Source organism: Ancylomarina salipaludis (assembly GCF_004122035.1).
Taxonomy (GTDB): Bacteria; Bacteroidota; Bacteroidia; order Bacteroidales; family Marinifilaceae; genus Ancylomarina; species Ancylomarina salipaludis.
On record NZ_SAXA01000002.1, the window covers coordinates 1 to 230,686 of the forward strand.

General features: G+C 36.9%; 189 protein-coding genes, 2 tRNA genes and 2 riboswitches (1 of these 193 cut by a window edge). Of the genes, 94 read left to right on the forward strand and 97 right to left on the reverse strand.

Annotated elements, in window-relative coordinates:
* Positions 1-337 precede the first annotated feature (337 nt).
* The 3 genes from EO244_RS02265 (at position 338) to EO244_RS02275 (ending at position 2,408) form a co-directional block, all read left to right on the forward strand.
* On the forward strand, positions 338-658 hold the full coding sequence (locus tag EO244_RS02265) for a hypothetical protein (RefSeq protein ID WP_129252542.1): 321 nt from the start codon (positions 338-340) through the stop codon (positions 656-658).
* Positions 659-912: 254 nt separating this feature from the next.
* A complete protein-coding gene (locus EO244_RS02270) occupies positions 913-1,584 on the forward strand; it encodes an inorganic pyrophosphatase (protein ID WP_129252544.1) in 672 nt (223 codons plus the stop codon).
* A gap of 203 nt (positions 1,585-1,787) precedes the next feature.
* A complete protein-coding gene (locus tag EO244_RS02275) occupies positions 1,788-2,408 on the forward strand; it encodes an SPOR domain-containing protein (RefSeq protein WP_129252546.1) in 621 nt (206 codons plus the stop codon).
* A gap of 68 nt (positions 2,409-2,476) precedes the next feature.
* Here the strand turns inward: EO244_RS02275 and EO244_RS02280 are convergent, their stop codons facing one another.
* The 7 genes from EO244_RS02280 to EO244_RS02310 form a co-directional block, all read right to left on the reverse strand.
* Positions 2,477-3,979 (reverse strand): cytochrome c3 family protein, encoded by a 1,503-nt coding sequence (locus EO244_RS02280; protein WP_129252548.1) that lies wholly within the window; start codon positions 3,977-3,979, stop codon positions 2,477-2,479.
* 129 nt (positions 3,980-4,108) lie between these two features.
* Positions 4,109-4,723, reverse strand: coding sequence for a cytochrome b/b6 domain-containing protein (locus EO244_RS02285; RefSeq protein ID WP_129252550.1), 615 nt, complete (start codon positions 4,721-4,723; stop codon positions 4,109-4,111).
* 5 nt (positions 4,724-4,728) lie between these two features.
* On the reverse strand, positions 4,729-5,649 hold the full coding sequence (locus EO244_RS02290) for a cytochrome c3 family protein (RefSeq protein WP_129252552.1): 921 nt from the start codon (positions 5,647-5,649) through the stop codon (positions 4,729-4,731).
* A 64-nt stretch (positions 5,650-5,713) separates the two neighbouring features.
* Positions 5,714-6,133, reverse strand: coding sequence for a c-type cytochrome (locus tag EO244_RS02295; protein ID WP_129252554.1), 420 nt, complete (start codon positions 6,131-6,133; stop codon positions 5,714-5,716).
* An 18-nt stretch (positions 6,134-6,151) separates the two neighbouring features.
* Complete coding sequence (locus tag EO244_RS02300) at positions 6,152-7,027, reverse strand: DUF5777 family beta-barrel protein (RefSeq protein ID WP_129252555.1); 876 nt, start codon at positions 7,025-7,027, stop codon at positions 6,152-6,154.
* Between the two features lie 16 nt (positions 7,028-7,043).
* The gene (locus EO244_RS02305; RefSeq protein ID WP_129252557.1) at positions 7,044-7,406 is read right to left on the reverse strand and encodes a hypothetical protein; all 363 of its coding nucleotides are present in this window, start codon (positions 7,404-7,406) and stop codon (positions 7,044-7,046) included.
* Between the two features lie 199 nt (positions 7,407-7,605).
* The gene (locus tag EO244_RS02310; protein WP_129252558.1) at positions 7,606-8,667 is read right to left on the reverse strand and encodes a hypothetical protein; all 1,062 of its coding nucleotides are present in this window, start codon (positions 8,665-8,667) and stop codon (positions 7,606-7,608) included.
* 186 nt (positions 8,668-8,853) lie between these two features.
* On the opposite strand from EO244_RS02310, the gene EO244_RS02315 reads away from it, so the two are divergent.
* Positions 8,854-9,549 (forward strand): Crp/Fnr family transcriptional regulator, encoded by a 696-nt coding sequence (locus EO244_RS02315; protein WP_129252560.1) that lies wholly within the window; start codon positions 8,854-8,856, stop codon positions 9,547-9,549.
* Here EO244_RS02315 and EO244_RS02320 read toward each other — a convergent pair.
* Positions 9,539-10,453: a DMT family transporter gene (locus tag EO244_RS02320; protein ID WP_129252561.1), complete on the reverse strand. Its 915-nt coding sequence runs from the start codon at positions 10,451-10,453 to the stop codon at positions 9,539-9,541. The genes EO244_RS02315 and EO244_RS02320 overlap by 11 nt on opposite strands.
* 176 nt (positions 10,454-10,629) lie before the next feature.
* On the opposite strand from EO244_RS02320, the gene EO244_RS02325 reads away from it, so the two are divergent.
* Entirely contained in the window at positions 10,630-10,902 is a 273-nt protein-coding gene (locus EO244_RS02325; protein ID WP_206734460.1) for a hypothetical protein, read from the forward strand.
* Positions 10,903-10,960: 58 nt separating this feature from the next.
* On the opposite strand, the gene EO244_RS02330 is transcribed toward EO244_RS02325, so the two are convergent.
* The 3 genes from EO244_RS02330 to lysS all read right to left on the reverse strand — a co-directional run bounded on the left by EO244_RS02330 (position 10,961) and on the right by lysS (position 15,333).
* A complete protein-coding gene (locus tag EO244_RS02330) occupies positions 10,961-12,301 on the reverse strand; it encodes a glucose-6-phosphate isomerase (protein ID WP_129252563.1) in 1,341 nt (446 codons plus the stop codon).
* A 93-nt stretch (positions 12,302-12,394) separates the two neighbouring features.
* A complete protein-coding gene (locus EO244_RS02335; protein ID WP_129252565.1) occupies positions 12,395-13,390 on the reverse strand; it encodes an NAD(P)H-dependent glycerol-3-phosphate dehydrogenase in 996 nt (331 codons plus the stop codon).
* 221 nt (positions 13,391-13,611) lie between these two features.
* On the reverse strand, positions 13,612-15,333 hold the full coding sequence (lysS, locus tag EO244_RS02340) for a lysine--tRNA ligase (protein WP_129252566.1): 1,722 nt from the start codon (positions 15,331-15,333) through the stop codon (positions 13,612-13,614).
* A gap of 371 nt (positions 15,334-15,704) precedes the next feature.
* On the opposite strand from lysS, the gene lipA reads away from it, so the two are divergent.
* From lipA to recJ, 3 genes are read left to right on the forward strand one after another with little or no spacing between them, the layout of a single operon-like run.
* Positions 15,705-16,586: a lipoyl synthase gene (gene lipA / locus EO244_RS02345; RefSeq protein ID WP_262707909.1), complete on the forward strand. Its 882-nt coding sequence runs from the start codon at positions 15,705-15,707 to the stop codon at positions 16,584-16,586.
* Positions 16,587-16,631: 45 nt separating this feature from the next.
* Entirely contained in the window at positions 16,632-17,339 is a 708-nt protein-coding gene (gene lipB / locus EO244_RS02350; protein ID WP_129252570.1) for a lipoyl(octanoyl) transferase LipB, read from the forward strand.
* Positions 17,340-17,362: 23 nt separating this feature from the next.
* On the forward strand, positions 17,363-19,075 hold the full coding sequence (gene recJ / locus EO244_RS02355; RefSeq protein WP_129252572.1) for a single-stranded-DNA-specific exonuclease RecJ: 1,713 nt from the start codon (positions 17,363-17,365) through the stop codon (positions 19,073-19,075).
* 6 nt (positions 19,076-19,081) lie between these two features.
* On the opposite strand, the gene EO244_RS02360 is transcribed toward recJ, so the two are convergent.
* The gene (locus tag EO244_RS02360; protein WP_129252574.1) at positions 19,082-19,684 is read right to left on the reverse strand and encodes an acyl carrier protein phosphodiesterase; all 603 of its coding nucleotides are present in this window, start codon (positions 19,682-19,684) and stop codon (positions 19,082-19,084) included.
* Between the two features lie 270 nt (positions 19,685-19,954).
* Between EO244_RS02360 and EO244_RS02365 the strand changes: the two genes are divergently transcribed.
* Positions 19,955-21,310, forward strand: coding sequence for a cyclic 2,3-diphosphoglycerate synthase (locus EO244_RS02365; protein ID WP_129252576.1), 1,356 nt, complete (start codon positions 19,955-19,957; stop codon positions 21,308-21,310).
* Between the two features lie 77 nt (positions 21,311-21,387).
* Here EO244_RS02365 and EO244_RS02370 read toward each other — a convergent pair whose 3' ends face one another.
* Positions 21,388-22,617 carry a uracil-xanthine permease family protein gene (locus EO244_RS02370; protein WP_129252578.1) on the reverse strand — a complete coding sequence of 410 codons (1,230 nt, stop codon included), beginning with the start codon at positions 22,615-22,617 and terminating at the stop codon, positions 21,388-21,390.
* A gap of 312 nt (positions 22,618-22,929) precedes the next feature.
* Between EO244_RS02370 and EO244_RS02375 the strand changes: the two genes are divergently transcribed.
* Positions 22,930-23,859 (forward strand): bifunctional riboflavin kinase/FAD synthetase, encoded by a 930-nt coding sequence (locus EO244_RS02375; RefSeq protein ID WP_129252580.1) that lies wholly within the window; start codon positions 22,930-22,932, stop codon positions 23,857-23,859.
* 92 nt (positions 23,860-23,951) lie between these two features.
* Here the strand turns inward: EO244_RS02375 and EO244_RS02380 are convergent, their stop codons facing one another.
* Positions 23,952-26,441: a sodium-translocating pyrophosphatase gene (locus EO244_RS02380; RefSeq protein WP_129252582.1), complete on the reverse strand. Its 2,490-nt coding sequence runs from the start codon at positions 26,439-26,441 to the stop codon at positions 23,952-23,954.
* Between the two features lie 293 nt (positions 26,442-26,734).
* Positions 26,735-27,208 carry a Rieske (2Fe-2S) protein gene (locus EO244_RS02385; protein ID WP_129252584.1) on the reverse strand — a complete coding sequence of 158 codons (474 nt, stop codon included), beginning with the start codon at positions 27,206-27,208 and terminating at the stop codon, positions 26,735-26,737.
* A 51-nt stretch (positions 27,209-27,259) separates the two neighbouring features.
* Between EO244_RS02385 and EO244_RS02390 the strand changes: the two genes are divergently transcribed.
* From EO244_RS02390 to EO244_RS02400, 3 genes are all read left to right on the forward strand, one after another.
* Entirely contained in the window at positions 27,260-27,673 is a 414-nt protein-coding gene (locus EO244_RS02390; protein ID WP_129252586.1) for a hypothetical protein, read from the forward strand.
* A 194-nt stretch (positions 27,674-27,867) separates the two neighbouring features.
* Entirely contained in the window at positions 27,868-28,341 is a 474-nt protein-coding gene (greA, locus tag EO244_RS02395; protein ID WP_129252588.1) for a transcription elongation factor GreA, read from the forward strand.
* A 38-nt stretch (positions 28,342-28,379) separates the two neighbouring features.
* Complete coding sequence (locus EO244_RS02400) at positions 28,380-28,775, forward strand: HIT family protein (protein WP_129252590.1); 396 nt, start codon at positions 28,380-28,382, stop codon at positions 28,773-28,775.
* 61 nt (positions 28,776-28,836) lie between these two features.
* Here EO244_RS02400 and ruvC read toward each other — a convergent pair whose 3' ends face one another.
* From ruvC to rplU, 7 genes are all read right to left on the reverse strand, one after another.
* Entirely contained in the window at positions 28,837-29,388 is a 552-nt protein-coding gene (gene ruvC / locus EO244_RS02405; protein ID WP_241687929.1) for a crossover junction endodeoxyribonuclease RuvC, read from the reverse strand.
* Positions 29,385-30,275, reverse strand: a complete 891-nt coding sequence (locus EO244_RS02410; protein ID WP_129252592.1) for a DMT family transporter — start codon at positions 30,273-30,275, stop codon at positions 29,385-29,387. The genes ruvC and EO244_RS02410 overlap by 4 nt, the downstream gene beginning before the upstream one ends.
* 44 nt (positions 30,276-30,319) lie before the next feature.
* Complete coding sequence (locus tag EO244_RS02415; protein WP_129252594.1) at positions 30,320-30,634, reverse strand: DUF4286 family protein; 315 nt, start codon at positions 30,632-30,634, stop codon at positions 30,320-30,322.
* Between the two features lie 39 nt (positions 30,635-30,673).
* Positions 30,674-32,491, reverse strand: coding sequence for a tetratricopeptide repeat protein (locus EO244_RS02420; protein WP_129252596.1), 1,818 nt, complete (start codon positions 32,489-32,491; stop codon positions 30,674-30,676).
* 116 nt (positions 32,492-32,607) lie between these two features.
* On the reverse strand, positions 32,608-33,882 hold the full coding sequence (serS, locus tag EO244_RS02425) for a serine--tRNA ligase (protein WP_129252598.1): 1,275 nt from the start codon (positions 33,880-33,882) through the stop codon (positions 32,608-32,610).
* 154 nt (positions 33,883-34,036) lie between these two features.
* Positions 34,037-34,297, reverse strand: coding sequence for a 50S ribosomal protein L27 (gene rpmA, locus EO244_RS02430; protein WP_129252600.1), 261 nt, complete (start codon positions 34,295-34,297; stop codon positions 34,037-34,039).
* Positions 34,298-34,316: 19 nt separating this feature from the next.
* Positions 34,317-34,628, reverse strand: coding sequence for a 50S ribosomal protein L21 (gene rplU, locus EO244_RS02435; RefSeq protein ID WP_129252601.1), 312 nt, complete (start codon positions 34,626-34,628; stop codon positions 34,317-34,319).
* A 560-nt stretch (positions 34,629-35,188) separates the two neighbouring features.
* On the opposite strand from rplU, the gene EO244_RS02440 reads away from it, so the two are divergent.
* Positions 35,189-35,785 (forward strand): bifunctional nuclease family protein, encoded by a 597-nt coding sequence (locus EO244_RS02440; protein ID WP_129252603.1) that lies wholly within the window; start codon positions 35,189-35,191, stop codon positions 35,783-35,785.
* Between the two features lie 121 nt (positions 35,786-35,906).
* Here EO244_RS02440 and EO244_RS02445 read toward each other — a convergent pair whose 3' ends face one another.
* Entirely contained in the window at positions 35,907-37,163 is a 1,257-nt protein-coding gene (locus EO244_RS02445) for a nucleoside permease (protein WP_129252605.1), read from the reverse strand.
* A gap of 343 nt (positions 37,164-37,506) precedes the next feature.
* A complete protein-coding gene (locus EO244_RS02450) occupies positions 37,507-40,383 on the reverse strand; it encodes a PAS domain S-box protein (protein WP_129252607.1) in 2,877 nt (958 codons plus the stop codon).
* A gap of 283 nt (positions 40,384-40,666) precedes the next feature.
* On the opposite strand from EO244_RS02450, the gene EO244_RS02455 reads away from it, so the two are divergent.
* Positions 40,667-41,350: an energy transducer TonB gene (locus EO244_RS02455; RefSeq protein ID WP_129252609.1), complete on the forward strand. Its 684-nt coding sequence runs from the start codon at positions 40,667-40,669 to the stop codon at positions 41,348-41,350.
* Positions 41,351-41,447: 97 nt separating this feature from the next.
* Here EO244_RS02455 and EO244_RS02460 read toward each other — a convergent pair.
* Positions 41,448-41,521: transfer RNA gene (locus EO244_RS02460), tRNA-Ala, on the reverse strand.
* A 517-nt stretch (positions 41,522-42,038) separates the two neighbouring features.
* Between EO244_RS02460 and EO244_RS02465 the strand changes: the two genes are divergently transcribed.
* Together EO244_RS02465 and hflX are read left to right on the forward strand one after the other, a co-directional pair.
* The gene (locus EO244_RS02465) at positions 42,039-42,722 is read left to right on the forward strand and encodes an energy transducer TonB (protein ID WP_129252611.1); all 684 of its coding nucleotides are present in this window, start codon (positions 42,039-42,041) and stop codon (positions 42,720-42,722) included.
* Positions 42,723-42,901: 179 nt separating this feature from the next.
* Positions 42,902-44,134 (forward strand): GTPase HflX, encoded by a 1,233-nt coding sequence (gene hflX, locus EO244_RS02470; RefSeq protein ID WP_129252613.1) that lies wholly within the window; start codon positions 42,902-42,904, stop codon positions 44,132-44,134.
* A gap of 79 nt (positions 44,135-44,213) precedes the next feature.
* On the opposite strand, the gene EO244_RS02475 is transcribed toward hflX, so the two are convergent.
* The gene (locus tag EO244_RS02475) at positions 44,214-45,206 is read right to left on the reverse strand and encodes an aspartate-semialdehyde dehydrogenase (RefSeq protein ID WP_129252615.1); all 993 of its coding nucleotides are present in this window, start codon (positions 45,204-45,206) and stop codon (positions 44,214-44,216) included.
* A 211-nt stretch (positions 45,207-45,417) separates the two neighbouring features.
* On the opposite strand from EO244_RS02475, the gene EO244_RS02480 reads away from it, so the two are divergent.
* Positions 45,418-50,127: a lamin tail domain-containing protein gene (locus tag EO244_RS02480; protein ID WP_129252617.1), complete on the forward strand. Its 4,710-nt coding sequence runs from the start codon at positions 45,418-45,420 to the stop codon at positions 50,125-50,127.
* Between the two features lie 54 nt (positions 50,128-50,181).
* On the opposite strand, the gene EO244_RS17260 is transcribed toward EO244_RS02480, so the two are convergent.
* Positions 50,182-52,440, reverse strand: a complete 2,259-nt coding sequence (locus EO244_RS17260) for an NADP-dependent malic enzyme (RefSeq protein WP_129252618.1) — start codon at positions 52,438-52,440, stop codon at positions 50,182-50,184.
* Between the two features lie 471 nt (positions 52,441-52,911).
* Between EO244_RS17260 and EO244_RS02490 the strand changes: the two genes are divergently transcribed.
* Positions 52,912-54,018, forward strand: coding sequence for a hypothetical protein (locus EO244_RS02490; protein ID WP_129252620.1), 1,107 nt, complete (start codon positions 52,912-52,914; stop codon positions 54,016-54,018).
* Between the two features lie 66 nt (positions 54,019-54,084).
* Positions 54,085-54,549 (forward strand): septal ring lytic transglycosylase RlpA family protein, encoded by a 465-nt coding sequence (locus EO244_RS02495; RefSeq protein WP_129252622.1) that lies wholly within the window; start codon positions 54,085-54,087, stop codon positions 54,547-54,549.
* On the opposite strand, the gene EO244_RS02500 is transcribed toward EO244_RS02495, so the two are convergent.
* Genes EO244_RS02500 through EO244_RS02510 form a run of 3 tightly spaced genes read right to left on the reverse strand, consistent with a single transcriptional unit; the run spans position 54,539 to position 57,920 of the window.
* A complete protein-coding gene (locus tag EO244_RS02500) occupies positions 54,539-55,300 on the reverse strand; it encodes a succinate dehydrogenase/fumarate reductase iron-sulfur subunit (RefSeq protein WP_129252624.1) in 762 nt (253 codons plus the stop codon). The two genes, EO244_RS02495 and EO244_RS02500, sit on opposite strands and share 11 nt — an antisense overlap.
* Positions 55,301-55,303: 3 nt before the next feature.
* Positions 55,304-57,244, reverse strand: coding sequence for a fumarate reductase/succinate dehydrogenase flavoprotein subunit (locus EO244_RS02505; RefSeq protein ID WP_129252625.1), 1,941 nt, complete (start codon positions 57,242-57,244; stop codon positions 55,304-55,306).
* Between the two features lie 19 nt (positions 57,245-57,263).
* Positions 57,264-57,920 carry a succinate dehydrogenase cytochrome b subunit gene (locus EO244_RS02510; RefSeq protein WP_129252627.1) on the reverse strand — a complete coding sequence of 219 codons (657 nt, stop codon included), beginning with the start codon at positions 57,918-57,920 and terminating at the stop codon, positions 57,264-57,266.
* A 499-nt stretch (positions 57,921-58,419) separates the two neighbouring features.
* On the opposite strand from EO244_RS02510, the gene EO244_RS02515 reads away from it, so the two are divergent.
* On the forward strand, positions 58,420-59,205 hold the full coding sequence (locus tag EO244_RS02515) for an alpha/beta fold hydrolase (RefSeq protein WP_129252629.1): 786 nt from the start codon (positions 58,420-58,422) through the stop codon (positions 59,203-59,205).
* Positions 59,206-59,311: 106 nt separating this feature from the next.
* On the opposite strand, the gene EO244_RS02520 is transcribed toward EO244_RS02515, so the two are convergent.
* The 4 genes from EO244_RS02520 to EO244_RS02535 form a co-directional block, all read right to left on the reverse strand.
* Positions 59,312-60,634: an NCS2 family permease gene (locus EO244_RS02520; RefSeq protein WP_129252631.1), complete on the reverse strand. Its 1,323-nt coding sequence runs from the start codon at positions 60,632-60,634 to the stop codon at positions 59,312-59,314.
* Between the two features lie 89 nt (positions 60,635-60,723).
* Positions 60,724-61,389: a DUF5020 family protein gene (locus tag EO244_RS02525; RefSeq protein WP_129252633.1), complete on the reverse strand. Its 666-nt coding sequence runs from the start codon at positions 61,387-61,389 to the stop codon at positions 60,724-60,726.
* A 49-nt stretch (positions 61,390-61,438) separates the two neighbouring features.
* Positions 61,439-62,077, reverse strand: coding sequence for an HAD family hydrolase (locus EO244_RS02530; RefSeq protein WP_129252635.1), 639 nt, complete (start codon positions 62,075-62,077; stop codon positions 61,439-61,441).
* Between the two features lie 385 nt (positions 62,078-62,462).
* On the reverse strand, positions 62,463-62,942 hold the full coding sequence (locus EO244_RS02535) for a PaaI family thioesterase (RefSeq protein ID WP_129252637.1): 480 nt from the start codon (positions 62,940-62,942) through the stop codon (positions 62,463-62,465).
* Positions 62,943-63,321: 379 nt separating this feature from the next.
* Here EO244_RS02535 and EO244_RS02540 point away from each other — a divergent pair, with 379 nt between their 5' ends.
* The 3 genes from EO244_RS02540 to EO244_RS02550 all read left to right on the forward strand — a co-directional run bounded on the left by EO244_RS02540 (position 63,322) and on the right by EO244_RS02550 (position 72,695).
* A complete protein-coding gene (locus tag EO244_RS02540; protein ID WP_129252638.1) occupies positions 63,322-64,242 on the forward strand; it encodes a PorP/SprF family type IX secretion system membrane protein in 921 nt (306 codons plus the stop codon).
* A 24-nt stretch (positions 64,243-64,266) separates the two neighbouring features.
* Positions 64,267-66,441: an OmpA family protein gene (locus EO244_RS02545; RefSeq protein ID WP_129252640.1), complete on the forward strand. Its 2,175-nt coding sequence runs from the start codon at positions 64,267-64,269 to the stop codon at positions 66,439-66,441.
* Positions 66,442-66,626: 185 nt separating this feature from the next.
* Entirely contained in the window at positions 66,627-72,695 is a 6,069-nt protein-coding gene (locus tag EO244_RS02550; RefSeq protein WP_129252642.1) for a tandem-95 repeat protein, read from the forward strand.
* Between the two features lie 58 nt (positions 72,696-72,753).
* On the opposite strand, the gene EO244_RS02555 is transcribed toward EO244_RS02550, so the two are convergent.
* The 3 genes from EO244_RS02555 to purE form a co-directional block, all read right to left on the reverse strand.
* Positions 72,754-74,814, reverse strand: a complete 2,061-nt coding sequence (locus EO244_RS02555) for a helix-hairpin-helix domain-containing protein (RefSeq protein WP_129252644.1) — start codon at positions 74,812-74,814, stop codon at positions 72,754-72,756.
* A gap of 9 nt (positions 74,815-74,823) precedes the next feature.
* Entirely contained in the window at positions 74,824-75,639 is an 816-nt protein-coding gene (locus EO244_RS02560) for a PorV/PorQ family protein (protein ID WP_129252646.1), read from the reverse strand.
* A 172-nt stretch (positions 75,640-75,811) separates the two neighbouring features.
* Positions 75,812-76,315: a 5-(carboxyamino)imidazole ribonucleotide mutase gene (purE, locus tag EO244_RS02565; RefSeq protein WP_129252647.1), complete on the reverse strand. Its 504-nt coding sequence runs from the start codon at positions 76,313-76,315 to the stop codon at positions 75,812-75,814.
* A 405-nt stretch (positions 76,316-76,720) separates the two neighbouring features.
* On the opposite strand from purE, the gene hpt reads away from it, so the two are divergent.
* The 4 genes from hpt (at position 76,721) to EO244_RS02585 (ending at position 79,963) form a co-directional block, all read left to right on the forward strand.
* Positions 76,721-77,260: a hypoxanthine phosphoribosyltransferase gene (gene hpt, locus EO244_RS02570; RefSeq protein ID WP_129252649.1), complete on the forward strand. Its 540-nt coding sequence runs from the start codon at positions 76,721-76,723 to the stop codon at positions 77,258-77,260.
* Positions 77,261-77,329: 69 nt separating this feature from the next.
* Positions 77,330-77,992 carry an adenylate kinase gene (locus EO244_RS02575; protein ID WP_129252651.1) on the forward strand — a complete coding sequence of 221 codons (663 nt, stop codon included), beginning with the start codon at positions 77,330-77,332 and terminating at the stop codon, positions 77,990-77,992.
* A gap of 86 nt (positions 77,993-78,078) precedes the next feature.
* On the forward strand, positions 78,079-79,095 hold the full coding sequence (gene obgE / locus EO244_RS02580) for a GTPase ObgE (RefSeq protein ID WP_129252653.1): 1,017 nt from the start codon (positions 78,079-78,081) through the stop codon (positions 79,093-79,095).
* Positions 79,096-79,273: 178 nt separating this feature from the next.
* Complete coding sequence (locus EO244_RS02585; RefSeq protein WP_129252655.1) at positions 79,274-79,963, forward strand: phosphatase PAP2 family protein; 690 nt, start codon at positions 79,274-79,276, stop codon at positions 79,961-79,963.
* Here EO244_RS02585 and EO244_RS02590 read toward each other — a convergent pair.
* The 3 genes from EO244_RS02590 to EO244_RS02600 form a co-directional block, all read right to left on the reverse strand.
* Positions 79,904-81,034 carry a PepSY-associated TM helix domain-containing protein gene (locus EO244_RS02590; protein ID WP_164977389.1) on the reverse strand — a complete coding sequence of 377 codons (1,131 nt, stop codon included), beginning with the start codon at positions 81,032-81,034 and terminating at the stop codon, positions 79,904-79,906. The genes EO244_RS02585 and EO244_RS02590 overlap by 60 nt on opposite strands.
* 89 nt (positions 81,035-81,123) lie before the next feature.
* Entirely contained in the window at positions 81,124-83,514 is a 2,391-nt protein-coding gene (locus tag EO244_RS02595) for a TonB-dependent receptor (protein ID WP_129252659.1), read from the reverse strand.
* A gap of 556 nt (positions 83,515-84,070) precedes the next feature.
* Entirely contained in the window at positions 84,071-85,525 is a 1,455-nt protein-coding gene (locus EO244_RS02600) for a TrkH family potassium uptake protein (RefSeq protein WP_129252661.1), read from the reverse strand.
* Between the two features lie 534 nt (positions 85,526-86,059).
* On the opposite strand from EO244_RS02600, the gene EO244_RS02605 reads away from it, so the two are divergent.
* The 3 genes from EO244_RS02605 (at position 86,060) to EO244_RS02615 (ending at position 91,085) form a co-directional block, all read left to right on the forward strand.
* Positions 86,060-87,892, forward strand: coding sequence for a DNA topoisomerase IV subunit B (locus EO244_RS02605; protein WP_129252663.1), 1,833 nt, complete (start codon positions 86,060-86,062; stop codon positions 87,890-87,892).
* A gap of 69 nt (positions 87,893-87,961) precedes the next feature.
* The gene (locus EO244_RS02610) at positions 87,962-90,571 is read left to right on the forward strand and encodes a DNA gyrase/topoisomerase IV subunit A (RefSeq protein ID WP_129252665.1); all 2,610 of its coding nucleotides are present in this window, start codon (positions 87,962-87,964) and stop codon (positions 90,569-90,571) included.
* A gap of 4 nt (positions 90,572-90,575) precedes the next feature.
* Positions 90,576-91,085 (forward strand): shikimate kinase, encoded by a 510-nt coding sequence (locus EO244_RS02615; protein ID WP_129252667.1) that lies wholly within the window; start codon positions 90,576-90,578, stop codon positions 91,083-91,085.
* A 130-nt stretch (positions 91,086-91,215) separates the two neighbouring features.
* Here the strand turns inward: EO244_RS02615 and EO244_RS02620 are convergent, their stop codons facing one another.
* Positions 91,216-94,482 (reverse strand): S41 family peptidase, encoded by a 3,267-nt coding sequence (locus EO244_RS02620; RefSeq protein WP_206734461.1) that lies wholly within the window; start codon positions 94,480-94,482, stop codon positions 91,216-91,218.
* Positions 94,483-95,017: 535 nt separating this feature from the next.
* Positions 95,018-95,124: riboswitch (SAM riboswitch) on the forward strand.
* A 442-nt stretch (positions 95,125-95,566) separates the two neighbouring features.
* Between EO244_RS02620 and EO244_RS02625 the strand changes: the two genes are divergently transcribed.
* The 7 genes from EO244_RS02625 to EO244_RS02655 all read left to right on the forward strand — a co-directional run bounded on the left by EO244_RS02625 (position 95,567) and on the right by EO244_RS02655 (position 106,906).
* Positions 95,567-96,874, forward strand: coding sequence for an O-acetylhomoserine aminocarboxypropyltransferase/cysteine synthase family protein (locus EO244_RS02625; RefSeq protein ID WP_129252669.1), 1,308 nt, complete (start codon positions 95,567-95,569; stop codon positions 96,872-96,874).
* Positions 96,875-96,913: 39 nt separating this feature from the next.
* Positions 96,914-97,927: a homoserine O-acetyltransferase family protein gene (locus tag EO244_RS02630; protein WP_129252670.1), complete on the forward strand. Its 1,014-nt coding sequence runs from the start codon at positions 96,914-96,916 to the stop codon at positions 97,925-97,927.
* A gap of 8 nt (positions 97,928-97,935) precedes the next feature.
* Entirely contained in the window at positions 97,936-99,126 is a 1,191-nt protein-coding gene (locus tag EO244_RS02635; protein ID WP_129252672.1) for a homoserine dehydrogenase, read from the forward strand.
* A gap of 78 nt (positions 99,127-99,204) precedes the next feature.
* On the forward strand, positions 99,205-100,512 hold the full coding sequence (locus EO244_RS02640) for an aspartate kinase (protein ID WP_129252674.1): 1,308 nt from the start codon (positions 99,205-99,207) through the stop codon (positions 100,510-100,512).
* 1 nt (position 100,513) lies between these two features.
* On the forward strand, positions 100,514-104,167 hold the full coding sequence (metH, locus tag EO244_RS02645; RefSeq protein WP_129252676.1) for a methionine synthase: 3,654 nt from the start codon (positions 100,514-100,516) through the stop codon (positions 104,165-104,167).
* An 87-nt stretch (positions 104,168-104,254) separates the two neighbouring features.
* On the forward strand, positions 104,255-105,214 hold the full coding sequence (gene metF, locus EO244_RS02650) for a methylenetetrahydrofolate reductase [NAD(P)H] (RefSeq protein ID WP_129252678.1): 960 nt from the start codon (positions 104,255-104,257) through the stop codon (positions 105,212-105,214).
* Positions 105,215-106,150: 936 nt separating this feature from the next.
* Complete coding sequence (locus tag EO244_RS02655) at positions 106,151-106,906, forward strand: hypothetical protein (protein ID WP_129252680.1); 756 nt, start codon at positions 106,151-106,153, stop codon at positions 106,904-106,906.
* A 63-nt stretch (positions 106,907-106,969) separates the two neighbouring features.
* Here EO244_RS02655 and EO244_RS02660 read toward each other — a convergent pair whose 3' ends face one another.
* From EO244_RS02660 to EO244_RS02675, 4 genes are all read right to left on the reverse strand, one after another.
* A complete protein-coding gene (locus tag EO244_RS02660; RefSeq protein ID WP_129252682.1) occupies positions 106,970-107,923 on the reverse strand; it encodes a 2-hydroxyacid dehydrogenase in 954 nt (317 codons plus the stop codon).
* 45 nt (positions 107,924-107,968) lie between these two features.
* On the reverse strand, positions 107,969-108,472 hold the full coding sequence (locus EO244_RS02665; RefSeq protein ID WP_129252684.1) for a hypothetical protein: 504 nt from the start codon (positions 108,470-108,472) through the stop codon (positions 107,969-107,971).
* A gap of 92 nt (positions 108,473-108,564) precedes the next feature.
* The gene (locus tag EO244_RS02670; RefSeq protein ID WP_129252686.1) at positions 108,565-109,905 is read right to left on the reverse strand and encodes a dihydroorotase; all 1,341 of its coding nucleotides are present in this window, start codon (positions 109,903-109,905) and stop codon (positions 108,565-108,567) included.
* 184 nt (positions 109,906-110,089) lie between these two features.
* Positions 110,090-110,821: a polyprenol monophosphomannose synthase gene (locus EO244_RS02675; protein WP_129252688.1), complete on the reverse strand. Its 732-nt coding sequence runs from the start codon at positions 110,819-110,821 to the stop codon at positions 110,090-110,092.
* A 224-nt stretch (positions 110,822-111,045) separates the two neighbouring features.
* A riboswitch (FMN riboswitch) is annotated at positions 111,046-111,160 on the forward strand.
* Positions 111,161-111,280: 120 nt separating this feature from the next.
* Between EO244_RS02675 and ribD the strand changes: the two genes are divergently transcribed.
* The 4 genes from ribD (at position 111,281) to ribH (ending at position 114,869) form a co-directional block, all read left to right on the forward strand.
* Entirely contained in the window at positions 111,281-112,390 is a 1,110-nt protein-coding gene (gene ribD / locus EO244_RS02680; RefSeq protein ID WP_206734462.1) for a bifunctional diaminohydroxyphosphoribosylaminopyrimidine deaminase/5-amino-6-(5-phosphoribosylamino)uracil reductase RibD, read from the forward strand.
* Positions 112,391-112,415: 25 nt separating this feature from the next.
* Positions 112,416-113,066: a riboflavin synthase gene (locus EO244_RS02685; RefSeq protein WP_129252690.1), complete on the forward strand. Its 651-nt coding sequence runs from the start codon at positions 112,416-112,418 to the stop codon at positions 113,064-113,066.
* Positions 113,067-113,150: 84 nt separating this feature from the next.
* Positions 113,151-114,374, forward strand: a complete 1,224-nt coding sequence (locus tag EO244_RS02690; RefSeq protein WP_129252692.1) for a bifunctional 3,4-dihydroxy-2-butanone-4-phosphate synthase/GTP cyclohydrolase II — start codon at positions 113,151-113,153, stop codon at positions 114,372-114,374.
* A gap of 33 nt (positions 114,375-114,407) precedes the next feature.
* The gene (ribH, locus tag EO244_RS02695; RefSeq protein ID WP_129252694.1) at positions 114,408-114,869 is read left to right on the forward strand and encodes a 6,7-dimethyl-8-ribityllumazine synthase; all 462 of its coding nucleotides are present in this window, start codon (positions 114,408-114,410) and stop codon (positions 114,867-114,869) included.
* Positions 114,870-114,973: 104 nt separating this feature from the next.
* On the opposite strand, the gene hxpB is transcribed toward ribH, so the two are convergent.
* Positions 114,974-115,624, reverse strand: a complete 651-nt coding sequence (gene hxpB, locus EO244_RS02700) for a hexitol phosphatase HxpB (protein ID WP_129252696.1) — start codon at positions 115,622-115,624, stop codon at positions 114,974-114,976.
* Positions 115,625-115,845: 221 nt separating this feature from the next.
* On the opposite strand from hxpB, the gene EO244_RS02705 reads away from it, so the two are divergent.
* The 5 genes from EO244_RS02705 (at position 115,846) to EO244_RS02725 (ending at position 120,827) form a co-directional block, all read left to right on the forward strand.
* The gene (locus EO244_RS02705; RefSeq protein ID WP_129252698.1) at positions 115,846-116,775 is read left to right on the forward strand and encodes an ATP-binding cassette domain-containing protein; all 930 of its coding nucleotides are present in this window, start codon (positions 115,846-115,848) and stop codon (positions 116,773-116,775) included.
* A 41-nt stretch (positions 116,776-116,816) separates the two neighbouring features.
* Positions 116,817-117,542: an ABC transporter permease subunit gene (locus EO244_RS02710; protein ID WP_129252700.1), complete on the forward strand. Its 726-nt coding sequence runs from the start codon at positions 116,817-116,819 to the stop codon at positions 117,540-117,542.
* 12 nt (positions 117,543-117,554) lie between these two features.
* Positions 117,555-119,069, forward strand: a complete 1,515-nt coding sequence (locus tag EO244_RS02715) for a GldG family protein (protein ID WP_129252702.1) — start codon at positions 117,555-117,557, stop codon at positions 119,067-119,069.
* A gap of 145 nt (positions 119,070-119,214) precedes the next feature.
* Positions 119,215-119,874, forward strand: a complete 660-nt coding sequence (locus EO244_RS02720; RefSeq protein WP_129252704.1) for a phosphoadenylyl-sulfate reductase — start codon at positions 119,215-119,217, stop codon at positions 119,872-119,874.
* A gap of 35 nt (positions 119,875-119,909) precedes the next feature.
* A complete protein-coding gene (locus EO244_RS02725) occupies positions 119,910-120,827 on the forward strand; it encodes an NAD-dependent epimerase/dehydratase family protein (protein WP_129252706.1) in 918 nt (305 codons plus the stop codon).
* A gap of 53 nt (positions 120,828-120,880) precedes the next feature.
* Here EO244_RS02725 and priA read toward each other — a convergent pair whose 3' ends face one another.
* The 11 genes from priA to EO244_RS02780 form a co-directional block, all read right to left on the reverse strand.
* Positions 120,881-123,355: a replication restart helicase PriA gene (gene priA / locus EO244_RS02730; protein WP_129252708.1), complete on the reverse strand. Its 2,475-nt coding sequence runs from the start codon at positions 123,353-123,355 to the stop codon at positions 120,881-120,883.
* A gap of 119 nt (positions 123,356-123,474) precedes the next feature.
* A complete protein-coding gene (pfkA, locus tag EO244_RS02735; protein WP_129252710.1) occupies positions 123,475-124,455 on the reverse strand; it encodes a 6-phosphofructokinase in 981 nt (326 codons plus the stop codon).
* A 9-nt stretch (positions 124,456-124,464) separates the two neighbouring features.
* The gene (locus tag EO244_RS02740) at positions 124,465-125,322 is read right to left on the reverse strand and encodes a 4-hydroxy-3-methylbut-2-enyl diphosphate reductase (RefSeq protein WP_129252712.1); all 858 of its coding nucleotides are present in this window, start codon (positions 125,320-125,322) and stop codon (positions 124,465-124,467) included.
* Between the two features lie 85 nt (positions 125,323-125,407).
* A complete protein-coding gene (gene cmk, locus EO244_RS02745) occupies positions 125,408-126,103 on the reverse strand; it encodes a (d)CMP kinase (RefSeq protein ID WP_129252715.1) in 696 nt (231 codons plus the stop codon).
* A 283-nt stretch (positions 126,104-126,386) separates the two neighbouring features.
* The gene (locus tag EO244_RS02750) at positions 126,387-126,893 is read right to left on the reverse strand and encodes a YkgJ family cysteine cluster protein (protein WP_241687930.1); all 507 of its coding nucleotides are present in this window, start codon (positions 126,891-126,893) and stop codon (positions 126,387-126,389) included.
* A 3-nt stretch (positions 126,894-126,896) separates the two neighbouring features.
* Complete coding sequence (locus EO244_RS02755; protein ID WP_129252717.1) at positions 126,897-127,790, reverse strand: DMT family transporter; 894 nt, start codon at positions 127,788-127,790, stop codon at positions 126,897-126,899.
* A gap of 381 nt (positions 127,791-128,171) precedes the next feature.
* On the reverse strand, positions 128,172-128,774 hold the full coding sequence (locus tag EO244_RS02760; RefSeq protein WP_129252719.1) for a MarR family winged helix-turn-helix transcriptional regulator: 603 nt from the start codon (positions 128,772-128,774) through the stop codon (positions 128,172-128,174).
* Complete coding sequence (locus EO244_RS02765) at positions 128,775-129,038, reverse strand: DUF2024 family protein (RefSeq protein ID WP_129252721.1); 264 nt, start codon at positions 129,036-129,038, stop codon at positions 128,775-128,777. It lies immediately after the preceding gene.
* A 66-nt stretch (positions 129,039-129,104) separates the two neighbouring features.
* A complete protein-coding gene (locus EO244_RS02770; protein ID WP_206734463.1) occupies positions 129,105-129,692 on the reverse strand; it encodes a hypothetical protein in 588 nt (195 codons plus the stop codon).
* Positions 129,693-129,913: 221 nt separating this feature from the next.
* Entirely contained in the window at positions 129,914-130,147 is a 234-nt protein-coding gene (locus tag EO244_RS02775; RefSeq protein WP_129252724.1) for a thioredoxin family protein, read from the reverse strand.
* A gap of 584 nt (positions 130,148-130,731) precedes the next feature.
* Positions 130,732-130,805 (reverse strand) — tRNA-His (locus tag EO244_RS02780).
* Between the two features lie 217 nt (positions 130,806-131,022).
* Between EO244_RS02780 and EO244_RS02785 the strand changes: the two genes are divergently transcribed.
* From EO244_RS02785 to EO244_RS02815, 7 genes are all read left to right on the forward strand, one after another.
* A complete protein-coding gene (locus tag EO244_RS02785) occupies positions 131,023-131,703 on the forward strand; it encodes a DNA alkylation repair protein (RefSeq protein WP_129252726.1) in 681 nt (226 codons plus the stop codon).
* Between the two features lie 185 nt (positions 131,704-131,888).
* Positions 131,889-132,653, forward strand: coding sequence for a Bax inhibitor-1/YccA family protein (locus EO244_RS02790; RefSeq protein WP_129252728.1), 765 nt, complete (start codon positions 131,889-131,891; stop codon positions 132,651-132,653).
* Positions 132,654-132,698: 45 nt separating this feature from the next.
* On the forward strand, positions 132,699-133,892 hold the full coding sequence (locus tag EO244_RS02795) for an N-acetyltransferase (RefSeq protein WP_206734464.1): 1,194 nt from the start codon (positions 132,699-132,701) through the stop codon (positions 133,890-133,892).
* Between the two features lie 107 nt (positions 133,893-133,999).
* The gene (locus EO244_RS02800; protein ID WP_129252730.1) at positions 134,000-134,254 is read left to right on the forward strand and encodes a type B 50S ribosomal protein L31; all 255 of its coding nucleotides are present in this window, start codon (positions 134,000-134,002) and stop codon (positions 134,252-134,254) included.
* Between the two features lie 87 nt (positions 134,255-134,341).
* Positions 134,342-135,532 (forward strand): GlmU family protein, encoded by a 1,191-nt coding sequence (locus EO244_RS02805; RefSeq protein ID WP_129252732.1) that lies wholly within the window; start codon positions 134,342-134,344, stop codon positions 135,530-135,532.
* A gap of 137 nt (positions 135,533-135,669) precedes the next feature.
* Positions 135,670-138,123, forward strand: a complete 2,454-nt coding sequence (gene lon / locus EO244_RS02810; protein ID WP_206734465.1) for an endopeptidase La — start codon at positions 135,670-135,672, stop codon at positions 138,121-138,123.
* Between the two features lie 200 nt (positions 138,124-138,323).
* Entirely contained in the window at positions 138,324-139,427 is a 1,104-nt protein-coding gene (locus tag EO244_RS02815; protein ID WP_206734466.1) for an AI-2E family transporter, read from the forward strand.
* 67 nt (positions 139,428-139,494) lie between these two features.
* Here the strand turns inward: EO244_RS02815 and rmuC are convergent, their stop codons facing one another.
* The 3 genes from rmuC to EO244_RS02830 all read right to left on the reverse strand — a co-directional run bounded on the left by rmuC (position 139,495) and on the right by EO244_RS02830 (position 142,909).
* Positions 139,495-140,865: a DNA recombination protein RmuC gene (gene rmuC, locus EO244_RS02820; protein ID WP_129252734.1), complete on the reverse strand. Its 1,371-nt coding sequence runs from the start codon at positions 140,863-140,865 to the stop codon at positions 139,495-139,497.
* Positions 140,866-140,910: 45 nt separating this feature from the next.
* Positions 140,911-141,681 carry a UDP-2,3-diacylglucosamine diphosphatase gene (locus tag EO244_RS02825; protein ID WP_129252736.1) on the reverse strand — a complete coding sequence of 257 codons (771 nt, stop codon included), beginning with the start codon at positions 141,679-141,681 and terminating at the stop codon, positions 140,911-140,913.
* Positions 141,682-141,754: 73 nt separating this feature from the next.
* Positions 141,755-142,909 (reverse strand): TlpA disulfide reductase family protein, encoded by a 1,155-nt coding sequence (locus tag EO244_RS02830; protein ID WP_129252738.1) that lies wholly within the window; start codon positions 142,907-142,909, stop codon positions 141,755-141,757.
* Between the two features lie 300 nt (positions 142,910-143,209).
* Here EO244_RS02830 and EO244_RS02835 point away from each other — a divergent pair, with 300 nt between their 5' ends.
* The 7 genes from EO244_RS02835 (at position 143,210) to EO244_RS02865 (ending at position 151,612) form a co-directional block, all read left to right on the forward strand.
* The gene (locus EO244_RS02835) at positions 143,210-145,432 is read left to right on the forward strand and encodes an APC family permease (RefSeq protein ID WP_129252740.1); all 2,223 of its coding nucleotides are present in this window, start codon (positions 143,210-143,212) and stop codon (positions 145,430-145,432) included.
* Between the two features lie 123 nt (positions 145,433-145,555).
* The gene (locus EO244_RS02840; RefSeq protein WP_206734467.1) at positions 145,556-146,557 is read left to right on the forward strand and encodes a bifunctional heptose 7-phosphate kinase/heptose 1-phosphate adenyltransferase; all 1,002 of its coding nucleotides are present in this window, start codon (positions 145,556-145,558) and stop codon (positions 146,555-146,557) included.
* A gap of 237 nt (positions 146,558-146,794) precedes the next feature.
* Entirely contained in the window at positions 146,795-147,598 is an 804-nt protein-coding gene (locus EO244_RS02845) for a ParA family protein (RefSeq protein ID WP_129252742.1), read from the forward strand.
* Positions 147,599-147,655: 57 nt separating this feature from the next.
* Entirely contained in the window at positions 147,656-148,540 is an 885-nt protein-coding gene (locus tag EO244_RS02850; RefSeq protein WP_129252744.1) for a ParB/RepB/Spo0J family partition protein, read from the forward strand.
* A 23-nt stretch (positions 148,541-148,563) separates the two neighbouring features.
* Complete coding sequence (locus tag EO244_RS02855) at positions 148,564-149,217, forward strand: DUF5683 domain-containing protein (protein ID WP_129252746.1); 654 nt, start codon at positions 148,564-148,566, stop codon at positions 149,215-149,217.
* 28 nt (positions 149,218-149,245) lie between these two features.
* On the forward strand, positions 149,246-149,782 hold the full coding sequence (locus EO244_RS02860; RefSeq protein ID WP_129252748.1) for a hypothetical protein: 537 nt from the start codon (positions 149,246-149,248) through the stop codon (positions 149,780-149,782).
* 129 nt (positions 149,783-149,911) lie between these two features.
* Positions 149,912-151,612 carry a lytic transglycosylase domain-containing protein gene (locus EO244_RS02865; RefSeq protein ID WP_206734468.1) on the forward strand — a complete coding sequence of 567 codons (1,701 nt, stop codon included), beginning with the start codon at positions 149,912-149,914 and terminating at the stop codon, positions 151,610-151,612.
* A 73-nt stretch (positions 151,613-151,685) separates the two neighbouring features.
* Here the strand turns inward: EO244_RS02865 and EO244_RS02870 are convergent, their stop codons facing one another.
* Entirely contained in the window at positions 151,686-152,780 is a 1,095-nt protein-coding gene (locus EO244_RS02870; RefSeq protein WP_129252750.1) for a chorismate mutase, read from the reverse strand.
* A gap of 658 nt (positions 152,781-153,438) precedes the next feature.
* Here EO244_RS02870 and EO244_RS02875 point away from each other — a divergent pair.
* From EO244_RS02875 to EO244_RS02930, 12 genes are all read left to right on the forward strand, one after another.
* The gene (locus EO244_RS02875) at positions 153,439-154,374 is read left to right on the forward strand and encodes a 4Fe-4S dicluster domain-containing protein (protein ID WP_129252752.1); all 936 of its coding nucleotides are present in this window, start codon (positions 153,439-153,441) and stop codon (positions 154,372-154,374) included.
* A 68-nt stretch (positions 154,375-154,442) separates the two neighbouring features.
* A complete protein-coding gene (gene nrfD / locus EO244_RS02880; protein WP_129252753.1) occupies positions 154,443-155,783 on the forward strand; it encodes an NrfD/PsrC family molybdoenzyme membrane anchor subunit in 1,341 nt (446 codons plus the stop codon).
* Between the two features lie 14 nt (positions 155,784-155,797).
* Entirely contained in the window at positions 155,798-156,712 is a 915-nt protein-coding gene (locus tag EO244_RS02885) for a c-type cytochrome (RefSeq protein WP_129252755.1), read from the forward strand.
* A 166-nt stretch (positions 156,713-156,878) separates the two neighbouring features.
* The gene (locus EO244_RS02890) at positions 156,879-159,368 is read left to right on the forward strand and encodes a heavy metal translocating P-type ATPase (protein ID WP_129252756.1); all 2,490 of its coding nucleotides are present in this window, start codon (positions 156,879-156,881) and stop codon (positions 159,366-159,368) included.
* A gap of 27 nt (positions 159,369-159,395) precedes the next feature.
* Positions 159,396-159,611 (forward strand): cbb3-type cytochrome oxidase assembly protein CcoS, encoded by a 216-nt coding sequence (gene ccoS, locus EO244_RS02895; protein ID WP_129252758.1) that lies wholly within the window; start codon positions 159,396-159,398, stop codon positions 159,609-159,611.
* A 39-nt stretch (positions 159,612-159,650) separates the two neighbouring features.
* Complete coding sequence (gene ccoN, locus EO244_RS02900) at positions 159,651-161,795, forward strand: cytochrome-c oxidase, cbb3-type subunit I (protein WP_129252760.1); 2,145 nt, start codon at positions 159,651-159,653, stop codon at positions 161,793-161,795.
* 72 nt (positions 161,796-161,867) lie between these two features.
* Positions 161,868-162,074, forward strand: a complete 207-nt coding sequence (locus EO244_RS02905; protein WP_129252762.1) for a cbb3-type cytochrome oxidase subunit 3 — start codon at positions 161,868-161,870, stop codon at positions 162,072-162,074.
* Between the two features lie 61 nt (positions 162,075-162,135).
* Positions 162,136-162,711 (forward strand): cbb3-type cytochrome c oxidase N-terminal domain-containing protein, encoded by a 576-nt coding sequence (locus tag EO244_RS02910; RefSeq protein WP_129252764.1) that lies wholly within the window; start codon positions 162,136-162,138, stop codon positions 162,709-162,711.
* 15 nt (positions 162,712-162,726) lie between these two features.
* Positions 162,727-164,115: a cytochrome c oxidase accessory protein CcoG gene (gene ccoG / locus EO244_RS02915; protein ID WP_129252766.1), complete on the forward strand. Its 1,389-nt coding sequence runs from the start codon at positions 162,727-162,729 to the stop codon at positions 164,113-164,115.
* 17 nt (positions 164,116-164,132) lie between these two features.
* Positions 164,133-164,579, forward strand: coding sequence for a FixH family protein (locus tag EO244_RS02920; RefSeq protein ID WP_129252768.1), 447 nt, complete (start codon positions 164,133-164,135; stop codon positions 164,577-164,579).
* A gap of 35 nt (positions 164,580-164,614) precedes the next feature.
* Positions 164,615-165,340, forward strand: a complete 726-nt coding sequence (locus EO244_RS02925; protein WP_129252770.1) for a sulfite exporter TauE/SafE family protein — start codon at positions 164,615-164,617, stop codon at positions 165,338-165,340.
* Positions 165,341-165,469: 129 nt separating this feature from the next.
* Complete coding sequence (locus tag EO244_RS02930) at positions 165,470-165,733, forward strand: SEC-C metal-binding domain-containing protein (protein ID WP_129252772.1); 264 nt, start codon at positions 165,470-165,472, stop codon at positions 165,731-165,733.
* A gap of 57 nt (positions 165,734-165,790) precedes the next feature.
* Here EO244_RS02930 and EO244_RS02935 read toward each other — a convergent pair whose 3' ends face one another.
* Positions 165,791-166,222: a c-type cytochrome gene (locus tag EO244_RS02935; RefSeq protein WP_129252774.1), complete on the reverse strand. Its 432-nt coding sequence runs from the start codon at positions 166,220-166,222 to the stop codon at positions 165,791-165,793.
* Positions 166,223-166,550: 328 nt separating this feature from the next.
* On the opposite strand from EO244_RS02935, the gene EO244_RS02940 reads away from it, so the two are divergent.
* The 5 genes from EO244_RS02940 to coxB are packed head-to-tail and all read left to right on the forward strand — an operon-like array spanning position 166,551 to position 170,798.
* The gene (locus EO244_RS02940) at positions 166,551-167,333 is read left to right on the forward strand and encodes an SCO family protein (RefSeq protein ID WP_129252776.1); all 783 of its coding nucleotides are present in this window, start codon (positions 166,551-166,553) and stop codon (positions 167,331-167,333) included.
* Between the two features lie 3 nt (positions 167,334-167,336).
* Positions 167,337-168,947 carry a cytochrome c oxidase subunit I gene (locus EO244_RS02945; protein ID WP_206734469.1) on the forward strand — a complete coding sequence of 537 codons (1,611 nt, stop codon included), beginning with the start codon at positions 167,337-167,339 and terminating at the stop codon, positions 168,945-168,947.
* Positions 168,940-169,554: a cytochrome c oxidase subunit 3 family protein gene (locus EO244_RS02950; RefSeq protein WP_129252778.1), complete on the forward strand. Its 615-nt coding sequence runs from the start codon at positions 168,940-168,942 to the stop codon at positions 169,552-169,554. The genes EO244_RS02945 and EO244_RS02950 overlap by 8 nt, the downstream gene beginning before the upstream one ends.
* Before the next feature lie 11 nt (positions 169,555-169,565).
* Positions 169,566-169,853, forward strand: a complete 288-nt coding sequence (locus EO244_RS02955; RefSeq protein ID WP_129252780.1) for a cytochrome C oxidase subunit IV family protein — start codon at positions 169,566-169,568, stop codon at positions 169,851-169,853.
* A gap of 3 nt (positions 169,854-169,856) precedes the next feature.
* A complete protein-coding gene (coxB, locus tag EO244_RS02960; RefSeq protein WP_129252782.1) occupies positions 169,857-170,798 on the forward strand; it encodes a cytochrome c oxidase subunit II in 942 nt (313 codons plus the stop codon).
* Positions 170,799-170,913: 115 nt separating this feature from the next.
* Here the strand turns inward: coxB and EO244_RS02965 are convergent, their stop codons facing one another.
* The 13 genes from EO244_RS02965 to EO244_RS03025 all read right to left on the reverse strand — a co-directional run bounded on the left by EO244_RS02965 (position 170,914) and on the right by EO244_RS03025 (position 186,086).
* Positions 170,914-171,696, reverse strand: coding sequence for an ABC transporter permease (locus tag EO244_RS02965; protein WP_129252784.1), 783 nt, complete (start codon positions 171,694-171,696; stop codon positions 170,914-170,916).
* Entirely contained in the window at positions 171,689-172,396 is a 708-nt protein-coding gene (locus EO244_RS02970) for an ABC transporter ATP-binding protein (protein ID WP_129252786.1), read from the reverse strand. The genes EO244_RS02965 and EO244_RS02970 overlap by 8 nt, the downstream gene beginning before the upstream one ends.
* Positions 172,383-173,627, reverse strand: coding sequence for a nitrous oxide reductase family maturation protein NosD (gene nosD / locus EO244_RS02975; RefSeq protein ID WP_129252788.1), 1,245 nt, complete (start codon positions 173,625-173,627; stop codon positions 172,383-172,385). The genes EO244_RS02970 and nosD overlap by 14 nt, the downstream gene beginning before the upstream one ends.
* A 6-nt stretch (positions 173,628-173,633) precedes the next feature.
* On the reverse strand, positions 173,634-174,089 hold the full coding sequence (locus tag EO244_RS02980) for a nitrous oxide reductase accessory protein NosL (protein ID WP_129252789.1): 456 nt from the start codon (positions 174,087-174,089) through the stop codon (positions 173,634-173,636).
* Positions 174,074-174,622 (reverse strand): hypothetical protein, encoded by a 549-nt coding sequence (locus tag EO244_RS02985; RefSeq protein ID WP_206734470.1) that lies wholly within the window; start codon positions 174,620-174,622, stop codon positions 174,074-174,076. The genes EO244_RS02980 and EO244_RS02985 overlap by 16 nt, the downstream gene beginning before the upstream one ends.
* A 110-nt stretch (positions 174,623-174,732) precedes the next feature.
* Positions 174,733-176,703, reverse strand: coding sequence for a Sec-dependent nitrous-oxide reductase (gene nosZ / locus EO244_RS02990; protein ID WP_129252793.1), 1,971 nt, complete (start codon positions 176,701-176,703; stop codon positions 174,733-174,735).
* 31 nt (positions 176,704-176,734) lie between these two features.
* Positions 176,735-177,712 (reverse strand): c-type cytochrome, encoded by a 978-nt coding sequence (locus EO244_RS16990; RefSeq protein ID WP_206734471.1) that lies wholly within the window; start codon positions 177,710-177,712, stop codon positions 176,735-176,737.
* A gap of 23 nt (positions 177,713-177,735) precedes the next feature.
* On the reverse strand, positions 177,736-178,899 hold the full coding sequence (locus EO244_RS03000; protein ID WP_129252795.1) for a quinol:cytochrome C oxidoreductase: 1,164 nt from the start codon (positions 178,897-178,899) through the stop codon (positions 177,736-177,738).
* A 21-nt stretch (positions 178,900-178,920) separates the two neighbouring features.
* Complete coding sequence (locus EO244_RS03005) at positions 178,921-179,439, reverse strand: DUF3341 domain-containing protein (protein ID WP_129252797.1); 519 nt, start codon at positions 179,437-179,439, stop codon at positions 178,921-178,923.
* The gene (gene nrfD / locus EO244_RS03010) at positions 179,436-180,806 is read right to left on the reverse strand and encodes an NrfD/PsrC family molybdoenzyme membrane anchor subunit (RefSeq protein ID WP_129252799.1); all 1,371 of its coding nucleotides are present in this window, start codon (positions 180,804-180,806) and stop codon (positions 179,436-179,438) included. Before nrfD (EO244_RS03010) ends, EO244_RS03005 begins: the two co-directional genes overlap by 4 nt.
* A 19-nt stretch (positions 180,807-180,825) precedes the next feature.
* Positions 180,826-183,774 carry a Fe-S-cluster-containing hydrogenase gene (locus tag EO244_RS03015; protein WP_129252800.1) on the reverse strand — a complete coding sequence of 983 codons (2,949 nt, stop codon included), beginning with the start codon at positions 183,772-183,774 and terminating at the stop codon, positions 180,826-180,828.
* A 49-nt stretch (positions 183,775-183,823) separates the two neighbouring features.
* The gene (locus EO244_RS03020; RefSeq protein WP_129252802.1) at positions 183,824-184,957 is read right to left on the reverse strand and encodes a cytochrome c3 family protein; all 1,134 of its coding nucleotides are present in this window, start codon (positions 184,955-184,957) and stop codon (positions 183,824-183,826) included.
* A gap of 391 nt (positions 184,958-185,348) precedes the next feature.
* Positions 185,349-186,086, reverse strand: coding sequence for a CDP-alcohol phosphatidyltransferase family protein (locus EO244_RS03025; RefSeq protein WP_129252804.1), 738 nt, complete (start codon positions 186,084-186,086; stop codon positions 185,349-185,351).
* Positions 186,087-186,235: 149 nt separating this feature from the next.
* Between EO244_RS03025 and EO244_RS03030 the strand changes: the two genes are divergently transcribed.
* The 8 genes from EO244_RS03030 to EO244_RS03065 all read left to right on the forward strand — a co-directional run bounded on the left by EO244_RS03030 (position 186,236) and on the right by EO244_RS03065 (position 195,998).
* Positions 186,236-187,300 (forward strand): putative type IX sorting system protein PorV2, encoded by a 1,065-nt coding sequence (locus EO244_RS03030; RefSeq protein ID WP_129252806.1) that lies wholly within the window; start codon positions 186,236-186,238, stop codon positions 187,298-187,300.
* A 157-nt stretch (positions 187,301-187,457) separates the two neighbouring features.
* Positions 187,458-188,414 (forward strand): Ppx/GppA phosphatase family protein, encoded by a 957-nt coding sequence (locus EO244_RS03035; RefSeq protein WP_129252808.1) that lies wholly within the window; start codon positions 187,458-187,460, stop codon positions 188,412-188,414.
* 36 nt (positions 188,415-188,450) lie between these two features.
* A complete protein-coding gene (locus tag EO244_RS03040; protein ID WP_129252809.1) occupies positions 188,451-189,617 on the forward strand; it encodes a sigma-54-dependent transcriptional regulator in 1,167 nt (388 codons plus the stop codon).
* A 28-nt stretch (positions 189,618-189,645) separates the two neighbouring features.
* Positions 189,646-190,845, forward strand: coding sequence for a [FeFe] hydrogenase H-cluster maturation GTPase HydF (gene hydF / locus EO244_RS03045; RefSeq protein WP_129252811.1), 1,200 nt, complete (start codon positions 189,646-189,648; stop codon positions 190,843-190,845).
* Between the two features lie 56 nt (positions 190,846-190,901).
* Complete coding sequence (locus tag EO244_RS03050; protein WP_129252813.1) at positions 190,902-193,124, forward strand: amino acid permease; 2,223 nt, start codon at positions 190,902-190,904, stop codon at positions 193,122-193,124.
* Between the two features lie 128 nt (positions 193,125-193,252).
* Positions 193,253-193,726, forward strand: coding sequence for a pantetheine-phosphate adenylyltransferase (gene coaD / locus EO244_RS03055; protein WP_129252814.1), 474 nt, complete (start codon positions 193,253-193,255; stop codon positions 193,724-193,726).
* A 3-nt stretch (positions 193,727-193,729) separates the two neighbouring features.
* Positions 193,730-194,530 (forward strand): hypothetical protein, encoded by an 801-nt coding sequence (locus EO244_RS03060; RefSeq protein ID WP_129252816.1) that lies wholly within the window; start codon positions 193,730-193,732, stop codon positions 194,528-194,530.
* Between the two features lie 61 nt (positions 194,531-194,591).
* Entirely contained in the window at positions 194,592-195,998 is a 1,407-nt protein-coding gene (locus tag EO244_RS03065) for a TlpA family protein disulfide reductase (protein WP_129252818.1), read from the forward strand.
* A 23-nt stretch (positions 195,999-196,021) separates the two neighbouring features.
* On the opposite strand, the gene EO244_RS03070 is transcribed toward EO244_RS03065, so the two are convergent.
* On the reverse strand, positions 196,022-196,624 hold the full coding sequence (locus EO244_RS03070) for an NUDIX hydrolase (RefSeq protein ID WP_129252820.1): 603 nt from the start codon (positions 196,622-196,624) through the stop codon (positions 196,022-196,024).
* Between the two features lie 128 nt (positions 196,625-196,752).
* Between EO244_RS03070 and pyrE the strand changes: the two genes are divergently transcribed.
* The 4 genes from pyrE (at position 196,753) to EO244_RS03090 (ending at position 200,894) form a co-directional block, all read left to right on the forward strand.
* Positions 196,753-197,388 carry an orotate phosphoribosyltransferase gene (gene pyrE / locus EO244_RS03075; protein WP_129252822.1) on the forward strand — a complete coding sequence of 212 codons (636 nt, stop codon included), beginning with the start codon at positions 196,753-196,755 and terminating at the stop codon, positions 197,386-197,388.
* Between the two features lie 85 nt (positions 197,389-197,473).
* A complete protein-coding gene (locus EO244_RS03080) occupies positions 197,474-197,971 on the forward strand; it encodes a hypothetical protein (protein ID WP_129252823.1) in 498 nt (165 codons plus the stop codon).
* Between the two features lie 92 nt (positions 197,972-198,063).
* The gene (locus EO244_RS03085; protein ID WP_129252825.1) at positions 198,064-198,396 is read left to right on the forward strand and encodes a hypothetical protein; all 333 of its coding nucleotides are present in this window, start codon (positions 198,064-198,066) and stop codon (positions 198,394-198,396) included.
* 86 nt (positions 198,397-198,482) lie between these two features.
* Positions 198,483-200,894 (forward strand): TonB-dependent receptor, encoded by a 2,412-nt coding sequence (locus EO244_RS03090; protein ID WP_129252827.1) that lies wholly within the window; start codon positions 198,483-198,485, stop codon positions 200,892-200,894.
* A gap of 15 nt (positions 200,895-200,909) precedes the next feature.
* Here the strand turns inward: EO244_RS03090 and EO244_RS03095 are convergent, their stop codons facing one another.
* On the reverse strand, positions 200,910-201,659 hold the full coding sequence (locus EO244_RS03095) for a biotin--[acetyl-CoA-carboxylase] ligase (protein WP_129252829.1): 750 nt from the start codon (positions 201,657-201,659) through the stop codon (positions 200,910-200,912).
* A gap of 157 nt (positions 201,660-201,816) precedes the next feature.
* Between EO244_RS03095 and rsfS the strand changes: the two genes are divergently transcribed.
* From rsfS to EO244_RS03110, 3 genes are all read left to right on the forward strand, one after another.
* Entirely contained in the window at positions 201,817-202,191 is a 375-nt protein-coding gene (gene rsfS / locus EO244_RS03100; protein WP_129252831.1) for a ribosome silencing factor, read from the forward strand.
* Positions 202,192-202,221: 30 nt separating this feature from the next.
* The gene (gene ftsH / locus EO244_RS03105; RefSeq protein ID WP_206734472.1) at positions 202,222-204,270 is read left to right on the forward strand and encodes an ATP-dependent zinc metalloprotease FtsH; all 2,049 of its coding nucleotides are present in this window, start codon (positions 202,222-202,224) and stop codon (positions 204,268-204,270) included.
* A gap of 111 nt (positions 204,271-204,381) precedes the next feature.
* A complete protein-coding gene (locus EO244_RS03110) occupies positions 204,382-205,206 on the forward strand; it encodes a phosphatidate cytidylyltransferase (protein WP_164977390.1) in 825 nt (274 codons plus the stop codon).
* Between the two features lie 72 nt (positions 205,207-205,278).
* Here EO244_RS03110 and EO244_RS03115 read toward each other — a convergent pair whose 3' ends face one another.
* From EO244_RS03115 to EO244_RS03155, 9 genes are all read right to left on the reverse strand, one after another.
* Positions 205,279-206,157: a radical SAM protein gene (locus EO244_RS03115; protein ID WP_129252834.1), complete on the reverse strand. Its 879-nt coding sequence runs from the start codon at positions 206,155-206,157 to the stop codon at positions 205,279-205,281.
* A gap of 133 nt (positions 206,158-206,290) precedes the next feature.
* On the reverse strand, positions 206,291-207,631 hold the full coding sequence (locus tag EO244_RS03120; protein WP_129252836.1) for an ABC transporter permease: 1,341 nt from the start codon (positions 207,629-207,631) through the stop codon (positions 206,291-206,293).
* 70 nt (positions 207,632-207,701) lie between these two features.
* The gene (locus EO244_RS03125) at positions 207,702-208,637 is read right to left on the reverse strand and encodes an ABC transporter ATP-binding protein (protein ID WP_129252838.1); all 936 of its coding nucleotides are present in this window, start codon (positions 208,635-208,637) and stop codon (positions 207,702-207,704) included.
* Between the two features lie 206 nt (positions 208,638-208,843).
* Positions 208,844-209,992 (reverse strand): molecular chaperone DnaJ, encoded by a 1,149-nt coding sequence (gene dnaJ / locus EO244_RS03130; protein WP_129252839.1) that lies wholly within the window; start codon positions 209,990-209,992, stop codon positions 208,844-208,846.
* Positions 209,993-210,018: 26 nt separating this feature from the next.
* Positions 210,019-210,603 carry a nucleotide exchange factor GrpE gene (locus EO244_RS03135; RefSeq protein ID WP_129252841.1) on the reverse strand — a complete coding sequence of 195 codons (585 nt, stop codon included), beginning with the start codon at positions 210,601-210,603 and terminating at the stop codon, positions 210,019-210,021.
* Between the two features lie 334 nt (positions 210,604-210,937).
* Positions 210,938-211,474, reverse strand: coding sequence for a TlpA family protein disulfide reductase (locus EO244_RS03140; RefSeq protein WP_164977391.1), 537 nt, complete (start codon positions 211,472-211,474; stop codon positions 210,938-210,940).
* Positions 211,475-211,583: 109 nt separating this feature from the next.
* Entirely contained in the window at positions 211,584-212,894 is a 1,311-nt protein-coding gene (gene murA, locus EO244_RS03145; RefSeq protein ID WP_129252845.1) for a UDP-N-acetylglucosamine 1-carboxyvinyltransferase, read from the reverse strand.
* A gap of 237 nt (positions 212,895-213,131) precedes the next feature.
* Complete coding sequence (locus EO244_RS03150; protein ID WP_129252847.1) at positions 213,132-213,749, reverse strand: DUF4290 domain-containing protein; 618 nt, start codon at positions 213,747-213,749, stop codon at positions 213,132-213,134.
* 359 nt (positions 213,750-214,108) lie between these two features.
* Positions 214,109-216,424, reverse strand: coding sequence for an ATP-dependent helicase (locus EO244_RS03155; RefSeq protein WP_129252849.1), 2,316 nt, complete (start codon positions 216,422-216,424; stop codon positions 214,109-214,111).
* Between the two features lie 184 nt (positions 216,425-216,608).
* Here EO244_RS03155 and EO244_RS03160 point away from each other — a divergent pair, with 184 nt between their 5' ends.
* On the forward strand, positions 216,609-217,994 hold the full coding sequence (locus tag EO244_RS03160; RefSeq protein ID WP_129252851.1) for a T9SS type B sorting domain-containing protein: 1,386 nt from the start codon (positions 216,609-216,611) through the stop codon (positions 217,992-217,994).
* A gap of 72 nt (positions 217,995-218,066) precedes the next feature.
* Here EO244_RS03160 and EO244_RS03165 read toward each other — a convergent pair whose 3' ends face one another.
* The 11 genes from EO244_RS03165 to EO244_RS03215 all read right to left on the reverse strand — a co-directional run.
* Positions 218,067-220,223 (reverse strand): elongation factor G, encoded by a 2,157-nt coding sequence (locus EO244_RS03165; RefSeq protein WP_129252853.1) that lies wholly within the window; start codon positions 220,221-220,223, stop codon positions 218,067-218,069.
* Positions 220,224-220,440: 217 nt separating this feature from the next.
* A complete protein-coding gene (locus EO244_RS03170; RefSeq protein WP_129252855.1) occupies positions 220,441-220,815 on the reverse strand; it encodes a hypothetical protein in 375 nt (124 codons plus the stop codon).
* A 180-nt stretch (positions 220,816-220,995) separates the two neighbouring features.
* Positions 220,996-222,492, reverse strand: coding sequence for a S8 family peptidase (locus EO244_RS03175; protein ID WP_129252857.1), 1,497 nt, complete (start codon positions 222,490-222,492; stop codon positions 220,996-220,998).
* 58 nt (positions 222,493-222,550) lie between these two features.
* On the reverse strand, positions 222,551-224,707 hold the full coding sequence (locus EO244_RS03180) for a TonB-dependent receptor plug domain-containing protein (RefSeq protein WP_129252859.1): 2,157 nt from the start codon (positions 224,705-224,707) through the stop codon (positions 222,551-222,553).
* A gap of 3 nt (positions 224,708-224,710) precedes the next feature.
* Positions 224,711-225,511, reverse strand: a complete 801-nt coding sequence (locus EO244_RS03185) for a tetratricopeptide repeat protein (protein WP_129252861.1) — start codon at positions 225,509-225,511, stop codon at positions 224,711-224,713.
* 12 nt (positions 225,512-225,523) lie between these two features.
* Positions 225,524-226,006, reverse strand: a complete 483-nt coding sequence (locus EO244_RS03190; RefSeq protein ID WP_129252863.1) for a hypothetical protein — start codon at positions 226,004-226,006, stop codon at positions 225,524-225,526.
* Complete coding sequence (locus tag EO244_RS03195; protein ID WP_129252864.1) at positions 226,006-226,719, reverse strand: ABC transporter permease; 714 nt, start codon at positions 226,717-226,719, stop codon at positions 226,006-226,008. The genes EO244_RS03190 and EO244_RS03195 overlap by 1 nt, the downstream gene beginning before the upstream one ends.
* The gene (locus EO244_RS03200) at positions 226,712-227,575 is read right to left on the reverse strand and encodes an ABC transporter ATP-binding protein (RefSeq protein ID WP_129252866.1); all 864 of its coding nucleotides are present in this window, start codon (positions 227,573-227,575) and stop codon (positions 226,712-226,714) included. Before EO244_RS03200 ends, EO244_RS03195 begins: the two co-directional genes overlap by 8 nt.
* 89 nt (positions 227,576-227,664) lie before the next feature.
* A complete protein-coding gene (locus EO244_RS03205) occupies positions 227,665-228,522 on the reverse strand; it encodes a SagB family peptide dehydrogenase (RefSeq protein ID WP_129252868.1) in 858 nt (285 codons plus the stop codon).
* 52 nt (positions 228,523-228,574) lie between these two features.
* Positions 228,575-229,864, reverse strand: a complete 1,290-nt coding sequence (locus EO244_RS03210; protein ID WP_129252869.1) for a YcaO-like family protein — start codon at positions 229,862-229,864, stop codon at positions 228,575-228,577.
* Positions 229,865-229,871: 7 nt separating this feature from the next.
* Positions 229,872-230,686, reverse strand: partial view of a TOMM precursor leader peptide-binding protein gene (locus EO244_RS03215; protein WP_129252871.1) — the 3' portion only. The gene runs 154 nt beyond the window's last position; only the last 815 of its 969 coding nucleotides appear in the window; its start codon lies off the right edge, out of view — the gene reads right to left on this strand; its stop codon occupies positions 229,872-229,874.

A 230,686-nucleotide genomic window follows, 5' to 3' on the forward strand; every position in this document is an offset into this window, starting at 1 on the left:
ACTTAACTCAACAGCATTCAATTTAAACTCTCTACTAAATTTTCGTCTTTCTTTTTCCATAATCTAAGATATAAATTATTAATATTCTATATCTTAACTCACTGTCCGTATAAATGTAGCAACTTCAGACTGAGGGTCTCACTACAAGTGAGGCTCTCAGTTTGTATTTGATGGGTTTGTCTCACCCCTTATTTAATTGTGGGCGCTTTCGTTTATAGATTGATGAGGTATTCCTACTTGCTAACTCAGATGTGGTAGGTATAGTAAATACTGCAATATTGTACATAAGATTTATAATCTGTACCTTTCAGATATTAATCACTTAAATAATATTTACATGAATAGTACAATTGACGAATTATTAAAAGAAGCTAAGAGTGATGGGGTTATCGGTATGGATAAGAGTGAGTCTATGGAAAGACACCATGCCTATAACCGTATGGTCGATTTAGGACTTATTAAAGAGGATAGCGATCCTTTCAAAAAGCATAAGTCTGCTCGCTTAACTGATCAGGGCTTCCATGCCGAAAAATCAGGATTTAAGAAATGGCAATCAAGAAAAGGTAGGCTAAATACAATCAAAGCAATCGTTGCTATTGCTGTGGGTGTTGCTACATTCCTAGCCATATTCTATGATAGGATATTTCCAACCACATAATAACACACCAACTAATCCATAGTTGGGTAAACCGACCATACTCCTGTAGAGTGTATTCTAGTACATATTATGTGGATCTTTGTTCACATTTAGCAGATTTTTTTTTATCCCGAAACGATTCCTTTTCAGTTATAATGGTCTGAAATGATATTAAAAAGCGAGAATTCAGGTTTTTTCCATTGTTTTCTTACTTTTGTTATACAAATTTTGCAAACAGGTAACTGTTTGGTATTGAAATTGAAAAATATAGACGAATGGGAAATAAATTAAATGATCCTATTGGCCGCTTGATGGGCTTACGTTATAAGTCGCATCCTTGGCACGGGATTGATGTTGGTGATGATGCACCGAATTCGATTATGGCATTTATCGAAATGGTGCCAACTGACACTGTAAAGTATGAAGTTGATAAGGTGAGTGGTTATTTAAAAATAGACCGTCCGCAAAAATATTCCAATGTAATACCTGCTCTATATGGTTTTTTACCTCAATCCTATTGTGGTAAGTTAGTCGGTGAATTTTGTAGTGAAAAATCGGGTAAAAAGGATGTTCAGGGTGATGGCGATCCACTGGATATTTGTGTATTGACTGAAAAGGCGATTACTCATGGCGATATTATTGCAGAGGTACGTCCGATAGGTGGGTTTCGTATGATTGATGGTAATGAGGCAGATGATAAGATTATCGCTGTTTTAAAGAATGATGCCACATACGGTAATTACAAAGATATTTCAGACTGTCCTGAGGTTATTATTACGCGTTTAAAGCATTATTTCTTAACCTATAAGGATATGCCAGGCTTGGATAGCGAAGCAGAAATTACACATGTGTATGGACTTGACGAGGCGAAAGAAGTGATTTTACATTCTTTGAATGATTATAAGGCACGATTTAAAAATCTGGAAGATATTTTAAAACACGTCTAATTTTAGTCAATAAAAACAACAAAATAAAAATAGAGCTTTTCGATCATTCGGAGAGCTCTTTTTTTATAATGCACAAAATAATTTATTACTTTTATGGTCTGTGATAGTGTGTTAGACGTTAATTTTTGACTATTAGTCAATTTGTAGGAGTGCGTCGAACTTAAGACTCGAATATATATTCTGTAACTATAATTTCTCGTGCCATGACCGATTCTGAAAAATCAGGTGTTCGAATAAATGCTTTAATGAATGAATTAGACAGACTTCAGTATGAAATCAGAAAAAAGAAGATGCTAATTCGTATGATTGTTAGTGTGACTGTGCTTGCTATTCTCATTCTTGTTGCGGCATTTAGTAATCGTTCGAAGTTTGATTCAAGAGATATGATTCAGGTAAATCGCGAGAATAACGAACTTGTGAAGGAAAGAGTTCATATTAATTCTCAACATAAATCCTTTCAGTTGGTTTTTGGAGATTTAAACCAATATCCTTTAGCCCGTTTTTTTAACGAAAAGGATGCCGTAGATTTTCAAGAAGAAATTAAGAAGCTACATTTGCCTGAAACTCATATTCATGTGGATACACTTTCAGGTAAAGAAAGAGTTTTGTCCGTGTCTTCAAACTATCGATACTATATTCAGTTTGGCATATTTAAGAAAAAATTGATTCCAGACTTGCCTGACAATATGGTTTATCTTCATCAAATAAATGAGACTAATTTGTACAAATACCGTTTGGGACCTTTTTCTAAAACAAAGCAGGCCGAAGAATTAATTAATAAGTTGAAATTGAAAGACTATTTGATTGTAGAGGTGTCAAATTAAGCTGATTAAAAAAAACTCTCATTCTATTTGGAATGAGAGTTTTATAAATGTCGTTTATTCGTTTGTTTTTAGTACAGCTGAGCGTGACATTCAGAACATAGCTGTGTTTTCCATTGTTCATCGATATTAATAGGATGCTTGAATTCTAAAGGAGTTTGAAGTGTTGACATTTCCATTTCTCCAGTCTTTCCCTGTGAGATAATATCATGGCAAAGATTACAATCTCTTGAAATTTTTTCACCTTCTGCCGTTACATGTTTGTCGTTGTGGCAACGGAAACAGCCATTGGTTTCCAAATGTCCCAGGTGGTTAGGATAGGCCTTCCAAGTAACTCCCATCTCAGGGAAAATATTAGATTTATAGCCATTTTGAATGGCAGTAATTGCCTTTTCAATTTTGGTTTTACAGGAATCTAATACTTCAGGGTACATCAATCCGTAATATTCCAATACTTGTGCTTTAATTGCGATCATGGCACTATCCGTGGTGGGATAATCCTGATTTAAGATATCCATTGACATGACTTTTGCGTCAGGCAACTCTTTTGATATCTCACCCGAAGAGATCAATTCATCGATAAAGTTCTGTGGGTTTTGGTAGTCGTGTGAAGGTCTGTTATGGCAATCCAAACAATCCATCGTACGGGTTTCAAGACTATCAATTTCTTTTTGACTAAGTTGATTTTCAGGTTCAATATACAGTTTAACTTTACCAGTTGTTAGGTTTGTGTATTTAACCCAAGGTAAGGTTTCCCGGTTTCTGGATGATGCGATATATTCTATTTTAACATCAGGGTTAATATGCCAATGAATTCCTTCTGAAATGCCTTTGGCACTTAAGTTGGCACTTGTCTTCATTTTCATGGAGATGTTATTCTCCGTTGTTGTTTCATCTGCCAGATAAGATTTCTTATTCTTTAATTTACTATCGTAGAACTTTTGTGGCCAATGGCATTGTTCACATGTTTCACGAGCTGGGCGTAAATTTTCAACCGGAGTGGGAATCGGTTTGGGGTATTTTTTTGCAATGACAGAATAAACCTGATATAAACCGGATAGTTTACTTCTAACATACCAGCTGGTACCTTCTCCCACGTGGCATTCTACACATTTCACTCGTTCGTGTGAAGATTGATGGTAGGCAGTGAACTCAGGGGCCATGACCTGGTGGCAAAGTTTTCCACAGAATTCAACTGATTCGGTATAATGAAAGGCATGATAACTTCCTACAGATGATATAATCATGATAAAAATAGTCCCGAAAATAAAGATCATGCTTGCATTTCGTGTTTTTTGGTCGTTAAAATCGACTTGAGGCCACTTTAACTGATCTTCAGGGAGGAGATGTTTTTTTAGCTTTCGGTTTGTTCTGATCATTCCTATTGGAATCAGAATTAACCCGCCAACAAAAAACATGGGGAGAATAATGTAGATAAATAGTCCTAAATAAGAACTACCTAAATTGTAAAAAAAGGAAAGAGCAAGTAAAAAACCAATAATGAAAAGATTCATTGCTGCTATTCCCGCTCCAAGGAGCGATAGCCAGTTTCTGGCTGAATTGGGGAGTTTCATAGGATAAAGATTTAAGTTAAACTCCCGATAGATATTATTGGGAGGTAATCGCCCTATAATCGTCTTTTGCAGTCAAACTGTTTCGGTATCGATTAAAATACCGAAACAATTAAACTGACTAGTATGCTATTAATGCCAACCTGTTAAAATACTTTTAAAATTACTTAATGGTTTTTTTCCAATTGTAGCAAAATACAAGTGGATAATAAGAAATATTGAAATTAGAAAACCTATAATCGCATGAAGTAATGCGGTTAAGAATATACCACTTAGCACATAGACTTCCTCAATTATTAATTCAGGTAATAAAAGGGCGATACCTGTAATAATAATAATGGGAACCATCAGATACATGACTACTACATAGGTGTATTTTTGGATTGGGTTAAATTTTCTTTTTTCTGAAATAGGATAGGGAGCTTCTTCGTTTTTAAACATTCCATAGGTGTAATAACGGATTTGTTTAAATAAACGTTTACGCAAGCCCTTTGGTTTAATTTTGTAATATTTACTGTTTGAGGTGACAATATTACCAATGAAAAATGCCAGATAACTGATTGATACAATTATACCTGCATAGTTATGAAGTGTTACAGCTAAATCGAATCGTATCAATTCAAATCCAGGTTTAGCGAATTGCATGTTTAATCCGGTATAGATTAAAACGAGAATTCCTAAAGCATTAAAAGCATGCCAAATACGCAACCAAACAGGGTATAAGTATATTTTTTCTTCTGTACTCATAAAATCTATTTTTTAATGATCCTGAAAAAACTATGAATGATAACTCCAGCAATTACTGCCATGAAAATAAGAATACTTAAAAGGTTTAAAATCTCATTTTGATAGGCTCCAATTACGTACGATTTGTTTGAAAGGATGACACCGAGTTTACCCTTCGTAGCTCTTGCCTGTATGTTTTTGTATTTGTATAAAGATGCATTTAAATGTGAATTTGCTGTATGGCAATTAACACATAGTTTAAGTGCTTCCTCTTTAGGTAAAATATTGTGTGATATCATCAGTGAATCTTTTACATGAGTATGACACTCGATGCAACGCACACTTTCGAAATGTAGTTTCTGGTTTGGCAGCCAATTATGTGTTTCAACTAGTTTGGGATTAACACTATCTGACATCAATTGATATCTTGGGGTGTTATCGTGGCAGGACATACACATATCGTTACTAAATTTAACGATGTCCTTAACATTTTCACTAGTTCGGGCTTTAGCCTGATAGTAATGTTGGCTGTGACATTTTGAGCAGGTGAATTGTTCCCCTAATGCTTTTGCGTGAGTACTTTTTTTGAATTCTTCTTCGATTAATTCAAATTTATAATCAGCAAAATTCTCGTCTCCACCATGGCAATCAACACATGTAGAAAGAGGTTCTAATTTCAATTCTCCTTTATGTGGATAAGTCTCGTAATCAGATGAGTGACAATCGGTACATGCAAAAGAACCGTGAACACCTGCTTTCATTCTTAAAGAATCTAAGATGAAATAAGGATTCATTAAGCGTTTTTCGTTACGCTCAGTCCAATCATTATATATCGTATGTGTTTGATTTGCATGGCAACGCAAGCAATCATTATCTGCTTTTAGATTCAGTGTAAAAGAAACTAAAAAGAAAACGAGTAAAGAGATCCTTTGTTGAGAAAAACGCATAGTTTAGATGTAAATTAAAATTCCTGAAATACGAAGACTTCAGGAATTTTTATGGGTTGATAATTTATTTCAAAGTTCTCAGATAGTTGATAAGTGCCCATCTGTCTTCCTCATCTAAGATTTTCTTCTCATAGTTAGGCATTTCGTCTCGACCAATAATTGACTGATAATATAAAACACCATCAGTTTGAGCTTGGAATTTTTCGCAGTTAAATGGAGGAATAGCCGTTTTCATACTTCTCGCTTTAGGACCATCACCTAAACCGTTACTACCATGGCAAGATTTACAATGTTTTGTATAAAGCATTTTACCAATTTTTAATGATGAAGCATCATCTTTAATGGTATTTTTCATTGTTTTATATTTTGCCGGAATTTCCCATGGGCCTCCCATTTTTTTATCTTGTGGTAAAGCGAAAGCCATAAATAGGGCTCCTGCTAATACTAAAGATAAACCTAAAAATATGTTCTTGAATTTTTTCATAATTTTAATATTTAGAGATTAAAAATTCCACAATCTTGTAATTGTAAAGCCAATCATAAAATTGTCCATATCAATTTTGCTGTGGTTGTTAACTATAATATCTTGTTGAATTAAACCACTCGAATTTCCCATATAAATTTGGAAGGCATGCGTACTGGTTGAAATTTCATAACCAAAAGATAGGTTTGGTTTAGGATTGTCATAATTTTCTGCAGAGTCCAGATAATCAAGGTCTAGTGGAGCATCGAAATTGAAAATAATCGATCCTTGTGGCGAAACTTTAAATCGACCATTGAAGTGTAAGGCAAATTTATCATGATAGTTTCCCATGTCAATTAAATTATAGTGAGAGAAACTAACACCGGTTTGCAAACTGATGGCATCTGAAAATTTTCGTCCAACAATAACTTGCGCGAAAGATGACAAGCGGTTTGAGGATTTAAAATCTTCGTGAAATTGATCCTTATCCCGACCATCAATGGCAATATTTCCATAAAGTGCAAGTGCAAGAGGTACTGTGTTATTTCTTGTTTGTTCAAGAATAGTCCATTTGGCATTAAAATCAGTTGTCATATTTCTTTTTGAAACGCCGATTCCTACCTGAACATTATTTGCAACTACATAGCTTAATCCAAGACGTATGTTTGCACCTGAGGCATATAATCCCCAAAGATCAGAATGACCATTTTCAACCGTTCCGAATTTGTGTTGAATGGCAAATTCCAATGTGTTTACCGGTTGTATAACAGTTGTTTGATTATCGATTAAATAACCGCTTTCAAAGGGTGATCTAACGGGCTTGTCAATAACTTTTTCAGTTTCAGTCTCCTGAGCCAGAACGCTTCCAAAAGCAAAAACAAGCAGGAATGATAATGTAAATATATTTTTTCTCATAATTGCATGTGTTTGATTAGTTATCCTTAGCTCCTTCAGTAATCCATGTTAATAAAGTAAGACGATCTTTCGAACCCATATTTTTGCCGTGTCCGTCAGTGGCTCTTTTGTAAATTTCGCTTTCTGCAGGATTATCTGTATTGATATAGTTTCCGTTTATCAGGTTATCATATGCTGAACCTGTTACCAAAATTGGATTTCTGCTATCGTGACATCCAATGCATGTTGTTTGAAAGATAGGTTCAACCTGCGTTGCAAAACTAATCGGATTATCAGGATCTGGTTCTGGAGTTGGTGTTTTTTCAACGACGTAATCGTATTCGCAGGCAACTAATCCAATCATGAAAAGGAAAGCTAGTACTTTAATATATCTTTTCATAAGATTATGATTTTATTAGGAATAATGAGATGATTACTTAATTGAGATATTTCTTTTTATAATATAGCAATAAGCTTGCCATTTCGGTCTCAATTAAATAATGTTTTTTGTGGATAGGAATATCCGGATTTATCGGTAAAGGAGTTGTTTAATATTAAAATCAAACAACTCCTCACAAAGATTTATTTTAGTTGTTGAACTATGGTAATTTATCAATTTCTGCTGCCATAGCTTCAATAGAGTTCTGCAATAAGGCTTTCACGTATTTAGGATTGTGAGCACCAAAACTGCGGTCTTCTTCTAAGCCAACCCAGTTAAAGAATGCCTGAGCTTGTTTCATAGGATAAGTTCCAACAACAGGGTGATAGCCATCTGTATCATTACCAGCAACAACGCCTAAAGTGATTAACTGATCTCTTAGTTCTTCAAGCTTAGCCATAACATCAGTTCTTACACCACCATAATTGAAGTCTGTAAGTTCAGCGTCGTGACAAGTGTTACATGCTAATAATGAAGGTTTCCATGAGTGACCACCTTCTCCCTCTTCTGAATCGAATGGTGCCATATGACAACCAACACATGAAGCTTGGTTAAGATGCTTTGACTCTCCTGCAGTTGGGTAGGCAACAGAACCAGCTATTTCAGCAAAACCCATACCTGCAACCACGTTTGCCTGAGCACCATGGTGAGGTCCATAATGTGAACTAGTGATTGCAAAAGTTTCTTCACCAGGATTAGTTGTATTAGGTTCAGCTCTTCTTGATTGGTGGCAGTTTGCACATAAATTAGAGTGTCCCTTTAAATCCATAGTGATTTCCGGATTGAATATTGGCTTAACAGGATCATCTAATCTTAAAGCATAATCAACTGCTTCCATAGTTTTGTGTAAGCCATGACAGGTTGCACATTCCCACGCAGTTGGGTTTGTGATATCACCTAGTACTTCACCATTATTTGCATACTGAACAAAGCCTTGGTGTGAGTGGCAACGAGCACATGAAGCACGTCCACCAGCATAGTCAACAGCATTTATACCACTGCTGTGCACTGACATGGAAAATTGTGCCTGAATATTTTCTCTGGTATCTCCAGCATGACATGACATACATGTGGCATTACCATCAGCACCATCAACACCATCTATTCCGTTGGTGCCATCGGTACCATTTAATCCTGCGGGACCTTGAGGCCCTTCACAAGCCGCAAATATAGCTCCTACCGATAGGAGAAGAAGCCAAATTCTAAATTGTTTTCGTTTCATAAGATTAGGGGATTAAAGAATTTATTCCATAAAACTACTGATTGTTAAAAATATAATCCCATCTTAGCGCATGACAGTAATCTATCACAATATTGATACTTGATTTGAAAATTTTCGATATTGATTATACTTTGCATTGATATTTATCACTATATTAGATTTTCGATTGTTAATAAATATACAAATATGTTTGGAAAAGGATTAGATGTTTGTTGTGGTTCTTGCCCTCATGCTTGGCCCAATTTTAAAAATTTGTCTTCTGACGAAATAAAGGAATTGAGTAAACATAGATTTCAATCTAATTTTTCTGCAGGTGAAACAATTTTCAAGGCAGGTTCTCCTACATCCAGTGCTGTTTTTCTTTCCAGTGGCATAGCAAAAGTATACTTGGAAGGTTTTGATGGGAAGAAAATTATTCTCAATTTGGCAAAACCCGGATATTTGTTGGCAGGTCCGGGTAATTATGTTGACTCGACACATCATTATAGTGTTGTGGCATTAACCGATGTTACGGCCTGTTTTATCGATATGAATCTGATTAAGTCTTACGTTAGAAAAAATCCGATGTTTGCAGAAGGATATTTGAAAGATATCAGTGGGAAATCCTTACGGATTTTTTATAAAATGATGAGCCTTGTTCAGAAAAAAATGCCCGGCCGAATGGCTGAGGGCTTATTATCCCTTGCCGATGAGGTATATGGTGCCGATGAATTCAATCCGATTCTATCGAGACAGGAATTGGGTGAATTGACTGGAATGGCCAAAGAGAATGTCGTTCGGATAATGAAAGAATTTTGTAATGAAGGTATTATCAGTACAAATGGTTCGACAATTACAATTAAGGATAAAGATAAGCTGAAGCTTATTTCGGCTAATGGTTAATTTTTAACTTCTTTTTCTTAATTGTTGCCCATGATATTACAAGAGTTCCTAATATCGTAGTTAAGCCACCTATAAACTGATTTTGTGTTGGTAGCATATTCATTACAAAAAAACTTCCAATTATAATAAAGAAACTTCGGTTTGATAACACAATGGTCAATTTTGAAGCTTCTATGTAGTTTAGTGATATATAGGTGAGTATGGTTCCCAGAAATGGTCCAAGCAATGAGCCTATTGATATGTATAAGATTGAAAGATTTGTGTATTGTGGTATTTCGAAAAGGTAAATATTATATAGCAAAAAGCCACCCAATAGTGCAAAATTCCGATACAAAGTAATTAGTGTGGATGGGAGTGTTCTTATTTCTGATCTGGCTAGAATCAAACTGATCCCATAAAATAGAGCAAATATAAAGGTTGCAATACTTTCAGGTTGTGTAAGGAGCTCGATTCGGAATCCGGTATCTGTATAGTTAATCAGAATAACGCCCAATATTGTTAGACTAATTCCTAAGAATTCAAGCAACGTAAATCGTTCTTTCAGAAAGATAATACTAATGATAATCACAAATACAGGGCTTGTGTTTGCCAAAAATGAAACGATGGTTGGGTTTGGTGTTAGCTGAATGGCTATAAAGAATGCTGAAGTGGCTATCAGTTCTGAAGCAGCAATAAAAAGCAGAGTTCGTTTTGCTGATGGCGATAAGTTTTTAAAGTGATGTCGTTTTTTATAATATAGGTTGTAAATGATATTCCATAATACGGCACAGGCAAACCACAAAATCCCAAAACTGGCCAAATTCACATCGCGCATTGCAAGCTTGCTGAAGATGTAAACATTCGAAAATGTAATGGTTGCTAAAAGTGCTATTAATAAGCCTTTTAATTGCTGAGCTAATTTCATAGGAAATGAATAATTTTCAGCGCAAATGTATCTAAGTTTTTGGTAATAAAATGATCCGTAGAATAAAATTATTTTCCCTTTTTTAATCGAGCATATTGGTGTTTTTGCTCGTGTTTTGTCACTAACCTAAGGCCGGAGTTTTTCAATTCTAATTACTATTACTATCTTGTACGCCTATGGAGACAAATTTAATATTTGCAATGATAGCAACTTATTTGGTGAATATGCCTTTTGGTTATATTCGTCAAGGCTTTAAGAAGTATTCAGTTAAATGGTTTGTTGCCATCCACTTACCTATTCCTTTTGTTATCCTGTTTCGTCATTTTTTTGAGGTGGGGTATGAAATTTACACCTATCCATTTATGTTGTTTGCTTTTTTTATGGGGCAATTCTCAGGAAAGAAAATTCGTATTTATAAACTGAAAAAGAACGATATCAAGATTCAATAAAATATAAAATGGCTACCCCTTTTGAGATAGCCATTCTTATTTTAACGCAAATTAAGATCTAAAGTCTTTCTTTGATTTTTTTTGTTTCTTCTTCAAAACCCGGTTTTTCCAATAAGGCAAACATATTGCTCTTATATGCTTCAACACCTGGTTGGTCGAATGGGTTTACATCAAGAATGTAACCGCTAACACCGCAGGCAATTTCGAAGAAATAAAGTAATTCACCAATATAGAATTCATTTAATTCAGGCAGTTCAATTCTCAAATTTGGAACACCTCCATCAACATGTGCCAATTGGGTTCCCAATTCTGCCATTTTATTGACTTCGTCAACTCTTTTCCCCGCAAGGAAATTAAGCTTGTCAAGATTATCCTTATCTTCAGGAATAACGACTTTATACTTTGTTTTAGCAACAGAAATAACAGTTTCGAAAATATTTCGCTGGCCTTCCTGAATGTATTGTCCCATTGAGTGTAAGTCACTGGTTAAGTCAACTGAAGCTGGAAAAATACCCTTGAGTTCTTTACCTTCACTTTCGCCATATAGTTGTTTCCACCATTCAGCTATATTGTGAAGTTTTGGATTGTAATTGGCAAGAATTTCAATTTCTTTTCCTTTAGCGTAAAGGGCATTACGAGTTGCTGCGTATAATAGGGCAGGATTCTCTTCAAAATTAGTTTCAGATGTGTATTTCTGCATCGATTTTGCACCTTCAACCAATTTTGTGATATCGTGACCTGCTACTGCAATTGGAAGTAAACCAACTGGAGTTAGAACAGAATAACGTCCACCAACATTGTCCGGAATGATAAAGGTTTTGTAACCTTCCTGATCAGCTAAAGTTCTTAAAGCACCTTTAGATTCATCAGTAATTGCTACGATTCTTTCTTTAGCTTCTTCTTTGCCAACGCCTTCTTCAAGCAATTCTTTTAATAAACGGAAGGCAAGAGCAGGTTCAGTAGTGGTGCCCGATTTTGAGATGACACAGATTCCGAACTCAATGTTCTCAAGAATCTCCATCAGTTCATATAAATAATCTTCGCTGATGTTTTGTCCGGCATATAATACCAATGGATTTTCGTTATCAGCCTGAAGCATGTCGAAATTGTTTGCTAAAGCATCATTTACGGCTTTTGCTCCCAGATATGAACCGCCAATACCAATCACAACTAGCACTTCAACGCGCTCTTTTAAATTGTTGGCAGTTTCCTGAATATCTTTTAATTCTTCTGCTGTAATTTGAGATGGAAGTTCTACCCATCCCGTATAATCATTGCCTTTACCTGTTCCCTCGTGAAGGGCAGTTAAATGCTTTTTACTTTCTTCTTTAAATTTGAAGATTTCCTCTCTGCTTACAAAGCTCAAGGTTTTATCGACACTTAATTTAATGTGTTCCATATTCTTGAAATTAAGTTTCACCCGGTTTTTGTTTCATCCCCCTCAAAATTCCACAAAGACGAGCAGATTTATAATAATTGATTTGATGTTAATTTATCTTAGCTCTTCAGTTAAAAGTGTAATTTCTATAGCCGGAGATATACGATCGTAAAGAATGTTGTAAACAGCTGTTGTAATAGGCATATGAACCTTATACTTTTCGTTAATCTCCTTGATACATTTTACAGCATAATAACCTTCGGCAATCATATGCATTTCCAGTTGTGCTGTTTTTACTGAATAGCCTTTCCCAATCATAGTACCAAAAGTTCTGTTGCGACTAAATTGTGAATAACAAGTTACTAAAAGATCGCCTAAGTAAGCAGAACTTTTAATATCCCGGTCAATAGGATGAACGGTATCAACAAAACGTTTGATTTCCTGAATGGCATTCGAAATTAAAACAGACTGGAAATTGTCGCCATAGCGTAAGCCATGGCAGATACCTGCAGCAATGGCAAAAACGTTTTTAAGAACAGCGGCATATTCAGTTCCATATATATCATCCGAAGTTGTTGTCATGATATAAGGACACTCCAGTTTCTCGGCAAGAAAGTTGGCTTTATCAGCATCTTGACAAGAAATAGTCAAGTATGATAAGCGTTCCATTGCGACTTCCTCAGCATGACATGGTCCTGAGATAACGCCAATGTTATCAGTAGGAACCTGATAAATATTATGGAAAAAATCGCCAATAATCATATTCTCATCAGGAACAATTCCTTTAATGGCCGAAACGATAAATTTATCATTAAGTTTAACCGTTAATTTTGATAAGGCATTTTTTAAAAAAGCCGATGGGATGGCAAATATAATAAGGTCAGAATCTTCAACAATTTGATTGATGTCGTTATAAAATCGAATTTTATCGATATCAAAATCAACATCAGTTAGGTAGCGCGGGTTGTGTCCTAACTTTTTGAATTGAGAACTTGTGTCTACATTTCTCATATACCAATTGAGTTCTACTTCATTCTCCCGAAGGATTTTTGCGATGGCAGTAGCCCAACTTCCTCCACCAATAATGGCTATTCTAGAAAATTCGTTCATTTGATAGGTTTTGGTTCTCAATTGTAACTTCCTGATGAGGCGTGTTCCTCTTTCAAGTTGTTTTTCAAGATCCGGGTAACAGATAAGATCCAACTTAAAATTGAATCAGCTTGAAACATGTAATCGTTCTGAAATTTATGAACGATTTTTTATACTTGGATAAAAGCAGTGGAGCCTGAAATTATTCAAGCTCCCTGGTTTTATCATATGTGAATGGTAAATTAAGCTAACCAGGCAGTAACTTCTTCCTGGCTAGGATTTGTCAATCCCATTTTATTTTTCTTGTTGATACCACAAATTTCCTGATGGAATTTTGTAGGTTTCACATCCTTTAGTGAAGCAATGGTTTGGTAACCCGCTTTACGGATAATCTCAACCCATTCTTTTGAAATACCTAAGGCCATGAATTTTTCATCACCATCAAAAGCAGCTTTCTTCTCCGGACGCATCTGCGGGAAGAATAAGACATCCTGAATAGATTGTGAATTGGTCATCAACATGGTTAAACGGTCGATACCAATTCCCATACCCGATGTAGGAGGCATACCATATTCAAGAGCACGAACAAAGTCCATATCGATAAACATAGCTTCGTCATCACCTTTAGCTCCAAGTTGTAATTGTTCCTGAAAACGCTCTAACTGATCGATAGGATCGTTTAGCTCAGAATAAGCATTACAAACTTCCTTACCGTTTACCATCAATTCAAAACGCTCAGTTAACTCCGGATTTTCACGGTGTTTTTTACACAATGGCGACATTTCAACCGGGTAGTCAGTGATGAAAGTTGGTTGAATGTAGTTGCCTTCACATTTTTCGCCAAAAATCTCATCGATTAACTTTCCTTTACCAAAACTCTCGTCTACCTCAATGCCAATTTCAGAACAGAAAGCACGAAGTTCTTCTTCTGTTTTTCCTGTAATATCGAAACCGGTAAACTCTTTGATCGAGTCAGTCATCGAAATGCGTTTGAAAGGACGTTTGAAGTCGATTTCTTTATCTCCAAGAGCCACTTTTGTTTTTCCATGAAGATCAAGAGCCACTTTTTCAATCATCTCTTCAGTAAAATCCATCATCCAATTGTAGTCTTTGTAGGCTACATAGATTTCCATTACTGTAAATTCAGGATTATGTGTACGGTCCATTCCTTCGTTACGGAAGTCTTTAGCAAACTCGTAAACACCATCGAATCCGCCTACGATCAAACGCTTTAGATAAAGTTCGTTGGCAATACGCATGTACAACGGAATATCCAATGCATTGTGGTGGGTTTCGAACGGACGAGCTGATGCTCCACCTGGAATGGCTTGTAATATTGGGGTTTCAACTTCAAGATAACCTTTGCTATTGAATAGCTCACGCATTGAGTTGATAATTTTAGTACGCTTGATGAATGTGTCTTTGACCATAGGATTCACAACCAAATCAACGTAACGCTGACGGTAACGTAACTCAGGATCAGTAAACGCATCGTATACTTTTCCATCCTTTTCCTTCACAATAGGAAGTGGACGTATAGATTTTGAAAGAAGTGTTAATTCTGATGTGTGAACAGAGGTTTCGCCCACCTTAGTTTTGAATACATATCCCTTAATTCCTACAAAGTCACCGATGTCCAAAAGTTTTTTGAATACAGTGTTGTAAAGAGTTTTGTCTTCATCCGGGCAAATGTCATCACGGTTGATATAAACCTGAATTCGACCATTTGCATCTTGAAGTTCAATAAAAGAAGCCTTACCCATAATTCGGCGGCTCATGATTCTACCTGCAAGGACTACTTCCTGATAATTATTCTCTTCAGGATCGAAATTCGCAAGAATTTCGTCGCTATACACGTTTACCTTGTACTCGGCAGCAGGGAATGGATCAATTCCTAAAGCTTGAAGTTCTTTTAAGGAATTTCTTCTAATGACTTCTTGCTCACTAAGTTCTAACGTATTCATCTCTAATCTAATAATATTAATTTGGATGCAAAGATATAATAATATGTGCAAACTATTAAAAGGAACTGCTTTAGTTGAGAGGAAATCAGCGATTTATTTCTTATAATTGCCAAAAATTACACAGTATTTAGAATCTTTAAAAATAAAGCTTTTATTTCTTGAAAGACAATTGATTATTTTTTTGAATATGAGTTATTCTTTAGTACCAAAAATATAAATTTGCAGACAATCTATAATTCAGACTAAGTTGTTGGGATTGAGTTTTGAAACTGTGGCGTATTAGGTGTTAAAAGAAATCTTTTTTTTGAGAAAAATAAAAATGTTTGATTTTAACAGATTAATACTTCGTTCCGAGAGGAAATGAAAAAAATATTGAAAAAATGATGAAGAGAAAACCGGATTGGTTGAAAATACAATTGCCCAAAGGCGATGATTATTCATATGTAAATGGAATTGTTCGTGATCATGGTTTGCATACGATTTGTTCAAGCGGAAAATGTCCCAATGTTGGAGAGTGTTGGGGAAATGGTACGGCAACTTTTATGATCTTGGGAAACATTTGTACCAGAGCTTGTAAATTTTGTAATGTTAAAACGGGTAAACCCCTTGAGGCGGACTGGAAAGAGCCACGTCGTTTAGCAAAGTCAATTAAGTTGATGAAATTGAAGCATGCTGTTATCACTTCAGTTGATCGTGATGATCTTGAAGATGGTGGATCCGGGATTTGGGCTGAAACAATTAAAGAAATCAGAAAAGATAATCCAACGACAACGCTTGAGGTTTTAATTCCTGATTTTAATGGCAAGGAAGAGGATATTCAGAGGGTTATAGATGAAAAACCTGAGGTGATTTCTCATAATTTGGAGACCGTACGACGATTGACCCCTGAGGTGCGTAGCCGAGCTAAATACGATCTAAGTTTAAAGGTTTTGAAGCAGATTGCCGATGCGGGTATTGTTGCCAAGTCGGGTATTATGCTTGGTTTAGGAGAAACCGAAGAAGAGATCTATCAGGTTATGGACGATTTGCTGGCAGTTGGTGTTAAGGTGATGACTATAGGACAATATTTACAACCAACGCGTCAGCATTTGACAGTAGAAGAATATGTAACACCTGAGACTTTTAAAAAGTATGAAACTGTTGGTTTGGAAAAAGGATTTACCTTTTGCGAAAGTACTCCTTTGGTTCGTTCTTCATACCATGCAGAACGCCATGTAAAGGCCCTTGATCTTAAAGATTTGGCTAAAAAATAAAATTTCCGAAATCAATAGATTTAAACAATAAATACAATTTTTCTGATGAGTAAAGCAACCGTATTTCGCGATCTGTCTTCTATCGATTATAAAGAAGCCTGGGATTATCAGGAGGCCTTGTTTGATGAGGTTTTACAATCGAAACAAGCCAATGCTGATTTGCCAGCTGAAGAAAAAAAACTGAGTAATAACTACCTGTTGTTTTGTGAACATCCTCATGTTTACACTTTGGGAAAGAGTGGGAATGAGCAAAATATGCTGCTGAATATGATTCAGTTGCAGGCGAAGGATGCTACTTTTCATAAAATTAACAGAGGGGGTGATATCACTTATCACGGACCAGGTCAAATCGTTGGTTATCCAATTCTGAATTTGGAAACTTACGATATGGGAATCAAGAGTTATATCGATAATCTGGAACAAGCTATTATTAATTGTATTGCCGATTATGGTCTTGAAGGTCATCGACTTGAAGGAGCGACAGGAGTTTGGCTGGATATTGATAAACCTACCGTTAGAAAGATTTGTGCCATAGGGGTTCGGGTTAGCCGATGGGTAAGTATGCACGGTTTTGCCTTTAATGTGAATACGGATTTGGACTATTTTGGCTATATAAATCCTTGCGGTTTTCAGGATAAAGGTGTCACATCTCTAAAAAAGGAATTGGGTAAAGAGCTTGATATCGAGGAAGTAAAACATAATTTAAAAAATCATATTGCTATCTTGTTTGATATGACGTTTAAAAATGACTAATTTCCCGATCTAAAGATCAAATTATGGAAAAAAGATGGGTAATCAATGAGCCGGGAGATGAGGAAACGATCGAGTCGCTCTCTCAGGCACTGGGGGTCGATCAAGTTGTAGCCAACCTGCTTGTGCAGCGAGGAGTTAAAACTTTTGATCAGGCAAAGGCATTCTTTCGCCCCAGTCTTGATGATTTGCATGATCCATTTTTAATGAAAGATATGGATAAGGCTGTGAATAGATTAGTCACAGCCTTAAACAATCAGGAGCGCATCCTAATTTATGGCGATTACGATGTTGATGGTACCACTTCGGTGGCTTTGGTTTATACCTTCCTGAAAAAACATTTCGATTATATCGATTATTATATTCCCGATCGCTATTCCGAAGGATATGGCATTTCTCTAAAAGGTATTGATTTTGCCGCCGAGAGTAATGTGAGTTTGGTTGTAGCCCTTGATTGTGGAATTAAAGCCATGGCGAAGATTGCTTACGCAAAAGAAAAGGGTATCGATTTTATTATCTGTGATCATCATACTCCGGATGAAGTTTTACCACAAGCGGTAGCTGTCTTAGATCCCAAGCGTGAAGATTGCCAATACCCCTGTGATTGCTTGTCAGGATGTGGGGTTGGGTTTAAATTGATGCAAGGCATTAGCCAGCAATTAAATTGGCCCTTTGATGATTTAATCCCATTATTAGATCTTGTTGCTGTAAGTGTGGCATCTGATATTGTCCCAATTGTTGGAGAAAACCGGGTGTTAGCTCATTTTGGTTTGATTCAATTGAATAATCATCCTCGTCTGGGACTTAAAACCATTATGGACTTAGCAGGCGTGGATAAAGATTTATCGGTAAATGATATTGTCTTTAAAGTGGGACCAAGAATTAATGCAGCAGGTCGTATTCAATCCGGCCGACATGCCGTTCAGCTTTTAATTGTTGAAGAAGAAGATGCGGCTGTTTTAATTGGTGATACCATAAATACCATGAATGAGGATCGTAAAGAACTTGACCACAATATAACGGATGAGGCTCTTGAACGATTGAATAAAGCAGAAAAGACCCAATCGAAGAAAAGCACCGTTCTTTTCGACAGAAATTGGCACAAAGGCGTAATTGGGATTGTCGCTTCCCGAATGATTGAAACCTATTACCGGCCGACAGTCATTCTTACCGAATCGAATGGTATGGCAACTGGGTCAGCACGTTCGGTTGACGGTTTTGATTTGTATCAGGCTATATCGGCTTGCAGCGATCTTTTGGAGAATTTTGGAGGACATAAATATGCAGCCGGGTTGACGATGAAATTGTCTAATGTTCCTGCTTTTAAGGAACGGTTTGAGGCTTATGTACAGAATAATATTTCAGAAGATATGTTGATTCCTCAGATTAAAATTGATGCCAAGATCAAATTGTCTGATATCACCCCTAAGTTTTTTAGATTGTTAAAGCAGTTTGAACCCTACGGCCCTAAAAACATGACCCCTATTTTTATTAGCGAAGAAGTTGTTGATTATGGCTATTCGCGACAGGTAGGTAAAAATAAGGAGCATCTCAAACTTTCTGTTGTTGATGATATTCGCGATGGAAATGTGATGAGTGGTATTGCATTTTCAATGGGGAAGATGTATCCCAAAATTGCAAAAGGAGCACCTTTTAATATCTGTTACTCTTTGCAGGAGAATGAATATATGGGTAAAGTTGAGACCCAAATGATGATTCGTGATTTGAAAATATCTTAATTTTTTTTATTCAACGCGATATTTTAATTCAATACCTTTTTCATTTACGACATAAGCAATTAGTTCTCTCATAAAAGAGTGGAACTCACTTTCCAGTGCAGTGTAATTTTCCAGTAGAATTTCGATGGCAAAATCAGTTTTGTCTGGGAGACTGGTATGACGTACCATAATGTTTAGAGCCTTTCTAAGACCTTCGATTTCGGCATAAGTTTCCAGCCTTCTACTTTGGATAAGAAAGGGCAGAAACAGCTTTACTTGCTTTGGAAGCTCCAAGTAGTTTTTAACTAAAACTTCATGGCATCGGGAAACAAAACGGGGTAAGGGTTGTTTGTGATACATATCCCAATTTTTCGCTAAAAAATGATCATAGATTAAATCTGTGATGACCGCAGAATATTTTTGGTAAGCCCCTTTGAAATATTGCCCGCTTTGGCTAACCAAAGGGTGGGTATCTGTGTAGGAATCAATAGAACGATGAAGCAGGATACCTTTCTGAATACCATCTTTATAATTCTCGAACTTTCTGCCTTTTATATAATCAGCCATAAAATTACCAACCATTATTTTTTCGGATTCACCGGAAAGATAGAGATGTGCCAGAAAATTCATATTTGTGTTTTTTCAGTGAAGTTAAACTTTCAGTTTGAACTTAGGATTTTCCTTTCAATCTTATTATCAAAAAAAAATGGAGATATAAAATATTGAATTAAAATGAGAAAGTCAAGTTTTTCACTACTGTTAAGCAACAGTCTCTGAGTTAGGATTTTAAATTTCGTTTATTTCATTTTAAAGTATAAATTTATAGGGATTGGAACATATTGTTCTGGTTATCGTTAGATAAATAAATGAATATTAACTTTTAAAACATGGAGGTTTAACATGGCAATTAAAAAGGTAATCATCATTGGTGCAGCTGGTCGTGACTTTCACAACTTTAACACCTATTTCAGAAACAATCAGGATTATAAAGTAATCGCTTTTACAGCGGCTCAAATTCCCGATATCGATGGACGTAAGTACCCTGCTGAATTGGCCGGGAGTTTATATCCAGAGGGAATTCCTATTTATGCTGAGCAGGAATTGCCTCAATTGATTAAGAAATATGAAATTGACGATTGTGTATTCTCTTATTCTGATGTATCATATCAGAAAGTGATGAATATGAGTGCTATTGTTAATGCTGCAGGAGCTAATTTTAAGCTCTTAGGTCCTTCAGATACCATGATAAGAAGTCGTAAACCCGTTATTGCTGTTGTTGCCAGTCGAACTGGTTGTGGAAAATCACAAACATCGCGTAAGGTGATTGAAGAGTTAATGGCAAAAGGTTTGAGAGTGATTGCAATTCGACATCCTATGCCTTATGGTAATTTGGTTGCACAGAAAGTACAGCGCTTTGCTAGTGTAGAAGATTTAAAACTTCACAATTGTACCATTGAAGAAATGGAAGAGTATGAACCTCATGTTAGCAGAGGCAATATCATTTATGCAGGTGTTGATTATGAAGCTATTGTTCGTGCAGCAGAAAATGATCCTTCAGGTTGTGATGTGATTCTTTGGGATGGTGGAAATAATGATTTCTCTTTCTATAAGCCAGATCTAACCATTACTGTGGTCGATCCGCATCGACCGGGAGCTGAGTTAACTTATTATCCAGGTGAGGTGAATTTACGATTGGCTGATGTTGTTGTTATCAACAAGATGGATTCGGCATCTCCTGAGGGTATCCAAACGGTACGTGAAAGTATTGCTAAGGTTAATCCAACTGCTATTGTTGTGGATGGTGCTTCGCCAATTTTGGTGGATAAGCCAGAAATTATAAAGGGTAAGAGAGTACTCATCGTTGAGGATGGACCAACTTTAACCCATGGTGAAATGAAAATTGGTGCAGGTACTGTTGCGGCTCGTAAGTTTGGTGCTGCAGAGGAAATTGATGCTCGTCCTTATTTGGTTGGAAAGCTTAAGGAAACTTATGAAATTTATCCAAATATTGGTAATATTTTACCAGCTATGGGCTATTCTGATCAGCAACTTAAAGATTTGGAAGCAACAATTAATCGTTGCGATTGCGATTCAGTTATTATCGGAACGCCTATTGATTTGAACCGAATTATTAAGATTGATAAGCCAACGACTCGTGTTTATTACGATTTGGAGGAGATAGGTTATCCAAAGTTGTCTCACATTATTAAGCAGTTTGTGAAGCAACAGGAGCTTAGAGGTGAAGCCGTCAATTAAGTTGATGTTTTAGAAAATCGAAAGGGAGTGCACAAGCACTCCCTTTCTTTGTATAATCAGTTTAGTCTGGTCAAAGATTACTCGACATGACTTCCTTTAATTGCTTTTGATTTATCAGGTAAGATTAGGTTGAGAATTACACCTACAACAGAGGCTAACCCGATACCAGCTAATGAGAAAGTACCATATGAAATTTGAGCGCCACCAATACCAACTGTTAAAACAATAGATATTATAACTTGATTTCTGGTTTTGCCAAAGTCTGCCTTAGCTTCTATAAGTGTTTTGATACCAATACTGGCAATCATACCAAAAAGAAGTAACATGATTCCACCTAGTACAGCCTGAGGAATTGTTTTTAAAAAGGCACTAACTTTTCCAATCACTGAAAAACAGATTGCTGTAATTGCTGAAATTCTCAAAATAACGGGGTTCGTTATCTTAGTAAGAGCAATCGCTCCTGTGACTTCTGAATAAGTTGTATTTGGCGGTCCCCCAAAGAAACCGGCGAAAGCAGTTGCGATACCATCACCTAAAATTGTACGGTGAAGTCCCGGATTTTTTACAAATTCCTTATTGGCAACGCCACCAATGGCGTACATATCACCAACGTGTTCAATTACCGGAGCAACGGCTACGGGTAACATGTATAGAATAGCTCCCCAGCTAAACTCAGGTCTTACAAATTCAGGTAAGGCAATCCAATCTGCCTCGGCAATTGGAGTGAAATCTACGGCACCCAATGCAACAGAAAGTATGTAGCCCACAATAATTCCACAGAAAATAGGAATCAATTTTATAATTCCTTTTGCATAAACGACAATTGTAATTGCAGTAAGTAAGACAACAGATGCGATTAACCAGTTAGTCTTAGCCATATTCACAGCGACAGGAGCAAGTGATAAACCAATAATCATGATAACTGGCCCAACAACAACAGCCGGGAATATTTTTTCGATGACGCGAAGTCCCCAGACTTTGATAATTCCTGAAACAACCCCATAAACAACACCAACAGCTATAAGTCCTGATAAAGTTCCTGGAAGTCCGTAGAGCTCGGTTGCAGCTACGATTGGAGCAATAAAGGCAAAACTACTGCCTAAAAAAACAGGAACCATACCCTTTGTTATCAAATGAAAGATAAGGGTGCCGACTCCTGCTGTGAATAGTGCGACTGCCGGATCGATACCGACAAGTAGGGGAACGAGAACTGTTGCGCCAAAAGCAACGAATAAGAATTGTACCCCTAATACAATTTTTTTTGTGGGACTATGGTAGTCCACATCTGAATTTCCTGATGAGATCATAAAATGGTTTTGATTGTAATAAAAACTTGGCAAAGATAGTAAGTAAGGAAGGAATCCCAAATATTAATTGCATCCTGATTAAAGTTTTATTGTGCAATGGTTTGCACCTGAGATTCTTGTTACATGAAGAGTTGTACAATCTCAATTTTAGATTGGCATTTATTTGTATTCATGATAGCTTGTTTTCTCTATTTGGGATTGAGTACGCTTACTTCTATAAATTTTTCTACTTTTGTTATTCAAAATTCCTTGACTGATGCAGTCTAAATTTGCTTCCAAATATTATATGGGGCATAAATTTGTAATTAACTGATGAAGGTTCATACTGACTTAAATAATTTCTCAGCTAAAAATCCGGTTGTCACCATTGGAACTTTCGATGGGGTTCATCTTGGTCATAAGAAGGTGATCAAACGTCTTCAGGAATTAGCCAAAGCGGTTAATGGGGAAACTGTTATTTTCACATTTTATCCACATCCTCGTTTGGTTTTGGATACGCATCAGGCTGAGTTGCGATTGATAAATACACTTGAAGAGAAAAAGATTTTATTGGAGGCTACAGGAATTGATCATTTGGTTATTTATCCATTTACGAAAGAATTTTCTAAGCTTTCATATACTGATTTTGTAGAGAAAATTTTGGTTGGGAAAATAGGGATGAGGTCTCTTGTTGTTGGGTACGACCATAAATTTGGACATAAACGAAAAGGCACATATGAAGATCTTAAAATGTATGCTGATAAGCTGAATTTTAATATTGAACAATTGGAAGTTCTGAATGTGGATGCTATAGATATTAGTTCGACAAAAATCAGACAAGCTTTAAGTCAGGGGGATATTGAAACGACCAATAAGTATTTGGGACATCGTTACTTTATAAAAGGAATTGTGGTCGGCGGAAAAAAAATTGGTCATGAAATCGGTTTTCCAACGGCTAATATCGATCCGCAAGAGAGCTATAAGTTGGTTCCCAAAGATGGTGTTTATGCTGTAAAGGTAGAGGTTGATGAGGTGATGTATACCGGGATGTTGAATATTGGTTTCCGTCCTACAGTCAATCATCAAATGGATAACCGATCAATTGAAGTGAATATCTTTGATTTTGATGAGAACATTTATTACAAGAATATCAGCATCTATTTTTATAAGCGGATTAGAGATGAGCAAATGTTTAAAGGGATTGATGCTTTAAAAGAACAACTAGAGAAAGATAAAGAAACTGTTTTGGACTTATTTAAATAGAAACCGTTTCAAGTTGATAATATAAAAGCCGCTGGATGATTTAATCCAGCGGCTTTCGTTTTGAATATTAAATTCAGAGAATGATCTATTAATTAGATGACTTCACTGGTTTCGAGTTTTTTAGATTCAGGTTTTTTTTTAGTAATTACAGTCTTTGATTCCGTTTTAATTCTCATACCATAGAATGAACGGTATACAAAGAATAAACCAATAGCCAAGAAAACAACGCCAATATAGGGTGCAAAGTTCGTTCCTCCGGTTTTGTCTGCATTCACAATAAGTTCAATTGCAATTTCAGCAGCTAATAAACCAAAAAGGGTTGAGAATTTAATGACCGGGTTTAGAGCTACCGAAGAGGTATCTTTATAAGGATCACCAACAGTATCACCAATGATTGTTGCATCGTGAAGCGGCGTGTTTTTTTCTTTTAAATCAACTTCTACAACTTTTTTCGCATTGTCCCAGGCACCACCGGCATTGGCCATATACATGGCTTGGAACAAACCGAAAATTGCAATCGAAATCAGATACGAAACAAAGAAGTTGGGACTAAAGAATGCAAAAGCCAAAGTCAAACTCAGGATGACAGCGAAAATATTCCACATTCCTGTTTGGGCATATTGTGTGCAAATCTTCACTACATTTTTAGAATCTTCGATAGCAGCTTCCGATTTATCCAAATCGATATTCTTTTTAATATATTCTACGGCGCGATAAGCACCGGTTGTAACAGCCTGAATAGATGCACCCGAGAACCAGTAGATGACAGCACCACCGGTTATTAAACCTAGAATAACTGCAGGATCTGTAAGTTCAATTTGTAATAAAGATTCTCCATTTGTGAGGATGGTCTTTTTAAGTAAAAGGATGATTGCAAATATCATGGTGGTTGCACCAATAACAGCAGTTCCGATTAATACAGGTTTAGCCGTTGCTTTAAAGGTATTCCCGGCTGAGTCGTTTTCTTCAAGATTGTGTTTTCCTGTTTCAAAATTGGGTTCAAAACCAAATTCTTGATTGATTTCATTGTTGATATTAGGAATCTTTTCGATTTGAGACAATTCGAAAACAGATTGTGCATTATCTGTAACCGGACCGTAACTGTCAACAGCAATGGTAACGGGGCCCATTCCAAGAAATCCGAAAGCAACTAAACCAAAGGCAAAAATACCAGGATATTCACCAAACAGGCTTAAATCCTGAACGATATAAAATGCCATCGCCATCAGAGCCATCATAACCATTCCTTTCCAAAATGCACTGAAATTACCAGCGACCATGCCTGATAGTATAGTCAACGAGGCACCTCCCTGACGAGAAGCAGTCACAACTTCTTGCACGTGTCGTGATTTTGAGCTGGTAAAAGCTTTAGTGAACTCAGGAATAACGGCAGCCGCTAGTGTTCCACACGAAATGATACTGGAAAGTTTCCACCATAAACCTTCGGGTAAATCATTGATTAAAACATAGCTTAAAGCATAAGTTACGATGATTGAAGTGATAGAAGTAATCCATACTAATGAAGTTAATGGAGCTTCAAAATCAAAATGTTCCTCTTTTGCATACCGTATTTTTGCAATGGCTTGGTTGATTAGGTATGAGAATACAGATGTAAAAATCATCAAAACGCGCATGGCAAAAATCCAAACGATTAGGGTGGATGCAAATTCGACATTAGGCAGTATACCCGTTTCGCCAAACATAAGGATGATAAACGTGATTAGAGCAACACCGGTTACACCGTAAGTTTCAAAGCCATCAGCTGTAGGACCAACACTATCACCTGCATTATCACCTGTACAGTCAGCAATAACACCTGGGTTACGTGGATCATCTTCATCGATTTTGAAAACAATTTTCATTAAATCAGCTCCGATATCAGCAATTTTGGTAAAGATACCACCTGCAATTCTCAAAGCTGATGCGCCTAAGGATTCACCAATTGCAAAACCAATAAAACAAGCTCCTGCACTTTCTCCGGGAATAAAAAGCAGGATGGCAATCATCATGATTAGTTCCACACAGATCAGAAGCAAACCAACACTCATTCCTGCTTGTAAAGGAATGGACATAACATTGAAGGGTAATTTTCTAAGTGCTGCAAATGAGGTTCTGCTGTTTGCATAGGTGTTTATGCGAATACCAAACCAGGCTACTCCATATGACCCTAGAATACCGAGTACGGTCCAAAGTAAAATAAGTAGAGTTTTGGGAATTGACATGTGAGCCAAAGCAATAAAATAGTAGCTAATGGCAACGCCAATAATGGCAAATAAGATAATCAGGAATTTACCTTGTTGTAATAAATAGGTTTTACAGGTTTCGTAGATAATGTTTGAAACTTTTGCCATGGAGTGGTGAACAGGCATTTTCTTGATTCTATTGAATTGAACCAGTCCAAATAAAAGACCCAAGACGATAACAACAATACCGTAAAGAAGTAGATCCCATCCATTAATCCCTCCAAGTCCGTTGAAGACAGATTGCTTTAAACTTGGTACGACCAGATCGGCCTCGCTGGCAAAGCTGTTGATTGGTGCCAGCAGAAGGCCCAATACAGGTAGTAAAATTGCTTTTTTCATAGGTTTTTCAGTTAGATTTTTTTTTGAGTAGCGACTTAAAATATGCAATATTACTATAGTCTACAAGATGTTTTTGTAAAAATTATGCCAATTAGAAAATTTTGTCGATTTGGATTGTATCTTGATTTTTATATCTTTAGTATGTGAAGATTAGTTTTTTAGCTAACTGATTTTTTTTTGATTCAGATCTGTGTAAAGATTTTTATTCCGGCTTTATAATCAAGTTTTGATGTTGAGGACTTCAGTTTACGAAATGCAGGGTTTATAAATTTATTTGTGGTTTGTTTTAAAGCCTAATTAGAAACTCGGATTTCTTTGGTTTCCGGATTGTATGTCACTTTGTATTTTATCAAATCATAGTTAGCCGGACCTTTGTGAACAGAGCCACCACTTAAGAAAATAAATTCACTTTTACACTCGGGGCATACTCCAAAGAGTTTATTATCTGCTTTTAGATTAATGTGATCATCTATTTCAACATCGTGGGTACAGGTTGCATCCATGGCTATAAAACCGTCTCCTGTATTGACGATATAAATTCCATGATTCCGATATCCGACTGAAGAATTAAAAGCTTGGTCAGGACCAAAATAGACTCCTGTTCCGATATCTTCTAATTCTTGATGATAAAACCTAAATGTACTAAAACTAATTCGGGTATAAGGTACAATTTCATTTACGTCAGTGCCCTTGCTGCATGAAGAAAAAACTACTAATATCAGTAGGAATAGAAAAAAATAATGTAAATTTGATTGCCTTGATTTCATAAATATTGGTCTTTTGGAATGGGCTTAAATTTAAGAATTAATAATTCAAGTATGGACGATAATTGGGGAAATATACTCTATCTCATTTTGATGGCCTTGTTTGTGATAGTGGGTGCGCTTAAAAAGAAGAACAAACCTATTGTTCATTCAGAGAGTAAGAGTTCAGAAAGAGCAGAAGGCGAAATATCTTCAGGGATAGATAGTATTTTTGAGAGCCTGCTTGGTGGTGAAGCTTTTGCCCCGCAGCAAGAATATCCTTATCCGGAAATATTTGAAGAAATTGCAGAAAAAGAGGATGAACCATCACCTAATTATAAAGCTCATATTGAATCTGTTGAGTATGATACACCTAAGGCAGTTGTGGTGGAGGAGATGATTCAGGAAGAAGATGATGATGAAGGAGAGGAGTTTGATTGGAGGCAGGCTATAATTTATAAGGAAATTTTAGATCGAAAGTATATCTAATAAAGTTTTTTAGTACTTTTATATCAGTGCCAATTCATTATATTATAGGTGCATTTAGTTTAAATGTATATATTCGCACCTGAAAGAGTTCCGCAGTGGTGGGATTCTTTTTGTTTTTATATCAGGTAAGTAATAAATAGCTAAATTGGTATAGTAGAAAAATCAATTAAAACGATAGAAAAATAGGAGGATTTATGTCTAAATATTCATACATAACAGAAGAAGGGTTCAAAAAGTTAAAAGCTGAGTTAGAACACTTAGAGACTGTAGAGCGCCCAAGTATTTCACGACAAATTGGTGAAGCTATCGATAAGGGTGACTTGTCGGAGAATGCAGAGTACGATGCTGCAAAAGAGGCACAAGGTCTTTTGGAAGCCAAAATTGCTCAGTTGAAAGAAATTGTGATCAATAGTCGTATTATTGACGAGAGTAAAATTGATACTTCAAAGGTTCAAATGCTGAACAAAGTGACCATTAAGAATCAAAAGAATGGTGCTGTTATGACTTATACCTTGGTTTCAGAAACTGAGGCCGATTTTAAGAATGGCAAATTATCAATTAATACTCCAATTGCTAAAGGCTTGATTGGTAAAGTTGTTGGTGATGTGGTTGAGATTACTGTACCCAATGGCGTGATACCATTCGAAATTATTGATATCTCCATGTAATTGGGATTTTATTTCTGATTAATCTAAAATTAAGAGCTATGTCAACAATTTTTACAAAGATCGTAAATGGCGAAATTCCTTGCCATAAGATTGCAGAGGATGATCAGTACTTCGCATTCTTGGATATTAATCCATTGGCTATGGGACACACCCTTGTGATTCCAAAAGCTGAGGTGAATTATATATTCGATTTGGAGGATGAGGTTTTAGCAGGATTGAATGTATTTGCCAAGCGTGTGGCGAAAGCTGTTGAGAAATCAGTTGCATGTAAACGAATCGGTGTTGCAGTGATTGGTCTCGAAGTTCCACATACTCATGTGCATTTAGTTCCCTTGAATGCAATAGGTGATCTGAATTTCTCAAACCCCAAATTAAGCCCTTCGCACGAAGAGCTTGCTGAGGTTGCTGATAAAATCCGAGCCAATTTTAAATAGTAAAATCGATTTGATTTAAGATATGTAGCCGCAGATTTGCGGCTATTTTTTTGCGTCAGATTCACTTAACTCTTTCGGGATTTTGCTTAATAAAATCTGTCCAGGAACTTGTTTTTTTAGCGCCTAAAAGAGGATTCGATTGAAAGAAATGACAGAGAGCAATCGCAATAGCGTCCGTTTCGTCTGAACGGGTTGGAAAGTTAGGTATATTAAAATAGCGTTCCATAATGGTGGCCATTTGTTCTTTTGATGCTGTTCCTGTGCCAGTGACTGCCAGTTTTATTTTTCTTGGGGCATATTCCGAAATGGGGATATCACGCTGCAATGCAGCTGCAATACAAACACCTTGAGCACGTCCAAGTTTTAGCATTGATTGAACATTCTTACCAAAAAATTGTGATTCAATGGCTAATTCGTCAGGTTGATATTCGTCAATCACCTGAAGTGTCCGCTTGAAAATCCGTTGAAGTTTCAAATAGGGATCCCCAAGCTTCTTCAAATCTAAAACACCTGAAATTAAGATTACAGGTTTCTTCCCAACAACTTTGAGTAAAGCGTATCCCATGCAGTTTGTGCCAGGGTCAATTCCCATAATGATTCTGTCGTTGCTCAAATTTTTTGATTTTTAGTGGTGATTTTTTGAAGAAGGATGCCCGTAACAATAATTGAAAGACCTATCCAAGTGCTAAGATATATAGTTTCTCCGATAAAAAGGTGAATCAGGAAAAGGGAAATAAAAGGACTTAGGAAAACCAAATTTCCAATTTTATCGGTGCTTGTTGTTAGCTTCATCGCTCTTAACCAAAAAATATAGGCTATGCCACACTCAATCAAACCGATATAAATGGCAGCTCCCAAACTTTTAAATTCGGGTAAGTTTAACTCACTTAAAATTAATAGAGTGGTAAGGCTGTAAATTGCACCAAAAGTAAAATTTAGGAAAAGCTTTTGAAGATCTTGCCGATTATCTTTTGTGTTGAAAATCCAAAATAAAGCCCAAATGATTGAACTGCCTAATGCCAAAAAGACGCCCAATAAATTAGGTGTTGCAATAGTTGTAATCGACCCTTTATTTGCAATAATGATGACTCCGATAAAACTGAGAATAATACAAGCTATACTTTTAAATCTGATTTTTTGTTTCAGCAGGGGGATGGATAATAACACTAGTGTGATTGGCCAGATATAGTTTAAACTAAGTGCTAATTGAGCTGACAGAAGTGAATAAGCTTTTAGTAATATCAGGTAGTATAAAAATGGGTTGAGAAAGCCCAAAAGTGCCGATCGAAAGATATCTGACTTGGGCGTTCTCAAAATCATTTTAATTTCTCCTTTTACTGAGAGGAGTAAGGCAAAAAAGATCATCGCAACAGTCGATGAAATAGCCAAAAGATGAATGTAATTCATCCCCATAAGGGCAATTTTAAAAGCTGTGGCAACGGTAGACCAGGATAAAATTGCCGAAAGAGCGAAAATATAGGCTTGTGTTTGCTTCTTCAAAATTTAAGTTTTGAATTTAGATATGCGCTTTTTCTTACGATAGACTAATGACTTTCACCATGTTCAAACATGGTTGATGAAAAAGTCATGATGTTTGTTTGATATTTTGCCACAAATATTGATTTGCATCTGGGTTCAAAATCGTTACGATACTTATCGAGTTGGACTTTATTCTTGAAAAAAAGTTGCAACGAATATGTTTGGCTACCATCTTCTTGTTGCACCATCACTTTACAAAAATAATCCTGAGAAAAAGTTCCTGTTTCTTTAATCAATGGAATGAATTTATCCTTCATCCATTTGCAAAATTCGTTTTCAATCGTGCTATGTAGTATATAGCTGGTGTTGTAAATAATCATTATAATTTGATTTTATATAATCTGAAATAAGTTGATGGTTTATTTTGAATTCGACTCTCTTATGCTGGTGTATCGTTCACGAGCCTCAACTGAATAGATACTTTCGGGGTAATCTACAATTATTTTTTTATAATTATCGCCACACTCTTTTATTCTGTTCTGTAAGTTAAAGAGTTCTGCTTGCTTATAGAGTGCTTTTGCTGCAAGATTCTCGTAGGGATGATTTTTAATTATATTTTCAAGTTCATCAATTGCCTCATTGTAGGATTGTTGCGAATTGTATATTTCATATAATTTATAATGTACTTCGTCACTTAAGCTGTGTCCCGGAAAAGTCTTGAAGAAATTCTGAAATTTAATTTTAGCTGAATCTGTTTCTGATTGGAAAATCAGGAAATCAGCTTCAGCAAAATACTTCATTGCTGAATAAGTTGAATCGAGACTGGTATTATCACTGATGAGTTGAGATAAATCTAATGCATCATTGGCAATAAGTTTTGAGGTGCTTCCTTTTAAAACATCCAGTTGTGCCTTTGCCCAATCGAACTCTCCTAAATAATAGGACACTTTGGCTTTTCTAAGTTTGGCCTCGTAGCCAATAGGGTTGTTTTTGTTGGTTTGTTCAATTTGTGAATAAAGAAGTATTGCATCCCATTTTTTATTGGCAAGTAAGTTGATATCAGCCAATTCAAGTTTTATTTCGGCCTTGTCATTTTGTTGAATATTTCGGTTTTTTAATGCCGTTTCCAGCATTTTTAGAGCTTTTTCAATTTCCTTTAGTTTAAATGCACTCAGGTTTGCAAATCGAATCAGGCTAAAAACGGATTGATTGATATTTGGCAGATCTTTGAAGTAATTTTCATATTTATTCGATAGAGCGTGCCAGTCATCAGTTTTAGGATCAGATTCGTTTTCAAGTTTTAAATGGATACTCTCTAATTCTCCAACGAGTCCTGCATTGTAATATTTTGATTCTTTCCCAATTTCGATGATTTGTTTATAAGCGTTTTGTGCGGTCAGATAATCTCCATTATTACTAGCAGCCTTGGCAAGGAACATCAGTTTTTCGCCACCATTATTTTGGATGAGATCAATAGATTGAGCAAGAGCAAATGCAGGTATAAATTCTTTTTTTTGAATGTAATACCACAGTAAAAGTTCTTTGTAAACAAGATTGTTATTCGTATTCTGAACCTGATTGATCAGTTTAGATTTTAGCAGAAGGTCTAAGTCAGAATTAATATCTTGTGAGAGTGCTGACTGTAATTGACTTTGGATTTGCTGAAGTTTCTCAGGATGTATGGATAAGGCCATCATGTATTCGTCAATCATGAGTTTAAAATTGCGTTGATATAGTAGAATATTTGCAATTTCAAAATGAAACAAATTTTTCTGTTTTAAAACTAGTCGCCCTTTTTGGTATGTTTTGATTGCAAGTTCGTGTTCTCCTTTGCCTCTTAAAGCATTTGCAACCGTAATAAATTCCCTTTTGTTAGGAATGATATTGTCAATGGTTTTATTGAACTGTTTGTTGGCTTTTTCAAGTGCACCAGATGTCTTGTAAATATATCCCAACTCAACTTGATAAACTCTATCGTCAGGGTATGTTCGAATTTCCTTTTTGGCTGCTTTTTCTGCTTTAGAATATGCTTCAAGTTTAAGTAAACAGCTTATATAGTAAGAAAAATATGATTTCGATTTAGTGGTTTGATAGAGGTCATTAAAAATTTCAGAAGCCGCTTCGTATTCTTTATCGCGGAAATATCGATAGGCCAATTGGCTGTTCGTTTCCTGTGCTAATCCTAAAGAAGGAATCAGCATGCCTAGAACGATGAAAATAAAGAAAAGCTTTTTCAAACGATTAATTTAAAAGTGAGATATATTAATCAATACTTATTCAAAAATATAAAAACCCGAGAGAAATCCCTCGGGTTTTGAATAGCTATGTCAAATTCAATTGTTTGAATTGTGATTTAGTCAATCATATCGAAACCTGTGTAAGGTATCAAAGCTTTAGGAATTCTAATCCCTTCGGCACATTGGTTATTCTCCAACAAGGCAGCAACAATTCTTGGTAAAGCCAATGCACTACCATTCAACGTGTGAGCCAATTGAGTTTTTTTCTCGTTTTTTTCTTTGAAACGCAGTTTCAGGCGATTGGCCTGATAGGATTCAAAGTTTGATACAGAACTTACTTCAAGCCATTTATCCTGGGCAGCAGAGTATACCTCAAAATCGAATGTTAATGCAGATGTGAAACTGGTATCGCCTCCACACAAACGAAGTAGGCGGTATGGTAATTCCAGTTTTTTGATGATGTTTTCAACGTGAGCCACCATTTCTTCAAGGGCTTCGTATGATTTATCAGGATGCTGTAATTGAACAATCTCAACCTTATCAAATTGGTGAAGTCGATTTAGTCCACGAACATCTTTACCATATGAACCCGCCTCACGACGGAAACAAGCTGAGTAAGCTGTATTTTTAATTGGGAAATCTTCAGCTTTCAAAATCACATCGCGGTAAATATTAGTCACGGGAACTTCAGCAGTCGGAATCAGATACAAATTATCTTCCGTTGCATGATACATTTGTCCATCCTTATCAGGAAGTTGTCCTGTGCCATATCCTGAAGCCTCATTCACCATCAATGGAGGGATAACTTCTTCGTAACCCGCTTTGCGATTCTCGTCAAGGAAAAAGTTAATAAGAGCTCTTTGGAAAATGGCGCCTTTACCTCTGTAAAGAGGAAAGCCGGCTCCTGTAATTTTATTTCCCAGTTCAAAATCGATGATGTTATACTTTTTTGCCAATTCCCAGTGAGGGATAGCCCCTTCGTATAGGTTTGGCATGTCACCTTCTGTTCTTTCAATCACATTTTCCTCTTCGCCTTTACCAGCCGGAACCGATGGGTGAGGAATGTTAGGAATTTTAAGAAGTAAATCATTCAAGTCAGAAATAGCTGAATTCATTTCGGTATTTAATTCTGAAATGGATTCTTTAAGTTCACCTGTTTTAGCTTTTGCCGAATTGGCCTCTTCTACTTTACCTGATTTAAATAGCAGACCAATCTCTTTTGAAAGACTATTCATTTCAGCTTGAGTACTGTCCAACTTCGCTTGAGTTGATTTTCTTTTTTCATCGAGTTCAATAACCTGATCAATAATTTGAGCGGCATCGAAATTCTTTATGCTTAAAGCCTTGATGGCTTCTTCCTTATTCTCTTGTAAGTATTTTAGACTTAGCATATGATATCAATTGAAGATGATTATTCGTGTGACATACAGAACTCGGGATGAGTACTTATGGACGCTTTACTAACAAATGGTAAAAATAAAAAAAATCTCCTGTCTTTACATGAAATAAAGAGAGGAGATTTAAATATTTTAAATGCTAAATAATTTATTCAGCAAGAGGCTCAATAGAAACGTATGATTTGTTGTTTCTTTTCTTTTTGAATACCACTGTTCCAGCAACTAATGCAAATAAAGTGTGATCTTTACCACAACCTACGTGCTCACCTGGATTGTGAGTTGTTCCTCTTTGACGTACTAAAATGCTACCTGCTTTGGCAACTTGTCCGCCATAAATTTTTACGCCTAATCGCTTACTTTCGGATTCTCTACCGTTTCGTGAACTACCGGCTCCTTTTTTATGTGCCATTTTTAGATATTTTTAAGTATTAAGCAAAGATTTCTTCAATCTGAATATGAGATAGGTTCTGACGGTGACCGTTCAGTTTTCTGTATCCTTTTCTTCTTTTCTTTTTGAATACTCTTACCTTATCAGCTCTCATATGAGAGATTACTTTAGCGCTTACTTTAGCACCTTCAATAGTTGGAGCTCCAACTACTACTTCACCATCTTTGTCTAACAAAAGAACTTTGGCGAATTCTACTTGTCCACCTTCTTCAGTTTGAAGTCTGTGAACAAAAATCTTTTGGTCTTTTTCAACTTTGAATTGCTGACCAGCGATTTCTACAATTGCGTACATTATTCTACAATTTTCGGTTTATTCCTGAAGGTGGGTGTTTTAATACATTTAAAACAAGCCTCTTTTTGAACCCCCAAGGGAAATGTTTTCGGACTGCAAAAATAGAAAACAATAATTGATAAACAAAGTTTTAAGAAAAAAAAACACCTGAATTGTAATTCGATCTAATAGAAAATCCCTCAGTTATTTATCACTTATTAAAAGTTTGCACTCAAAGCTTAATTTTTTGAATATTTTGGGATGTTATTTTTGATACAAAAAGCATACTAGGCTGAGTTTAAGTTTTAATTTAGTAAATTGCTGCATGTAGATAAATAAAGCAGGGCTTATTTTAAGACGCTTTTCCGGAATTGAGATAATTTATAAATCGATAATTCACCAGGTAACAGCGTTTTAATCAGAACTGCCAAACTTATCAAACAATTTATATATTTGTTAATATAATTGTTTTATAAATACATTAAGGTATTTGTATTAAGTTGGATGAGTCGAATCCTGAGTTTAATTTTCAAATATATATTTGACTATTGTAGAATATATTTTGAAATTAGTAATGACATATGGGGAAAGTTAAATTAAATATTCTTGGATTATCGTACAGCCAAACGCAGACTGGGGCTTATGCCTTGGTCCTTGCAGAAGAAAATGGTGATAGGAGAATACCAATTATTATAGGTGGCGTTGAAGCTCAGGCTATAGCCATTCAGTTGGAGGAATTAGAACCACCTCGTCCTTTAACGCATGATTTATTTAAGAGCTTTGCTGTTGCATTTTCAATCAATATTGTTGAAGTGAATATTTACCGTCTGCATGAAGGTATTTTTTATTCTGAATTGATATGTGTGAGTGGTAATAACAGAGTGAGAATCGATTCCAGAACCTCAGATGCCGTGGCTATTGCTCTTCGATTTAAATGTCCCATTTATACGAGCGAGGAAATTATTGAAAAAGCTGGTATTACACTTAGTATAGAAGGCGAGTCAGATGATTCAAAGATTGCCCCTGTTAAAGATGTTAAGCCACCTCATGAATATCGTAAATCGAATCCTTTTGAAGGATACTCAAAAGCTCAGTTGGAAGAAATGCTTGAAGATGCAGTTCGCAATGAAGATTACGAAAAGGCATCGCAATTAAGAGATGAATTGAACAGACGCTAGGATATTTATTTTAAGATCTGAAAAAACAAACCTGAAAGAATCTGAACGGGTCAAGTTCAATCTTTCAGGTTTTTTTTAGTTAGTTGGTAGAGTGGTAAACTCTTAGATTTATAAGTTGATTTTAGTGACTGATTTGTCCTATGACTTCCGGATTGTGTTTGTGTTTAAACAGAAATGCAAAGAAAATAGCAATAACTAAAGAATAGATTGCAAAAGTATTCCAGATGCCTTGCCAATGGAATTGGCCCGCATTGTTGGTGAAAAATGTATCTATAATAATGCCGCTTGCCCATGAGCCCAGAATGGCTCCAAAACCATTTGTCATCATCATGAATAACCCCTGAGCACTTGATCGCATACTTGAATCGCATTGTGTTTCAACAAATAAAGAACCTGATATATTAAAGAAATCAAATGCCATACCATAAACGATACAGGAAAGAATAATCATCCAAAGTCCGCCAGCAGGATCACCAAAGGCAAACAAAGCAAAACGTAATACCCAGGCAAGCATACTTATTAGCATCACTTTTTTGATTCCAAATCGTTTTAAAAAGAAAGGAATAGCCAGAATAAACAGCGTTTCAGATATTTGTGAAATAGACATAATTATGGTTGAGTAGCGCACAACGAATGAGTCGGTATACTCGGGCACCTGTTCAAAAGCTGATAGAAAGGCATCCCCATACATATTTGTTAATTGAAGAGCTGCACCCAAAAACATCGAGAAAACAAAAAACAAAGCCATTTTATAAGATTTAAAAAGCTTAAAGGCATTTAAACCCAGCGTCTCTGTTAATGATTTCTTTTCCTGACCTTTGTTTTGAGGTTTGCAAGCAGGCATTGTGAAAGCGTAAATTGCCAAAAGGAAAGAGGCAAAAGCCGCTATATAAAATTGATTGGCAGAAGCTTTAAAACCTGTCAGATTGGTTACCCACATGGCAATAATAAAACCAATTGTTCCCCAAACACGAATGGGAGGAAAAACTTTAATCACATCGTAATTATTGTTCTTAAGTATGGTGTACGAAATGGAATTGGTTAGAGCTATGGTTGGCATATAGCAAATCATGGCTATAAATATTACTGTAAAGAAAAGTGTTGGACTGTCAACTTGTGGTAAGAATGCCAATGTGATACCCCCGAGCAGGTGTAGAATACCATACAATTTTTCGGCGTTCATCCAGCGGTCAGCAATAATTCCCGTCAACGTTGGCATAAATAGTGATGAGATGCCTAAAGTTGAGAAAATAGCTCCAAATTCAGTTCCGGACCATCCTTTTGTTTGAAACCAATAATTTCCGATCGTGATTAACCAGGCTCCCCAGATAAAGAATTGAAGGAAGTTCATCACTATAAGACGATTTTTTATTCCCATGTTTGTTTATGTTTTATTAGATTTTGATTTGCTCTGATTGTGAGGATTAAATAATTCTCTGATAGAAACAATTTTTTAATCTCAAGACTTTAAACGGCATTCATTTTTAATCCGCAGGCTGGCAGTTAAGAATCTGAATTCGGGATTTTGGTTGAAGAGTAGTGGTTGAGAGTATTTACTCTCTGTATGAAATCTATAAAATAGCTAAATCTTATTTTAAGCTATTTTATTGTAACATACGGCTCCAAAACTAATAAAAAAAAATAGAATTTGTTTCGAATCAGCTTCCTGTTGAAAAAATAAGATAAGTATGAATTGTGTTTGTGCTTGTAAATCAGGAGAGTTAATTGTTATGATTGGCCATTATTTGATTTTTTTCTAAACACAAACGAATTTTCTCGAACAGTTCATTTTGATTTATTGGTTTTGAAATATAATAGTCGCAACCGGCAGCTAATATGTTTTCCTTATCGCCTTCAATTGCATACGCTGTTTGTGCAATAATAGGCAGTTTAGGGCGAATCGTTTTGATTTGACTGGTTGCAATATAACCATTCATCTCGGGCATATTAATGTCCATCAGGAGTAAATCGATAGGATTATTCTCAGTGCAATATTTAACAGCTTCACGACCATTCTTCACCCAAACACATTTCATCCCTTTGGAACTCAGCAGCGCTTTTAGAAATGAAAAGCTCGTTTTGTCATCTTCAGCAATAAGAACCGTAACATTATTGAAGTTTAATTCTGGATGAATGTTTGAATGTTCAGGGCTAGCTTCTGCTGTATTTTTGAATGGGACTGTGAAATGAAAATTCGCTCCCCGACCTTCTTCTGATTTAACCCAGATATCGCCTCCCATCATATGGGTTAATTTTTTGCAGATAGTTAAACCAAGTCCTGTTCCACCATATATTCTGGTATGAGTTTCATCTGCTTGACGAAATACCTCAAATATCAGATTTTGCATGTGTTGTGGTATTCCAATTCCGGTATCCTTTACAAAAAACTGGATGAATTTATTTTGTTTTTTTACAGATAATTTACAGCCAAAGCTTATGCTACCCTTTTGAGTGAATTTAATCGCGTTTTTCAAGAGATTTATTAAAATTTGTTTGATTCGCTTTTGATCAGCATACAGGATGCTATCCTGTTCATTTATTGAATTATCCAAAATAATTTCAAGATGTTCTTTGTCTTGTAAGACCTTTTCAGTTTTGATTCTTTCGAAGATTTCATTCAATAATGTTGAGATATTGAGGGGTTCATTTACAATGTAAATATCTCCGGTTTCAATAAGTGATATATCAAAAATATCTTCAATAACACCAAGCAGGTGCTTTCCACTCATACTGATTATTTTACTAAAATGAAGAATATCATCCAAGGGGACATCTGCTTGAATCAATTCTGAAAAACCAATAACTGCATTAAGAGGTGTTCTCAATTCGTGAGACATGGTTGCCAGGAAAACGGATTTTAATCGGTCACTTTCTTCAGCATTTTCTTTAGCTTTGATTAATTCAGCTTCGTATCTCTTACGCTGGGTAATGTCTCTAATGATACCTTGACTTGCAACGCCCTTTTTGTAGGGGATGTAATTTACTGAAACTTCTAATGGTAATTTTCGTCCTGATTTTGTAATTCCGGTAAATTCAAATTTAGAGGATAATTTATCTTTATTTTTTTCTTTCAAGCGATTATATATCATATCCAGACTCTCGGGAGAGATCATTATATCGAAATTGATGTTGTTTATTTCTTCTGCTGAATAGCCCATTATTTGTTCGAATTGTTTATTAACGAATTCAAACTTTTTGTTGTAGAAAAGAAAGATACCATCGTTAGAATTTTCAATTAAAGATCGATATCGTTTTTCATTTTCTTCCAGAGTTTTCTGCATTCGATAAGTGTCGGTAATATCTCTGAATACAAGAACAACGCCGGATATCTTACCTTGTTGGTCGGTGATAGGAGCTACTGAATCTGCTATTTGGTATTCTTCTCCATTTTTTGAAATAAGCAGGGTGTGATTAGCCAATCCGATAATTTGTCCGGTTTTGATGATTTTTTTTGCCGGATTTTCGATAGGTTCTCTGGTTTTTGAATTGATAATTCTGAAGATATCTGAAAGGTTCTTTTGTTGTACATCCTTGAATTGCCATCCGGTTAATTTTTCAGCAATAGGATTCATTCTTGTTATTTTTCCATTAATGTCGGTTACGATTAAGCCATCGCCAATGGAGTTAATTGTAATACGTAAGTTTTCTTCATTCTTTTTGATAATTTGAGTTTGTCTTGCAACTTGTTTTTTCAGACTAATAAGCCATAACCAAAGAATGATAAAAGCTGCTGCAAAAATTAATAAAATAGTCAGAATAGGAACCCATGTTTTTTTTGAAAGAAAGTATAATTCCGGATTAACCCACTTTTTATAGAGTTCATTGTGTGTGTTTGTGGGGATGTTGTCAACGGCTTTATCTATAATTTTAAATAAAATAGGATCATTATTTGAGACTGCAATAGCAAGTCTGTTTAAATAACCACTTTCGCCCGAGATCTTGAGGTTACTGATTGCTTCGGAGTTTATAATGTAGGTCGCAGACATCTGATTGGCAATCATAGCGTCGCAGATACCCGTTGATACAGCACGTATGCAATCAAGATCACGACTATAATTGATGGGAGAGATATGGGGATAATATTGTTCTAAATAATCATTGATGGCATAATCAGATACGGTACAAACATTCTTATCCGCAAGTGAACTCATGGATGTTATTAATCTGTTTTGTTGACTGATTATGACATAAGGAATTTTGATGATAGAATTGGTAAATAAAAGGTATTTCTCTCTTTTATTTGTTCTGGCACAGCCAATTATAATAAAGTTGTTCGCGGTTTTAGAGTAAGTAATGAGTTTCTCCCAGGTAGCAAACCGATGAAAGATAAATTTTTGTCCTAAATAGTTTTCTATCTCTTTTTGATAATCAACCAATAACCCCACATAATCGCCATCAACATTGAGAAAAGCGCTAGGGGGATCCTGATAACCAAATAAAACTTCAATTTTCCCTTCGTTTTGTTTCAACCAATTGGTTTCGTCTTGCGTTAATGTGGGCCCGGATTGGTTTACACAAGCCGTTATTAGCAAGGTGAAAATTACACCAAGGATATGTCTTAAAAGGGATGGATTGAAATTTATGTTGAATTTGAACATAAACGATTGTTTTTTAATAGAAATAGTATGCTAATGAAATGTACGATATTTTATTTTAATCGACAAGTTGTAATTGGTCTATATTATTTTGAATCAGGTTGATTTGTGTAGATAGTGTTGGTGTTGTTTTTTAATACTGTTAATAGGTCTTGATTTTTAGTTTGGTTATATGAAAATATTGGTTTAACATTTTTTATATAATTTTATATTTAATAGAAACTTGATTTTAAATATTAAAATTTAACTTAATGCCAGATATTTATAGAAACTTAAAAACAAAACTATGGAAGTAAAGAAATCTCAAAAGGCAGATCTGGAGAATAAAAGAAGTCTTTTTCTTCAAATTGGTTTAGTTCTTACTCTGGCAATGGTATTTTTAGCTTTTGAATGGCGTGTTGAAACAAGTGAAGCTAATGTGCTGGACACTGTTCAGGAACTTCAGGTAGACGATGAAATCATTCCGGTTACAACAACAGAACCCATTAAGCCGCCACCGCCACCACCTCCGGCACCAAGAATTGCAGATGTTATTGATATCGTTGATAACGATGAGGAAATAGATGAAGTTCTGGAAATTGTAGACTCAGGAACAGATATGGATGAGGAAGTTGATATTCAGGTTAAAGAGGATATTGAAGACGATGATGAAGAAAAAATATTTGTCATTGCAGAAAATATGCCTGAGTTTCCTGGGGGTGATGCCGCTTTGTTTAGTTGGATTTCAAACAATATTAAGTATCCTGTAATTGCACAAGAAAATGGGATAACCGGACGTGTATACCTTAATTTTGTAGTCAATAAGCAAGGTGGTATCGAAAATGTAAAGGTTACACGAGGTGTTGATCCATCACTTGATAAAGAAGCAATTCGTGTGATTAATAAAATGCCCAAGTGGATTCCAGGCAAACAAAGAGGGAAACCGGTTAATGTATCCTTTTCTGTTCCAATTAATTTTCAGTTACAGTAATTGTATTGTGGTAAAAGCAGAAACAAAGAATGATGTTTTCTTTCAATTGTAGGTGATTATAAAAAAAGAGTTGCAATTTTTTGCAACTCTTTTTTTGTGGAGAATAGCGGAATCGAACCGCTGACCTTTTGACTGCCAGTCAAACGCTCTAGCCAACTGAGCTAATCCCCCAATGCGATGACAAATATATATGAATTTAATTAATCACAGAGTAATTTCTCAAAAAAATCAAAATGAGTATAACCTTTTTAGATTCTCAACGTAAAAGGTAATGAGTAGAAAATTAGCGAGGACCCATAATTGTTTACTAGGGTAAACGATTGATTACAGTAGAAGAATAGTGTGTATAGGTAGGATGAGTTCGGGCTTTGTTGATTTTCTACTCATTTTTTTATGGAAACGTTTTAATTTAGAATCGATATAAGGATTGCTGTAGAATATTTACTTATAGTATTTATTTACAGCTATTTTTATGTGTCCAAATGCCTCGGATCTGTGACATAAAAATAGGGGTAGGTATTTATAAGCTTTCTAACATGTCTATTTCGGATTGTAAAAAAATTGTTTGACGTGAATTTTTCTATCTTTATCCCCTGAAATATTAAGCATATCCGAAATAGAATTTTGATTATAGAATTGAAATACCTACTTTTAAACGCTGAATTTACTAGAAAATTAAAAGAAAACTATGGAAGTTAAGAAGTCACAAAAAGCAGATCTGGAGAATAAGAGAGGTCTTTTTCTTGAGATTGGTCTGGCTCTTACTCTTGCTATTGTGTTTCTAGCCTTTGAGTGGCGAGTTGATACAAGCGAAGCCAATGTGTTAGAAGCAGAGCAAGAAATCCAGGCTGAAGAGGAAATTATTCCTATTACTCGTCAAGAGCCTGTTAAGCCACCACCACCACCACCACCAGCTCCTAAAGTTGCTGATGTTTTGAACATTGTAGACAACGATGAAGAGATTGATGATGAACTAGAAATTGAAGACTCTGAGGCCGATATGGATGAAGAAGTTGAAATTCAAGTTGTTGAGGAAACTGAGGAAGAAGATGAGCAGCAGGTTTTTGTAATCGTAGAAGATATGCCTGAATTTCCAGGAGGGGATCTTGAATTACAGAAATGGATTGCCAGATCAATTAAATATCCTGTGATTGCACAAGAAAACGGTATTACCGGACGTGTTTACGTGGGTTTTGTTGTTAACAAACTTGGTGCTATCGAGAATGTTAAGATCATGAGAGGGGTTGACCCGTCGCTTGACAAGGAAGCTGTTCGTGTTATCAAGAACATGCCAAAGTGGAAGCCAGGTAAGCAACGTGGTAAAGCGGTAAAAGTATCTTATACTGTACCTATCAATTTCCAGTTACAATAAGCTGATACATTTTGTATTCAATATATGAGGCTCTGATTTTTCAGAGCCTCTTTTTTTTGTTTTAAGTCGGACTTAGTTTATAAATGAATATTGCTTACTTTTGTCGATATCTTTTAAAAAGAGCGTGTTTAGTTCATTTTAGATTGGACTAAATTCTTAAATCATATATTTGAAATTACATGGGAGATTTCCTTAATAATAAAATAGAGTCAGAGAAAGCAATTTTGATTGGTGTTATTGATCAATCTCAGGGGATGACTGAAGAAATAGTAAATGAATACCTTGATGAGTTAGATTTTTTGGCTTTAACTGCTGGTGCTGAGACGGTGAAGCGTTTCACTCAAAAATTACAACATTCACATCCTAAAACTTTTGTTGGGACGGGGAAACTAGAGGAGATTTCTGCTTATCTTGAATCGAATCCCGAGATCAGTTTGGTGATTTTTGATGATGAGTTATCACCTTCGCAATTGCGAAATATCGAAAGAGAATTGAAATGTAAGATTTTGGATAGAACGAATCTTATTCTCGATATTTTTGCCAGCCGTGCTCAAACAGCTAATGCAAAAACTCAGGTTGAATTAGCACAGTACCAATATTTATTACCCCGATTAACGCGTTTGTGGACTCACCTCGAACGTCAGCGAGGTGGTATTGGTATGAGAGGTCCTGGAGAAACTCAGATTGAGACTGACCGTCGTATCATTCTTGAAAAAATAGCAAAACTTAAGGAAGATCTTAAGAAAATTGATAAGCAGAAAACAGTTCAGCGTAAGAATCGTGATAAAATGGTTCGTGTAGCTTTGGTTGGGTATACCAATGTTGGTAAGTCAACACTGATGAATGTTTTGAGTAAGTCTGATGTGTTTGCCGAAAATAAGCTTTTTGCAACTCTTGACACGACAGTTAGAAAGGTTGTGATTCAAAATGTTCCTTTTTTATTAGCGGATACAGTTGGGTTTATTCGTAAACTGCCTCACCATTTGGTTGAATCTTTCAAGTCGACATTGGATGAGGTACGTGAGGCGGATATTATTTTACATGTTGTCGATATTTCACATCCTAATTTCGAAGATCATATCAATGTGGTAAATGAAACCATGGCTGAAATTGATAAGAAAGAGAAGCCTCGTTTTTTGGTGTTCAATAAGATTGATGCCTTTAGTTATGTGAAAAAAGATGAAGATGATTTAACTCCTAAGTTGAGAGAAAATTATAGTCTTGATGAGTTAAAGAAGATGTGGATTGCCAAAGGTGATACACCATGCTTGTTTATTTCAGCTAAAGAGAAAGATAATATTGAGGAATTTAGAGAGCAGGTATATAATGTGATACGTGATATCCATTCGGCTCGTTTTCCATACAATAACTTCTTGTACCACGATTATAGTAGTTTGGGAGAAGAAGAATAGGTTGATGCGAGATACAAAAAAAAGCGATGTTCCAGTGTTATGGGAACATCGCTTTTTTTGTTTGAGTTTTGAAAATCGATTATTTAACGATTCCACTTTGAGTTAAGTATTCAGCAATCTGAATAGCATTTGTTGCGGCTCCTTTACGTAGGTTGTCTGCAACTATCCACATATTCAAACTGTTTGGATTCGAGAAGTCACGACGAATTCTACCCACAAAGACTTCATTTTTTTCATGAGCAAATCGTGGCATGGGATAGATATTTTTCTTTGGCTCATCCTGAAGAATAATACCTTCTGATTGAGCAAGAATAGCTCTCAATTCATCCAAATCAAAATCCTTTTCGAATTCAATATTTACCGATTCTGAATGACCGCCTACAACAGGAACACGAACAGCAGTAGCAGTAATTCGTATTGAGTCATCACAAAGAATTTTTCGTGTCTCATTAATTAACTTCATTTCCTCTTTTGTATAGGCATTCTCCTCGAACACATCACAATGAGGTAAACAGTTTTTATCTATAGGGTATGGATACGCCATTTCACCATCTACACCAGCGCGTTCATTTTCTAATTGTTTTACTGCTTTTACACCAGTTCCACTAATCGATTGGTAAGTAGATATGATCAGACGTTTAATTCCGTATTTTTTATGAAGAGGGGCTAATGCAACAACCATTTGTATGGTTGAACAGTTAGGATTAGCAATAATTTTATCATTAACGGTAAGTTCTGAAGCATTAATTTCAGGTACGATTAATTTTTTTTCAGGATGCATTCTCCAGGCTGAAGAATTATCAACAACAAAAGTTCCCACTTTTTCGAATTCAGGAGCCCACTCAAGAGAGGTATTACCTCCAGCTGAGAAAATGGCAATATGTGGTTTTAATTCAATTGCTTCTTTCATGCCAATTACCGTTACCTGTTTACCTCTGAATTCGATCTTTTTTCCCTTCGATCTTTCACTTGCAACGGGATACAATTCATCTACAGGGAAATTTCTTTCGGTTAATACCTCAAGAATCTTTTGTCCCACTAAACCTGTGGCGCCTACGACAGCAATTTTCATAATAAAAAATTCTATTAAATTGGATTAATAATTATAACTTACTTACTCAGATTCAGTTAGTCTGTGGAATTGGATCTGTGTTAGTATAAAATATCGAATTAACATTGATTGGTTAGTTCAATTTTGTCAGAGATATATGGTGTTGATATTTTTTTACGTACTATAATATCTCTAGTCGTTAATCGAGTCAACGAATATAGAGTTTTTAGCTATGAAAACACATGCTTTTATTAAAGTATTATTTCTGTTATTCCTGATTATGGGAAGTTTGCAAGCTCAGAATGTGATTTATACAGAAAATTTTAATGATGATATTGGGAAAGGATTTGATGGGGATGTATTGAATGATATCTCAGATGTGAATTGGACTTTAGATGTGAGTACCTGTATTCTTAACGATGCTGATGATTATGTAAAAGTTGTTGATACAGGTTCTGATCGATTAGAAGCTTTAGATTGCAATGGCGAAGCAATATGGAAGAGTCCTGTTTTAAATATTTCTAGCTATACTGGGATTAATATATCTGTTTCTGCCACAGAAACGGGCACGGGTTCCAACGCTGACAATAAATATATAAAACTGTTTTATGTTTTGGATGGGGGAGTTGAAGTTCCATTTTTTGAAAGTACTGTTGATTGGGGAAGTTCAACTGCTACTGTAAATGGTTTAGAAGGTCTCAGTTTGCAACTTGTTGCCCGAATGAAAACCACTTATGCCTCAGATAAAATCTACATCGACGATATTTTAGTTACAGGAACTCCCATTATTGTTTCCAATGATGGATCAACTCAGGCACAGGTTGTTGATTGGATTCCTGCTGATTCGCTTATTTCTTCTTTAGCTGTTGCCGAAGATGATTATAAGGAAGTTTTTCGTTTTCAAATTTCGGATGCCGGGGATGATGATCTTGAAAGTATTCTGAAAAAAATCAGATTGATACCGGGAGATGTCAACACGGTAAATTGGGCGAATGAGATTGGTGGTTTGCAATTGAGAATTAATGATAAGATTGTTAATGCTGACTATCAGAAAAGTGAAATAGATCTGATTATTACATTTCCCGACACTGAAGTTGCGGCAATAATCCCTGATGGGGAGACAATTGATTTATCTCTCTATATATATCTGACTGAAAATTCTATAGATGGATCAATTTTTCAGGCTGCTATTGAGAGCACACATACACAATGGGAGCTTACTGGAAGTGATTGGTTAGCTGAATTTCCCGGAAATTTGGTGGGGAAAAGTTTTGTTGTTGATGTTGTAGGAACTGAATTAATTTTTACGGATAAACCTCCTAAAACAGTTATTCCCAATGAGAATTTTGAACTTGGGGTAAAATCTATTGATACGTATGGCAATCAGGATTTGGTTTCGAATATTCAAGCTAAAGTTTCCGTAGCTTCAGGCACGGGGGAATTGGCATCCGATTCAGGCTTACAAAAGAATTTGATTACGGGAAAATATACGTGGACAGATTTAAGCTACAACAAGGCTGAGAATTTCACTATTTTGGTGGAGGCTGAGGGGCTGAAATCTGTGATGAGCGAAAACATTTCGAGCCTGGATGCCAATTCAATTATTCTTAAAGCTGATTCCGCGATACCTTCCAAAAAATTGAGTTCACTTGCGATTAGCCTGGATGATTCCGAAGTCGTTCTGAATTTTGGAATAAAGGATGAAGCGACTTTTGATTCAACACCAACTTTAATTAGCTCAATGAAATTTTATAATAGTCTTAATGATTCAGGCCTTGATTGGAAGAAACATTTGGCTGGTGCCGTTTTATTGAAGGCTGGTGAAATTATCGCCCAAACGACAAAAATTGAGAAGGACAATATTTCGTTTACATCTTTGGATGTTGAGATTGAAAATGGAACAGAAGTTGAGTATGAATTAGGTGTTTATTTCAAGAAAAGTTTATTGCCCGATCATGCTGAATTTCAGGTTGAAATTCGAAATGATCATGATTGGAAAAGCTCAACCACGGGTTCGTCTCTGTTAAGTGAATTAGCAGAGCCGATTGTGTCAGCTCTGCATAAGATCGAAGTGATTTCTGATCGCTTGTCTTTTATTTCTGTCCCTAAAGGAATTGCTCCGGGTGAAGAATTTGCTTTGATTTTAGCAGCAGTTGATATCTGTCAGAATATCGACGAGGATCAAAATTCATTGGTTAATCTAAATTTGATTTCAGGTGACGGGACTTTATCTCAAACGGGGGCAATTGGTCATTTGGTTGATGGACAATTAAGAATAGATGGATTGACGTATTCAGGTCGTCAGTCTTTCGAATTGCAGGCGAGTGGTGATTTGGCTTCAGCCGTTCAGTCAGTTTTTGTGCAAAATGAATCTCTCATTCTTTCTGATGACTTCGAATCACCAAGTCTAAATTTATGGGAAAATATTACTGATTGGACTGTTTCTACATATTTACCTATAGAGGGGACTAATAGTCTAAAGCACAATCTGACCAATGCGATTGGTGATAGTTATATCCTGCAACCAATTTCAGAGATTCAAATTGGATCAGAATCGATTTATTGGGAATTTATACTTAAAAATTCAGATTGGGATCCATCCTCAACGAACTTTTTTGTTTTTCATTTATTGATGGATTTCAATGGTCCCGAATTAGCTGATCAATTTTATTCAGTCGGTGTAAATCTGTCAGGATCGGATGACCTGTTAAGTTTATGGAAAACAAACGATGGAGATTCCGAACTCTTGATAAAATCTGATTTTGATTGGAATGAAGATGATCAGCTTGCCATAAAAGTAGAATATACAGCCAAAGGGGAGTGGAAGCTCTATTATAATCGTTTGGGCAAAAAGGAGAATTGGTTGGAGGCTGGTCGTGCAGAGTCTGAAGTTGTGAATGAGGCTGAAACCTGGTACACCGGACTCGAGTTTAATTTTGAAACTGCTTCGCGTGCTGGAGAGCTTTGGTTTGACGATCTAACAATTGAGAGCTATAACACACCTGCTTTTTTGAAAAATTATGCTGTCTATTCCGATTCAATCGTTCTTACTTTCTCCGAAGATTTGAATTTTTTAGAATCATCAAAGGTGGACTATTTTAGTTTAAAGCGGGATGGGGATGACGTTTTTATAAAGGAAATAAATGCATCAAATAAAAAGAATGAGCTGATTTTACAGGTGCAGGAGAAATTGCGAACAGGCAAGTATAATTTAAGTTTTGAAGGAATTCAGGATTTGTTTGGTTCGGTTTCTGATCGAATGAATATTGAATTTGATTTTTACGAAAAGCCAAAGCAATACGATTTAGTTATCAATGAAATTTTGGCTGATGAATCCCCCCTAGTTGGTTTGCCCGAATATGAATTTATAGAGCTATATAACAGGAGTGCTTATCCGATTAATATTGGTAATTTCAAATTGAAAGTGGGGCAAACTGAAAAAGATCTATCGGCATTTGAACTTGCTGCAGATGATTATTTGATTTTGTGTTCGAATGCAGCGGTTGATCTTTATAGCAATTTTGGGAATGTGTTAGGCGTGAGTGGTTTTCCGGCTTTGTCCAATTCCGGAGCAACTGTTTCAATCACATCATCTTCAGGATTATTAATTGATAAAATCGAGTATTCTTCGGGTTGGTATCAGGATGAAAATAAAAAAGATGGGGGTTGGTCTTTGGAAAGAATCGATTCTAATAATCATTCCTGGCAAGCCGATAATTGGCAGGCATCTATGGATGAATCGGGAGGGACACCCGGGAGACAGAATTCTATTGCCGGAATCAATCCGGATGTTATTTCACCTCGTTTATTAAGTTTTGACTTGATCAATTCGAATACAATCGATTTCTTTTTTAGTGAGGATTTAGAATTGACTCAAGCTTTAATGCTTGAAAATTTTTCTTTAGATCAGGAGATGGGGCATCCTGATTCTGTTGTAGAATTTGAGAACGAAAAATTTGCTTTACGACTGACTTTCCCTCAGGATTTTGAACACAATATCCAGTATCGTTTTCAGTTTTCCGATCTACTTGTCGATTTAGCCGGAAATTCGATGGAAGAGAAGGCATTTGAGTTTCTGCTTGCCGATTTGCCTCAGTCAGGCGATTTGGTTATTAATGAAGTGTTGTTTAATCCTTATCCGGGAGGGGCCGACTATATTGAATTGCTTAATATTTCTGATCGAATCATTGATATTCGGGATTTATTTCTCGCCAATCGGGATGAAGATTATCAAATTGATCAGATTTATCCTTTGAGTGATCAATCTCAAATGCTGGAAGCAGGGACTTATCTTTTGGTGAGTACCGATACGGCAAATATCAAGTTGAATTACAGTCATTGTGACGAAAAGACTTTTTTGCAATTGAAGAATTTGCCCTCTTACAATGATGATGAAGGGCGTGTGGTTCTTTTAAATGGGAATCAGGAGCCGGTGGATGATTTTGCTTATGACAAGGATATGCACATTCAGAATTTGACATCAGATGAAGGAGTTTCATTAGAGAGAATTAATCCTTTTAGAGAAACATATTCGATATCAAACTGGATTTCGGCAGCTCAGAGTATTGGCTTTGGTACGCCTGGACTTCAGAATTCTTCCTATGATATTGATGAAGTTGAAATCAATACGGTTGGATTTAAGAGCAAAACATTTTCACCGGATAATGATGGGGTGGACGATAGGCTTATTATTAATTTTGATCTTGATAAAAGCGGTTATGTGGCCAATATTCGGGTTTATAATAGTTTTGGATATGAAGTTCGGCGATTAGCCAGTAATTTAACTTTGTCAACAGAGGATGAACTGTTTTGGGATGGGTTATTGGCAAATAAAGATAGAGCCCCGATAGGGATTTATGTCATCTACTTTGAATTGTATCATCCTGACGGGGATGTGAAAACCTATAAAAAGACCTGTGTTTTGGGTGGCAAATTGAAGTGAGATAAGAAAGCTTTAGCCAAAATTGGTCAGCTAAAGCTTTCTTATTGATCTAATTTATTGAGCATCCACAACTGCAATAGTCACCATATTTACGATTTCCCGAACGGAGCTTTCCAGTGCAATCACATGAATTGATTTGTTCATGCCAAGTAAGATTGGACCTATAGCTTCGGCTCCGCCAAGTTCCTGCATCATCTTATAACTGATATTTCCGCTACTTAAGTTTGGGAATATGATGGTATTTACGCGTTTTTCACCAAGTTTTGAGAAAGGAAATTTTTGGCTTCGTAACTCACTATTTAAGGCAAAGTTCATCTGAATATCACCATCAACAATTAAATCGGGATGTTCGCGATGTAAGATAGCTGTCGCTTGCTGAACGCGAACCGGACTCCCCGTGCGTATGGATCCAAAGTTGGAATAGGAGACAAGGGCGATAACGGGTTCGATATTGAATTTTCGGACAGCTTCGGCCGTTAGTAAAGTGGTATCAACGATTGTTTTTGCATCCGGACGTGGATTGACTGTTGTATCTGAAAAGAAAAGAGGGCCTTGCTTGGTCATCAGCAGATACATGCCTGCAATATGATTGATGTCGGGTTTAATTCCAACGGTGTGAATGGCAGGTTTTATGGTATCCGCATATTTAGATGTTGATCCGCTTAATAGGGCATCAGCTTCGCCGGTTTCTACCATCATGGCACCAAAATAGTTGCGATTGGTCATGTATTCTAATGCTTCGGAATAGGTTAAGCCTTTTCGGTTCCTTTTTTCGAATAAAACATGAGCAAATCTCTCACGTCTGCTTTGTTCTTTTCGCGAATTCCAGTCAATAATTGGGATGTCTTCAATATCCAGATCGTTATCCAAAATAAGTTTCTTGATTTTCTTTTTATCTCCCAATAATATTGGCTGGGCTATTCCTTCGTTTAAGACGGTTTGAGCTGCTTTGAGGACTTTAAAGTTTTCTCCTTCTGCAAGTATGACTCGTTTCGGATTTCTCCGGGCTTTATTTGTTAATGCTCTAAGAAGTTTATTGTTTCGTCCCATTCGTTGCTCCAATTCCATTTCGTAGGCTTCCCAATCTGTGATGGGAGCATGGGCGATACCTGATTCCATCGCAGCTTTGGCAACAGCGGGTGCAACCACTGTTAATAGTCTTGGATCAAGAGGTTTCGGAATGATATAATCGGTGCCGAAATTTAAATTCATTTCCTTATATGCGGTATTTACCATATCCGGAACATCTTCTTTTGCTAAATCAGCCAGGGCTTTGACAGCAGCAATTTTCATTTCTTCATTTATACCGGTGGCTTTAACATCTAAAGCGCCTCTAAAAATGAAAGGGAAGCCCAACACATTATTAACCTGATTGGGGTGATCTGACCTTCCGGTAGCCATGATCAAGTCTTTGCGGACTTTCATCGCAAGCTCATAGTCAATTTCAGGATTAGGATTGGCTAAGGCAAACACAATGGGACGATCGGCCATGCTTTTGACCATATCTGGTGTAAGTATGTTGGCGACTGACAGGCCCAAAAACATATCAGCCCCTTTTATGGCTTCTTCCAGTGTATGAATGTTTCGTGTGGTGGCAAATTCACGTTTTATAGCGCTTAAATCGGTTCGTGAGTTGTGAAGCACACCTTTGCTGTCCACCATAACAATATTCTCCTTTTGTACCCCAAGTGAAATATAGAGTCGTGTACACGCCACCGCCGAAGCTCCTGCTCCGTTGACAACTAATTTAATGTTTTTAATTTTTTTCTTTTGAATTTCGATGGCATTCAACATGCCGGCAGATGAAATAATTGCAGTTCCATGCTGATCGTCGTGCATGATAGGAATGTTTAGCTCAGTTTTGAGTCGATCTTCAATTTCAAAACATTCTGGAGCTTTAATATCTTCCAAATTAATCCCTCCAAATGTTGGTGCAATACCTTTTACGATCTTGACAAATTCATCTACATTTTTCGTATCAACTTCAATATCGAACACATCAATATCAGCAAAAATTTTAAATAACAGGCCTTTCCCTTCCATAACGGGTTTGCCAGCTTCAGCACCTATATCGCCCAAACCCAGAACGGCAGTTCCGTTGGAAATTACAGCAACAAGGTTTCCTTTAGCCGTATATTTATAAACGTCTTTGGGATTCTCTTTAATTCTTAAACAGGGTTCTGCAACTCCAGGCGAGTAGGCCAGAGACAGATCCAATTGTGTGGAGTGGGGTTTGGTTGGAATAACTTCAATTTTTCCCGGACGGTTGCCTTCGTGATATCGAAGAGCATCTTCTTTGGTAAATTTAGCCATGGCTAATTCTTTTGGAATAGGTTAGGTGACTTGCTGAATAAATAATACCAATCGTTTTTTGATTGTGTAGGAGAGCTAAAAGGCAAATGCCTTTGAAGAACAGATTGCAAATTCCCAACTTCACTGGCTTTCTATCAATAAATATTGATTGTTTAAATTCCGAATTTATTTGTTTAGAAGAAATTTAAATAAAAATCGATTTTGAATGAACTTCATAGCCGAGCTTGTATTTTTATTTTATAAACGTAGAACTATTCCACATCCGTTCCTTTTAACCTCACAAATAGGCTTTGATATTATTCCTATTAACAACTACTTTTTGTAACTTGAGGCTCTGAATCATTTCTATTGGAGGAGTTTATGTTTGTATAGGTATAAGAAAGATGTTTTCTGGTATAATCTTTGTAAACACAATGTGCTGCATTATATGATCAATATAATAGCCCCAATAGATAACCTAATTCTGATGATATGAAAAAATACATTTTTAGTTTAGCAAGCTTGTTTCTGTTTACAGCGGTATTTTGGAGCTGTTCAGACAACTCTGATAATAATCCGGAAGAAGATCTTTCTCTTGTACAATTGATGGAAGTAAAAGCGAATGCGATTACTGATGCTGTTGTTGATATTTCTGAATCAAAAGGATTTGAAGTCATAACAGTTGATGATGGCTCAGACCTTAAAAATGCTTACAGCCGAGATATGGATTCCAGGTATGCAATGAACATTACACTTGATGATATCAAAGGTGTTTATGACTATAAAGGGGGAATTTCAGATCAGCAGGGAACTTTTAAATATGGGTATCAAAGCGTATTTGAAAAAATAGGCGATTCTGAATTCTTTGTTTTGCAATTACCTAAAGAAAAAGCCATGCGTCCATGGATGTTGTATGAGAATGAAACGACTGATTACGTCAATGATTTTGTTATTACAACAACTGACTATCACTACACATATGCAGGAGGACTTGCTTTTGATTATTTGCTGAATTCAGAAATTGAGGTTGAAAAAGAGAAAGCGGGTGCATTATATGTTGATTGGTCTATTTCTGAGGATTTGAATTTTGACTATCAATCTAAATTCACTTTTACGAACGGTTATTCAGTTGGTGTTGATTTCAGTGTTGGTGAAATGATAAATTATAAGTTTAATTTGATGAAAGGTGATGCTATTCTTTTTATGGAAGATGTTGAGATCTCAAAATCAGATGTAACGAATAAAGGAGAATTGAAATATTCACTTGTATTGGGCTCGATTAAAATTGAGTGGAGTTCAGTGTCTAAAGATTACGTGGTTTACAGAAATGATGTGTTGCAGGAAGGTGCTACTATTGAGGTTGTGAAACATCAAAATGATTCGGATGATGCAAATGTTGCTTTCTGTAGAAAAGGACGTGATATAAAAATCACTTTTGAGGATGGTACAAGTATTGAACTTTCTGAGATGTTAAGTGAAGATACTTTAGCTCTGATGGATCAAATTTTCAGTTCGATGTATGATATGAAATTTGTGAAGCATATTGTTGATAAAGTTGCACGTGAAGTTTATTATACAAATTTGGTCAATGCAAACTAATTGGTTTATGACCATGTTTAAGATCCGGCCTGTTGGGTCGGATTTTTTTCTTTATATATTTAAACAATGAAATCAGTTCTATTGGTTTGTCTTCTTGTAATTTGCAGTTTAAATTTACCTGCGCAGTTGGCTCCTCTACAAACAATCAAAGGGAAGGCATCGTTCTATTCAGATTGGTTTGATGGGCGACTTACTGCTAATGGGGAATTTTTTTCACAGGAAGAATTTACTGCAGCACATATGACTTTCCCTTTTGGAACCTGGCTGGAAGTGACAAATCTCGATAATCAGAAATCGGTTTTTGTCAGAATTAATGATAGAGGGCCTTATGTGAAGGGACGCATACTTGATCTTTCAAAAGCTGCAGCGCAAGCTTTAGGGGATTTGAAACAGGGGATTTTTAATGTTGAGATTAGAGTCGTAAATCGATTGGATATATTGGTTTTGCCTCTTAGTATCAGTAAAACGAAAAAGAGCGTTCCCCTCAGGCAACGCTCTTTATATCTGGATTCGAATCTAATTAGCCCTTAATTGTAGCGCTTAAGAATTCGCGGTTCAAACGAGCAATATTTGCAATAGAAATTCCCTTAGGACATTCTACCTCACAAGCACCTGTATTGGTACAGTTACCAAAACCAAGCTCATCCATCTTAGCCACCATGTTCTTAGCACGACGAGTAGCCTCAACACGACCTTGTGGAAGTTTTGCAAGGTGAGATACCTTAGCAGAAACGAACAACATTGCCGATGAGTTTTTACAAGTTGCTACACAAGCACCACAACCAATACAAGCTGCAGCATCCATAGCTTCTTCAGCATCATCGTAAGAAATAGGAATTGCATTTCCATCAGGTACACCACCAGTGTTTACCGAGATGTAACCACCTGATTGAAGTACTTTTTCGAAAGCAGTACGATCAACAATTAAGTCTTTGATTACCGGAAATGCTCCAGCTCTCCAAGGCTCAATAGTGATGGTTGCTCCATCTTCGAATTTACGCATGTGCAACTGACATGTTGTGATATCGTCATCTGGTCCATGAGCACGTCCATCGATGAATAAGCTACACATTCCACAAATACCTTCGCGGCAATCGTGATCGAATGCAATAGGCTCAATGCCATCATTAATTAGTTGCTCGTTAAGAATATCAAGCATCTCAAGGAATGAGGTTCCAGTTGAGATATCGCTGATTTTATAGGATTCAAATTTCCCTTTGGCTTTAGCATTCTTTTGACGCCAAACCTTTATCGTTAATTCTTTTAATATCTTATCTGCCATGGCTTACTTGTATGAACGTTGAGTTAACTCAACAGTTTCGAATACTAAATCTTCTTTGTGTAAAATAGGATCTTTATCTTCACCTTGGTACTCCCAAGCTGAAACAAAAGTAAAGTTGTCATCATCACGTTTAGCTTCACCTTCTTCGGTTACAGACTCCTCACGATAGTGACCACCACAAGACTCTTTACGGTTTAATGCATCGCGAGCCATCAAATCACCTAATTCAAGGAAATCAGCCACACGACCCGCTTTTTCAAGCTCGATATTCATTGCATCAAAATCACCAGGGATGCGAACATTTTTATAGAAATCAGCTTTGATTTTAGCAATCTCTTCGATAGCAAATTTCAAGCCTTTCTCATTACGAGCCATTCCAACGTAATCCCACATGATGTTTCCTAAACGCTTGTGGAATGAGTCAACAGACTTATCACCTTTTACATTGTAAAGACGCTCTAAACGTTCCTGAACAGCTTTTTCTTTCTTTTCGAATTCAGGGTGATTCAATTCAATACGAGGTGTTTGAATTTCATCAGCCAAATAATCACCAATAGTGTAAGGAAGGATGAAGTATCCATCAGCTAAACCTTGCATCAAGGCAGAAGCACCCAAACGGTTACCACCGTGATCAGAGAAGTTAGCCTCACCAATAGCATAAAGACCCGGGATGTTTGTCATCAAGTTGTAATCAACCCATACACCACCCATTGAATAGTGAATTGCAGGATAGATTTGCATTGGCTCGTTGTATGGGTTTACATCAGTAATTTTCTCATACATTTGGAATAAGTTTCCATAACGAGCTTCGATAACATCACGACCTAAACGTTCGATAGAATATTTAAAGTCAAGATAAACAGCTTTACCTTCAGCATTAACACCGAAGCCAGCATCGCAACGCTCTTTTGCAGCACGAGATGCTACGTCACGTGGTACCAGGTTACCGTATGAAGGGTATCTTCTCTCTAGGTAGAAGTCACGATCTTCATCAGCGATATCATTAGGTCCCATTTCACCTTTTTGCAATTTAATTGCATCTTCTTTTTTCTTTGGAGTCCAAACACGACCATCATTACGAAGGGATTCAGACATCAAAGTTAATTTAGATTGTTGTTCACCGTGAACAGGAATACAAGTTGGGTGAATTTGTACGAAACAAGGGTTTCCAAAATATGCACCATTCTTGTAAGCTTGCCATGCAGCACCACCATTACAACCCATAGCATTGGTTGAAAGGAAGAATACGTTACCGTAACCACCGGTAGCGATTACTACAGCGTGAGCACCATGACGCTCAACTTCACCAGTAACCAGGTTACGAGTGATGATACCACGGGCTTTACCATCTGCAATGACAATGTCAAGCATTTCGTTACGCTCATGCATTTCGATTTTACCTTGTCCGATCATGCGGTTCATTGATGCGTAACATCCCAATAGCAACTGCTGTCCGGTTTGACCACGAGCATAGAATGTACGACTTACCAATACACCACCGAATGAACGGTTAGATAGTGTTCCGCCATACTCACGTGCAAAAGGTACACCTTGAGCCACACATTGGTCGATGATGTCACCACTTACTTCAGCCAAACGGTATACGTTGCCTTCACGTGCACGGTAGTCACCACCTTTAATTGTATCATAGAATAAACGATAAATTGAGTCATTATCGTTTTGATAGTTTTTTGCAGCGTTAATACCACCCTGAGCAGCAATAGAGTGAGCTCTACGGCCTGAATCCTGGTAGCAAAATGCTTTTACGTTGTATCCCATCTCTGCCAAAGAAGCAGCAGCAGACCCACCGGCCAAACCAGTTCCTACAACGATAATATCTAATTTTCTCTTATTAGCAGGGCTAACTACTTTAATAGCAGCTTTGTGTTTTGACCACTTCTCAGCTAATGGCCCGGCTGGAATTTTTGAATTTAATACTGTCATAACCGTTAAATTTTAGCAATTAAGCAAAAAAGTGTAAGTACAAAGGAATGATTGTAAATCCTGCAGCAACGAAGATTGCGTAGAAGTATGATACCTTTTCTAAACGTTTTTTCCAGATTTTATTGCTGAAACCAATTGATTGGAAAGCAGACCAGAATCCGTGAGCCAAGTGAAATCCCAAAAGGATAGCTCCTAAAACATAAAGACCAGTATAAACTAATCCCATAGAACCATTGGTGAAAAGAGCTTTTACCAACTGAGCATCATCATGTACATTTCCTTCGATCTGAATAGGTACAAAGAAATGCAACAAGTGCATTGCAATAAATACCAATACAAGTCCACCTAACACAAACATGTTACGTGACGACCAAGTACTACTGTTACTCAAGTTCTGAACTGCATACTTCTGAGGGCGAGCCTTTTGGTTTTGCAATGTTAGCGTAATAGCGTAAATGATGTGGATAATGAATCCACCTGCCAGTACCGGCTGTAATCCGAAGCGGATAATCGGTAGAGACATAAAGTGAGCTCCTGCGTTGAACAGTTCGCCTGTCTTATCAAACAACAAAAATGAGTTTAATATCAAGTGAACCAACACAAAAACAATAAGAAAAAGGCCTGACAAACTCATTATCAGCTTTTTCCCAATTGATGAACTTAAAAAACTGCTCATAGGATTTAAAAATTAAATTAGATTGTTTTTATTCTAAGGTTTAACTAATTCAGTCGCAAATGTAGATGCTCATGTTTGAGGAAACAATACTACGTAACACATGTAATTTATTTAGATTGATTCTAATAACCACCTATTTAACAACAAGCTAGCCGATTGACTTATAATGCAAACCTATTCGTTTAAGTCTAAATTGATTACAGAATTTATTCTCTAATGATTTGGACAAACCTTTGCAAGGTATTACTTTTTTATATGTTTTAAAACAAGTTAACCTGTATTGTTCTTATTTAGAAAGTTAAAACAATTATCAGCCCATTGAGTGGATAATCTTACCTGGTGAAAGTGAAATAGCTTACTGCTCGAATAAAGTGTTCTCAAATCAATCAATATATTGTATGATTTTATTTTTTTTGTGGACACTTGTTTTTAAGATCCAATTCTGAAATTTTAGAATCCTGAATTTTTGTATTTTTACATAACTTTTAAATGAAAACCGATGATAAAAACGATTGATACACCTAATTCTACAATTAGATTCAAAGATCAGGGCAAAGGTACTGTATTGGTTCTCCTGCATGGCTATCTGGAATCAATTGACACGTTTAATGCACTGGCTTGTGAATTGTCGAAGACTGCCAGAGTGATTTGTATTGATTTACCCGGACATGGTAAGTCAGCAATCAAAAATGATAACATGAGTGTGGATGATATGGCTAATGCGGTATATGAGGTGCTTTCTTATTTGAATTTAAGCCGAGTACATCTGATGGGACATTCAATGGGAGGTTATGTGGCTTTGGCCTTTGCCGAAAAGTATGTTAATTATTTGGCGAGTTTTTCTTTTCTACATTCTACAGCCAATGCTGATACAGATGAAAAGCGTAAGAACAGAGGTCGGGAAATTGAGTTTGTCAGAAAAGGCAAAAAGGAACTGATATGTAGTACAGCTGTTCCCAATACTTTTTCGAAGAAGAATCAGGCGATCTTCTCTGAAGAGATTGCGAGTTTGGTTGAAATTGCATTGAATACCCAAGATGAAGGCATAATAGCTGCTTTAAATGCAATGATGAATCGTCCTGATAGGAATAAGGTGCTTAAAGGCTTATCGGTTCCTAAATTCAGTTTTATTGGTAAGGAAGATAATTTTATTCCTTTTGAGAAAGGCTTGGAGTGGGCTGATCAAAACGAAATGGAAGCCATTGTTTTTGAGCACTCCGGTCATATGAGTTTTATCGAGGAGAAAGACGCTTGTGTAAAAGCGATTCAGAAAATAATGCAATAAAAAAATAAGCTCCACTATTGGGGTAGTGGAGCTTGTATTTAGATCAGATTTCGAGATAAAAAAATTGGACATGAGCCAAAGCCCGATGTTCAAATTGATCTAGTAATTATTCGCCAATATTGTAGATATATTTCAATACAAAAATAAGAGCGATACAAATCATTGGGATGTTGAGTTCTTTGTAACGACCAGTAAGAACTTTTAAAACAACATATGAAAGCATACCAAATGCAATACCTTCTGCGATGCTGTAGCTTAATGGCATCATGATCATTGTAAGAAAAGCCGGAATGAATTCTGAGTAATCATCAAAATTGATTTTGGTGATAGGGCTCATCATGAAAATACCAATAATCACAAGAACTGATGAACTAGCTGCAGCTGGAATCATAGTGAACAATGGTGTGAAAAATAAGGCCAGGAAGAACATAAATGCAACTGTTAATGAAGTCATACCTGTTTTACCGCCTTCGGCAACACCAGCAGCACTTTCAACGTAAGTTGTTACAGTTGAAGTTCCCATTACAGCACCTACAGTTGTACCAATAGCATCCGCAAAAAGAGCTTGTTTCACGCGAGGAACTCTTCCATCTTTATCTAAAAGATCTGCCTTTGAAGCAACACCAACAAGTGTTCCTACTGTGTCGAACATATCAACAAAAAGGAATACAAATAGGATAGAAACAAATTTCCATGACAGGATTTCTTCTAATCCAACAAATTTGAAGAAAATTGGATCTAATGATGGAGGAAGACTCACTAGAGCACCATCCTTAGGAAGACTTGTTACGCCAATGCCAGGGATAAGACCAACTACAGTTACAGCTAAAAGACCAATAAGAATAGCACCTTTAACTTTACGTACTAATAATACCCCGATTACGATGATTCCTAAAATACAAAGTAAAGCACCTGGAGAATGAAGATCACCCAAATGAACAGGAATACCTTGTCCTGGTACGATGATACCCACATCTTTGTGAGCTAAACCAATAAAAGCAATAAATAAACCGATACCTACTGAAATAGCATGTTTGATATTGGTTGGGATCGAATTGATAATGGCTTCACGAACATTAAAAAATGTCAGCAATAAGAAGATGATTCCTTCTGCAAATACGGCAGTTAGTGCCAATTGCCAGCTACAGCCCATTACACCACATACGGTGAACGCGAAGAAAGCGTTTAGACCCATTCCCGGGGCTAAAGCAAATGGAAGTTTTGCAACTAAGGCCATAACTAGTGTTGCAATAACCGCCGATAAGGCAGTTGCTGTCATTACAGCACCGTAATCCATCCCTGCTACAGAAAGGAAATATGGATTTACAGCAAGAATATATGCCATGGTGGCAAAGGTGGTCAAACCAGCGACAATTTCAGTCTTCATGTTTGAACCAAGTCCTGTGATATTAAAATATTTATCTAACATGGTTGTTTAATAGTTGCAAGTTCACTTGCAGGTTATATGTTGTAAGTTCTGATAGAAACAGAACTTACAATATCTAAAAAAATATAGTCTTAGAAATTCCACTTAAGGGCTAAAGTCGGACGTACTTTGAATTCTTCAACACCAGCAAAGTTGTTTGAGATTTCTACCTCTCCACCAAAAGAAAAATTCTTATTTACATTATACCAAAGCTGAGGCTCAGTTAAGAAGATTGTGTTGTCATTTAAGCCTTTTTCAGTCCAAAGGTCAGCAAAACCAGAGAATGTCATTTTACCTTCTAACATGTTAACATACCATGTTCCGGTTACCTGAAAGTTAGCTTTGTCAGCATTTTTGATTGCTTTGTAGCCGGCATATGTCGAGAAACCCCATTTTGCAGAACCTTGTGAGTAGTTCGCACCAAAAATCCATGCATTGTTTATTGTGTAACCTAGTCCTATTGGGAATTCTGTTACTTGTCCTGCATTACCAACACCACCATTGTATTCAATATGAAGACCAATTGGCATTTTTTCTGTTTTCAATACACGTGCAATCTCGAAATAGCCTTGGTTGATCCCGTTTTCAGCATCATAATCAAAATCTATGAAGGTAAACGTGTTACCCCATTTGTCCATTTTAAACATCTCGAAAGTCGTTGTGAAATGTCCACGCTCAAAATCGCGGTGCAATTGTAAGTTTTGAGCATTTACAGCAAAGGCTGAAAGAATTGCGAAAATCGTAAGTAATTTTTTCATCGGTTTAATAAAATGATTGTTTGAAAAAAGATATATTTAAAATGGTTGTTTATTCTGTTAGTATATCATTGAGACTGTGGATGATATTTTGACATCCTGTTGCTTTTAATTTTTCGAAAGACTGATGTCCCGATGCAATAAGGTAGCAATGACAGCCAAGTTCTTGTGCCACTTCGTAATCGTGAGTTGTATCACCCAGCAGGCAAACATCCTCTGCTTTAAGCTGATATTTATTAAATAGATTTTTGCCATTGTCAATTTTTGAACTGGCATATATATTATCAATTCCAGAAATCTCGGTGAAGAACTGCTGAATTGCTAATTCTTTTGTTGATTCAATTAGCATGCCCATTTCCATAGCGGATAGAATGAATTGCTTTTTGCCTTGATTTTTGAAAATGTCAAGTAAAAGTCGGGCTTCAGGAAATATATCTGAATTTGGTAGTCTTTGGGTGTAGTTGGCAATAAACTCATGTGCTGTGCTGTTCCAATCTTCTTTTTGAAAGTTGAAGCCAACTTTCTCATAATAATCTTTTACAGGAAAGGTGAAGACTTCGCGATAACTTTCGCAGGTCAGTAACGGGAGCTGACGTTTTTGCAACATGGTATTGATACTCTCAACCCCAATCTCTACATCGTTGAGAAGCGTGCCGTTGTAATCCCAAATAATGGCTTTAAATCTATGCATGAATCAAACAAATAAAAGGGTGAGACATGAAAGAATTCACTTCTTCGTTAGGGGAAAAAGCAAGATTCTGATTAAAGCTGTATGAGAAATGGGATTTTAAAATAAAAAGCAGGCGGGAAGTAAACGCTCTCTTTCTATCAGAGAGATATCTTTTTGAAGATATGAAAAGCACTTTTGTGCTATGCTTACTAATGGTTGACATCCTTTCGTTTTTTGGCCGAGCTCAATTTGAATTCGGGATTACCAGTTTCCCAGATGATGCTTTTAAATTAAGCGGCAAAAATAGCGTTTTTTTTATTTGAATTCCAAAATTGTTTTTGAATTTAGATTGTTTATGGTTTGCTGCGTTTGTCAGAAACTCATTTCTTGAGTAGAAGCTTGTTATTTACTCCTTCTCAAAAAATGCTTCTATGCCCGGATATTCAAATTTCTGTTTGGCCATCTCCTGAGGGAAAATCATATAAGTGACCTCAGCCTGCGAACCAAGCTTGCCATTGTGGTCAAGAATTTCGGTATAGATGCGGGCAAACTTTTTTTCTTGTGAGATAAGTTTTGCTCTCACAGTAATTTTTCCCTGATCGGTTAAGATTGCTCCCCGGTATTTGGCATTCAATTCAGTTGTTACGCCACTGGTTTGACATTTTACAAACACAAGCCAACTGGCAATCTCATCCATAATAGTGGCCTGTATGCCGCCATGCAATACATTTTTAAAGCCTGATAAATGGCCTTGTGGTTCCCATTCAGCAACAATGTAATCGCCATCTTCGAAGAAACTCATTTGAAGGCCATTGGAATTATGAGGAGAACAACCAAAACAGTTGCCATTGTCTCCATTGATAAAGGGGTTGATTATTTTCTTCATTGGTGATATTGATTTCGGTTAAGATTGAGAACAAATGTAATATTTCTTGCCCAAGCGACGACTCGTTAAGTTCAAAATAATGATCAGATATAAGCCCGCTAATGCAGAATATTTCCCAAGATTGACTCCTGTCATTTACTTGTATTATGTTGTGTTTCAGTTTTTAGTGTAAGAAAATAAAACTTCTAATTTTTTAAACTTCAGTCAAGATTATTTTGTGTAAACATAAGGTCGGTTCGTGTAATTGATACTGATAAATTCCTTAAAAAAAAGAGTTTTATGTACCTTTTTATTTCAACCATGCTTAACTATTTGCCTAATATGCTATTAAAAAGGATTCGAAGTTTGAGATAAACTAAGGGTGTTTTGCTGTAATCAAATGAAAAAAGTATTTGTCATATTACTGTTTTTGATAGGGGTCGTGTGCACGGGTTATGGGCAACAGGATAAAATGTTTACCCAATACCTGAATTACCCTTCATCAATCAACCCTGCTTATGCGGGTTCCAGAGGGTCTACACAGATTCTTGGAATTGCCAGGAAGCAATGGGTTGGGTTAGATGGTGCGCCTAAAAGTGCAGCCATCTCGGTCAATTCTCCAATCTCTTTTTTTAATATGGGTGTCGGGTTAACACTTGAAACTGATGTTATTGGTCCTGAAAAAAACACAGATGTTGGTGTTGATTTTTCATATAAAATCAAATTAAATCGAACGGTGTTTATGAATTTTGGGTTGAAAGCTGGTTTGACCCACCAAAAAGTTGATCTCACAAACTCAAGAGTTGTTGATCAATATGATCCTCTTTTGCAGGAAATAAATAATGATGTGCTTCCGAATTTTGGGGTAGGAACTTACGTCTATGGCAATGACTTTTTTGTCGGATTTTCTATCCCCAAATTACTTCAAAATAGTATTGAAAATGGTGGCGTTTTAAACGCGAAACTGGATAAAAACAAATTGCACTATTTCTTAATGGGTGGCTATCTGGTGAAACTTAATCCGTTTATCAAATTAAAGCCAACAGTGTTATTTAAGGCAACTCAGGGATCACGCTTTTCCTGGGACCTTTCGACAATGGCAATTTTCTTGGATAAGTTTTGGTTAGGAGTTTCCTATCGTGACGAAGATTCAGTTGCAGGTATTTTTCAACTTAATATCAACAACCAACTTCGCATCGGTTATTCCTATGATGTTGCGGTATCCAAATTGTCAAGTCGAACCCACGGTTCACATGAGATATCCTTGAGCTATGATATTGTATTTAAATCGAAGAGATTAAGGTCTCCCAGATATTTCTAAGACTCTATATAATAACTGTATATTATGAATAGGTATATATTATTCTTTTTATTAGTGGTTTTTTCATCGGCTTCTTTCTCTCAGAGCTTATCTGTGCGTTCGGGGGATCGGGAGTTTGATGATTTTAACTATAAGAAGGCGATTGAATACTATGAATATTCATTGAGAAGAGATTCAAATAATGTTCATGTTTTGAGGCGTCTGGCTCAGTCGTATCATAAAATGAAGCATGATGATATGGCACTTGAGTATTTTGAGGTATTAGCTAAAAATGAAAATAAAGAGGATTCTGATTTGATTCTGTTTGGGGCTTTTTTAAAGGAAAGAGGCCAATATGCCAAGGCAAAACTTATTTATCAGCAATATCTCGAACGTCATCCTGATGATCAGGCCGTGAAAAAGGAAATAGAAAATGTGATCAAATTCGAGAATGAAACTCTAAAAGATCTCATTTGTGAATTGAAGCCATCGCCTTTTAATACAATTTATTCTGATTTCTCACCAAGTTATTATAAGGATAATCTGATTTTTTGTTCCGGCAGAAAGAGTAAGGATTACAGGGACGATAGGTACGAATGGAATGGTGAATATTTTTTAGAGCTTTTCTTATTTGATGCAAGCAAAGAGCCGACTAAACAAATTGTACGTTTTGGAAATGGCATCGGAACAAAATACCATGAAGGCGCTGTTTGTTTTTCATCTGATTTTAAGACCATGTTCTTTACACGGAGTAATTATTTTAAAGGGAAACTGAATCGGGATGAGAATGGAGCGAATAATCTGAAAATATTTATTGCTGAGGAGAAAAATGGGCGCTGGAAAGTGAGTGGTGAATTCCCTTATAATAGCGATGCGTATTCTGTTGGTCATCCCAGTCTTTCTATAGATGGCAAGACTTTGTATTTCGTTTCTGATATGCCAGGAGGTTTTGGAGGAACCGATATTTACCGAAGTTATTTTAGGGATGGTGAATGGTCGAAACCGGAAAATATGGGAAGTCGTGTAAATACGAAAGGTGATGAAATGTTTCCTTTTTTCAACTCAAGAAATTCCTTATTCTTTTCATCTGATGGTCATGCCGGCAAGGGCGGTTTGGATTTATATGTCGTTAATACAGACGGAAGGGAATTTGAAGTGGGACATCTTGGCTCACCAATGAATTCTTCTTCTGATGATTTTTCAATTATAATAAATGCGGAAGGACGTATCGGATATTTTGCTTCGAATCGATCGGGAGGTGTGGGCGAAGATGATATCTATAGTTTTGAAATAGAGCATGAGAACAGAGTCAATATTCTGATTCGGGATTCTTTAGACGTTAATGAGGTTGTTCCTGATCAAATACGTATTCTCAAACCTGAGGGGATTGATGTAAACTACAATGCAGACAAGAAACGGTTTTCTTTTGAGATTAAAGGAGAACAGGCTTATCGCATCCTGATTGAAAAGCAGGGCTATTACTCTATTGATACAGTTCTTTACAGTCATATTCTTGATCCTGAACTAACGCATACATTTAAATTGATAAAGCGTCCGTCAGTTGAAAAGGTGAACGTCAATTTTGCTTTGAAAGATTTCAAAAGTGGTGATTTGATCACTCCTGATATATTACAGATTATCGAACCAGAAATAATTGATCTTCATCCTGAATCAGGGTTTGGAAATTACAGTGTAGAGCTGGATAAAAATACAGATTATAGGGTGTTTGCTAAAAAGGAGGGCTATTATGCGATAGATTATAGTTTCTTCTGTAGTGATAGTTTGGCAAATGTCAATCATGAATTATTGATGAGGTTAATGTCGGATAAGGATATCGAGAAAGAATTCTTACCTGAAGAATTGGCTACGGTATACTTTGATTTTGATAAGTCAGAAGTGAAGCCTGAGGCTTTTGAAAATATAAAAAAGGTTGTTGATCTGTTAAAAAGCAACGAGAAACTAATGGTTACCCTTGTCGCAAGAGCTGATGCACGAGGGACATCAGAGTATAACGACGCTTTGGCTTTTAGACGAGCAGCAGCAACTCGTGAGTTTTTTGTTAGAGGTGGTATTGATATTAAGCGTGTGGTTATTCTTGCTCTTGGAGAAACCTCACCTTTTGATCGGGTAGAAGGCCAATCGCTTGAGGATTGGTATCGAATTAATCGATGTGTTGATTTTGAGTTGAATACTTTTTTAGATGATCAGGCTCAAAAGTAAATGATCTTTAATATGATTCCTAAATGGATTCATATCTCTGTTATCAACAGGATGACATATCCTGTCGTGTTTAAATCGTGAATGTTAAGCATTCTTGAATTCGTTTTTGATACGAATTATAAATTCGAAACATAGCTGGCTCGTTAAGTTGGATAGGATAACTGGGCAGCAAAATCAAAGTTAGTATGAAGAATTTGTACTGTCATAAAGTGATTAATCATTGGATGAAACAGATAATGTTTGTCTTGATTGTAGTGTTGGGCATTAGTGTTTCTAATGTCTTTGGAGAAGGGACGAAGCAGTTGGCACCGAAGGCGGATGATCGGGTTTATACTGCTTTTGGTGATGCTAAACATGGAAATTTCGGTAATTATGACGGAAAGGATACCGAACGAATTTACATTCATATTGAAGATCCTGCCAATGAATGCATCTATTTTGGATTTTCTCAATTTGTGAACAGTGGGCATACACAACCCAACACAACTACTAATAATGTAACGACCTGGATGCGGATTAAATCTCCTGATGGTATTGTTGTATGGCCGAATGAAGGTTCTCCTTCTGGACAAATGGTTCAGGGGAGTAACACACAGACTTTAACGGATGATCAGATAACTTCATTGGAACAGGTTAAGAACGGTCCGAATCAGATTTGTGGAGTCGGCGGTTACGATGCTTTGGTGTTTTGTCCATCAAGTGGTCCGGGCGATTATTATATCGAGTTTAGTGCAGCAAAATCAACCGATTTAAAAAGGCCCATCTTCACAGAATGGTGGGATATTACCGTTGCAACAACAGAGTCCAGTCCTACAGCGATTGATGGTCGGGTTTTTGCGAAAGAATGGGCTTTAGTTACGCCATATATATTGACAGATTTGTATGACAGACCTTTTAATGGCAAGGTCTATTGTTATGCTGAAGATAGTCTTTTAGGGGGCGCTTTTGTAACAGAAATGGATTTTTTAGATTCAGGATTTAGAGGGGATCGTTTTAGTTTTGCATTTAATTCAACAGGAACCGATAATACCTCAGATGCAGAGGTGAATCGACAATCTGTACAGGATGATCGAAAACTTTCTCCCGAGTATAAAATATTTTTAAATGTGCCGGATGAAACCGCTTTCCCAACGATAGATAGTTTTGGTGAGTTTGTAATTGATGAAGAAAATAATTACCCCAAACTTTTAGGATGTCAGGGAAACTATTTTTTCAGAGTAGCAGTTGAAGGAGAAGGTCAAATTGATTTACTTCTTGATTTTGATGGCGTATCTGATAAATATGATCCGGGAACCAGAGACCGAATAATCACCACATTTGCTGCACCATTTCCCAATGAGGAGGGTGTGCTTGTTAGGGATATTCCCTGGGATGGTTTGGATGGATTGGGAAATGTTGTAACCGATTTTGAAAGTATATCGATGATTTTCAATTATTATCAAGGAACGGTTCATTTTCCACTGTACGATGTTGAGTACCTGACAAAGGGATTTGTACCCAAGACGGTCAGACCTGCAACACCTACGCCTTATATCCCTAAACTTTATTGGGACGACAGCAATATAGCTGAAAGTTTGCCGGATGGTCAGCTAAAAGTTGATTTGACTGGAGATCTTGCACCCAGCCATTATTGGTCTGATTATGAGTATGGCAATGATAATTCTATAAATACCTATTGGCATCCGTATTCTTCAGGAGTGACCCAATCGTGTAAGCTTGAACTACCTTCACATACTTGCGAATTGTTTGTGCCGGGAAGTATTAGTGGAACTGTTTTTGAAGATACTGATCGGGATGGGATTAAAGATCCCGATGAACTTCCTTTGTCAGGTGCAGAAGTTAAGTTGTATTGGGATAAATCTTATAATAAAGTTATTGATGGAGATGATGAACTAATCGAAACATTTGTAACACAGGATCCGGGAACTTTTGGTTATCCTGAAGGATTAGGAAACTTTATATTTAAGCCCGAAATAGGAAAAGAGTATTTGGTTGAAGTGAGTTATGGCAGTCATATTATTACGGGTGATAATCCTAAATCGTATGCTTTGTATTCGTTAGGGGCAGAACATTTTGATCAATTTTTTGGAGTGGCATTTTTACCGGAAGTAAGCTTGTCGCTTACTGAAGATATGATTCAGGAAGATAATCAGAGTACCACTATTACAGCTCATCTTGATTATCCCTGCTTATTGCCCGTAAAGATTACGCTTGCTTATGGAGGTGATGCCGATTCGAGCGATTATAATTTAACTAAGGGTGAAAATGCAACAAATACATCCACAATTGAAATACCCGTTGGAGAAACGACCGGGACTATTATTCTAATATCTATTCCGGATGTTGTAAAGGAGCCCAATGAAATTGTGGAGGTGAGTATTGCTTCTCTTATGAATGCAAATGAGTCAGGAAATCAGGATAAAACGATCACGATTATAAACTTCAATCATGTGATTACGAATCTGATTGATAATGATTCGGCAGACAATTTGATTAGTGAAAACGCAGTAAGTGATGATTTGGTTCATATCACTGCTTTGGCAACGGATATCGATGGCGATACCATAAGTTATCATTTATTAGATGATGCTTTAGGCCGATTTAAAATTGATTCTATATCAGGCATTGTGAGTGTTGATGATGCGAATTTGATTGACTTTGAGAGCAATACTTCACATGTGATTCGGATTGAAGCCCGAAGTACGGATGGTTCAGTTATTGCGGCCGATTTTACAATTACAGTTACTGATGTTGATGGATCAATAGGTGATACCGATCATTCTATTGCGAACCTGATTGATAATGATCCGGCAGACAATTCGATAAGTGAAAATGCTATGAGTGATGATTTGGTTCATATCACTGCTTTGGCTACTGATGATGATGGCGATTTGATTAGCTATTTCCTTTTAGATGATTCGTCGGGACGATTTAAAATTGATTCTATATCGGGAATCGTGAGCGTTGCCGATGCCAGTCAGATTGACTTTGAAAGCAATGTCTCACATGTGATTCGGATTGAAGCCCGAAGTACGGATGGTTCAGTCATTGCGGCCGATTTTACAATTACAGTTACTGATGTTGACGGATCAGTAGGCGATACGGATCATGCAATTGCCAATCTGATTGATAATGATCCGGTAGAGAATTCGATTAGTGAAAACGCAGTGATAGATGATTTGGTTCATATCACCTCTTTGGCCACTGATGATGATGGCGATTTGATTAGCTATTTCCTTTTAGATGACGCAGACGGTCGATTTAAGATTGATACGTCAACGGGTGTTGTAACTGTTGCTGATGCGAGTTTGATTGACTTTGAGAGCAATACTTCACATGTGATTCGGATTGAAGCCCGAAGTACGGATGGTTCAGTTATTGCCGCCGATTTTACAATTACAGTTACTGATGTTGACGGATCAGTAGGCGATACGGATCACGCGATTGCCAATCTGATTGATAATGATCCTACAGATAATTCGATTAGTGAAAACGTAGTGAGAGATGATTTGGTTCATATCACAGCTTTGGCTACTGATGCAGATGGCGATTTGATTAGCTATTTCCTTTTAGATGATGCGGGAGGTCGATTTAAGATTGATTCCTTATCGGGAATTGTGAGCGTTGCTGATGCCAGTCAGATCGACTTTGAGACGAATGCCTCACATGTGATTCGGATTGAAGCCCGAAGTACGGATGGTTCTGTTATTGCTGCCGATTTTACAATTGGAGTTACTGATGTTGACGGATCAGTAGGCGATACGGATCATGCTGTTGCCAATTTGATAGATAATGATCCGGCAGACAATTCGATTAGTGAAAATGCAGTGAATGATGATTTGGTTCATATCACCGCTTTGGCTACCGATGAGGATGGCGATTTGATTAGCTATTTCCTTTTAGATGATGCGGGAGGTCGATTTAAGATTAATAGGTCAACGGGTGTTGTAACTGTTGCCGATGCGAGTTTGATCGACTTTGAGACCAATGCTTCACATGTGATTCGTATTGAAGCCCGAAGTACTGATGGTTCAGTTATTGCCGCCGATTTTACAATTACAGTTACTGATGTTGACGGATCAGTAGGTGATACCGATCATTCTATTGCCAATCTGATTGATAATGATCCGGCAGCCAATTCGATTAGTGAAAATGCAGTGAGTGATGATTTGGTTCACATCACAGCTTTGGCTATGGATGAGGATGGCGATTTGATTAGCTATTTCCTTTTAGATGATGCGGGAGGTCGATTTAAGATTGATACGTCAACGGGTGTTGTAACGGTTGCCGATGCCAGTCAGATCGACTTTGAGACCAATGTTTCACATGTGATCAGAATTGAAGCCCGAAGTACTGATGGTTCAGTTATTGCGGCTGATTTTACTATTACAGTTACTGATGTTGACGGATCAGTAGGCGATACCGATCATGCGATTGCCAATCTGATTGACAATGATCCTGCAGTCAATTCGATTAGTGAAAATGCAGTAAGTGATGATTTGGTTCATATTACTGCTTTAGCCAACGATGAGGATGGCGATTTGATTAGCTATTTCCTTTTAGATGATGCAGGAGGTCGATTTAAGATTGATACGACAACGGGTGTTGTAACTGTTGCCGATGCGAGTTTGATCGACTTTGAAACCAATGTCTCACATGTGATTCGAATTGAAGCCCGAAGTACAGATGGTTCAGTTATTGCTGCCGATTTTACAATTACAGTTACTGATGTTAACGGATCAGTAGGCGATACCGATCATGCGATCGCGAATCTGATTGATAGTGATCCGGATGATAATTTGATACCTGAAAATACATTAAATGGGACTTTGGTTCATATTACCGCTTTTGCTACAGACGAGGATGGTGATGAAATCAGCTACTACTTATTAAATGATGCTGATGGCCGATTCAAAATTGATAATATTACTGGAATTGTCGCTGTCGCTGATTCAACTAGAATTGATTTTGAAACGGATCAGTTTCACCTGATTCGAATAGAGGCACGTAGTTCTGATGGTTCAAAAATTGCAGGGGATTTTACAATTACGGTAACAGATGTAATCGATTATTTACTTGCCAATGATGATGCATCGAATACTCGTGAAGATGAGGTTTTAAATGGGCCAAATCTTTTGGTTAATGATATCAAAGCTCCGGGGAGTACTCTGAGAATCAACACCAATCCAATGGTGGATGTGGCTAATGGAAAGCTGGTTATTCACCCGGACGGGACTTTTACTTATACCCCAAAAGAGAACTATACAGGAGTTGATTCTTTTGTGTACAGTATTCAGGACGATATTACGCCACAAGAGTCAGATCAGGCTAGGGTGAGTATTAATATTCAACCTGTCAATGATGCGCCTTTAGCTGTCAATGATGAGGCTGAAGTTGAGGAAGATGGTATCTTGAATGGGGCTAATTTACTGGATAATGATTCCGATGTAGATAGCAATAGCTTGATGATTAATACGTCTCCGGTAAATGATGTTGAGCATGGTAGTTTGAATATCAATGCAGATGGAACTTATACTTACATACCTGATGCTGATTTTAATGGGATGGATTCATTTACCTATGAGGTTTGCGATAATGAGTCTCCGGCAGCATGCAGCCAGGCTTCAGTATTGATTACCGTATTGCCAGTGAATGATGCGCCACTTGTTTTTGATTTTGAAATGGAGGTTGAAGAGGCTTCATTAAACAATCCTATAAATCTGGAAAGACCTTATGATCCGGATGGTGATAAGCTTTCAGTTAAGATTTTGTCAACTGTTGATTTTGGTGAAATTGTAATGTCAAGTGGTCAGATTTTAGCTGATAATGATAGATTATCTATTGATGATCTTCTTAGTCTTGTGTTTAATGCTCGTGAAAGCTATGTTGGTGAGCTGTTTATGCGGTACGAAGTGACTGATGAAAGGGGCTTGTCGGCAATCGGACAAGTTAAAATTACTGTTGTTCCGGTTGATGTTTTCATCCCCAATGCAATTACGCCCAATAGCGATAATTTAAATGATAAATTTAAGATCGTAGGGCTGGAGAAGTTTCCCAAAAACAGCTTGGAAATTTTTAATCGATGGGGAAATATTGTGTATAGCAAGCATTCTTACGATAATAATTGGGAGGGGTATGGAAATGTAAAAGGACAACTATCAAACGATAGACTTCCTCCGGGAACGTATTTCTATATTTTCAAATATGGTGATAATAAAGAACCGCTTACAGGCTATGTTTATATGACTTACTAATAAAAATTAGTCTGAATCACGAATGCCGCCAGAGATGGTGGCATTTTTTTTCTGCTTATTAGAAAGTCAATTTTAACTGAAGCTTAAGTTCTGATTTTGTGTTGCCTGAAATTTCTGAATTCCCCGATCCCAGGCTTTCAGTATGGGTATATTGTGTACGGGTATATCGTAAATACAGACTTGCTTTTCGATTAAATTTGTATCTGAAATTGAGATAAAAACGAGAACCTTTATTGTAATAGGCTGGTATGGAAAAGGCATAGAGAATATCATTTTCGTAGGCGTAAATTCGACTGTTGTATGAGTCTGTATCGAAAAGGGCATAGCGAATATTTGCTGTAAATGGGAATCTGCTGTGGTGGTAAATAAGGTCTTGATAAATTAGATAGCCTCTTTCTTTTTCTTGTTTTGCATATTCTGATAGTTCGAATCGATTTCTAATTTCCCAGTTTTCATTTATGATGGCTGATAGATGCAGACGGTATTGTTTTTTATTCAGATTCACAGGCGTTTTAATCTTTGTGTCATTTGTGTTTTCAGGTTTTTCTTCTTGTTTGAATCTGAAGTATATTGAAACATTCTTGTTTGGCTTGTATTCTACTTGGGTAAAGAAATCGTGACCAGCTGACGGGGAATCGACCCTGTATTTTAACCAGGGAAATTCATACAAGTCATAATAGGAGAGTAAGGTCCACTTAGGGTAGGGGTGAAATTCCATACCCAAATAAAACCCTGTTTCATTTTGAGTTTCTGATTGTTCGCCAAAACCATTACCATATAGCGAATGGTAATCTTTAGCGTAATTTCTATAGATGGCCTCAACAACTAACTGTGGGTGTGCTTGAAACTGCAAGCCTTGCAAATAGGCTTTCCCCCCTGATTTACTCTGAGCAAGTTCCCCGTATAAATGCATCGATTTAAGTCGTGTTTCATAGTAGACACTCATATTATAAGTCTGTTCCCCGGATAAGTCGAAGATTTTATTTAGTTCTGATTTGTTGGAGGCAAGTGGTGGTGATAAGGTCGATTTGATAAAACAGGTTCCAATTTCAGTTTGATCAAAATTCCAAATGAGCCTGCTTCCCCAGACCAATTCCTCTAACTGATCTTTTTTATTAAACTCGTTTTCATTACGGTGAAGTCCGGTATTAATAAGACTTTGGGTGAAGTTATTTTCGATGTTGGCATCTCTTTTTTTATTAGAAACAAAGCCAGTGAAGCTTAAATTCTTCATTGGTTTGATTTCCACAGCTCCCCCTCTGAAAAATAGATTTTCATCTGTTGAATGATAGGCTTTTATTCCTTGTTGTCGTTTGGCATTGTGAGTGGTGAAGCTTGATTTTTTGCTGGCTAAACCAGACCAAACACTTAAGCCCTGTCCAAACCTAATGTGGTAGTCGCCAAGGTTTAGTTGTTGAATAATCCCATTTCCCTTGTATTCTGCAAATACTGAATAGAAGTCGAAACCCTGCGAATTATTGGCTTTGAAAAAAGGTTCGCCGGCATCGTTCTCAGCTGTAAATCCAAAGCTTGTGTTTTTTTTAGGAGAAATGTATTTGTAGCGTGTATAATATTTCCATGCATTACCCAAATATTGGCGATTATTTTCAGGACTTGGGGCTTCACTATCTTCGTTTGGGAAAGACGATTCATATCCTTTTTCATTTTCTAAAGTTCGCTGGCTTCTTAGTAAAATAAAATGTTTGGCACGCCCATGTTTGTTTGGGCTAATCTCCTGTTTAGTTATTTCCAGACTCACGAAAGGGATAATATTTTGTAGTGTGCCATAATTAAAGCCATCCAAAAGCCTTAATTCATAAAAACTGTAGATGAGGCCATTGTTTTTTCTGTATTCTAGGAGGTTCTGAATTTGGTACTCTGAAAGGTAGAATAGGCGTTCCAGTTCTTGTTTGTTTGCTGTGTTCAGATTAATCGGGTTTTCATATAATTCATTGAAATTTTCAAGAAGCGTTGTGTAGTCCAGACTTTCATCACTGTTTTCAGCAATCGTTTCTATCATTTTTTCGATAATATCATTTTTATTAGCTGTGTTTTGAGCCAATAGTCTGTGACTCAAACAAACCAAGATAATCATCATATAAAATGAATGTCGAAGCATGCTTGAAAGTTAAAATGAGATATTGAGATCGAGTGATGGGGTATAACCCAGATTTTGATGTTTTGAATAGGCCAAATTCATATGGATTAGCTTGTATTTATAGCCGAGCCCCAAATTGATTTGGTTGGGGTGATTTAATGCTCCTAATCGGATAAATAAATCGTTTAGGACTTGGTACTCCAAACCCATTTTTAGACGAATATCATAGTCAAAATCCTTTTGTACTTCTGCGTTGATGCTGGTTTCTTTGGATAGATTCCATGAAAAACCGAGTCGTGCAATTGTTGGGAGGGCTTCGTCGAAATAAAAGGTTTCAAATTTTTCCTGTGTGGGATTAAATATATGGAAGCCCAAATAAAAATCGGAGAAGAGTTCGGCCAACAAACCAATTTCAAAATTATATCGGGTTTGATCGCCGTAAGTTTGATTCATTTTAATTTGAAGCTGATTGATTTGAACACCTGCCCATAAGCGTTTGCTTAGGGTTTTGGAGTAACCTAATCCAATTTTACATTCTTTGTACAAATCAGATCCGAATTGGGAATAGTTGAGGTTGAAACCACCAAGTTTTGTGGGTAAATACAGAGCAATTGCTTTTGTGCTTAAGTCGCTAATTTGAAAACGATTCTCGTAAAACACGCCCAGATGTGTTCCTTTTAATCTGGCTAATGCAGCTTGATTGTTGAAGCTGGCCCAAAGATCAGATGATGCAACCGAAGCTGTGCCCATGGCAGCAGATCGTGCACCTGCCAGATGGTTTTCTGTGGAGGCAAAAGTCAGTTGATTTAGCAATACTAAAAAGAGGATGAGTTTGATCGATTTCATTGCTAAGTGTTTAAAGATCAAACATGAAGTTACTATGGAAAATTTACTATGTCAAATAATAATATATTTTTTTTTAGTGTTAATTGTCTGGCTTATAGAGAAAAACCGAAAAGCGATTAACTCACTTTTCGGTTTTTGAATGTTATTTTTTGAATCGAGATGATGTTTGAAATCAAACGCGATACTCATATTTTACTGTAGCTAAATCTTCATTTGCCTTTACAATTTTTTGTTTCAGGCTTTCTTTAAATTTGATGACCTCAGCTTGCAGAGCCTCATCACCCGAAGCAATAATTTGAGCCGCCAAAATACCCGCATTCATGGCACCGTTAATTGCTACGGTTGCAACAGGAATTCCAGGAGGCATTTGAGCAATTGCAAGTAAAGCATCCATGCCGTCAAGGCTGGCTTTAATAGGGACACCAATAACAGGAAGTGGAGTCATAGCAGCAATCACACCAGGAAGATGAGCAGCCATACCAGCGCCGGCGATAATGACTTTAATTCCATTATTCATTGCATTTTTTGCAAAAACTTCAACTTCTTCTGGTGTACGGTGTGCTGATAGGGCATTTATTTCGAAGGGAATCTTAAAATCGTTTAGAATTTGGGCCGCTTTTTCCATAACCGGAAGATCAGAAGTACTCCCCATGATAATACTAACTTTCGCTTTCATCGTGTTTTAATTGGTGGATTTATAAAATAAATAACAAAAAATTGTACTTTTGTCGCCAAGTAAGAATTGTTTTAGTTCTATATGATCAACAAACATATGGTTGCTTTTGTATAAGGCAAAATTGGAAAAAATATATGGATGTTACATTATGGATTTAAAACTTTTTTTTTATCCCTTATTTATTCTATTTTAATGGATTACTTATTTAGATTTAAATTTAATAAGCAATTTTAGAGAAGAGGAGATTTAGAAAAGTTAATTTTTTCAGATTGAACGAAAGCAGATTACTTAGACAATAAACTGAAATATTAATCGCCTTAAAAGAAGAATGAATTTTTCTTATAAGGATTTTGAAGAGGCGAACTCTTTCCGATAAATTGGGAAGACAAATAAAATTGTAAACAGATGAAAACTGTAAAACTTCTTGATAGAGAGTTTAGAGTATCTATCCCGGCAGAAAAGATTGATAAAGCTATTACTGAAATGGCTGAGAAGATGAACAAGGATCTTGCTGGAAAGAATCCTATGTTTATTTGTATTCTTAATGGATCGTTTATGTTTGCATCAGACTTGATGAAACAGATAACTGTTGAAAATGCAGAAATCACATTTATGCGTTTAACTTCATACGAAGGTATGGGAACAACAGGTAAAGTGAAAAAGTTGATGGGTTTTACTGAAGATTTAAAAGATCGTACTGTCGTTATTCTTGAAGATATTATTGATACAGGAATTACTATGGAGAATACCCTGGCTCAAATTGAAGAATATAAAGCTAAAGAAATTTTAGTGGCAACCATGTTGTTTAAGCCTGATGCTTTGAAACGTGATATTAAAATTGACTATGTTGGTCTTGATATTCCTAACGATTTTATTGTTGGGCGCGGCTTGGATTACGATGGAATTGGACGAAACTTGCCGGATGTTTATACAGTTATTGACTAAATTCATTTGTGAGTAGTCAGATTTCGATTACTCTGATGATTTATATATGAATTGGACTTCTTCTTAAAAATGTGTAAGTATTTTTTAAGAAGAAGTGTTTTGGTTTATTTTATACAGCATTTTGTGTCTATGTTGAACATCATTATGTTTGGGCCTCCGGGGTCGGGTAAAGGGACTCAGTCTAAATTATTGCAAGAAAACTTCAATTTGATTCATCTTTCAACCGGAGATGTTTGTCGGGATGAAATGAGTCATGCAACTCCTGAAGGTTTAGAAGCCAAAAGATTAATTGATGGAGGAAACTTTTTCCCGGATAAATTGGCTTATCGAATCGTGGAGAAATTTTTGGATCAGCATAGCGAAGAAGGTGGTGTTGTATACGATGGTATCCCTCGTCATTTGGGTCAGGTTGAAACCTTTGCCGAAATGCTGGCAAAAAGGAATGGTCGTGTTGATCTGGTTGTTGAATTAAAGGTTGAAGAAGAAGACCTGATTCAGCGTTTACTCGAAAGAGGCAAGTCATCCGGACGACCAGATGATAGCGGACGAGACGTTATCTTGAAGCGATTGCGAATATATGATGAGGTGACTTCTCCTATTGCCGATTATTATAAAAAACAAAATCTTTACCATGCCGTTGATGGTATGGGAACTCTCTCTGAGGTTTTCGAACGAATAGCTGTCTTGGTTAAGAAAGTTTGTTCGGAAAAAGATCTCAATATCGTATATTAAAGTACGAATTTTCATAAAATACAACCTCAGTTGTATTTTACTAGTGCAAATCACACATTGCTGCACAGCTAAAAAATCATAAGATAATGGCAGGATCTAACTTTGTAGATTACGTAAAAATATTTTGTCGCTCTGGTGCCGGAGGGCAAGGATCGGCTCACCTTCACCGAGATAAGTTAACCATGAAAGGGGGACCTGATGGTGGTGATGGTGGTCGTGGAGGCCACGTTATTATTAAAGCTAACGCACAACTTTGGACATTGATTCATCTGAGATTTAGCCGACACGTTTTTGCTAAAGATGGGGGATCTGGTGGACAGAGTCGTAGTACAGGATACGAGGGTGAAGATCAGATTATTGAAGTGCCTTTGGGAACCGTTGCTCGTGATGCAGAAACGGGTGAAGTTATTTTTGATGTGACTGAAGATGGCGAGAGTAAAATTCTTGTCAAAGGTGGACGAGGAGGTTTGGGTAACTGGAATTTCCGTTCTTCAACCAATCAAACGCCACGCTATGCTCAGCAAGGAGAGGAGCGTGTTGAACGTGCCGTTATTCTTGAGCTTAAAGTCTTGGCTGATGTTGGTTTGGTGGGTTTCCCAAGTGTTGGAAAATCGACACTTCTTTCAGTTGTTTCGGCAGCCAAACCAAAAATTGCGGATTATCCGTTTACAACTTTAGTACCTAATCTGGGAATTGTTGGTTATCGCGATAACCGTTCGTTTGTTATGGCTGATATTCCGGGAATTATTGAAGGTGCTCACGAAGGTCGTGGACTTGGTTTGCGTTTCTTACGTCATATCGAGAGAAACTCCGTTTTGTTGTTTATGGTTGCTGCCGATAGTGATAATATTCATAAGGAATACAAAATTCTTTTGAATGAATTGAAACAGTTTAATCCGGAGCTGTTGGATAAAAAACGCTTGTTGGCTATTACCAAATCCGACATGCTGGATGAGGAATTAAAGGATGAAATTCGTCTTGATTTGCCGAATATTCCTTATACTTTTATTTCTTCGGTTGCTCAACAAGGCATTGTAGAGCTAAAAGATATGCTTTGGAATGCGATTAATGAAGATAATGAAACAGCCCCAAAAGCTGAATAGATAAGATATTTGTTTTGTAATGTAGGCTTGGTGTTGTTTATACCAGGCCTATTTTTTAATACAGAAATAAAAGACTGTACAATTCCAAATTTTTATTATGCAATAAAAGCATACTGCCTCGCGTTAGAAAAACTGGCTATTAAACACTCAACAATTAAGCTCATTATTTTTAATAACTATGGAAACTTTACTTCAATTTGATAGAGAACTACTCATTTGGTTTAATTCTTCACACAGCCCGTTTTGGGATGTTATCATGATGTTTTTTACACGAATTGAATTTTGGATTCCATTTTTTATTCTGGTTACCTATCAGATATTTAAATATAAGAGTAAAGAAGCGTGGTGGTGGTTGATTGGTATATCTTTTCTGATCTTATTTGGAGACTTGATTTCGAACTACTTATTCAAAAATATTCTTCAGCGCCTACGTCCAAGTCATGAACCTACGCTTTATGGAATTGTTAACTTGGTGAAAGCTTATTCGGGTGATCAGTTTGGTTTTGTTTCATCACATGCGACGGCCGTTTTCGCTTTCGCGATATACACAGCAAAATTATTTAAGAATAATATTTACTCGTTGTTTGTTGGTATTTGGGCTATACTCATTGTTTATACCCGTTTGTATTTAGGACTTCATTATCCTGGAGATATTCTTGGAGGAATGGCCTTAGGCTTGGGATTAGGCTACTTCTTTTACAGAATCACTCGCTGGTGGGTTTATCGTTTGTATCCTCAAAAACCCTTTGCGCGTTATAAGCAGGTTTTAGAAAATTCTGATGCCGGTGTTTTGATTGCAGTTGCCGCTTTAGAAATACTTACAATTTCTTTTGTTGCTCTGAAGTTGTTGGAATTGGATTTTTTTTAGTTGTTTTTTTAAAAAAAGGAGGTAACCTGAAAGGGGGAGTGAAGCACCTAATAAACTCAGGGCAAAAACAAATATTTTGCCAAGAATACCTCCTAAACTTCCTGTATGTATGTCGTAATTTAATGATTTGAGTTTTTGAGCAGCGCTTCTTTTTGTGTCAGAAATTGTGTCTAGAATTTCGCCTGTTACAGGGTGTGCATAATAATTATGAGCAAAACCGAATCGATCATCATCAATACAAGAAATAACACGGATTGGTGAATCTGATTTCTGAGGAATAAAAAAAATATTCAGTCCAATGTTATCCGAGTTTAATGTATCCAAATGAGTTTTTATTTTGTTAAGACTTATTTCCTGAAAGTTTCCTTCAACCAGATGAATATTCTTTATTTCTTTTTTATAACCAGGATCGATAAGGCTATAAATGAACTTCTCATACTTTGGGAAAGTCCACACGAGTCCAGTTGTGCAACTGATGAGTAAAGGTATTATCAGATATAAACCTAAATTGCTGTGTAGTCGAAATGTTTGTGCTTTGCCTCTCAGCGAAAGCTTGACATTTCGAAATGGCTTATCCTTAAGCATGCTTATTTTTTTCGGAAACCACAGGATGAGACCTGTAAGTAAGGAAATAGAAAAGAGAATTACACAATAGCCAATAATTTGTTTGCCTATTGGATTAGGGAGTAAGAGATGGCGGTGGAGCCCTAAAATAATACCCCAAAAGCTTGATTTATCTTTGTAATCTTTAAGAATTTCTCCTGTATATGGATTCAAGTATGTTAGATGCTTTTCACCTTGTTTTGAACTCATAATACGAACTGACTTCTTGGCAGATTGAAAGTCATAAATGCGTATAATAGGAGCGTCGGAATAAGCTTTAAATTTTGTCACAAGTGCAGAAAGTTCCAGTTTTTGCTTGTTTATAGCTTTAACTGAGACATAGGGCATACTATCGTTTACCTCTTTTTTAAAGGTATAGATACTTCCCGTAATACAAACAATAAATACGACTAAGCCGCTACCTAAGCCTATTATTTTGTGAACTTTACTGGCAAGATTTTTTAACATACCCATTCTCTAAATAGAAGCAAAAGGAGTTGCATTCTTATCGTAAAAGAACACAATTCCTAAAGCTTGATGATTAAAATGAAATGAATTTAAAACGTATATGAAACACTTAGTTTTGTGTTTGCACCTTCACCAGCTGGACTCTGGCTTCTTAAAGGAGCAGCCCATTGTGCTCGTGCTGGCAAATAGAATTCATTAAGTAAGTTATTTATTGATAGTGAAATAGAGAGATTTTCTTTCGCCTGAAAAGAACTTGAGAAATTAAGAAGTGTGTAGCCATTTACAGGTGCCTCAAGATAATTATATTTCCAACCACCATTACCATCAGAAACGGGTTTGAAACGCTTACGATCGCCAATGTGGATCATGCGAAGAGTAGTTGTTAGTTTATGACATGGTGTAACAGTAATATAAGCTGTAAACTTAGAGGGAGCAATCACATCGCCACCAATATAACTTAAATCATTCTTGTTATCTTTTGGATGTTTAAGACCTTCTACATATGTGTACGAAGCTCCAAATAATAATAATTCATTCAAATATTTAAAGTCGAGAGAAAATTCAGCACCAAATATTTTTTGTGGTAGAGGGGATAATTCAAAACGATTGGTTTCGTCATTAAAATTCACGCCTGTTCCATAGTTGGATGTAGAATAATATCCAACTGCTTCCGCCTTAACATGATCAAATGTTGAAAGAAAACCGAATTCGTAATTATTTGTCACTATCGCTTTTAGATTAATGTCATTTACATTTGTTGCAGAGGCCCCTCGAAGTGTAGCTCCCAAATCGGGAAGAGAAAAACCTTGAGAGTAATTTACGAATGGAATGAACTTGTTATTTTCGATATATCGAATACCAAAATTAAAAGAGGTGTTGTTGAATTTTAAATTATCACCTTTAACATTAACGGGGTCACTAAAATTACCATTGGATTTGGGATCGTATGGAAGGGTTGTATAATCTTCAACCTTAAGATTCATCTTATCATATCTTACACCTGTTTTAATACTCCACGCATCTTTAATCTTAATGTTTGTTTGGAAATAGGGAGCTAAGCTAATCATATTTAAGTTTGGGACCCAAAGTCGACCATCTAAAAGCCCCTGATTTGTCTTGTCTTTCAAAATATCCAAACCATAAGTTAAGTCTGTTTTAATTTCTTTTGAAATGTGAAGGCTTGTTTTGAAATTTGGTCGGAAACCATACTTCTCTGAGTTAATTACAGATTGACCACCATTTTCAAATTTATCAGAATAGAAGAAAATATTTTTCGATTTCTGGTAATAAACATCAGTGCCAAACGTTGTGCTCTCGTTAAAAATATCTCTGGCTTGATAGCTAAGACGTAGGTTTGTGTTTGTGGGTCCATTTGGTTTATTTAAATCGGGAGTTTCACTAATTTCACCATATCCATGATTTAGAATATAGTCTCCTTTTTCGTTTAAAACGTCAATGTCTGCATTTACCGGCGAGAAAGGTGAATCTTGACGAGACTGGTAGTGACTCGCAACGAAACTTAAGTCCTGTGTTTGAGAAAGTCGGTAATCAATCTTACTTAATGCGCTTACAATCTCAGCATTGTCTAACCCATAAGTAGGTAACAGAGGTTTTCCCTCAGCATCGTATTTGTTTCCAGTCTTTTCATAACTTCCGCTCACATAGTAAGATAATTTGTTAAGTTTTCCTTTTAAAGACTGATAAATTCCAAAGCCCTGTGCATCCTTAGTTTTTGATAAGTTTGAAGTTCCCCAAGTCTGAGTGGTTCCTTCAATCTTGCTTTCAGTACGGTTCTTTTTAGTGATGTAGTTGATAAAACCACCATCTCCACCATTCCCATATATTGAAGTTGCCCCCTTAATAACCTCTACTCGGTCAATATCGTTTGGGTTGATCGATTTCATTCCCACTTTCCCGTTTCTCAAAGTGGTTGACTGTGGTATTCCATCTACCATTACCAAGAGATTTCTGCCTCGAAGTGTTTGTCCCCAATTCGATGAGGTGCCTGTACTTGGTGCTAAGCCAGGTATATTGAATTCTAATATTTCATTGATGTTACTTGTGCTTTGAATATGATTTTTTAAAGTTTTAGAATTAATGATGCTTATTGAGGCAGGAATTTCAGATAGTTTCTCTGGATTTCTACTGGCTGATATCACAACTTCGTTCAATAATTCGTTATTAGGTTGCAGTTGTACATTTAATTGACTGGTTTGATTATTGACAATTGTCACCTCTTTTGAAAGAGTATTATAGCCAAGCATGCTTATTTTAATGGTCCAAATGCCTTCAGGTATGTCCTTAATTATAAAACTGCCTTCAAAATCAGTTGAGGTTCCTATCTTTAAATCTGGAAGCCAAATACTACTTCCGGGTAGTGCTAAATTATTTTCATCTATAACTGTTCCTTTTAGAAAGTTTTGACCGAACGATACGGTGCTTAATACGATAAGTACTATGAGTACGTAAACTTTATTCATGGTGATTTTTTAATTGAAATGCCTTAATATTTCCTAATTTGCAGACAAAAATAAAGCATCACGAACTCCTTTAAAATACCATATTATAGGTATTTATTTAGTCTGACTTTAGATAGGGTTTGAGCAAATTTAAAGTTGGTTTCCCAGTTTGTTAAGAAAATTTAGGTCTTTAGTCTTTTTAACTTGTTCTTATTAGTAAAACAAAGAGACTCGTTGAATAGCTTTATAGTGCTCTTAAAAAGTGAGGCAAAAATATTCAAATGATTGATGGAATGTTTCAATCGAATAATGTGAATTATTAAAGGGGATTCAATAAGTTGTATCGCTTTTTCCTTCTTTGATTAGTTTGATCACCATCTATGAAGACGATGTATCTCTGACTTGCGATAACAAGAGGGAAATAGGCTGTGATGTAAAGTCAAAGCCCTATTCCTAATAGTTGAATAGTATTTAAGTTGTCGAAATCAATGATTAAGGCGTATGTGATTTTTACAAATAATAAGATGAAAAGGCTTATTGGAATCACTTTTTTTAATCATTGTTCAATAAGTTTGGTTTAATTTTTATACTCTTTCCAAAAGCTTGGTGTAAACATCACAAGGAAACTCAAAACTTCGAGTCGGCCGATAATCATAAGGATAGGGAGGATAATTTTTGCAACATCAGTAAGGTGAGCAAAGTTTGATGCTGGTCCCACGGTTCCAAGCCCCGGACCGATACCTCCCATGCAGGTAATGGAAGCACTAAAAGCACTTGCCGGATCGAGCCCCGTTGCCAACAGGCACATACCACCTACAAAAAAGATGAGCAGATAGATAAAAATGAAGGTGACTATAGCTTGTACTTTATCTTCTGAAATACTGGTTTTATTTATCTGAATAGATTTAACATGATGGGGGTGTAAAATCTGATTGAATACTCTTGAAATCGCTTTGAATGCGACGACATGCCTGATCACTTTGATACCTCCTCCTGTTGAACCGACACAGGCACCAACAAACATGAGTAAAAAGATAAGCAACCAACAAAATTGATTCCATTGTAAATAATCAGCAGATGCAAATCCTGTAGCTGTAATTATTGATATTACCTGAAAAAAGGAATCGCGAAAAGCTTGTTCGAAAGGCAAACCCTGCTTAAAATAAAGGGTAAGGCTGATACAGGATCCCACAAAAAAGATAATGCCCAAATAGACTCTTAATTCAACATTGTTGATTACGCTTTTAAAACGACCTTTTAAAAGTCCGTAGTGCAGGGCAAAATTAATACCTGATACCAGCATAAAAAACATCATGACATATTGTACAAAAGGAGAATAGAAACCTGCACTGGCATTTTTTGTTGAAAAGCCTCCCGTAGCAATACTGGCAAAAGCATGACATAAGCTTTCGTAAAAGTTTACGCCACCCATCATTAATATGACTGTCATAATGGCCGTTAGAGCAATATAAATACCCCATAGTCGTTTTGCCATCGAAGAGGTTTTGGGTTTTAATTTGCTGGAATCGATGCCTGAAGATTCGCTTGAAAAGAGACGGTAAGAAGCTATTCGAAGTGATGGAAATATGGCAACTGTGAGAACAATAATTCCCATTCCACCTATCCAGTGAGTCAGACTTCGCCAATACAAAACCGATTTTGGTGCAGCTTCAATATCAGCAAGAATGGATGATCCGGTTGTTGTGAAACCTGATATCGATTCGAAAAGGGCATCAACAAAACTTGAGGTTGTGTGGCTTAGCCAAAAGGGAAGCGAACCCGCAATACCCATGATGATCCATGCTGAGGAAGCAACAATATAGGCTTCTTTAGGACCAATTTCTTTTTTATATCGTTTGGTAAATAATATTAAGATCAATCCAATTATCAAGGGAATGGCTATAGATTCTTCAATAGCAGGTAAGATGCTGTTTTCGTGAAAATAGATGACCCATGGAATGATAGTCATCATGAAAATAGCGATTATCAGAAGTATACGTCCTATGATGTTTAGGACAAATTTAAAATTCATATAGCTCTAAAATTTAGGCTGCAAAAGTAAATAAATATTACAAAGCGGATCTTTAAAATTACTAATAATTATAGGATTTTTTATGCAATGGTTGGCATCTTACATCAATTGTCATCATTTGCATGTGCTTGATTCTGAGCTTAAATATCTCTGGCCTTTTTGTATTAGAGGGGTATTGATAATCCAAATTTAAGAGATGATAGATGTATTTCTTAACAGGATTCTTTCATGTGTTTTGTTTCGGATCTCTTTGTTTACGGTGTGTCTGGCTCTTTAGATACGCTCCAATTAATAGGCTGTTGATAAACTGCTTTCGGATAAGTCATACTTTTGGTTATATTTGTGGGTGGCTGATTTTTCCGGGATAGCTTCGAGTTTAAAATTTTACTGAGAAGAAAAAATTCTATCTAAATCTGCCGGATTGAAGTGTAGGTTGTTTTTTTAAGCTGATTCACTTTTTCATACCTATATTTCATTGCCAAAGTTCTTGAGTATAAAGAGCTTTTATTGTTAACATTTTGAGCGCTTCATTATATGACAGCTAAATATTCAGAAGATTCAATTAGAACACTTGATTGGAAAGAGCACATTCGTAAACGTCCGGGTATGTATATCGGAAAACTTGGCGATGGTTCTTCCCATGACGATGGTATTTATATCCTGATCAAGGAGGTTATCGATAATTCTATCGACGAATTTGCGATGGGAGTTGGTAAATCTATTCATGTTGATATTACAGATAGAACTGTTAGTATTCGTGATTTTGGTCGCGGTATTCCTTTAGGTAAAGTTATTGATGTAACGTCGAAAATGAACACGGGAGCCAAATACGATTCTGCTGTATTTAAGAAATCTGTCGGTTTGAATGGTGTTGGTATTAAAGCTGTGAATGCGCTTTCAAATATATTTGTCGTTGAATCTTACCGCGAAGGGGAGATGAAAAAGGCTTCTTTTTCGAGAGGCGAATTGGTTAGTGAAGAAGAGATTCAGCCAAGCGAAGAAAAAAATGGGGTGAGAATTACCTTTCATCCCGATCAGGAAATGTTTTCGAATTACCGTTTTATAAGTGAGTATATTGAAAGTATGCTTAAGAACTACGTTTATCTGAACGCAGGTCTTTCGATCTATTTTAATGGTAAAAAGTTTTTATCTAAAAACGGACTTCTCGATCTGTTGCATGAGAATATGAATGGGAAATGCCTTTACGAGGTAATTCATCTAAAAGGTGATGATATCGAATTGGCAATGACTCATGGACATCAGTATGGCGAAGAATACTACTCATTTGTTAATGGTCAGCATACTACGCAGGGCGGTACACACTTAGCGGCCTTTCGCGAAGCGGTTGTAAAAGCTGTTCGCGATTTTTATAAAAAGGATTTTGATACTTCGGATATCAGAACCTCGATTATTGCAGCGATTAGTATTAAAGTACAGGAGCCTGTTTTCGAATCCCAAACCAAGACCAAACTGGGATCTAAGGATATAGGTCCGGACGGGCCTTCAGTTCGAAATTTCATTATGGATTTTGTGACGTCGAATCTGGATAATTATCTGCACAAAAATCCTGAGGTTGCTGATTCAATTTATAGAAAAATTCTGGAGTCGGAGAAGGAGCGTAAGGCTATCTCCGGGATTAAGAAAATAGCTAAAGAAAGAGCTAAGAAAGCAAATCTGCATAATAAGAAACTTCGCGACTGTCGGGTTCACTTTAATTCGACTCATGAAAATAAGTCAGAAGCAAGTATTTTTATTACCGAGGGAGATTCGGCAAGTGGATCGATCACCAAATCGAGATCGGTGAACACACAGGCTGTGTTTAGCTTGAAGGGAAAACCATTAAATACCTATGGTTTAACAAAGAAAATCGTCTACGAAAATGAAGAGTTTAATCTCTTACAGGCTGCATTAAATATTGAGGATGGTCTGGAAGGCCTGCGCTACAATAATGTGATAATTGCGACTGATGCCGATGTCGATGGGATGCATATTCGTTTGTTGCTGATAACTTTCTTTCTTCAGTTTTTCCCAGATGTGGTGAGAAGTGGTCACTTGTATATTTTACAAACACCATTGTTCAGAGTTCGAAATAAGAAAACAACTAAATATTGTTATTCTGAAGAAGAAAAAGAAAGAGCCATAAAACTTTTAGGTGTTAATCCCGAGATAACCCGATTTAAGGGTTTGGGTGAAATTTCTCCTGATGAGTTTAAATATTTTATTGGAAAAGATATTCGATTAGAGCCAGTCTTGATGAAGAAAGAGGAGTCGGTTTCAGATATGCTTTCTTTTTATATGGGTAAAAATACCCCTGATAGACAAGAGTTTATTATCGAGAACCTTCACGTTGAAAGAGACGAGATATAATTGAATTATTGATAAAGAATTAAGGATAAGAACTAATTATTAGTTCAAAATAATATAAGCCTGCAGAACATGAGTATCGAAGAGACTGAAGGATTGGAAACCCCCGAAGAAAGAGACGAGCAAATCGAGGAACAAAGCTCCGAAACATTGCGAAATGTGACCTATTTGTCGGGAATGTATCAGAATTGGTTTTTAGATTATGCATCATATGTGATTCTTGAACGTGCTGTTCCATATGTGAATGATGGTTTAAAACCTGTTCAGCGTAGGATACTGCACGCCATGAAAAAGCTGGATGATGGTAGATACAATAAGGTTGCTAACATCATCGGTCACACCATGCAATATCACCCCCATGGTGATGCTTCGATTGGTGATGCTTTGGTGCAGTTGGGTCAGAAAGACTTATTGATTGATATGCAGGGAAACTGGGGAAATATTCTGACAGGAGATTCTGCAGCAGCACCTCGTTATATTGAGGCTCGGTTATCGAAGTTTGCTTTGGAAGTGCTTTTTAATCCGAAAACAACCAATTGGAAACAATCATACGATGGTCGTAATAAGGAGCCAATTACTTTGCCTGTAAAATTCCCATTGCTTTTGGCTCAAGGGGTTGAAGGGATTGCTGTAGGCTTGGCATCTAAAATTTTACCCCACAATTTTCACGAACTTTTAGCGGCATGTATTGCTTACCTTAAGGGCGAGGAATTTGAAATTTATCCCGATTTTCCAACTGCCGGGATGGTTGATGTTAGCCGATACAATGACGGTTTGCGTGGAGGAGCAGTTAAGGTGCGGGCACGCATCGAAAAGGTTGACAGTAAAACGCTTAAGATTGTTGAGATTCCATTTGGAAAAACAACCTCAACCCTGATTGATTCGATTATTAAAGCGAATGAAAAGGGAAAAATCAAGATTAAAAAAATTGATGATAATACGGCGGCTGATGTGGAAATTATGATACATTTAGCCAATGGTATTTCTTCGGATAAAACGATTGATGCTCTTTATGCATTTACAGACTGTGAATATTCAATTTCGCCTAATGCCTGTATTGTTGAAGATGATGTGCCTAAGTTTATTGGGGTTCAGGAGATTCTGAAACGTTCAGCGGATAAGACGGTTGATCTTTTAAAACTTGAACTTGAAATCCGTAAAGACGAGCTTGAAGAAGCCTGGCATTATGCATCGCTTGAGCGCATTTTTATTGAAAATAGAATATATCGGGATATTGAAGAATGTGAGACTTGGGAGTCAGTAATTGAAACCATTGAGACGGGGTTGAAGCCTCATATAAAACACTTGATGCGTGCTGTTAATCAGGATGATATTGTTCGATTGACTGAGATTAAGATTAAGCGTATATCAAAATACGATATCAATAAGGCAACTGATTTTATCAAATCAATCGAAGATGAGATTGAGGAGATTAAAGTGCATATTGCCAATATTATACCTTTCACCATTCGATATTTCCAATCGATTAAGAAAAAGTATGGAAAAGGTAAAGAGCGTAAGACTGAAATCAGAAACTTCGATAGTATTGTAGCCAGCAAGGTTGTCGTTGCTAACGAAAAACTATATGTGAATTACACTGAGGGTTTTTTGGGAACTGGTCTTAAAAAGGATGAATACTTATGCGATTGTTCTGACATAGATGATGTAATTATTTTCCGTAAGGATGGAAGCTATTTCATAACAAAGGTGGCGGAGAAATTGTTTATTGGACAAAATATTGTACACATTGCAGTCTTCCGTAAAAACGATAAGCGAACCATTTATAATGTGGTTTATCGTGATGGTAAGGCTGGAGTTTCGTATGCAAAACGTTTTAACGTTACGGGCTTAACTCGCGATAAGGAATACAATTTAACTAAGGAAACACCTGGTTCAAGAATCACTTATTTTAGTGCGAACCCGAATGGAGAAGCCGAAATTATTCGTGTACTTCTTAAACCTCAAGGTCGTATTAAAAAGCTGAATTTTGAATATAATTTTGCAGATCTTTTGATTAAGGGACGGGCCTCAATGGGTAATATTTTGAGTCGGACACCTATTCAGAAAATTAGTTTGAAACAGGAAGGTATTTCAACTTTAGGAGGTCGGAAAATTTGGTTTGATCCTGATGTTTTACGTTTGAATACAGAAAAACGCGGGGATTATATTGGTGAGTTTATTGGTGAAGATCAAATACTGGTTGTACTTCGGGATAATACGTTCTATTTGAGTAGTTTCGATTTAAGTAATCACTATTCTGATCAGATTAGCATTATTGAGAAATTTGATTCAGATAAGGTTTGGACTGCAGTTTTCTTTGATGCTGACCAAGGCTATTACTACTTAAAACGTTTTACGATGGATGGTAGTACAAAAATGCAAGGTTTCATAGGTGATAATAAAGAGAGTAAGCTGATTTGTCTTTCCGATGAAACTTCTCCTCAGTTTGAAATCATATTCGGAGGTGCACAGATTGACAGACCAGCTGAAAGAGTCGATGCTGAAGAGTTTATTGCTGTGAAATCGTTTAAGGCCAGAGGTAAGCGATTGACTACCTATGAGGTATCTAAGATTATGGAAATTGAACCATTAATTCGCGAAGAGGTGATTGAAGATGACGAATTAGTGAATGAATATGATGAGGTAGAAAAGCCGGAAGTTCATTTAGTTGTTGAAGATTAATGAGATGGTCACTAAGTATATTTTTCTAATCGGTTATATGGGCTGTGGAAAATCCTATTGGGGGAAATCATTGGCAGCCAAATTGAATTATGATTTTATCGATTTGGACGAACTTATTGAGAGACGAGAAGGTTTAAGTATACCTGAGATATTTGAACAATTTGGTGAAACATATTTTCGCGAACGTGAGCAGTCTGCTCTGGATTCTTTAGCGACTCTCAAAGTGTCCACTGTAATTTCAACGGGTGGTGGAGCAGCTTGCTTTCATAATAATATGGAAAAAATGAATGCCATGGGTAAAACACTGTATTTAATGGCATCACCTTCAATTTTAAAGCAGAATATTTTAAAATCTGAAGGAACCCGTCCTATTGTGCAAGCTATTCCTGAAAGTGAACTTGAAGCTTATATTGCCAATCATCTTGAAGAAAGATTACCGTTTTATAAACAGGCACAGATAAGTGTTCATGTCGATGGATTGAAGCTTGAAGAACTTATTCGGCTATTTAAATAAGAATAGAATTAAAAGTATAAAAGAATGGCTAGTCATCCCGACTAGCCATTCTTTTTTTTTTATTAACCGTTCTCATTTTAAATGACCTCATCTCTCATTACTGAGAAGATGAGGTTTATAACAAACTATCTTATAAATTTTGAAGTAGATGTTTAACCGCTGCTTCAAGTTGTTGATCTTCACCTTGAGTCACCATTTCAAGATCATTTTTAACTTTAATATCTGGTTCTATTTGCTGATTTTCAATATAGTCACCTTTCATATCTTTAATGCCAACTTGTGGCATACCAAAATAAAGGCTCTTATCCTGAAGTGTTTCCCACCAAACAGCTGTCATTGTTCCGGGAACTGGCATTCCGATTAGTTTACCAATCTTAAGATACTGGTAGGCAAATGGGAAAGCGCAGGCATCTGAGTAGTTTCCTTCATTGATAAGTACCGCAGATGGTTTCTTCCATTTCGACATTGGATCTGAACCGAATAACTGATCACGAGGACTGAATTTTGCATACTCCTTACCGCTTAATAAGGTAATAAGATCGTCGTGCAACCATCCGCCACCGTTGAAACGTGTGTCAACGATAATGGCATCACGACTTCCGTATTTACCCAACATTTCTGAATAAACTTTACGGAAACTTTCCGAGTTCATCCCTTGTACATGAACATAACCAATTTTGCCATTCGAAAGTTTATCACACTTCTTTTGGTTCTCTCTAACCCAACGTTCGTAAAGTAACTCACTAATTCCTGAAACAGGCTTAACAGTCTCGTCCCAACGTTTTTTAGTTGTAGGATTGTAAAGACTTAATAGGACTTGTTTTCCGGATTTATGATTCAATAGAGGGTAATAACTGGTGTTTTTATTCAGACTAACGCCGTCAATTTTTTCGATGATTACACCTGCTTTAATTTTAGAATCCGCTTTATCTAAAGGCCCTTTTTCCAATACCTCGGCAAGTTTTAAACCATCGCCTTTGTAATTCCAGTCGAAGAATGCTCCCAGATTTGCTGTTTTGTCACCATTTTTAGAATTAGGGCGATAGCCTGATCCGGTATGTGAAGCATTGAGTTCACCCAATAATTCGCTTAGCATTTCTGCATAATCGTAGTTGTTGTTGATATGAGGTAGAAAACGCTTGTATTCTGCTTTGTAGAAATCCCAATCAACATTGTGTAGTTTAGGATCGTAGAATTTCTTTTTCATTTGACGCCACACATGCTCAAACATATAATCGCGTTCAGCAGCTTTATCCAAATACATTTCTGCATTATAGCTGATATCTTTACGCTTATTGCTTGCAACATCAACCTTAATAATACTACGTCCTGACATTAAGAAGAGATTTTTAGCTTCCTTGTCAAACTGCATTGCACCGCCACCACCATTTAGGGATAGTATTTTTTTTGTTTCATGTTCCACTAAGTCATTTACCCAAAGGTCGTATCCGCTTTCGAATTTGCTTAGATAGAATAGTTTTTTACCATCAGGGGTTAAAATTGCATCCGAAAGTTTCGACGGATTTATTGTTAGACAAACCTGACGATCTTCAAGACCTGAGAATTCAATTTTTAGGTCTTCTTTCTTTTTCTCATCTTTTTTGTCAGACTTTTTCTTCTTGTCTTTTTTATCTTTCTTTTTATCTGTGTCTTTGTTTTCAGCTTCTTCTTTTTTCTTTTTTGCTTCTTTCTCAACCTCTTCTTTTATCTGACGTTCTTCTTTTGAAAGTTTGAAGTCGTCAAAGGCTTCCTGAGTGAAGAATTGTGCATAAACATCATTCTGTGCTCCCCAACTACCGTGACTTCTGTAACCACGTTTATCAGTGAACCAAATCATAGCTTTACCTTTAAGCGACCATCTGGCAGAGTTGTCAGAATAACCACTTTCGGTTAAGTTTTTAATAGTTCCGTTACCTTGAGCATCTACCAGGGCAACATCAGACATGAATAGGGTATGTGGGTAGAAATTAACTAAAAACCATTTTCCGTCAGGAGACCAATCGTAGTGCTGGTCACCATCGCTGTATGAATAATTCCATTTGCCATCGAGGATGGTACGGATTTTTTTACTCTCAAGATTGATCACTTTAAGGATAACACGTTCTTCAAGAAAAGCCACTTCTTTTCCATCGGGAGAAAATTTGGCTTGGAAAGTTTCAGGTGTCGACTCAAGAACCACCTCTTCTTTCAATAGAGTTGAGTTTGCAAAGTTGGTTTCTACATCGCGAACAACTTTGGTTTGGTAAAGGTTCCAGCTACCATTTCTTTCTGAGGCATATAGTAAAGATTTGCCATCAGGACTGAAGCTAACACCGCGCTCTTGTTCGGGCGTATTGGTAATTCTTTTGGTAGTACCATATTCAACGGATGTAACAAAAACTTCACCACGAATAATAAAAGCCACTTCTTTTCCGTCAGGAGAAACAGCCATCTCTTCAGCACCGCTTCTCATGCGTTCGAAGCTGATTGGATTTTCTTTGATGTCGGTATTAATTGTAATATCAATTTTTTGTGCTTTTGCTCCGTTTGCCTGAGTATAAATGTCACCATTGTATGAGTAGGCAAGTGTATTATCCTTTGAAATACTTATAAAACGAACAGGGTGTTTTTCAAATTGAGTAATCTGTGTTAAATCGCTGGCATTATTAACAGGTGCTTTCCAAATGTTCATGCTACCACTTTTCTCTGAAAGATAATAGACATCTTTATTGTCCGGGCTGAATATAGGATTTAGATCTTCACCTTTGAATGAGGAGAACTTTGAGTGCTTTTTGTTCTTTACATCGTAAATCCAAATGTCGCGAGTTACGGCAGATGTGTGGTGTTTTCTCCATTGATCTTCGTAACCTTTGCGATCCTGATAAACAAGTAAGCTTTGATCTGAGTTGTAGTTCGCAAACAAAGCAGGTGAAGTTAGAACTTGATTTTCGCGACCACCGTTTACTGAAATACTGTATAATTCAGGAAGAGCTCCGGAAGGGAACATGGCATTCTCTGGTGTATCGCTGATAAGACTTGAGAATAAAATGAATTGACCATCAGGTGTAAAGCTACTTGGTTTCTCATTACCAGAATAGAATGTGATTCGTTTAGGGCTGCCTCCTTCTGAAGGAATGGTGAAAATATCAAAGTTCCCGAATCGATCTGATGCGAATGCAATCGTCTTACCATCAGGAGACCAAACGGGTTGAGTGTCATATGCTGAGTTAGATGTTAGGGCAGTTGCCATACCACCATTTGCATCGACTTTGAAGATATCTCCCTTGTATTGAAACACCAGTGTTGTTCCATCAGGTGAAATTGCAGGATAGCGAAGCCAGGTTGGCGTTTCTGCCCCCAAAAGACTTTTAGCTAATGCAACTAAGAAAGTTGTAATGAAGAATAGCTTTTTTATCATGTCTCAGTTTGTTAATTTAGTAATAGAGTCAAAAGCTTTTATCTAACTCTGAGATAAAATGCACATCGGAGTTCTTATCATATATCATGCCGAAATGTGCATTTTGCATGAAATCAATGTGTAATGTTTTTGCTCTGTTGTTTTATTTGTTCGAAGACGAACAACGAGTGTACGGTTTCGTACTTTGAGATAGAGCTGTTTAAAATTAAATATAATTTTAAAAATATTGTTATATAGATTGCCTGCAATAATCATGATATTTTGATTGAAGGATAATGGGAATTATTAGGATTAAAGATTATGATTTGATGATTGATCTGTACAACTGTGCGTGATGTGCAATAGGTCTAGATATAAGGTTTGAAAAATATTTTAAAAATAACAATAATACATAACTGATTGGCTAAAAGTTATTTGTGTGATGATTGGATTTGTTATTTAGATGGAAAAATACAGTCTGTGATTTGGAAAATAAAAAAACATTTTTACATTTGCCAACAGTTATAAGCAAAGAAACCTCTTTTTTTGAGGTGATAATTTATACAGAAGAAGTGAGAGAACAGGCTCTGTGACCTTCTGACAACCGCGGCTCCAAAACCGAAAGGTGTCAAATCCTGACCAAGTAATTGGTGAATATAAATTAGGAACTATGAAGACAGAAAATCAAAACATCAATCAGGTAGCTCAACATGAGCTAAACTTACATTTGCAAATCTTTAGTGCATCTACTCAAATGATGCGAATGCAAATGATGATGCGTATGCTATAACGCATTCTGTCTATAAAATTTCCCCTTTTTTAGATGCCGGTGCGTATAAAATAACTCCGATAAGGGAACTCAAACTCATTACTTGTTTTTTTTTCAGTATTTCATTGTGCCTGATTTTTCATCAGAGCAAAGAAATTGTACAATCAATTATCAAAGGATTAATACATCCTGTATTCTTTGTGCATCAAACTTTTAATGTGTTTGTGACAACATGAGTTCAGATTCCGGAACTCATCTATTCAATTTTATTTCATTAAAAATAATTGGAAAGTGATATTCCTTAAGGGGATATGCTGTCCTAAAAACAAGATAGCTATGTCTGAAAATTTAAGATACGAAACATTGCAAGTGCACGCAGGTCAGGAAGTTGATGCCGTAACAAACTCAAGAGCCGTTCCTTTATACCAAACCACAGCGTACACGTTTAATAATTCTGAGCATGCAGCCAATTTATTTGGCTTGAAAGAATTTGGGAATATTTATACCCGTTTGCAGAACCCAACCAACGATGTCTTTGAAAAGCGAATTGCAGCCTTGGAAGGTGGTGTTGCGGCTGTTGCAACCGGATCGGGGCAAGCCGCTCAGTTTCTGGCTTTAACCAATGTTTTGGAATGTGGAGATAACTTTGTGAGTGCTGCTCAAATCTACGGAGGAACCTATAATCAATTCAAAGTTCAGTTTAAACGTCTTGGTATTGAGTGTCGATTTGTTGACATCGATCAGCCTGAAACAATTGTGCCTTTAATCGACGAAAAAACGAAAGCCATCTATGTTGAAGCTTTACCTAACCCAAAATTTTCAATCCCTGATTTTGAGAAGGTTTCAGCGATAGCAAAAAAATATGATTTACCACTGATTGTAGATAATACACTGGGTGCAGGAGGTTATTTATTCCGACCTATTGAGCATGGTGCCAATGTGGTTGTTCAATCTGCAACCAAATGGATTTGCGGACATGGAACTGCAGTGGGAGGTGTTATTGTTGACGGTGGGAATTACAATTGGGGTAATGGAAAATTTCCTCAATTCACTGAGCCTTCCGAAGGGTATCATGGATTGGTATTCTGGGATATTTTCGGATCGGATGGCCCATTTGGAAATATTGCTTTTGCTATCCGTGCTCGTGTTGAGGGGCTAAGAGATTACGGTTGTAGTCAGAGTCCATTCAATTCATTTTTACTGCTTCAGGGCTTGGAGACCTTATCATTGCGTTTGGATCGTCATGTTGAAAATACAGAGGCTTTGGCTAAGTGGTTGGAAGAACAGGATTGGGTAGAAAAAGTGAATTATCCGGGCTTGCCATCGAGTCCTTATTACGAAAAGGCGAAGAAATATTTTAAAAAAGGAGCGGGTTCTGTTTTGACTTTTAAAGTCAAAGGAGGCAAAGCGATTGCTGATAAAGTGGTTGATAATGTTGAGTTGCTTTCACATGTTGCCAATTTGGGAGATGCAAAAACGTTGATTATTCATCCAAGTTCAACAACTCATGAACAGCTGAGTTTGGAAGAACAAAAAGAGTCGGGAGTAGAACCGGGCTTATTGAGAATTTCGGTGGGAATTGAACATATCGAAGATATCAAATCGGATTTGCTGCAAGCTTATATAAAGGCAAGTCAGGAGTAATCGTGAAATATTAAGACAACAATACAAAAATAGACTATCGTGAATCCAAAATATTACAAACATAAAGCAGGTTTAATTCTTGAGTCTGGACAACTTCTCCAGGATTTAACCATTGCTTATCATACTTATGGTGAATACGATCCGCAAAAGAATAATGTTGTGTGGGTGTGCCATGCACTCACAGCTAATTCAGATGTTTTCGATTGGTGGTCGGGTTTGTTTGGGGAAGATGATTATTTCAATCCCAAAGAGCACTTTATCGTTTGTGCTAATATTTTGGGTTCATGTTATGGTAGTACAGGGCCGTTAAGTGTATGTGAAGAGATTGGGAAACCTTATTATCATGAGTTTCCAAATTTAACCGTTCGCGATTTAGTTGCTGCTCATGAGATATTGAGATTGGAGCTGGGAATAGAACGAATTCACACTTTGATCGGAAGTTCTTTAGGTGGGATGCAGGCTTTGGAGTGGGCATATAATCTGAATAGCAATCTCGAACATTTGATTTTTCTTGCCAGTAATGCTCAGCATTCTCCCTGGGGGATTGCGTTTAATGAATCACAAAGAATGGCAATTGCTGTTGATCCTACATGGAAGGAGTCAACCAATGCGTCAGGTTTGGAAGGAATGAAAACAGCTCGTTCCATCGCTTTGTTGAGTTACAGAAATTATCAAACCTATCAGGATACCCAAAGTGAGACCGATCAAGATAAGCAGGATGATTTTAAGGCCAGCTCCTATCAAAATTATCAGGGGCTGAAGTTGGCGAATCGTTTCAATGCCTATTCTTATTGGGAATTGTCAAAAATAATGGATGGGCATAATATTGGTCGGGGAAGAATTTCTCCGGAAAAAGCCTTAAGTCAGATTCAGGTTAAAACCTTGGTTATAGGTGTTGAATCGGATCTATTATTTCCCATAGCAGAACAAAAATTTGTTGCACAAAATATACCTGGTGCTCAGTATGCTGAGATTAGTTCGCTTTATGGACACGATGGTTTTTTACTGGAGCAAAAACAATTAACAAAAGTTATTCAATCATTTTATAAATAAAACAGGTAATGAGTAAGACGTTAAAAATAGGCGTATTTGGTTTTGGTGTTGTGGGCTCTGGTTTGGCTCATGTTTTAAAAAATTCCAAGGGGCTCGATGCCTCAATTGTAAAAGTTTGTGTGAAGGATCCAACTAAGGAACGCGATTTGCCATCCGAATTCGTGACTTTGAATCCGGATGATATTCTGAACGATCCTGAAATTAATGTTGTTGCAGAGTTGATCGATGATGCAGATGATGCCTATCGTATTGTGAAAACGGCTTTAAAAAATGGCAAGCATGTGGTATCGGCAAATAAAAAAATGTTGGCTCATCATATCGAAGAGTTGATTCAGTTGCAGTGGGAACATAAGGTTTCTTTTCTCTACGAAGCATCGGCTTGTGGGAGTATTCCAATCATTCGAAATCTGGAAGAATATTACGATAATGACTTATTGCAATCGGTTAGCGGTATTTTGAATGGTTCGTCGAATTATATTCTAAGTAAAATATTCAATGAGAATCTTGATTATGGTGTTGCTTTAAAACAAGCTCAGGAATTGGGTTTTGCCGAAAGCAATCCAACTTCGGATGTGGAAGGTTTCGATACGCTTTACAAGTTGATTATTCTGACGGTTCATGGTTTTGGACTGTTTGTTCATCCTGATCAGGTTTTTAATATTGGTATATCCCGATTGTCAGCCCAGGATATTCAGTTGGCTTCTCAAAAAGGGTATAAAATTCGTTTGCTGGGTAAGGTTACAAAGGTGAATGGTAAGCATGTGAATTTATTGATTGCACCCAAGTTTGTGAAACCTACTGAACATGCTTACACCGTTGAAGACCATTATAATGGGGTGTTGATTCAAGGGAATTTTTACGACAATCAGTTTATGTATGGGAAGGGGGCCGGATCTCATCCAACAGGATCTGCAGTGCTTTCTGATGTGACGGCTCTTGCCTATAATTACAAGTACGAATACAAAAAGCTGAAATATTATGGTGGTTTAGAATATACCAATGATATGTCGGTTCAGATTTACTTGAGATATTCGAAAAAAGAAGATCTCGATTTATTCGAATTCACAGATATTTCAGAGTCATTAACAGGCAAAGATTTTAACTACGTTATTGGTCAGATCAATCTTTTAAACTTGATCAAGATTAAAGATCAGTTGGTTGATAAGGATCTGTTTCTGGCTTATTTGGGGGATGAGTAGTTTTTCTTTTTTACTTATTGGATGAATAATTAAGGATGATGAGAATTCATCTGACGCTTTTAAAAACGAACATAGAGTATGATCATATATAAGTTTGGGGGCGTATCTGTAAAAGATGCATCTGCCATAAGAAATGTCAGCAAGATAATAGGAGAGGCGGATGGATCTTTAACCGTTGTTGTTTCGGCAATAGGACAAACGACCAATTTGCTGGAAGAGATTATTGATGCTCACTATGCAGAGAAAACCAGTGCAAAGGATTTATTGGAGGAATTAAAACAGAATCATCTGACTTTGATTCTTGATTTGTTTGATGAATTTCCAACGAAATTGTTGACTGAAATTCAGACTCTTTTTTCAGAAATGGAAGCCCGAATCTCTCAACCTTTTACTCAGCCTTTCAATTTTGAATACGATCAATTGATTGCTTATGGCGAACTCCTGTCAACACGAATTGTATCTGCTTATTTGAATTTTGTTGGACAAAAGAATCAGTGGATTGATATCAGAACCTGTCTGGATGCGGATGATAAATATCGCGATGCCAATATTTGTTGGGAGAGTTCTGAAGAAAAGGTAAAGTTTCAATTTAGAGCTGAGGAAAATAGTTTGTATCTCACACAAGGGTTTATTGCTTCTGATTTTAAAGGGTATACCTGTACGCTTGGACGCGAAGGGTCAGATTATACCGCTGCGATTTTAGCTTATCTGCTGAATGCTGATGAAATGATTATCTGGAAAGATGTTTTGGGTGTTTTGAATGCTGATCCCGATTATTTTAGCGATACCGTGAAATTGGATCTAATACCCTATCAGGAAGCGATTGAATTATCATATTATGGTGCAAGTGTTATTCATCCCAAAACAATAAAGCCACTTCAGGCTAAGGCGATTCCTTTGAGAGTAAAATCTTTTATTAAACCATCACAAAAAGGAACTTTGATCACAAAAGGCGATTTTCCTCAACCATTATTGCCTAACTTTATAGTAAAGAAGAAGCAGATTTTAATTACGATAGAGCCACATAATTTTTCTTTTATTGGAGAGAATGATTTATTCTTCGTATTTTCTTTGATAAATAAATATGGGATTAAATTGAATTTTACGCAGAATACTGCCGTGAGTTTTGTGTTTTGCGTGAATCATTCCAATCGGTTTGTCAACGATTTGATTACAGATTTGAAAGAGAAGTATGACGTGTATCGTACGGATGGATTGGAATTGATAACCGTTCGGCATTATACGCCGGCTACAATTACTGAGATTACTGAGAAGCATCGAATTCTGATTGAGCAGAAAAATAAAAACACCGCTATATTTTTAAGCCAGGGCAGTCAGACTATTCCAGAGGTGGACTGCTGTTGTTTACAAGAAAAAAGACAATAAGATGACAGCCATAAAGGACATATTAAAGGAACAGATCTTAGTTTTGGATGGAGCCATGGGAACCATGATTCAATCCTTTAAATTATCGGAATCAGATTTTCGGGGTGAGCGATTTGCCCATTCGACTTTCGATCAGAAAGGGCATAATGATTTGTTAACCCTTACCCGACCGGATATCATAAAATCGATTCACAGAGATTTCTTAAAGGCAGGTGCTCATATTATTGAAACCAATACCTTTAATTCAAATGCCATTTCTCTTATCGATTATGGCTTGGAGGAATTGGCTTACGAATTGAATTTTGAAGCGGCAAAAAATGCGAGGGAGGTCATCAATGAGGTTTTGCAAGAAGATGCTTCAACTCCTCGTTGGGTTGCCGGGGCTATTGGTCCTACAAACAAAACGGCCTCCATGTCGCCTAAAGTTGAGGATCCGGGTTATCGTGATGTGAATTTTGATGATTTGCTTCGGATTTATACCGAGCAGATTAGGGGTTTGATTGATGGTGGCGTTGATCTTTTATTGATAGAAACCATATTCGATACGCTGAATGCGAAGGCGGCAGTTTTCGCTGCAGATGAAATTCTGACGGAACGAGGTCTTGATATTCCTATTATGCTTTCGGGTACCATTACCGATAATAGCGGTCGAACACTTTCAGGACAAACCCTTGAGGCCTTTGTAACGTCGATGAAAACCGATCGTCTTTTAAGTTTGGGTTTGAACTGTGCTTTTGGTGCCAAGGATTTAGTTCCTTATATCGAACAGCTGGATAAGTTGATTCCGGTTTACGTGAGTGTGTATCCGAATGCAGGTTTGCCAAACGAGCTGGGTGAATATGACGAAACGGCGGAAATGATGACTGCCGATCTCAAAACCTTATTGAAAGGTGAGAAGATTAATATTGTGGGTGGTTGTTGCGGTACCCGACCTGAACATATCAAAGCTTTGGCCAAGGCTGTGAATGGAGAAAAACCCCGACAGTTGCCTGTGATTGAACCTGAAACATGTTTAAGTGGGCTGGAACTTTTAAGAATAAATTCCCTATCGAATTTTGTGAATATTGGGGAAAGAACCAATGTGGCTGGTTCTAAAAAGTTTGCCCGTCTGATCAGCGAAAAAAAATACGAGGAAGCCTTATCCATTGCACGTAGCCAGGTAGAAAATGGGGCTCAGATTATCGATGTCAATATGGATGATGCCATGTTGGATGCTGAAGCTGAAATGGTCACCTTTCTTAAGCTTTTGGTTTCAGAACCTGAAATTTCACGTGTACCTATCATGATCGATTCATCAAAATGGTCGGTGTTGGAAGCAGGGTTGAAATGCGTACAAGGCAAGTGTGTGGTGAATTCCATCTCAATGAAAGAGGGTGAGCAGGAATTTATAAGATATGCACGCAAGATAAAACGATATGGTGCAGCGGCTGTTGTCATGGCATTTGACGAAAAAGGGCAGGCTGATACTTACGAGAGGCGTATCGAAATTTGTAGCAGAGCCTACAAGCTGTTAACTGAAGTTGTGAATTTCCCTCCCGTGGATATCATTTTCGACCCTAATGTATTGGCAATTGGGACTGGAATTGAAGAGCACAACAACTATGCTGTCGATTTTATTAAGACTGTTAAGTGGATAAAAACCAATTTACCTTATGCCAAAATAAGTGGAGGAATCAGCAATCTGTCGTTTTCTTTTCGTGGAAACAATATGGTGCGTGAAGCCATGCATTCAGTCTTTCTTTATTATGCAATTAAGGAAGGGCTCGATATGGGTATTGTTAATCCGGGTATGTTGCAGATTTATGATGAGATTGAACCTGAACTTTTAAAGAAAGTTGAAGATGTTGTTCTCAATCGTCGCCCTGATGCGACTGAGCAGTTGATTGAATTTGCCGAAAATCTTAAGTCAGAAGGTAAGGTTCAGATTAAAACAGATTTGTGGAGAGAGAAGTCTTGCCATGACCGATTGTCTTATTCATTGGTAAAAGGACTTACCGATTATATTGAGGTGGATGCTGAAGAAGCTCGGCAGAATTATCCCAAAGCCCTTGAGGTGATTGAAGGGCCTTTGATGGATGGGATGAATATTGTTGGCAATCTGTTTGGTGAAGGAAAAATGTTTTTGCCTCAGGTGGTGAAGTCGGCCCGGGTGATGAAAAAGGCGGTGGCTTATCTTCAACCTTTTATCGAAGAAGAAAAAAAGAATCTGGTTGCAAATCATACTGGGAAAGTCCTCATGGTAACCGTAAAAGGCGATGTTCATGATATCGGCAAAAATGTTGTTGGTGTTGTATTGGGCTGTAACAATTTTGAGCTTGTCGATCTCGGGGTTATGGTTCCTTGTTCACGTATACTGGAAGTGGCCATTGAAGAGAAAGTGGATGCTATTGGTTTGAGTGGATTAATTACACCTTCGCTAGAGGAGATGGCTTTTGTAGCCAGCGAAATGGAACGATTGGCTTTGAATATTCCTTTGGTTGTAGGTGGGGCGACAACTTCAGAATTGCATACCGCTGTTAAAATTGAACCCAATTATTCGGGTGGGGTTGTTTATGTGAGCGATGCATCAAAATCAGTTGGTGTTTTCAAGAATCTGTGTGATAAAAATAAGCGGGAAAGCTATTTGAAGGAGGTTCACAAACGTTACGACGAGATACGTGAAGCTTATGCCAAAGAAAAGTCGGCGGAATATTTTACAATTGATGAAGCCAGAGCCAATAAGGAAAAAATTGATTGGAAAACATCACCTATTTATCAGCCTAAAAAACTGGGCTTGCAAGTAGAACGCAATTTTCCGGTGAGTGAAATTCGTAAGTATATTGATTGGACTTTCTTTTTTGTGGCCTGGGAGCTGAAGTGCATGTATCCTGAAATTATGGAAGATGCTCAGTTTAAGGATGAGGCTAAAAAACTATTCGACGATGCCAATTTGATGTTGGATGAGATTGAAGAAAAAAACTTGATAGAAGCTGCTGCAGTTTATGGTTTGTTTCCAGCCAATTCTGTGGGGGATGATATTGTGATTTATGCCGATGAGAATCGAAGTGCTGAATTGACTCGCTTCACCAATTTGCGACAGCAGGAAAAGTTTCCGAAAGGTTTGAGTAACCTGTGTTTGTCTGATTTTGTTGCGCCTTTGGATTCGGGTCGTATCGATTATGTTGGTGCATTTGTTGCCACAGCAGGTCTGGGGATAGAAGAGAGTTTAGCGAAGTATGCTGAGGACTTGGATGATTATAAGAGTATCATGCTTAAGATACTGGCTGATAGATTGGCTGAGGCTTATACCGAATTGCTTCACGATAGGGTTCGAAAACTGGATTGGGCTTATGCGCCTGATGAGGATCTGACAATTGAAGAAAAGCTTCGCGAAAAGTATCAGGGAATTCGTCCCGCCTTTGGTTATCCATCATTACCCGAGCATTCCGAAAAACAAGTGCTTTGGGATTTCTTAAAGGTTGAGGAGAACATTGGTGCGACGCTTACCGAAAATTTTGCGATGTATCCAACAGCGACAGTTAGTGGACTTTATTTGGCTCATCCTGATGCTTTGTATTTTAGTATTGGCAAGGTGCAGGACGATCAGATTAAAGATTACGCCCGGCGACGGAATATAACAGAAGAACAAGCTCAGCAATATTTACATTCTTTATAGTAAAGGTGATATCCTGATTTAACTATTAACCCATCAGGATGCTTGAACCATTCATCATACAAGCATCCTGATATTTTGAAAAAACACATGAAAGTAATTGATCACATCAATCAAGCTATCGAAAATAAAACCACACATTTTTCTTTTGAGCTTCTTCCTCCTCGCAAGGGGAATAGTATTTATAAGGTATTTAATACGATTGATAAGCTTAGAGAATTCGATCCCAAGTATATTAATATCACCTCGCATTGCGATGAGGTTATTTTTGCTGAGGCGGAGAACGGAACTTTTCAGAAGCTGTTGATAAATAAACGTCCGGGAACTGTTGCGGTAGCTGCTGCCATAAAAAATAAGTATAAAATTACGGTTGTTCCACACGTTATTTGTCAGGGTTTTACTCCTGAAGAAACTGAAAATGCACTGATAGATTTAAATTTTCTTGATATTCAAGATCTGCTGCTTTTGAGAGGAGATTCGTCAAGGCGTCATGAATTTTCGACTCGGGAATCAGGGCATAATTATGCCATAGACCTTATTGAACAAGTGAACCAGGTGAATCGGGGGGAATATCTTGATGGCACACATACCGAAGCTTTTGAAACACCTTTTTCATATGGCGTTGCCGGTTATCCTGAGAAGCATGAGGAGGCACCCAATCTCGATTCGGATATTTACTATCTGAAGAAGAAAGTAGATGCCGGTGCTGAATATATCGTCACGCAAATGTTTTTTGATAATCAGAAATTTTTCGACTTTGAGAAGAAGATTCGTGCTGCGGGTATTACAGTGCCATTAATTCCTGGAATAAAACCTATTTCGGCTTTGAGTCAACTCAATTTGCTTCCTCAGGTTTTTAAGGTAGATATACCCGAAGCTTTAGCCGCAGAAGTTCGGAAATGCAAAACCAATGAGCAGGTTCAGGCTCTGGGTACCGAGTGGGCGATTCATCAGAGTAGGGAACTTGTAAAACATGCAGTGCCCTCCTTACATTTTTATTCGTTTATGGCTAGTAATTGTGTCAGAGATATTGCCAAGGCAATTTTTTAGTTTTGTAGATACGAACTTATTTTAAATGAAATCCGAAAGTGCGCTTCAGTTTTTGAAGTGCGCTTTCGGGTTTTTATTTGTATAGTTTTTTCTAAATAATGATTGTTTCAAATGATTTTATTCAGATTGTCCGGAGTTAAATAAAATGTTAGGAGTATACTGTTAATTAATCTTAGATCTGTTAAATACTGTTCTTGTTGCCATTTGAAGGAATTTATTTAAAATGTGATATTGGTTAATTGTAATGGGTATTTTCTGTAAACACTTGTTATTGAGGATTTGATTTGATATTTAGTGCATATCTATATTAAATAAAATTAGAGATATTGAAATAGATTTCTTATGTTTGCGGGATAGTTATTACCTTACTTATGATAACTATAAAAATGGATTAACTTATGTGAAAAGCCAGACTTTAGTTCATGTAAGACAGATGGGAAAAGTTGTTTTTAATTATTGTAAAGTTTGATGGCGGCGCGTAATATAAGATCATCTGACATTAAGTTTTGCAAATCCGAAACGAAAAGATTTTTGTCAGAATAAAGCTGCTGTTAAAGTGAGAGAAAAGCATGCTTGTTGTAGCCTTCGGGAATGAAAGATGAGGATGAAAGATTAGTATTGGAGGGTTGAAAACTATAGTCGGAGGCTGTTAAAACATCATCGTACTAATTAAAACAATAGTCTGATGAATTTAAATCATTATAGGAGTTAGTTAGTTTGACTTGGGATGATGAAAAATACTAATCGGACATAGTATAATAGTGATCGGACTTGGTTAAAGGGCTGTCGGATCTTTGTTTCGGTCTGAGTGTGGCCATTGAGTTCGATTTTAGGCGTATATTAATCTTTTGAAAATAGGATGATTAAATAGGCAGAGGTGATTATTTAATATTATTGATTTATTTGAAACAGTATAATCAAAACCAAATATTATAAATGGGGGTATCATTTTATAAATTTAGACAAGAAGAATTGCCTGTAGTGGGGGAGTTACTCTTGCAAATGTTTGTACGTGACCGGAGTGCTTTTGAAAAATTTTCTCCGGAGTATAAGGGTGAATTCTTAATGATCGTTGAGAATCAGATTCAAAAGGTTTTGGGTATGACTCAGGCTGCGACATTAAGGGCAGAGATTAAGAAAAAGACTGCAGACTTATACAATTGCGTTGATGAGATCATTCCCATTCTCGATTTGATCGCTGCCTATGCAAAGCGAGCAGGGACCTCTCTAAGTATAAAGGCTTCAGATTTTGGTGTGATGCAAGCAAAAAAAGAGATCCGGAAAAGAAATATCGAAGGAGTGTGCACGAAGGTGAAGGTTGTTGAGCAAAACATTGCCAATAATTTGAGCGCACTTAAGGAGCGGGGCTATACTGAAGAATTGGGCGCTGAACTTATTGAGATGACTCAAAAAGCCTATAAGCTTAATCTTATTCAGGAAGAGAAGATAAGAGAGAAGAAACAACTGGTAGTTGATAATATGACCGAGTATACGCTTTTGTGGTGCTTCTTGAAAGATCTTTCAGAAACAGGACGATTATTGATGAAAGCCGATCAACAAAAGTGTGATGGTTATAAATTTAGCCACATCATAAAACAAGTTCGTAAAACCAAACCCAATACCGATAATACGAACAAAGGAGACAATATTAAAGAAAAATTAAATCAGGTTGTTGTGCCTGAAGAAGTTTAATTCGGAATTAATATTGAGTATGTAGTAAGTATGAAGCACCCTGAAGAGGGTGCTTTGTTATGATTAGGCGAACTGGTTGATAATTTTTTGAGCTGTTACTTCGGACAGTTTGATGTTGGATTCATGTGTCCAACCACCAACATGAGGACTGAGAAGTACATTATCGGCATCAATCAGATATTTAAAATCATCGGGCAGTTCGTTGGCATGAAGATCTTCGAACGAAGTTTTTTCGTATTCCAACACATCAAGACATGCTCCACGAACCTGACCCGTTTTAAGATGTTTCACCAAATCGGATATTCTGACAATTTTACCTCGGGCCGTGTTAATTAGGAAAAAAGGTTTCTTGAACTTGCCTAGGAAATCATCATTCACCATAAACATGGTTTCTTCAGTTTGAGGGATATGCAGACTTAAAATATCACAGGTGTCGAAAAGATCTTGTAATTGTTTTTCTTCACAAAATTCATCGGAATAATTGAATTTGTATTTGTCGTAGGCAATCACCTTGCAATCAAATCCTTTTAAGCGTTGTGCAAAAGCACTACCCATATTGCCATAGCCAATAATACCGACCGTTTTGCCCTTGATTTCCAAGCCACGGTTTTCTTCTCTTCGCCACAAACCCATGCCCACTTCCTTATTGCATCGGCATAAATTGTTGAATAAGCAAAGCAGCATGCCAAGTGCGTGTTCGCCAACAGCATCACGATTTCCTTCGGGGGCATTAAAGCAGGTTATTCCTTTGCTTTCGGCATAAGGCACATCAATATTCTCAAGACCGGCACCTACACGACCGATAAATTTCAGACGTGTTGCTTTATCAAGCTCAGCTTTGGTTAATTTGAATTTGCTTCGAATGATAAAACCATCAAATTGATCGAAAATAGCTAGCATTTCGTCTTTGTTCAATTCGGGGGTGTATTGGCAATCGAAACCAGCCTCTTCCAGCATTTCAAGTAATCGCGGGTGTGTGGAATCTATAAATAGGACTCTTAGTTGTTCTTTGCTCATCTTAGCTTTGATTCTTCTGTTGTTCTTAAGATCTGAGGACTACGATTAGTTTGCATCCCCTAAATTCACCACAAAACTAGCTCTATATCCTCTAACTTTATTGTTTTCGCCACAAATTTCGTAGCCAAACATGAGTGATTTAATTTTTTTCTGAAGGTGTAAGGTCTTATTATCCCAGTACCATTCTTCTCGAAACTGAATATTACCAATATTATTCTGGTTGCCATTTTTCTTTAGAATGGCTTTTATTTCATCCCTAGTGAGAAGGTGATTGTCGAAATAATCATAGGCTTTCAGTCTGCCTGTCGTTACGGCATGAATAATATCTTTCGCCATCAACTTTATGTCGGTATTCGCCAGACATTCAGTTTGCCATTCATCATCGCTATCCGGATTTTTGATAAGCACTTCGTAAGTAATCGGTTTTGCAATGCTTTGGCCGTGGATTACAGTCGGGTTATTTATACTTTGGCTGCCAGATGACTCACAAGATGATAAAACGAGTGAAGCAAACAGTGCCATAAGTAACGATAAGCTTGCTTTTTTCATGATAACAATATGGGTTTTGATGCAATGGTATAAAGAAAACACTGGCGACAATAATCAGAATGAATCGTTGTCGCCAATATCTTGTGTATTTATTATCTGTTGAAAGTTAATCGTTCGCCTCGTACACTTTCGTCAATTTGTCCTTGGTTATAAACAAGTTGACCATTGACAAAGGTTTGATCGACTTTATAATGGAAACGATCGCCTTCGAAAGGTGACCAGGCACATTTGTAAAGGATGTTTTCTTTATTAACTGTCCATTCTTCTTCTGAAAGCAGGACTAAATCGGCAAAATAACCTTTACGGATATAGCCTCTTTTTTCAACCTGAAAAACATCTGCCGGTGCATGACACATTTTTTCAATAACTTTTTCAAGACTAATCTTTCCTTTGTGGGCGAATTCCAACATGGTGACCAATGAGTGTTGAACCAAAGGACCGCCACCTGCAGCTTGCATGTAATTACCGTCTTTTTCTTCAACAGTATGTGGGGCATGATCGGTTGCAATAACATCCAGTCGATCGTCAAGCAAAGCTTCCCAAAGCTTATTTTGATCGGACTCCGTTTTGATAGCCGGATTCCAACGAATTCTGGCTTTTCTTTGGGCATAATCCGAATCATTGAATCTTAGGTGATGTACACAAACTTCCGAGGTAATTCGTTTGTCTTTTGCCGGTAATTTATTGTCGAACAATTCCATCTCCATTCCACTCGACAGGTGAAGAATATGAAGTCGGGTATTATATTTTTTAGCCAACTCTATGGCTTTTGATGAAGATTTATAACAGGCCTCAGCTGAGCGAATTTCACCATGGTAATCCATAGGAATATCATCGCCATATTTTTCACGATAAGTTTCCAAATTCGCATCAATAGTTGGGGTATCCTCACAATGAGTTGCGATTAGCAAGGGTGCTTTTTCGAAGATTTGCGATAGGGTATCAATATCGTCAACCAGCATATTACCTGTTGATGAGCCCATAAAAATCTTGATTCCACAAACATTCTTCGGATTGGTTTTAATCACTTCCTCCAAATTGGTATTTGAAGCTCCCATATAAAAAGAATAGTTTGCAAGCGATTTTTCTGCACCTAACTTATAGCGCTCTTCAAGTAGTTCCTGAGTCAGCGTTTGTGGTTTTACATTAGGCATATCCATAAATGAGGTTGTTCCTCCCGCAACAGCTGCTCTTGATTCAGTAAATAAATCACCTTTTTGTGGCATACCCGGATCACGGAAATGAACCTGATCGTCGATGACACCAGGAATTAAGAGTTTGCCTGTGGCATCAATCACTTTCCAATCGGATTCTATATTTTCAGGGCATCCCGTAAAGATTTCGTGAATCAGTCCATCTTTAATTAGAACACTACCCGTAAATTTTTGTCCCTCATTTACAATCAGGGCATTTTTAATGAGTTGAGTTATCATTTTGGTTGTTTATAGTGTAGATTTAATAATATGCAAATTAAGGAATTTCAAGCTTTAAATCACTATTATAAGAATTTTTGATTGAGCCTTAAGCTTAAAAGGGGTGTGCAAGAAAAACTCCTCAAAAGAAATAAGACTTCATGAGGAGTGTGATATTATGTTGAAAAATTATTCAAGTCAGTTTTTAAGCTCGATTGTATTTTCTAAAGTAGCTTCGAAGTTTCATTTTGATAACCCCCCATACGGCTTCGTTGAAGATACCACCGCTCATTTTTGATGTCCCTTCAGTTCGGTCAGTGAAAATAATAGGTACTTCGATAATGTTGAAACCATATTTCCAAGTGGTAAATTTCATTTCGATTTGGAAAGCATAACCAATGAAGCGAATTTTATTGAGTTCGATCGTTTCTAATACTTTTCGGGTATAACAAATAAAACCGGCTGTTGCATCGTGTACTTTCATGCCAGTTACAAATCTCACATATTTTGAAGCGAAATAAGACATTAGTACTCTTCCCATTGGCCAATTCACTACATTCACACCCGAAACGTAACGAGACCCAATAGCTAAGTCACCTCCCTGATTGGCACAGGCATCATGCAAACGAATCAGATCTTCGGGGTTGTGTGAGAAATCAGCATCCATTTCAAAAACATAGTTGTAATGACGAGCTAAACACCATTTAAACCCATCAATATAGGCTGTTCCCAATCCGAGTTTACCTTTACGTTCAAGTATATGAAGTTGAGAGAATTCTTTCTGTAAACCCTTCACAATATCAGCGGTTCCATCGGGAGAATTATCTTCTACAATTAGAATTTCAAAGTCAATATCCAGTGAGAAAACTTTCCTTATGATGGCTTCAATATTTTCTTTTTCGTTGTAGGTTGGAATTATAACTATGCGATCAGTCACTGAGTGAGAATTTAGAGTTAATTTTGATTTTGAACACGAATATAGTACATCTGTTTGATTTGCCCTCCTATGCTTCTGTTAAAAAGATAAAAAAGGAATTGTCGGTATATTTTAGACAGATGTTTTAAAGATTAAAATCAAATTTATTATTCTATTGTGAAATCTAATCAATTAGATATATATTTGCATCGAAGCAAGCTTTAAAAGTCGCTTCAACATATTTATTGTTTCTTCAGGGCAGGGTGAAATTCCCGACCGGCGGTGATAGTCCGCGAATCGAAAGATTGAACTGGTGTGATTCCAGTACCGACAGTAAAGTCTGGATGGGAGAAGAAAACATGCATTAATTTGATTGATGTTTCCATTGGGATTAGTCTCATTGGTTGATAATATTATTAAGCCCTGAATAGTAATGACTATTCGGGGCTTTTGTTGTTTTTGCTTAAAGCAGATTTTATTTTGAGAACAGATCAGGATTATAAATACATGCAGCTGGCCTATAATTTGGCAAAGAAAGGATGTGGTGGCGTAAATCCCAATCCTTTGGTTGGTGCAGTGATTGTGAAAGATAATAAAATCATAGGCGAAGGTTATCACGAAGTTTTTGGTGGACCTCATGCCGAGGTGAATGCGTTTCGTTCTGCAAAAGAATCCGTTGAAGGAGCGACTATGTATGTTACTTTGGAGCCCTGTTCTCATTACGGGAAAACCCCACCTTGTGCTCAGGCAATTGTTGATAATAAAATTGCACGTGTCGTTATTGGGATGTTGGATCCGAATCCTTTGGTTTCGGGGAGAGGTGTCAGGTTGCTGCAGGATGCTGGAATAGAAGTTGAGTCTGATTTCTTAAGCGCTGAACTGAGTCAGATGAATCGTGTTTTTCTAAAGTACATTCAAAGCAAATTGCCTTATGTTATTATGAAAACAGCGATGACTCTTGATGGGAAAATTGCCAGTCGAACAGGTGATTCGCGTTGGGTATCCAATGAGCAATCAAGAGCCAAGGTACATGAGTTGAGGAATGAATTGATGGCGATTATGGTTGGGCTTAATACGGTAATTGCTGATGACCCAATTTTAACGACTCGTTTGGCTGGTAATAAAAAAGGAAGAAATCCAATTCGAATTGTGGTGGATAGTCAAGCCAGAATTCCTTTGGAATCGAAAATATTAAACACGCCTGATGAGGCAAAAACCATTGTTGCTGTAAGTTCAAAAGCAGACACAGCAAAAATATCACAAATTGAGGCTTTGGGGAATGAAGTCTTATTCATTGGTGAAAAAAATGGGCGTGTCGATTTAAACGACCTCATGTTAAAATTAGGTGAGAAAGGAATTGACGGAATTCTTTTGGAAGGTGGAGCCACGCTTAATTATGCAGCACTGGAAGCCCAAATTGTGGATGAGGTGCATGCTTATATCGCGCCTAAAATAATTGGTGGGCATGCTGCTAAAACTCCAGTTGGTGGTGAAGGTATTGAACTGATGAAGGATGCAGTGAATTTGCAGAATATTCACTTTGAAAATATAGCCGATGACATTTTAGTGATTGGAGAAGTTGTCTATTAAGGTATAAAGGTAAATACAAGAGAGAATGTTTACAGGACTGATAGAGGAAATAGGACATATTAAAGCCATGAAAAAGGGTGGTAATTCAATTCGTTTGACGGTTGCCGCAAATAAAATCATGGATGATGTGAAATTAGGTGACAGCATCGCAACCAACGGCATTTGTTTGACGGTTGTTGATTTTGATTCGAATGGTTTTTCAGCAGATGTAATGCCTGAGACGATGAATCGTTCTAATTTTCATATGCAGAAAGCGGGGAGCCGTGTGAATTTAGAGAGAGCACTTCGTGTTGGTGACAGAATGGGTGGTCATATGGTCAGTGGTCATATCGATGGCGTAGGAGAGATTGTCTCTCAACAAAAAGATGATAATGCTATTTGGGTGAGTATTTCAGCACCAAAAAATATTCTGAAATATGTGATTGAAAAAGGTTCAATAGCTATTGACGGGATTAGTTTGACTGTTGCTTATGTGGACGAGAAGCTGTTTAAAGTTTCAATTATTCCCTTAACTCAGGATGACACCACTTTGGTTTCAAAGAAAATTGGAAGTTTAGTCAATCTCGAATGTGATATGACAGCAAAATACATTGAGAAATTCATGTTTCATAAGGAGGAACCCAAGCGTGAAAGTAAGGTCAGCATGGATTTTTTAAAGGAAAATGGATTTCTATAGCCAAAAAAAATATCAGATAGTCTTTAAAATGGCTATTCAAAAATATATAGTCAAATAACAATACAGAAATAACACTATACAGAGATGAAATTTAATACAATTGAAGAAGCGATTGAAGATATCAAAGCTGGGAAAATGATTGTAGTGGTTGATGATGAGGATCGTGAAAATGAAGGTGATTTGTTGATGGCTGCCGAAATGGTAACGCCGGAGGCAATTAACTTTATGGCTCGTCAAGCTGGAGGTTTAATTTGTATGCCAATTATTCAGGAGCGTTTAGATGAGCTGAATATTGATATGATGGTTCAAAAGAATACTGACGCAAAGCAAACTGCTTTTACGGTAAGTATTGATGCTGCTGATTGTACAACAGGTATTTCGGCTCACGAAAGAGCGCATACCATTCAGTTGGTTGTTGATCCTAAAGCTAAGGCTGACGATTTCACTCGTCCGGGACATATCTTTCCTTTGGTTGCTCGTAAAAATGGGGTGTTGGTTCGTGCCGGTCATACCGAAGCGGCTGTTGATTTAGCCCGAATGGCTGGTTTGTATCCTGCAGGTGTTATTTGTGAAATCATGAATGATGACGGGACTATGGCTCGTGTGCCTCAGTTGCGCGAGTATATCAAGAAGCATAATCTGAAGATGATTACCATTGCGGATTTGATTGAATATCGTCGTCAGACAGAGTCGATGATTGAGAAAATTACAGAAACAGCAATGCCGACCAAGCATGGTGAGTTTAGAGCTCATGGCTATGTAAATAAAATTACGGGTGAGCATCATGTTGCTCTTGTAAAAGGTGAGGTGAATGGTGATTCTGAAGTTTTAGTTCGGGTTCATTCTGAATGTTTAACCGGAGACGCGTTTGGATCGATGCGTTGCGATTGTGGCGATCAGTTACAGGAAGCCTTACGTCGTATCGAAGAGGAAGGCCAAGGTGTTTTATTGTACATGCGTCAGGAAGGTCGTGGAATTGGTTTGATCAATAAATTGAAGGCGTATCAATTGCAGGATGAAGGCTTGGATACAGTTGAAGCAAATCTGGCTTTGGGTTTTAAAGCTGATTTACGTGATTATGGTATTGGAGCAGCTATTTTATCAGATTTGGGTATCAAAAAGCTGAGATTGATGACGAATAATCCGTTAAAGATTGCGGGTCTGAAAGGTTATAACCTCGAAGTTGTGGGGCGTGAAGAAATCGAAATGACTTGCCACGAAAAGAATGAATTTTATATGCATACCAAGATGGAAAAGATGGGACACATCTTACATCAGGATGTTAAATGGAATCAAGTAAATAAATAAAATAAGTAGACATATATTTCAAATCTTAAGAAGATGAATACAATTGAAGGAAATTTAATTGCAAAAGGTTTAAAGTTTGGTATTGTTGCTGGACGTTTTAACGAATTTATTGGAGGAAAACTTTTAGAAGGTGCGATTGATGCGATTAAGCGTCACGGTGCTTCTGAAGACGATGTTGATCTGGCTTGGGTACCAGGAGCATTCGAAATTCCATTGGTTGCTAAGCGTATGGCTAAGTCTGGAAAATACGATGCCGTAATCTGTTTAGGAGCGGTAATCAAAGGTTCGACACCACATTTCGAATATGTTTCGGGTGAGGTAACCAAAGGTGTTGCTAGTGTTTCATTAGATCAGGAAGTTCCTGTCATTTTTGGCGTGTTAACAACTGATAGTATTGAGCAAGCAATTGAGCGTGCAGGAACAAAGGCTGGAAACAAAGGTTTCGAAGCAGCTGTATCTGCAATTGAAATGGCTAATTTATTAAAGCAGCTTTAATAAAAAGGTTTTTTAACTGAATCACAATCACAGAAAAGAGCACTTGAGAAATCTGGTGCTCTTTTTTTATGGATTTGTTTCGTTCTGAAATAGGTTGATTAGTCTTAATGATTCAAACTTGAGATGTCAAAATCACTCATGCTTTTTAGAACCTGATCGGCTATCACAAATCGGGCTAAATTATTGGCTTTTGTATCTGGTATAGCAACACATTTCATATTTGCAGCAAGGGCTGCAATCACACCATGAAAAGAATCTTCCAATACCAAACATTCAGATGGAGGGACGCCCAACATTTTAGCTGTGGTAATAAAAATCTGTGGGTGAGGTTTGCCATATTCTTCAAATTGAGCCGAGTGTACAACCTCAAAATAGGATTCAATATCAAGCTTTTTCAATACGGCCTTAATTATTCTTAGATTGGAAGAAGATGCCAATCCAATTTTATAATTCTGTTTTTTTAAGTCCTCCAGGGTCTTTTTCACTCCGGATAAGGCAAGGCCCCTTTCCAATACAAGTTCAATAACACCATTCACAATTTCTTCGGCGGTTTCTTCTTGTGTTTTATCTTGATTCGGGAATCTTGAATATATAATAGCTACAACTTCGTCGATTCGTTTCCCCATGAAGCTTTCAAAATCATTTTCATTTAGGTTTATACCCCGTTTTGAGAATAAATTCTTTTGACTCATGCGCCAAAAGGGTTCTGAATCAATCAATAACCCATCCATATCGAAAATTACAGCCTTAATCATTCTGATTTGTGTTGATTTAATTGTTTGCAAAAATAGCACTAAAATTCAGGACAAGAGCTTTAGTTTTTATGAATTGCTTATCTTGCATACTTTTCGTGCGTCATTTTGTTATTTTAAACATTAAAAGAGAAAATTTACCGTTAATCTATGTTAAAACGAGGCGTTTAAATATTGATGAGGAGGGTAATTTTTTATTTTTGTTAAAATCATTTGTACTTTTTATGGATATTGTTGTTGAACATCTTACTAAACGTTACGGCCCCCAAAAAGCGGTTGATAACATATCATTTAGAGTGAAAGCTGGCGAAGTTCTGGGATTTTTAGGTCCCAATGGTGCTGGAAAAACAACTACAATGAAAGTCCTTTCGTGTTTTATTTCGCCTGAGGAAGGTGATGTTAAAATAGGAGGTTATTCCATTCATGAGCATCCCGAAAAGATCAAGAAACATATTGGTTATTTGCCTGAGAATAATCCCTTGTATCAGGATATGAATATTATCGATTTTCTTGAGTTTATAGCCAAGATTCACGAAATTCCGAAGCATCTCATTCAAGAACGATTGCTCGATATGGTAAAAGTTTGTGGGCTGGAAGGTGAAAAACACAAGTTGATTCGGGAACTTTCAAAAGGCTATCAGCAGCGGGTTGGTTTGGCACAGGCTTTAATTCATGATCCTGATATATTAATCCTCGATGAGCCTACAACAGGTTTGGATCCCAATCAAATTGTTGAAATCCGTGAGTTAATTAGGCGAATTGGTAAAGAGAAAACTGTTATTCTGAGTTCCCATATTTTAGCTGAGGTGGAAGCTACCTGTGATCGGATCTTGATAATTAATAACGGACGGGTTGTTGTGGATGGAACTGCTGAAGAAATGAGAAAGCAGGCACAAGGTAATGAGATTTTAAAACTGGGAGTCTCTGGTGGTGAAATCAATGATATTTTCGAAAAAATTATGGATATTGACAGTGTCGAGACGGTTGATTTTATTGATTTTGAGAATCAACTTTTTGAAGTTCAGTCTTATCCGGATATGTCATCGATAAAAGCAATTTTTGACACCTGTGTCGCAAACAAGTTTTACATTACGGAGTTAACGCCAATTGAAACAAAACTCGAAGATATATTCAGAAAACTAACCACTCATTAGTTTTTATTTCATAAGTTTTAAATTTAAATCGAAGCTTTAATATGAATCAAATTATTCAAATAGCAAAGCGTGAGTTGGCTGGTTTTTTTGACTCGCTGATGGGCTATGTTTTAATCATCATGTTTCTGGGGTTTAGTGGATTTTTCACTTGGATTTATGGTGATGATATTTTCTTCATAGGTGAAGCAAACCTAAGCATCTTTTTTAAGGTTGCGTATTGGTCACTTTTCTTTTTTATTCCATCCCTTACAATGAGATCTTTAACCGGAGAATTGCGAGGTGGAACGCTGGAACTATTGCTGACTAAGCCTATTAGTTACTGGCAACTGATTCTAGGTAAATTTACATCAACTTTTGTGCTTATATCAATGGCTCTTGCCCCCAGTATCATCTATTACCTGAGTTTGTGGTCAATAGGTTCAGTTGATCATCCTGCTATTATTTTGGGGTATTTGGGATTGTTGATGATGAGCATGTGTTATATCGCTTTGGGAATCTTTTGTTCGAGTATAACTGAGAGTCCTATTATTGCACTTTTGAGTACTTTGTTTATTGGTATTTTCTTTCATCAAATTTTTGAAACGGTAGCCAGTTCAAGTGTGGGATTGGCTGGAAGTATTTTTAGTTCTTTGAGTATGTATACACATTTTGAATCCATATCAAGAGGGATTTTTGATCTTCAGGATTTCATTTATTTCTTTTCGATGATCATTTTTGGTTTGTATGCATCCAGAGAAATATTGGTGTCTCGCAATTTGAAAGCTTAATTGAATTTATAGATGAAATTTAAAGATAACGTTGTTACCCGTCTGATTTTTGTTCTGTCATGTTTAATTGTTTTAAACATTCTATCGTCATATTTTTTCTTCCGTGTTGATTTTACTGCTGACAAGCGTTATACGCTTGATAAAGTAACAAAGCGAATCTTGAGTGAAGTAAAGGATCCTATTATTATTACAATGTATGTATCTGAGGATTTACCTCCGGATATCAGCAGGACTATACGGGATTTTAAACATCTGCTTACAGAATATAATGCGCACAGTAAGAGGCGTATTGAGATAGAGGAAGTGAATCCAAATTCAAACGAAGAACTGGAAATGAAGGCCATTGAAGTTGGGATTCACCCAGTGCCTTTGGAAGTGAGAGAGAAGGATCAGGTGAAAGTTCAAAAGGTCTTTTTAGGCCTGGTTATTCAAGTTGGTGATAAATCTGAAACAATACCTTTGATTCAGCCTGGAATTGCGATGGAATACAATTTGTCAACTCTTATAAAGCGATTAACTATTCAAAATAAACCAAAGATCGGTTATATTGTTGGACATGGAGAACCTGTACTGTCTACACTCAACCAAATGACCAAGGAGCTTTCAGTTTTATACGATCTTAAAACGATAGATCTGAATACGCGTATGGATTTGAGTGAATACAAGGCTATCATGATATTATCCCCTTTTGAAGAAATAAAATCGAGAGAATTTAGGCGTTTAGATAATTATCTGGCTACCGGAGGCGGTATTTTTGTTGGTATCGATCGAGTTAATGGCATTTTAAATCATGGGATTGGTGTGGGTGTAAATACGAATCTTGAAACCTGGCTCGAGGAAAAAGGTATTTTAGTTGAAGATGCTTTTATTGTTGACAAAAAGTGCAGTACGGTAACTGTTCAGGAAAAAAGTTATTTTTCTTATCCTCAGCAATACAATTTTCCTTATTTACCCCTTATTACAGAGTTTTCTGATCATAGTGTTACCGATGGTATTGAAGCTATGATTTTACAATTTGCCAGTCCGCTGAAATATGTGGGCGATTCTAGTTTGGTTTATCATGAGTTGGCCTGGACATCGGATATGTCTGGAAAACTGAAAGCGCCTGTGAGTTTCAATATTGGTCAGATTTGGCGTCCAAGTGATTTCTTATATCCCAGACAAACAGTTGCAGCAGCACTTCATGGTCACATTGTTAGTGATCAGGAAGCCCGGCTTTGTGTTATAGGTGATGGAAACTTTATTGTCAACGGCGTTGGTGATCAGAAGATTACCATTCAGCCTGATAACATTAATTTTGTTGCAAATGCAATTGATTGGCTGAGTGACGATTCGGGCTTAATGAGTTTAAGAACTAAGGGCGTTCAATCCCGTCCTTTGAAAGAATTAACGGATTCAAAAGTATTGTTTATTAAGTATTTCAATTTCTTATTCCCTTTGCTTTTAGTTGTTATTCATGGTTTATTTCAATTTCGACGCAGAAGTTTGAAACGAACCCGATTGATGAGACATGGTGTTGTTAAGTAGATTAATCGGCATTATTAAGTTTGATAAATCATAAACTTGTGACCTGTCCTGAGAGAAGGAGTTGGGCTTGATATCGGCGTTTTAGCCGTCAAATTAAACTAATTTGTAGTACCTTTATCCTCTAAGTAAAGAAAAAATACAGAGAATGGATTTTGAAAATATAAAGAAAAAACTTGAACAATATAAAAGTGAAGGCAAGCGCATGTTTGCAAGTTCTTCATTTCAAACTCACAGTATTGTTTTGCTTCATATTATAAGTCGTATCGATAAAGAAATACCGATTTATTTTATCAATACGGGTTTTTTGTTTCCCGAAACAATTGCTTATAAGGATCAGTTAGCCAAAGAATTTGGCTTGAACATTATTGATACCAAATCAGATGTTCCAAAGTCCTTGCAGAAGGATGCCAAGGGGAATTTTCTCTTTACCTCAGATCCCGATCATTGCTGCCATATCAACAAAGTTCAGCCACTCGATGGTGTTTTGGCCGACAATGATGTTTGGATTAATGGGGTGAGAGCTGATCAGTCAGCTGTGCGTAAAGCAATGGAAGTTGAGCAGGAAGCCCCGCATGATGTGATTCGATTTCATCCGATGCTCGATTGGAGTAAAAAAGATATTTATCAGTATCTTAAGGAATGGAATTTACCACGTCATCCACTGGAAGCACAAGGTTACGATAGTATTGGTTGCGAACCCTGTACACGGAAAATGATGATGGGTGATGACAGAGGTAGCCGGTGGTTTGGTATGAAAAAAACTGAATGTGGTTTGAATACCGATTTGGTTGTAAAAAAGAAATAGATTAACATTCTGAAAACCCTAGATATTATAAGCATATGAAAGTATTAATTACAGGAGGTGCGGGATATATTGGTACAGAACTTTGTATCAAGCTAGATAAAAATCCTAGAGTTAAAGAGATTATTGTTTTGGATAATCTTAGCAGAGGCAATTATAATTTGTTTTTGCATTCGCAGATCAAGCCAGGTAAGCTAAAGTTTGTAAAAGCAGAATTGCTTGATTCCCGAAGTCTTGATAAGGTGGTTAAAGATGTTGACGTCGTTTATCATTTAGCTGCTGTAAATAAGGATGATGAGAAATTGCATCATTTGCATGAGCAGGTGAACAACTGGGGTACGGCTGAATTGACTTATGCTATTGAGGAAAGTCATGTGAAGCAAGTGATTTATTTAAGTTCGATTGCTGTTTATGGCGATTCAGGTCAGGAGTTTACGACGCAATCTGCTTTCGAACCTAATACATCTTTGGGTAGTTCCAAAAGAAGAGGTGAACAGCATATTGAACGTATAGGGACTAAGATAAAAACACATATCCTTCGCTTGGGTGAGGTTTATGGTTATGGCGCAAGTTTGAATATGGATGGCGTTTTGAATAGCTACATGTTCGATTCTCATTTTGTGGGTCGTATTTCTGTTCAGGGAAATGGAAAACAGAAGCAATCCTATATTTCTTTAAATAAGACGGTCGAGATTTTGGCTAATTTGCTTGATCATGAGCTTGAAGGTGGGATTTATAATTTGGTTGATGAGCAAAAATCAGTTTTAGATTTGATCGATGCATTGAAAGAATTGAATCCGGATATGGAAATGGTTTTTACAAACAATCATCTTGAATTACCAAACCATATTGCAAAGGCTGATGATGCTTTGATGGCTTTATACACGAGTCCTGAACTTAGTTTCGAAGAAGAGCTTAAAAATTTTAAAAAGCACTTGCAAACATCGAGTTTGTAAGAGATTTTAAGATAAAATATAGGGAGCCATGCATTGTTGATGTATGGCTCTTTTTACATAGGATCAACATCAAATTGAATCATTACTGTTTTGAATCGTTCAATGGCTTTTAAGTTGTTAGCCTCTCTGTTAAGAATCCATTTTGCCTTTGCGGGGGAACTTTTTTTCTCGATTTTTAACAGAATATTGACGATGTAATAGTTCTGAATACGACTGACTAAAGGCGCTTGAGGGCCAAAAATGCGAATGCCGAATATTTTTCTTAACGATTTGGCAAGCGTATTTGCGGCTTGGGTAAGCAGGCCATTGTTCTTGTGTTTTAAGGTGATGTTAATCAGACGATAAAAAGGAGGATAAATAAATTCTTCCCGCTCTGACATTTGAGTTTGATACATGCTTAAATAATCATTCTTAATGACTGACTGAACGATTGGATGTTTGGGGTCGTGCGTTTGTATGATCACTTTCCCTTGTTTATTTTTACGCCCCGCTCTACCTGAAACTTGTGCCATCATTTGATAGCTGCGTTCGTGGGCTCTAAAATCAGGGAAATTTAGCATGGAATCGGCATTTAAAATCCCCACCAAAGAGACATGGTCAAAATCGAGACCTTTTGAAACCATTTGTGTTCCTACCAGAATATCCAGTTCCTGATTTTCGAATTTATAAATAAGTTTTTCGTAGGCTGATTTGCTACGGGTGGTATCTAAATCCATACGTGCAATTCGAGCTTGTGGGAAAAATCCACGTAATTCATCTTCAATTTTTTCAGTTCCAAAACCCTTGTCAACCATATCAGTTGATTCACATTGTTTGCAGCTTTGGGGCGGTTGTGTACTGTGTCCGCAATAATGGCAAACAAGCTGATTGTTGTACTGGTGGTAGGTTAAACTAACCGAACAGTTTTCGCAATGAGGAACCCAGCCGCACGATTTACATTCCAAAAATGGGGCATACCCTCGTCTGTTTTGAAAGAGAATCACCTGTTCCTTATTATCAAGTGCAAGCGTTATTCCTTCAAAGAGTTCAGGCGTAAAGATTGAATGCATTCTTTTTTTACGTTTGGCTTCTTTTAAATCGGCCAACTGTATTTCGGGCATTTTAATATCCTGAAATCGGTGCATTAACTCGACTAAAGCATACTTGCCTTGTTTGCAGTTGGCATAGGTTTCTATGGCAGGAGTAGCTGTACCTAACAGTGTTTTTGCCTGATGCAGATGTGCTAAAAACAGAGCTGCATCCCGAGCATGATAGCGGGGTGCAGGATCGAATTGCTTATAGGTGTTTTCGTGTTCTTCATCGATAATAATCAGCCCTAAATTATTAAAGGGTAGGAAGATAGACGATCGCACACCCAAAATGACCTGATAGGATTTTTCAGGATCATTTTGTTGAATATTATTGTAAACTTCAACTCGCTCGGCGTCGTTAAATTTTGAGTGGTACACGCCAACCCGGTTGCCAAACACATGCTTCAATCGGCTAATGATTTGTGTAGTCAATGCAATTTCGGGAAGCAGATATAAAACCTGTTTGCCCAAGTTGATTTGTTCCTGAATCAGATGAATATAAATCTCCGTTTTACCACTGGAGGTTACACCATGTAATAGGCTTGTGTTTTTAGATTTGAAGCTATCCCGAATTTCTGATATGGCTTTTGATTGATAGGCGTTAAGTTCTTTTAAAGGACTGGTTTCTGAATCTGAAAAATCCAATCGGTCGATACTCTCAAAATAGATTTCCAGAATTTGCTTATCAACAAGTGTTTTTAAAATTGATGAGCTCGATTGACTTGAAAGTAAAAGCTCTGCAGCTGTCACTTTCTCAGGCTTGTCAGCAATACTATGTTTTGATAGGTTAAGATAGGCAAATAAGATTTCCTGTTGCTTTTTAGCACGACTTAGGCCATTTAAGACCTCTCCCAGTTCGTCTTCAGAGTAATCTCTGAATAATCTTACATATTTAATTTGCTTTTCTTTATAGGAACTTAAAACACGTTCCTCAACTTCAATAGCACCTTTTTCAAGTAGTTTTTTTAATTGAGGGAGTGCATTTTTCAGACCACTCGCTTGGTTTAGAGTTTGAATACTGACATCCTTTGAGTTTTTAAGGATGGATAGAATCAACTCTTCTGTTTTGGAGAGTTGTTTTTCGGCTTTAAAATCTTCTCTGTATGAAATTTTGGTTTGACTCTCTAACTTTAAACCTGCAGGTATTGCAGCTTTATAGACTTCTCCTAAATTACATTGGTAATAATCTGAAATCCAATCCCAAAATGAGAATTGCAGATTGTTAATCAGGGGGAATTCATCGAGACAGGCAACAATATCTTTCACTTCATACCCTTCAGGAGGATTTGAATGGATATTTTTGACAATGCCTGAATAGATTTTTTTGCTTCCGAAGGAAACAACAACCCTTTTGCCAACAGCCACTTCATTCTGTAATTCCCAGGGAATCGAATAAGTAAATAAGCCAGCCAGGGGAAGTGGAAGTATAAGATCTGCAAAAAGGGAGCCTGCGTTCATAATTCTGACATTTTTCTCAAAGTTATGTCTTGTAATGAATATCTCAAGACTTGAGGGGGAAAACTTTTAAAAAAAATGCAGCGATAACGCAGTGGCCTTTTGCAGAAATTAATGTTTAATTAGATAGAAAGAATATCATTAATACTAACCAATGATTCTTTTACCTTCTTTTTATTTTTGATGGTCTTATTGAAAGGTACGTGAGAGACTTCTCCGTGTACCATACCTACCATGATACTTTTCTGATCGTCAAGCAAAGCATCAACTGCAGCTACACCTAATGTACTGGCAGTCACACGGTCGAATGCTGATGGTGCACCACCACGTTGCATATGTCCCAGAATCGATACTCTGATATCGTATTCAGGATGCTTTTTCTCAATTTCTTTAGCAATGGTATAAGCGCCACCTGATTTATCCCCTTCGGCAACAATCACAATACCTGAGTTCTTATGGCCTTTATAACCTTTGGCTAAGTACTTTTCAAGATCTTTGGTATGTGTTTGGCGCTCTGGAATCAAGATTGCTTCAGCTCCTGTGGCAATACCACTTCTTAAAGCTAAGAATCCGGCATCACGTCCCATTACTTCAATAAAGAATAAACGGTTGTGTGCACTGGCTGTATCACGAATTTTATCCACAGCATCAATAACGGTGTTTAAAGCCGTATCGTAACCAATGGTGTAATCTGTTCCGTAAAGGTCGTTATCAATTGTTCCTGGAATACCTACAACCGGAATGTCATATTCCTGTGTAAAGATACGTGCCCCGGAAAAAGTACCATCACCACCAATTACCACTAAAGCGTCTATTTTAGCCGCAAGCATTTGGTCGTATGCTTTCTTTCTTCCTTCAACAGATCTAAACTCCTGGCTTCTTGCAGAACATAAGATTGTTCCCCCTTTTTGGATAATATTACTTACATCGTATGATTGCATAGTCATGAAATCGCCATGGATTAATCCTTCGTAGCCTTGTTTAACTCCAACGACTTCCAGATTATTATAAATGGCTGTTCTGACTACAGCACGAATTGCTGCGTTCATTCCGGGCGCATCGCCTCCTGATGTAAGCACCCCAATTTTCTTAATTCTCGACATGCTAATAATTTATTTAATTTCTAATTTGATGTTCTGTGCTATTTGTTCCATTAGCCAACTTGGAGTAGAGGTTGCCCCGCTAATTCCAATCGATTTGGCTTTGGTTAACCAAGTCATTTCAACTTCATCGGGATGAGAGACGAAATAACTTTGAGAATTCTCTTGCTGACAAACGTCGAACAAGAGCTTGCCGTTTGAACTTTTTTTTCCGCTAACAAAAATGATCACATCGTGTTTTTTTGCAAATTCACGAAGATTGGGCATTCTGTTTGATACCTTTCGGCAAATGGTATCGTTTATTTTTAATTCATTCTGACATTTTACTTTTAAAATCTCAGATATTTCATTGAAGCCTGAAATGGTTTTGGTTGTCTGTGAGAATAAAATCACAGGCTTGTCCCAGTTTACTTCATTTAAGTCTTCAATACGTTCAATAACCATTGCTGAGCCATGGGTTTGTCCAACCAGTCCATTGACCTCAGCATGTCCTTTTTTACCGTAAATAAGAATTTGCCCACCGTTCTTTTTTGTTTCCAGATACGTTTTTTTTATCCTTTTTTGCAGGTTTAAAACCACCGGACAAGAGGCATCGATGACCTCAATATTATTCTCCTTTGCTTTTTGATAGCTTGCCGGAGGCTCGCCATGAGCTCTGAATAAAACCTTCGCATTCGAAAGTTTTTCAAAATCGTCATGGTTTATTGTTTTTAAGCCCTGATCTTTTAATCGATCAACCTCAATATTGTTATGCACTATGTCTCCTATGCAAAAAAGTGTTTCATTTTTTGCAAGCGTTTCTTCTGCTTTTTCAATGGCGTTAACCACTCCGAAACAGAAGCCTGAATTAGGGTCAATTTCAATAATCATATTTTAGCGCCATTAGATTATAGAATTGAGATTCAAATTATTCGGTTATAAAATCAGAATAATTATCTCATTTCTTAGACCTAAATTATTCAACTTCTGCCATTCTGGCAACAATCCAATCCAACTGTTCTTCTTTGGTCATGTGACTGTTGTTTAAAACAATGGCGTCGTCTGCCTTTTTCAAAGGACTTTCATCCCTGTTTTCATCGATGAAATCTCGTTTCTTCACATTTTCACGAATGGCATCTAATGAAATATCATCTCCCTTTTCTTTCAGTTCTTTATACCTTCTGATGGCTCTGACTTCAACATCAGCCGTCATGAAGATTTTTAGGTCGGCATTGGGGAATACTACAGTTCCGATATCACGACCATCCATAATCACAGCACCCGCTTCGCTTAACTTACGCTGAAGGGCAACCATTTTTTCGCGAACAAACTTGATGGTTGCGATTAAGCTAACATTGTTTGAAACTTCGAGGCTTCTGATTTCATCTTCAACCAATTCACCGTTCATAAAGGTTTCATGACGTTTTAACTCATCGTTATAGCTGAAACTGATATGAATATCGTTGATTAAGTGAGCCAGTTTGTTTTCATCAAGCTTTTCGCCATTAATCAGATTATGACGCATAGCAAAAAGCGTAACAACCCGGTACATGGCACCACTATCAATATACGTGTAATTTATTTTTTTTGCTAAATCTTTTGCCACAGTGCTCTTCCCGCATGAAGAATGCCCATCAACGGCTATGATTAGTTTTCGTTTTGCTGTGTTCATTGTGTTTTGTTGTCGATATATTTTGTGATATCGTGAACAAAAGTATAAAGAAAATCCTTGAAAAGGTTAGATTTTACGGGCAAAATTGACGCTCTGCACCCCTGTTTTCCTCTGTAAACGATTGCAATAAGGGGTTTGCTTAAAGATATTTTAATAAAGCTGCTTAAATATCTTGAATTGAAGGAGATGAAGAAGAAAAAAGAGGAATAGGCTTTTTTTAGCTAAATGATGAATATCGACTCATCATTTAGCTTGAATGTTTAATGTCTTTATAAGAAGCGATCTAGAATTTGTCTTTTTGCGATTTTAAACGATCAACCACTTCATATACAGCCGGACAGTAGTGTGTGTTTTTAAGGGTTAGGTTTAAAATCTGATAAAAACGTTTCCTGTCTGTGTGTGGGTACTCCCGACAGGCTCTGGGGCGCTGTTCATAAACCATACAGTAGTTATCCGGCATCAGAAAAGGACAGGGAGTTTCCTTAAAAACATAGTCGTTTTCATGATCCAAATTCAAGTATTGGTCGATAAAAGCCGAAGGTTTCATTCTCAGATGTTTTGCCATCCGTTCGATATCCTTATCAATAACAATGGGACTGATACTTTTACAACAATTGGCACATTCCAAACAATCAACTTCTTCGAATACTTCGCTGTGAAGGGCATGTGTAATATCGTCGAGCTGTTTGGGTTTTTTCTTTTTAAGTTTTGAAAAAAAAGTCTTCGTGTCAGCCTCTGTGTTTTTAGCTTTTTCTTTCAAAGCCTCAATATCGATTTTATATGTTGTCATAATTTATACTGCTTTTCTTCTAAATTTAAGCTGTGATAAAAATAAGCCCCCTATAACGACCATCATTCCTGCAATTTTTTGAAAATTTAAAACCTCACCTATCACAAAATATGCGAAGATGGCTGTAAATACCGGTATAGCATTAATGAAGATATTACTTTTGGTGATACCCAAATGAGTTAAGCCGTAGGTAAAGAAAATGAATGCCAAAGTTGAAGCAAATACTGCAAGTAAAAGCAATGCAATCATCACTTCTTTGGTTGGTGTTGCATGGATAAAATGTTGCCAGTCGAATATTAGGAACACGGGAAGAAAATAAATGAGACCCAATGTATTTTGATAGGTAATTAGTGTGACTGCGTTGTATTTCGAAGCTAGATTTTTTAAGACAAGTGAATAAGCAACTGCTGATCCAACAGCAACAAACAAACAGGATAAACCAATGGGAGATACAATTAAAGACAGGCTTTTATCGAAAATGATAAGCCCAACCCCTAATATAGAGACTATGATTCCTATGACATTCATGTTGTTTAATTTTTCCTTGTGAAAATAATAAGCAGCTATGGATGCGAATAGGGGAATGGTTGAGATGACAACTGCACCAACGGTTGAGGAGACAAATTTTAATCCAAAACTTTCGCCCATGAAATAGAGAAATGGTTCCAAAAAAGCTAAAGCCAAAAGGCTTAGTCTGTCACCTTTCTCAATTGGACTTATTTTTTTGAATCCTTTCCCAAAAGCAAATATAAGCGCAGAGGAGATAAGTAAGCGCAGGAAAACAGTTGTAATGGGATTGTACACCAAATAAACAACTTTAACCCACACAAAAGAGAAACTCCAGAATAACATGGCCAGAATAATACTGCCATACACAAGCAACGATTTTCGATTCATTGTTTTGGAACTAAATTTAAGGTGTGCAAAAGTAATCAAAAGCGGATCACAACCAAAAAGGGGAAGTCTGTTTACGATAAAACATACTTCAGTTTTTATTTTAGGATATAGTTCTTATGTGAGAGCCTAAAATAAGAGACTGTGTAAACAACAGTGGCAAATTTAGGTTCGTTGAAATGAGTAAACTATTTCGTGGTCTAAATTACTGTCTGATTCTGTGAGGTAGAAACCAGTATCGAAGGTTTTGTAATAAAATTAAGAATCATGCATTCGGGTGGTTCTGGAGCATTTCGAAGCATTTTGCCGGGAGATTGCCTCATGTTGTTCTGTGAGAAGTTTAGGGCTGAAATACCCTTTTATTTATTCGGTTTTATTTAGTTTCTACGTAATTGTTTTGTGTTCAGGACAGTCCACACGAATTTCAGCTTCGGCTAGTTTTGTATTTAGTAAATTGCAATAATGCGTTCCTGTGTCTTCTTTATAATAAGAACAAGTAAAACACATTCGCTGAATGGTAATGATTCCTGCTTTGTTTAGGTCAAAAATCATTTTAAGGAGTCCGTTAAGTATAACAGTTTTTTGTTCTTCCGTCAATTTTGAAATGGGATTTTCTATGGAAGATGCGAAAAAGGATGCTTTTTCTGCGATTTGTTTACCTTTGGGAGTGAGTGAAAGCGTGTAACTTCTTGTGTCAACAAGGTCTTTTTCTTTGATAACTAATTCTTTGGAAAGCAAAACTCTAACGCTATCGCTTATAGTTGCTTTTGTCATATTAAATTCGTCTGCTAAATAACTGACCTTGCATTTTTTTTGTGAATGAAATAATAAAAAAATCAAGAGTTGAATTTGAATAGGACTCAATGAATTATTCTTGCTTTCATCCCAAAGTAAAACCCTGAACGCTTCTGAGATTCGTTCTAAAGCCACTACTATTTTGCTCTCGGTATTTTTGTTTTGTTGATCTAAGTCAAAAGAAGATTTCATTTAATTACAGTTTTCAATTTCATAAATAAAATATCCTTGCTGATTGATGCATTTTTCCCAATCAGACCTTACTGTTTCAATGTGACAAAAAGTACATTCATTGGTTGTTAAAGCTTGTTCTTTTTGTCCTTTTGAGGTGAGATAGGTTTTACCATAACCGTAAACGGTTTCTTTGCTCTTAATTTCTTCGGGAACAATGATGTCAAAATGCATAATAGTTCCGTCTTTTTTGGTTACATAAGTATCCCAAACTGCTACATTCATATTTTGGTTTTTAAAATTAAAAGCCCCGTAAAGATAGGAATTCTAACTTTACAGGGCAAAAGAAGATTACTTTACTTTATAGGGTAAGGATAAATCGCCACTTGCAACAGAGTAAACTTTATATACACCAAGCATTGGTTTGTCTTCACTACCGTGATCACCTTCTCCGTCAGTATTTACCTGCATAAATGCGGCAACACCGTCATAAGAAAAATTGATTTTGTTATTCATTCGATAATCCGGAACGATAACCCTTATTGTATTGCCTGAAGTAATTACCTTAAAGCCGGGTGAGTCCATATACATTGGCATCCCAGGATTGGTTGCGGGTAAAACAACCTGTGTATCTTTAGGATTGTATTGTTTAACAGCCAATCCACCTTCAACACGTTTGTCTTCTGTTAATACAACCCAATGCGGATGCCAAATAATGCCATCATTCGTATAATTTTGGTCTGCATTTTCATCCCAAAGGGGCGTGTCGTCAAAGTCTGGATGAGAGGTTAGGGCAAGAGCAACAATTCCTGCTGTTTCGCTAAAACCGACATCTGTTGGTTTTAATGAAGTTGGAAATACATAACCCAATACAGGAGCTCCATTGAGCTGTCCTACTGGAGTCGGTGTTGTTTTTCCGGCTATCCCTTTTACTGTCATCTCCCAAATTGTGGCTGCAATTGCGGTTTCGTGTTTTACACTTACATTTTTGATTTGGAAGTCGTTATTGTTGTAGTTTTTGCATTTGTCGCAAGCGAAAATTTGTACCGTTATAAATGATACTAAAGTGACTAGAATGATTTGTTTCATTATTATTGAATTTTAAATGTTAGGATTCGATCAATTAATTTAGGAATCCTAACATTGTTGATTAAATTTTTTTAGCCTTTTACGTCTGCTATTGAAGCACCAAAATTAAGATGAAGTACATTTTTGTTTGGAGTTAACAAAGCAGGAACAGATTTAACACCTGCCAGTTCAGCTTCTGCAATACGCTTACGGTCTTCTCCAATGTGTACGAGTTCTACATTGTCTGCACCAATTAGATTAATGATGTCGTGCTCTGCACTTATACATACAGGACATCCGGCATGGTAGAAAATAGATTTTGTCATTTTTTTACAGTATTTAATTATGTAGTAGCATTATTGCTGAGACAAATATAGGTAGGATTCCTAATTAAGCAAATTATTTTTAGATTTTATTCCTGAATTTCTACAAAGTTGCTGGTAATCAGTTAGTATAATTTTAAAACTAGAACTTTGTTTAATTGTTTTCGGAATTTTTTTTTTGAACGAATCGTTTTTTTAGGTTTGTATTTAGATATAACTATCTATGTATCTTTATTTTTTATATTGAACAACGACTCATTATAAATCGGATAATATTTTTTATTAGAAAGGATGTTGTTAAAGTAGCATTTACAGGAAAGAATATCAAGAAAGTCACTTTTAGATTATATCCTCTTTTCTGTATCCAGACATGAAATTCAATATTCCATCGCGCTGATAAATTCCTATCTTTTGCAGTTTCGTATGGAGGTATTTTTCTGTTCGCATAATTTAATTCATGTTTAGAAATGAACAAGTTATGAAGGTTGATGCGAAGTAAAGAGTGGAAGTTTCAATATTTTTTGTTTCAAATATTGAAACAAAAAAAAAGTCAATATGTTGAAATACAACCGATTGACTTTTCATTGGGTGGATGATCGGTTTCGAACCGACGACCTCTGGAACCACAAACCAGCGCTCTAACCAACTGAGCTACAACCACCATTTGTTCCCTTTTGCGATGCAAAGATATGAAAAACTAAAGTTAACTTCCAAACAGAAATGCAAAAAAAAATGCAAAAATATTTCCTCTACATGCGATTGTTATTGCAATGCAACTAGTTAGGCATATATTTTTTTTTCAGAATTTTATTTGTTTTCCTTTGTAGGACGAAAAACTAGACTTTATTTCGTAGAATTATTGAAAAAACAGATGTAATATGGAATTTTATATAGACGATGAACAGGTAGAGAAACAATTTCAGGAATTGTTTAAAGAGATTCTTCAGCTAAGAAACGGAGAAGTGCATTCTGAAATGAAAAAATATGGCTTGAATTATTCGAAGGCTCTTGGAGCTTCAGTAATCAATCTGAAAGAATTGGCTAAAAAATATGAGGCGAATCATTTGTTGGCTCAAAAATTGTGGAGTAAGGCTTTCCGTGAAAGTCGTATTGTCGCGACGCTTCTTGAACAACCGGGAGCAATGAGCGAATTGCAGCTGAAGCGATGGATTGAGGAATCTGATAGTAACGAGATATTGGAGCAGTTATGCATGAATCTTTTAGTGAACCTGCCAGATTTAGAGAGCCTTTTGCCAATTTGGATGAAATCTGAAGACGAGAAGTTAATCCTTTGTGCAACGATGATTGTCGGCCGATTGGCTTTAATTGATAAAACCAGAGAGAATGAATTATTTGACTCTTTTGTCAGTTTACTGCCAGCATGTCCGCGACATGCGTATCTGATTAAACAATTGCCAAGAGCTCTGGGAAAGATTGCGAGAAGAACAGATGAAATGAAGGAATTGGTATTTGCCAAATTGCAAAGTTTGAAAGATTCTGATGATAAGTGGCTTGAAATATATGAAGAGCTTATGGCAGAATTTCCAGATGAAAAATGAGATCTTAATCTCAGAATTTGATTACTGAAATGTAAAATAATTCACCTAAATTTGGGTTTCATAAAAATATAATAACGAATCTTTTTCGTGTTTTTGGGCGAGAGGGATTTTCAATTAGAAATATGACACTATCAGACAGATGGGGATCTGTTAAGGTAGTTTTAAAAGAATTAATAAATACGATTATGAGTTTAACAAAGAGTTCAAATCCCGCTTTTAGTGATAAGTTTTTTGCAAAAGCAAGTTACGGTGCATACGAAGATACAATGACGGTTAGTGGCACTGTGAACAAAATAGCCTTAATGTTGTTGCTGGTTGTTTCGGCAGCGAGTTATACCTGGGGTTTGTATTTTGAATCGGTACAAACGGGTGGTTTGTCTACAGTAATTATGCCCTGGATGATTGGTGGAGGTATTGCAGGTTTTGTTTTGGCTCTAATCACAATGTTTAAGCCTGTCTGGTCACCGTTTACAGCGCCTGTTTATGCGGTTTGCGAAGGTTTGCTTTTGGGTGGACTTTCAGCATCTTTCAATGCGATATACCCGGGTATCGTTATGCAGGCTGTTGGTTTAACTTTTGCTATTCTGTTTATGATGCTTTTTGCTTATAAGTCAGGAATGATTAAAGTGAATCAGAAGTTTAGAACCGGTGTTATTGCTGCTACAGGTGGTATTTGTCTGTTTTATTTAGCAGCCTGGGTTTTAGGTATGTTTGGTGTAAATATGGGTTTTGCTTTTGGAAATAGCCTGATCAGTATTGGCATTAGTCTTTTTGTGGTTGCAATTGCATCGTTAAATTTGGTTTTAGATTTCGATTTTATTGAAAAGGGTGCACAGAAAGGCGCTCCAAAATACATGGAATGGTATGGAGCTTTTGGTATCATGTTAACTTTAATTTGGCTTTATCTCGAGATTTTAAGATTGCTATCAAAGATCTCCAGTCGTAATTAATTTTCCCGATACAGTAATTCCAATTCGTAATATTTATATCAACACATGAATATAATAGAAGTTGTTAACGATAGTCAAAAGCAATTATTTTTAGATTTAGCTCGAATTCTTTATAAGGGTGATCCGAATTTTGCTTGTCCTTTAGATGGGGAAATTAATGGTATATTCAATCCTAAGGAGAATTCGTTTTATAAGCATGGCGAAGCTATTCGTTGGATTCTAACCAATGAGTCAGGCGAGCTGATTGGACGAATTGCAGCTTTTATTAATACAAATAAGGCCTATACATTTGATCAACCAACAGGAGGTTGTGGCTTTTTTGAATGTATTGATAATAAAGAGGCCGCTTTTTTACTTTTTGATACTGCAAAAAGCTGGTTGAAGGAAAGAGGGATGGAAGCCATGGATGGGCCGATTAATTTTGGAGAGAATGATAACCATTGGGGCTTATTGGTTGATGGTTTTATTCCACAAGGCTATGGCATGCCCTATCACAAAGCGTATTATAAGGATTTTTTCGAATCTTACGGATTTAAAGTATTCTTTGAGCAATATAGCTATCATCTGGATAGAGCTAAGGGCTTATCGAAACGATTTTTGAAAATTGCTGAATGGATAGCGAAAAAGCCCGGATTTGAATTTGAACATTTTAAGTTTTCTAATTCAGAGAAATATATCAACGATATTATTGAGGTTTATAATGAGGCCTGGAAGTTTCATGATAATTTTACCCCTATTGATATTGAAGACATTCGGAAAATAGCTAAAGAAGGTAAGGGGATACTTGAAGAAGATTTTATTTGGTTTGCATATCACGAAGGAAAGCCAATTGCGTTTTTTGTGACCATGCCCGATTTAAATCAGATTTTGAGAAAAATGAATGGGAAACTCGATTTCTGGAATAAGTTGAAGTTTTTTTATTATCTCAAGCGAAAAACCATTACCCGTGCACGTATTACGATTATGGGAGTGGTGCCAAAATATCAGCGATTCGGAATTGAATCGGCAATATTTTTTCACATGAATGAGGCGATTAAAAAGAAACCGCATTATACCGAATTGGAGTTGTCCTGGGTTGGTGATTTTAATCCTAAAATGATCTCGATTTATGAGTCGGTTGGCGGGGTGAGAATGAAGACTCATTACACCTATCGTTACCTTTTTGATCCCAATATGCCCTTTAAAAGAACACCTATTATCCCTCTGGAAAACAGAGGAAGTAAGGTTTCTCAGGAATAAATGCAATAAAAGATAGATTCTTTAATCTTTTCTTTGCAAAATTAATTACAATATATACCTTTGCAGTCCATTGGAAGAAGATTATAAGAAATTTTAAAGAGAACAAAATGAAACAAGGAATACATCCGGAAAACTACCGTCTTGTAGCTTTTAAAGACATGTCAAACGAGACTGTTTTTATCACTAAGTCAACAGCTAGAACTAAAGAGACTATCGAGATTGATAACGTTGAGTACCCATTGGTAAAGCTTGAGATCTCTAACACTTCTCACCCTTTCTACACTGGTAAGATGACTCTAATCGATACTGCAGGACGTGTTGATAAGTTTATGAACAAATACAAGAAACACCTTAAGAAATAATCTTATTGTGTTTTTAGAATATAAAAAAAGCTCCGAATTATCGGAGCTTTTTTTATTTTTGATAATCCAAACGAAAATAAATACACAATGAACTATATTCTTTTTGATAATGAAAGCTGGCAGAACTTTTTGCCATTAACATTTACGCGTCCAATATCTGAAATCAGATTGGGAATTTTAAAGATCTCAGAGAAGTGGACTAAATTTCTTAATCAGGAAATCAGCTATTTGACTCAGGATTATCTTTCAAAAAAATATCCCGTAAAGCGGGCTTCTGAGAATATTCTGATCAATGCTTGTGTTTTACCCAATAAGGCATTAGTTGATGCGATCTTATCATTATCTCAAGGACAAGCAATAGTTTGTAATGGTATTTTAATTGCAATTGCAGTAGATGCTGAAGGTTTGTCGGATTTTGATGCGTCGTTACCTAAAATAACTGAAAAGCTTACCTTTGACGGCGAATTGCAGCGCATTGAAAAGACTTACGATATTTTTCAATTGAATGATAAAGCCCTTCGCGATGATTTTGAACTCTTAACAGCAGGACGGAAATCTCAACCCATTAGTAAGACTGTAAATGTTCTTGGTGCTGAGAATATATTTCTGGAAGAGGGGGCAAAAGTTGAGTTTGCGACACTAAATGCAAATGAAGGTCCAATTTATATTGGTAAGGATGCCGAAATTATGGAAGGTTCGTTGGTTCGTGGGCCTTTGGCTATGTGTGAACATTCGGCCCTGAAGCTGGGAGCGAAAGTTTACGGTGCAACAACTTTAGGTCCTTATTGCAAGTCAGGTGGGGAGTTGAGTAATGTGGTATTTTTTGGTTATGCCAATAAAGCACATGATGGTTTTCTTGGTAATGCAGTTATTGGCGAATGGTGTAATATTGGGGCAGATACCAACAACTCGAATCTGAAAAACAACTATTCGGAAGTCAAGCTTTGGAATTATAAATCAAATCGATTTGATAAAACAGGATTGCAGTTTTGCGGTACTATAATGGGAGATCATTCCAAGTGTGGTATCAATACCATGCTAAACACAGGAACAGTTATTGGTGTTAGTGCAAACGTCTATGGAGCTGGATTCCCTCGAAATTTTATTCCATCTTTCTCAATGGGAGGAAATCATGGTTTTCAGGAATACAGACTGAATGCCGCACATGATGTGGCTCAGTTAGTGATGCAACGTCGAGGCTTGGAATTTGATGAGATCGAGAAAGACATTATGGATCATGTGTTTGAGATGACAGCTAAATATCGAAAATCTTTCTAGTTGTTTGTTTCTTGGCACAGGTATTGCCTATTGACCGTGTAGTATGAAAAGAGAGTAAGAGTGCGTCAATATGTCACGATCAGTTGACTGTTATGGCATTCTTGTATTATAATGACAGAAATAAGACTAAGATAGATATGAGTAGTAAGATAGAAATCAATATAGGAAACATGGCTTTAACGAGTTTAATGGATGAGGATTCTGATTTTATTCCGATTATTGCGGATGAGGATGAGAGTGCCATTGATGAATTTGTTGTGCCTGACAGTTTGCCAATTTTACCACTTCGAAATACGGTGCTTTTTCCAGGCGTGGTTATTCCAATCACAGTTGGGAGAGATAAATCGTTAAAATTGGTACGGGAAGTTTATGCTAATAAAGGACTTTTAGGGGCTGTTTCGCAAATTGACTATGAGGTTGAAGAACCTGAATTTGAAGATATGCACAAGATTGGTACCGTGGCACAAATCATCAAGATTTTAGAAATGCCCGACGGAACCACTACTGTTATTTTGCAGGGAAAGAAACGTTTTGAGCTTGAAGCAATGATAGCCAGCGAGCCTTATCATGTTGCAAGAATTATTACGCTTAAGGATATTCGTCCCGAAAAGGATAATAAAGAATTTAAGGCACTTGTTGGATCGATAAAGGATATTGCAATTAAGGTGATCAAATTGAGTGCACATATTCCTAATGAGGCAACTTTTGCGATCAAGAATATTGAAGGTTCATCTTTTCTAATCAATTTTATATCGAGTAATTCGGAAATAAAATTGAAAAAGAAACAGGGGCTTCTTGATATCAGTTCGCTATATGATAGAGCAATGCGACTTTTGGAACTTTTATCTGCTGAAGTTCAAATTTTAGAGCTGAAAGATGATATTCAGTCTAAGGTGAAAACTGATATGGATCAGCAACAGCGTGAATACTTGTTGCACCAACAGATGAAAACCATTCAGGATGAGCTAGGAGGAAATCCAGGCGAAGAAGATGTGATGGAGCTTGAAGAGAAGGCTCTTGAAAAACTTTGGAGCGATGAAGTGGCTGAGGTTTTTGAAAAAGAACTGAAAAAGTTGCAACGTCTGAATCCTGCTGCTGCTGAATATTCAGTACAGTTGAATTACCTTCAGGAGATGATTGATTTGCCTTGGAACGAATACACCAAGGATAATTTCGATTTGAAAAACGCTCAGAAAGTGTTGGATGCAGATCATTTTGGATTGGAGAAAGTAAAGGATCGTATCATTGAGCACTTGGCTGTTTTGAAATTGAAGGGTGATTTGAAATCGCCGATTCTATGTTTGTATGGTCCTCCAGGTGTGGGTAAAACCTCACTGGGAAAGTCAATTGCCAGTGCACTTGACAGAAAATACGTAAGAATGTCATTAGGAGGTTTGCACGATGAGGCCGAAATCCGCGGACATAGAAAAACATATATTGGTGCAATGCCAGGTCGTATTATTCTGGGAATGAAAAAGGCGAAGTCATCAAATCCGGTTTTTATCCTGGATGAGATTGATAAGGTTGGTGCCGATCATAAAGGCGATCCATCATCAGCTTTGCTTGAAGTTTTGGATCCGGAGCAGAATAATGCTTTCCATGATAATTTCCTTGATGTTGATTATGATTTGTCTAAAGTGATGTTTGTTGCAACGGCAAATAATGTGGGAGCCATTCCGGCACCACTTCGCGATCGTATGGAAATGATCGATGTGAGTGGTTATATTACGGAGGAAAAAACAGAAATTGCCAAGCGTCATTTGATACCTAAGCAATTGGAGAATCATGGTCTGACAAAAGAGCATGTTGTGATTTCGGATGAGGTGATTGTTCAGATTATTGAGAATTATACTCGCGAGTCAGGTGTGCGTAGTTTAGATCAGAAGATTGCCAAATTGATGCGTGGAGTTGCTAAGAAAGTGGCTATGGAAGATAGTTACGACAAGGTGATAAAAGTAGAAGAGCTGAAAGCATATTTAGGTGCTGAACGTTTCAATCGCGATAAATATCAGGGGAATGAGTTTGCAGGTGTTGTGACTGGTTTGGCCTGGACATCAGTAGGAGGAGAGATCCTTTATGTAGAGTCAAGTTTGAGTCCGGGAAAAGGTAAGTTAACTCTTACGGGTAATCTGGGAGATGTGATGAAAGAATCAGCTCTTTTGGCTCAGGAATATTTAAGAGCGCATGCAACCAAACTTGATATTAAGCAAGAGGCCTTTGACAATTGGAATTTGCATATTCACGTTCCCGAAGGAGCCATTCCTAAGGATGGACCTTCTGCAGGTGTAACCATGATTACCTCTATCGCTTCAGCGTTTACACAGCGTAAAGTGAAGAGAAATCTGGCTATGACTGGTGAGATTACATTAAGAGGAAAGGTATTGCCTGTTGGAGGAATTCGTGAGAAAATTTTGGCTGCTAAGCGTGCCGGAATTAAAGAGATAATTCTTTGTCACGAGAACGAGAGGGATATTGATGAGATTAAACCGATTTATTTAAAAGGTTTAAAATTCCACTATGTAGAAGATGTCATGGATGTTCTTGAAATTGCTTTGATGAAGCAAAAAGTAAAGGAACCCATAAAAATTTAAGACTTGTATTTTGTCTCTGACAAAAGAATCAAGCTGTAAATAGTTTTTTAGGGACTGTCGATAATACACGACAGTCCCTTCGTTTTTTTATGACGGTATCGATTGCTCAATATTTTTATTAATTTTAATCGAATAAAGAAAGCAAAATTCGCTTCTTTGTAGTCTATTCACAATATCTTTTACTGTAATATGAACATCCTATGATGAATGGAAAAGGCAAATATTTAATTGCAGCTGTCGGATTGCTATTTTTTTGTTTGATATTTTGGTATTTCAGTGCCATCTTGGCCTATATTGGAATTGCAGTTGTGCTATCATTTATTGGGCGTCCGGTTGTCGATTTTCTCAATAAAGCAACCATTAAGAAACGCACTGTTCCTACCAGTGTTTCTGCCGGTTTGACCTTGGCTTTGCTTTGGTTGGTTATGATTGTTTTCTTCCGAACTTTTATTCCAATGGTTGTGGAGGAGGCCAGACAATTGTCGGATATTGATGTGCAATCGGCCGTTCATAGTTTGGATGAACCTATTCGTAATATAGAAGCTTTTGTCTCCAAATATTCTACTGAGGGAAGCAATTTTAAAATAAAAGCTTTGATTACTGAAAACCTGTCTTCTATTCTTAAATTTTCGGATATATCTTCTGTTTTTGGATCTTTAGCGGGAACAGTTGGAGGTTTGTTTATTGCTTTATTTTCCATTTCGTTTATCACATTTTTCTTTTTGAAGGATAGTAGTCTTTTTGTTGACTCTTTGGTTTTGTTTGTCCCTGAAAAAAATGAAGAAGGAGTTCGCCACGTGTTAGACACAATTAAAAATTTGCTGATGCGTTATTTTGTCGGCTTGTTTTTCGAAGTGATTCTAGTGGGAACAATGGTTACAATTGGTTTGACTATAGTGGGGATGGGATTCAGTCATGCAGTAGTTATTGGTTTGTTTGCCGGACTTATAAATGTGATCCCCTATATTGGTCCGATTATCGGAGCGTTGTTTGGATTGATTATTGGTATTGCAACTAATCTTAACGTCGATTTTTATACTCAGGTTGTTCCGCTTTTAGGTTATACGGCTCTTGTATTTCTAATTGTTCAGTTGATTGATAATATTCTTTTTCAGCCACTCATTTATTCCAATAGTGTCAATGCACATCCATTGGAGATTTTCATTGTGATTCTTTTGGCAGGATCCATGTCGGGTATTTTAGGAATGATGTTAGCGATTCCTGCTTATACAATCTTCCGTGTGATTGCTAAGGAGTTTTTCAATAAATATCGTTTTGTCAGAAAATTGACAGAGAAGATATAGTTTGAAAATAGATATACAAAGAAAGGCTGTTTCGTTTGAAACAGCCTTTCTTTTTATTGCTTTATACTTATTCTACAGCTTTTTCCTCGCTGATTCTATCCAGTAAGGCTTGTGGTAATTTCTTTTTCACCTTAGCTCCAAGTGTGCGAATTTTCTCAGCACGGCCTACCAAATTACCGGTGCCATCGTAAAGCTTTTTCATCGACTCCTGATAGAGCTTTTGAGATCCGTCCATTTGTTTGCCAAGCTTTATTAGATCTTCTACAAAACTTACAAATTTATCGTAAAGAGCGCCACCCTGACGGGCAATCTCCATGACGTTTCTGTTTTGATTTTCCTGTTTCCAAATGGATGAAATGGTGCGTAGCGTTGCCAATAGGGTTGACGGACTAACGACAACGACTTTGTTGTCCCAGGCATAACCGAAAAGTTCCTGATCGGCCTGAACTGCAACAGAAAATGATGATTCAATGGGTACAAACATTAAGACAAAATCAGGCGTGTTTAATGTCTCTGAACTTTGATAGTGTTTCTCTGCCAGTCCTTTGATGTGGCTTTTAAACGAAGCAATATGCTCTTTTTGGAAAGCTTCTCTCTCTTCGTCAGTTGTTGCATTTACAAAACGCTCGTAGGCAATAAGTGATACCTTTGAATCAATAATAATATGTTTTTCTTCCGGTAGACGAATGATCACATCCGGACGAATGGATTGCCCGTTGTCATTCTTCATCACAACTTCTCTGTCGTATTCCTGACCTTTAGTCAATCCTGATCGTTCTAGAATACGTTCAAGAACGACTTCGCCCCAATTGCCTTGCTTTTTCACATCACCTTTTAGAGCCTTAGTCAGGTTGTTGGCTTCATCACTGATTTTTGTATTTAAATCGTAAAGCTTTTTAACTTCTTCGCGCAAGCTGATCTTATCCCGTAACTCTTTATCGTAAGTTTCTTCCACTTTTTTCTCAAAAGAGATCAGTTTTTCCTTTATCGGATTCAAGATTTCATTCATGTTCTTTTGATTTGAACTGCTGAATTCTTTAGAGTTCTCTTTAAGGATTTTATTGGCAATATTTTCAAATTCTGTGGTGAAACGTTTTTGAAGTTCTTCGAGTTCTATTTTCTGAGTTTCGAGTTTTTCTTCAAGGTTTTTACGTTCGGTAGCCGATATCGAAACTGAACGGTTTAATTTCTCGTTTTTGTCTCTCTCAGTTGCAAGTTCTGTCTGCAATTCCTGTTTTTCGGATTGAAGATTAGCGGCTCGTTCTTCAAATCTCAACTTTGATTGATTCAGCTCACTTTTTTCGTTAATAAAGGCATTTTCTTGTTTTAAAAGTTCTTCACGATGAATTGCCTTGGCAAAAGATAATTTTTTCCTTAAAATCAACCAGGCAATTATCATTCCTTTTAAGATTCCGATAGCGAGATATAAAAATTCCATAGAAACGAATTTATTTGAAGTTTATTGAGATGTCGTTTTGTCAAGTTAAAGCTTTGCTTCCGGTTTTTCAAAGTTCTTTAGCTCCATTGATTCACCATCAAAAACCGCATAGGTGAAATGAGATATCCAATCGCCCGTATTGATGTAGCGGGCGTTCTTATCAAGTTGTATGTCCGAAGGCCAGTGGCGATGTCCGAATATGAAATAATCAAAATCTTCATTTTTCAGAATGTCATTGGCAAATAGGACGAGCCATTCTTTGTCGGTACCTCTGAATTGATCGGCTTCAATCTTTCCATCGCTCAGTCGGCTATGTGATGACCATTTGTGCGCTAAACCAATAGCAAAATTGGGATGTAATTTGGCAAATGCCCACTGTAAGAATTTATTGGTGAAAATTTTCTTAAGTATTTTATAGCCTTTGTCGTATGGCCCCAGACCATCTCCGTGTGCCAAAAAGAATTTTTTACCGTAAATCTCAGTTTTTAGAACATCGTGATGAACGATAACTCCAATTTCTTGTGGAAGGTAATCGAACACCCAAATATCATGGTTTCCTGTAAAAAAATGGACTTCAATTCCTGAGTCACAAATTTCAGCCAGGGTGCCCAGAAATCTGGTAAATCCACGGGGGACAGCCTTTCTATATTCAAACCAAAAATCGAAAATATCCCCCATCAGGAAGATTGCTTTCGCATCTTTTTTCACCAGATTGAGCCACTTGACAAACAACTTTTCGCGTTGAAGATTGTTGTTTAAAGCCGGTGCGCCCAAGTGGACATCTGAGGCAAAATATATTCTTTTTCGGGTTGTCATATTTTAGTTAAGCTATCGTGTTGAGTTTGATTGCGATTTAAAATATGCAATCAAACTCAATTATTAATCCATTCTATTTGATGTAATCAGCGATCTTTTCTTCAAGAGCTATGCCGTAAAGATTTTTACCAACAATTTCACCTTTTTGACTGATTAAGTAATTGGCCGGAATTTGTTGAACGTTGAAGTTACGAACAGCTAAACCGCTTCCGTTCTCAATATCGCAAACATTTATCCAGTTCAAACCATCTTCTTTTATAGCAGTTTTCCATAGTTTCTCATCCTGATCAACCGAAACCTGATAGATTTCCAAACCTTTGTTTTTGTATTTCGCATAAATGTTTTTAAGCGTTTTGTTTTGTTTTCTTGAATTTACATCTTGTGAAGCCCAGAAACTTAGGATGATGAATTTTCCATCTAGTGAATTTAAACTCACTTCAGTTCCTTTAGTACTTTTAAGACTAATGTTGGGATAATTTGTCCCCTTTTCTGCGATCATCTCTTTAACCTTTAAATTGGTCAATCTGTCCTGCATTGTTTTTAGATTTGCTAAAATCGCTTTGGTGTATTCGTGTTCAGGATACAAGGCTCTCATCGATGAAGCAACAATTTTTGCATACTTAATATCAGCGTTCTCATTCAATGTATATGTGTCCTTATCAATTTTCTGATAAAGGGCTAAGTAGCTCGAAAGAGAAGTTGCATTTTTCATGATAAAGTTTGCTGAGAAATCTCTTTGATCTTGAATAACTTCGATGTATTTAGCTAATAGGTTCTGAGAAATACTGGAGTAGTTTGGATCTGATTTTTTTTCTTTTAATTCTTTTTTAATGACATCCAGACTATCTTTTGTTTTAATTAATTTGTCATTCAAATCTTTAACAAAGGCAGAGCCTGTCGATCCTGAAACAATATAGGCACTGTTCATATGAGATGCAATCGAGTTGACTTCAACTTCTTCGGTTGGCGTAGTTAAGAGGGTGATAAGTTTTCCATTTGAAAGGCGTAGTAAATAAAATTCAGGTTGTGTCGATTTGGTTTTAAAACTGAATTCACCGTCTTTATCAAGTTTGACCGAGTCAATTGTTTCTTTGCTGGCTGTATGAAGTTTATCTAAATAAAGAGTGATGCCATCACCTTTTTGTATACGCCCTTTTATTTTAACCGTATTTTCCTGATTACAAGCAAACAGTAGGAGTAGAGGAATTGCAAATAATAGTTTTTTCATTTTTATCGTTTTTATGTCTTTTTAATATAACGCATTCTTAATCTGACATTTTAACCTTTAATGCCGATCTGTTTTGGTTATTGGAAAGAGCTATATTGTTAAAAATTCTTTAGTAATAATTAAAGCCGAAAATAGTAATAATTTCCTGTATTTACACTCAAATTTATCGAACAGATTGAGTTTATAAGTATTAATAAATAGAGTTTTGGTAACTAAAAATTGTCATAAAAGATTCGTGTGGCTAAATAATAAAGTTTAATTTTAGTGAGAATCGTGAATGAAAACTTATTTAAAAGACTTATGCAAGAGGCCGTAAATAATAGAAAGTTTGGAACCGCACCCGTTTTTTTTACCGCTATATCAACCATATTGGGAGCTATCTTATTCCTTAGGTTTGGTTATGCAGTAGGAAGTGTCGGTTTTTGGGGCGTGATTTTAATCATTCTGTTGGGGCATATGGTTACGATACCAACTGCTTTTGCGATTTCTGAGCTGGCAACCAATAAGCGGGTTGAGGGAGGTGGAGAATATTTTATTATTTCCCGATCGTTTGGGTTAAATATTGGTGCGACAATTGGATTGGCTCTTTTCTTCTCTCAAGCCATTTCGGTTGCTTTTTATGTAATCGCTTTTACTGAAGCTTTCGAACCTCTTTTTAATTGGGTACAATCCGCTTATAATTTGTCTTTGCCCAGGCAAGTTGTTTCGGTGCCGGCAATGTTACTTTTGTCCGTTTTGATTTTGAAAAAAGGGGCTAATTTAGGCGTTAAAGCACTTTATTTTGTGGTGGCTATTCTTTTCATCTCCTTAGTTTTATTCTTCTCTGGAGATACGGCCTATGCCTTGGCTACTGAATCCGGTCTGTTTAATTTTGAATTTCGAAATTCAGCAGACTTTTATGTGATTTTTGCCATTATTTTTCCGGCTTTTACCGGAATGACTGCGGGTGTTGGGCTTTCCGGAGATTTGAAAAATCCTGCCAAGTCGATTCCCTGGGGAACAACGGCAGCGACTTTTATTGGTATGATTATTTACGTTTTTGTAGTTTATAAGCTGGCGAGATTTGCCAGTGTAGAGGATTTGCTGGGTAATCAATTAATCATGAGTAAAATTGCTATAGGTGGTGCAATTGCTATTCCTTTAGGTTTAGCAGCGTCTACAATTTCTTCGGCATTGGGATCAGTAATGGTGGCTCCGCGCACCTTGCAGGCACTTTCAGTCGATAGATCGTTGCCATCAAAAGGACTGAATAGGTGGTTGGCTAAAGGTCGTCAAAAAGATGGCGAACCCATTAATGCTTCTTTAGTGACCTGTTTGATTGCAATATTCTTTGTTATTCTTGGTGATATTAATGCCGTTGCAGAGGTTATTTCTATGTTTTTTATGGTGACTTATGGATCGCTTTGTTTGATTTCTTTTTTGAATCACTTTGGCTCTTCTCCTAGTTATCGACCTTCGTTTAAGTCAAAGTGGTATTTGTCATTGCTGGGTTTTATCGTTTCAGCTTTAGTCATGTTTAAAATAAATACCATTTATGCTATTCTGGCAATTACGTTAATGGTTCTGATGTATTTGTATATCAACTCTTATCACAAAAATAGGAATGGTTTGGCTTCTATATTCTTAAATTCCTTGTACCAACTGAATAGAAATGTGCAGGTTTTTTTACAAAAATCAGGAAAAAAGCGCGTGCAGGAATGGCGCCCAAGTGCGATTTGTATATCAAAAGATTCTTTTGAACGGGATACAGCGTTTAGGTTATTGAATTGGATTGCTTATAAATATGGTTTTGGAACTTATTTGCATCGAATTGAAGGGTATTACTCGAAGGCTACTCACGAGCAAGCCAAAAAAGAATTGGATTTGTTGGTGAGTCGGTCAGAGAATGTGGGGAATCATGTTTTTGTAGATACCATTATTTCACCGTCTTATACTTCTGCAATAGCGCAAGCCATTCAGTTGCCGGGTGTTGCGGGAATGGAAAATAATATGGTGATTTTTGAATACGACAAAGAAAATACAGAAAACTTAGATGATATTATCGAAAATTATGCCTTAGCCAATGCGGGTAATTTTGATTTTTGTGTTCTTGCTAGTTCTAAAAAACGATTTAAAGTTAAATCGGATATTCACATTTGGATAAAACCCAGTGATGCAGATAATGCGAACCTGATGATTTTGTTGAGTTTTATTATTGCCGGGCATCCCGATTGGAAAAAAGCAGATATTAAAATATTCAATATCTGTAAAGCAGAACAGGCTGAAGAAACAAGAGCGAGTCTTGATGAAATGATTGCTTCGGGGCGCTTGCCAATACGAAGTTCAAATGTTGAAGTTTTGATTGCCCAGGAGGATGTTTCGCCCAAGGTAATGATTAATGAACGCTCGGAACATGCCGGTTTGACACTTATTGGGTTTAGGGGAGATATGGTTAAGCACGAAGGTGCTGCTGCGTTTTTAGGTTACGAAAAATTGGGGCATGTTCTTTTCGTGAATGCGAACTCAAAGAAAGAAATTGGATAGATTTTCTTTCAAATGGGTTCAAACTGGATGAATCTCTTAAAAAAAACTAAAGGCACGTCTTGGCTATTTTTAAAGATTTGAATTTGTTTATCTTTGTTGGGAAAACAAATAAAAATACCGCTTGTGAATAAATCCGAATTGAATCGTATTTTCGAATCCTTCTCCGATTACAATATTCTTATTATAGGTGATGTTATGGTAGATGCTTATGCCTGGGGCAAGGTTGATCGTATTTCACCAGAAGCTCCTGTGCCAATATTTTCATGTTCAAGCCGTGAAAACAGATTGGGAGGTGCAGCCAATGTTGCTTTGAATATCAAATCACTTGGAGCTAATCCCATATTGTGTTCTGTAATTGGTAATGATGCCAGGGGAAAAGATTTTGTTAAACTTTTGTCAGAAATTCAGCAGGAACAATCGGGTATTGTTGTGAGTTCGCATCGAAGAACAACAGTTAAAACCCGATTTATTAGTAACAATCAGCATGTAATTCGTATCGACGAAGAGGATACACATGAGTTGGCTGATGAGACTGAAACGGATTTTATTGAGCATGTTCTGAATATAATAGATAGTCAGAAAATACATGCCATTGTTTTTGAAGATTACGACAAGGGATTGATTACAAAGAAATTGATTGAAACGATTACCGAAAAGGCCAAGCAAATGGCTATCCCTGTTTTGGTTGATCCTAAAAAACGCCATTATTCCGATTACAAAAATGTGACTTTATTTAAACCGAATTTTAAGGAATTCCTTGAAGGATCGAATTTGAGTTTGGAAAAAGGCGATTTTGATGGTTTATTTAGAGCCGCAAAACAATTTCAATCCGAAATGGGCGTTGATAAGTTGTTGATAACATTATCTGAATTAGGTGTTTTCATCAGTAACGAGAATACTTTTGAGCATATTCCTGCAGTTGTCCGAAAAATCGCAGATGTGTCAGGAGCAGGTGATACTGTAATTTCAGTGGCTACACTTTGTTTGACAGCAGGTATGAATGCGGCTGAAATCGCTGCGATTTCGAATTTGGCAGGCGGTCTTGTTTGTGAAATTCCTGTGGTGGTTCCAATCGATAAAGAGCAATTGTTGAGAGAGAGTCTGAAACTTTATTCAGAAAATTAGGGCATTTCAAATTGTTTATAACTTGATGCTTATTTTTAATAAGTCTGAGTGTATCCGGATTTTAAATGTCTTATAAAATATTATCTTTGAAACTATTGAAATTCTGAACTGATAAGACTGGGATGTAAGAGATTATACTTAGTTGAATTTTAGTTCTGTTGTGCTGAAAGTAAGTGTTGTATCTACAATGGAGAGGTGAATCGTATTCGTTATCTCTGAATAAAATGGGAATTGTTTATGGCTAAAATAATCGCTCTTGCAAATCAAAAAGGTGGTGTTGGAAAAACAACAACAGCTATCAATTTAGCATCCAGTCTTGCCGTTTTGGAACATCGTGTTCTTATCGTTGATGCCGATCCACAGGCGAATGCAACATCGGGTTATGGTTTTGATGTTCGTGCTATTGAGAATAGCCTGTATGAGTGTATTGTTGATGGTACTAATCCGCGAGAGGCAATTCTTAAAACAGATATGGAAGGTTTGGATATTCTTCCTTCACATATCGATTTGGTTGGAGCCGAAATTGAGATGTTGAATTTGGCTAATCGTGAAAAAATCCTTTTGAATGTATTGAATACCCTTCGTGATGATTACGATTATATTCTCATCGACTGTTCGCCTTCTTTGGGATTGATCACTGTGAATGCATTAACGGCTGCCGATTCAATTTTAATTCCTGTTCAATGTGAATATTTCGCACTTGAAGGATTAGGGAAACTTTTAAATACAATCAAGATTATTCAGAGTCGATTGAATCCGGAGTTGGAAATCGAAGGTTTCTTGTTAACCATGTATGATAGTCGATTACGTTTATCAAATCAGGTGGTGAGTGAAGTGAAAAAGCATTTTCAGGATATGGTTTTCGAAACCATTATTCAGCGTAATACAAAATTGGGAGAGGCGCCATCTTACGGAAAGCCTGCTATTTTATACGATGCAGAATCTAACGGAGCAATTAATTATTTGAATTTAGCTCGTGAGCTGGTAGAAAATAATGCTGAAGTTGAAGAGCAACAACAGGAGAACGAAATTGAGCAATAAGAAAATGCGATTCGATTGTGATCATATGGTCGAGTTCATATTTTATAATGATATATTATGGTAAAAAAGAGTGCATTAGGTAGAGGTTTAGGTGCTTTAATTGATGATAGAGATGATATTCAAACGCGTTCGTCACGACAGGAGCATGACCTTAGCAACGAAATTGAACTATCTAAAATTGAAGTGAACCCGTTTCAGCCACGAACTCAATTTGATGAGGAGGCATTAAACGAATTGGCAAAATCGATTAAAGAAATTGGTATAGTTCAGCCTATCACTGTTCGAAAACTTAATAGCAATTCATTTCAGCTTATTGCCGGGGAACGTCGATTTAGAGCATCGAAAATTGCGGGTTTAACTAAAATTCCAGCTTACGTTCGTCTTGCCGAAGATGATAAGATGCTTGAAATGGCTTTGGTTGAGAATATTCAGCGTGAAGATCTTGACTCTATTGAAGTTGCCATTTCGTACCAACGTTTGATTGACGAATGCGATTTGACTCAAGAGAGTTTGAGTGATCGTGTTGGGAAAAAACGTTCAACTATTTCAAACTATTTACGTCTGCTAAAACTTCCTGCTGAAATTCAGAAAGGGATTCGTGAAAAACTGATTCTAATGGGACATGCTCGTGCACTTGTTAATGTTGAAAGCATCGAGTCTCAATTGTCGATTTTTAAAATGGCAGTGGATCAGGAACTTTCTGTAAGAAAAATTGAGGAACTGGTTCGCGAAGCGAATAATGGTAGTCCGGTAAAAGAAAAGGCTGGTCCAACTCGTTTGGCTGAAGAATACGAAAGCCTTAAGGAGCATTTATCGAAGCATTTTGATTCTAAAATTGATTTGAAACGCAACGATAAAGGAAAAGGAAAAATTATTATTCCTTTTAAATCTGATGATGATTTGGAGCGCATATTAGGCGTTCTCGACCAGATGAAATCATAACTAAAACTCAAAAAAATACGATTTTGAATAAGTTAAAAACACTTCTTTTATTTGTAGTAGTGTGTTTTGTTGTGCTAATTTCCGGACAAAATGTACAAGCACAAAAAATAGAATCTGATTCTGTTTACACTCCTATTAAAATAAAGGAACATTCGCCACATAAAGCGACAATATACTCGGCTATTTTTCCAGGCTTGGGCCAAATTTATAATCGAAAATACTGGAAACTACCTATCCTTTATGGTGGTATTGGGGTGACCCTTTATGCGATTGGTTGGAATTCCACACAGTACAATGATTATAAGAATGGTTATATCGATTTAACAAAGTATTTGGAATATAAAAATCAGCCCGAAGGAGGAACCATTGAAGAACCCAGTTCTAAACGGTATGAAAAATTAATTGGAGATTTTGATTTTGTGAATTCAACTGCTAGAGAGGATGATTGGTATAAAACAAGACTTAAAAATGGTAAAGACAAGTACAAACACGATAGAGACTTGAGTTATATTATTTTGGTTGGTGTTTATGTGTTGAATATTATCGATGCAACTGTTGATGCTCATTTTACGAATTTTAATATCAACGATGATTTGAGCATGACTGTTCAACCCAAAATGAACTATTCACCTGTTTCAGGTAATACGTTAGGTCTTTCCTGTCGGATTAATTTTTAGTGACATATAATTTCAAAATCTGAAATATATGAGTATAATCTTAAGTCTTTTTTTTCTTGTTATCATGAACTTATCTGTTATTGCTCAGGATAAGTTGATTGTATTGCACCCGGTTGTGGGTGATACAATAGATAAGTATGAACAAAGAAACTTTGTGTTGTTTTCAGATATTCTTGATCAAAATTTTATTTCTGCAACAATCCATTGTGAGAATGCAAAATACGTGATGCATATCAATTCTGTTTTGGGTTTTAAGCTTGTTGATATTAAAGAAGAGGATGTTGTAGAGAATTCGAATCATGTTGATAAGCTTGTCAAATATTTCAAATCTCTTATTGGTAAGAAAGATTCGTTGGATTTTGAAACTACTTCTAGCTTACCTATGAGTGTGCCTGAGATTTTAAATGATGCTCAAAAAAGAAATATTGCAAAAGAGGCGAGAAGGTATTTTGATTTGAATCAGGATGCAGTTCAATTAGGCTTGTCAGGTTTAGATAAGGAGAATTATATTAAAATAAATAGTAAGACTTGGGTCGCTAAGACTTTATTTGAGATTGTAAAATAGTTGAGGATTATACACTTTTTAGAATGAATGGCGCAATAAAATTTGCTAGGATGCGTATAATTAAGAGTGCGTGAGGCACCATTTTTAATTTGAATTCTATTTTGATAATAGAGAAGAAGAAAGAAAAATATGAAATTTAAATATTCCCTTTATTCATTGGCTCTGATTGCAAGCATGGCTTGTTCTACGAGTAAAACTGTTGTAGACAACTCGTCTGCAAATGAAGAAAATCCTGAAATTTTCGCTCAGGAAAGTGAAGTAGAAAATCCGGTTATTGATGAAGAGGATATGACTCCTGCCGTTGAAAAAGACTCTTTGGCTTTTCTGAAAATAAATCCTGTGGATGTTCGTTGGGATCTCAACGATAGTATTCAGCCCGAATTTAAAAGTAATTTGGATAAACTGGTTAATTCGTGGTATGCGCAAAATACGTTTAAAACCAAAGAATATGAGGCGCCTGAAGAAGCTTACGTAAAAGAAAATCTTGCTGATTCGGTTTATATCAAGCGTATAGAATCAATACCTTCTATGTTCGATTTATCGTATAATAAAATTGTACGAAATTATATTGAACTTTATACTCAGCGAAGAAGAAAGCAGGTTGAGATTATGATGGGAATGTCGGAGTATTATTTCCCAATCTTCGAAGAAATTCTCGATAAAGAAGGCTTACCTCTTGAGTTGAAATATCTTCCGATTATTGAATCCGCTCTTAATCCTAAAGCCTTATCCCGAGCGGGTGCGTGTGGTTTGTGGCAGTTTATGTATTCAACCGGTCGAATGTATAAGCTGGAAGTGAACTCCTTTGTTGACGAGCGTCGCGATCCTGTAAAATCGAGTTATGCTGCGGCTAAATTTTTAAAGGATTTGTATAAGATGTATGGCAATTGGCCATTGGTGATTGCTGCCTACAATTGCGGTCCGGGTAATGTGAATAAAGCTATTCGCCGAAGCGGTGGAAAAAAGAACTATTGGGATATTTATTACCGATTACCTAAAGAAACGAGGGGTTATGTGCCTGCTTTTATTGCGGCATTGTATTCGTTCAATTTTCATGAAGAACATGGCCTGTATCCTCGTCCTAATCAATTTCCTGAGGTTTGCGATACATTGATGATACAGGAGCAATTGCATTTTGATCAGATTGCTCAGTTTACAAAGGTTTCGAAAGATAAATTGCGTGAGTTAAATCCACAGTATCGTGCTGATATCATTCCGGCTCTAAATAAGTCCTATTCTTTGAAAGTTCCTTTCGAAGCAGCAATGGAATTTATCGATAATCAGGATTCAATAACTTCATATAAGAAGGATTATTATTTCAATCTAAAAGATAAGGTTGTTAATCCACGTGACAGATATCAGAAATTTGCTCATGTTGCTCCTACAGGAAAAACAAAGATTTATTATAAGGTAAGATCTGGTGATGCTGTTGGTTTGATTGCATCGTGGTTTCATGTCAGACCTTCAGATCTAAGATATTGGAACAATATCAGAAGAAATATGATTCGTGTTGGGCAGAATTTGGCGGTGTATGTTCCAAAGTCTAAGGCTGAATTTTACAGATCCTTTAACTCGATGTCAAAAGGGCAGAAGCAGGCTACTTTAGGAAAAAACTATGTCGCCAGAACCAATTCAGTAAACAGTGTTCGCGAAACAAGTTCGGCTAGTGGTGATTACGTTTATTATACGGTTCGTAAGAATGATAATTTTTGGACTATTGCTAAGAAATTTCCCGGCGTATCGAATTATGATATCATGAGAATTAATAATATCAAGGATGCCCGTAGTTTAAAAGTTGGACAGAAATTAAAGATTAAACTGAGAAGTTAATCTTTTAAGATATTAAAAAAGAAAAGCCATTAGATCTATGATCTAATGGCTTTTTCTGTATAGTAGTGTTCGCTTATTTTTTGTCATTCATCACATCGTTCTGAATCAGGATAGCTTCTTTGTGAATCATTCTAAGCAGTTGGGTTAGGAATTTTTCTGAAAGCCCCAATGACTTCCCAAGTTCAATTCCCTGTTCTCTCACTTTCTCCCAACGTTTAAGTTGAAGGATATTCAGATTCTTTTCAGATTTGTATTCGCCTATTTCACTTACAGTGTGCATTCTTTGCGCCAGCAATTCAATTAGCTGTGTATCTATTGAGTCAATTTGGTTGCGATACTGCTCAAGTGGGTTATAATCGTCTCCATCTTTAATACTTAATCGGCAAATCAGGCTGTTGAGTATTGTGTTTAGTTCGGATGGAATGAGTTGTTGTTCCATATCGCTCAGCGCTTCTTCAGGATTATAATGACTTTCTATCATCAAACCATCCATATTTAAATCCAAAGCTTTTTGAGAAATCTGCTGAATGTATCTTCGGTCACCTGCAATATGACTTGGGTCACAAATCATAGGAAGGTTGTGGAATCTTGACTTTAACTCAATTGGAATTTCCCATTTAGGGATGTTTCTAAGACTTGTTTGTTCAAAAGGGTAAAATCCCCTGTGAATGGCTGCAAGTTTGCTAATACCCGCTTTATTGATTCTCTCGAGTGCTCCAATCCAAAGGTTGATGTCAGGATTTAGAGGGTTCTTAATCATGACCGGTACATTCATACCTTGTAAAGCACTGGCAAGCTCTTGAATCGAAAATGGATTTGAAGTTGTTCTGGCTCCTATCCATAGGATATCAACATTGTGACGAAGGCACATCTCCACATGTTTTGGAGAAGCGACTTCAACAGTTGTTAATAAACCTGTTTCAAGTTTTACCTGATTTAGCCAATGTAACGCATCATCACCTCTGCCTTCGAAAGTGTTGGGACGAGTACGAGGTTTCCATATACCGGCTCTAAAAATCTTAACCTGGTCAATTTCCTTTAACTGACGAGCTGTATTTAAGACCTGTTCTTCAGATTCAGCACTGCAAGGCCCACTGATAATAATAGGTCGGCTGTCTAATTTTTTAAACCACTCATTAATGGGTTTTAAATTATTTAATTCGTTCATAGTCTTAAGTTAAGCCAAATGTATAAAGTTATCTTCGGCTGAAAGATTCGCACAAAATTACGCTTTTAATTCTTTTATGGAAATTCTTAACCCAATCAATCGATTAATGTCTTGTATAACATGATGAACTTCTGCGACAATTTGACATAGTAGATAAGATGTTATGTTTTTGGGCTATTTAAACTGTTTTGACAGATCTATGATAGATTCCTTTGATGAGCTGTTTAGAAAAATCGATAAAGCTTTTTGTCCTAGATTGATAGCTTCCTTATTAAGCTGTTTTGTCTCGTAATTGGCTGATAATTAAGAGTACAGGATCTTTTTGGATTAAATCTGGATAATTGGTGCTGAAGCTTAAATTACTCGTTTTATTCATTGTGTAAATGATGTAATATTCATATAGATAGGCTTTTGGGTTGTTGTTTTAGATCATAATATATAGTGTTGAGTTAAGAAAATGCTTATCGTTTTGAATGTTAAAAAATCTGAAAATATTTTTATCTTTGAATGTTCTGCAAACGGTTTCATTCTTATTTAAGCCTGGTTTTTAGGACGTTAATATTAATGTATAAAGTGTAGGAATACACATTTTGTAAATTCGATATAGATGATCAGAATTTGATTTTTATCATATCGAGACTGAGCAAATTCTTGAGATATGACACAAAAAACTTCCGACAAGAGTAGACGAAATTTTCTGAAAAGTTTTGGAGTTACAGTTGGCGCAGCAGGGGTTGTAAGTAGTTTTTCACTATTAGGTGCCGCAAAAGCAGCTGCCAAAGAACCTGAGGAAATGGTCAATTTGCTGACTGCAGATGGACAACTGGTTCAGGTTGACAAAAATCAACTCCGTCCAACCGTTACTGAACCTCTTAACGAACTGCAAAAAAGAGGTCGAGAGGGAATCGCAGGAAAATCATTTGTAATGGTAATCGATTTGAGTAAATGTAGAAATGCACGTAAGTGTATGGATGCTTGTCAAAATCACCATCAGCTGAGAGCTGATCAGCACCATATTAATGTGTTGCAAATGCAGGATTCAGAGCATACCGCTCCGTATTTTATGCCGAAACCTTGTCAGCATTGTGATAATCCACCTTGTACAAAAGTTTGTCCGGTGGATGCAACATTTAAACGCCAGGATGGTATTGTGTTGATTGATAATGAGCGTTGTATCGGTTGTCGTTTTTGTATTGCAGCTTGTCCATATTCTGCACGTATTTTCCAGTGGACAGAACCTAAAGATTCTGAAAAATACAAAGATCTCACTTACAATATAGAAGCCAATGTCCCACAGAAAAAGGGTACCGTAAGTAAATGTTTGTTTAGTGCCGATCGTCTTCGTGAAGATAAGTTACCATCATGTGTGTCTTCTTGTCCTAATGGTGTTTATTATTTTGGTGACAGAAACGAGGATGCTGTTACAAACGGAACAACGGGTGTGACTGTTCGTTTTTCTAAATTGATTGAGGAAAATGCCGGTTACACGCTAATGAAAGAATTAGGGACAAAACCCCGAGTGTATTATTTACCACCCAAAGACAGAGCTTTCAAATTCAATGGTGATTTGTTAAATGAGGAAAATCTTCATTAATCTAACTTAGAAATACACCATCACGATTATATTTAAAGATGTAATATTCATAGAAAATCATTTTACTTATGAATGACAATACAAAACCGAAAGAAACAACACTTTCGTTTGAGAAAATAAAACAAGATGTTCTTCGTCCCATGCAAACTCACAGAGGACTGGAGTTATGGATCGTTTTTTTAATTGCTGTTATTGCCGTTTGTGGTTGGGCGTATTACGTGCAGCTTCGCGATGGTTTAGGCGTAACCGGCATGCGGGATTACGTCTCATGGGGTTTATATATTGCGAATTTCGTATTTTTTGTTGCCGTGAGTTTGGTTGGGATGTTAATCTCGTCAATATTAGGTTTGCTCAAGGTTGATTGGATTGCACCCATTTCCAGGATAGCAGAGATTATTGCTGTTGCGTTTGTGGCAGTAGCGGGATTGGTTATTGTATTAGATATGGGACGTCCCGATCGTTTACTTAATGTTTTTATCCACGGTCGATTTCAATCGCCTATCTTATGGGATGTTACTGTCGTTACCACATATCTGGTTATTAGTTTACTACTGCTGATTCTGCCCATGATTCCTGATTTGGCTATCTGTAAAAAAGAAATGACGAATGCATCACCTCTTTTAAAGAAAGTATACAGCATTCTATCTTTTGGTTATACCAATACGCCACAACAGCACAAACACCTTCACAGGATGGTTCGAACCCTGATGGTTTTAATTGTACCAGTTGGTTTGGCTATTCACACGGTGACTTCCTGGTTATTTGCTGCAACTTTACGTAATGGTTGGGATACAACAATTTTCGGTCCCTATTTCGTTGCCGGGGCCTTTGTAGCAGGTGCCGCTGGTCTTGTAATTGCTATGTATTTCTTTAGAGTGAATTATAAATTACAAGATTACCTTACCGATTTGCATTTTGATAAAATGGGGAAATTGATGGTAGCCGTTTGTTTAGTCTACATCTATTTTAATGTCAATGAGTTTTTGGTTCCCGGTTATAAGATGAAATCAGGTGATAACACCCATTTGAAGGAATTATTTTTAGGATCATGGGCTATTATGTTTTGGGCTTCGCAATTATTGGGGAATATTATCCCGGTTATTTTAATGGTAAATAAGCGTTTTCGTAAGCCTTTGCCACTTATGATTATTTCGTTGTTTGTACTTGCAAGTGCATGGTTTAAGCGTTATGTGATAGTGATTCCTACTATGTTACACCCACATCTTCCTATCCAGAATGTGCCTGATAATTTTAAGCATTATTTCCCAACTCCAATTGAAATAGCAATTATTGTTCTGAGTTTTGCCTTGGCCTTGTTGATTATGACCGTATTGGCTAAAATCTTCCCGGTTGTGCCGATTTGTGAAATTGCCGAGAAAGAGGGAATTGATTATAAAATTGAAGATTAATAAATCACGAAATAATGAAGAATACATTCAATATATTAGCGACAATTATTCTTGTACTATCTTTATCAGCAACTGTTTGTGCTGAAGGTTGGGATGTACCTGCTTCAGTAAAAAAGAAACAGAATCCATACGAACTGACAAAGAGAAATATCAGTAGCGGGAAAAAAATATTTCAAACCACTTGTAAATCCTGTCATGGTGATCCGGGAAAAGGGAATATGTTGCCATTGCAACCCCCTCCAACCGATTTGGGTTCCCAAAATTTTCTCGTTCAGACCGATGGTGAAATCTTTCACAAGATTAGAACCGGAAAGGGAGCTATGCCAACTTTCGAAAAAACTTTGAGTGATGAGAGTAAATGGATGGTTATTGCCTATTTGCGTTCATTAGATAAAATGAAAAGGGAAGCTGTTGTGACAAAGGCTGTTGTGAATCCTGAGGTTACTGATGTTAAAATTGATATTGATGTTGACTCAGAACACAAAAAACTGATTGCAGAACTAACAGGCTTGAAAAAAGATGGGAAACGTGTTGGTTTGGAAGGAATCGAATTGAGTTTTCTGGTGAAAAGAGCATTTGGTCAACTGGATATTTCAGGTGAAGAGGCTTATACGAATGAAAAGGGACAATTGATTGTTCAATTTCCTACTGATTTACCGGGAGACAGAGAAGGACAAGCAAATTTGCTTGTTAAAATCACGGATGAAGATAATTATGGCCCAATTGAGGAGAAACGTGTCGTTTCTATTGCTGTACCAACCAATCCTAAAAATATCCTTAGCGAAAGAGCCATGTGGGGAACCCGTGCCAATGCTCCTATTTGGATTATTGCTACTTATGTTTTGGGTGTTATCGGAATTTGGGGCGTTATTTTTCTGATTTTGTTTCAGCTTTTTCAGTTGTCTAAAATGCGCGTAAAATCAAAATAAGATTTACTGTTCTTTGTCGGTTTTATTTTTCCTGGGACCAAAACCCAGTTTGTAGAGTAAATAGCCGATTCCAAATAGAAAATGAGCAAGAGTAATGCCCGCAATAATATAAATTAGAGTTGAATCTGAGAACATTGTTTGATATTAAGACTAACAAGTCTGCAATATGACGAAAATACCTGAAGATACAAAAAATCAAGCCTGCATTCACTGTGGTGATGATTGTGGTAAACATCCTGTTATTTGGGATGGAAAGCCCTTTTGTTGTTCGGGTTGTTCCACTGTATTTCAACTTTTGAACGAGAACGAGCTGTGTTCGTATTACAATATTGAATCGACTCCGGGTATTAAAATTGAAGAAGGAAAGTTTAAAGAGAAGTTTGCTTTTCTGGATGAAGATGAGATTGCCAGTCAATTGTATGAATTCTCCGAAGATTCAATACGTAAGGTGAGTTTATACACGCCGGGCATTCATTGTAGTTCTTGTATTTGGTTGCTCGAACATCTTCATGTGCTGAATAAAGCTGTACTGAAATCAACGGTTAATTTCGTTAAAAAAGAAGTTGCTGTGACTTTTGATTCAAGCGAGTTAAGTCTGCGCCAGTTAGCCGAACTTTTGGCATCTATCCATTACGTCCCTGAAATTACATTGGATAACTTACAGGAAAAAAAGAATCAGGATGCCAATAAAAAGCTACTCTATAAAATAGGTGTGGCGGGATTTGGTTTTGGGAACATTATGCTTTTAAGTCTTCCTGAATACGTGCCTGGATCAGAATATTTAGAGACGCATTTCAAATCCTTTTTTGGAATGATGAATTTTCTACTCGTTTTACCCGTCTTATTTTATAGTGGAAGTGATTATATTCTTTCTGCATACAAAGGATTAAAGCATAAGTTTATCAATATTGATGTGCCCATTTCTTTGGGGATTATTACTCTTTTTATCCAATCGTGTTTTGAAATATTTACACGCACTGGCTCCGGTTATATGGACTCACTGACGGGGTTAATTTTTTTCTTGCTGATTGGGAAGTGGTATCAAAGTAAAAGTTATCAGGCTTTGTCATTCGAACGTGATTACCGATCCTATTTTCCTGTAGCTGTTAGCAAAATTGTTGATGGCAATGAAGAAAGCACTCAAATTAATAAGTTGAAAAAAGGGGATTTGATTCTGATTCGAAATCAGGAGTTGATACCTGCTGATGCCATCTTAACCAAAGGAGAGGCTTTAATTGATTATAGCTTTGTTACGGGTGAATCACGCTCTGTTTCAAAAAGAGTGGGCGACCACTTGTTTGCGGGAGGTAAACAGGTAGGTGGTGCCATTGAAATGTGTATAGAAAAAGAGGTTGTTCAATCGCGATTAACGCAGTTGTGGAATCAGTCTGAAGAGAAAGAAATTTATTTTTCAAAATTGAATTCTTTAATTGATCAGATCAGTAAATACTTTACTCTGACCATAATTGCTATTGGTGCTTTAGCTGGTTTGTATTGGCTCTTGCATGATCCATCAAAAGCGGTATTTGCATTTACATCCGTTTTAATCGTGGCTTGTCCTTGTGCACTGGCACTTTCGTCTCCCTTTGCATTGGGGAATACCATGCGAATGCTGGGGCGTTTAGGGATTTATCTGAAAGGGGCTGATATTGTAGAAGCGCTGAGTGGTGTTGATACAATTGTTTTTGATAAAACGGGAACGATTACTCAGGCTGATGCCGTGAATGTTAAATTTGAAGGAGATGCTTTAACAATTGAGGATTATAATGCCGTTAAGTCGCTGGTTCGTCATTCTTCACATGTATTGAGTACAATACTTTATGAGCATTTAAAAGCTTATGCATCAGAAAAGGTCATCGATTTTAAGGAATCGGTTTCTCTGGGGATATCAGGGGATGTTGAAGGTCGCCAGGTTAAAATTGGTTCAGCCAGTTTTGTTTCTGATGCTAAAGTTGAAAAGGCATCTGCTTCAACAGAGGTTTTTGTTTCTTTTGACGGAAAGGTAAAAGGGCGCTTCGTTTTAAGCAATCAGTACCGAGCAGGTTTAAAGGAGATGATAACATCTTTGTCATCGGATTACGAGCTTCATGTTCTTTCAGGTGATAACGATGCGGAGAAAGCAAACTTGCAGCAAATTTTCCCTGAAAACTCAAATCTCTTATTCAATCAATCGCCCCGGAATAAATTGGAATATATACAAGCACTTAAAAGTGAGGGGAAGAGAATCTTAATGATTGGTGATGGACTAAATGATGCCGGAGCATTAAAAGTGAGTGATGTTGGCATATCCATTGCCGATGATATTTATCATTTTTCACCCGCTTGTGATGCCATACTTAAGGCTTCAAAATTTCAGGAGTTGAAACGATTTTTGAAAATATCGAAACAGAGTTTAAGGGTTGTTAAACTGAGTTTTCTACTATCTTTTTCCTATAATATATTTGGTTTATTCTTTGCAGTTCAGGGGCTTTTGTCTCCGATAGTAGCTGCATTGCTGATGCCAATTAGCTCCATATCGGTTGTGGCTTTTGCAAGTTTTACAACCAGTTATTTAGCAAAAAGTAAGAATGAAAAATTGATCGCAGATAAAAAGAATGGCTTTAATGAAGTTGAGATGCTAAGAAAAGAACGTGATAGTCTTGTTGAGACGATTTAATTATATAGAGATAAAAAAAATAAAAACTTGAGTGTAATATTTGTTTTAATAGCGGTGAGTATGGTTGTTGCAGGAGGCTTCTTGATAGGCTTTTTGTGGGCTGTAAGAAAGGGACAATATGACGATCACTATTCGCCCTCAGTCAGAATTCTATTCGACGACGAAGAACTCAAAGATCAGAAAGAAATAGAAACTAAAAATACAGAAGGGCCTGAAACTGAATCAAAAGTTTCAGAAAACTAAAAAAGAATTCATTCGTAAATTTATTAAGCTATAACATACATGGAAACACAACATTTTTCGTACGATAACAAAATCGTCAAATATTTTGCTTACGCCACAATACTGTGGGGTGTGGTCGGGATGTTGGTCGGTCTTTTGGCTGCTTTACAATTGGCGTTCCCCATTTTCAATTTTAAGTTGGCTTACACAACTTTTGGGCGAATCAGACCAATTCATACCAACGCAGTGATTTTTGCCTTTGTGGGTAATGGAATTTTTGCTGCAGTTTATTATTCGCTTCAGCGTCTGTTAAAGGCTCGTATGTTTAGCGATAAATTGAGTTGGGTCCATTTTTGGGGGTGGCAGGCTATTATCGTATCTGCAGCTATAACCTTTGTGCTGGGGATCACAACCAGTAAAGAGTATGCCGAATTGGAATGGCCTATTGATATTGCGATTACAATTATTTGGGTTGTGTTTGGCTGGAATATGTTCGGAACCATACTCCGACGCCGAGCCGATCATCTGTATGTCTCCATTTGGTTTTATATCGCAACCTTTGTCACTGTTGCTGTACTTCATATTGGTAACTCTATTGAGATCCCATATAGCTGGTTACATTCTTATCCGGTTTATGCTGGTGTACAGGATGCACTGGTTCAGTGGTGGTATGGTCATAATGCCGTTGCGTTTTTCCTGACAACGCCCTATTTGGGATTGATGTATTACTTTTTGCCTAAGGCGGCTAATCGTCCGGTTTATTCGTATCGATTATCCATTATTCACTTTTGGGCATTGGTCTTCCTATATATTTGGGCAGGGCCTCACCACTTGCTTTATACGGCTCTTCCTGACTGGGCACAGTCGTTGGGTGTTGTTTTTTCTATCATGCTGATTGCGCCATCATGGGGTGGTATGTTCAACGGATTATTGACATTGAGAGGAGCCTGGGATAAGGTTCGCGATAATGCCACTTTAAAATTCATGGTTGTTGCGGTAACCGCTTATGGTATGTCAACATTTGAAGGACCAATGATGTCGTTGAAATGGGTGAACTCATTAACCCATTATACCGATTGGAATATTGCTCACGTTCACATTGGTGCTTTGGGATGGAATGGTTTCTTAACCTTTGGTATGTTGTATTACCTTTTCCCTAAAATGTGGAAAACCAAGTTATATTCTGAGAAATTAGCAAATGCCCACTTTTGGATTGGGACTTTAGGGATTATATTCTACGCTTTGCCTTTGTACTGGGGAGCTATCGTTCAAACTCTAATGTGGAAAGAATTTACTCCTGATGGTCTATTAGCTTATCCTAACTTTTTGGAGACGATCACACAGATATTACCCATGTATCATGTTCGAATTCTGGGAGGACTTCTTTACTTCGTAGGTTTATTCCTGATGGTTTATAACCTGTTGAAAACAGCCGCATCGGGTAAATGTGCTGATAACGAAGAGGCTTCTGCTCCTGCTCTTGTGACTTCTTCAAAACGTGCACGAGGTGAAGGATTGCATCGTTGGTTAGAGCGTCGACCAGTTCAGTTTATGGTTTTGGCTACAATAGCCATTCTTATTGGGGGTGCTTTCGAGATTATCCCAACCTATTTGGTGAAATCGAATATTCCAACCATTGAAAGTGTGAAACCTTACACTCCTCTTGAATTGGAAGGGCGTGATATTTATATTCGTGAAGGTTGTAATACCTGTCATACGCAAATGATCCGTCCATTCAGATCGGAAACCGAGCGATATGGAGAATATTCAAAAGCTGGTGAACTGGTATACAATCATCCACACCTTTGGGGTTCGAAACGTACAGGTCCGGATTTGGCTCGTGAAGGTGTTCCGGGTGGTAAAATGTATAAAACAAATGTATGGCATTATAATCATTTGCTCGATCCTCAGAAGATGAATGCTCAATCGATTATGCCGGCTTATCCTTGGTTGATTAAGGATGATTTGGATACGTCGAATACTTCGGCTAAAATTCGTGCGATGATTAAATTGGGTGTTCCATATGATAAGGCGCCATATCCTGCTAATTATGATCTTGTCGCTCATGACGACATGAAAAAACAGGCCGAAGAAATTTCAGCTGACTTAAAGAAAAATGGCGTTGAAGTAGCTAGTGAGAAAGAGATTATTGCTGTGATTGCATATCTGCAGAGACTGGGACGCGATATTTCAGTGAAAGAATAAATTCAAGCCAATAAGGATAAAGGGGAAAGTAGATCTAGTTTACTTTAACCTTTTCCTTTAAACTTTATAATTATGAAACTAGTCAGTCATTATTTACAAAGCATTTCAGATGTTGGTCTTTATCCCAGCATCTCACTAATCATTTTCTTTAGCTTTTTCATAGGAATGATTTGGTGGACTTTCAAAAAGAGTAACAAGAACTTTTTTAATGATATGAAAAGTTATGCTCTTGACGATGACGGAATTAAGTCTTCGGATCAGTCAGGAACCGAGATCTGATCAGTTGTTGCTTTGCAATTAATATCAAAAACGATTTAAGACATTATAAAAATCTTCTGTAATGGAAAAAAAAGATAAATTTCTTGAAGAAAATGAGCACCTAATGAGTGACCATGATTACGATGGTATTCGTGAATTAAATAACCCGATGCCAACCTGGTGGCGTTATTTATTTTATGCAACCATTGTATTTTCGGCTGTTTATATGTTCCGCTACCACGTCTTTGGAGACGATCTTCAAATTGAGGAGTATAACAAAGAGATGGCTTTAGCTGAAGCGAACAAACCGAAACCAACATTTGATGAAAATTCGTTGGTTTTGATGACGGATGCCACGAATATTGCTGCCGGTAAAGCTATTTTCGATAAAAACTGTGTTGCTTGTCATGCCACTCTGGGAGAGGGAAATGCCATTGGACCCAATTTAACGGATGACTATTGGTTGAATGGGGGTAGCCTGAATGATGTTTATAAAATTATTAAAGAAGGTAAACCTTTAAAGGGCATGTTAGCCTGGCAAAATCAATTATCTCCGGAGCAAATGTTACAGGTTTCGAGTTATGTAATGAGTTTGCATGGCACCAATCCTCCAAATGCAAAAGCAGCTGAAGGCGAATTGTATAAGCCAGAAAAATAAAACAGCTAAATACCCATGAATTCGGATAATACGTATCGAGACCAACTCGCAACATTAAATAAAAAAGGGAAAAGACGATGGGTGTATGCCAAACAGCCCAAAGGGAGACTGTATACCTATCGAAATTTGGTTAGCTATTTTTTACTGACTATCCTTTTCGTAACTCCGTTTATTAAACTGAATGGGGATCCTTTGATTCTGCTAAATGTAATTGAACGAAAGTTTATTCTTTTTGGGGTGCATTTTTGGCCTCAGGATTTCCATATCTTTCTTTTTTCAATGATTACTCTTTTTGTTTTCATTGTTCTCTTTACGGTTAGTTACGGTCGAATTTGGTGTGGTTGGGCATGCCCTCAAACGGTATTTTTGGAATTCATTTTTCGTCGAATAGAGTATTTGATTGAGGGAACGCCTCAACAACAACGTAAGTTGAATGCGCAGTCGATGAATGCAGAGAAATTCGTAAAGAAAACAAGTAAGCATACTGTGTTTTATCTGATCTGTTTGGCCATTTCGAGTACTTTTTTATCTTATATCAGAGGCGTAGATTTTGTGATGGATTTATGGCAAAATCCATCGGGTAATTCCGTTCTGTTTGTTGCTTTATTGTTTTTTTCTGTCGTGATGTATCTTGTTTTCTCCCGATTGAGAGAACAAGTTTGTGCTATGATTTGCCCTTACGGCCGTTTGCAAGGGGTTTTGCTTGATTCAAATACCATTGTAGTTGCGTATGATTATAAGCGTGGCGAGGAGAGAGCTCCGCTGGAAGCCGGTGAGGATAGAGACGCAGAGAATAAGGGGGATTGCATCGACTGCTACGATTGTGTTGATGTTTGTCCAACGGGAATTGATGTCCGTGACGGGACACAGCTTGAATGTATCAATTGTACAGCTTGTATCGATGCATGTAATTCAGTGATGGTCTGGCAAGGAAAACCCAAAGGGCTGATCCGTTTCGATTCTGAGAAAAATATTGCGGAAGGAATTAAAAAGAAATGGCCGGCTCGTAAGATTGCTTATACGAGTGTACTTGCAGTTTTGCTTTGTGTTGTGATCGGTTTGTTTGCTTCGAGGAACGATCTGGAAACGATTATCCTTCGTACTCCGGGTTTAATGTATCAGGAACCTTCAGAAGGGATTATTAGCAATATGTACAGTTTTAAAATTGTGAATAAAACAACTGAAGATTTACCCGTTTCTTTTAAAATTCTTGATAAAAAGGGTGAAATACAGATTATTGGAGAGACCTTTAATGCAGCAGCAAGTTCAATACATGAGGGAACGTTTTTTGCCAAATTGCCTAAAAAAACAGTTTTAACAGATAAGACACAAATACAAATTGGAGTATTCGCAAAGGAGCGATTGATTGAAATAGTCGATTTAACTTTTGTAGGACCCAATTAGATTATAGAATTCAGGATATGAAAAAATTAAATTGGGGAAGTAAGCTAGCTATGTTTATTTCGATATATGTGATTGGTATTTTGTCTTTTGTTGGTTTCAGTACCACTCAGGATATCAATTTGGTTTCAAAGGATTATTATCCTTTGGAAATGAAATATCAGGCTCAGATTGATAAGATAAAGAATGCTCAGTCTTTGAAAGAAAAAGTTGTCATTTCTCAGAATGCGGGCGTTATAAGAGTTCAATTTCCCGAGCAAATGAGAACAGATGTCAATGGTAGCGTTATTTTTTATCGTCCTTCAAATTCAGATAATGACTTGCGCTCAGATATTATTTTAGATGCTTCCGGTCTTCAGGAGTTTAATGCAGACAGATTGATTAAAGGACGATATGCCGTGAAGATTGATTGGACTCATCAGAATAAAGCGTATTATCAGGAAGAAGCAATTTATCTTTCGAAGTAATATCAGAGGCTCAAAAACTTATAAAATACAATAAGATGATTTATTTATCAGCATTGACTCTTGGTCTTTTGGGTAGTTTTCATTGTGTGGGCATGTGTGGTCCTATTGCTTTGGCAATACCATTGAAAACGGATTCATGGCTCATTCGAATATTAGGTGGGCTTATTTATAATATTGGTCGGGCAGTCACCTATGCCATAATGGGAGCTGTTTTTGGTCTTTTGGGACAGGGGCTTGTGATGAGTGGTTTTCAGCAATGGGTATCCATTATTATGGGAGCTATTATGATTGTATCAGTTTTGGTACCTAATCTGTACAAAAACAGGTTCGATACCGAGAAATCGGTGTTCGGATTTGTAGGCAAAGTAAAAGTAGGTTTAAGAAAACTATTTACTCAAAGCAGTCATTTTTCTTTATTTCTGATTGGTCTGTTGAATGGCCTGTTGCCATGTGGCTTGGTTTATTTTGCAATAGCAGGTGCCATTGCGACAGGTTCGTTTTATAGTGGGAGTTTATTCATGTTTGTTTTTGGCCTAGGTACCATTCCTATGCTATTAGCTGTTTCACTAATTGGTAATTTAATCACGCTTGAGTTGCGAAAAAAACTGACACGCGTTATTCCATATGCCATTGTATTTATTGGTGTTTTATTTATACTTCGAGGCTTAAGTCTGGGGATTCCTTATTTGAGTCCACCGGAAAAAGCTATGACAATTCCTGTTGAACAAGCAGAAGAGACTGTGCCATCCTGTTGTCATTAGTCTAAAGTTGAGATAAATATAAAATGAGTCAAAATGGGGTATCTGTTTTGACTCATTTTTTTTATTTGATTTTGTTAAAGATTACTCTTAATTTAAAGAAATCAATTAACCCAAATAAACCTAAATATTATGAACTTTCTAGATGCCGTCCTTAGTCTGTTTCGTTCGGATACTGAAGATTTTTATTATGTGAAAATCGAACGAAATGAGAAGTGTTATTGTAATAGTGGAAAAAAATACAAAAGCTGTCATTACCCGAAGCACTATCAATCGAGCAAACGGGCAGTCCGTAAAATAAGCGAAAGTACGGGTGAAGAAACTTTTCAGGTTCTGTCTGTTAAGAAAATACGCAAAAATCACGAATTGTTTAAACCAAGTGTGATTCAGAGCTGATTGTAATTTTCTGACAAGCCAATACCAAAGGATAGATTAGAGTTGTGAAACTGTTTTCTATCTTTTCTTTTTGATAGCTTTTATTGTTTCGAGATCCAGGTTGCCATATTCGTTACCCCATGAATTTAGGATGTAATTAAAAACCAATCTTAAATCCTCATCACTGAGTCCCGACTCGGGCATATACGACTGGTACGTCACACCATTGACTTTAATTTTCTGACTACTCCCAAACTTAACCATTCGCACTGCATCTTCAATATTGTTTTTCAAAAAATCAGACTTGGCTAAAGGGGGATATGTAGGATCCAGGCCTTCTCCGTTTCTTTTGTGACAGTTCATACATTTGGCCCTGAATATTTGTCCTCCCTGTTCCATTTCCAGCTTTGGAACGACTTTCTTGTTTGGGATTGATTTTTTCTCAGTATTGGTGCACGAAAAAACTGAAAATACCGAAAGGATAATAAAAATGAGTTTGAATTTTGTCATCGTAGCTAGAGTTTGATTTTAAAAATAAGTTCATTTCCTCTGATATCAAAGAGTTTTAAATATCTGTCATGAAGGTTTTGGCATTCTCAGGGTTCTGATTGTATCCATAAAATTATTTTCAGGACATAATTCCGCAAATTATTACAAATAATAATCAATTAAATTAGAATTTCAAACAGGCATGAAATATCAGTTTTGATGTTATTTTATGTCTTGTTTCAGAAGTAGTTGTGATTTCTTTTTCAGCTGCAAGTATTATTTATTATATTTAAAGGTAATCAAGTTGTAATTCAAGTATCTCATCATATTAATCCAAGGAGGAGTTCAAATGAAATTATCACTTTTGTTATTTTTTACCTGTTTTCTGTATTTGCAGATTTTGTTTAGTCAGGATGTTAAGAAGCAAGTAGAAGTTGGAATTATAGAACATCTTGATGAATTTGTTCCATCTGATATTCAATTGATGAATGAAGATGGAAAGATGGTTAATTTGAAGGACCAGATTGACAAACCGACAGCTCTGATCTTTGTTTATTTCAGATGTCCGGGTATTTGTACTCCATTAATGGATGGCGTTGCCGATGTGATCCAGAAATTGGATATGAAACTGGCAGAGGATTATCAGGTGATTACAATAGGATTCGATCCGCGTGAGAAAATCGATCTGGCTATTAAAAAGAAAAAGAATTACCAAAGTCTGATAACGAATCAGAATACAGATGATGGCTGGCGATTTTTCACCTCAGATAGTGCGAATATCGCAAGAGTAACCGAAGCGCTTGGCTTTAAATATATTAAAGCAGGGACTGATTTTACGCATGCAGCTACTGTTATTGTTTTAAGTCCCAATGGTAAGATTACCCGTTACTTAAATGGCACCTATTTTTTGCCTTTTGAATTCAAATTAGCCTTAATTGAGGCTTCTAAAGGGCATTCCGGTCCGACAATGAATAAAATTCTTCAGTTTTGTTATTCCTACGATCCTGTTGGAAAGGCTTATGTTTTAAACGTAACCCGTCTGAGTGGAACATTAATACTGAGTCTCGGACTAATTGTTTTCCTTGTATTAATCATCCGTAAACCACGAAAAAGAAACTACCCTAAGAATTAGACTATGACAGAAACAATGAAACAGGCTCCTACCCCGAGTTTCCTGGAATATCAAGGTCGATTTAAGGGCATATTTGCCTGGATTTTTTCTACCGATCATAAGCGAATTGGGCTTTTATATTTGTATAGTATGCTCGTCTTTTTTTCTATAGCGGCTACGCTTGGTTTGATGATGAAATTAGAGCTTATTGCCCCCGGTAGAACCATTATGGGAGCGCAAACCTATAATAGTTTTTTTACCCTTCATGGTATCACAATGATCTTTTTAATTGTGGTGCCGGGTTTACCAGCTGTTTTTGGTAATTTCTTTCTTCCTATCATGATCGGTGCAAAAGATGTCGCATTCCCAAAATTGAATCTTTTTTCATGGTGGATTTATATTGCAGGAGCCTTTATTGCGCTTTCATCTCAATTTCTGGGAGATGGAGCACCTGATACAGGCTGGACGTTTTACGCCCCATATAGTTTCAGAACGGGAACTAATATGTTGCCTGCCGTTACGGGGGCATTCGTTTTGGGGTTTTCGTCTATAGTTACCGGGCTTAACTTTATTGTGACTATACACCGTTTGAGGGCCCCTGGAATGAAATGGATGAAAATGCCATTGTTCCCATGGGCACTATACGGAACGGCCTGGATTCAGGTTCTGGCTACCCCAATCGTTGGAATTACCTTGTTGATGGTTGTTTTGGAAAGAACGCTTCAAATTGGATTTTTCGATCCGTCTTTGGGGGGGGATCCTATTCTGTATCAACACCTGTTTTGGATCTATTCTCATCCGGCCGTATACATTATGATTCTGCCTGCAATGGGGGTAATATCTGAGATTATTCCAACATTTGCACGCAAAACGATATTTGGTTATACGGCAATTGTTGTATCTACTCTCGCCATTGCTTTCGTGGGATATTTTGTATGGGGACATCATATGTTTACTTCAGGAATGAGTGGAGTTGCACTTTATACCTTTTCAATTTTAACCTTCCTTGTGGCTATTCCCAGTGCCATTAAAATTTTCAACTGGGTGGCTACCCTTCATAAAGCATCTATCGATTTGCAAACACCCTTTTTATGGGCGTTTTGTTTCTTGTTTGTTTTTATGATTGGAGGTTTATCAGGTATGGTTTTGGGGGCGCTTTCTGCTAATGTTCATTTGCACGATACCGCTTTTGTGGTAGCGCATTTCCACTATATTGTTTTTGGAGGGACGGGCTTTGCTTTCTTTGGAGCTTTGCATTACTGGTTCCCTAAGATGTTTGGGCGAATGTACGATAAATCCTGGGCTAATATTGGTTTAGCTATTTTCTTTACAGGCTTCAATACCTTGTATCTTCCCATGTTTTATCTTGGTATAACAGGCATGCCACGTCGTTATTACGATTATGTGGAACGATTTCACGGGCCCAATATAGTCTCTTCAATGGGAGCTATGTTGATGATAACGGGTTTAATAATTGTGATTACCAATTTAGTCCGGTCAGCCCGACATGGAGCTAAAGCCGAAAAGGATCCCTGGAAAGGGAAAACATTAGAGTGGACGGTAGACAGTCCGCCAAGTCTAGAAAATTTTGAAGAAATTCCTATTGTAACTCAAGATCCTTATGATTATGAATGATCACACTCAGATTGATGAACATCGTGATGACGAAGGTGCCAAAACAGGGATGTGGATTTTTATTTTCACGGAGCTCTTACTTTTTGGCGGCCTATTCATTGTCTATTCGGTATATCGATATTTAAATCCAATGGCCTTTCATATGGCTGCTGAAGAATTGGATATTTTCATTGGGACAGCCAATACGGTTATTCTATTAGTGAGCAGTATGACGATTGCTATGGCCATCACGTCTATTCAATTGAAAAGGAAACGACTCACTTTAATCTTGATGGGGATAACAGTTTTGCTGGCTCTACTTTTTTTGGTGAACAAATATTTTGAATGGACAGGTAAGATTTCTCATGGTATTTTCCCGGGAAGTGAGATTCTGCATCAAAGTAGCCAGGGGGAAATTTTATTTTTTGGTTTGTATTATGCCATGACGGGTTTACACGCTCTGCACATTATTGTTGGCGTCACTTTTATTGGCTATGTGATGTGGTTAGTGAAAACGGATGATGTGAAATACGATGACTATGTGATTTTGGAAAACAGTGCTTTGTATTGGCATCTTGTCGATTTAATTTGGATTTTCTTGTTTCCATTATTTTACCTTATCACTTAAAAACAGACACTATGGAGAATGGACAACATGCTCATATCGTAAAATACAAAACTTTTGTCGTTGTTTTGATTGTGTTACTGGTGTTCACATTCAGTTCAGTGGGAATTACACAAATCGATTTAGGGGTTTATTCAGTAACCGCGGCTTTAATTTTTGCAGTTTTAAAATCGATCTTGGTATTGATGTATTTTATGCATTTAAAGTTTGATAAGAAAGTCTATGCACTGATGACGGCTGGAATTATTTTATTGTTGATGATTGTCATCTTAGTAACGTTTTTAGATTATTTATACCGATAGCTTATGTTTTCAAAAGGAGTGGCTGATGCATCCAATTTTGTAAAAGGAGTAGATACTTCATTTATGATCATATTTGGAATAATCTCTTTTTTCCTGATAGGGATTACAGCGACAATGATCTATTTTGTTTTTCGATATAGAAAATCGAAGCATCCTAAAGCAGAACAAATTCATGGAAATGTTGTACTCGAAATTGTATGGACATTGATTCCAACGGCTTTGGTCATGGTCATGTTTTATTTTGGCTGGATGGGCTATAAACCCATGAAAGAAGTTCCGGATGATGCATTCGTAATTAAGAGTATTGCCCGTATGTGGCATTGGCAGTTTCAGTATGAGAATGGAAAAGTAACCGATACCTTGTATGTTCCTAAAGACCGAGATGTAAAATTGGATTTGGTTGCCTTGGATGTGATTCACAGTTTGTATATTCCGGCTTTTCGGTTGAAACAAGATATAGTACCAGGTAAAGATCAGTTTATGTGGTTTAAAGCAGGACGAGAAGGCGATTTTGATTTGTTTTGTACTGAGTATTGCGGTCTTTCACATTCTTCAATGGCTACATCTGTTGTTGTGATGGATTCTGATAAGTTTGATAAATGGTATGTAGATACAACAGTTGTGGCCTCTATAATAACTGATAAACCCGGAGCCCTTGGCTTGAGAATTGTACAAATGAATGGCTGTTTGGCCTGTCACTCTTTAGACGGGTCTAAAATAGTTGGCCCGACTTGGAAAGGATTATTCGGCTCAGAAGAAACCGTATTGACCAATGGGGTTGAAAGGAAAGTTGTGGTTGATAGTGCTTATGTGATGAACTCAATATATAATCCGAACGATGATGTTGTAAAGGGTTTTAAAAAAGGGTTGATGCTATCATATAAAAATGAATTAAAAGAAGAGGATATCAAAGAAATTATTGAATTTATGAAGACCCTGAAATAAGTTTCCTATAGTAATTTTTGGGGTCAATCACTAAGCCTCTTAAAAAATGAAAGCTCAAAAAAACTCATAAGACGTTTATTCGTTTTATGAGTTTTTTTTTGATTTTTGTTTTTGCTTAGAAATCTTTTTTCTTGATGTATCTGAGTAAAATGTAGATGGGGAATAATAACCAAACTGATAAGGCTGCAATAGAAAGCAAAATACCTTGCCAAACTCCAAAGAAATTATAAAAAACAGCTCCAGTGTATCCCATTAATGCTGATGTGTCTAAAAATAACATGATTAGAACTCTTCCTAAGTCAATAGGGTTCATAAGGGTAAGTGTGATGGCTAAATTCTCTGTTGGGTAGGATTCAAACCAGATTAGAATAAGTAATAAAATACCATCGTAAATAATCGACATGAACAGCCAGATGAAAAGAGAAAGCCCAAAGCCCTTAATTCGATTTTCGAAACGGAGTGCCACCATAAAGCTAAGTAAAGAGAAGATAAAGTTGAGGATGAGCCCAACGCCTATTAAAACTAAGAAATTGGATAATTCGGGGCTTGTAATAATCCCACGGATAATAAAGGGTAAGCCTACCCCAAGGATGAAACTTAAGGATAATGAAACGGCTAAGCCAAAATATTGCCCCAGGAATATTGACTTCCTTTTAATGGGCTGGGAGAGAAGTAGCTCTGTGAATTCACGGGAATTGTACATGTAAATAGCACCAAAAACTGTAGCCACTAAGGGGATTAATAAGAGAATCACATTCATCATACTAATAATTGATTTTGTGATATCTCCATTCATATAAATAATGGAAGAGCTTACCATTAGATAAAAAGCAAGGTAAGCAATACTCCAATTGGATCGAATGAGGTCGAAGAGGCTATATTTAAATATTTTAAGCATGGCTATTTTCAATTAGATTTGTAATCGCGGACTCTAGCTTTGTAGATCCATTTTGATTAATCAAGTCTTGGACTGATCCTTGAAAGTAGATATCTCCCTCAAGCAAGAAGATTATTTCATCAGAAATTTCCTGAACCAAACTCATAATGTGTGTGGTGAAAATGATCAATTTCCCTTTAGCTTTTTCTCTTTCTAAAAGTTCTTTAAATCGACTAATGGCTACCGGGTCGAGTCCTACTGTTGGTTCATCCAGAATTATAACGGGTGAATCGAACATAAATGCTAAAACCATATTAACCTTTTGTCTTGTTCCTCCTGAGAGATTACGTAGAGGCTTTTTAAGCTCGTTCTCCAAGCCAAAATATTGAATTAGTTCATTATCCCTGGCTTCTTGTTGGCGAATGTCTTTAACCAGTGCAATAAGCTCTAAAACTTTCAAATTCTCTGGGAAGCGTGCTATTTGAGGCAGATAGGATATTTGTTTTCGATATTCCCACTCACCAACTATCGATTGATCATTGAATTTCACATCTCCTTCCTGAGCTATTACTAATCCCAGAATAGATTTGATAAGTGTAGTTTTTCCCGATCCATTAGGACCTAAAATGGCAATTATCTTATTCGAATCGAGTTTAATATTGACATCCTTTAAAACTTGATTTTTATGATAGGCTTTACTTAAATTCTCAATTCTTATCATAGTCTATAATTTTCATTGATGGGCGATGGTCCTTTAAATTATCAGGTGTTAGGACGGGATTTACTTTTTCAGCAAAATCAATAATGTCAATTAATAAACTTCTCATTAGAATACTTGTAGATGGAATTCTGCTAATAATTCGGGAAAATAGTTTAACAGGGCGATAAGGTATATCAGCCGTTCCATCTTTATTTAAATCGTAACCTGTATGTGAGCTCCAGTAATTCCCATCGAAATTGTTACTCTCTGACTTGCCACTAACTCCGAGTTCAAAGCTATTATTGAGAAAATTGTTTTGATTAATTTTATTGTACATACTACTGCCATATATTTTCATTGCCCAACCATTACTGTTGAATTCATTCTTATGAATATCGACTCGATTGGCTCCTTCCATATAAATGGCAATTGTATTTTGTTTGAAAATATTATTCGTGATTTCACTATCAGTAATATCTTTCAGAAGTAACCCATATGAAGCACTGCCCCAGTTGAACTCAAAATGATTGTTTTGCATTTTAATATACTTTGAGAACATCACAGCAACACCAGCACCATTTGAACGAAATGTGTTTCCACGGTATTCGTCGTGATCTGAGAACATGAAATGCAATCCATAGCGAATGTTATCGGCAACGATATTATTTTTCACAATGCTATTATCAACAAATTCGAGATAAATCCCGTCACGATGATTTCTGGCTTGATTTTTCTCTACCAGAATATTTTTACAATACCAGAGGTGAACTGCATTACCTGAGGACATCTCGTTTTTAGCATTTCCCTTAATATAGTTGTTGCGAATAATACAATCTTTTGAATGCTTTAAGAATATCCCGAAGAAGGTGTTTTCCAAACGATTGTTTTCAAAGACACAATGCTTCTGTCTATTAACTTTTATGGCTGCATAATCATTAATATAACTGACTTTAATATTCTGTAGGTGTAAACCGATGATGCTAACGCTATCAGATTCTACCGTAATAATTTCCTGTTGCTTATTGTTTTCTATTGTAGGGTAATTAATTCCAATAAGGCTTATTGGATGTTGGATTAAAAGATTGGGTTCAATGTATATGCCTTTTTCTACAAAAATGGTATCTCCGGACTGGCTCATTTTTAAAGCCATTTCGATAGAATGAAAAACCTGGTTTTTACCCACACGAAGTTCTGAGCCTATCGTACTATAGGCAATAAAAAGACTGAATAGAATCAATAATAATCTTTGCAATGCAGTTTATTTTAATGAGCTATATTCTTTGAGTAAGTTATCCCAGTTCATCACTTTTCCTCCAAACTTTTCTTTAGCAGCCATTGCAGCTTCTTCACTTTCAAAGGCTGTTAAAAACATCCCCATAGGGCTTGGAAGTTTTAGTGAGTGCAGGTAATATGAATCCTTAACGGATCTTAATGCTTCAGGTTGATTAAACGAGGTGACCAAAGAGAGTGCAATTTCGTTTTCGTCAATATTATCTGTTTGGAGATAATCTATCAAACACTCAATTGAATCGAACGTATAAACTTTTCCTTTTTTTGATACTAACTCGGAGCCATATTGTTTTTCTACAATCATCATTCTACAATGCTGGCATTGGTCTTGCCCATATGCTATAGCTTTTTCTTTAGGCTGACACGAAGTTAGAGCTAGAATGAATATTAAGATGAGGCTGTAATGACCTATTTTTTTTTCCATAATAATGTAAAGGATAAAAAGTTGAAAACCATGGCAAATCCTAAGAATAAGGAGCCTGTATGTGGTAATGAAATAGCATTAAAATTTAATAGCATTTTTGATCCCAATAAAGGAGGTTGATAAACCATTCCAGGGATTTTGATAGGGGCATTAGGACTCAGGTTGTGTCCATAATCGTATTCCCATAAATAAAAATCGTAAATGCCCAGTATACCCAACACTAAGAGTATAATTCCCCAAGTGATAAATAGCTTTCTCTTCTTTGAAAATGCAACGACAATGCCCAATAAAGACATGATGATGACGACAAAAGGGAAATATTTGAGCTCAGGAATTGAATCTGGTTTAATGTACTGCATCCCAATATAATGATTGAGAATATTTATATTTTGCAATGTACTTGGTGTGTCTCCTGTAATTTTGTTAATCCAGATATACATGTTTACCCCATTGGGATATTGGGCAGCTTCGAGTCTTATTTTCCAAAGAGGAAAAAGAAACAAGCCCATAAGCATTAAGGATGCTAAAAGCATAAACAATCTGGATCTATTTTCTTTTACGAGCAAATTAGATATCATCTTGTAGATTTAATTAAGATTTATTTCCGGAAAGAATAATAGCTTATCCTTTCCGGAATTGTATTTTACTCATCAAATTCTCCAACACTCCACTTTAACTCCACTTTAGAATTTTTAGGAGAAACGCGAATGTAACCTTGCATTTCCTGATGAAGAGCTGAACAGAAATCGGTGCAATAGAATGGATAGACTCCGGGATTTTGAGGTTCCCAAACCAATGTTTCCGTCTGACCTGGCATCACTAATATCTCTGAAGTTCTAGCTCCCATTACTGCAAAACCATGGGGTACATCCCAATCTTGTTCCAGATTAGTCAGGTGGAAATAAACTTTATCTCCGACTTTAACTCCCTCTATATTATCAGGAGCAAAGTGTGAACGAATAGAACTCATATAGACGCGAACCACATTACCTTTACGTACGACTTTCGCTTCATCTTCAGAAGTAATTTTATGAGGATGCTTATTCTCGTCAAGTTTGTAATATTTCACGGAATTTTTCATGATAATATCTGCTGGAATAGCCTGAGCATAGTGAGGCTCACCAATTGTAGGGAAATCCAGTAAGAGCTTCATTTTATCGCCAGTAATATCGAATAACTGTGCTGACTGTGTTAATTCAGGACCAGTAGGGAGAAAACGATCTTTCGTAATCTTATTTAATGAAACCAAGTATTTTCCGAAAGGTGCTTTTGAATCCCCACCAGGAATCATTAAGTGTCCAACTGAGTAATAACTTGGAACGCGATCGAGTACTTCCCAAGTACCAATTTTCCATTTTATAACCTCTGAAGAGATAAAGAAAGTGGTATAGGCATTTCCTTTGCCATCGAATTCGGTATGAAGTGGTCCTAAACCTGTACTTTTAACAGAACCTGCTACTACACTTTCAAAATTAATTACAGGAATCCCATCGACTTCATCATCAAAATCATCATTCTCTATGGCTTTTAACATTTTTGAGAATGAATGAACGGTAAGATCCGATGACAGTTTACCATTACCTACAATATATTCACCGCTAGGATCAACATCAACACCATGTGGTGATTTTGGAGTCGGTAAATAATAGATTAAACCAGGACATTCTTGCGGAATAAGAACTTTAACTTCCTTAAGCATTTCAGATTTTGCCATATGGCTATGCTCATCGTAAGTGTTGTGTGCATAGTTAGCAGGCATTGTTTTAGCTTTTCCTGCTGCAATATATTCTTCGGCCTTTTTCCAGTTAACAGCAGCAATATAATCTTTGTCACGTTGTGATGCTCCAATTTCGAGTAATGTATTACTCTCTTCGGTATTGTACGTGGTGAAGAAGGTCCATCCATGAGATTTTCCTTTACCAGAATGTGCTAAATCATAATCGTAACCAGGAACCAAGATCTGGAAAGCAACACTCATCTCTCCATCATCAGCAATTTTAATATAAGATAAAGAACCTTTGAAATTTTCTTTATATGATTTTATACTCACATCCTTCTGTGGAATAGGTACACTAAATCGAGTTCCAGCGACTAAATATTCCGAGTTTTCCGTAATAAAAGGAGAACTGTGATTCCCACCACTATTAGGGATTTCAAGAATTTCTGCAGTTTCAAAAGTCGTTAAATCTATACGTGCAACTCGTGGTGTATTATTACCATTAATGAATAACCAACGACCATCAGGCACGCCATTAGTTTGAGATAATTCAGGATGATGAGAATCATCCCAAGGAATAAAACCCAAAGAGGTATTCAACATCGGTTTGGTTTCTTCATTAAAACCATAGGCTTTTTCAGCGTCTACTGAAAAAACAGGAATCACCTTGAATAATCGCCCTGAAGGCAAACCATACACACTTACCTGGCCACTAAATCCACCTGACATAAAGGCGTAAAACTCATCGTATTCTCCAGGCGATACATATACTTGGGAGGCCACATCCTGATCTCCAAATGCTCCTTTCGATTGTTGTTTTGAGTTATCACCACAGGCAGAAACGATAAAACCCATGATAAATAGATACGCTAACCACTTAAATTTTGACTTTTCCATTTCAATTAATTTATAGGTTATTAAATTGGGATTATTTTAATGTTCTGAAATATTCAAGAACTTTTCTGGCTTCTTCTTCACTTAAATTTTGGTCGGCCATTGGGGATATATATCGCCCCAATAATTCCTTGGCAATTGGATCTTTAGCAACCATTTCCTTAGGATTAAGAATCATATTCATAACCCATTCCGGCGTTCGTCTTTCAAGAATACCTATAGGAGCGGGACCAATGTATCGTTTTGTAGGCTTGTGACAACTCGAACACATTTGCTTATAAATCTTTTGTCCTTCTTCAGCCATCTTGTTATTAATAGTTTCTAAGCTTAAGCTTTTAACAGGGCCAACTCCTTTTTGATTTGGATATAGCTTTGACAATCGAGCTTCAAAGTCAGCTATGCTTTCTTTAGGACTGTCGTCAATAACTGATATGGTACGTTCTCCTAGTTTTTTTCCTTGAAGTTTAACTTTGATATATTCAATAATCTTCCAACGGTCTTCAGGAGTTATTTGTGATCCATGAGCACCCATAATACCATAGCCAAGTGTAATTACATGGAAGAATTCTCCTCTTGGCGCATTCATCATTTTATCTGATATCAGGCTGGCAGGTTGGTAAGTAAAACGGTCACTTGTAAATAAATAGCCCATACCATTCCCTTTTAGTCCATGACAGTTGTAGCAGAAGACTTTATAAAGCTCTTTACCTTCTTTGACGTCTTTCAATTTCATCTTTTGGGGATTGAAAAATATTTGGCCTGCGAGTGCTCTGTCTTCTAATGTTTTTTCAAAATCAAAGGGTATAATCCCTCTTGGAATTGTTCCATTAACAGGTAGACGTGCTGATGTACTATCCGCGAAATTTGGGTTTTCTGAGTAGCTTTCATAGGCACGAGATTTTACCATATCCGGGAAATAGGAATGACCAGGATGATTTCTATCCCTATCACAAGCTGAGAGAAAGATTATAGTTAAAAATAATAGACTTATAAATGAAGTAAGTTTAAGCATAATATGGACTTTTTATAAGACGTTTATGTTTCGTAATGGAAGCTTTCTTCAAGGAAAGGATCATTTTTGCATAATAATGGTTTTTTCGAAAGAGCATTTAATACTACAAATAGGAAGCCTCCAAGGTATAAGCAGGCCGAACCTATTTCAATTAGACCTATTTTAGCTGTCTCACCCATTATACCCGGGCTTAACATGAGGTAAATGTTTAGCCATTGACCGATTAGAACAACAGCAGCAACCATAGCTAACCATTTGATATTTCGTTTTGAATTCCTGGTCATCAAAGCCAGGAATGGAAAGAGAAAGTTTAAAATGAGTATGGTAAAAAAGAGAATCGGAAATCCGTGTAATCTTTGTGCAAAATAGATTGTCTCTTCAGGAATATGGCTGTACCAAATCAGCATGTACTGGAAAAACCAGAGGTACATCCAAAAGATGCTAAAGCCAAAAAGATATTTACCCAAATCATGAAGGTGTTCTTTATTAACAAAATTGAGATAGCCTTGAGCCTTGAGTAAGGCTATAATCAGAATAAAAGCAGCTACGCCTGATACAAAAAGCCCAATAAAGACAAACCATCCAAACAGAGTACTAAACCAGTGCGGATCCACAGACATAATCCAATCCCAACTCATTGTTGAACTCGTTACGGCAAAGAATGCCATAAATAAGGCAGCTAAAATCCGACCTTGTTTGTGGAATTTATAGTCATTTGATAAATCTTGCGAAGCTGAGTTTTTACGCAGTAAATAGCTGAGTCCTATCCATCCTGTGAAATAAACAGCCATGCGGATAAAGAAAAATGGCAGATTCAGGTAGGCTGATTTTCCTTCTATGATTGGATCATGTAGATCATGATGTGACCAGTGATACAAATCGTGCATGCCAAAAATTAGCAAGAACATAAGTGCCGCTGAATAGGGCAGGAAAGTGCTTAGAGCTTCAGGTATTCGCTTTAGACTTACATGCCACCCAGAATGTGCAATTTTATGGAGAGCGATAAATAAGACTCCAAAAAGAGAAAGAAACAGGAAGTATAGGTTGTTAAGTAAAACATTCATCCAAACTTGTTTGCTTTCTGGATTCTCAAAAAGAAAACTAAGCGCAATCAGGAGAATACCAATAACAGATATGGATAAAAATACTTGTTTTGTTTTTTTTGATAAGATATAATTCGTGTCCATCAGCTTATGATTTTGAATTAACTATTTATGCTCTTTGAGTTGAATTTCATGAGCCTCTTCTTGCTCTAAGATGGCCTTTACATTATTAAAATACTCATCATTTTCATTTGCCTCAATGATGATGACGAAACGATCATCAGTTATTCTTTCATCGTGAATTTTATTCTTGGCACCCAAACCTAATTTTGATCTGAAAAGAAAAGCAAATACCATCGCAAAGGCAGCAAATAGCACAGTAACTTCAAAGGTGATGGGTATAAAAGCAGGAATAGAAAAATGTGGTTTACCTCCAATAAATAGGGGGTAGTCAACCACAAAAGCCCAGGTTTGAAAACCGAAAGCAAAAAGTGTTCCTATAGCTCCTGCAATAAAACCAACGGTTGGTAGTTTGGATTCTTTTAAACCCAAAACTTTATCTATACCATGTACTGGAAAAGGTGTTAAAACATCAAGTATCAATATTTTCTTTTCCATCAATATTTTGATTGCCCTCAAAAGATCTTCTTCATCTGTGAAATAGGCTGAAATATAGCTTCTCATAGCGTTTCGTTTTTAGTTTCTTTTTCACCTGAGCTTTTCACAACAGTTTTAATCTCTGCAATGGCAATCACAGGAAATACCCGAATGAATAATAGAAAACATGAGAAAAATAAACCGAGTGTACCTATGAAGATTCCAACTTCAACAATTGTTGGCGAATACATCGACCAACTTGACGGTAGGTAGTCGCGATGTAATGATGTAACGATGATAACGAAACGCTCGAACCACATACCAATGTTGATAAAGATTGACAGTATAAAGGTAAAAACGAGATTTCGTCTCAGTTTTCTGAACCAGAGGAGTTGTGGTGAAATCACATTACAAGTCATCATGATGGCGTAAGCCCACCAATATGGTCCTGTAGCTCGATTAAGAAAGGCGTATTGCTCATATTCCACACCAGAGTACCATGAGATAAAGAGTTCGGTCATATATGCAATTCCCACGATTGATCCTGTGGCAATGATAATTTTATTCATTGACTCAATATGTGCAAGTGTGATGTAGTTTTCCAAATTGAGAACCTTACGTGTTACAACCAAAAGAGTCAGTACCATGGCAAAACCGGAAAAGATGGCACCAGCTACAAAGTAAGGGGGAAATATGGTGGTGTGCCAGCCCGGAATAATCGAGGTGGCAAAGTCAGCACTTACAATACTATGAACTGAAAGAACGAGAGGTGCGGCGATACCGGCCAGTATGAGACTTAGTTTTTCGTGTCGTTGCCAGTGTTTTACCGATCCTGTCCATCCAAAGCTGAGTAAACCATAAACGTATTTTTTTATTTTTGAACTCACCCTGTCGCGCATGGTTCCGATATCAGGAATCAGTCCCATATACCAGAATAAGAGTGAGACCAATAAATAGGTTGATATAGCAAAAACATCCCATAAAAGGGGAGAGTTAAAGTTGACCCACAAGCCGCGTGTGTTGGGATAAGGGAATACAAAAAATGCCAATAGAGGACGTCCCATATGAATTAATGGAAAGAGACCTGCACACAAGATGGCAAATATGGTCATGGCTTCAGCTGAACGGTTAATACTTGTTCTCCATTTTTGACGGAAGAGTAAAAGAATAGCAGATATAAAAGTTCCGGCATGTCCGATCCCGACCCACCAAACAAAATTGGTGATTCCCCAACCCCAACCAATGGTTCGATTGAGTCCCCAGGATCCTATACCTTCCCATACAGTATAACCCATCATGGCAAGCCCAAAAAACATGGCTGATAAACTTATGGTTAGACCCATATACCAAGCTTTTCCAGGTTTGCCCTCAATAGGAGCAGCAATATCCTGGGTGATTTGGCTATAAGTTTTGTTTCCCTTTATTAGAGGTTCTCGAATTGGAGATACGTACATAACTCAGTATTATAGTGGTTTAACTCTTTTTATTTCTGATTTTCGTTAGATAACTAACTGAAGGAAGCGTATGAATTTCTTCCAATAGATGGTAGTTCCTATCGCTGGAAGCAAGTTTAAATAAGTCACTCCCCTTGTCGTTTAAGTCACCGAAAAGAATGGCTCCGGAAGGGCAGGTTTGTTGGCAAGCCGTTTTGATATCACCATCTTTAACTTTTCGTCCTTCAAGCTTCGCATTAAGTTTGCCTTCCTGAATTCTCTGAACACACATCGAGCACTTTTCAATCACACCTTTGGCCCTGATTGTAACATCAGGATTAAGGACCATTCGACTTAAATCTAAAGTCATGCCAGTTGGATCATGAAGGTTATTTGGAATTGAATCAGCTTGGGTATAATCAAACCAATTAAAACGTCTGACTTTATAGGGACAATTGTTTCCGCAGTAACGTGTTCCAATACATCTGTTGTAAATCATTTGATTCAATCCTTCACTGCTATGATTTGTAGCAGCTACAGGGCAAACATTTTCACATGGTGCGTTATCACAATGCTGACACATAACAGGTTGAAAGACAACTCCAGGCTCGTTTTCATCACCCGAGAAATAACGGTCAATCCGGATCCATGACATTTCGTGAGCGCGAATAACTTCTTTCTTTCCTACAATTGGGACATTGTTTTCAGCCTGACAAGCAATTGTGCAAGCACCACATCCAACACAAGCATTTAAGTCAATAGCTAATCCCCAATGATGATTCGGGAATTCGGGTTCTTTATAAATCCCTGCATTCTTATACTCGTGTTTATGATCGTTTCCTGCTTTTGGGTTTTTCTGATATTCATCCAGATTGGCTTCACGAACGATTGCTCGACCTTCCATAGAATGGTGAGTTTGAGTCATCGCAAAATCGAAATGTCCTTCAATTTTTTCAAGTGTGACAGACGAATGTTGATTCGTATTTAGATGACTAGCTTTAAAGCCAACATCTTTACCAACCTTACCACAAATAGTTCTTCCATACCCCATCGCGATAGAGACTGTGTTATAAGCTTGACCAGGCAGAATATAGACTGGTAATTCAAGATCACCATTGAGTTTAATCATATTTCCGGTTTCAAGACCAAGTTCTTTGGCTTGCTTAGGTGAAATATTGAGGTAATTATCCCAGCAAATTTTACTTATAGGATCTGGCATTTCTTGCAACCATGGATTATTAGCCATACTGCCATCCCCAATGGTTACCTTTTCGTATATCTGGAGTTCAATCCTATTCGTTTTCTTTTTTTGAGTAATGGCCTCAAGGATTTTAATGATATCAAGCTCAGCAAACTTTAGTTTGTTACCTGATACAGTCTTCGTTTGAAAGATGCCTTCTTGTAAGGTATGCTCCCAATAGGATTTAAAATTTGTGTAAAGGGTTTGACTTGGGAAAAGTGTTTCTTCCCAATGTTTCATGATAAATTTATGATAATCGACATCTTGACCTGACCATTTTAAAAGAGATGCCTGAAACTGGCGGGTATCGAATAGTGGATGGATAGCAGGTTGCATTAAACTGTACGAATCCTTTTTGATCTCTGCATCATTCCAACTTTCCAGATAATGATTATCAGGAGCTATGTATTTCATCAACGATGAAGTTTCGTTTGGCGTCTCATGAATTGATAAACTGAATGAAAGAGATTCAATCGCTTTCTTAATTTTTTCTCCTTTAGGATGAGAATACACAGGATTTGTATGATAGCATATTAGACCTTTTACTTGTCCAGATGCTAAATTGTCTATAAGTTGATCCATATCTTCATCAATGGCTTGATGATTTAAAAGAGGATTTTCCAGATTAATACTAGAATTGAAATTCTCTAATTCATAATTGATGGCATTAATCAGAATCTGTGCATTCAACTCCTGGCTTCCTGAAACAACTACGGAGTGTGATTTTTGTTCAAGTAAATCTTTTGCCAGCTCTTTAATTATTTTTGTTGCCTCTGGAACATCATGTTTTTGTTGCCCTTTTAATATCACAATCTCATTATAAAGCTGAGCAATCAGAAGGTTTAATTCCGAAGGTTTTATCGCGTGCCTTTCATCAGCATTGCTACCCGTTAAACTCATTCTCGATTCGAATTGAATATGTCGAGACATTTTATTTAGAGAACCCGAAAGTTTGCGGGTATCCGTATATGTTTTGATATACTCACTAGGATTGAGCCATGTTCCTAAGAAATCAGCATCGAAACTAACAATCAAATTTGCTTTATTGAATCGATAATCAGGTAATCCATCTTTGCCAAAACACAATTTTTGAGCTTGTAGGATTGCACTTGCCGATTGCGTATCGTATTGAATCCATTTAATGTTTGGATAAGCATCAGTAAAATACTTAATAGCTTTGCGGGTAGAAGGGCTGAAAATAGTCGGTGTTAATAAAGCGATTTTATTTTCCTTTTGAGAATCCAATGCTTTTAAGATTGAGTCATCAAACTTGTCCCATGAAACCTTCTCTTTTTCTATTTGAGGAGATTGATAACGGCTATTGTCGTATAAGCTCAATACAGAGGCTTGAACTCGAGCAGAGCAAGCTCCATTACTGATTGGAGACAAGTTATTCCCTTCAATCTTAATAGGTCTTCCTTCTCTTGTTTTAATGAGAATACTGGCATAATCACTGGCATTCATATAAGTAGAAGCATAATAGTTGGCTATGCCTGGTGTTATTTCTTCTGGTTTATTCAGATATGGAATCGCTTTTTGAACGGTATTTTCACAGCTTGATAAAACGGTTGTAATAGCTAAACTGTAACCACAAAGCTTTAAGAAATCTCGACGATTACTCTTTGCTTCTGCCGTACCATCTTCAAAAATATCGAGAACTTGCTCCAAATTACCTTTGGGGGTATGCTTTGTTATTTTAGCTTCAGAACTTTCGTTTTTTTCGTGCTGGCTTTTCCAGTATTTTTTCATATTGGGTATTTTTTCAGTTAGCTCCTCAGATTAGTAAGTAGTGCTTTGCTTAGTAATGACAACGGGCACATTCTCGTCCACCAATATCTTTAACTCGGACACTATCAATTTGTTCTTTTACAATTTTAAGATGGAGTTTTTTGAACGTGTTGGAGTAATAGTTGTTGGTGTTGAAATCAACAGCTGTTTTATCATGACAATCCAAACACCAACCCATTGATAAATCTTCAACCTGTTTAACGATGTGCATTTTTTCAACTTCCCCATGGCATTCCTGACACTCGCGCTTGCCAACATTCACATGTTGTGCATGGCTAAAGAAGACATGGTCAGGAAGTTTATGAACACGAATCCATTCAATAGGTTTATTGTTCTCGATAGCAGCATGAATTTTATTGATTTCAAACTTGCCTGAGTTTCGACCTTCTCTAACTATGGAATGACAGTTGAGACAAACATTTGCAGAGGGGATAACCGCTGATTTACTATTGTCGACACCTGTATGGCAATATCTACAATCTATTTTATTATCAGTAGCATGTACTTTGTGTGAAAATTTTATGGGTTGATCGGGAGCGTAATTTTCATTTCGCCCAAGAGCCATGGCATCCTCACTAAGCATTTTTATTTGATAGCCTAATGCCAAAAAGAAAATTAGAATAGTGATGAACTTATATTTTATCTTTTTAGTGAAGAAAAGATCTATTAGTGCAAGTGTGATAAGTAAACCAAGAAATAGAAATAGGATGAGATTGTTGACAACTGGCTTTTGTTCTTGAGTACCATATTCCTTTAGTTTGACTAGGTAGTTTTTAATATGCTTAAGTTCTTCGTCATTGTATGCGTATCCAGCATGAACTTTAGACATGACTTTTGCAATAGGAGCATTTAGAATGGAGTTAAAGTCAGATATTTCTTTACTCGAAAAACTATGGGCAATATCCCATGCTGAAGGGTTCCAGTTAAGCGTATCCGAAAAACTGATATTATGGCAGCTAACACAAGCTTTTAGTTTAGTTTTTGTAAGAACTAAACCTTTAAATAGACGTTCTCCCCGCTTAGATGATTCGAGGAAATTGTGATCAGATTTATCGTGATTTTGTGTGTTTTGGTTCTCGGAGAAAGATGGGGAAGTTGTCAGTAGAAAAAAGACAATAGAAAAGAATAGGCAAAGTTTACTCATGGTAGAATGATTTACAAATGCTTTATATAAGTATGATGTCTATATTCTCAATAAGAAACCAGATTTTATTTAGAAAATCCGGAATAATTTAATCCTTAGATAATTGTACTCGTCATACAAGTTAAAAATTTTACTTAATTAATCACAGTGCATCTTTCAATATTTTTTAATATAGAATATCAATATTGATGAGGAAGACAGTTGTTTGCTTTAAATATGGCTTAGAATAAGGAAAAGTCAGAGGTTTTTGCTTAATGAAATAGGGGGATAATCTTTCATAATTAGTTTGGATTATCTTTTTATGAGCTTATAATTTTGATAGGAGAGTAAAATAAAAAGCCCTCATTCGCTGGAATGAGGGCTTCGAAATATTTTTTTAGTATGGTTTTGTTTACTTCCTTAAATTATCAATCAATGAGAAAAAGATATAAACAAAGAGAATGAGTGGTATAACCAACCATTTTAATAGAATGGCAAGAATGACTAAGCTGATGAGAAACAGATAGCGGATTTGATTTTCCTGCCATTTCAGACTTTTGACTTTTAGAGCGAACATGGGAATTTCAGCAACCAACAGGTAAGATGTGATCAGAACGGCTGAAATAATAACCCATGGGTTGGAAAGCCAACTTTCAATCATAGGATAATCACCATAGTGCAGAATAATGGGTAATGAGGCCCAGAACATGGCATTTGCCGGAGTTGGAACACCAATAAACGAACTGGTTTGGCGTGTATCAACATTAAACTTTGCTAACCGAAGTCCTGAAAAGATTGAAATAAGATAAGCTGATAAGAGAATTGCAATTTGCGAATAACTTAAGCTTTCAGGAGTAAAAGCTGCTCCACTATCTCCCAGAACGGCTAAACGCAGGTAAGAAAAGGCGATGCTTGCAGGAGCAAAACCAAAACTTAACATATCAGCCAGTGAATCCAATTCTTTTCCCATTGGAGAATAAGCTCCCAGCAATCTGGCAAACAGACCATCCATAAAATCAAAAACAGCTGCTATAATAATGAAAAGGGCAGCCGGAAAGAGATAACCTTCTATGGCTAATAAGCTGGCAACACATCCTGATAAAATATTTAGACAGGTAATGGTATTGGGAATATGTTTTGTAATTGACATTTTAAGTGGGTTTTGATCAATAGCTATTGCTCAGTACAATGAGCATTGCAAAATTAATCTAAAAATCGGAATGCAATGAAAAGTTTAGGGGAGAATGTCGTCGAATTAAAAAAGCATTGTATTTTTACCTCTCGTTCAAAGACAATAGCATGTTGAAACACCTACTTTTAATAGTCTCTCTTTTTTCAGGTTTGACCTTGTTGGCTCAAACCACGGCACCTAAATACAGCAATGAATTTCTGTCTGTAGGAATTGGGGGCCGTGCTTTTGCGATGGGGAATGTTGCAGTTGCTTCGCAGGAAGGTGTGGAAGCGGCTTATTGGAATCCTGCGAATTTGGTAGAATTGAATCGGAAATATGATGTTTCGGTTATGCATGCTGAATATTTTGCAGGGATGGCAGCATACGATTATGCCGGTTTGGGAATTAAGCTGGATGAAAAAAGTGCTTTGGCCTTTAGTGTCATTCGTTTTGGTGTTGATGATATTCCCAATACGCTCGAACTGATTGACAAAGATGGAAATGTTCGTTACGATTTGGTGACAACTTTTTCTGCCGCTGATTATGCCTTTCTTTTTTCATATGCCAAGAAAACTAAGGTTGAAGGTCTGTCGCTCGGCGGAAATGTGAAGGTGATTTATCGGCACACGGGTGATTTTGCCTCAGCTTATGGTTTTGGAATTGATGCAGCTTTAAAGTATAAAAAAGGGAAATGGCAAATGGGGGTTTTACTTCGTGATGCCAGTTCGACTTTTAATGCGTGGGTGTTTAATACGGATAATCTCGAAGAAGTTTATAATACCACAGGAAATGAAATACCCGAGAATTCAACTGAGATAACCTTGCCTCGATTGATATTGGGAGTGAGTCGTGATTTTACATTAACAGATAAGCTTTCTGTTTTGGCAGAGTTGGATGCCGATTTAACCTTTGATGGGAAACGGCATGTTTTAGTTGAAGGGGATCCTGTGAGTATTGATCCGCATTTGGGTCTGGAGTTTCAGTATGAATCTCTTATTTACTTACGCTTGGGAGTTGGAAACATCCAACGCGAAACGGATTTTAAACAAAAAGAGTCAATCGTGTTTCAGCCTAATTTGGGCGTGGGGATTCATTATAAAGGCTTTCGTTTGGATTATGCGCTGACTGATATTGGTGATCAGTCTATCGCCAAATATTCAAATGTCTTTTCACTGTCTTATGCCTTTAATTAATCCCGATGATTGGTTGAGATGATATAGCCAACAGAGGTTGAGAATCATTTGATTCATTTTTCCTTTCTTCTTGAGTTTTTTTAACTTGTTATGCACTGAATTTTCACTACTTTCGATACCTGTAAGAGCAATTTTTTAATCGAAAACTCATTCTCATATGCGTATCTCAATTATCGATTTGGGTACCAATACATTTAATTTGCTTGTGGCTGAAATTACAGTTGATAAGCAGATTAATATACTCCACAGATCTAAATATCCGGCTAAAATTGGCGAAGGAGGCATCAATCAGAATTATATTACTAATGAGGCTAAACAACGGGCACAGATTGCCCTCGCTGAGATGAAACAGATTATAAACGACTATCAAACGGTTAAAACCTTTGGGTTTGCAACTTCAGCGATTCGAACAGCCAAAAACGGCAAAGAATTTGTTAAACAAATTCGTCGCGATTTTGATATCGATGTAAGGATTATTTCGGGGAACAGAGAGGCAGAGTTAATTTACTACGGAACTCGTGAGGCAGTTGGTTTGGATGAGGAGATTGTAGCGATTCTGGATATTGGAGGAGGCAGTAATGAGATTATTATTGCCAATTCTGAGAAAATATTCTGGAAGAAGTCTTATCCCATAGGGATGACGCGTTTGCTGGAACAATTTCAACCTTCTGATCCTATAAGAATGGACGAATTGGGTGAGATTGAAGCTTTCCTGAGGGAACAACTTCGTGATTTAATCGAAGCTTTTCAAACCTATTCTGTTAAAACCTTAATCGGGTCATCGGGTTCTTTTTCAACCCTACGTCAGGTTTTGCTTGCTGAGGAAAGAGAAACCATAGAGACAGGCAAAACACATTATCATATTAAGCTTGAAGATTTTAATAGTCTGCATCAACGCTTTCTGGATTCGACTCTTGAAGAACGCATGCAGATGCAAGGCATGGATATGGCACGGGTTCATTTGATGGTTATTGCTAGTATATTTATCAATTTCCTGGTTAAGGAAAGTGGTGTATCCATTTTGTTTCAATCGGCCTATGCATTGAAGGAAGGGGCTTTATTTGATTACATTAAGGGGATAAAACAACCGGAAAAATCAGTATCTTCCGACTAGAATTTTAAGAAGTAGATCATTATTTAATACTATAGCATGTCAAAAATTTTAATCGTTGATGACGAAAGAAGTATCCGCAATACATTAAAAGATATTTTATCATACGAAAACTATCAGGTTAGCCTTGCCGAAAACGGGATGGAGGCCATTAAAATGGTAAGTGATAATGAATTCGATGTGATTCTTTGTGATATTAAAATGCCGGAAATGGATGGGATAGAGGTGCTTGAAAAGTTGCAGGAAATTGCATTTGATGTACCCGTTATCATGATATCAGGACATGGCAATATCGATACAGCGGTTGAGGCAATAAAAAAAGGGGCTTTCGATTTTATTGAAAAGCCTTTGGATTTAAATCGCATCTTAATCACAATTAAAAATGCATTAGATAAAGCTGTTTTATTGACTGAAACCAAAGTCTTGAAAAGAAAGGTCAGTAAAAAATACGATATGATTGGCGAATCGAAAGCCATTATGGAACTGAATGAAATGATTGAAAAGGTTGCCCCAACGGATGCGCGTGTTTTGATTACGGGACCTAATGGAACCGGAAAAGAATTGGTGGCTCACCGCATTCATGAGAAAAGTAATCGTGCTAAAAATCCATTTGTTGAGGTGAATTGTGCGGCAATTCCTTCCGAGTTAATCGAAAGTGAGTTGTTTGGGCATGAAAAAGGCTCTTTTACATCGGCGCATAAACAGCGCAAAGGAAAGTTTGAATTGGCCGATGGTGGCACTCTGTTTCTGGATGAAATTGGCGATATGAGTTTGTCTGCTCAGGCTAAGGTGTTGCGTGCCTTGCAGGAAAATAAAATAACCCGTGTTGGTGGCGATAAGGAAATAAAGGTGAATGTGAGAGTAATTGCCGCAACCAACAAAAATCTATCGGATGAAATTGGTCTTGGGAAATTTCGTGAGGATTTGTATCATAGATTAAGCGTAATTCTGATTAAAGTTCCTGCCTTAAATGAAAGACTGGAAGATATTCCTCTATTGGCACAGCACTTTATTGATTTGATTTGTTCTGAAATGGGCTTGCCTCCAAAATCGATAGCTGAGGATGCAGTTTCAGAACTTTTGAAATTTGACTACACCGGGAATATTCGTGAGTTCAGAAACATTATTGAACGTTTGATTATTTTGGGAGGGAAAGAAATAACCCTTCAGGATATCAAATTGTACGCAGGTGCAAATCAGAATTGATGGGTGAGAATTATTAGAAAGATATTCGATGAAGACAAAAGATCATAAAACACATATAGGTATTTACGGGCGCCGAAATCTGGGGAAATCGTCTATAATAAACACCTTGGCTGATCAGCAAATTGCCATTGTGTCTGATACAGCCGGTACGACAACCGATCCGGTGAAGAAATCATTTGAAATACTCGATTATGCCCCGGTTATTTTGGTTGATACTGCAGGTATTGACGATACTGGCGATTTGGGTACCAAGCGAATTGAAAAAACCTTGCATTCGATTTCTACTGTCGATTTGGCTTTGTTGGTTATTGCCGATAATGAATTTGGTGATTTCGAAAAGGATTTAATTAAGAAATTCGATTATTATAAGACACCGTTTTTTATCATTCATAATAAGTCGGATAAGGTTAAGATTAATGAGGAATTAAAAGCGGATTTAGAGAGCACTTACAAAACTTCGGTGATCGATTTCTCGACAGTTAAGCCGGATAATTTTGAAGAGGTCATTGATTTAATAAAAAAAACAGCACCCGAATCTTCCAAGGTTTTCAAAACCATTATTGGCGATTTGGTTCAGCCTAATGATGTGGTGATGCTGATTTGCCCGATTGATTCAGAGGCTCCGGCCGGACGAATGATTTTACCTCAGGTTCAATTGATTCGTGATGTTTTGGATAACCATTGTGTGAATATTGTTTTGCAGCAAGATCAGGTGACTGAGTTCTTTAAAAACACCAATGTAAAACCCAAATTGGCTATCACCGATAGTCAGATATTCGATTTGGCGGGGCAATTGGTACCTAAAGATATTCCTCTGACAAGTTTCAGTACGGTTTTAGCCAGACAAAAAGGGGATTTTGAAAACTATCTAAAAGGCACCCCTAAGATTGATGATTTGAAAAATGGCGATCGGGTTTTAATCCTTGAGTCCTGTTCGCATCATGTTTCCTGCGAAGATATTGGTCGGTTTAAACTGCCTGCCTGGCTGAGAAAATATTGTAATTGTGAATTGGAATTCGATGTTGTTTCAGGATTGGATGCTATTCAACGTCCCATCACCGATTATGCCATGGTGATTCAATGTGGGGGCTGTATGATTACCAAGAAACAAATCCTCAACCGTCTTTTACCTGCAATTGAAGCGGGGATTCCTGTGAGTAATTATGGTTTGGCCATTGCATATGTACAAGGAATTTATCAAAGAGCAGTCGAACCGTTCAAGCTTTAAAATCACCTTTAGTTTTTTCTGCATACTATTCTAAAAATTGAAACTCATTAAAATATATGGCTAATAATTTTGCAAAACCTACTGCCAATTTTGGGACATTGCCCGTTTTTATGACGGCTATTTCAACCATCTTGGGAGCTATTCTTTTCCTGCGTTTTGGATGGGCTGTTGGTAATGTTGGTTTTATCGGTGTTATTGGAATCATTATTTTAGGACATATGATTACCATTCCAACGGCAATGGCGGTTGCTGAAATTGCAACCAACCAGAAAGTGTTGGGAGGAGGGGCTTATTACATCATATCCCGATCATTTGGGTTGAATATTGGAGCTGCAATTGGAATTACACTCTATTTGTCACAAGCTATATCGGTTGCTTTTTATATTATTGCTTTTGCTGAAGCTTTTGACCCTCTCATTCAGTGGATTGCTCACAATTTTGGATGGCTGATTTACGACAAACGGGCCATTTCTGTTCCGGCAATGGTTTTACTGTCGGGCCTATTCTTGTGGAGAGGTTCGAATATGGGAATGAAGGTTTTGTATATTGTTGTGGCAACATTGGCAACATCTCTTTTTATGTTTTTTATTGGATCGCCGGCAGATGCCCCTCAGGATATTGTTTTAGATGCAACCATAGAGAATCCGAAAAGCTTTTTCTATGTTTTCACCATTGTTTTCCCCGCATTTACTGGGCTTGCAGCTGGTTTAGGTTTGTCTGGCGATTTGAAAAATCCAAAGAAATCGATTCCCCGAGGGACCATATGGGCAACCATAGGGGGCTTGATAATTTACTTATTGGCTGCTTATAAATTTACGGTTTCTGCCAGTCCCGAAGATTTAGATAGCAATCAGTTAATTATGAGTAATATTGCGATTTGGGCTCCTATTATTCCGATTGGTTTGGCTGCAGCTTCGCTTTCATCAGCTTTAGGCTCTATTATGGTTGCTCCTCGTACTTTACAGGCTATTGGGATGGATGATATTTTCCCTCAGAAAGGTTTAAACAAATGGTTGAAAACCGAGAATAGAAAGACCAAAGAGCCGTTAAACGCTTCTGTTATTTCAATTGCAATTGCTTTTGTATTTATATTGATTGGTGATGTTGATTTTGTTGCACAGATTATATCAATGTTCTTTATGGTGACCTATGGTGCCATTTGTATGATTTCATTTCTCGAACATTTTGCAGCAGATCCATCTTACCGACCAACCTTTCGTTCGCGTTGGTACTTTTCTCTGATGGGAGCTATCCTTTCGTTTTGGATCATGTTTAAAATGAATATGATTTATGCGATTGTTTCGCTATTGATAATGGGGGTTATTTATTATGGCATCAATGTGAGTAATAAGGAACACCGTGGACTTGCAAAACTTTTCCGAGGGGTTGTTTTTCAGCTGAGCCGATACTTACAGATTTTTGCACAGCGGGCTGAGAAAGTCGATCGTGAAGTGAGTTGGAGACCTTTTGCCATTTGTATTTCTCAGGATACCTTCAAACGTCGTTCAGCTTTTGATTTATTGCGATGGATCTCATATAAGTATGGTTTTGGAACCTACATTCATTATCTGGAAGGCTTCCTAAACGAGAAGACAAATGATGAATCTAAGAGTGTAATGAAGCGATTGATTCATTTGGCATCCGGAAGTCGTAATCGTGTTTTCCTGGATACTATTATCAGCCCTTCGATGACTTCGGCCATTGCTCAGGTGATGCAGCTTTCCGGTATATCGGGGCATGGGTATAATTCCATTTTGTTTGAATATTCACGTAGCAAACCCAAGCAATTGAAGTATGTGATTGATAATTATGAATTGATTGAGTCAACACAATTTGATGTTTGTATATTAAATACTTCTTATAAGGGATTTGGCTATCACAAGGAAATTCATATTTGGATTGGTTCGGAAGACTATGAGAATGCAAATTTGATGATTCTGTTGGCTTATATTATTCAAGGACATCCGGATTGGAAAAAGAGTATGATTAAGATTTTTGCCATGTATCCTGAAAAAGATCTTGAAAAAGAGCAAGGCAAGTTGCTGAGTTTGATTCGTTCGGGACAGTTGCCAATTTCATCGAGTAATATCGAGTTGATTGGAATTGATCATACAGATAAGAAGAAGGAAATTATGAACAAATCCATAGATGCCGATTTAACGATTTTAGGTTTTAACAGAGAAGATATCGATCGCGATAAGTTGGATCTGTTTACCGGATTCGACGATATGGGGAATATCCTTTTTGTGAGTTCATACAAAAAAATCAAAATCAAGTAAAGTCGATTGTTAATCATTCAATCGTATGACTTTGATTAATTATATCTAAGTTTGTATTATTTAGTTTATCAAAATATGAGAAAATTCGCAATAATTAAGAATGATCTCGTTAATTCATTAAGAAAGAAATGGAGCGTATAGCCATATTTCCAGGATCGTTTGATCCATTTACAGTAGGACATAAATCAATTGTCACTCGAGCATTACCTTTATTCGATAAAATCGTAATAGCCATAGGTTATAATTCTGAGAAAAAACAGTTTTTCCCGATTGAGAAACGGATTCAGTGGATAAAAGAAAGCTTTAATAACGACCCAAGAATTGAAGTTGAGATTTATGGTGGGTTAACGGTGGAATATTGTAAGGCAAAAGGGGCTCAGTTTATCTTACGTGGTTTACGTACGGCTGCCGATTTTGAATATGAGCGTGCCATTGCGCAAATCAATAAAAAGATGGAGTACGATTTGGAATCGATTTTTTTATTGACAACACCAGAACATACGATGATTACATCGACGATTGTGCGTGATATTATTCGTCATGGGGGAGATGCTTCTCAATTTGTGCCGGAGGTGCAGGACCCTGATGCTTACAAATTGTAAAAAGTGAATGAGATCTCCAGAAATATTGCCATAGTTACTGAGATAGAGAATTCGGTAAAATATCTAAGAAATGGTTTAGCTGAAATTCAAAAAATAACAGCTGCGAACAATTTTTATGACCCACCATTAATTTACCTTTCAGGCGGATTTGAAAGATTATTTAAATCGATGTTATGTTTGAACTTTAAAGAAGTTAATGGAAGACTTCCAAGAACAAATGAAATATGGAATCGAAAAAATGGTCATAATATTGATTTTTTAAAAGATAAAATTGAAGGAATATGTATTCCAATAGATCTGCCTTTTGCAAAAGATGATTATAAAATTATAACAAGTGATAAGACGATAAAAGAGATCTGTGAAGTACTTACTGCATATGGAAGTAGAGCGCGTTACTTCAATTTGGATATTATTCTTGGAAATGAACAGAAGTTTGACGCAAAAAATAAGTGGGAAAAGATTGAGGATTCTTTACTAAAAGAATACTATGGGGAAAAGAAGTTTTATAGAATGTTTAAAAAAACAAATTCGCTTGAGGTAATTTATGAAAAGACAAGTGAATTACTCGTTTCAAAACTTGAGGTGTTTTTAAGAGCAATAACAAGACAGTTTATTTTTGGTAATTTTTCAAGTGAATCAAATCAGTATGTTTTTTCAATAGAATCATTTACCGATATTGATGACAATCAAATTGGAAAAACTGACTACAGACAATTGCAGAATCACGAATTTATAAAAAGAGAACCAGTTATTGATAGTTCTTTAATTAGCATCATAAAAGAGAAGTTTCGAAGCCTATTATAGTGGGGCTGTTTATATCTTAATATTCCAATATTTTCACGAGAATTGTTATAATACTCTAATTATGCGATCACTAGTTCTTTTCCTGATATTGACTCTTGGAGTACAATCAAGTTTTGCTAAAAAAGTAAAGCTGTTTGGGCAACATGCTGCTTATGCGAATATGCAAATCAAGGTGCTTTGTTATGACGATGCTTTCTCGAAAACTGAAAAGCAGTTGGCTATTTTGCAGCTCGATAAGCAAGGTCAGTTTTCAGTTGAATTTGAAATAGCTGAAACGCAAATGGTATTTTTGCCTCTTGGTGTATTCCGAGGCTATTTTTTTGTTGAAGCAGGTAAGGAATATCAAGTTAGCTTACCACCTCGTCGCGATTTGTCTCCTGCACAAAAGCTGGATCCTTTTTTTGAACCTCAGGATGTATTTCTGGGTTTTAGAAATGCAGATAAAAATGGTTTGAATAGCCTGATTCGTCAATTTGATAATCAGATTGATAATTTCATCAATCAAAATTTTGATGGAATTTACAATCAGGGCTCATCATCTCTTGGGATCGATTTTGCGAAGCAAATGAAAACAAAATTTGCTGATGTGAAACACCCGTATTTTCGGGTTTATTTGGAATATCGTTTGGCTTATTTGGATTACCTGGCTTCACCTGAGGCTTATATTCGCATGGAGAATCAATATTTTGCCAATAGGGGAATGGCTTTGAATAATTTGGCTTACACAACTTTGTTCAAGAAAATTTATGACAATTCTTTGGCTTCAGCTTTTCATCGAAGAGAAAAATCGAAGTTTAGTAAAGCGCTTGAATCGTCTAATCCTTATCAGGCTTTGGATGATGCCATGAAGGCTTATTCGGTATATCAGGATAAAAATTTCAGAGATCTGTTATTAGCGAAATCTGTGTTCGATGGAACTGAAAATGGGCTTTTAACCCGAAGTAAGGCTATTGGTATTATTCAAAAAATAAAGCAGAATTCACAGGATGAAAATTTGACTAAGTTGACTCGGAATTTTCTGACAGAACTATCGCATTTACTTAAAAACACAAATGCCCCTCTGTTCAAAGTGGGGACGATCAGTCTGGAAGATTATAAGGGGAAATATCTATATCTCAATTTTTGTAATACGACCAATTCAGTTTGGGAACGTGATTCTGAATTGTTGGAAAAATTGAAAGAAGCCTTTGGTAAGGATATTGAATTTTTAAGTTTAGCCAGTGATGTTGATCCTATTCGTTTTCAAAATCGTTTGAAAGAAGAAAAGGCAACTTGGCCCATCGTACAGATCGATAAGAATAATACCGTCTTGCGAGATTATAAGATTAAGGTGTTTCCAAGCTATATTATTATCGATCCTGAAGGCAAAGTCTATCAATATCCAGCAAGAGGACCTCATGATGGGATTGAAAAAATCTTTGTGAAGATTCAAAGACAGATACTTCGGGAAAATTATTCTAAAAAGTGAAAGATTGGAGTATGTGATTGAATTTATTCCAGATTTTTGATCACTTCCAGAATTGAAGCATAGGTATTCGATTTGAATTCATCGAGCTGATTCGCTGGCATCCAAATAACTTTTTCAATATCTTCCTCAGTTTGAGGGACTAATTTTTCATTGCCCACATAATGCATTTTAAACCAATAGCTGCGTTTCAATACCCAGGTATTTTTCATCCAATAGGTATGAAAAGTCGATTCAAGTTCCTCGCTCAAGTGTAAATGGCTGATGCCACATTCTTCTTCAACTTCGCGAATGGCAGCTTCGCTTATCGTTTCCCCCTTTTCAACTTTTCCTTTGGGTAAATCCCATCTGCCCAGACGGTGAATGGCCAAAATTTCATTGTTCTGATTGAAAACCAGTCCACCAGCGGCCTCAATGTATTTGAATTGATTTTTGAATTCCGCAAAAAGTGCTTCCACATCTTCGGCAGCAAAAAATAAAGTGGCTTTATTTTCGTCCTGATCGAAATCTGAAACAATAGCTTCCAGATTATCCCCTTCAGTCCATAGATAAACCATGCCATGAAAATTCATACTTTCAGCCTTATCGCCTAAGAAAATTGCACGATCTTTAAAAAATACTTTATACATTTGCGGATGATTTCAGATTAAAAGACTGGTGTTGTAAAAGTTTGTATCACTGTGGTATAAGCTTGAGTATTTCACTCCGTTTTGTTTAATCAACTCATATTTATTGAACCATTAAATCCAATAGTCCTATGCAAAGTACTGCAAAACAAATCGCTGAATACCTTTTGCAAATAAAAGCAATTAAGCTAGAACCTACAAACCCATTCACTTGGGCTTCGGGATGGAAGTCGCCAATTTACTGTGATAATCGTAAAACATTATCGTATCCGGAAGTAAGAAACGATATTAAAAAGGCTTTTGCAAAGGCAGTTTTAGCAAAATACCCGGATGTTGAAGTGATTGCAGGCGTTGCAACCGGTGCGATTGCACTAGGTGCTTTAGTTGCTGATGAATTGAATTTACCAATGGTTTACATTCGTTCTTCTGCTAAAGCTCATGGAATGACTAATATGATTGAAGGCGATTTGAAAGCCGGACAAAAAGTTGTTGTTATCGAAGATTTGATTTCAACAGGTGGATCTAGTCTGAAAGCTGTTCAAGCGCTTCGTGATGCAGAATGTGAGGTGATGGGGATGTTAGCCATTTTTACATACGGATTCCAGACTGCAGAAGATAACTTTACAAATGCGAATTGCGAGTTGGAAACTTTAAGTAATTACAACACAATGATTGATCGTGCGCTTGAGATTGGATACATCAAAAATGAAGATGTTGATCAGTTGAAAGAATGGCGTAAAGATCCATCAACCTGGATGCAGAAATAAAAGCTGGAAACAGCCAATAAAAATATATCAAAAGAGAGTGTCTTAGCATGGGACACCCTCTTTTGTGTTCTAAAATAAAAAGTATATGGCAACAACGAAGATTGTAAGTGATATCAAAATCATTCCAAATCATGTGAATAGTATCTATTCCTTTTTATCTGATTTTAGAAAAATTGCGAAAGTTTTCGAATTGGCTGCTGAGAACCCTGAAGTTCAAGCCAAGATTGAAGAGCAAACGGATAAAAAAATGAATTTTAAGGATAAAATTGAACATTGGGAGGCTACCGAAGACAATTGTTCCTTTGTCATTAAAGGTTTTGGTGAAGCCGGCTTGCAGTTTGTTGAAAAGGAGGAGAACAAAACGCTTAAACTTACCGGATACGGCCGTAGTCCTTTCGAGTTTTATTTTTGGATTCAGTTGATTGAAAAAGGGCCTTATGAAACGAAGCTTAGACTAACTGTACACGCTGAATTGAATGCCATGATGAAGATGATGTTGAAGAAAAAATTGGAGAAAGGCATCGAGCAATTGGCTGAAGGCATGACTCAGATTCCTTACCAAAATCTTCAGAATCTGAACTAAGAATAATAACATATTACAGATATATGTAAAGCTATTGACTTGATCAATAGCTTTTTTGTTTGCTAATTTTTATTGTTTAGATTTGTGATTCTATGAATCAAAATAGCAAATATCATTTTCTGGCTTGGCTACTGGCACTGGCCTTTACTCTCCCTATATTAATAAAGGCTGAGCATTTGATGTTTCCTAACCACGAGCATCATAGCTATTCGTGTCAGCATGAAAATTCCGACATTCAGGATGTTTGTGACATCTTAGATTTTGATTATTTCTTTTTTGTGGCTTCGGATATAATCTGTATTCCTCCGGTTGTAGCCATTGAATTAAAATCATACCTGCTTGCTTATTACCAGGCAAATTCCTTTGAATACGAACTAGGGTATAGCCTTAGAGCACCTCCATATGCAATAAATCTTTTTGCTTAAGAGATCATACTGGCGACTTAAAGTCACTTTCCCAGAGATAGTTTAGTGATGAATTTTCTCCTGCTTTTAGTTTTCAGTATTAATTTGTGTCATCCCCTGAGGCATTGGCATCTGATACTTATGGTCTCAATTTTCTGACTATTCTATTGGTCGGAATGCGCGAGTGTATTGGTTTTAAAACCACCAGTTGTGCTTGTTTTTCTATGTTCTATAAAAAAGAAATTGCAAATATGATTCGTTATATATTGGCATTATTAATCCTATTGCCACAGGTGACGTTGGCTTCGTCAGTATTGAAAAAGAATAAGCTGTATGGTATTGTTTCCGATCAAAATGATTTAAATGGTTTGGCCGGTGTTAGTATCTTTATTCCTGAACTTCAGAAAGGGACTTTGAGCCAAGCCGATGGTTCTTATCAATTAGATGCTTTGCCTAATGGGAGTTTCACGGTTCAATTTTCTTATATGGGCTATGAAACGGTTATAAAAAAACTCCAGTTAAAAGACTCTGACTTAAATTTGAACACAAATCTTGTTTTTACATCCGTTACCACTCAGGATGTGGTTGTTTCCGGGGGCTTTCCATCTTCGCAACACGAGAATCCAATAAAAATATCTGTTATGTCTAAACAGGAATTCGATCGATTGCTTACGCCATCTCTGGGACAGAAACTGGCAAGTATCCCGGGTGTCGATCTTATTTCAAGAAGTCCGGGAGTGAGTTCGCCTGTTATTAGGGGTTTGTCGCTTAATAATCTGATTTTTCTGAATAATGGTGTTCGACTGGAAAATTTTCAATTTTCGGTTGATCATCCGTTTTTGGTAAACGATCAGGGGGTTGATCATATTGAAGTAATTAAAGGGCCAGCCTCCTTATTATATGGCTCTGATGCTATGGGTGGTGTGATAAATATTGTGCGTGAAAAACCGGCTCCGGCCAACACAATTAAAGCAGATGTCAGTACCGAATTTTATAGTGTCACGAAAGGGTTTAATCGAAATATTGGTGTGAAAGGCAGTCGGGAAAATTGGTTTTGGATGTTTAGAGCTAATCAGCAGTCTCATCACGATTATAAGGATGGTGATGGTGATTATATTCCCAACACCCGCTTTAATTCAACGGGCTTACAAGTGGGATTGGGTTTGCTCAGGAGTTATGGTAGTTTCAAGATTTATTACGACTATTTAAGCCCAAAATTGGGCATGACAAACGAAGAATCAATTCCATTAGTGAAAGAGGGTTTATCGAAGAACCGATTTTGGTATCAGGATTTATCTCAGCACTTAGTTGCATCGCGAAATCGACTTTTTATAGGTGACTTCAAACTTGAATTAAATGTAGCATACCAATTTAATCAACGCAGGTTGAATGGGAATCCCCAATCGGACATTTTTCGATTGGTAGATATGGATTTAAATACCTTAACATACGATGGGAAGTTTTATTTCCCGACTTCGGATGGGACAGAGTTTTTGCTTGGGATTCAGGGGATGCATCAAACGAATCGAAACCATGAGGCACCCAATCGCATTATCCCCGATGCCAATATTGATGATTTTTCTGTTTTTGCACTTTATAAAAAGGAGCTTAAGCTTTGGGAATGGCAGTTGGGACTTCGATATGATACCAGAGCTCTTTATGTGCCCGAGCAGGAAGCCGGAGGGCACTCTCACAGTGAGGTTGAGACGCCTGAGGAGCATGAAGAAATGGTACACATCAATCGGAGATTTAATAATCTGAATGCATCAATCGGAACGACTTTTCACGTTTCAGATGATGTGCTTTTGCGAACCAATATTGCCAGTGCCTATCGGGTTCCCAATTTGGCAGAATTGTCGCAACACGGTATGCATGGGAATCGGTTCGAAGAAGGTAATGTTAATTTAGATCCTCAAAAAAGTATAGAATCTGACTTGGGTCTTCACTATCATACGCAAAAGCATAATATTGATCTGTCTTTATTTTATAATCGGGTTTATGACTTTATTTATCTGGCACCGACCGATGAAATATCACCGGAAGGAACAGGTTTTGTGTATAAATACGGGCAACAAAATGCTAAGCTTTACGGTGGCGAACTGGCTGTTAATGTGGTTCCATTTCGTTTTTTGAAATTTCATTCGGACTATGCAATGGTTATTTCGAAGTTTGACAATGGGGGACGTCTTCCGTTTGTACCTCAGCACAAGCTGAACAATTCATTGCGATTTATTTTTAAAGGCTCAAAGCTTTTAGATTCACCATTTCTGAATTTGTCATGGAAACATGTTTTTAATCAAAATCATCCAGCCATGTTCGAAACGAAGACGGATGCTTACAATTTGTTTGAAATACAAATGGGTACAGATTTAAAATTAGGGAAGTATAAAGCTAGTTTGGAGTTGTCTGCCGATAATATTTTTAACGAAAAATATACCGATCATTTATCAACACTAAAAACTTTCGCTTATTTAAATCCGGGACGAAATATAAGTTTGAAGCTTACTGTTGAGTTGTAGAAGTAATGAGGTGGGCTATTTTAAAAAGCTCACCTCTTTAAAATTATAGGTTCTCACTTTTTTCTGTTCATCCTCAATTTGAAGTTGACCAAATTCTGAGATGCCGATAATTTTCCCTAAAAACGGTCCCTCATCATCTCTGAAAGAATGTTCTTCATTGATCCAATACAAGGACTTTAGGTAATCTTGTTCCAAAACTTCGGCTCCTTGATTAAACAATTGAAAGTATCGGTTCTCAATAGCAGTTAAAAGCTTCTGTAATTCCACTTCCAGATCGTATTCTTTTTTAGTCAGTATATTTAGAGAAACAGGATTGGGAGCATCAGAAATAAATTTGTATTGATTGATATTTAAACCAATGCCACATACCGAATGTGACAGATAAGCTCCCATAATAGATTGCTCGATGAGAATACCGGCTATTTTTTTATCTCCAACATAAATGTCATTTGGCCATTTAACGCTAACATCCTTTAAATAAGTATTTAAGTAGTCAGAAACGCCTAATGAAATAATCATTGAAACTTGAAATTGATCCTGAGCCTGAATGAAGTCGGGACGAAGAATAAGACTAATGGTAAGGTTTTTGCCACTTTCACTTTCCCAGATATTTGTTTGTTGTCCGCGGCCTTCTGTCTGATTTAATGCCATAACGACAGTACCACCTGACGGATTGGTATCTTTAAGAAGTTGCAGGGCATGCGAATTCGTCGAATCAAGTTGATTGACACGTATAATTCGTTCCGGGAGAAATAAATTTGGCATAATTTGATTTAAATATGATTTTGATACAAAATTAAGAGGAAGATTTTAATTTCTAAGACTTCAAACTCCGTTTTTATCAGATCTGGGTAAATCTAAAGTTTGCTTTATTAATAATAGACTTAAAAAAAAATTATCTTTGTAAGATTAAAATTAATATATGACTAAAAAAAGAGAACATTCACCTGAAAAATTAGTCGATACGATTATTGAAGCGTTAAAAGATTTAAAAGCTGTAGATATTGTAAGTGTTGATTTAAGAAATGTAAGTGGTGCGGTATGTAAGTATTTTGTTATTTGTAATGGAACTTCAAATACGCATGTTTCTTCGCTTGCTGATCATGTTCAAGATGAAACATTAGAAAAAATAAAGGAAAAGGTGTGGCGAAAAGAAGGTTCACAGAATGCTCAATGGATGCTTCTGGATTATGCCGATGTAGTTGTTCACATTTTCCAAAAAGAATATCGTGATTATTATCAACTGGAGCAGCTTTGGGCTGATGCGGAAATCACGCATTTTTCAGATGTTCTTTAATTAATACAAATAGAATTAGACAAAAATATAATGACAGAAAAGAAAATGCCTAATACGCCTCCTCCTTCTAATAAGAAAGGAAAAGGACCTGCTAATATGATGAAACCACCTAAGTTTAATGCTTATTGGATTTATGGAATAATAGCCCTTACTTTTTTAGCCATTCAATATTTTACTTACCAGCAAAATCCAAAAGAAACGAGTTGGCACAAGGTAAAAGTTGAAATGTTGCGTAATCATGATATTGAAAAAATTGAGATTGTTCGTAATCTGGGTAATGTGAATGTTTACATTAAGGATGCGAGTTTGGATAAATATCCTGATTTATTCTCTAATTCTTTTGATTCACCATCAAAAGCAGGACCTCATTATTTCTTTACGATTGGATCGATTGAGAATTTCGAACAGAATTTGGAAAAGGCTCAGGAGTTAATGCCCGAGGCAGATCGTGTCGCTGTAAAATATGTTGATCACAAAGATTATTTTGGAGATATTATCGGCTTCTTATTTCCTATTCTGATAATCCTTGCCATTTGGTTCTTTGTATTTAAAAGAATGAGCAAAGGTGCCGGCGGTGGTGCTGGAGGTGGTAATATCTTTAATGTTGGTAAATCAAAAGCTAAGGTTTTCGATAAGGAGTCAGACATTAAAACAAACTTTAAGGATGTTGCTGGTTTGGCTGAGGCTAAACAGGAGGTTGAGGAGATTGTAGAATTCCTTAAATATCCTGAAAAATATACTCAGTTAGGAGGGAAAATTCCTAAAGGAGCTCTACTTGTAGGCCCTCCGGGAACAGGTAAGACTCTTTTGGCTAAAGCAGTTGCTGGTGAGGCACATGTACCTTTCTTCAGCATGTCAGGTTCTGATTTTGTTGAGATGTTTGTGGGTGTTGGTGCCAGTCGTGTTCGAGACTTGTTTAAGCAAGCCAAAGAGAAATCTCCATGTATTATTTTTATCGATGAGATTGATGCTATCGGTCGTGCCAGAGGAAAGAATCCGAATATGGGCGCTAACGATGAGCGTGAGAATACATTGAATCAGTTGTTGACTGAGATGGATGGTTTTGATACCAATTCAGGTGTGATTATTCTTGCAGCGACCAACCGTGCTGATATTCTGGATAGAGCATTGATGCGTGCCGGTCGATTCGACCGTCAGATTCATGTTGAATTACCAGATTTAAATGAGCGTGAAGAAATTTTCAACGTTCACTTACGACCATTGAAATTAGATGATTCGGTAAAAAGTGAATTTTTAGCGAAGCAAACACCGGGTTTTTCAGGAGCTGATATTGCTAATGTTTGTAATGAATCGGCTTTGATTGCTGCTCGTAAGAAAAAGAACGTTATTGAAAAGCAGGATTTCCTTGATGCTGTTGACCGTATTATTGGAGGTTTAGAGAAAAAGAACAAGATTATATCAGTAAATGAGAAGAAGACCATTGCTTATCATGAAGCAGGTCATGCAACAATTTCCTGGTTATTAGAATATGCTCATCCATTGGTTAAGGTGACTATCGTGCCACGTGGAAAAGCACTAGGTGCTGCCTGGTATTTGCCGGAGGAAAGAAGTATCACGACTAAAGAGCAATTGCTTGACGAGATGTGTTCTGCTCTTGGAGGACGTGCAGCTGAGGAATTGACTTTTGGTAAAATTTCAACAGGAGCTCAAAACGATTTGGAAAAAGTAACCAAGCAAGCTATGGCTATGGTGTCTATTTTTGGGATGAGTGACAAAGTTGGAAATGTAAGTTATTACGATTCGACAGGACAGTCTGACTATGGGTTCTCTAAGCCTTATAGTGAAAAAACAGCTGAGCTTATTGATGAGGAAGTTAAAGTGATGATTGAAAGTTCTTATAAGAGAGCCAAGCAAATTCTTATAGATAACAAGGAAGGTCATGAAAAAGTGAGCCAGTTGTTATTGGAACGCGAAGTAATTTTTAGCGAAGATTTGGAAGCAATTTTTGGAAAGAGAGATTTTGGATCATCTGAGGTTGAAGAAACTAAAATACTTCCAACTGAAGAACCAACAAAAGATGTACGATCAGAAGAAGAAAACAATTCTAAGGCTGTTTAATTTCTGATATCAAATATTTTAAAGCTAAGTTGTCGATGAGAGTTGACAACTTAGCTATTTTTTGTTTAAATTGGCGACTTAATTTTTTGGGGTTGCACTAATAAGATTCATGTGGGGGATTTTTTTAAAAGAGTATTTACAGCAGTATTATTTGTAATTGTATTAATTGCGGGGATATACATTCACCCTGTAGGCTTTATTGCGACCTTTATGGGTATAGCTCTTTTAGCAAATTATGAATTTTATGGTTTGGTAAAAAAGGCCAAAGCCTCTCCTCAGATAGCTACAGGTTTGATAGCTGTTGTACTATTGTTTGGAGCAGTAGCGTCGCATATTTATTGTGGGAAAACAGTTCTGTTTCAGTTATTGATTTTCCTGACATTCCTAAGTTTTATTATTGAACTGTATCGTAAAAAGGAAAATCCTTTTACGAATATTGCATATACCTTGTTGGGTGTTGTTTATGTGGCTTTGCCTTTTGCATTGCTTATTTATCTGGCTTTGCAGAATGGAGTTGAGCAATTCAGACCTGATATTGTAATGGGCTTGTTTATCATGATTTGGATAAACGATACAGGAGCTTATTTGGTTGGGGTTAATTTTGGGAAACACAGATTGTTTGAACGGATTTCTCCTAAAAAATCCTGGGAAGGAAGTATTGGCGGAGGCATTGCGACTTTATTAGCGGCTTGGGCCTGCTCATATTTCAGTCAGGAGTTGAGCTTATTAATATGGTTGTCAATTGGCCTTATTGTTGCCGTTGTTGGTGGCTTAGGCGATTTGGTAGAATCTTTGTTTAAGAGGAGTATCAATGTAAAGGACTCAGGAACGATTCTACCAGGACATGGCGGTATTCTCGATCGTTTTGATGCGATTTTGTTGGTAGGACCAGTTGTCTTTGTCTTTTTAGAACTTGTCAAAGAATTTTCAAACTAGGATATTAAGTTACAGATATAGAAAAAGCAATCAATTTAAATTTGATCGCTTTTTTTTTGTCTTTATTTCAGATTACAATCCACGCATCCATTCGGGTCTGAGTTTTGCATTAGCAGGATCGTTTAGTACGCCATTTATTCGATTTAAAAGCTCTTCTTTGTCTCTGCTAAGATTACCTTTTAGGATGAGATAATTTGAAGCATGATCGCTGCGGAAGACCGTGTTATTAAGTTTCAGTGTTTCTATAAATACTTTCATCTCGGCAATCAACTCAATTGTGTTTAGAGGAATAAATTCATCGTCGAACTTTTGTTTGAAATGGTCTTCTCCGTAAGGGTAGCTTAAAACCAAAGTTGATAAAAATTCAGGTTGAATTTCATTCACAAGTTTGGCTGAGTTGATCGCATGTTGTTCTGAGAATTTTTGCCCTCCCAGGCCATTTAATATCATAACCGATAACTTGATACCTGCCTGTCTCGCTTTTTGTAAGGCTTGGCTTGTTCTTTTAAAATTTTCTCCCTTGTTGATGACTTGAAGTAATTCATCGTCGCCGGACTCAATACCAACATAAAGTAATTTTAAACCTTTATCAGCTAGAATTTGTAATTCTTCCTCTGTTTTTGATTCAATATCACGAGGCAAAGCATAAGCCGAAACGCGATTGAGTTTTGGGAAACTAGCATTCAGTTTATCCAATAAGCGGCTTAACTTATCGAAGGATAAAACCATGGCATTTCCATCGGCTAAAAATACTTTTCGAATTTGATCGGAGTAAGGTGAAAGCGATTCAATCTCGGCAAAGACGTCTGCTTCTGGTCGAACACGGAATTGTTTGCTGCTATACATTTCACAAAAAGCACATTTGTTCCAGGCACAGCCCAAGCTGACTTGTAATATGAGTGAATAAGCCTCACTTGGCGGGCGGAATAATGGTTCGTCGTATGTTATCATGTTACAAAAATATCAAAATTTAGATCGTGTGCATAGAAAAAAATGCCCCGTTTGAAACGAGGCATTAAATTAAAATCGGTAGTTTTTTTAATCGTCTGATGTTTTTTAAGTTTCACATCATCAATTTTATAAGTTATCTATGATATCTTAACCATTTCCAAATCTCTTTGTAGGAAACTTTTTTGCCATACATTAAAATACCTGTACGGTAGATTTTTGCAGCCACCCAGGTTACAAAAATAAAGCTTGCAACCAATAGGGTCATTGACAATAATAATTCCCACACGGGTACGCCATAAGGAATACGCACCAGCATTACAATAGGAGAGGTGAGTGGAATGATTGATCCCCAAAAGGCCAAACTTCCTTCAGGATTTTTAGCTACAGCCATGCCAATGTATAAAGCAAGTACCAGGGGTAATGAGATAGGCAGCATGAACTGTTGTGTTTCGGTTTCGTTATCTACGGCGGAACCAACAGCTGCAAAAAGGGCTGAGTACAATAGATAACCCGCTAAAAAGAAAAAGACAAAGGCACCAAGAATGCTAAAAATATAGCCCATGTCGAATGTACCAAGCACTTCGTGCATCATATCCAGTTGAGCTTGGTTTATACCTTGTCCGGCGCTTTGTAAGTCACTTACCGAAGATGCATGTTGTATGGTTTCAGAATCGAGTCCGGGTAAGAAAATAGCACTTCCAATAGTAATAATAGCTCCTGTTAATATTACCCACATTAGGAATTGAGTGAGACCGACCATTGCTACGCCAACAATTTTTCCCATCATTAATTGGAAAGGCTTTACTGACGAGATAATTACCTCAATAATACGATTACTTTTTTCTTCAATTACACCACGCATTACTTGTACACCATACATGAAAATAAACATGTAAATGATGAAACTCATGGCAAACCCTAGTCCCATGGCGATTTCAGTCGAACTTTCCTTAACTTCACCGTCTTCACCAAACTTAATCGTTTTGACAGAGATGGGTGTTTTTGTTTCGGCTAATTTTTGTTCCAAGTCAGGCATGTTTGCTTCGGCAATAATTTTCGAACGTTTGATGCCTTCGATATAATTGCGAATTTGTGATCCGGCCTCTGATTTAACTTCCATTGTCACCTGCTTGAAAGAAAATAATTCGGCTGATTGCGATTCCATAATGTCTTTAGGAATTTTTAAAAGCGCGTAATATCCCTTTGTATCCAGCATCTTTTTGGCTTCTTCAAAACTGGTGTTAGGAAGATACTCAAATGTTGTGTAGTCTTTAGATTGTACAGGTTCTACCAGCTCCGATTCGTTAATGACACCAATGGTTCTTTTTTCGGTATCATCTTTCATCATCATCCAGATCATGAAAGCATAAATCCCAGCAATTAAAATAGGTGTAAGGAAGGTTAGTAGAAGAAAAGATTTCTTTTTAACTCGTGATAAATATTCACGTTGAATAATGATTAATATCTTGTTCATTGTATTTATCTGTATGTCCGATAGTATCGGAATGAAATTGAATTATTTTATCTATTAAAAGAGGAGATGTTTATTCCATGTCTAAACTTAGATTCTTTTCATTCACAACGCGAATAAAAATATCGTTCATACTTGGAATGATTTCGTTGAATGAAACAAGCTCGACATGAGGGAGGATTTGTGAAAGTAGATCATTTGAACTTGTTCCATTGTTTAGTTTCAATTTTAAGGATTCAAATTCCTTTCCAGACTGATGTTCCATAATCTCAATATCATCCGATAAATTTGCTTTAAGCTTTTCCAGTTCACCGTTAAATGAAATAGTGTAAGTATGCGTACGGTATTGCTTTTTTATATCTTCAAACGATCCATCAAGAATTTTTTCTGATTTATGAATTAAGGCAATATGGTCGCAAATTTCTTCAACCGAACCCATATTATGAGTTGAAAAGATAATGGTGCATCCTTTATCGCGAAGTTCCAGAATTTCTTTTTTTAGTAGATTGGCATTTATCGGATCGAAACCACTAAAAGGCTCATCGAAAATCAAGAGCTTAGGTTCGTGAAGGATGGTGGTAATAAATTGGATTTTTTGAGCCATACCTTTAGAAAGCTCCTCAACTTTTTTGTCCCACCATTCAAGAATATCGAATTTTTTAAACCATGCCTGAAGTTTAGCCGTGGCGTCTTGTTTGCTCATGCCTTTAAGCTGAGCCAAATAGATGGATTGCTCGCCAACTTTCATCTTTTTATACAAGCCACGCTCTTCCGGTAGATAGCCGATATGGTGCACATGCTCAGGTTTTAGAGGTTCACCATTGAAGAAAATTTCACCTGAATCAGGGCCTGTTATTTGATTGATTATTCGAATGAGTGTTGTTTTACCTGCGCCATTGGGGCCTAAAAGACCAAAGATGCTTCCTTCAGGAACAGATATGCTCACGCCACTTAAAGCTGTGTGTCCGGCATACTGTTTTATAATATTTTTTGCTTCGAAAAACGCCATGTTGAAAATGAATTAAAGAGGGTTTTTATTATTGATAGTTAGTAATTAGTTATGTGTTTTTTTAATTAGTGCACAAAATACCGAAAAGTTACAAGTGTTTAGTAGAAAATCGATATAAAGGCAAATGCAATAGATGATGTCTTTAAAAATCAGGATAAAAAAAATCCCCCAGATGGTTCTGGAGGATTCACACTTAGATATTTTGTTTAGTCAAAAAAGTTTCTCACTTTTTTGAAGAAGCTTTTTTCTTGTGAACTAGGGTTAGGTTTAAACGATTCTGAAGCTTGAAGTTTTTCAAGTAGTTTTTGTTCGTCTTTACTTACTTTATTTGGAACCCAAACGTTTATTTTAACCAATAAATCGCCACGACCGTAACCATTAATATCTGGTAAACCTTTTCCGCGTAAGCGAAGGATCTTGCCAGGTTGTGTTCCACCATCAATTTTTACTTTCACCTTATTTTCTATCGTTGGAATTTCAACGGCAGTTCCTAAAATTGAATCCGGAACGCTGATAAAAAGGTTATATAATAGATCATTTTCATCGCGGATAAGCTCCGGGTGTTCTTCTTCGTGAACCAGAATTAACAAATCACCATTCACACCCCCGCGACGAGCAGCATTACCACGACCACTTACTGATAGTTGCATGCCTTCGGCAACACCAGCCGGGATGTTAATTGTAATAACTTCGTCGTCCTTTACGATTCCTTCACCCGCACAAGATTTACACTTGTGAGTGATGATTTTACCTTCCCCATTACAGGATGGACAAACTGCGCTGGTTTGCATCTGTCCCAAAATGGTATTCTGAATACGAGTGACTTGTCCGCTACCATTACATTGAGTACAGGTAGAGTGCGAAGAACCGCCTTCAGCTCCGGATCCATTACAATCCTTACACTCAACATGCTTCTTAACCTTGATTTTCTTTTCAACACCGTTAGCGATTTCCTGAAGAGTTAGTTTGACTTTTACTCTTAAGTTGCTACCACGGTTGACACGTTGTGAACTCCGTCCACCACCACCGAATCCGCCAAAGAAAGATCCGCCGCCAAAAATATCACCAAAATGAGAAAAGATATCTTCCATGTTCATGCCGCCACCGCCAAAGCCACCGCCAGCTGCACCGCTCATACCTGCATGTCCAAATTGATCGTAACGCTGACGTTTTTGATCATTACTTAAAACCTCGTAAGCTTCAGCAGCTTCCTTAAACTTTTCCTCTGCTTCTTTATTATCAGGATTTTTGTCAGGGTGGTATTGTATTGCTTTCTTACGGTAAGCTTTCTTTAATTCTGGACCTGTAGCATCTTTTGATACACCTAGTACTTCGTAGTAATCTCTTTTCGACATCTTAATTCAGATTTGTTTGTTTAAAATTATTCTCCAACGACTACTTTCGAAAAGCGTATCACCTTATCGTTAAGGAAATATCCTTTTTCAATACAATCAACAACTTTACCTTTTAAGTCTTCGCTAGGAGCGGGAATTTTGGTAATAGCCTCGTGTACATCTGTATCGAAATCAAGATTGTTTGCTTCAATTTCTTTCACACCTTGCTGGGTCATGAAATCCTTGAAATTGGTGTATATTAAGTGAATTCCTTCTTTGATACCATCGATATCAGTTGATTCATCAACCGATTTTAAGGCACGCTCAAAGTTATCCATTACCGGAAGAACATTTAATAAAATTTTCTCACCAGCTGATTTTGTCAGTTCCATTTTTTCCTTCAAAGTCCGTTTACGGTAATTATCGAATTCTGCCGATAATCTCATGTATTTATCCGTAATTTCCTGAAGTTTTTGTCCAAGTTCTTCAATATCGTCAGCTTTCTGTTCTTTCTTCGACTTCTTTTTTTCAGTCTTGTCTTCCTTTTCAGCGACCTTATCTGCAGTTTCAGGAGTAACAGTATCTTTTACTTCCAAATCTTCCTTGTCTAACTTGTTTTTATCTTTTGTCATTTCTGTGTGTTTCTAATGAATTACCAGTTGGCTCTGGATTTGTGATTCAAAATTTGCTTTTAGTCTTTTCAGACGGTATAGTCCGTTCTCGACTCTTGTTAAAATTACAGGCAACAGTTTACAAATAGTTTGCCAATGCCCTTGTTCCCGACAAATTGGCACAAAGATAAAACTTGTCGGTTAAGTTTACAGATTTTTGAAGAAATTAATGGCAATTTTTCATGACAATACCTGTTTAATCAGATTGATTTCAGGACATAGCGATTTTTATCTCATAAAAAAGGAGCTGTTCTGATAAGAACAACTCCCCGTATATTTTGAACCGATTTGAAATCTAATTTTTCAGATAATGTTGCAAAATCAATTCTAATTTTTCACCTCTTAAATCCTTTGCCAGGATAATGCCATTTTCGTCGATCAAAAAGTTTGATGGGATTGAATTAATGCCAAACCTTTGTGCTGTTGGCGAGTACCATCCTTTTAGTTCACTGACGTGATTTTCCCAGATTAAGTCATCCTTCATAATGGCATTTTTCCAGCTGTTGATTTTTTTATCCAAGGAAAAACTTAAAACAGTAAAACCATTTCCATTTTTAAATTCCTGATCCTTATACTTGTTGTAAACTGACACAACCCAAGGGTTTTCGTCGCGGCATGGTCCACACCAGGAAGCCCAGAAATCGACAAGTACCAGTTTGCCTTTTAGATCGCTTAGATTAATTAGTTTCCCATCAGGAGATTTTGCTGAAATTTCAGGAATTTTATTCCCAATACTTAAACCTTCCTTAACATTCTTATTCTGTTCTCCTGCTAATACAGAAAATGAAAAAAACATTAATGTTATTAGTATACCTAGATTTAATTTTTTCATAATGATCTGTTTTTTTGTTTTATGAAGATTCTTTTTTTTCAGATTCCTCATGATTTACGTATGAATTTAAAACTAGTTAATAAACTCTATTTAGATTGTTAATAAATAGTTAATTGTCAATTCTTCTGATTTTTGCACCTATAGCATTTAAGCGAAGATCAATATTTTCGTACCCTCTGTCTATCTGATCGATATTTTGAATGGTACTTATGCCATCAGCTGAAAGCGCAGCAATTAACAGGGAAACTCCCGCACGAATATCAGGAGAAACCATTTTGGTTGCCCGAAGTCTGTTTTCCTGATTCAAACCAATAACGGTAGCTCTGTGTGGATCGCATAAAATAATTTGAGCGCCCATATCAATCAGTTTATCGGTAAAGAAAAGGCGGGATTCAAACATTTTTTGGTGAATTAAAACGCTTCCTTTAGCCTGGGTTGCAACAACAAGAATAATACTCAAAAGGTCAGGAGTCAATCCGGGCCATGGAGCATCTGCAATAGTTAAAATAGAACCATCCATAAAATTTTCAATGGTATAATTCTCTTGTTTTGGAATATGAATATCATCTCCAATAATTTCAAGTTTTATACCCAGTTTTTTGAATGTATCGGGGATAACACCCAGTTCTTTGTAAGCAACATTTTTAATGGTGATTTCAGATTTTGTCATGGCAGCTAAGCCAATAAAACTCCCAATCTCAATCATATCAGGAAGGATACGATGCTCACAGCCCGAAAGTGATTTAACGCCTTCAACATAAAGTAAATTGGAGCCAATTCCTGTAATTTTTGCTCCCATAGAATTCAACATCTTGCATAGTTGTTGGATATAGGGCTCACAGGCTGCATTGTAAATCGTCGTTGTTCCTTCGGCAAGCACGGCAGCCATAATGATATTGGCTGTACCAGTAACTGAAGCTTCATCAAGAAGCATATAAGTTCCTTTTAGTTTTGGGGCCTCAAGACGATAAAATTTGTCCCCTTGCTTGTATTTAAAGTCCGCTCCTAGTTTTTGAAAACCGATGAAGTGTGTATCCAATCTGCGACGTCCGATTTTGTCTCCTCCAGGCTTAGGAATATAAGCTTTGCCAAAACGCGCCAGCAGTGGCCCTATAATCATGATGGAACCTCGAAGTGAAGAGCCTTTCTTTGCAAATTCATCCGAATTTAAATATTCAAGATTGATATTTTTTGCTTCGAAACAATAGGTGTTTTTTGCCTCCTGAGTAACACTTACTCCCAGTGAAGCTAAGAGCTCAATGAGTCGGTTCACGTCAAGTATGTTTGGGATATTATGGATTCTAACTTTTTCAGATGTCAGGAGAGTGGCGCATAGAACTTGTAAAGCTTCATTTTTTGCTCCTTGCGGGTGTAATTCACCTTTTAGTGTTGTGCCACCAGTTATTTCGAATGTGCTCATTTAATTGATCATTTGGTGTTATGACGGGATGATTTGTAAGTATATAGATTATAAGCCAGATAGAGAACGAATCAAGACTACATGTCTTATATTTTAAATACTCGCTTAAAGATAATGAAAAGGACTTTTAAAAGTGAAGTTAAAAAACTGTAAATTCAGAAAAGATGCGTTTCAAATTTTGACATAAAAAAACCGGAATTTATCCGGTTTTTAATATGCAGTAGATTCCATTAAGAATTATTTCTTCTTAGTGAATTTTCTGTTGTCATTTTTATGAAATGTTTTTTTCTTAGTCTTAGTTTGGAAATCCTTATCGTGGGTTTCTCTCAATTTCAGATTGGCTGAAATGTTTAGTTTCCCTTTTGACAGATCAACAATGTCTTTGAAGATTTTTTCATCAGTGACACCTTCCTTATTCCAGTTTGCATATGATTTCTTCATATGATTGGCAATCATCAAAATTAAAGCACTTTGCTCTTTTTCATCCTCAATTTCGATCGCTTTTTTCACCATAGATTCTATGATTTTACCATAGTGGCGAAATTTAATTCGATGATTGTTGTAAGGAAGAACCTGAGGTTTTTCGGCTAATTTTTCTTTTGTAGGTAATTCGTAGGGCGAATCGATGTCGAATTTGAAATCAGTCATGATTGCCAGGTGATCCCAAAGTTTGTGTCTGAAATCGCTAACATCTCTAAGGTGAGGGTACATGTTACCCATGATAGAGATGATCGTTTTTGCAGCCTTATTTCTTTCGTCTCTATCCTCAATTTTCATGGCAAAGTCCACCATCATCTGAACGTTTCTGCCATATTCAGGGAGTAATAATTTTTCCCTATTCGAATTATAATCCATTTAATCTGTTGTTGTGTTTTAACTGTGATGTGTTGTATTCAGTTATCACTTATTTTGTGGGAACCTGTTGATGTTTTTCAACAAGTCTAAATTTTAATAATCACCTTGAAATATAATTGATTCCCAAACGTGTTTTGAAGTACACAATATTACTAAAAAAAACGAAAAAATCAGTTAATATTTGAGTCCTGAGTTATTATTATCTTAAATTGAAGTTATTGTTGATAATGAAACGGTAACCGATATGGTGAGTTTATTCACGGAATTACTTAGAACTCAATGCAAATGTACAGTTTTTCTTCTTTCCAAGCAAATGGAACGTACATTAGAACATCTATTTAGGTATTTCTAAATAGAAATTAAACGATTTTTAATTTGGCAAATTTTAAAAGCAATTGTTTTTGTCCCACATTTTGGAAAAATACAGTTGCCTTGATATTGGGAGCTTCGCCTTCTAAATGAAGGACTTTCCCTTTACCAAAACGCTGATGTTCGATTTGCATACCCGCTTGAATTGTATTGGCATCTGAGGCTTCAAACTGACCATTAGACTCTGTATTGACTGTTGGTCTGATTCTGGGAGCCGATTGTGAAAGTTTAGGTCGCATTTCAGGCTTTTTCTTTTGCTGAAAACGAGTTCTATTTTCCATTTGCTCGTGACTGCTATCACTTTCAGAAATTCTTGATCCGAATCCTGAGAATTCAGGTTCTTGTTCGTAAGCAAAATCGAGATATTGCGGATCAATTTCTTTTATAAAACGACTTGGGCGCGGGTAACTCATATCTCCCCATTTATAGCGAGCTTTGGCAAAAGATAAAGACACTTTATTTTGAGCTCGGGTTAGAGCCACATAAAATAATCGTCTTTCTTCTTCCAATTCCTGAGGCGAGCTTGTCGATAATTTTGAAGGGAATAATTCCTCTTCCATTCCAACAACATATAAGTATGGAAACTCAAGACCTTTTGACGAGTGAATTGTCATCATAGTCACCTTATTCCGATCTTCATCTTTTTCATTGTCGTGATCGGTTAGTAAGGCTACATCTTCCAGATAATTAGCCAGTTTATTTTCGCGATCTTCTTCCAAGGCAATTTGGGTGAAATCTTGAATAGCATTTAATAGTTCCTGAATGTTCTCGTGACGGGAAACGCCTTCAGGTGATCTATCGTTATAAAGTTCTTTAATAATTCCTGTTTCAGAAGAAATTCGGCTGGCCAATTCGAAAGCTGTTTCGTGTTCAATTTTCATAGCAAAGCCATTAACCAGGTTTGCGAATTTCATCAGTTTACTAATTGTACCGGCATTTAAACCGTAGGGACGTTCATTCAAGCCGCAGATGATATTCCACATACTTTGACCTGTGCTGGTTGCTGCTTCCTGAAGTTTACCAATGGTTGTGGATCCAATACCTCGTTTAGGGTAATTGATCACACGTTTGATGGCTTCTTCGTCATTCGGATTTACAGCCATTCTGAAATAGGAAAGTAAGTCTTTAATTTCCTTGCGTTGATAAAAAGACAGGCCGCCATAAATCTTGTAGGGCATATTCATCTTTCTCAACGATTCCTCAAAAATTCTGGATTGGGCATTGGTTCTGTATAGAATGGCAAAGTCTTCAAACTTCAGACGATTTCGCATCTTGGTTTCAAAAATATCGTTGGCAATAATATAACCTTCCTCGTGGTCAGTCGTTGCTTTGATAACCTTAATATTTTCACCACCTTCCTTTTCAGAGAACGATTCTTTTTTGATCTGACTCTGATTTTTTTTGATGACAGAATTAGCCGCATTAACAATCACCTTTGTCGAGCGATAATTTTGTTCCAGTTTGAATAGTTGGTAATTGGGGTAATCGTTTCTGAAATTGAGGATATTTTCAATTTTAGCGCCACGAAAGGAATAAATACTTTGGGCATCATCTCCAACTACACTGACATTTTTATGTTGTTCAGCCAATCTTTTTACGATCAGGTATTGGGAATAGTTGGTATCCTGATACTCATCAACCAATATGTATTTAAATTTTGCCTGATATTTTGCCAACACCTCTGGTGAATTCTTGAACAGGATGTTCGTTTGCAAAAGCAAATCATCAAAATCCATGGCATTAGCCTGACGGCAACGGTGACTGTATCGTTTATAGATTTCAGATGTTAATGGTCTGCGATTTGCCGCATCGATTTCTTGTGCTGCAGAATTTTGTGCATAGGCCATGGCTGTAACCAGATTGTTTTTTGCCGACGAAATCCGATTCAAAACATCATTGGCTTTATAAACCTTATCATCCAGTTTCATTTCTTTAATGATGCTGCGAAGAAGGTTTTTGGAATCTTGAGTGTCGTAAATGGTGAAGTTGGAGTCGAAACCCAGATGCTCAGCTTCGTAACGAAGTATTTTGGCAAAAGTGGAGTGGAATGTACCCATCCAAAGAGACTGGGCTTGTTCTGATCCAACAATATGGGCTATACGCTCTTTCATTTCGCGAGCGGCTTTATTTGTAAAAGTCAGAGCCAGAATGGTATATGGACGCACACCCTTGTTTAAAAGGTGAGCAATACGGTAAGTTAAAACACGGGTTTTCCCTGATCCGGCTCCGGCAATAACCAGTGAAGGGCCTTCCGTTTTTTCTACTGCTTCACGTTGTACCGGGTTTAGGTCATTTAAATAATCCATATATTCTTTGCTCTAATTGTCGTTTTCAAAATACTAGCTCAAAAGTACAAATTGCAATCCTACTCACACAAATATTTCAGCAAATATCTCCTCCAACATATAATTCTAATAGGCAGATATCTTAAATGCGACTTTATTTTTTTAATATTGTAAATCAAGCTTTATCAAAAATAAATAAAAAGATATGCAAACTAAAGGCTTTTCGATTACAGTGAAACCCCGATTGTTATTTGGACTATTATGTGGACTGGTTTTATGTTCGTCCGACTTATTGGCTCAAATTTCGGCTCCAAATGCGAGTTATAGTTCACCAACTGAATATTCAAGTGGTGCACAAGATAATATTTTTGTTTTCAGCGATGAATTTGCTGCTGGTGTTGGTGAGTTGAAGGCAGTATCCCCTGATGGAATTTCAGGTTGGGACTTTACCTGGACAAAATGGAATAGTGCAACGACATCATTCGAGGCTGCATTTCAGGTTGATAATGGTCTTTCCGAGTCAATTGTAAGTGATTTGGGAGATGGTTTGTATCATGTGAAGATAGAAAAAGGAGCAATTGTAAGAGAGTATCAGGCATGGGTAATTAATCATTTGAAAGGTACGAATCAACCAGTTTTTACAAAAACCGATATGGATTGTAGTGGTCTTTACTTTTTATCATCTTATGTTGCTGCAAAAGATTATTATTACGATTTTCCATCTTCAAACCCACTAGAGCTTTCAAGGACATTGATTTTTTCATTTCAACACAATGGACTTGAAATTCAAGGGCCTGCTTTTGTTGATTACGATGGAACCAATAAAAGTTTTGTTTATGAAAGCGCTTTTAAGGGTGAAGAAAGTTTTACAATGACCGTGATTGATGAATGCGGATTTGAATATACTTCGGATGCTATTTTATCAAAAACCTATAAGGTGGATCCTAGGTTTAATTTTAATCCTGCTTCAGGCGAAGCCCCTTTAAATGTGAATTTCGAAATTGAAAATTTAAATGATAGGGCAGAGTATGAGTGGTACTTTTATCAGGACACAAGTCGGATTGATGGACCAGTACCTGCTCAGGATAGTTTGTTAACAGATATCAAAACGGATATAAATGAAACCTATACCTATCTTCATCCGGGAAAATATTTTGTGAAGTTGATTGCAAGAAATAATGATGATGCGATGAATTGTGTTGAAGAGTTTGTGTCGAGCGATATTCTTGTGGAGAGCTCACTATTTGAAGTTCCTAATGTATTTACGCCAAACGGTGATGGGGCTAATGATGTGTTTCGTTTGAAATTGTATTCTGTAAAATCGTATTCAGCAAAGATATTTAATAGATGGGGGCGATTGGTTTATGAGTTTCAGGAATCTGATGTGAAATATGCCAATGCAGGTTATGATGTTGATATTATAGGTTCAGGTTCTGAATTTTGGTATAGTGTGAAGGGATGGAATGGCAAAATAAATGGTAAGTTGGCTACACCAGGCACCTACTTTTATGTGATAGAAGCTGAAGGTAGAGAAGAAACAGGAAAGCATTATACCGAAAGAGGAGCAGTGATGCTTTTACACGATAAATAATAATGGGAAATATTAAGAAAGCCGATAGATTCAAATGAGTCTATCGGCTTTTTCAATGATTAAATTTTGTGATTAGGCTTCTGCCATTTCTTCTTCATATGCAGCTAATAATTCTTGCTGAATATCATTAGGCACTTTTTCGTATGAAGAAAATTTCATTGTAAACTGTGCTCGTCCACCCGTTAAAGAACTTAGTGAAGTCGAATAACGATCCATTTCCTTAAGAGGGACCTTAGCTAAGATTTTTTGGAATCCTTTTTCAGCTTCCATTCCCATAATCATAGCTCGGCGAGTTTGTAAGTCACTCATAACATCCCCCATTCTATCTTCAGGAACCAAAATAGAAATATCGTAAATGGGTTCAAGAATTTTAGGAGCTGCATTTTTAAAAGCTTGACTAAAGGCATGGCGTCCTGCAAGTCGGAACGAAATTTCATTCGAATCTACTGCGTGCATTTTACCATCGTAAACTGATACCCGAATATCGCGGGCATAGGAGCCTGTCAACGGACCTTCATCCATCTTCTCCATAATTCCTTTCATAATAGCAGGAAGGAAACGCGTGTCGATTACTCCGCCAACAATACAGTTACAGAAAACCAGCTTACCGCCCCAAGGAAGATCTACGGTTTCTGTTCCTCTTAAATTTACCTTAAATTCTTTTCCATCAACTTTAAACGAAGTTGGGTCAGGCATACCCTCGTAGTAGGGTTCGATAATCATATGCACCTCACCAAACTGACCTGAGCCTCCTGATTGTTTTTTATGACGATAATCAGCTGCAGCTTGTTTGGTTATGGTTTCGCGATATGGAATTTTCGGCGATTTAAATTCGATTTCCATTTTATCGTTGTGCTTCAGTCTCCATTTTAATGTGTTCAAATGGAATTCACCCTGACCATGAAGTATGATTTGTTTTAGTTCTTTCGAGTATTCAATCAATATGGTTGGATCTTCTTCGTGCATGCGATGAAGCAATTCACCCAAACGCTCATCGTCAGACTCATCCAATGCATTGACAGCTGTTCGGTATTTGGGTTCAGGGAATTCGATATCCTTATATATAAAATCACAATCCTTAGAATTTAAGGTATGGTTGTTTTTTGTATTCTTTAGTTTTACTGTAGCACCAATATCACCGGCAACCAGTTCAGTTACTTTTTCGCGATTACGACCAGCTACTACATATAATTGTGAAAGACGCTCTTTTGTTCCGTTATTAACATTGGTTAAATCATCTCCCTCTTTAATTTTTCCGGAAATAACTTTAAAATAGTTGACCTCACCAATATGAGGTTCGATAGACGTTTTAAATACAAATAAAGATGTTGGAGCATTGGAATCGCATTTTGCTTCACGTCCGCTTACGGTTGGTATAGCAGGCATCTCTGTTACATATGGCACAATATTGCCAATGAATTCCATAAGACGTCTAACGCCCATATCCTTTTTAGCAGATACACAGAAAACAGGATAAAGATCGCAGGCAATCATTCCTTTTTTCATACCTTCTCTCATCTCGTCCTCAGACAAACTGCCCTTATCGAAATAGAGTTCCATTAAGGCTTCGTCATTTTCTGCAGCAGCTTCAACCAATTCGTTGTGTAGTTCATTGGCTTTATCAATCTCCGAATCAGGAATGTCCAGGATTTCAGGTTTTCCACCATCGGGTCCCCACTGATACATTTTCATTTTCAATACATCAACTACAGCATCGAATTCAAGCCCGGATGTAACCGGATACTGAACAATAGCAACCTTGTTTCCAAAACTAAGTTTTGCTGATTCGATACACTGGTCGAAATTGGCTTTTTCGTGGTCCAATTGATTCACAACAAAAATCAAAGGGGTATTCAGCTTGCTAGCTCTTCGCCCAAGAATCTCTGTGCCGACTTCAACACCATGTTGAGCATTTATCAGCATCAAGCCTGTGTCAACAACATTCAAAGCCGATATAACACCACCTGAAAAATCGTCAGCGCCTGGTGTATCGATGAAATTGATTTTTTTTCCTAACCATTCTGCGTATAAAATCGTAGAAAAAACGGAGCTTCCGTGTTCATGCTCTACGGGATTATAATCAGAAACGGTGTTATTGTCATCCACGTTTCCGCGTCTACTAATAACACCGCCTTCGAATAACATTGCTTCGGCAAGGGTCGTCTTGCCCGAGCCGGCATTGCCAATGAGAGCGATGTTTTTAATTTCATTAGATTGATAAACTTTCATACTCGAAATTTTTATTGGGTTAAAAAATATTTCGATCAGCAAACTAGGGTTAATTTGCCTTTCTGAACTTATGGGTCTACCAATTTAGCGAACATTTCTTTTAATTCCAATAGCTGATGATGAGATGTTTAGTTTGTCTTTCGATTGTTGGGTGAACAAATCTTTGTTCCGTCTTGTGACTAATGATTCTAATCAAAATAGGGCTCCTAATTTGTTTTTATTCTAAGTTATTTTTGAGGGCTAATCGTATTTCTTGAATTAGGACGTTTCTTTTTAGGTCGAAGGTTTTACTCTGAGTCTCAGCTTTGGTTAGAGTTTCTAATGCTTTTTGGAATAGGTTTCGTGCCTTATCATGATGACCTAATTTTAGGTTTATTTCAGCTTCCTCCTTAAGAAGATTGCCATATAAATCAAGCTTGATAGCATTGCTTTCAGTTTCGATATGTATTGAGTCAAAGTGTTCTGTATAACATTCATTCAGTGAGTCCAAAGCCTGGGTATACTCACCTTTCTCTTTAAATCCAATCATCTTGGTAATTGCTTTTCCAGCTGCTTCAATTAGCTTAAGGATGTAATCTTTGTTTTGTATCATAGTATTGATTTGATTTTTTATGAATTCAGGATAAATGTTTAAAAGTAGATTTATTTTAATGATTCTTAAAATATCATGAGGTTTCTTGAGTCAAACCCAAAAGGGCAAAAATCAATAATTTTGATTTTTGCCCTTTTTTAGATACGATGGTTTTAATCGTAATTTTAAAATGAAATCGATTTAATTAACAGCTTTGTAAGCATCAATATTACCGTAGCCATAGTTGGCATCTCGATTGGGATAAAGTTCGGCAGCGTGCTTAAGTTTTTGAAGGATTTGTGCTCTTGTATAGTTGGGATATTTCTCCCATACCAGAGCCGCAATGCCAGCTGTCATAGATGTTGCAATTGAGGAACCTCCAATATATTGAATTTCGCCTTCGTTGAAACCTGTTGTTGGTGATGTTCTTGTTTTGTCATCATATCGTTCCATGATGACAGTAAAATCGACTTCTGTCCCATAATGGTTGAAAGCACCATGCTGATAGTTTGAAGCATCAGTCACGCCAGTTATAGCAACCGTTTCACTCATATTTGCAGGAAAAATGACCCCGGCCCATGTGGTAAACTCCAGAGAAGTTCCTGCCGCTGCAAATATCAATTTGTCTTTTGAGTATGCATATTTAATCGCATCTTCAATTTTACCAATTGTGAAATAGTGCCCTATAGACATTGAAATGATTTTAACATCGGGGCGGTTGGCCAGGGCTATCAGTGCTTCGGCTACTCCAGCTTGTTCGTGGTAATCATCGAGGAAAACATCGGAGGTTGCCCGGTAGACAATCAGGTTGCAATTATAGGCTACACCCACTGGCATGCCCTGATCGTTTCTTGGACTGGCAATATTGGCTGACATGGATGTGCCATGACTGCATTTATCATTTACACCATCGTAATTGTCTGACCAGATATTCCAGGAGTCAATATAGGTTCCGAATTTTTCAATGGTTCTGCCCGATGAATAGCCATTGTTGAAACTGCTGCCCAACAAGGGTTGGTTCTCTGAAACGCCTGTGTCGATAACGGCAACAGTTACCCCTTTACCGGTACTGGTTTCCCATGCCGCCGGAATATTGTTGATATTATAGGCCCATGACACATAACAATTGGGAGCGATATGCTGGTAGTCTTCGGGATTAATGGTTTCACCTGTTTGCCCGCAACCACTGGAACTTTTTACCTTATTTCCGGGGAAGTAACGATAACCGGCAGGTTCAATATACCTCACATCGGGTTTATTTCTTAGGCTGGTTATCATTTCCAAACTTGATATTTTTACATCTATTACATTGAGGGTTTCATCATCATGGATAAGGGTTCTTTGTCCTTTTTTTAGTCTTCGTGTGTATTCTGCCGAGTTTGATATCTCTGTTAAGAGATCAGCTTTTGACAGATGCGGTTTATTTTCTGCATTGATATTAAAAGCTTTATGACCATAACCGATGCTAATTAAGCTATCGCTGTTTAATACCGCACTCCACAACATGCGATCACTTACTTCTGACCAATTAAAGCTTCCTTTTTCTTTAAGTATACGGCTGATTTCATTATCTATTTCAGATTTACTTAAAGGTGTTTCTTTCTGTTGATCTGTTTTAACATCGTTTATTTCCTCTTTTGAGCACGAGCATATAAATATGACAAAGCCTAAGAGTAACAAGAAATTTAGTTTTTTCATAATTGTTTTTTTTTAATAATGGCAAATGGTTTTATTAAGTGGGGAATTGGATTCTGACTTATTTGTCTTTAAGTTGCCATATCAGGCCAAAATAGTAGATCCGTTTTTCGAAGTAATTAAATTTTGAAGATGAATAATCCATGTTGTATTGTTTGGTATTCTGGTTCTTCTTATTGAGTAGGTTTGTGACTGATGCAAAAGCTATGATTGAAACTTTTCCTATTTGAATGATTCGGCTTGCATTGACACTCAAATTATTGTAGTTTGCATAGCGGTCACTATTAATATTTTCGCTGAGCACAGGTTGCCATGCATCTATAGTTGTGTTATACAAGGCTTCTTTTACAGGGGTGTAGCGTAGACCTGGTCGGGCAATCCAGGTGGCACTTAAATTTATTATTTTTGGGTGGTTAAAATTCAGAGACATTTTTGTAAAATAATCAAGACTCTGATTGCCAGGATACCATTGGTTTGCATTCTGAATATCTTGTTTTAGCAGGGTGTTTGATAATGAGAAATTCAGGTAAGGTCCAAAGTAATGATTCATGCTAAGTTCCAGACCAACTATCTTGATATCTTTGAAATTGGAGTAGTTGGCATCTGTCCAATCCCCATGTTCCTTTTTCCAGTAGAGGGCCAAATGGTAATTGCTGCGTTCGAGCTTATAGTCGTAATCGAGAGCTATTTGATAGCTTTGGTTCAGGGCATAATCTCGCTGATAGTAATTGGGGGTATTGTAATTGTGGTATTGCCCACCACTAAGCAAAAAGGATTGACTTTTATTTAGACTGTACCGCATGGAAATTTGTCCGCTCCAATAGAAACTTTGTTTGTTGGTAGGAAGGTTGATTCGTGCAGCTGTACTTAAATTGAAATTCGATACCAGTTCGTAATTCCAATACATATAACATTCGGTATTGTGATTGTTTAGCTTTGTTTTTTGATAATAGTTGGGTGCTTCGGGTTTTACATTATAATAGTTAAGCGGAATGCTGTCATGGAACCTATCGTATTTGTATTCTTCACTGAAGCCAATTTGAAATTTATGTCTATTTTTTGTTGTCCATTTATAATTGGCAGAAATATAAATGCTTTTGTTTAGTCCTCTTGAAAATAGATTTGCAAACTGATACTTGTTTTTTGCTGCATCCAATCCCAAATTGAAACTAAAGAGGCCTTTTTTTGTTGTGTAATGTAAATTGGTTATGGAGATTAATCGAAGATTATTTGCTATAGATTTACCCTGATAGCCATACATGTAATCCAAAACATCGTAATGTTCATCAATAAGGTAATTGAATGAATTTAGGCATAATTTATTGTTTAGTTTGAGTCTCAGATTCACACCCGCATCCTTACTTTTAAAGTTTTTCAATAGATCTAAACTATTTTTGTTTAGCTTCAGAAAAGCATCGTCGAATTGCCAATTGCCATAAAGTTGAATAAGAGATTTTTTCTTTAGTTTTTTTGATATAAAAAAACCCAGACTTGCCATTGATGTAGCTATTTGAGATAAATTTTGATCAAGTTTTCGAACCGTTTCTATTTCAACCAATCCAGCACTGGTATTGCCATAGCTTAGTGGTGGATTACTGGCATATACGTATTGTTTGTGTATAATTTCAGTATTAAATAAACTAAAATTCCCCATCCCGTTGATCTGACTGTTTCGTACAGGTTTTAAAACGGGAACACCATTTAAAATGACCCGACTTTTATCCGAATTACTTCCCCTTAAGGCAGGGTTAGCCATTTCATCGGTGTTTGTTGATGAGGGCAAAAATGTAATGGCTTTTAGAGGATCCCCGCTGGCTACAGGGCTAAGGTACACATCCAGTTTTTCCATCCTGATTACAGAAAACTTTTGAGAAATTGGATCTTTGGCTGTGACGTTAATGGTTTTGAGTTGCCGATTTTCTTCTTTTAATTGAATAACTATTTTCTCTTGCTGTTTGATCTCATCCCAGAGGATAACTTGGGTTTTAAAACCAATAAAAGAGATCAGAAGTTGTTCTGGATTTTGTTGCGTAGGCAAGGTGATGCTAAATTTGCCGTCAAAATCGGTAACAACCCCCAGTTGGGGATGTTGTTCCCAATAGACATTGGCTGCAAAGACAGGCTTATGGTTTTGATCGACCACTATTCCAGTAAGCTGTTTTTGTCCCCAAAGACTTAAGCAAGTAAATAAGAAAACAAGAAGCCAGGTTAGTCTCATTATCTATTCTTTTATTTTTGAAGCAAGCTCTTGAATAAGAAAACTGGTTGGGTATTTTTTTAGTCCCTCCTGATAGTATTTGTGTGCCAGATTCCATTTTTCCTTTCGGATATACCAGCGAATTAATAATTCATAAGCATTCATTTTTCCCCATGAAGGCAGAAAGGGATTTGCTATTTTTTGTTCGGGCATATCTATGGCTTTGAGCAGCATCTTTTCGGCAGATTTTCCACCACCAAACATCTCGGGGGTATAAAAGTCGTTGCTACCTAAAACAAAGTAGGCTCGCATATTCAGCGAATCGATTTGTAGGGCAGTTTCGCAATTTCTTTTTAGTTTTTTTGATACAAAGGGAATAATAATACCAGGTTTAAACTGGCAGGAAAAACTTTGCTCATAGGCTAAAAGGGCGTAATCTTCAGCATTCTTATTTTCCATATTTTCGATGAGTTCAATAGCCTTATTGATGGATTCTTCAGCGTTTTTTTTATCCTTCAGTTGAAGGTGACAGATTGATAAGTAATAACTTAGGTAGGATTGCCAATACGTGATGATTGGGTTTGAATTTTTACCACCAATTTTATTCAGTTTTTGGTCCAAATGGAGCAAGGGGGCTGCTTGTTTTGTTTTTAAAGCAAGCAAAAAGGCTTGATCAACTTTACCTTGAATCCCATTTAATAAGTTTGTAGAATCAGTTTCACTTTTCTGTACAGTAGTCAGTTGACTGTTTGTGTTAATAAGTGCTTTGCAGGGGTTAGATAGGTTAAGACAGGTGATACATAAAATAAATATAAGGTGTTTCATAGTTTTGTTTTTTTAGGTCATTTTAAGAAGTAATACGATAACAAACATCCACAGACTAAAGTGCAGATACCAAAGTGCACTGAAATGATAGGCAGCCAGTTCTTTTTTGTATACGGATTCAAAGTTGTTTAAACCTGCTTTTTTGAAACCTTTACGGTTGGTTACAATCGCGATAATGATATCTGAATGAAATGGATTCATTTCTACAATTAGTTGAATGATCAAACCATAATAGAGACTTTTGATACCCCAGTAATCATTGATCTGTACAATTGAAAAAATGAGCCAGGAGATTGCCATTCCTGCAAACAGATAGGTGTATTTCTGTATTATGGAACGAGGCCAGGTGACTGATACATAAAAGTGAGGGTAGGGTTTTAAGCTGGCTCCTACTTTTTGTATTGGGATAGCCATCATTTTGGCTGCAATAATATGTCCTCCTTCATGAATTAGCATGAATAATAGAAAAAAGAGTAGACTGTGTAGTATAATCATCATCTAACAAATTTGATTCGACGGAATAATACTGAGAACAAAACAATAGGGGTAATAAGCCATAATACGATAATGAACCCACTTGCTTCACCTCTTAGGACGTGTAGGATTGGATTAAGTGGAAGAGCATCACCAATGGCTCCGACGATACGGTTGAATTGACCAACGGGGTAGAAGCAATTACTTGTGAATAAAACACCAAAAAAGACGAAGTTGATTAGCCCTTTTTCAGATCCGTATTTGATCCCTGAAAAGGATATGGTCAGCCCTAAAAAAGCAAAAAGGAATAAGCCAATAACAATACCTGCTATAAGGTTTATGATTTGTTCAGATGGTGGGGTGAAATTGAACATCAGTTTTGAAACAACTGTGAGTAATCCCAAGACTACGAGTAAAGAAATAACTCGGCTTATTATTAATCCTATGAAATAGCTTAAAATATTCATGGGTAATTTTCTCAGGTATTTTATCAATCCCGAGGCATAATATTCTCTAATGACAGGTCCTATAGCAAACAGACCATCGCTGGCTATTGTCATTCCCAAAACACCGGTGAAAAGTGAGGCTACATATTCTTGCTGATTGAGTCCCCAGATATTTCCAAACACGATAAAAAGGAAGATGGGAAAGGCCAGAGAGAAGAATACGGCTTGCTTAATACGCAGATAATTAATCAAGTGAAAATAGATTGAATGACATAAAATTTTAAACATGTGATTCTGCTTTTAAATGGAACAAATAAACATCGGTTAAATCTACATCCTGAATGGAGAAATTGCTTGTATGCTGGGCGATAACGCCGATTAGAGAAGAGCCCGGTTGTGAAAAACAAACAATATTTCCATCGTGTTTGTAGTATGCCTCTTTAGTTAAAAGCTGCTCTATTTCCTGTGTCGAGGTAAAAATTAACTTTTTTTGTGCGGGTAAATTTTTGATAGCTTCTGCAGGTCTGAGGGGTTCTGCAATGAGTTGCCCATTTCCGAGAAATGCTACCTTGTCAGCACGCTTTTCGGCATCAGCCCAATTATGAGTTGTGAAAAAAATGGTTCGTCCGTCTCTCTTTAAAACGTTCCAGATTCGGTTTGTGATGGTCGGATCGACATTGGCAAAAGGCTCGTCCAGAATAAGTAAGTCCGGATTGTGCATAACAGCCAATAATATTGATACTCTTTTCTTTTCGCCTAAAGAGAGGGTTCTGATGTATGATTTTTCTATGGGGCTGATCTCAAAATCTTCAAAAAAATGTTGAACTATTGCAGCGTACTTAAGTTTGTGAACGGTGCAGTAATATTTGATAATTTCTTCAACCCGGAGCAAAGAAATAAGTGGTAAATGATCGTATAAAATGCCCACGTTTTTATAGTTGAATTTTTCTTTTTCGAACAGTTTTACTTCCCCACAGTCAGGTTTTAAATCCTGAAGGATGATATCTATCAAGCTCGATTTTCCACTTCCATTTTTGCCTATTAGAGCAAATACCTCATTCTGTTTTACCTCAAAACTTAAATCTTTGAGAATTTGTTTACCCTTAACAGTATAGGAGATGTTCGTTACAAGGATTTTGTTCATAGAATTGTAAGTTGTTGGGATTAGCTTTTTCTAGTCAGTCAAAAATTATTGCAAACTAGTCTGGGTGATGGTTGTTGTATTTTAAATGTTTAGTCTTTTTTGCCTCCCACAACAAGAAGGTTGTTAACGGTTTCAAAAACACCATCAATTTCCAGAAATTCATTTACTTTATCGTCATTGTATCCTCCCAGCATGCAGCTTCCCAAGTTGAGTGATTCAGCTAAAAGGCTCATCATCATACCTACAAAACCGGATTCCTGCATCATGAAACGATAAGCACGATCTCCGTATTTAATCATTTGTCTTTCAAGAATGCCTGTCGTGATAAATAAGGCTGAAGAACTTCTCATATTTACGTAAGGCTCAGCCTGAATGATTTGGATTAACTCATTCATGAATTCCCCTTCTTTTATTTTTTCGAGACACATGGAGTCGGATCTGAAATGGTAAAGACCAGAGGGAATATGGGCTTTGAAAATAACAACATAAAGTTCCAGAGGAAATAGGCCTCCTCCTGAAGGAACATTACGAAGACCAATATGTCCATCGACTCCAAAGCTATCCATCTTTTGTCGGACATTTACGCCATATGAGTATTGAAGAAGAACATAGAGCTCATTTAAAGAGATTGTTGAATCTTCTTTATAATCTCTTATACTTCTGCGTCTTTTTATTGTCTCAAAAAGTTCGGCATTGTGTGGGACTTGTTCATAAACCGACAGATCGATTTGTTCAGTACCTGGATATGTTTTAAAAGGTTGACTGCTTCGTTCTGCCACGTAGGGGTTGCTAAAAGCTCCTATGCGCTCACCTTGCTTTCGCATGGAATGTGTGGTGAATTTCGAATTTTCATGGAAGAGTAAGGCTAAGGACTCATCTATGTTTTTTTTACCATAGAGTGTCCCATCCTTATCGTCATACTTATCTTTTATGTTGGTTAATTTCACGCGTGGTTTCTTTAATAGTGAGATATGAATTTTATTTTCAGGTTCTATTTCCTTAAGGGAAAGGGTGTGGATATTTATTTAAATTATCGTAATCATGTACTGTGAAACCCATTTTCTCGGGTACAGAATACAGTCGTTTCCCTCCATTGTAATATAAAGGATAGGCTCCTGATAATGGAATCAGCTGAGGTACAAAAACCTTGATACTATAAAACCCGATTTGTCTGATATCCGGGGTTGTGAGATCTTTGAACAGAACGTTGTAATTCTTTTCCTTGAGTAAACCAACGATATGTCTGATTGTTTCCTTGTCAGAAAGGACTTGTGGTTCATGAAGGTCAATTACTTTGCTTGGTTCTGTGTCTTTCCATTTGTCGAAAATATGCCACAAATCCTGTCGCTTTACATAGAAAATAGAATGCTCTTCGAAATCCATGAGTTTTGAATAGTCATCATCCGGGTTCCAATCTTTTCTTTCTCCCAAAAGGAATCTAAAATAGGGGATGGTTTGTCCGATTTCCTGAATGACTTTTTTTAGAGATTCGCCATAGCTGATACGTGTTGAAGAGCCGAATGCTATAAATTTGCCATATTCAGTTTCTCCAATACAAAACCCCAAAATGGTCGGTACTTTTATATCGTAGGTTACATCAAAAAAATGCCATTCGAAATGCGGGGGATAATAGGCATCCAGGTAATCCTGGATTTCACGTGTGATTTTAATCTTTTGTGGGATTAATTTCTGCATCCAGGTAATCACAAAACTATCGCGTTCGATAACCTCATACAGACCATTTAGTATAGCCTTGTAATAGTTGGAATGTGCTGCCAGACCGGTAGACGTATTTATTGACACCCAATTTTCATCACGGGTGAAAGGCATATAAATAAATTGACCGGGAACGTAAGATGTATATCCATTGGTTAAATCTCTCATGGGAAACCAGGTTAAAGGGATATCTTCGGTAAATGGCTGGACGTTTAATCTTGGGTCTTCGTATTGTTTTTCATGAAACAGAGCATACTCATCCGGGTGAATCGCTTTTTTATTCAAATCACGGTAAGTGGATTTTATGCCTTCTTCAATATTATGAAAGGCAGGAGCATATCGCTCAACCGTTTCGCCAATGGTTCCTAGTATGGCATCGTCCCAAACATAGCCGCAGCCGCTGCTTCGTCCTCCAAATTTTTCTCCTCCAAGATATTTGGTGTCAGCAGGCCAGATACCATAGCTTATCATTTTAGGATCACCATTTAAACGGGGCATTTTAACAATATGGTATAAGATACCCAGTTCGTTTGATATGGTTTTTAAGCCATTCACTAAAGTGCTTTCAGACATAAGGTTTCTATTTTAAGGTGATGGCTTCAAGCCAGGGAGAAGGATTGTATTCCAATTCAGGCTTACAAATTTCACAGAAAGGTTTCTTCAAAAGACTGTGTTGAGTCATCTGATAATTCATAATATCAAATGATAAAACAGTACGCCAAGTCAGGGGTAAACTCCACGATTCATAAAATTTTGCAACTTCCAGCAGAACGAGATCACTAACCAGACCATATAATATTTCAAGGCTTGGAAATAAATCGGGTTTTGATGCAATCTTACGTTCATGTAAGTAAGCTTCGTAGGCAGTTAGCATTTCAGGATATTCGTGATTGCTCTTCAGACGGCTAATGAGGCAATTGTAACAGCCTGTTTCTTTGCCATAAAAAAGAGGGCCTATTTTTAAAGATATTTCTTCTAATCCACCAACGTACAACCAGGGTTTTTCATTCTTAAGAGCAATTTTGTTTATCAGTTCTAAATGGAAGGGGCTCCACTGATTGGCGTCAACAATTATGAAATCTACACTATGAATCAGCTTCTCAATATCTTCAGCATTTTTTAATTCGCTATAATTCTTCTTTACTATTTTACTGAAGTGGATTGAGGAGGCACGTTTTGATAACATTTCAAACAGTGGTCCTTCACCGATTATTCCAATATCAATTTTTTCAAGGGTATTATAATTACTATCGGTTGTTTGTTCATTATTGTTTTTTTCAACAAGTTCCATTGAAGTTGGTATAGGTAAAAAACCATAGTCATTTAAGGTATTTAGGACTTCTGTAACTTTAGGATCAGTATTTTTTTCAAATAATCCCCTTATTTGTTTTAGGC

What these genes read in the sequence shown, in the direction of transcription:
- EO244_RS02265 (WP_129252542.1), top strand. Translation starts at nt 338, where the DNA reads ATGAATAGTACAATTGACGAATTATTAAAAGAAGCTAAGAGTGATGGG.
- EO244_RS02270 (WP_129252544.1), top strand. Translation starts at nt 913, where the DNA reads ATGGGAAATAAATTAAATGATCCTATTGGCCGCTTGATGGGCTTACGT.
- EO244_RS02275 (WP_129252546.1), top strand. Translation starts at nt 1,788, where the DNA reads ATGACCGATTCTGAAAAATCAGGTGTTCGAATAAATGCTTTAATGAAT.
- EO244_RS02280 (WP_129252548.1), bottom strand. Translation starts at nt 3,979, where the DNA reads ATGAAACTCCCCAATTCAGCCAGAAACTGGCTATCGCTCCTTGGAGCG.
- EO244_RS02285 (WP_129252550.1), bottom strand. Translation starts at nt 4,723, where the DNA reads ATGAGTACAGAAGAAAAAATATACTTATACCCTGTTTGGTTGCGTATT.
- EO244_RS02290 (WP_129252552.1), bottom strand. Translation starts at nt 5,649, where the DNA reads ATGCGTTTTTCTCAACAAAGGATCTCTTTACTCGTTTTCTTTTTAGTT.
- EO244_RS02295 (WP_129252554.1), bottom strand. Translation starts at nt 6,133, where the DNA reads ATGAAAAAATTCAAGAACATATTTTTAGGTTTATCTTTAGTATTAGCA.
- EO244_RS02300 (WP_129252555.1), bottom strand. Translation starts at nt 7,027, where the DNA reads ATGAGAAAAAATATATTTACATTATCATTCCTGCTTGTTTTTGCTTTT.
- EO244_RS02305 (WP_129252557.1), bottom strand. Translation starts at nt 7,406, where the DNA reads ATGAAAAGATATATTAAAGTACTAGCTTTCCTTTTCATGATTGGATTA.
- EO244_RS02310 (WP_129252558.1), bottom strand. Translation starts at nt 8,667, where the DNA reads ATGAAACGAAAACAATTTAGAATTTGGCTTCTTCTCCTATCGGTAGGA.
- EO244_RS02315 (WP_129252560.1), top strand. Translation starts at nt 8,854, where the DNA reads ATGTTTGGAAAAGGATTAGATGTTTGTTGTGGTTCTTGCCCTCATGCT.
- EO244_RS02320 (WP_129252561.1), bottom strand. Translation starts at nt 10,453, where the DNA reads ATGAAATTAGCTCAGCAATTAAAAGGCTTATTAATAGCACTTTTAGCA.
- EO244_RS02325 (WP_206734460.1), top strand. Translation starts at nt 10,630, where the DNA reads ATGGAGACAAATTTAATATTTGCAATGATAGCAACTTATTTGGTGAAT.
- EO244_RS02330 (WP_129252563.1), bottom strand. Translation starts at nt 12,301, where the DNA reads ATGGAACACATTAAATTAAGTGTCGATAAAACCTTGAGCTTTGTAAGC.
- EO244_RS02335 (WP_129252565.1), bottom strand. Translation starts at nt 13,390, where the DNA reads ATGAACGAATTTTCTAGAATAGCCATTATTGGTGGAGGAAGTTGGGCT.
- lysS (WP_129252566.1), bottom strand. Translation starts at nt 15,333, where the DNA reads ATGAATACGTTAGAACTTAGTGAGCAAGAAGTCATTAGAAGAAATTCC.
- lipB (WP_129252570.1), top strand. Translation starts at nt 16,632, where the DNA reads ATGAGTAAAGCAACCGTATTTCGCGATCTGTCTTCTATCGATTATAAA.
- recJ (WP_129252572.1), top strand. Translation starts at nt 17,363, where the DNA reads ATGGAAAAAAGATGGGTAATCAATGAGCCGGGAGATGAGGAAACGATC.
- EO244_RS02360 (WP_129252574.1), bottom strand. Translation starts at nt 19,684, where the DNA reads ATGAATTTTCTGGCACATCTCTATCTTTCCGGTGAATCCGAAAAAATA.
- EO244_RS02365 (WP_129252576.1), top strand. Translation starts at nt 19,955, where the DNA reads ATGGCAATTAAAAAGGTAATCATCATTGGTGCAGCTGGTCGTGACTTT.
- EO244_RS02370 (WP_129252578.1), bottom strand. Translation starts at nt 22,617, where the DNA reads ATGATCTCATCAGGAAATTCAGATGTGGACTACCATAGTCCCACAAAA.
- EO244_RS02375 (WP_129252580.1), top strand. Translation starts at nt 22,930, where the DNA reads ATGAAGGTTCATACTGACTTAAATAATTTCTCAGCTAAAAATCCGGTT.
- EO244_RS02380 (WP_129252582.1), bottom strand. Translation starts at nt 26,441, where the DNA reads ATGAAAAAAGCAATTTTACTACCTGTATTGGGCCTTCTGCTGGCACCA.
- EO244_RS02385 (WP_129252584.1), bottom strand. Translation starts at nt 27,208, where the DNA reads ATGAAATCAAGGCAATCAAATTTACATTATTTTTTTCTATTCCTACTG.
- EO244_RS02390 (WP_129252586.1), top strand. Translation starts at nt 27,260, where the DNA reads ATGGACGATAATTGGGGAAATATACTCTATCTCATTTTGATGGCCTTG.
- greA (WP_129252588.1), top strand. Translation starts at nt 27,868, where the DNA reads ATGTCTAAATATTCATACATAACAGAAGAAGGGTTCAAAAAGTTAAAA.
- EO244_RS02400 (WP_129252590.1), top strand. Translation starts at nt 28,380, where the DNA reads ATGTCAACAATTTTTACAAAGATCGTAAATGGCGAAATTCCTTGCCAT.
- EO244_RS02415 (WP_129252594.1), bottom strand. Translation starts at nt 30,634, where the DNA reads ATGATTATTTACAACACCAGCTATATACTACATAGCACGATTGAAAAC.
- serS (WP_129252598.1), bottom strand. Translation starts at nt 33,882, where the DNA reads ATGCTAAGTCTAAAATACTTACAAGAGAATAAGGAAGAAGCCATCAAG.
- rpmA (WP_129252600.1), bottom strand. Translation starts at nt 34,297, where the DNA reads ATGGCACATAAAAAAGGAGCCGGTAGTTCACGAAACGGTAGAGAATCC.
- rplU (WP_129252601.1), bottom strand. Translation starts at nt 34,628, where the DNA reads ATGTACGCAATTGTAGAAATCGCTGGTCAGCAATTCAAAGTTGAAAAA.
- EO244_RS02440 (WP_129252603.1), top strand. Translation starts at nt 35,189, where the DNA reads ATGGGGAAAGTTAAATTAAATATTCTTGGATTATCGTACAGCCAAACG.
- EO244_RS02445 (WP_129252605.1), bottom strand. Translation starts at nt 37,163, where the DNA reads ATGGGAATAAAAAATCGTCTTATAGTGATGAACTTCCTTCAATTCTTT.
- EO244_RS02450 (WP_129252607.1), bottom strand. Translation starts at nt 40,383, where the DNA reads ATGTTCAAATTCAACATAAATTTCAATCCATCCCTTTTAAGACATATC.
- EO244_RS02455 (WP_129252609.1), top strand. Translation starts at nt 40,667, where the DNA reads ATGGAAGTAAAGAAATCTCAAAAGGCAGATCTGGAGAATAAAAGAAGT.
- EO244_RS02465 (WP_129252611.1), top strand. Translation starts at nt 42,039, where the DNA reads ATGGAAGTTAAGAAGTCACAAAAAGCAGATCTGGAGAATAAGAGAGGT.
- hflX (WP_129252613.1), top strand. Translation starts at nt 42,902, where the DNA reads ATGGGAGATTTCCTTAATAATAAAATAGAGTCAGAGAAAGCAATTTTG.
- EO244_RS02475 (WP_129252615.1), bottom strand. Translation starts at nt 45,206, where the DNA reads ATGAAAATTGCTGTCGTAGGCGCCACAGGTTTAGTGGGACAAAAGATT.
- EO244_RS02480 (WP_129252617.1), top strand. Translation starts at nt 45,418, where the DNA reads ATGAAAACACATGCTTTTATTAAAGTATTATTTCTGTTATTCCTGATT.
- EO244_RS17260 (WP_129252618.1), bottom strand. Translation starts at nt 52,440, where the DNA reads ATGGCTAAATTTACCAAAGAAGATGCTCTTCGATATCACGAAGGCAAC.
- EO244_RS02490 (WP_129252620.1), top strand. Translation starts at nt 52,912, where the DNA reads ATGAAAAAATACATTTTTAGTTTAGCAAGCTTGTTTCTGTTTACAGCG.
- EO244_RS02495 (WP_129252622.1), top strand. Translation starts at nt 54,085, where the DNA reads ATGAAATCAGTTCTATTGGTTTGTCTTCTTGTAATTTGCAGTTTAAAT.
- EO244_RS02500 (WP_129252624.1), bottom strand. Translation starts at nt 55,300, where the DNA reads ATGGCAGATAAGATATTAAAAGAATTAACGATAAAGGTTTGGCGTCAA.
- EO244_RS02505 (WP_129252625.1), bottom strand. Translation starts at nt 57,244, where the DNA reads ATGACAGTATTAAATTCAAAAATTCCAGCCGGGCCATTAGCTGAGAAG.
- EO244_RS02510 (WP_129252627.1), bottom strand. Translation starts at nt 57,920, where the DNA reads ATGAGCAGTTTTTTAAGTTCATCAATTGGGAAAAAGCTGATAATGAGT.
- EO244_RS02515 (WP_129252629.1), top strand. Translation starts at nt 58,420, where the DNA reads ATGATAAAAACGATTGATACACCTAATTCTACAATTAGATTCAAAGAT.
- EO244_RS02520 (WP_129252631.1), bottom strand. Translation starts at nt 60,634, where the DNA reads ATGTTAGATAAATATTTTAATATCACAGGACTTGGTTCAAACATGAAG.
- EO244_RS02525 (WP_129252633.1), bottom strand. Translation starts at nt 61,389, where the DNA reads ATGAAAAAATTACTTACGATTTTCGCAATTCTTTCAGCCTTTGCTGTA.
- EO244_RS02530 (WP_129252635.1), bottom strand. Translation starts at nt 62,077, where the DNA reads ATGCATAGATTTAAAGCCATTATTTGGGATTACAACGGCACGCTTCTC.
- EO244_RS02535 (WP_129252637.1), bottom strand. Translation starts at nt 62,942, where the DNA reads ATGAAGAAAATAATCAACCCCTTTATCAATGGAGACAATGGCAACTGT.
- EO244_RS02540 (WP_129252638.1), top strand. Translation starts at nt 63,322, where the DNA reads ATGAAAAAAGTATTTGTCATATTACTGTTTTTGATAGGGGTCGTGTGC.
- EO244_RS02545 (WP_129252640.1), top strand. Translation starts at nt 64,267, where the DNA reads ATGAATAGGTATATATTATTCTTTTTATTAGTGGTTTTTTCATCGGCT.
- EO244_RS02550 (WP_129252642.1), top strand. Translation starts at nt 66,627, where the DNA reads ATGAAGAATTTGTACTGTCATAAAGTGATTAATCATTGGATGAAACAG.
- EO244_RS02555 (WP_129252644.1), bottom strand. Translation starts at nt 74,814, where the DNA reads ATGCTTCGACATTCATTTTATATGATGATTATCTTGGTTTGTTTGAGT.
- EO244_RS02560 (WP_129252646.1), bottom strand. Translation starts at nt 75,639, where the DNA reads ATGAAATCGATCAAACTCATCCTCTTTTTAGTATTGCTAAATCAACTG.
- purE (WP_129252647.1), bottom strand. Translation starts at nt 76,315, where the DNA reads ATGAAAGCGAAAGTTAGTATTATCATGGGGAGTACTTCTGATCTTCCG.
- hpt (WP_129252649.1), top strand. Translation starts at nt 76,721, where the DNA reads ATGAAAACTGTAAAACTTCTTGATAGAGAGTTTAGAGTATCTATCCCG.
- EO244_RS02575 (WP_129252651.1), top strand. Translation starts at nt 77,330, where the DNA reads ATGTGTAAGTATTTTTTAAGAAGAAGTGTTTTGGTTTATTTTATACAG.
- obgE (WP_129252653.1), top strand. Translation starts at nt 78,079, where the DNA reads ATGGCAGGATCTAACTTTGTAGATTACGTAAAAATATTTTGTCGCTCT.
- EO244_RS02585 (WP_129252655.1), top strand. Translation starts at nt 79,274, where the DNA reads ATGGAAACTTTACTTCAATTTGATAGAGAACTACTCATTTGGTTTAAT.
- EO244_RS02590 (WP_164977389.1), bottom strand. Translation starts at nt 81,034, where the DNA reads ATGTTAAAAAATCTTGCCAGTAAAGTTCACAAAATAATAGGCTTAGGT.
- EO244_RS02595 (WP_129252659.1), bottom strand. Translation starts at nt 83,514, where the DNA reads ATGAATAAAGTTTACGTACTCATAGTACTTATCGTATTAAGCACCGTA.
- EO244_RS02600 (WP_129252661.1), bottom strand. Translation starts at nt 85,525, where the DNA reads ATGAATTTTAAATTTGTCCTAAACATCATAGGACGTATACTTCTGATA.
- EO244_RS02605 (WP_129252663.1), top strand. Translation starts at nt 86,060, where the DNA reads ATGACAGCTAAATATTCAGAAGATTCAATTAGAACACTTGATTGGAAA.
- EO244_RS02610 (WP_129252665.1), top strand. Translation starts at nt 87,962, where the DNA reads ATGAGTATCGAAGAGACTGAAGGATTGGAAACCCCCGAAGAAAGAGAC.
- EO244_RS02615 (WP_129252667.1), top strand. Translation starts at nt 90,576, where the DNA reads ATGGTCACTAAGTATATTTTTCTAATCGGTTATATGGGCTGTGGAAAA.
- EO244_RS02620 (WP_206734461.1), bottom strand. Translation starts at nt 94,482, where the DNA reads ATGATAAAAAAGCTATTCTTCATTACAACTTTCTTAGTTGCATTAGCT.
- EO244_RS02625 (WP_129252669.1), top strand. Translation starts at nt 95,567, where the DNA reads ATGTCTGAAAATTTAAGATACGAAACATTGCAAGTGCACGCAGGTCAG.
- EO244_RS02635 (WP_129252672.1), top strand. Translation starts at nt 97,936, where the DNA reads ATGAGTAAGACGTTAAAAATAGGCGTATTTGGTTTTGGTGTTGTGGGC.
- EO244_RS02640 (WP_129252674.1), top strand. Translation starts at nt 99,205, where the DNA reads ATGATCATATATAAGTTTGGGGGCGTATCTGTAAAAGATGCATCTGCC.
- metH (WP_129252676.1), top strand. Translation starts at nt 100,514, where the DNA reads ATGACAGCCATAAAGGACATATTAAAGGAACAGATCTTAGTTTTGGAT.
- metF (WP_129252678.1), top strand. Translation starts at nt 104,255, where the DNA reads ATGAAAGTAATTGATCACATCAATCAAGCTATCGAAAATAAAACCACA.
- EO244_RS02655 (WP_129252680.1), top strand. Translation starts at nt 106,151, where the DNA reads ATGGGGGTATCATTTTATAAATTTAGACAAGAAGAATTGCCTGTAGTG.
- EO244_RS02660 (WP_129252682.1), bottom strand. Translation starts at nt 107,923, where the DNA reads ATGAGCAAAGAACAACTAAGAGTCCTATTTATAGATTCCACACACCCG.
- EO244_RS02665 (WP_129252684.1), bottom strand. Translation starts at nt 108,472, where the DNA reads ATGAAAAAAGCAAGCTTATCGTTACTTATGGCACTGTTTGCTTCACTC.
- EO244_RS02670 (WP_129252686.1), bottom strand. Translation starts at nt 109,905, where the DNA reads ATGATAACTCAACTCATTAAAAATGCCCTGATTGTAAATGAGGGACAA.
- EO244_RS02685 (WP_129252690.1), top strand. Translation starts at nt 112,416, where the DNA reads ATGTTTACAGGACTGATAGAGGAAATAGGACATATTAAAGCCATGAAA.
- EO244_RS02690 (WP_129252692.1), top strand. Translation starts at nt 113,151, where the DNA reads ATGAAATTTAATACAATTGAAGAAGCGATTGAAGATATCAAAGCTGGG.
- ribH (WP_129252694.1), top strand. Translation starts at nt 114,408, where the DNA reads ATGAATACAATTGAAGGAAATTTAATTGCAAAAGGTTTAAAGTTTGGT.
- hxpB (WP_129252696.1), bottom strand. Translation starts at nt 115,624, where the DNA reads ATGATTAAGGCTGTAATTTTCGATATGGATGGGTTATTGATTGATTCA.
- EO244_RS02705 (WP_129252698.1), top strand. Translation starts at nt 115,846, where the DNA reads ATGGATATTGTTGTTGAACATCTTACTAAACGTTACGGCCCCCAAAAA.
- EO244_RS02710 (WP_129252700.1), top strand. Translation starts at nt 116,817, where the DNA reads ATGAATCAAATTATTCAAATAGCAAAGCGTGAGTTGGCTGGTTTTTTT.
- EO244_RS02715 (WP_129252702.1), top strand. Translation starts at nt 117,555, where the DNA reads ATGAAATTTAAAGATAACGTTGTTACCCGTCTGATTTTTGTTCTGTCA.
- EO244_RS02720 (WP_129252704.1), top strand. Translation starts at nt 119,215, where the DNA reads ATGGATTTTGAAAATATAAAGAAAAAACTTGAACAATATAAAAGTGAA.
- EO244_RS02725 (WP_129252706.1), top strand. Translation starts at nt 119,910, where the DNA reads ATGAAAGTATTAATTACAGGAGGTGCGGGATATATTGGTACAGAACTT.
- priA (WP_129252708.1), bottom strand. Translation starts at nt 123,355, where the DNA reads ATGAACGCAGGCTCCCTTTTTGCAGATCTTATACTTCCACTTCCCCTG.
- pfkA (WP_129252710.1), bottom strand. Translation starts at nt 124,455, where the DNA reads ATGTCGAGAATTAAGAAAATTGGGGTGCTTACATCAGGAGGCGATGCG.
- EO244_RS02740 (WP_129252712.1), bottom strand. Translation starts at nt 125,322, where the DNA reads ATGATTATTGAAATTGACCCTAATTCAGGCTTCTGTTTCGGAGTGGTT.
- cmk (WP_129252715.1), bottom strand. Translation starts at nt 126,103, where the DNA reads ATGAACACAGCAAAACGAAAACTAATCATAGCCGTTGATGGGCATTCT.
- EO244_RS02750 (WP_241687930.1), bottom strand. Translation starts at nt 126,893, where the DNA reads ATGACAACATATAAAATCGATATTGAGGCTTTGAAAGAAAAAGCTAAA.
- EO244_RS02755 (WP_129252717.1), bottom strand. Translation starts at nt 127,790, where the DNA reads ATGAATCGAAAATCGTTGCTTGTGTATGGCAGTATTATTCTGGCCATG.
- EO244_RS02760 (WP_129252719.1), bottom strand. Translation starts at nt 128,774, where the DNA reads ATGAAATCTTCTTTTGACTTAGATCAACAAAACAAAAATACCGAGAGC.
- EO244_RS02765 (WP_129252721.1), bottom strand. Translation starts at nt 129,038, where the DNA reads ATGAATGTAGCAGTTTGGGATACTTATGTAACCAAAAAAGACGGAACT.
- EO244_RS02770 (WP_206734463.1), bottom strand. Translation starts at nt 129,692, where the DNA reads ATGACAGTAAAAGGGATAGCCGGAAAAACAACACCGACTCCAGTAGGA.
- EO244_RS02775 (WP_129252724.1), bottom strand. Translation starts at nt 130,147, where the DNA reads ATGACAAAATCTATTTTCTACCATGCCGGATGTCCTGTATGTATAAGT.
- EO244_RS02785 (WP_129252726.1), top strand. Translation starts at nt 131,023, where the DNA reads ATGGAATTTTATATAGACGATGAACAGGTAGAGAAACAATTTCAGGAA.
- EO244_RS02790 (WP_129252728.1), top strand. Translation starts at nt 131,889, where the DNA reads ATGAGTTTAACAAAGAGTTCAAATCCCGCTTTTAGTGATAAGTTTTTT.
- EO244_RS02795 (WP_206734464.1), top strand. Translation starts at nt 132,699, where the DNA reads ATGAATATAATAGAAGTTGTTAACGATAGTCAAAAGCAATTATTTTTA.
- EO244_RS02800 (WP_129252730.1), top strand. Translation starts at nt 134,000, where the DNA reads ATGAAACAAGGAATACATCCGGAAAACTACCGTCTTGTAGCTTTTAAA.
- EO244_RS02805 (WP_129252732.1), top strand. Translation starts at nt 134,342, where the DNA reads ATGAACTATATTCTTTTTGATAATGAAAGCTGGCAGAACTTTTTGCCA.
- lon (WP_206734465.1), top strand. Translation starts at nt 135,670, where the DNA reads ATGAGTAGTAAGATAGAAATCAATATAGGAAACATGGCTTTAACGAGT.
- EO244_RS02815 (WP_206734466.1), top strand. Translation starts at nt 138,324, where the DNA reads ATGATGAATGGAAAAGGCAAATATTTAATTGCAGCTGTCGGATTGCTA.
- rmuC (WP_129252734.1), bottom strand. Translation starts at nt 140,865, where the DNA reads ATGGAATTTTTATATCTCGCTATCGGAATCTTAAAAGGAATGATAATT.
- EO244_RS02825 (WP_129252736.1), bottom strand. Translation starts at nt 141,681, where the DNA reads ATGACAACCCGAAAAAGAATATATTTTGCCTCAGATGTCCACTTGGGC.
- EO244_RS02830 (WP_129252738.1), bottom strand. Translation starts at nt 142,909, where the DNA reads ATGAAAAAACTATTATTTGCAATTCCTCTACTCCTACTGTTTGCTTGT.
- EO244_RS02835 (WP_129252740.1), top strand. Translation starts at nt 143,210, where the DNA reads ATGCAAGAGGCCGTAAATAATAGAAAGTTTGGAACCGCACCCGTTTTT.
- EO244_RS02845 (WP_129252742.1), top strand. Translation starts at nt 146,795, where the DNA reads ATGGCTAAAATAATCGCTCTTGCAAATCAAAAAGGTGGTGTTGGAAAA.
- EO244_RS02850 (WP_129252744.1), top strand. Translation starts at nt 147,656, where the DNA reads ATGGTAAAAAAGAGTGCATTAGGTAGAGGTTTAGGTGCTTTAATTGAT.
- EO244_RS02860 (WP_129252748.1), top strand. Translation starts at nt 149,246, where the DNA reads ATGAGTATAATCTTAAGTCTTTTTTTTCTTGTTATCATGAACTTATCT.
- EO244_RS02865 (WP_206734468.1), top strand. Translation starts at nt 149,912, where the DNA reads ATGAAATTTAAATATTCCCTTTATTCATTGGCTCTGATTGCAAGCATG.
- EO244_RS02870 (WP_129252750.1), bottom strand. Translation starts at nt 152,780, where the DNA reads ATGAACGAATTAAATAATTTAAAACCCATTAATGAGTGGTTTAAAAAA.
- EO244_RS02875 (WP_129252752.1), top strand. Translation starts at nt 153,439, where the DNA reads ATGACACAAAAAACTTCCGACAAGAGTAGACGAAATTTTCTGAAAAGT.
- nrfD (WP_129252753.1), top strand. Translation starts at nt 154,443, where the DNA reads ATGAATGACAATACAAAACCGAAAGAAACAACACTTTCGTTTGAGAAA.
- EO244_RS02885 (WP_129252755.1), top strand. Translation starts at nt 155,798, where the DNA reads ATGAAGAATACATTCAATATATTAGCGACAATTATTCTTGTACTATCT.
- EO244_RS02890 (WP_129252756.1), top strand. Translation starts at nt 156,879, where the DNA reads ATGACGAAAATACCTGAAGATACAAAAAATCAAGCCTGCATTCACTGT.
- ccoN (WP_129252760.1), top strand. Translation starts at nt 159,651, where the DNA reads ATGGAAACACAACATTTTTCGTACGATAACAAAATCGTCAAATATTTT.
- EO244_RS02905 (WP_129252762.1), top strand. Translation starts at nt 161,868, where the DNA reads ATGAAACTAGTCAGTCATTATTTACAAAGCATTTCAGATGTTGGTCTT.
- EO244_RS02910 (WP_129252764.1), top strand. Translation starts at nt 162,136, where the DNA reads ATGGAAAAAAAAGATAAATTTCTTGAAGAAAATGAGCACCTAATGAGT.
- ccoG (WP_129252766.1), top strand. Translation starts at nt 162,727, where the DNA reads ATGAATTCGGATAATACGTATCGAGACCAACTCGCAACATTAAATAAA.
- EO244_RS02920 (WP_129252768.1), top strand. Translation starts at nt 164,133, where the DNA reads ATGAAAAAATTAAATTGGGGAAGTAAGCTAGCTATGTTTATTTCGATA.
- EO244_RS02925 (WP_129252770.1), top strand. Translation starts at nt 164,615, where the DNA reads ATGATTTATTTATCAGCATTGACTCTTGGTCTTTTGGGTAGTTTTCAT.
- EO244_RS02930 (WP_129252772.1), top strand. Translation starts at nt 165,470, where the DNA reads ATGAACTTTCTAGATGCCGTCCTTAGTCTGTTTCGTTCGGATACTGAA.
- EO244_RS02935 (WP_129252774.1), bottom strand. Translation starts at nt 166,222, where the DNA reads ATGACAAAATTCAAACTCATTTTTATTATCCTTTCGGTATTTTCAGTT.
- EO244_RS02940 (WP_129252776.1), top strand. Translation starts at nt 166,551, where the DNA reads ATGAAATTATCACTTTTGTTATTTTTTACCTGTTTTCTGTATTTGCAG.
- EO244_RS02945 (WP_206734469.1), top strand. Translation starts at nt 167,337, where the DNA reads ATGACAGAAACAATGAAACAGGCTCCTACCCCGAGTTTCCTGGAATAT.
- EO244_RS02950 (WP_129252778.1), top strand. Translation starts at nt 168,940, where the DNA reads ATGAATGATCACACTCAGATTGATGAACATCGTGATGACGAAGGTGCC.
- EO244_RS02955 (WP_129252780.1), top strand. Translation starts at nt 169,566, where the DNA reads ATGGAGAATGGACAACATGCTCATATCGTAAAATACAAAACTTTTGTC.
- coxB (WP_129252782.1), top strand. Translation starts at nt 169,857, where the DNA reads ATGTTTTCAAAAGGAGTGGCTGATGCATCCAATTTTGTAAAAGGAGTA.
- EO244_RS02965 (WP_129252784.1), bottom strand. Translation starts at nt 171,696, where the DNA reads ATGCTTAAAATATTTAAATATAGCCTCTTCGACCTCATTCGATCCAAT.
- EO244_RS02970 (WP_129252786.1), bottom strand. Translation starts at nt 172,396, where the DNA reads ATGATAAGAATTGAGAATTTAAGTAAAGCCTATCATAAAAATCAAGTT.
- EO244_RS02980 (WP_129252789.1), bottom strand. Translation starts at nt 174,089, where the DNA reads ATGGAAAAAAAAATAGGTCATTACAGCCTCATCTTAATATTCATTCTA.
- EO244_RS02985 (WP_206734470.1), bottom strand. Translation starts at nt 174,622, where the DNA reads ATGCTTTTAGCATCCTTAATGCTTATGGGCTTGTTTCTTTTTCCTCTT.
- nosZ (WP_129252793.1), bottom strand. Translation starts at nt 176,703, where the DNA reads ATGGAAAAGTCAAAATTTAAGTGGTTAGCGTATCTATTTATCATGGGT.
- EO244_RS16990 (WP_206734471.1), bottom strand. Translation starts at nt 177,712, where the DNA reads ATGCTTAAACTTACTTCATTTATAAGTCTATTATTTTTAACTATAATC.
- EO244_RS03000 (WP_129252795.1), bottom strand. Translation starts at nt 178,899, where the DNA reads ATGGACACGAATTATATCTTATCAAAAAAAACAAAACAAGTATTTTTA.
- EO244_RS03005 (WP_129252797.1), bottom strand. Translation starts at nt 179,439, where the DNA reads ATGAGAAGCTATATTTCAGCCTATTTCACAGATGAAGAAGATCTTTTG.
- nrfD (WP_129252799.1), bottom strand. Translation starts at nt 180,806, where the DNA reads ATGTACGTATCTCCAATTCGAGAACCTCTAATAAAGGGAAACAAAACT.
- EO244_RS03015 (WP_129252800.1), bottom strand. Translation starts at nt 183,774, where the DNA reads ATGAAAAAATACTGGAAAAGCCAGCACGAAAAAAACGAAAGTTCTGAA.
- EO244_RS03020 (WP_129252802.1), bottom strand. Translation starts at nt 184,957, where the DNA reads ATGAGTAAACTTTGCCTATTCTTTTCTATTGTCTTTTTTCTACTGACA.
- EO244_RS03025 (WP_129252804.1), bottom strand. Translation starts at nt 186,086, where the DNA reads ATGTCAATTACAAAACATATTCCCAATACCATTACCTGTCTAAATATT.
- EO244_RS03030 (WP_129252806.1), top strand. Translation starts at nt 186,236, where the DNA reads ATGTTGAAACACCTACTTTTAATAGTCTCTCTTTTTTCAGGTTTGACC.
- EO244_RS03035 (WP_129252808.1), top strand. Translation starts at nt 187,458, where the DNA reads ATGCGTATCTCAATTATCGATTTGGGTACCAATACATTTAATTTGCTT.
- EO244_RS03040 (WP_129252809.1), top strand. Translation starts at nt 188,451, where the DNA reads ATGTCAAAAATTTTAATCGTTGATGACGAAAGAAGTATCCGCAATACA.
- hydF (WP_129252811.1), top strand. Translation starts at nt 189,646, where the DNA reads ATGAAGACAAAAGATCATAAAACACATATAGGTATTTACGGGCGCCGA.
- EO244_RS03050 (WP_129252813.1), top strand. Translation starts at nt 190,902, where the DNA reads ATGGCTAATAATTTTGCAAAACCTACTGCCAATTTTGGGACATTGCCC.
- coaD (WP_129252814.1), top strand. Translation starts at nt 193,253, where the DNA reads ATGGAGCGTATAGCCATATTTCCAGGATCGTTTGATCCATTTACAGTA.
- EO244_RS03065 (WP_129252818.1), top strand. Translation starts at nt 194,592, where the DNA reads ATGCGATCACTAGTTCTTTTCCTGATATTGACTCTTGGAGTACAATCA.
- EO244_RS03070 (WP_129252820.1), bottom strand. Translation starts at nt 196,624, where the DNA reads ATGTATAAAGTATTTTTTAAAGATCGTGCAATTTTCTTAGGCGATAAG.
- pyrE (WP_129252822.1), top strand. Translation starts at nt 196,753, where the DNA reads ATGCAAAGTACTGCAAAACAAATCGCTGAATACCTTTTGCAAATAAAA.
- EO244_RS03080 (WP_129252823.1), top strand. Translation starts at nt 197,474, where the DNA reads ATGGCAACAACGAAGATTGTAAGTGATATCAAAATCATTCCAAATCAT.
- EO244_RS03085 (WP_129252825.1), top strand. Translation starts at nt 198,064, where the DNA reads ATGAATCAAAATAGCAAATATCATTTTCTGGCTTGGCTACTGGCACTG.
- EO244_RS03095 (WP_129252829.1), bottom strand. Translation starts at nt 201,659, where the DNA reads ATGCCAAATTTATTTCTCCCGGAACGAATTATACGTGTCAATCAACTT.
- rsfS (WP_129252831.1), top strand. Translation starts at nt 201,817, where the DNA reads ATGACTAAAAAAAGAGAACATTCACCTGAAAAATTAGTCGATACGATT.
- ftsH (WP_206734472.1), top strand. Translation starts at nt 202,222, where the DNA reads ATGACAGAAAAGAAAATGCCTAATACGCCTCCTCCTTCTAATAAGAAA.
- EO244_RS03115 (WP_129252834.1), bottom strand. Translation starts at nt 206,157, where the DNA reads ATGATAACATACGACGAACCATTATTCCGCCCGCCAAGTGAGGCTTAT.
- EO244_RS03120 (WP_129252836.1), bottom strand. Translation starts at nt 207,631, where the DNA reads ATGAACAAGATATTAATCATTATTCAACGTGAATATTTATCACGAGTT.
- EO244_RS03125 (WP_129252838.1), bottom strand. Translation starts at nt 208,637, where the DNA reads ATGGCGTTTTTCGAAGCAAAAAATATTATAAAACAGTATGCCGGACAC.
- dnaJ (WP_129252839.1), bottom strand. Translation starts at nt 209,992, where the DNA reads ATGTCGAAAAGAGATTACTACGAAGTACTAGGTGTATCAAAAGATGCT.
- EO244_RS03135 (WP_129252841.1), bottom strand. Translation starts at nt 210,603, where the DNA reads ATGACAAAAGATAAAAACAAGTTAGACAAGGAAGATTTGGAAGTAAAA.
- EO244_RS03140 (WP_164977391.1), bottom strand. Translation starts at nt 211,474, where the DNA reads ATGAAAAAATTAAATCTAGGTATACTAATAACATTAATGTTTTTTTCA.
- murA (WP_129252845.1), bottom strand. Translation starts at nt 212,894, where the DNA reads ATGAGCACATTCGAAATAACTGGTGGCACAACACTAAAAGGTGAATTA.
- EO244_RS03150 (WP_129252847.1), bottom strand. Translation starts at nt 213,749, where the DNA reads ATGGATTATAATTCGAATAGGGAAAAATTATTACTCCCTGAATATGGC.
- EO244_RS03155 (WP_129252849.1), bottom strand. Translation starts at nt 216,424, where the DNA reads ATGGATTATTTAAATGACCTAAACCCGGTACAACGTGAAGCAGTAGAA.
- EO244_RS03160 (WP_129252851.1), top strand. Translation starts at nt 216,609, where the DNA reads ATGCAAACTAAAGGCTTTTCGATTACAGTGAAACCCCGATTGTTATTT.
- EO244_RS03165 (WP_129252853.1), bottom strand. Translation starts at nt 220,223, where the DNA reads ATGAAAGTTTATCAATCTAATGAAATTAAAAACATCGCTCTCATTGGC.
- EO244_RS03170 (WP_129252855.1), bottom strand. Translation starts at nt 220,815, where the DNA reads ATGATACAAAACAAAGATTACATCCTTAAGCTAATTGAAGCAGCTGGA.
- EO244_RS03175 (WP_129252857.1), bottom strand. Translation starts at nt 222,492, where the DNA reads ATGAAAAAACTAAATTTCTTGTTACTCTTAGGCTTTGTCATATTTATA.
- EO244_RS03180 (WP_129252859.1), bottom strand. Translation starts at nt 224,707, where the DNA reads ATGAGACTAACCTGGCTTCTTGTTTTCTTATTTACTTGCTTAAGTCTT.
- EO244_RS03185 (WP_129252861.1), bottom strand. Translation starts at nt 225,511, where the DNA reads ATGAAACACCTTATATTTATTTTATGTATCACCTGTCTTAACCTATCT.
- EO244_RS03190 (WP_129252863.1), bottom strand. Translation starts at nt 226,006, where the DNA reads ATGATTATACTACACAGTCTACTCTTTTTTCTATTATTCATGCTAATT.
- EO244_RS03195 (WP_129252864.1), bottom strand. Translation starts at nt 226,719, where the DNA reads ATGTTTAAAATTTTATGTCATTCAATCTATTTTCACTTGATTAATTAT.
- EO244_RS03200 (WP_129252866.1), bottom strand. Translation starts at nt 227,575, where the DNA reads ATGAACAAAATCCTTGTAACGAACATCTCCTATACTGTTAAGGGTAAA.
- EO244_RS03210 (WP_129252869.1), bottom strand. Translation starts at nt 229,864, where the DNA reads ATGTCTGAAAGCACTTTAGTGAATGGCTTAAAAACCATATCAAACGAA.